208 protein-coding genes, 8 tRNA genes, 2 other RNA genes and 2 pseudogenes (1 of these 220 cut by a window edge) are annotated in these 230686 nt (G+C 40.1%); 129 read left to right on the forward strand and 91 right to left on the reverse strand.

Annotated elements, in window-relative coordinates; all coding sequences use genetic code 11:
* The 5 genes from V6E90_RS16745 to V6E90_RS16765 all read left to right on the forward strand — a co-directional run.
* Positions 1 to 2543: YadA-like family protein (locus V6E90_RS16745; RefSeq protein WP_332605973.1), on the forward strand; the 2543-nt coding region annotated here is incomplete at its 5' end.
* Positions 2544 to 2607: 64 nt separating this feature from the next.
* Positions 2608 to 3399 carry a trimeric autotransporter adhesin/peptidogylcan-associated protein TpgA gene (gene tpgA, locus V6E90_RS16750; RefSeq protein WP_332605975.1) on the forward strand — a complete coding sequence of 264 codons (792 nt, stop codon included), beginning with the start codon at positions 2608 to 2610 and terminating at the stop codon, positions 3397 to 3399.
* Positions 3400 to 3838: 439 nt separating this feature from the next.
* Positions 3839 to 4039, forward strand: a complete 201-nt coding sequence (locus V6E90_RS16755; RefSeq protein ID WP_004652606.1) for a hypothetical protein — start codon at positions 3839 to 3841, stop codon at positions 4037 to 4039.
* Between the two features lie 244 nt (positions 4040 to 4283).
* Positions 4284 to 5522 carry a putative solute-binding protein gene (locus V6E90_RS16760; RefSeq protein ID WP_016540447.1) on the forward strand — a complete coding sequence of 413 codons (1239 nt, stop codon included), beginning with the start codon at positions 4284 to 4286 and terminating at the stop codon, positions 5520 to 5522.
* Between the two features lie 143 nt (positions 5523 to 5665).
* Positions 5666 to 7366: an Hsp70 family protein gene (locus V6E90_RS16765; protein WP_332605979.1), complete on the forward strand. Its 1701-nt coding sequence runs from the start codon at positions 5666 to 5668 to the stop codon at positions 7364 to 7366.
* Between the two features lie 67 nt (positions 7367 to 7433).
* Here V6E90_RS16765 and V6E90_RS16770 read toward each other — a convergent pair whose 3' ends face one another.
* From V6E90_RS16770 to V6E90_RS16790, 5 genes are all read right to left on the reverse strand, one after another.
* The gene (locus V6E90_RS16770; RefSeq protein WP_332605981.1) at positions 7434 to 9365 is read right to left on the reverse strand and encodes a molecular chaperone; all 1932 of its coding nucleotides are present in this window, start codon (positions 9363 to 9365) and stop codon (positions 7434 to 7436) included.
* A gap of 288 nt (positions 9366 to 9653) precedes the next feature.
* Positions 9654 to 9835, reverse strand: a non-coding RNA gene (gene ssrS, locus V6E90_RS16775) — 6S RNA.
* Between the two features lie 134 nt (positions 9836 to 9969).
* A non-coding RNA gene (gene ssrS / locus V6E90_RS16780) (6S RNA) lies at positions 9970 to 10158 on the reverse strand.
* Positions 10159 to 10686: 528 nt separating this feature from the next.
* Positions 10687 to 10971, reverse strand: a complete 285-nt coding sequence (locus V6E90_RS16785) for a cell division protein ZapA (RefSeq protein ID WP_005272490.1) — start codon at positions 10969 to 10971, stop codon at positions 10687 to 10689.
* A gap of 2 nt (positions 10972 to 10973) precedes the next feature.
* Positions 10974 to 11528 (reverse strand): hypothetical protein, encoded by a 555-nt coding sequence (locus V6E90_RS16790; protein ID WP_005272487.1) that lies wholly within the window; start codon positions 11526 to 11528, stop codon positions 10974 to 10976.
* A gap of 66 nt (positions 11529 to 11594) precedes the next feature.
* Between V6E90_RS16790 and V6E90_RS16795 the strand changes: the two genes are divergently transcribed.
* Together V6E90_RS16795 and pepP are read left to right on the forward strand one after the other, a co-directional pair.
* A complete protein-coding gene (locus V6E90_RS16795) occupies positions 11595 to 12230 on the forward strand; it encodes a UPF0149 family protein (protein WP_332605986.1) in 636 nt (211 codons plus the stop codon).
* 69 nt (positions 12231 to 12299) lie between these two features.
* Positions 12300 to 13619, forward strand: coding sequence for a Xaa-Pro aminopeptidase (pepP, locus tag V6E90_RS16800; protein WP_332605988.1), 1320 nt, complete (start codon positions 12300 to 12302; stop codon positions 13617 to 13619).
* A gap of 148 nt (positions 13620 to 13767) precedes the next feature.
* Here the strand turns inward: pepP and V6E90_RS16805 are convergent, their stop codons facing one another.
* The gene (locus V6E90_RS16805; protein ID WP_023270211.1) at positions 13768 to 14304 is read right to left on the reverse strand and encodes a hypothetical protein; all 537 of its coding nucleotides are present in this window, start codon (positions 14302 to 14304) and stop codon (positions 13768 to 13770) included.
* A 539-nt stretch (positions 14305 to 14843) separates the two neighbouring features.
* Here V6E90_RS16805 and ubiH point away from each other — a divergent pair.
* The 3 genes from ubiH to V6E90_RS16820 all read left to right on the forward strand — a co-directional run bounded on the left by ubiH (position 14844) and on the right by V6E90_RS16820 (position 17706).
* Positions 14844 to 16055 (forward strand): 2-octaprenyl-6-methoxyphenyl hydroxylase, encoded by a 1212-nt coding sequence (gene ubiH / locus V6E90_RS16810; protein WP_004652615.1) that lies wholly within the window; start codon positions 14844 to 14846, stop codon positions 16053 to 16055.
* On the forward strand, positions 16052 to 17284 hold the full coding sequence (locus tag V6E90_RS16815; protein ID WP_332605992.1) for an FAD-dependent monooxygenase: 1233 nt from the start codon (positions 16052 to 16054) through the stop codon (positions 17282 to 17284). The genes ubiH and V6E90_RS16815 overlap by 4 nt, the downstream gene beginning before the upstream one ends.
* Positions 17285 to 17457: 173 nt before the next feature.
* Positions 17458 to 17706: a hypothetical protein gene (locus V6E90_RS16820; RefSeq protein ID WP_005202358.1), complete on the forward strand. Its 249-nt coding sequence runs from the start codon at positions 17458 to 17460 to the stop codon at positions 17704 to 17706.
* A gap of 23 nt (positions 17707 to 17729) precedes the next feature.
* Here V6E90_RS16820 and V6E90_RS16825 read toward each other — a convergent pair whose 3' ends face one another.
* Positions 17730 to 18179 carry a MerR family transcriptional regulator gene (locus V6E90_RS16825; protein WP_016540454.1) on the reverse strand — a complete coding sequence of 150 codons (450 nt, stop codon included), beginning with the start codon at positions 18177 to 18179 and terminating at the stop codon, positions 17730 to 17732.
* A gap of 61 nt (positions 18180 to 18240) precedes the next feature.
* On the opposite strand from V6E90_RS16825, the gene V6E90_RS16830 reads away from it, so the two are divergent.
* Positions 18241 to 18882 carry a cation transporter gene (locus V6E90_RS16830; RefSeq protein WP_016540455.1) on the forward strand — a complete coding sequence of 214 codons (642 nt, stop codon included), beginning with the start codon at positions 18241 to 18243 and terminating at the stop codon, positions 18880 to 18882.
* Positions 18883 to 18948: 66 nt separating this feature from the next.
* Here V6E90_RS16830 and rsmI read toward each other — a convergent pair whose 3' ends face one another.
* Complete coding sequence (gene rsmI / locus V6E90_RS16835; protein WP_262756795.1) at positions 18949 to 19791, reverse strand: 16S rRNA (cytidine(1402)-2'-O)-methyltransferase; 843 nt, start codon at positions 19789 to 19791, stop codon at positions 18949 to 18951.
* Positions 19792 to 19807: 16 nt separating this feature from the next.
* Here rsmI and V6E90_RS16840 point away from each other — a divergent pair, with 16 nt between their 5' ends.
* The 4 genes from V6E90_RS16840 to V6E90_RS16855 all read left to right on the forward strand — a co-directional run bounded on the left by V6E90_RS16840 (position 19808) and on the right by V6E90_RS16855 (position 22816).
* Positions 19808 to 20740 carry a penicillin-binding protein activator gene (locus V6E90_RS16840; RefSeq protein ID WP_262756798.1) on the forward strand — a complete coding sequence of 311 codons (933 nt, stop codon included), beginning with the start codon at positions 19808 to 19810 and terminating at the stop codon, positions 20738 to 20740.
* A gap of 13 nt (positions 20741 to 20753) precedes the next feature.
* Positions 20754 to 21158, forward strand: a complete 405-nt coding sequence (locus V6E90_RS16845; protein WP_016540458.1) for a YraN family protein — start codon at positions 20754 to 20756, stop codon at positions 21156 to 21158.
* Positions 21159 to 21229: 71 nt separating this feature from the next.
* On the forward strand, positions 21230 to 21940 hold the full coding sequence (locus V6E90_RS16850; protein ID WP_016540459.1) for a BON domain-containing protein: 711 nt from the start codon (positions 21230 to 21232) through the stop codon (positions 21938 to 21940).
* 3 nt (positions 21941 to 21943) lie between these two features.
* Complete coding sequence (locus tag V6E90_RS16855; protein WP_332605999.1) at positions 21944 to 22816, forward strand: alpha/beta hydrolase; 873 nt, start codon at positions 21944 to 21946, stop codon at positions 22814 to 22816.
* An 18-nt stretch (positions 22817 to 22834) separates the two neighbouring features.
* On the opposite strand, the gene nudC is transcribed toward V6E90_RS16855, so the two are convergent.
* The 3 genes from nudC to dnaQ form a co-directional block, all read right to left on the reverse strand.
* Positions 22835 to 23587 (reverse strand): NAD(+) diphosphatase, encoded by a 753-nt coding sequence (gene nudC / locus V6E90_RS16860; protein ID WP_016540463.1) that lies wholly within the window; start codon positions 23585 to 23587, stop codon positions 22835 to 22837.
* On the reverse strand, positions 23587 to 25233 hold the full coding sequence (locus V6E90_RS16865) for a chemotaxis protein (protein WP_332606000.1): 1647 nt from the start codon (positions 25231 to 25233) through the stop codon (positions 23587 to 23589). The genes nudC and V6E90_RS16865 overlap by 1 nt, the downstream gene beginning before the upstream one ends.
* 127 nt (positions 25234 to 25360) lie before the next feature.
* Positions 25361 to 26722, reverse strand: a complete 1362-nt coding sequence (gene dnaQ / locus V6E90_RS16870; RefSeq protein WP_332606001.1) for a DNA polymerase III subunit epsilon — start codon at positions 26720 to 26722, stop codon at positions 25361 to 25363.
* 508 nt (positions 26723 to 27230) lie between these two features.
* On the opposite strand from dnaQ, the gene V6E90_RS16875 reads away from it, so the two are divergent.
* The 6 genes from V6E90_RS16875 to V6E90_RS16900 all read left to right on the forward strand — a co-directional run bounded on the left by V6E90_RS16875 (position 27231) and on the right by V6E90_RS16900 (position 37367).
* Positions 27231 to 30485: a LysM peptidoglycan-binding domain-containing protein gene (locus tag V6E90_RS16875; RefSeq protein WP_065343044.1), complete on the forward strand. Its 3255-nt coding sequence runs from the start codon at positions 27231 to 27233 to the stop codon at positions 30483 to 30485.
* A 6-nt stretch (positions 30486 to 30491) separates the two neighbouring features.
* On the forward strand, positions 30492 to 32342 hold the full coding sequence (locus V6E90_RS16880) for an extracellular solute-binding protein (RefSeq protein WP_332606002.1): 1851 nt from the start codon (positions 30492 to 30494) through the stop codon (positions 32340 to 32342).
* A 15-nt stretch (positions 32343 to 32357) separates the two neighbouring features.
* Positions 32358 to 33428: a microcin C ABC transporter permease YejB gene (gene yejB, locus V6E90_RS16885; protein ID WP_332606003.1), complete on the forward strand. Its 1071-nt coding sequence runs from the start codon at positions 32358 to 32360 to the stop codon at positions 33426 to 33428.
* Positions 33428 to 34438, forward strand: coding sequence for an ABC transporter permease (locus V6E90_RS16890; RefSeq protein WP_332606004.1), 1011 nt, complete (start codon positions 33428 to 33430; stop codon positions 34436 to 34438). Before yejB ends, V6E90_RS16890 begins: the two co-directional genes overlap by 1 nt.
* Positions 34416 to 36011 (forward strand): ABC transporter ATP-binding protein, encoded by a 1596-nt coding sequence (locus V6E90_RS16895; RefSeq protein WP_332606108.1) that lies wholly within the window; start codon positions 34416 to 34418, stop codon positions 36009 to 36011. The genes V6E90_RS16890 and V6E90_RS16895 overlap by 23 nt, the downstream gene beginning before the upstream one ends.
* Positions 36012 to 36122: 111 nt before the next feature.
* Positions 36123 to 37367 carry an NADH:flavin oxidoreductase/NADH oxidase family protein gene (locus V6E90_RS16900; RefSeq protein ID WP_332606005.1) on the forward strand — a complete coding sequence of 415 codons (1245 nt, stop codon included), beginning with the start codon at positions 36123 to 36125 and terminating at the stop codon, positions 37365 to 37367.
* An 88-nt stretch (positions 37368 to 37455) separates the two neighbouring features.
* Here the strand turns inward: V6E90_RS16900 and V6E90_RS16905 are convergent.
* From V6E90_RS16905 to pyrC, 3 genes are all read right to left on the reverse strand, one after another.
* Positions 37456 to 37531, reverse strand: a tRNA-Glu gene (locus V6E90_RS16905).
* Positions 37532 to 37550: 19 nt separating this feature from the next.
* Complete coding sequence (gene rnt / locus V6E90_RS16910; protein ID WP_016540473.1) at positions 37551 to 38216, reverse strand: ribonuclease T; 666 nt, start codon at positions 38214 to 38216, stop codon at positions 37551 to 37553.
* Entirely contained in the window at positions 38201 to 39235 is a 1035-nt protein-coding gene (gene pyrC / locus V6E90_RS16915; RefSeq protein WP_016660390.1) for a dihydroorotase, read from the reverse strand. Before pyrC ends, rnt begins: the two co-directional genes overlap by 16 nt.
* Before the next feature lie 163 nt (positions 39236 to 39398).
* Here pyrC and V6E90_RS16920 point away from each other — a divergent pair, with 163 nt between their 5' ends.
* Entirely contained in the window at positions 39399 to 40670 is a 1272-nt protein-coding gene (locus V6E90_RS16920) for a diguanylate cyclase (RefSeq protein WP_262756811.1), read from the forward strand.
* Positions 40671 to 40728: 58 nt separating this feature from the next.
* On the opposite strand, the gene V6E90_RS16925 is transcribed toward V6E90_RS16920, so the two are convergent.
* Positions 40729 to 41931 (reverse strand): L,D-transpeptidase family protein, encoded by a 1203-nt coding sequence (locus V6E90_RS16925; protein ID WP_332606006.1) that lies wholly within the window; start codon positions 41929 to 41931, stop codon positions 40729 to 40731.
* A 196-nt stretch (positions 41932 to 42127) separates the two neighbouring features.
* Here V6E90_RS16925 and hemE point away from each other — a divergent pair, with 196 nt between their 5' ends.
* From hemE to V6E90_RS16950, 5 genes are all read left to right on the forward strand, one after another.
* Complete coding sequence (hemE, locus tag V6E90_RS16930; protein WP_016540477.1) at positions 42128 to 43201, forward strand: uroporphyrinogen decarboxylase; 1074 nt, start codon at positions 42128 to 42130, stop codon at positions 43199 to 43201.
* A 43-nt stretch (positions 43202 to 43244) separates the two neighbouring features.
* Entirely contained in the window at positions 43245 to 44039 is a 795-nt protein-coding gene (locus V6E90_RS16935; RefSeq protein ID WP_332606007.1) for a DUF817 family protein, read from the forward strand.
* Positions 44040 to 44222: 183 nt separating this feature from the next.
* A complete protein-coding gene (locus tag V6E90_RS16940; protein WP_016540479.1) occupies positions 44223 to 44693 on the forward strand; it encodes a DUF3015 family protein in 471 nt (156 codons plus the stop codon).
* Between the two features lie 77 nt (positions 44694 to 44770).
* Positions 44771 to 46651, forward strand: coding sequence for an Lnb N-terminal periplasmic domain-containing protein (locus V6E90_RS16945; protein ID WP_332606008.1), 1881 nt, complete (start codon positions 44771 to 44773; stop codon positions 46649 to 46651).
* Positions 46652 to 46653: 2 nt separating this feature from the next.
* Positions 46654 to 47487 carry a DUF1911 domain-containing protein gene (locus tag V6E90_RS16950; protein WP_442881266.1) on the forward strand — a complete coding sequence of 278 codons (834 nt, stop codon included), beginning with the start codon at positions 46654 to 46656 and terminating at the stop codon, positions 47485 to 47487.
* Between the two features lie 10 nt (positions 47488 to 47497).
* Here the strand turns inward: V6E90_RS16950 and V6E90_RS16955 are convergent, their stop codons facing one another.
* The 6 genes from V6E90_RS16955 to trpD form a co-directional block, all read right to left on the reverse strand.
* Positions 47498 to 47857: a cupin domain-containing protein gene (locus tag V6E90_RS16955; RefSeq protein WP_332606009.1), complete on the reverse strand. Its 360-nt coding sequence runs from the start codon at positions 47855 to 47857 to the stop codon at positions 47498 to 47500.
* Between the two features lie 14 nt (positions 47858 to 47871).
* A complete protein-coding gene (folE, locus tag V6E90_RS16960) occupies positions 47872 to 48420 on the reverse strand; it encodes a GTP cyclohydrolase I FolE (protein ID WP_332606010.1) in 549 nt (182 codons plus the stop codon).
* A gap of 91 nt (positions 48421 to 48511) precedes the next feature.
* On the reverse strand, positions 48512 to 49201 hold the full coding sequence (locus V6E90_RS16965) for a Smr/MutS family protein (RefSeq protein WP_016540484.1): 690 nt from the start codon (positions 49199 to 49201) through the stop codon (positions 48512 to 48514).
* A gap of 189 nt (positions 49202 to 49390) precedes the next feature.
* Complete coding sequence (locus V6E90_RS16970; RefSeq protein ID WP_332606011.1) at positions 49391 to 49744, reverse strand: immunity protein Imm33 domain-containing protein; 354 nt, start codon at positions 49742 to 49744, stop codon at positions 49391 to 49393.
* Positions 49745 to 49856: 112 nt separating this feature from the next.
* Positions 49857 to 50663 carry an indole-3-glycerol phosphate synthase TrpC gene (gene trpC, locus V6E90_RS16975; RefSeq protein WP_065343032.1) on the reverse strand — a complete coding sequence of 269 codons (807 nt, stop codon included), beginning with the start codon at positions 50661 to 50663 and terminating at the stop codon, positions 49857 to 49859.
* A 9-nt stretch (positions 50664 to 50672) separates the two neighbouring features.
* Positions 50673 to 51722, reverse strand: a complete 1050-nt coding sequence (trpD, locus tag V6E90_RS16980; protein WP_032865714.1) for an anthranilate phosphoribosyltransferase — start codon at positions 51720 to 51722, stop codon at positions 50673 to 50675.
* Between the two features lie 369 nt (positions 51723 to 52091).
* Here trpD and V6E90_RS16985 point away from each other — a divergent pair, with 369 nt between their 5' ends.
* Both V6E90_RS16985 and V6E90_RS16990 read left to right on the forward strand, forming a co-directional pair.
* Positions 52092 to 54824: a TonB-dependent receptor plug domain-containing protein gene (locus V6E90_RS16985; protein WP_332606012.1), complete on the forward strand. Its 2733-nt coding sequence runs from the start codon at positions 52092 to 52094 to the stop codon at positions 54822 to 54824.
* 7 nt (positions 54825 to 54831) lie between these two features.
* Positions 54832 to 57604, forward strand: a pseudogene (locus tag V6E90_RS16990) (M1 family metallopeptidase).
* A 60-nt stretch (positions 57605 to 57664) separates the two neighbouring features.
* Here V6E90_RS16990 and V6E90_RS16995 read toward each other — a convergent pair.
* Both V6E90_RS16995 and V6E90_RS17000 read right to left on the reverse strand, forming a co-directional pair.
* Positions 57665 to 59029 (reverse strand): L-cystine transporter, encoded by a 1365-nt coding sequence (locus V6E90_RS16995; RefSeq protein ID WP_023270189.1) that lies wholly within the window; start codon positions 59027 to 59029, stop codon positions 57665 to 57667.
* Between the two features lie 357 nt (positions 59030 to 59386).
* The gene (locus V6E90_RS17000; RefSeq protein ID WP_016540490.1) at positions 59387 to 59971 is read right to left on the reverse strand and encodes an anthranilate synthase component II; all 585 of its coding nucleotides are present in this window, start codon (positions 59969 to 59971) and stop codon (positions 59387 to 59389) included.
* Between the two features lie 622 nt (positions 59972 to 60593).
* On the opposite strand from V6E90_RS17000, the gene glnA reads away from it, so the two are divergent.
* The 5 genes from glnA (at position 60594) to V6E90_RS17025 (ending at position 65542) form a co-directional block, all read left to right on the forward strand.
* Entirely contained in the window at positions 60594 to 62009 is a 1416-nt protein-coding gene (gene glnA, locus V6E90_RS17005; protein WP_171057879.1) for a type I glutamate--ammonia ligase, read from the forward strand.
* A 406-nt stretch (positions 62010 to 62415) separates the two neighbouring features.
* Positions 62416 to 62907: a chorismate--pyruvate lyase family protein gene (locus tag V6E90_RS17010; protein WP_016660385.1), complete on the forward strand. Its 492-nt coding sequence runs from the start codon at positions 62416 to 62418 to the stop codon at positions 62905 to 62907.
* 15 nt (positions 62908 to 62922) lie between these two features.
* Positions 62923 to 63804, forward strand: a complete 882-nt coding sequence (ubiA, locus tag V6E90_RS17015) for a 4-hydroxybenzoate octaprenyltransferase (protein ID WP_016540492.1) — start codon at positions 62923 to 62925, stop codon at positions 63802 to 63804.
* A gap of 109 nt (positions 63805 to 63913) precedes the next feature.
* Positions 63914 to 65218, forward strand: a complete 1305-nt coding sequence (locus tag V6E90_RS17020; protein WP_023270188.1) for an alpha/beta hydrolase family protein — start codon at positions 63914 to 63916, stop codon at positions 65216 to 65218.
* Between the two features lie 117 nt (positions 65219 to 65335).
* The gene (locus tag V6E90_RS17025; protein WP_016540494.1) at positions 65336 to 65542 is read left to right on the forward strand and encodes a hypothetical protein; all 207 of its coding nucleotides are present in this window, start codon (positions 65336 to 65338) and stop codon (positions 65540 to 65542) included.
* Between the two features lie 19 nt (positions 65543 to 65561).
* Here the strand turns inward: V6E90_RS17025 and V6E90_RS17030 are convergent, their stop codons facing one another.
* The 4 genes from V6E90_RS17030 to V6E90_RS17045 form a co-directional block, all read right to left on the reverse strand.
* Positions 65562 to 66002 (reverse strand): DUF2726 domain-containing protein, encoded by a 441-nt coding sequence (locus tag V6E90_RS17030; RefSeq protein ID WP_332606013.1) that lies wholly within the window; start codon positions 66000 to 66002, stop codon positions 65562 to 65564.
* Between the two features lie 59 nt (positions 66003 to 66061).
* A tRNA-Asn gene (locus V6E90_RS17035) sits at positions 66062 to 66137 on the reverse strand.
* Between the two features lie 85 nt (positions 66138 to 66222).
* The gene (locus V6E90_RS17040; protein ID WP_278492656.1) at positions 66223 to 66531 is read right to left on the reverse strand and encodes a hypothetical protein; all 309 of its coding nucleotides are present in this window, start codon (positions 66529 to 66531) and stop codon (positions 66223 to 66225) included.
* 179 nt (positions 66532 to 66710) lie between these two features.
* Positions 66711 to 66786, reverse strand: a tRNA-Asn gene (locus tag V6E90_RS17045).
* Between the two features lie 236 nt (positions 66787 to 67022).
* Between V6E90_RS17045 and V6E90_RS17050 the strand changes: the two genes are divergently transcribed.
* The gene (locus V6E90_RS17050) at positions 67023 to 67454 is read left to right on the forward strand and encodes a hypothetical protein (protein WP_065343069.1); all 432 of its coding nucleotides are present in this window, start codon (positions 67023 to 67025) and stop codon (positions 67452 to 67454) included.
* Between the two features lie 37 nt (positions 67455 to 67491).
* Here V6E90_RS17050 and V6E90_RS17055 read toward each other — a convergent pair whose 3' ends face one another.
* Complete coding sequence (locus V6E90_RS17055; RefSeq protein WP_016540498.1) at positions 67492 to 67929, reverse strand: PaaI family thioesterase; 438 nt, start codon at positions 67927 to 67929, stop codon at positions 67492 to 67494.
* A gap of 181 nt (positions 67930 to 68110) precedes the next feature.
* Between V6E90_RS17055 and V6E90_RS17060 the strand changes: the two genes are divergently transcribed.
* A complete protein-coding gene (locus V6E90_RS17060) occupies positions 68111 to 68530 on the forward strand; it encodes a GFA family protein (RefSeq protein ID WP_016540499.1) in 420 nt (139 codons plus the stop codon).
* Between the two features lie 79 nt (positions 68531 to 68609).
* Here the strand turns inward: V6E90_RS17060 and V6E90_RS17065 are convergent, their stop codons facing one another.
* Positions 68610 to 69845 carry a pyridoxal phosphate-dependent aminotransferase gene (locus tag V6E90_RS17065; RefSeq protein WP_004652675.1) on the reverse strand — a complete coding sequence of 412 codons (1236 nt, stop codon included), beginning with the start codon at positions 69843 to 69845 and terminating at the stop codon, positions 68610 to 68612.
* Between the two features lie 214 nt (positions 69846 to 70059).
* On the opposite strand from V6E90_RS17065, the gene V6E90_RS17070 reads away from it, so the two are divergent.
* Positions 70060 to 70239, forward strand: coding sequence for a hypothetical protein (locus V6E90_RS17070; protein WP_016540500.1), 180 nt, complete (start codon positions 70060 to 70062; stop codon positions 70237 to 70239).
* Positions 70240 to 70273: 34 nt separating this feature from the next.
* Here the strand turns inward: V6E90_RS17070 and V6E90_RS17075 are convergent, their stop codons facing one another.
* Entirely contained in the window at positions 70274 to 71071 is a 798-nt protein-coding gene (locus V6E90_RS17075) for an A1S_2505 family phage non-structural protein (RefSeq protein ID WP_065343024.1), read from the reverse strand.
* Positions 71072 to 71224: 153 nt separating this feature from the next.
* Positions 71225 to 72208 (reverse strand): GGDEF domain-containing protein, encoded by a 984-nt coding sequence (locus V6E90_RS17080; RefSeq protein ID WP_332606014.1) that lies wholly within the window; start codon positions 72206 to 72208, stop codon positions 71225 to 71227.
* 413 nt (positions 72209 to 72621) lie between these two features.
* Here V6E90_RS17080 and uvrB point away from each other — a divergent pair, with 413 nt between their 5' ends.
* The 9 genes from uvrB to proB all read left to right on the forward strand — a co-directional run bounded on the left by uvrB (position 72622) and on the right by proB (position 82716).
* Positions 72622 to 74646 (forward strand): excinuclease ABC subunit UvrB, encoded by a 2025-nt coding sequence (gene uvrB / locus V6E90_RS17085; RefSeq protein WP_023270183.1) that lies wholly within the window; start codon positions 72622 to 72624, stop codon positions 74644 to 74646.
* A 120-nt stretch (positions 74647 to 74766) separates the two neighbouring features.
* Positions 74767 to 75351 carry a lipocalin family protein gene (locus V6E90_RS17090; protein ID WP_016540504.1) on the forward strand — a complete coding sequence of 195 codons (585 nt, stop codon included), beginning with the start codon at positions 74767 to 74769 and terminating at the stop codon, positions 75349 to 75351.
* A 103-nt stretch (positions 75352 to 75454) separates the two neighbouring features.
* The gene (gene rarD / locus V6E90_RS17095; protein ID WP_332606015.1) at positions 75455 to 76408 is read left to right on the forward strand and encodes an EamA family transporter RarD; all 954 of its coding nucleotides are present in this window, start codon (positions 75455 to 75457) and stop codon (positions 76406 to 76408) included.
* Between the two features lie 246 nt (positions 76409 to 76654).
* On the forward strand, positions 76655 to 78112 hold the full coding sequence (locus V6E90_RS17100) for a glyceraldehyde-3-phosphate dehydrogenase (RefSeq protein WP_005243229.1): 1458 nt from the start codon (positions 76655 to 76657) through the stop codon (positions 78110 to 78112).
* A gap of 137 nt (positions 78113 to 78249) precedes the next feature.
* Positions 78250 to 78993 (forward strand): hypothetical protein, encoded by a 744-nt coding sequence (locus V6E90_RS17105; protein WP_016660381.1) that lies wholly within the window; start codon positions 78250 to 78252, stop codon positions 78991 to 78993.
* Positions 78993 to 79673 (forward strand): hypothetical protein, encoded by a 681-nt coding sequence (locus V6E90_RS17110; RefSeq protein ID WP_016540508.1) that lies wholly within the window; start codon positions 78993 to 78995, stop codon positions 79671 to 79673. The genes V6E90_RS17105 and V6E90_RS17110 overlap by 1 nt, the downstream gene beginning before the upstream one ends.
* Positions 79674 to 79720: 47 nt before the next feature.
* A complete protein-coding gene (locus V6E90_RS17115; protein ID WP_332606016.1) occupies positions 79721 to 80197 on the forward strand; it encodes a hypothetical protein in 477 nt (158 codons plus the stop codon).
* 152 nt (positions 80198 to 80349) lie between these two features.
* Complete coding sequence (gene cgtA, locus V6E90_RS17120) at positions 80350 to 81567, forward strand: Obg family GTPase CgtA (RefSeq protein ID WP_016540510.1); 1218 nt, start codon at positions 80350 to 80352, stop codon at positions 81565 to 81567.
* Positions 81568 to 81582: 15 nt separating this feature from the next.
* A complete protein-coding gene (gene proB, locus V6E90_RS17125; protein WP_016540511.1) occupies positions 81583 to 82716 on the forward strand; it encodes a glutamate 5-kinase in 1134 nt (377 codons plus the stop codon).
* A gap of 74 nt (positions 82717 to 82790) precedes the next feature.
* Here proB and V6E90_RS17130 read toward each other — a convergent pair whose 3' ends face one another.
* From V6E90_RS17130 to V6E90_RS17150, 5 genes are all read right to left on the reverse strand, one after another.
* Positions 82791 to 84425 carry an ABC transporter permease gene (locus V6E90_RS17130; RefSeq protein ID WP_332606017.1) on the reverse strand — a complete coding sequence of 545 codons (1635 nt, stop codon included), beginning with the start codon at positions 84423 to 84425 and terminating at the stop codon, positions 82791 to 82793.
* A 74-nt stretch (positions 84426 to 84499) separates the two neighbouring features.
* Entirely contained in the window at positions 84500 to 85519 is a 1020-nt protein-coding gene (locus V6E90_RS17135; RefSeq protein WP_332606018.1) for a Fe(3+) ABC transporter substrate-binding protein, read from the reverse strand.
* Positions 85520 to 85585: 66 nt separating this feature from the next.
* Entirely contained in the window at positions 85586 to 86656 is a 1071-nt protein-coding gene (locus V6E90_RS17140) for an ABC transporter ATP-binding protein (protein WP_016540514.1), read from the reverse strand.
* 115 nt (positions 86657 to 86771) lie between these two features.
* Positions 86772 to 87404, reverse strand: coding sequence for an HAD-IB family hydrolase (locus tag V6E90_RS17145; RefSeq protein WP_016540515.1), 633 nt, complete (start codon positions 87402 to 87404; stop codon positions 86772 to 86774).
* A complete protein-coding gene (locus V6E90_RS17150; protein WP_332606019.1) occupies positions 87371 to 88579 on the reverse strand; it encodes a DUF1615 family protein in 1209 nt (402 codons plus the stop codon). The genes V6E90_RS17145 and V6E90_RS17150 overlap by 34 nt, the downstream gene beginning before the upstream one ends.
* Before the next feature lie 82 nt (positions 88580 to 88661).
* On the opposite strand from V6E90_RS17150, the gene dusB reads away from it, so the two are divergent.
* On the forward strand, positions 88662 to 89684 hold the full coding sequence (gene dusB / locus V6E90_RS17155) for a tRNA dihydrouridine synthase DusB (RefSeq protein WP_016540517.1): 1023 nt from the start codon (positions 88662 to 88664) through the stop codon (positions 89682 to 89684).
* A gap of 59 nt (positions 89685 to 89743) precedes the next feature.
* Here dusB and oxyR read toward each other — a convergent pair whose 3' ends face one another.
* From oxyR to rubA, 4 genes are all read right to left on the reverse strand, one after another.
* On the reverse strand, positions 89744 to 90649 hold the full coding sequence (gene oxyR, locus V6E90_RS17160; protein ID WP_004652692.1) for a LysR family transcriptional regulator OxyR: 906 nt from the start codon (positions 90647 to 90649) through the stop codon (positions 89744 to 89746).
* 6 nt (positions 90650 to 90655) lie between these two features.
* Complete coding sequence (gene estB / locus V6E90_RS17165) at positions 90656 to 91600, reverse strand: esterase EstB (protein ID WP_065343019.1); 945 nt, start codon at positions 91598 to 91600, stop codon at positions 90656 to 90658.
* Positions 91601 to 91682: 82 nt separating this feature from the next.
* Positions 91683 to 92864: a rubredoxin reductase RubB gene (gene rubB, locus V6E90_RS17170; protein ID WP_016540519.1), complete on the reverse strand. Its 1182-nt coding sequence runs from the start codon at positions 92862 to 92864 to the stop codon at positions 91683 to 91685.
* 83 nt (positions 92865 to 92947) lie between these two features.
* Complete coding sequence (gene rubA / locus V6E90_RS17175; RefSeq protein ID WP_000760495.1) at positions 92948 to 93112, reverse strand: rubredoxin RubA; 165 nt, start codon at positions 93110 to 93112, stop codon at positions 92948 to 92950.
* A gap of 348 nt (positions 93113 to 93460) precedes the next feature.
* Here rubA and V6E90_RS17180 point away from each other — a divergent pair, with 348 nt between their 5' ends.
* The 6 genes from V6E90_RS17180 (at position 93461) to V6E90_RS17205 (ending at position 100490) form a co-directional block, all read left to right on the forward strand.
* Positions 93461 to 93898, forward strand: a complete 438-nt coding sequence (locus V6E90_RS17180) for an SRPBCC family protein (RefSeq protein ID WP_016540520.1) — start codon at positions 93461 to 93463, stop codon at positions 93896 to 93898.
* Between the two features lie 158 nt (positions 93899 to 94056).
* Positions 94057 to 95583 carry a lysine--tRNA ligase gene (gene lysS / locus V6E90_RS17185; protein ID WP_016540521.1) on the forward strand — a complete coding sequence of 509 codons (1527 nt, stop codon included), beginning with the start codon at positions 94057 to 94059 and terminating at the stop codon, positions 95581 to 95583.
* A 146-nt stretch (positions 95584 to 95729) separates the two neighbouring features.
* Entirely contained in the window at positions 95730 to 97169 is a 1440-nt protein-coding gene (locus V6E90_RS17190; RefSeq protein WP_262756830.1) for a capsule assembly Wzi family protein, read from the forward strand.
* Between the two features lie 325 nt (positions 97170 to 97494).
* Positions 97495 to 98403, forward strand: a complete 909-nt coding sequence (cysD, locus tag V6E90_RS17195; protein WP_005243206.1) for a sulfate adenylyltransferase subunit CysD — start codon at positions 97495 to 97497, stop codon at positions 98401 to 98403.
* Positions 98404 to 98449: 46 nt separating this feature from the next.
* Entirely contained in the window at positions 98450 to 100063 is a 1614-nt protein-coding gene (cysN, locus tag V6E90_RS17200) for a sulfate adenylyltransferase subunit CysN (RefSeq protein ID WP_016540523.1), read from the forward strand.
* A 145-nt stretch (positions 100064 to 100208) separates the two neighbouring features.
* Positions 100209 to 100490 (forward strand): hypothetical protein, encoded by a 282-nt coding sequence (locus tag V6E90_RS17205; RefSeq protein WP_332606020.1) that lies wholly within the window; start codon positions 100209 to 100211, stop codon positions 100488 to 100490.
* A 47-nt stretch (positions 100491 to 100537) separates the two neighbouring features.
* On the opposite strand, the gene V6E90_RS17210 is transcribed toward V6E90_RS17205, so the two are convergent.
* The gene (locus tag V6E90_RS17210; protein ID WP_332606109.1) at positions 100538 to 101095 is read right to left on the reverse strand and encodes a DUF2239 family protein; all 558 of its coding nucleotides are present in this window, start codon (positions 101093 to 101095) and stop codon (positions 100538 to 100540) included.
* A 213-nt stretch (positions 101096 to 101308) separates the two neighbouring features.
* Between V6E90_RS17210 and V6E90_RS17215 the strand changes: the two genes are divergently transcribed.
* Together V6E90_RS17215 and V6E90_RS17220 are read left to right on the forward strand one after the other, a co-directional pair.
* A complete protein-coding gene (locus V6E90_RS17215) occupies positions 101309 to 101824 on the forward strand; it encodes a hypothetical protein (RefSeq protein WP_332606021.1) in 516 nt (171 codons plus the stop codon).
* 63 nt (positions 101825 to 101887) lie between these two features.
* Positions 101888 to 102151 (forward strand): hypothetical protein, encoded by a 264-nt coding sequence (locus V6E90_RS17220; RefSeq protein WP_016540527.1) that lies wholly within the window; start codon positions 101888 to 101890, stop codon positions 102149 to 102151.
* Positions 102152 to 102191: 40 nt separating this feature from the next.
* Here V6E90_RS17220 and V6E90_RS17225 read toward each other — a convergent pair whose 3' ends face one another.
* Together V6E90_RS17225 and V6E90_RS17230 are read right to left on the reverse strand one after the other, a co-directional pair.
* Positions 102192 to 103520, reverse strand: coding sequence for a hemolysin family protein (locus tag V6E90_RS17225; protein WP_262756833.1), 1329 nt, complete (start codon positions 103518 to 103520; stop codon positions 102192 to 102194).
* A 201-nt stretch (positions 103521 to 103721) separates the two neighbouring features.
* Positions 103722 to 104723 carry a LysR family transcriptional regulator gene (locus V6E90_RS17230; protein ID WP_004652708.1) on the reverse strand — a complete coding sequence of 334 codons (1002 nt, stop codon included), beginning with the start codon at positions 104721 to 104723 and terminating at the stop codon, positions 103722 to 103724.
* A 530-nt stretch (positions 104724 to 105253) separates the two neighbouring features.
* Between V6E90_RS17230 and V6E90_RS17235 the strand changes: the two genes are divergently transcribed.
* Positions 105254 to 106858: an isocitrate lyase gene (locus V6E90_RS17235; protein WP_016540529.1), complete on the forward strand. Its 1605-nt coding sequence runs from the start codon at positions 105254 to 105256 to the stop codon at positions 106856 to 106858.
* Between the two features lie 306 nt (positions 106859 to 107164).
* On the opposite strand, the gene V6E90_RS17240 is transcribed toward V6E90_RS17235, so the two are convergent.
* The 3 genes from V6E90_RS17240 to V6E90_RS17250 all read right to left on the reverse strand — a co-directional run bounded on the left by V6E90_RS17240 (position 107165) and on the right by V6E90_RS17250 (position 109747).
* Positions 107165 to 107791 (reverse strand): superoxide dismutase, encoded by a 627-nt coding sequence (locus tag V6E90_RS17240; protein ID WP_004652711.1) that lies wholly within the window; start codon positions 107789 to 107791, stop codon positions 107165 to 107167.
* A 226-nt stretch (positions 107792 to 108017) separates the two neighbouring features.
* The gene (locus tag V6E90_RS17245) at positions 108018 to 108641 is read right to left on the reverse strand and encodes a superoxide dismutase (protein WP_016540530.1); all 624 of its coding nucleotides are present in this window, start codon (positions 108639 to 108641) and stop codon (positions 108018 to 108020) included.
* A 347-nt stretch (positions 108642 to 108988) separates the two neighbouring features.
* Positions 108989 to 109747 carry a Nif3-like dinuclear metal center hexameric protein gene (locus V6E90_RS17250; protein ID WP_065343013.1) on the reverse strand — a complete coding sequence of 253 codons (759 nt, stop codon included), beginning with the start codon at positions 109745 to 109747 and terminating at the stop codon, positions 108989 to 108991.
* A 188-nt stretch (positions 109748 to 109935) separates the two neighbouring features.
* Between V6E90_RS17250 and V6E90_RS17255 the strand changes: the two genes are divergently transcribed.
* Positions 109936 to 111123 carry a trypsin-like peptidase domain-containing protein gene (locus V6E90_RS17255; RefSeq protein WP_016540532.1) on the forward strand — a complete coding sequence of 396 codons (1188 nt, stop codon included), beginning with the start codon at positions 109936 to 109938 and terminating at the stop codon, positions 111121 to 111123.
* Positions 111124 to 111452: 329 nt separating this feature from the next.
* Here V6E90_RS17255 and V6E90_RS17260 read toward each other — a convergent pair whose 3' ends face one another.
* The 5 genes from V6E90_RS17260 to map form a co-directional block, all read right to left on the reverse strand.
* On the reverse strand, positions 111453 to 112658 hold the full coding sequence (locus V6E90_RS17260) for an MFS transporter (protein ID WP_332606022.1): 1206 nt from the start codon (positions 112656 to 112658) through the stop codon (positions 111453 to 111455).
* Positions 112659 to 112807: 149 nt separating this feature from the next.
* The gene (locus V6E90_RS17265) at positions 112808 to 113944 is read right to left on the reverse strand and encodes a porin (RefSeq protein ID WP_332606023.1); all 1137 of its coding nucleotides are present in this window, start codon (positions 113942 to 113944) and stop codon (positions 112808 to 112810) included.
* 83 nt (positions 113945 to 114027) lie between these two features.
* A complete protein-coding gene (locus tag V6E90_RS17270) occupies positions 114028 to 115374 on the reverse strand; it encodes an MFS transporter (RefSeq protein ID WP_023270146.1) in 1347 nt (448 codons plus the stop codon).
* Between the two features lie 382 nt (positions 115375 to 115756).
* Entirely contained in the window at positions 115757 to 116851 is a 1095-nt protein-coding gene (locus V6E90_RS17275; protein WP_065343008.1) for an OmpW/AlkL family protein, read from the reverse strand.
* A gap of 205 nt (positions 116852 to 117056) precedes the next feature.
* The gene (gene map, locus V6E90_RS17280) at positions 117057 to 117881 is read right to left on the reverse strand and encodes a type I methionyl aminopeptidase (protein ID WP_016540537.1); all 825 of its coding nucleotides are present in this window, start codon (positions 117879 to 117881) and stop codon (positions 117057 to 117059) included.
* A gap of 234 nt (positions 117882 to 118115) precedes the next feature.
* On the opposite strand from map, the gene rpsB reads away from it, so the two are divergent.
* Together rpsB and tsf are read left to right on the forward strand one after the other, a co-directional pair.
* Positions 118116 to 118868, forward strand: coding sequence for a 30S ribosomal protein S2 (gene rpsB, locus V6E90_RS17285; protein WP_004652723.1), 753 nt, complete (start codon positions 118116 to 118118; stop codon positions 118866 to 118868).
* Positions 118869 to 119006: 138 nt separating this feature from the next.
* A complete protein-coding gene (gene tsf, locus V6E90_RS17290) occupies positions 119007 to 119882 on the forward strand; it encodes a translation elongation factor Ts (RefSeq protein ID WP_004652724.1) in 876 nt (291 codons plus the stop codon).
* A gap of 98 nt (positions 119883 to 119980) precedes the next feature.
* Here the strand turns inward: tsf and V6E90_RS17295 are convergent, their stop codons facing one another.
* From V6E90_RS17295 to V6E90_RS17305, 3 genes are all read right to left on the reverse strand, one after another.
* Positions 119981 to 120454, reverse strand: coding sequence for a copper resistance protein NlpE (locus tag V6E90_RS17295; protein ID WP_023270144.1), 474 nt, complete (start codon positions 120452 to 120454; stop codon positions 119981 to 119983).
* 108 nt (positions 120455 to 120562) lie between these two features.
* Positions 120563 to 120688, reverse strand: coding sequence for a type B 50S ribosomal protein L36 (ykgO, locus tag V6E90_RS17300; protein ID WP_005183685.1), 126 nt, complete (start codon positions 120686 to 120688; stop codon positions 120563 to 120565).
* A 336-nt stretch (positions 120689 to 121024) separates the two neighbouring features.
* On the reverse strand, positions 121025 to 121939 hold the full coding sequence (locus V6E90_RS17305; protein ID WP_016540544.1) for a LysR family transcriptional regulator: 915 nt from the start codon (positions 121937 to 121939) through the stop codon (positions 121025 to 121027).
* 136 nt (positions 121940 to 122075) lie between these two features.
* Here V6E90_RS17305 and V6E90_RS17310 point away from each other — a divergent pair, with 136 nt between their 5' ends.
* Both V6E90_RS17310 and V6E90_RS17315 read left to right on the forward strand, forming a co-directional pair.
* Positions 122076 to 123260, forward strand: coding sequence for an alpha-hydroxy acid oxidase (locus tag V6E90_RS17310; protein WP_262756842.1), 1185 nt, complete (start codon positions 122076 to 122078; stop codon positions 123258 to 123260).
* A 102-nt stretch (positions 123261 to 123362) separates the two neighbouring features.
* Positions 123363 to 124676 carry an MFS transporter gene (locus tag V6E90_RS17315; protein ID WP_332606024.1) on the forward strand — a complete coding sequence of 438 codons (1314 nt, stop codon included), beginning with the start codon at positions 123363 to 123365 and terminating at the stop codon, positions 124674 to 124676.
* 193 nt (positions 124677 to 124869) lie between these two features.
* Here V6E90_RS17315 and V6E90_RS17320 read toward each other — a convergent pair.
* The 3 genes from V6E90_RS17320 to V6E90_RS17330 form a co-directional block, all read right to left on the reverse strand.
* Positions 124870 to 124945: transfer RNA gene (locus V6E90_RS17320), tRNA-Gly, on the reverse strand.
* A gap of 62 nt (positions 124946 to 125007) precedes the next feature.
* Positions 125008 to 126429: a cysteine--tRNA ligase gene (cysS, locus tag V6E90_RS17325; RefSeq protein WP_332606025.1), complete on the reverse strand. Its 1422-nt coding sequence runs from the start codon at positions 126427 to 126429 to the stop codon at positions 125008 to 125010.
* 103 nt (positions 126430 to 126532) lie between these two features.
* Complete coding sequence (locus tag V6E90_RS17330; RefSeq protein WP_065343005.1) at positions 126533 to 127942, reverse strand: purine-cytosine permease family protein; 1410 nt, start codon at positions 127940 to 127942, stop codon at positions 126533 to 126535.
* Positions 127943 to 128318: 376 nt separating this feature from the next.
* Here V6E90_RS17330 and V6E90_RS17335 point away from each other — a divergent pair, with 376 nt between their 5' ends.
* The 11 genes from V6E90_RS17335 (at position 128319) to V6E90_RS17385 (ending at position 139192) form a co-directional block, all read left to right on the forward strand.
* Complete coding sequence (locus tag V6E90_RS17335) at positions 128319 to 129296, forward strand: KpsF/GutQ family sugar-phosphate isomerase (RefSeq protein WP_065343004.1); 978 nt, start codon at positions 128319 to 128321, stop codon at positions 129294 to 129296.
* Positions 129297 to 129299: 3 nt separating this feature from the next.
* Positions 129300 to 129839, forward strand: coding sequence for a KdsC family phosphatase (locus tag V6E90_RS17340; RefSeq protein WP_016540549.1), 540 nt, complete (start codon positions 129300 to 129302; stop codon positions 129837 to 129839).
* 39 nt (positions 129840 to 129878) lie between these two features.
* Positions 129879 to 130430: an LPS export ABC transporter periplasmic protein LptC gene (lptC, locus tag V6E90_RS17345; protein WP_016540550.1), complete on the forward strand. Its 552-nt coding sequence runs from the start codon at positions 129879 to 129881 to the stop codon at positions 130428 to 130430.
* Positions 130414 to 130962: a lipopolysaccharide transport periplasmic protein LptA gene (gene lptA, locus V6E90_RS17350; RefSeq protein WP_332606026.1), complete on the forward strand. Its 549-nt coding sequence runs from the start codon at positions 130414 to 130416 to the stop codon at positions 130960 to 130962. Before lptC ends, lptA begins: the two co-directional genes overlap by 17 nt.
* Positions 130962 to 131708 (forward strand): LPS export ABC transporter ATP-binding protein, encoded by a 747-nt coding sequence (lptB, locus tag V6E90_RS17355; RefSeq protein ID WP_004652734.1) that lies wholly within the window; start codon positions 130962 to 130964, stop codon positions 131706 to 131708. Before lptA ends, lptB begins: the two co-directional genes overlap by 1 nt.
* 343 nt (positions 131709 to 132051) lie before the next feature.
* Complete coding sequence (locus V6E90_RS17360; protein ID WP_332606027.1) at positions 132052 to 133542, forward strand: TolC family protein; 1491 nt, start codon at positions 132052 to 132054, stop codon at positions 133540 to 133542.
* A complete protein-coding gene (locus V6E90_RS17365) occupies positions 133542 to 135665 on the forward strand; it encodes a type I secretion system permease/ATPase (RefSeq protein ID WP_065343067.1) in 2124 nt (707 codons plus the stop codon). The genes V6E90_RS17360 and V6E90_RS17365 overlap by 1 nt, the downstream gene beginning before the upstream one ends.
* Before the next feature lie 17 nt (positions 135666 to 135682).
* Positions 135683 to 136873, forward strand: a complete 1191-nt coding sequence (locus tag V6E90_RS17370) for an HlyD family type I secretion periplasmic adaptor subunit (protein WP_016540555.1) — start codon at positions 135683 to 135685, stop codon at positions 136871 to 136873.
* Between the two features lie 91 nt (positions 136874 to 136964).
* The gene (locus tag V6E90_RS17375) at positions 136965 to 137552 is read left to right on the forward strand and encodes an IMPACT family protein (RefSeq protein ID WP_065343003.1); all 588 of its coding nucleotides are present in this window, start codon (positions 136965 to 136967) and stop codon (positions 137550 to 137552) included.
* Positions 137553 to 137629: 77 nt separating this feature from the next.
* Entirely contained in the window at positions 137630 to 138244 is a 615-nt protein-coding gene (locus V6E90_RS17380; protein WP_065343002.1) for an acyltransferase, read from the forward strand.
* A 105-nt stretch (positions 138245 to 138349) separates the two neighbouring features.
* Positions 138350 to 139192, forward strand: coding sequence for a universal stress protein (locus V6E90_RS17385; protein ID WP_016540558.1), 843 nt, complete (start codon positions 138350 to 138352; stop codon positions 139190 to 139192).
* Positions 139193 to 139311: 119 nt separating this feature from the next.
* Here the strand turns inward: V6E90_RS17385 and V6E90_RS17390 are convergent, their stop codons facing one another.
* The 5 genes from V6E90_RS17390 to mutS form a co-directional block, all read right to left on the reverse strand.
* A complete protein-coding gene (locus V6E90_RS17390) occupies positions 139312 to 139980 on the reverse strand; it encodes an O-methyltransferase (RefSeq protein WP_016540559.1) in 669 nt (222 codons plus the stop codon).
* A gap of 139 nt (positions 139981 to 140119) precedes the next feature.
* Positions 140120 to 140833, reverse strand: a complete 714-nt coding sequence (locus V6E90_RS17395) for a D-Ala-D-Ala carboxypeptidase family metallohydrolase (protein WP_016540560.1) — start codon at positions 140831 to 140833, stop codon at positions 140120 to 140122.
* A gap of 123 nt (positions 140834 to 140956) precedes the next feature.
* The gene (gene fdxA / locus V6E90_RS17400) at positions 140957 to 141286 is read right to left on the reverse strand and encodes a ferredoxin FdxA (protein WP_004652744.1); all 330 of its coding nucleotides are present in this window, start codon (positions 141284 to 141286) and stop codon (positions 140957 to 140959) included.
* Between the two features lie 303 nt (positions 141287 to 141589).
* The gene (locus V6E90_RS17405) at positions 141590 to 142120 is read right to left on the reverse strand and encodes a GNAT family N-acetyltransferase (RefSeq protein WP_332606110.1); all 531 of its coding nucleotides are present in this window, start codon (positions 142118 to 142120) and stop codon (positions 141590 to 141592) included.
* 118 nt (positions 142121 to 142238) lie between these two features.
* Positions 142239 to 144878 carry a DNA mismatch repair protein MutS gene (gene mutS / locus V6E90_RS17410; protein WP_332606028.1) on the reverse strand — a complete coding sequence of 880 codons (2640 nt, stop codon included), beginning with the start codon at positions 144876 to 144878 and terminating at the stop codon, positions 142239 to 142241.
* A gap of 668 nt (positions 144879 to 145546) precedes the next feature.
* On the opposite strand from mutS, the gene V6E90_RS17415 reads away from it, so the two are divergent.
* The 8 genes and pseudogenes from V6E90_RS17415 to V6E90_RS17450 all read left to right on the forward strand — a co-directional run bounded on the left by V6E90_RS17415 (position 145547) and on the right by V6E90_RS17450 (position 155858).
* Entirely contained in the window at positions 145547 to 147073 is a 1527-nt protein-coding gene (locus V6E90_RS17415; RefSeq protein ID WP_016540563.1) for a TerC family protein, read from the forward strand.
* Positions 147074 to 147343: 270 nt separating this feature from the next.
* On the forward strand, positions 147344 to 148288 hold the full coding sequence (locus V6E90_RS17420) for a DUF4424 family protein (protein WP_332606029.1): 945 nt from the start codon (positions 147344 to 147346) through the stop codon (positions 148286 to 148288).
* A 108-nt stretch (positions 148289 to 148396) separates the two neighbouring features.
* Positions 148397 to 149308: a LysR family transcriptional regulator MumR gene (gene mumR, locus V6E90_RS17425; RefSeq protein WP_016540565.1), complete on the forward strand. Its 912-nt coding sequence runs from the start codon at positions 148397 to 148399 to the stop codon at positions 149306 to 149308.
* A 342-nt stretch (positions 149309 to 149650) separates the two neighbouring features.
* A pseudogene (locus tag V6E90_RS17430) lies at positions 149651 to 150902 on the forward strand (NRAMP family divalent metal transporter).
* A 35-nt stretch (positions 150903 to 150937) separates the two neighbouring features.
* A complete protein-coding gene (locus tag V6E90_RS17435; protein ID WP_332606030.1) occupies positions 150938 to 151702 on the forward strand; it encodes a LamB/YcsF family protein in 765 nt (254 codons plus the stop codon).
* An 11-nt stretch (positions 151703 to 151713) separates the two neighbouring features.
* Positions 151714 to 152520: a putative hydro-lyase gene (locus V6E90_RS17440; RefSeq protein WP_332606031.1), complete on the forward strand. Its 807-nt coding sequence runs from the start codon at positions 151714 to 151716 to the stop codon at positions 152518 to 152520.
* 33 nt (positions 152521 to 152553) lie between these two features.
* A complete protein-coding gene (locus tag V6E90_RS17445) occupies positions 152554 to 154137 on the forward strand; it encodes a 5-oxoprolinase/urea amidolyase family protein (RefSeq protein ID WP_332606032.1) in 1584 nt (527 codons plus the stop codon).
* Positions 154137 to 155858: an acetyl/propionyl/methylcrotonyl-CoA carboxylase subunit alpha gene (locus tag V6E90_RS17450; RefSeq protein WP_332606111.1), complete on the forward strand. Its 1722-nt coding sequence runs from the start codon at positions 154137 to 154139 to the stop codon at positions 155856 to 155858. The genes V6E90_RS17445 and V6E90_RS17450 overlap by 1 nt, the downstream gene beginning before the upstream one ends.
* 85 nt (positions 155859 to 155943) lie before the next feature.
* Here V6E90_RS17450 and pgaD read toward each other — a convergent pair whose 3' ends face one another.
* The 4 genes from pgaD to pgaA are packed head-to-tail and all read right to left on the reverse strand — an operon-like array spanning position 155944 to position 161934.
* A complete protein-coding gene (gene pgaD, locus V6E90_RS17455) occupies positions 155944 to 156417 on the reverse strand; it encodes a poly-beta-1,6-N-acetyl-D-glucosamine biosynthesis protein PgaD (RefSeq protein WP_016540571.1) in 474 nt (157 codons plus the stop codon).
* Positions 156414 to 157658 (reverse strand): poly-beta-1,6-N-acetyl-D-glucosamine synthase, encoded by a 1245-nt coding sequence (gene pgaC, locus V6E90_RS17460; protein WP_065342991.1) that lies wholly within the window; start codon positions 157656 to 157658, stop codon positions 156414 to 156416. The genes pgaD and pgaC overlap by 4 nt, the downstream gene beginning before the upstream one ends.
* Positions 157655 to 159469 carry a poly-beta-1,6-N-acetyl-D-glucosamine N-deacetylase PgaB gene (gene pgaB, locus V6E90_RS17465; RefSeq protein WP_332606033.1) on the reverse strand — a complete coding sequence of 605 codons (1815 nt, stop codon included), beginning with the start codon at positions 159467 to 159469 and terminating at the stop codon, positions 157655 to 157657. The genes pgaC and pgaB overlap by 4 nt, the downstream gene beginning before the upstream one ends.
* Complete coding sequence (pgaA, locus tag V6E90_RS17470) at positions 159469 to 161934, reverse strand: poly-beta-1,6 N-acetyl-D-glucosamine export porin PgaA (RefSeq protein WP_332606034.1); 2466 nt, start codon at positions 161932 to 161934, stop codon at positions 159469 to 159471. Before pgaA ends, pgaB begins: the two co-directional genes overlap by 1 nt.
* A gap of 1555 nt (positions 161935 to 163489) precedes the next feature.
* Here pgaA and V6E90_RS17475 point away from each other — a divergent pair.
* The 3 genes from V6E90_RS17475 (at position 163490) to V6E90_RS17485 (ending at position 167887) form a co-directional block, all read left to right on the forward strand.
* Entirely contained in the window at positions 163490 to 164506 is a 1017-nt protein-coding gene (locus V6E90_RS17475; RefSeq protein ID WP_016540576.1) for an AraC family transcriptional regulator, read from the forward strand.
* 535 nt (positions 164507 to 165041) lie between these two features.
* Entirely contained in the window at positions 165042 to 167387 is a 2346-nt protein-coding gene (locus tag V6E90_RS17480; protein ID WP_332606035.1) for a TonB-dependent hemoglobin/transferrin/lactoferrin family receptor, read from the forward strand.
* A 215-nt stretch (positions 167388 to 167602) separates the two neighbouring features.
* On the forward strand, positions 167603 to 167887 hold the full coding sequence (locus V6E90_RS17485) for a hypothetical protein (RefSeq protein ID WP_016660374.1): 285 nt from the start codon (positions 167603 to 167605) through the stop codon (positions 167885 to 167887).
* A 62-nt stretch (positions 167888 to 167949) separates the two neighbouring features.
* On the opposite strand, the gene V6E90_RS17490 is transcribed toward V6E90_RS17485, so the two are convergent.
* Complete coding sequence (locus V6E90_RS17490; protein ID WP_032860530.1) at positions 167950 to 168876, reverse strand: LysR family transcriptional regulator; 927 nt, start codon at positions 168874 to 168876, stop codon at positions 167950 to 167952.
* A 118-nt stretch (positions 168877 to 168994) separates the two neighbouring features.
* Here V6E90_RS17490 and V6E90_RS17495 point away from each other — a divergent pair, with 118 nt between their 5' ends.
* The 3 genes from V6E90_RS17495 to V6E90_RS17505 all read left to right on the forward strand — a co-directional run bounded on the left by V6E90_RS17495 (position 168995) and on the right by V6E90_RS17505 (position 171497).
* Positions 168995 to 169975 (forward strand): MBL fold metallo-hydrolase, encoded by a 981-nt coding sequence (locus V6E90_RS17495; RefSeq protein ID WP_332606036.1) that lies wholly within the window; start codon positions 168995 to 168997, stop codon positions 169973 to 169975.
* Positions 169976 to 170150: 175 nt separating this feature from the next.
* Positions 170151 to 171044 (forward strand): LysR family transcriptional regulator, encoded by an 894-nt coding sequence (locus tag V6E90_RS17500; protein ID WP_332606037.1) that lies wholly within the window; start codon positions 170151 to 170153, stop codon positions 171042 to 171044.
* A 138-nt stretch (positions 171045 to 171182) separates the two neighbouring features.
* Positions 171183 to 171497, forward strand: coding sequence for a hypothetical protein (locus V6E90_RS17505; RefSeq protein WP_332606038.1), 315 nt, complete (start codon positions 171183 to 171185; stop codon positions 171495 to 171497).
* Between the two features lie 87 nt (positions 171498 to 171584).
* Here the strand turns inward: V6E90_RS17505 and V6E90_RS17510 are convergent, their stop codons facing one another.
* Together V6E90_RS17510 and V6E90_RS17515 are read right to left on the reverse strand one after the other, a co-directional pair.
* Positions 171585 to 172400, reverse strand: coding sequence for a metal-dependent hydrolase (locus V6E90_RS17510; RefSeq protein ID WP_332606039.1), 816 nt, complete (start codon positions 172398 to 172400; stop codon positions 171585 to 171587).
* 21 nt (positions 172401 to 172421) lie between these two features.
* Positions 172422 to 172796, reverse strand: coding sequence for a hypothetical protein (locus tag V6E90_RS17515; protein WP_332606040.1), 375 nt, complete (start codon positions 172794 to 172796; stop codon positions 172422 to 172424).
* Positions 172797 to 172909: 113 nt separating this feature from the next.
* Between V6E90_RS17515 and V6E90_RS17520 the strand changes: the two genes are divergently transcribed.
* The 3 genes from V6E90_RS17520 (at position 172910) to V6E90_RS17530 (ending at position 175639) form a co-directional block, all read left to right on the forward strand.
* Positions 172910 to 173356, forward strand: coding sequence for a MarR family winged helix-turn-helix transcriptional regulator (locus V6E90_RS17520; protein ID WP_332606112.1), 447 nt, complete (start codon positions 172910 to 172912; stop codon positions 173354 to 173356).
* Entirely contained in the window at positions 173353 to 173976 is a 624-nt protein-coding gene (locus tag V6E90_RS17525; RefSeq protein WP_332606041.1) for a methyltransferase domain-containing protein, read from the forward strand. Before V6E90_RS17520 ends, V6E90_RS17525 begins: the two co-directional genes overlap by 4 nt.
* A gap of 403 nt (positions 173977 to 174379) precedes the next feature.
* Positions 174380 to 175639, forward strand: coding sequence for an MFS transporter (locus V6E90_RS17530; RefSeq protein WP_332606042.1), 1260 nt, complete (start codon positions 174380 to 174382; stop codon positions 175637 to 175639).
* Positions 175640 to 175664: 25 nt separating this feature from the next.
* On the opposite strand, the gene V6E90_RS17535 is transcribed toward V6E90_RS17530, so the two are convergent.
* Together V6E90_RS17535 and V6E90_RS17540 are read right to left on the reverse strand one after the other, a co-directional pair.
* Entirely contained in the window at positions 175665 to 176564 is a 900-nt protein-coding gene (locus tag V6E90_RS17535; RefSeq protein WP_332606043.1) for an alpha/beta hydrolase, read from the reverse strand.
* A gap of 19 nt (positions 176565 to 176583) precedes the next feature.
* A complete protein-coding gene (locus V6E90_RS17540; RefSeq protein ID WP_332606044.1) occupies positions 176584 to 177183 on the reverse strand; it encodes a Crp/Fnr family transcriptional regulator in 600 nt (199 codons plus the stop codon).
* A 339-nt stretch (positions 177184 to 177522) separates the two neighbouring features.
* Here V6E90_RS17540 and V6E90_RS17545 point away from each other — a divergent pair, with 339 nt between their 5' ends.
* On the forward strand, positions 177523 to 177750 hold the full coding sequence (locus tag V6E90_RS17545; RefSeq protein WP_332606045.1) for a hypothetical protein: 228 nt from the start codon (positions 177523 to 177525) through the stop codon (positions 177748 to 177750).
* A gap of 188 nt (positions 177751 to 177938) precedes the next feature.
* On the opposite strand, the gene V6E90_RS17550 is transcribed toward V6E90_RS17545, so the two are convergent.
* A complete protein-coding gene (locus V6E90_RS17550; RefSeq protein WP_004652770.1) occupies positions 177939 to 178169 on the reverse strand; it encodes a hypothetical protein in 231 nt (76 codons plus the stop codon).
* A 290-nt stretch (positions 178170 to 178459) separates the two neighbouring features.
* Between V6E90_RS17550 and V6E90_RS17555 the strand changes: the two genes are divergently transcribed.
* Positions 178460 to 179071, forward strand: coding sequence for a LexA family protein (locus V6E90_RS17555; RefSeq protein WP_016540586.1), 612 nt, complete (start codon positions 178460 to 178462; stop codon positions 179069 to 179071).
* A 4-nt stretch (positions 179072 to 179075) separates the two neighbouring features.
* The gene (locus V6E90_RS17560; protein WP_332606046.1) at positions 179076 to 180374 is read left to right on the forward strand and encodes a Y-family DNA polymerase; all 1299 of its coding nucleotides are present in this window, start codon (positions 179076 to 179078) and stop codon (positions 180372 to 180374) included.
* 16 nt (positions 180375 to 180390) lie between these two features.
* Here the strand turns inward: V6E90_RS17560 and V6E90_RS17565 are convergent, their stop codons facing one another.
* Positions 180391 to 181299, reverse strand: a complete 909-nt coding sequence (locus V6E90_RS17565) for a LysR substrate-binding domain-containing protein (protein WP_332606047.1) — start codon at positions 181297 to 181299, stop codon at positions 180391 to 180393.
* A 99-nt stretch (positions 181300 to 181398) separates the two neighbouring features.
* On the opposite strand from V6E90_RS17565, the gene V6E90_RS17570 reads away from it, so the two are divergent.
* Positions 181399 to 181995 (forward strand): NAD(P)H-dependent oxidoreductase, encoded by a 597-nt coding sequence (locus V6E90_RS17570; RefSeq protein WP_016540596.1) that lies wholly within the window; start codon positions 181399 to 181401, stop codon positions 181993 to 181995.
* Positions 181996 to 182155: 160 nt separating this feature from the next.
* Here the strand turns inward: V6E90_RS17570 and V6E90_RS17575 are convergent, their stop codons facing one another.
* The gene (locus tag V6E90_RS17575; protein WP_332606048.1) at positions 182156 to 183256 is read right to left on the reverse strand and encodes an MBL fold metallo-hydrolase; all 1101 of its coding nucleotides are present in this window, start codon (positions 183254 to 183256) and stop codon (positions 182156 to 182158) included.
* 261 nt (positions 183257 to 183517) lie between these two features.
* Here V6E90_RS17575 and V6E90_RS17580 point away from each other — a divergent pair, with 261 nt between their 5' ends.
* From V6E90_RS17580 to V6E90_RS17605, 6 genes are all read left to right on the forward strand, one after another.
* Positions 183518 to 184165 (forward strand): hypothetical protein, encoded by a 648-nt coding sequence (locus V6E90_RS17580; RefSeq protein WP_332606049.1) that lies wholly within the window; start codon positions 183518 to 183520, stop codon positions 184163 to 184165.
* Positions 184166 to 184181: 16 nt separating this feature from the next.
* Positions 184182 to 185147 (forward strand): 2-hydroxyacid dehydrogenase, encoded by a 966-nt coding sequence (locus V6E90_RS17585; RefSeq protein ID WP_332606050.1) that lies wholly within the window; start codon positions 184182 to 184184, stop codon positions 185145 to 185147.
* A 111-nt stretch (positions 185148 to 185258) separates the two neighbouring features.
* Positions 185259 to 185846, forward strand: coding sequence for a 1-acyl-sn-glycerol-3-phosphate acyltransferase (locus V6E90_RS17590; protein WP_332606051.1), 588 nt, complete (start codon positions 185259 to 185261; stop codon positions 185844 to 185846).
* A 170-nt stretch (positions 185847 to 186016) separates the two neighbouring features.
* Positions 186017 to 187414 (forward strand): M48 family metalloprotease, encoded by a 1398-nt coding sequence (locus V6E90_RS17595; RefSeq protein WP_442881269.1) that lies wholly within the window; start codon positions 186017 to 186019, stop codon positions 187412 to 187414.
* 30 nt (positions 187415 to 187444) lie between these two features.
* The gene (locus V6E90_RS17600; protein ID WP_332606053.1) at positions 187445 to 187810 is read left to right on the forward strand and encodes a GFA family protein; all 366 of its coding nucleotides are present in this window, start codon (positions 187445 to 187447) and stop codon (positions 187808 to 187810) included.
* 40 nt (positions 187811 to 187850) lie between these two features.
* Positions 187851 to 188210 (forward strand): hypothetical protein, encoded by a 360-nt coding sequence (locus V6E90_RS17605; protein ID WP_016540604.1) that lies wholly within the window; start codon positions 187851 to 187853, stop codon positions 188208 to 188210.
* A 78-nt stretch (positions 188211 to 188288) separates the two neighbouring features.
* Here the strand turns inward: V6E90_RS17605 and V6E90_RS17610 are convergent, their stop codons facing one another.
* Together V6E90_RS17610 and rpsU are read right to left on the reverse strand one after the other, a co-directional pair.
* The gene (locus V6E90_RS17610) at positions 188289 to 188735 is read right to left on the reverse strand and encodes a GatB/YqeY domain-containing protein (protein ID WP_004808327.1); all 447 of its coding nucleotides are present in this window, start codon (positions 188733 to 188735) and stop codon (positions 188289 to 188291) included.
* Between the two features lie 29 nt (positions 188736 to 188764).
* Entirely contained in the window at positions 188765 to 188980 is a 216-nt protein-coding gene (gene rpsU, locus V6E90_RS17615) for a 30S ribosomal protein S21 (protein WP_004652785.1), read from the reverse strand.
* A 145-nt stretch (positions 188981 to 189125) separates the two neighbouring features.
* Here rpsU and tsaD point away from each other — a divergent pair, with 145 nt between their 5' ends.
* The 3 genes from tsaD to V6E90_RS17630 all read left to right on the forward strand — a co-directional run bounded on the left by tsaD (position 189126) and on the right by V6E90_RS17630 (position 191261).
* The gene (tsaD, locus tag V6E90_RS17620) at positions 189126 to 190133 is read left to right on the forward strand and encodes a tRNA (adenosine(37)-N6)-threonylcarbamoyltransferase complex transferase subunit TsaD (protein WP_004652786.1); all 1008 of its coding nucleotides are present in this window, start codon (positions 189126 to 189128) and stop codon (positions 190131 to 190133) included.
* 182 nt (positions 190134 to 190315) lie between these two features.
* Positions 190316 to 190819, forward strand: coding sequence for a hypothetical protein (locus V6E90_RS17625; protein WP_005243063.1), 504 nt, complete (start codon positions 190316 to 190318; stop codon positions 190817 to 190819).
* 118 nt (positions 190820 to 190937) lie between these two features.
* On the forward strand, positions 190938 to 191261 hold the full coding sequence (locus V6E90_RS17630; protein WP_332606054.1) for a hypothetical protein: 324 nt from the start codon (positions 190938 to 190940) through the stop codon (positions 191259 to 191261).
* A gap of 6 nt (positions 191262 to 191267) precedes the next feature.
* On the opposite strand, the gene V6E90_RS17635 is transcribed toward V6E90_RS17630, so the two are convergent.
* The 3 genes from V6E90_RS17635 to V6E90_RS17645 form a co-directional block, all read right to left on the reverse strand.
* Positions 191268 to 192194, reverse strand: coding sequence for a DMT family transporter (locus tag V6E90_RS17635; RefSeq protein ID WP_332606055.1), 927 nt, complete (start codon positions 192192 to 192194; stop codon positions 191268 to 191270).
* Positions 192191 to 192769: a TetR/AcrR family transcriptional regulator gene (locus tag V6E90_RS17640; protein ID WP_262756904.1), complete on the reverse strand. Its 579-nt coding sequence runs from the start codon at positions 192767 to 192769 to the stop codon at positions 192191 to 192193. Before V6E90_RS17640 ends, V6E90_RS17635 begins: the two co-directional genes overlap by 4 nt.
* Positions 192770 to 192920: 151 nt before the next feature.
* Positions 192921 to 193463, reverse strand: a complete 543-nt coding sequence (locus V6E90_RS17645) for an HPP family protein (RefSeq protein ID WP_065342971.1) — start codon at positions 193461 to 193463, stop codon at positions 192921 to 192923.
* Positions 193464 to 193554: 91 nt separating this feature from the next.
* On the opposite strand from V6E90_RS17645, the gene V6E90_RS17650 reads away from it, so the two are divergent.
* A complete protein-coding gene (locus tag V6E90_RS17650) occupies positions 193555 to 194115 on the forward strand; it encodes a TetR/AcrR family transcriptional regulator (protein ID WP_332606056.1) in 561 nt (186 codons plus the stop codon).
* Between the two features lie 76 nt (positions 194116 to 194191).
* Here V6E90_RS17650 and V6E90_RS17655 read toward each other — a convergent pair whose 3' ends face one another.
* Together V6E90_RS17655 and V6E90_RS17660 are read right to left on the reverse strand one after the other, a co-directional pair.
* Positions 194192 to 195292 carry a DUF6670 family protein gene (locus V6E90_RS17655; RefSeq protein ID WP_332606057.1) on the reverse strand — a complete coding sequence of 367 codons (1101 nt, stop codon included), beginning with the start codon at positions 195290 to 195292 and terminating at the stop codon, positions 194192 to 194194.
* A gap of 101 nt (positions 195293 to 195393) precedes the next feature.
* On the reverse strand, positions 195394 to 196284 hold the full coding sequence (locus tag V6E90_RS17660) for an ATP-binding protein (RefSeq protein WP_332606058.1): 891 nt from the start codon (positions 196282 to 196284) through the stop codon (positions 195394 to 195396).
* A 174-nt stretch (positions 196285 to 196458) separates the two neighbouring features.
* Here V6E90_RS17660 and V6E90_RS17665 point away from each other — a divergent pair, with 174 nt between their 5' ends.
* From V6E90_RS17665 to V6E90_RS17755, 19 genes are all read left to right on the forward strand, one after another.
* Positions 196459 to 197967 carry a DUF3336 domain-containing protein gene (locus tag V6E90_RS17665; RefSeq protein ID WP_016540613.1) on the forward strand — a complete coding sequence of 503 codons (1509 nt, stop codon included), beginning with the start codon at positions 196459 to 196461 and terminating at the stop codon, positions 197965 to 197967.
* Positions 197942 to 198766, forward strand: coding sequence for a protein kinase domain-containing protein (locus tag V6E90_RS17670; protein WP_332606059.1), 825 nt, complete (start codon positions 197942 to 197944; stop codon positions 198764 to 198766). Before V6E90_RS17665 ends, V6E90_RS17670 begins: the two co-directional genes overlap by 26 nt.
* A gap of 106 nt (positions 198767 to 198872) precedes the next feature.
* Positions 198873 to 198957 (forward strand) — tRNA-Leu (locus tag V6E90_RS17675).
* 68 nt (positions 198958 to 199025) lie between these two features.
* A tRNA-Trp gene (locus tag V6E90_RS17680) sits at positions 199026 to 199099 on the forward strand.
* A 152-nt stretch (positions 199100 to 199251) separates the two neighbouring features.
* Positions 199252 to 199336, forward strand: a tRNA-Leu gene (locus V6E90_RS17685).
* Positions 199337 to 199400: 64 nt separating this feature from the next.
* A tRNA-Trp gene (locus V6E90_RS17690) sits at positions 199401 to 199474 on the forward strand.
* A gap of 321 nt (positions 199475 to 199795) precedes the next feature.
* Complete coding sequence (locus tag V6E90_RS17695) at positions 199796 to 200950, forward strand: iron-containing alcohol dehydrogenase (RefSeq protein ID WP_016543114.1); 1155 nt, start codon at positions 199796 to 199798, stop codon at positions 200948 to 200950.
* Between the two features lie 18 nt (positions 200951 to 200968).
* Entirely contained in the window at positions 200969 to 202369 is a 1401-nt protein-coding gene (locus tag V6E90_RS17700) for a sigma-54 interaction domain-containing protein (protein WP_262756920.1), read from the forward strand.
* Between the two features lie 9 nt (positions 202370 to 202378).
* Positions 202379 to 203830: an NAD-dependent succinate-semialdehyde dehydrogenase gene (locus V6E90_RS17705; protein ID WP_332606060.1), complete on the forward strand. Its 1452-nt coding sequence runs from the start codon at positions 202379 to 202381 to the stop codon at positions 203828 to 203830.
* A 61-nt stretch (positions 203831 to 203891) separates the two neighbouring features.
* Entirely contained in the window at positions 203892 to 204698 is an 807-nt protein-coding gene (locus V6E90_RS17710) for an N-acyl homoserine lactonase family protein (protein ID WP_332606061.1), read from the forward strand.
* Positions 204699 to 204833: 135 nt separating this feature from the next.
* Positions 204834 to 205385: a hypothetical protein gene (locus V6E90_RS17715; protein ID WP_262756924.1), complete on the forward strand. Its 552-nt coding sequence runs from the start codon at positions 204834 to 204836 to the stop codon at positions 205383 to 205385.
* Positions 205386 to 205970: 585 nt separating this feature from the next.
* Positions 205971 to 207002: an arginine N-succinyltransferase gene (gene astA, locus V6E90_RS17720; RefSeq protein ID WP_332606062.1), complete on the forward strand. Its 1032-nt coding sequence runs from the start codon at positions 205971 to 205973 to the stop codon at positions 207000 to 207002.
* 455 nt (positions 207003 to 207457) lie between these two features.
* Positions 207458 to 208921 carry an amino acid permease gene (locus V6E90_RS17725; RefSeq protein ID WP_332606063.1) on the forward strand — a complete coding sequence of 488 codons (1464 nt, stop codon included), beginning with the start codon at positions 207458 to 207460 and terminating at the stop codon, positions 208919 to 208921.
* Between the two features lie 226 nt (positions 208922 to 209147).
* Positions 209148 to 209213 carry a hypothetical protein gene (locus V6E90_RS17730; RefSeq protein ID WP_332606113.1) on the forward strand — a complete coding sequence of 22 codons (66 nt, stop codon included), beginning with the start codon at positions 209148 to 209150 and terminating at the stop codon, positions 209211 to 209213.
* A 208-nt stretch (positions 209214 to 209421) separates the two neighbouring features.
* Complete coding sequence (locus V6E90_RS17735) at positions 209422 to 210252, forward strand: DUF7738 domain-containing protein (RefSeq protein WP_332606114.1); 831 nt, start codon at positions 209422 to 209424, stop codon at positions 210250 to 210252.
* A gap of 71 nt (positions 210253 to 210323) precedes the next feature.
* Positions 210324 to 211091, forward strand: coding sequence for a DUF7738 domain-containing protein (locus V6E90_RS17740; protein ID WP_332606064.1), 768 nt, complete (start codon positions 210324 to 210326; stop codon positions 211089 to 211091).
* 11 nt (positions 211092 to 211102) lie between these two features.
* Positions 211103 to 211903 carry a DUF7738 domain-containing protein gene (locus V6E90_RS17745; protein WP_332606065.1) on the forward strand — a complete coding sequence of 267 codons (801 nt, stop codon included), beginning with the start codon at positions 211103 to 211105 and terminating at the stop codon, positions 211901 to 211903.
* A 43-nt stretch (positions 211904 to 211946) separates the two neighbouring features.
* Positions 211947 to 212303 (forward strand): hypothetical protein, encoded by a 357-nt coding sequence (locus tag V6E90_RS17750; RefSeq protein WP_332606066.1) that lies wholly within the window; start codon positions 211947 to 211949, stop codon positions 212301 to 212303.
* A 28-nt stretch (positions 212304 to 212331) separates the two neighbouring features.
* Entirely contained in the window at positions 212332 to 212685 is a 354-nt protein-coding gene (locus V6E90_RS17755; protein ID WP_016660552.1) for a hypothetical protein, read from the forward strand.
* Positions 212686 to 212755: 70 nt separating this feature from the next.
* Here V6E90_RS17755 and purB read toward each other — a convergent pair whose 3' ends face one another.
* The 4 genes from purB to V6E90_RS17775 are packed head-to-tail and all read right to left on the reverse strand — an operon-like array spanning position 212756 to position 216575.
* On the reverse strand, positions 212756 to 214144 hold the full coding sequence (purB, locus tag V6E90_RS17760; protein ID WP_016543126.1) for an adenylosuccinate lyase: 1389 nt from the start codon (positions 214142 to 214144) through the stop codon (positions 212756 to 212758).
* A gap of 54 nt (positions 214145 to 214198) precedes the next feature.
* On the reverse strand, positions 214199 to 214930 hold the full coding sequence (gene hflD, locus V6E90_RS17765; RefSeq protein WP_016543127.1) for a high frequency lysogenization protein HflD: 732 nt from the start codon (positions 214928 to 214930) through the stop codon (positions 214199 to 214201).
* A gap of 18 nt (positions 214931 to 214948) precedes the next feature.
* Positions 214949 to 216082: a tRNA 2-thiouridine(34) synthase MnmA gene (gene mnmA, locus V6E90_RS17770; protein WP_332606067.1), complete on the reverse strand. Its 1134-nt coding sequence runs from the start codon at positions 216080 to 216082 to the stop codon at positions 214949 to 214951.
* Positions 216083 to 216086: 4 nt separating this feature from the next.
* Entirely contained in the window at positions 216087 to 216575 is a 489-nt protein-coding gene (locus V6E90_RS17775) for an NUDIX hydrolase (protein ID WP_043974389.1), read from the reverse strand.
* A gap of 300 nt (positions 216576 to 216875) precedes the next feature.
* Between V6E90_RS17775 and fmdA the strand changes: the two genes are divergently transcribed.
* Entirely contained in the window at positions 216876 to 218051 is a 1176-nt protein-coding gene (fmdA, locus tag V6E90_RS17780; protein ID WP_016543132.1) for a formamidase, read from the forward strand.
* A 35-nt stretch (positions 218052 to 218086) separates the two neighbouring features.
* Complete coding sequence (locus tag V6E90_RS17785; RefSeq protein WP_016543133.1) at positions 218087 to 218383, forward strand: FmdB family zinc ribbon protein; 297 nt, start codon at positions 218087 to 218089, stop codon at positions 218381 to 218383.
* A 90-nt stretch (positions 218384 to 218473) separates the two neighbouring features.
* Here V6E90_RS17785 and V6E90_RS17790 read toward each other — a convergent pair whose 3' ends face one another.
* The 4 genes from V6E90_RS17790 to V6E90_RS17805 all read right to left on the reverse strand — a co-directional run bounded on the left by V6E90_RS17790 (position 218474) and on the right by V6E90_RS17805 (position 221506).
* A complete protein-coding gene (locus V6E90_RS17790; RefSeq protein ID WP_332606068.1) occupies positions 218474 to 219151 on the reverse strand; it encodes a DUF2625 domain-containing protein in 678 nt (225 codons plus the stop codon).
* Between the two features lie 39 nt (positions 219152 to 219190).
* A complete protein-coding gene (locus V6E90_RS17795; protein ID WP_262757052.1) occupies positions 219191 to 219733 on the reverse strand; it encodes a gamma carbonic anhydrase family protein in 543 nt (180 codons plus the stop codon).
* Between the two features lie 92 nt (positions 219734 to 219825).
* Complete coding sequence (gene dacC / locus V6E90_RS17800) at positions 219826 to 220974, reverse strand: D-alanyl-D-alanine carboxypeptidase PBP5/6 (RefSeq protein ID WP_332606069.1); 1149 nt, start codon at positions 220972 to 220974, stop codon at positions 219826 to 219828.
* Positions 220975 to 221101: 127 nt separating this feature from the next.
* Entirely contained in the window at positions 221102 to 221506 is a 405-nt protein-coding gene (locus V6E90_RS17805) for an MCR_0457 family protein (RefSeq protein ID WP_016543136.1), read from the reverse strand.
* 316 nt (positions 221507 to 221822) lie between these two features.
* Between V6E90_RS17805 and V6E90_RS17810 the strand changes: the two genes are divergently transcribed.
* Complete coding sequence (locus tag V6E90_RS17810; protein WP_016543137.1) at positions 221823 to 222185, forward strand: VOC family protein; 363 nt, start codon at positions 221823 to 221825, stop codon at positions 222183 to 222185.
* A gap of 99 nt (positions 222186 to 222284) precedes the next feature.
* Here V6E90_RS17810 and V6E90_RS17815 read toward each other — a convergent pair whose 3' ends face one another.
* Positions 222285 to 222659 (reverse strand): MCR_0457 family protein, encoded by a 375-nt coding sequence (locus tag V6E90_RS17815; protein WP_262757055.1) that lies wholly within the window; start codon positions 222657 to 222659, stop codon positions 222285 to 222287.
* Between the two features lie 339 nt (positions 222660 to 222998).
* On the opposite strand from V6E90_RS17815, the gene surE reads away from it, so the two are divergent.
* The 3 genes from surE (at position 222999) to V6E90_RS17830 (ending at position 225780) form a co-directional block, all read left to right on the forward strand.
* Complete coding sequence (gene surE / locus V6E90_RS17820) at positions 222999 to 223769, forward strand: 5'/3'-nucleotidase SurE (protein WP_016163204.1); 771 nt, start codon at positions 222999 to 223001, stop codon at positions 223767 to 223769.
* 119 nt (positions 223770 to 223888) lie between these two features.
* Positions 223889 to 224713, forward strand: coding sequence for a peptidoglycan DD-metalloendopeptidase family protein (locus V6E90_RS17825; protein ID WP_332606070.1), 825 nt, complete (start codon positions 223889 to 223891; stop codon positions 224711 to 224713).
* 137 nt (positions 224714 to 224850) lie between these two features.
* Complete coding sequence (locus tag V6E90_RS17830) at positions 224851 to 225780, forward strand: LysR family transcriptional regulator (RefSeq protein WP_016543140.1); 930 nt, start codon at positions 224851 to 224853, stop codon at positions 225778 to 225780.
* A 45-nt stretch (positions 225781 to 225825) separates the two neighbouring features.
* On the opposite strand, the gene V6E90_RS17835 is transcribed toward V6E90_RS17830, so the two are convergent.
* Complete coding sequence (locus V6E90_RS17835; protein ID WP_332606071.1) at positions 225826 to 228456, reverse strand: Lon protease family protein; 2631 nt, start codon at positions 228454 to 228456, stop codon at positions 225826 to 225828.
* Positions 228457 to 228640: 184 nt separating this feature from the next.
* Between V6E90_RS17835 and V6E90_RS17840 the strand changes: the two genes are divergently transcribed.
* Positions 228641 to 230686, forward strand: the 5' portion of a protein-coding gene (locus V6E90_RS17840) for an AmpG family muropeptide MFS transporter (RefSeq protein WP_065342951.1). 108 nt of this gene lie beyond the right edge of the window; the window shows 2046 of its 2154 coding nt (coding positions 1-2046); its start codon is at positions 228641 to 228643; its stop codon lies beyond the right edge, outside the window.

Below are 230686 nucleotides of genomic sequence, written 5' to 3' on the forward strand. Positions count from 1 at the left end.
TTGGTGGCAACACGACCATTGATTCGACAACAGGTGCAATCACCACAAGTAACATTGGTGGCACAGGTTCGAACACAATTGATGGCGCGATCACCAGCGTGAAAGATGCAGCAACCAAAGCGAAAACTACGGTTACAGCAGGAGATAATGTTGTAGTTACTCCAACCACCAATGCAGATGGTTCAAGCAACTACCAAGTATCGACAGCGAAAGATGTGAATTTCGACAAGGTAACTGTAGGCAGTGTTGTTGTAGATAAAGCAAGTAATACCATTGAAGGCTTAAGTAATACAGACATCAAAGCAAGTGATTTTGCAACCAAAGGTCGAGCTGCGACTGAAGAGCAATTGAAGAGTGCGATTACGAGCAATATTACTGAAGTTGTAGATGGTAATGGCAATAAGGTGAATATTGTTGATCAGATTGTGAACAAAAATCCTGACAACAAGAACCAAGATTCATTGTTCTTAACCTACGATAAAAAAGGTCAAGAAACTACAGATCGCTTAACCATTGGTCAAACAGTACAGAAGATGAATACCGATGGTATTAAATTCTTCCATACCAATGCTGATACATCTAAAGGTGATTTGGGTACAACCAATGACTCAAGCGCAGGTGGTTTAAACTCGACAGCAGTTGGTGTAAATGCAATTGTTGCAGACGGTGCGGATAGTGCGCTTGCAGTTGGTCATGACAGCAAAGCAACAGGTAAAGAGTCCATTGCAATTGGTAAAGGTGCTGAAGCAACAGGCCTGCAATCAATCAGTATTGGTACAGGCAACAAAGTGAAAGGTGATCATTCTGGTGCGATTGGTGACCCGACCATCGTTGATGGATCGAATAGCTATTCTGTCGGTAACAATAACCAAGTGCTTACAAATGATACTTTCGTACTTGGTAATAATGTGACCAAAACAGTAGCTGGTTCAGTTGTGTTAGGAAACGGTTCAGCGGCGACAACAGGAGCAGGTGTAGCGGGTTATGCATTATCTGCTGCAACAACTGCTGATAAAGCAGCAATCTCGAAAACAACCTCAACTACAGGTGCAGTTGCAGTAGGTGATGAGGCGAGTGGTATTTATCGTCAAATTACTGGTGTTGCAGCGGGTAGTGCCGATGCAGATGCAGTGAACGTTGCTCAGTTGAAAGCTGTGGGTAACCAAGTTGTAACAACCCAAACTGCGCTGGTAAATAGCTTGGGTGGTGGTGCTAAAGTCAATGCTGACGGTACTATTACAGGTCCAACTTATAATGTGGCTCAAGCGAATCAAACCAATGTTGGTGATGCGTTGACTGCACTTGATAAGGCAATTGGTTCTGCTGCAACAACATCGAAAACGACTGTGACCAATGGTCAAAACATTGTTGTGAAAAAGAGCAAAAATGCTGATGGTTCAGATAACTATGAAGTGGAAACTGCAAAAGACTTAGCGGTTGATTCTGTGAAAGCAGGTGATACGGTTCTGAATAATGCAGGAATCACCATTGGTAACAATGCGGTTGTGTTAAACAACACAGGACTTATTATTGCTGGTGGCCCAAGTGTAACCACTCAAGGTGTCAATGCTGGCAATAAGCAGGTGACCAATGTTGCGGCTGGTGTTAATGCGACAGATGCGGTGAACAAAGGTCAATTGGATAGCGCAATTAGCAATGTGAATAACAATGTAAATGAGCTTGCTAACAATGCAGTGAAATACGACGATGCTAAAAAAGACAAGATCACCCTTGGTGGAGCAGATGGAACCACGATTACCAATGTAAAAGATGGTAAGGTTGAGCAAGGTTCTAAAGATGCTGTGAATGGTGGTCAGCTTGCGCAAGTTAAAGATAATTTGCAAGGGCAGATTACCAACAATACCAATGCTATTAATAACATTAAAAATGATATTAATAATGGTACGGTGGGTCTGGTTAAACAAGCGAATAGTACAGCTGACGTTACCGTTGCTAAAGACACTGGAGGCACTAAAGTTAATGTTGCTGGTACCGATGGTAATCGCGTTGTTACGGGTGTCAAAGATGGTGCAATTAATGAAGCATCGAAAGACGCAATCAACGGCTCTCAATTGAATGCAACCAACAAAAAAGTTGTTGAATTCTTAGGTGGCGGAGCTGGCTATAATAACATTACCAATAGTTTCACTAACCCTACTTACACGGTGGGAGGTAAAGACTACAACAATGTTGGTGGTGCAGTGGATGCCTTAAATAAAGCCGATCAAGCTTTGGGCAACCGCATTGATAACCTGGACAACAAACTTGAGCAAGCCTTCTACTCAACTAATCAACGTATTGAGGATGTAGAGAAAAAAGCAAATGCAGGTATTGCCGCAGCAATGGCATTGGAAGCAGCGCCATACATCGCAGGTAAATATACCTATGCAGCAGGTGCTTCTTATCATGGTGGTGAAAATGCAGTCGGCGTAACCTTGCGTAAGACTGCGGATAATGGTCGTTGGTCAATCACAGGCGGTGTCGCTGCAGCATCACAAGGTGATCCAAGTGTACGTATCGGTATCAGTGGTGTAATTGACTAAGGGACTCGTTATGCAGGAGAGCCCTTAGGCTCTCCTCATCTCCAATCGATAAAGAGAGTAAAATATGAAAAACATGATAAAAGCATTGGTTATCGGGATCGCTTCTAGTAGTGCAATGATGGCTATGGCGGCAGATGATGAGGTCGTGGTTCAACAAGAGGAAGTCAAATTTCCAGCTGTTGAAAAAAGCTATTTAAAACAAGTGCAGCGTTATGAATACGACAATGTTGCTCGCCTAGGTACTGGCTTAACCAAAGACCAAATTCGACATATCTTGGGAAATCCTCAATTTAGTGAAGGTTTATTCTTTGTTAAAACTTGGAACTATGTATTAGATGTCCGTCAGCCGAATAGTCAGGATTATTTACGTTGCCAGTTACGCATCGATTTTAATAAGGATACGCTTTCTGAACGTTTATCTTGGAAAGGTGAGGCATGTGAAGGTTTAATGGCTTGGGGGGCAAATAATCAAGTTCCAGCTGATGCCAATCTAAATACGTTGCGATCATCAAGTGTATTTTTTGCATTTGATCGATCGAATGCCAATGCAATTGAACAAGGTTCAAGTTCAGTTGCTGCAATTGCGCAACGGATTAAACAAGCGCCATCGAATAGCCCAGTGATTGTTGCAGGTTTTGCAGATCCTTTAGGTAAGTTTGCATATAACCATCAATTGTCAGCGCAGCGTGCCAATACCGTTGCCAAGTTGTTGGTGAATGAGGGTGTTGATGCAAATCGCATCCAAATTCAGGCCAATAGCCAAACTGATTTATATCAACAATGTGCAGGGCATAAAGCAAACCGCCAGTTAGTTGGTTGTTTAGCCCCAAATAGACGCGTGAATGTCAGTTGGTAATACACAATCTAAAAAATGGCTACTTTAACGTAGCCATTTTTTTTGAATAAAATTTATTATTTTTCAAATAAGTATGATTTATTTTTATGATTGGTCAATATTTCTAATTTAACGCTAGCGAGACAATGAAAATATAAAGCTAGTTAAGTATTTAATATTATTTATTTTTATTTATAGATTTAGCTTTTTAAATCGATCTTGCGGTAAAGAGTTTTTATGAGAACTGTCTGACAAAAAAACAGCATATTGTTTAAAAAATAATCTAATATGCATCTTGTGAGATAACATGCTTAGATGTCAGTTTCATGTATTTAAATAATTAAAGTGAGTATTTTTTTACGTATGAATCGTATGTATTGAGCTGCTATTTAGGATGAGTTGAACTTATCAGCTTGATAGAAATACTCAGTATTTGCAAACCATTTTAGAGGGTAAAATGATGTTGGAATCAAAAAAATTGATTGTACTTGATCAGATGCTAGTCTTAACCAAAGAAGGCAAAAATGATTTGGTTTATCAAAATGACACCTTACTAAAAGTAAAAATGATTTCGAATCAGCATATTGTGGTTGAGGATGATCATCAAACCAGTTTTCTATTAAAGCGACAAGATGAAAACGTGATTTGGTCATTTATTTAAGAGCAGAATAACAAGCATTTAAATGATTAAAGAGTATTAAAAATATAGATTATTCAAATGCTTGTTGAAATATATGTTTGTATCTTATGGGGCTATTCATTTTTATAAAATGAGTAATGGTTCTAACTTTGACCGAATTGACACCATCCAAATAAAATCAGTCAATTCTATTTCTATGCGTTATTCTTACATTGAATAAAGACTATTGGGAAATAGCTCGCTCTCGCTAAGGATGGATCAAACAATGCAAAATAATAAATTCACACAGTTTTTAAAACCTGTACTTTTGTCCTGTGTGCTAGCTTCATCATGGGGTATGGTGAATACAAGCTATGCAGCACCTGAAGGTAAACTGGATTTAAGTCTCTCTCCTCATTCACAAAATAAAGTTAAGCAATTATTGAATGATCCCAAAACGTGGCAACAGATTCCAAAACAGGTCACTCTCTGTGTGTTCTCTCCGAATGGCGAACATAGCGAAGCCTTTGAGCAGGCCACTAGTTATATTACTGAAATTCCAAGTATCGTCCGTGTTGCCAAGCAATTTGGCGTGAATATGAATGTGACACGTCCTTCACATTTGCAATTTAAATTAGATTTTGATTATCCAAAATTGAAAAAACAGGCGTCCACGTTGGTGAATCTGAAAGTGTATACCAATGAAGCTGTGTTGACCGAAGATTTCCGTAGCAAACGTTGTGATGGTGCAGGGATTAGCAATCTGCGCGCAAAACAGTTTAATAAGTTCGTGGGCAGTGTGGATGCAATTGGCGCCTTGCAGACCTATAAACAACTGAGTTCTGTGATTCAAGTTTTGGCCAATCCAAAGTTTGATGAAAAGATGGTAAACAAAGATTATGAGGTGGTTGGGATTGTACCCCTCGGTGCAGCCTATATTATGGTCACGGATCGTAATATAAATACTTTGGCTAAAGCAGCAGGCAAGAAAGTTGCGGTGTTCCAATTTGATGAAACTCAAAAGAAACTGGTACAAAATGTGGGGGCACAACCTGTGTCAGTTGATTTGGTGACAGTGGGTGGTAAATTTAATAATAAAGAAGTGGATATCATGGCAGGTCCAGCCATTTTATTTGAACCGCTAGAATTGCAAAAAGGCATGACTGATAAATCAGGAAAAGCCGTTGGTGGTATTATTAAATTTCCTGTCATTCAAGTGACAGGGACGCTGATTATGCATCGTAATAAATTCCCAGCAGGGATGGGCTCAATCGCACGAGAAGTCATTTCAAAACAGTTAGATCCTGCTTTTGAATTTGTTGACAAGATTGAAGCAAAAATTCCAGACAAATTTTGGTTGAAGTTAAACGAAAGTGATAAGCCTGGTTATGTTCGATTGATGCGCGAAGCACGCATTCAAATGACCAAGGAAGGCTTTTACGATAAAGATATGATGAAGTTGTTGAAACAAGTTCGTTGTTCACAAGACCCAAGCAACTATGAATGTGCTTTGAAAGATGAATAATTTTTAGATAACGTGCTGCTAAAATACGATGATCCTCTAATGTATTAGGGGATTTTTTTCTATTTGTTGTAAAACTCGCTAATTGTTCAGATATGAATTAAAATATTGTCTAAAATTTAATATTTTTAAACTATTGATAAAAAATGACAGAATTTAAACCTTTAATTGCAATAGATCTAGGTACAAGTAATTCACTTGTTGGTATTTTTGAAAATGGTCAATCAAAATTAATCGAAAACCCTTATGGGGTGAAATTGACACCGTCTGCGATTGCAATGGATGAGCAAGGTCGAATATTGATCGGTCAGGCTGCATTAGAACTTAGAGGAAGTGGGCAAGAGGTATTAACCAGTTTTAAGCGCTTAATGGGCACATCTAAACGATTGAAACTAGGTCATCAAAGTTTTAGCGCTGTCGAATTATCTTCTTTAATTCTTAAGTCTTTAAAGCAAGATGCTGAGCAATTATTACAATGTGAAGTAGATGAGGCGGTTATTACAGTTCCTGCTTACTTTAATGATATCCAGCGTCAAGCAACCATCTCGGCAGCTAAACTTGCTGGCTTAAAAGTAAGTCGTTTAATCAATGAACCTACAGCTGCTGCTTTAGCGTATGGTTTGGGGCAAACGGAAGATAGCTGTTTTCTTATTTTTGATTTAGGCGGTGGGACATTTGATGTCTCAATCGTTGAGTTATTTGATGGGATTATTGAGGTTCGCGCAAGTGCTGGAGATAACTATTTAGGGGGAGATGATTTCGTTCAACTCCTAATGAAACAATATTGGAAACAACATGCTTCTGTGTTTGGTTTTACAGAACATACAATTCCACTTGATATTGAAATTGCACTAAGAGCTAAAGCCCAATATTGCTTGCATGTTTTAAGCAAGGAAGCAAAAGCACAGTTTTCTTTCAAATGGAAAGAACAAGAGGCAATACTTGAAATTACCCAAGAAGAATTTGCTCATTGGGCAGAGCCCTTATTACTCCGTTTACGTCGCCCATTAGAACGAGCTTTAAGAGATGCGCGAATTTTACCTCAACAAGTTGACCAAATTATTATGGTTGGAGGGGCTACGCGTATTCCTGTTGTGCGTAAAATGGTGACAAAGCTATTTGGACGTTTTCCTTCAACAAGTATTCAACCAGATGAAGCAATCGTACGTGGTGCCTGTGTTCAAGCAGGTTTAAAAGCGAAGGATTTATCTCTCAAAGAAGTTGTATTGACTGATGTATGTCCGTTTAGCTTAGGGCTAGCTGTAGGAGCCGATGATCAGTTTTCACCAGTTTTAGAACGTAATACAGTAATCCCAGCCAGTAAAGTAAATACGTATACTGCGATGCATAAGGGACAACGAGAAATTGTGGTTCGAATTTATCAGGGTGAGCACAGGCTGTGTAAAGAAAACGTGTTTTTAGGTGAGTTAAAAGTTCCTTTACCACCAAATGATGATCAATTGTCGATAGATGTCCGTTTTTCTTATAATCCCAACGGGATTCTAGATGTCGATGTAGAGGTGCCTGCTACAGGGGAAAAACTTCAAAAAGTAGTGGTTAATCATCAAAGTGTGATGAGTGCCGAGCAGATTGAACAGGCCCGCGTACAGTTACAGGAATTAAAAATTCATCCACGTGATAATCTAATGAATAAGAGTTTGTTATTACGTGCAGAGCGTTTATTTAGTGAATATACTGGGGATATTCGCTTACAGATTGGAGAGCGAACGCAGCAATTTAACCATGTCTTGAATTTGCAAGAGGAAAGGCAGATTCGTGAGGCTCGTCAATATTTTGAAGCTTTCTTAAATGAAGTTGAAGATTTGAGCTTGTTTGAAGAATATTAAAACATTTAGCCCCTTTCGACTCTTGGAAATCAGAAGGGGCATGAAAGATATGTGTTGCTTATCTAAATTAAATTTTAGCTAAAAAATATTTAACTGCATCTAATCCAATAAATAATATAATGATCGTAAAAAATGTGGCTGTGAAAGCTAGATACCGAATCAGTTGTGAGATTTTTTTTGTACTCATCCCAACAAAAAGCAAACTTGTGAGAATAAGACCACTTGCATATATGAAGGGCTGATTATTCTCAGATATTAAGAAATAGCCAATAGCTAATACCCAAGTAAGTCTAAACAAGATAATCATTATACTTTTAAAATAGATTTGATTTTCTGTTAAATTGTCATTCTCTTTATTATAGCCAAAGATCGAAAATAAGGGGCGGAATGAGTCGGGAAGTAATAATAGACTGATAGGAATGAGACTGTAAACCGCTAACCATGAATGATCAGGTTTTGCAAGTGATAGGATTGCAAAGAAAAAGCCGATGCAAATCGCAATTAAGCCAAGATTTATAATCCAATGATCAAATTGAGAATCAGCACTTTGTAACAGGTTATTGTGATGTGGTTCTGCATTTAATTTTAAAGCACCAATTAAGAGGACTGAGAATATAAGCCAAGTATAACTTAAAAGCTGGTGCAGACTTTCTGCAAACCAAGGTGTTGCAATACAAAGAATAAATCCACTTAAAAACCAAATTTTACTTAAACGTATGAGTGTTTCTTCTTGATCGGGACGACCTAGGATTTTGGCATGAAGAATAGGTTGTAAAATACAAATAAATAAGGCAATAGTAACCAAGCTAATACATATAACTATCCCTGCTTTGGGTGTTATTTCAAGTAGTAGCGATGCAAAATAAAATGTGCCAATTGAAAAAATAAGATTAATAAGGTTAAATTTTTTGATTTCACTTAAGCTTTTTAAAAATACAAAATTGGGATTGTTTTGTGCACTTGAAATTTGAAGTTGATTTAAAATTTCAGTTGTTGTGAGGTTGGTATATATCTTGTGGAGATGATTTTGTAGACTAATCATTTTGAAAGGCTGTAGCTTTTGTTCTCCTGTTAATGCTTGAAGTGCGAGATATTGCTCAGGTTTTAATTGTTTCAAGATCGAGTGTTTTGATAAATAATCATTCAACTTTTCTTGCAAAAGAGAGGAGTAATACGATTGATCATATTGATGGATATCGTCTGGATAACTTTCGTGCCAGAGTTCAAGAAAACGAAAATATTCAGGTTGTAAATTATTGCTGTCTATTTCTGCCAAAGGCGCGACTAACTGATCCTTAATTTGAATTTGTTGATGAAGAGGGATATCAAATTGCTGATTCAGTAGATATTTAAATTTTTCGAAAGTTGAATCACTAATATCTTTATTCCAAAGTGAATCTGTTACTTCGTTGAGGGTTATGAAAATTGGTTCGGCTACGATGCTATGATCAGACTCAAGGGGAACTTCTTGAACTGTTTGAGAAGTTATTGTCTCGTCATTATAGAGGTCGAGCGCGATATTAGTTTGAGGCTCATGATCAGAAAAGATATAAAGAAAGTCATCGAGATCATATTGCTTTAATAGATTTTGTACTTTATTGCTATAAGTTATGCTGGTATTCGGGTCTGCAATGTTTTGAATTTGGTGATGAAATTGAAGCAATTCATTCCGGATATCAAAATTTATATCCTGTGTTGAAATATGATGTTCTAGATTTTTTAAAGATTCTTCGAGTTGTAATTCATCCGCATTAGGAGAGACCTCACTATTTTCAGAGGCATATTTCTCTAAATCAGGCTCAATAATATCGTTTACTTCATCATCTTCATAGAATACATATGCTGCTTCAAACTGTGCAGTTTCTAAAGCCTCTCTAAGGCGAATAAATTCTTCAGGTTGAGTATCTTGATCGATTAATTTAAGTTGTTTTGCATAGGCTTTCTTAATTTCTCTCTGATTATCTGTTGGTTCAATACCTAGTCGTTGCCACGCTGTCATTCGTTGTACTCAAAATATGTTTTTAATAAATTACGAAAGATTTTATTCAAAAGAATATATAGGTATAGTCTAGCATATTGCTTTTTGCTCTGACCTTATCGTTTATAGATAAAGCTGAAGTCAATATTCCTAATAGATTAGGAGAATGATGTTTATGTTTGAACAGTAATTTGATTCAATAGCTATAATAAAATTCTTATACGATTTTAAAGAGTTGAGGAATAATTGATGATATAAAACTTATGGGATCTGAATACAACAACTTCTATATTGTTTTTATAGTAAAAAAAGTACTCCAGAGATGCCGCTGCATGGTCGTTACCCTGAACCCGATGAGTTCAAGGTGGAGGTGACGCATACTTACTGGGTTTCCTACTCGAGGTAGGCATACACTCAAAATACACAGAACACATCCATAAATTTAAGTATCGGCAGGGGAATAGACGTACTGGCGAACACCCTAGAGATGTTTTCTATTATAGTTAAATCAACACCGACCACAAGAGGAAAGTATTGAGATTTGTATGTTTTACTAACAATTAGAAAATTAAGTTTAATAGAATTATAAAATCTAAAGCGAGATCAATTATTTGTTGAAATAAAATGGGTCTCCAAAATGCCGCTGCATGTCTTTACCCTTGAACACTAAGGTTCAAGGTGGAAAGCGCTATATATCATCTGGGTTTCCTACTCAGGGTAGGCATACACGCTCAATATTTAAAAACGCTTTCCAATTCGGAAATAATTCACGGCTCAGGGGAGTCAGACCAGCTGGCGTACACCTCAGAGATGATTTAATTATAGTAAAAATGAAGGTCATCTCAAGAGGGAGAAATAGAGAAATTTGTAAGTTTAAGTTTATAGTTGAAACATTCAATTGAAGTAATTGAATTGACAAAAATTTTGAAGAATTCGATCTCCCTTATATAGGCGTAATTTTTAGAAAGGAGCACTGTACGTATTATATTTAGTAGCATTTTAGTAAATCTGATCAAATCATGGTGCTTGATCTAGTGGCGCATTTTCTTATAGGAATTGACACCTCGATGTAATGACTCTACTAAATTTATTTATAAGCTTAAATTAATAATATGCGTGCCTGTTTGAGTGGTGGTTTAGGCAAAAAATGGATGGGTGATTGCTGTTTTTCTGAATGTTAAATAATAAACAAATAGATGAATTGACTTGAGAGCGGGAATTCAATTCAGGCGAATTTGAGTAAATAATAAAAATGACGATGAGATAAAGGCGGAAAAGAAGGCTGGTATATGTACTATGGCGCTAAAAAAAGCCTGAAATTTATATTTCAGGCTTTCCAGAGTTAGATGCTTTGTTCTACATCTTCAAGCATGGTTTCTAAAAGACGTTCACAATGTGCATACTGCTGCAAAGATTTATTTAAGCTAAACACTTCTTGAGCCATTTGTAGTGCGACCATAATCACCAGTTTATTATGTTCAACTCGTGGGGCACTACGACGCATGTCATGAAATTTCTGATTAAGTAGTTCCGCAGCGCGCTCTAATTCCTCACGTTTTTCTTCAGTTGTGTTGAGACGAAAGGTCTGTTCAATTAAGCGAAGCTCAACAACAATAGGTTCACTCATGATCAGGTCTCCTCTTGGGTTTCAGCATTCGGATGTGCGAGTTGCTGAATTTCTTGCGCATGTTGATCTTGTGCAGTACCTAAAATTGAAAGGCGCTGAATAATGGCTTCAACTTTAGATTTAGCCAGTTCATTTTTCTGCAACAGACGATCACGATCTTGCTGTAAATCCTGAATCTCTTGCTGGCTATGACGTTGCTGTGCTTGTAGTTTTTCTTTATTCACACGTAAGTCATTGCGCTCAGCCAAAATTTCTTGGAAGCGGTTTTTCAAATCAGTGGTGCTTTTCTCTAAACGGCTATAACGCTCCGCTAGAGTTGTTGCATCTTGATTCAGTTGTTTAAATTGATCTTGTAACTGAGTCAGTTGTTCAGTTAAGTTATCAACTTCTTCCTGCTTTTGCGTGATGATGCTATTTTTCTGCACAACTTGTGCATGATGGTCAGTTTCAGCTAATTGCTTAGCTTCGGTGAGCGATGAGTTTTCTCGCTCCAAGTGATGTAAGCGTGTTTTTAAAACACCAATATGCGCTTGTAGACGCTGTAATTGTTCTAACATAACGAAGGTCGCACAGAGTTGCAATCAAAGGTAATATATACAGCAGTATAGAGATTGGATAAACGAATGCAAGACGATATTTCAGGTTGGACGGAATGGAATGCCCATTTTGATGGGATTGAAGAAATTTCAAGTCCAAGTGAGTTACACGGTTTACTAACAGGTATCGTTTGTGTGACACAAGCGCCGACCTCAGATGAATGGTCACAAATTTTAAACACCCTTAATGTGCCTGCTTTACAAGCAGAGGCATTGGAAAGTCTGACTGATGAAGCGGAAGATGTTGCTCATGCTTTATCTGATGACGAATTAGATTACTTGCCTATGCTTCCAGATGATAGCCATTTACTGGCAGATCGTGTGCAAGCCTTGGCGGACTGGTGCGCAGGCGTAGTCCTCGGTTTTGGTTTGGCTTCAGGTCATATTCGTGGTGAAGAACAAGAGCTGATTGAACATTTACAAGATGTTGCAGCTGTTGAGTTTGAAGACTCGGATAATGATGAAGAAGGCGAAGAAAGCTATCAGGAACTCTATGAGTTTGTACGCTTGATTCCCGTGAGTTTATCGATTGGCCGCACCAAGATTCCTGTTGCTGAAAGTTCTTTATTGCAAAACTTTCACGCCAAAAGCAGAAATCAAGACAATCAAGCAGCAGATCCGCAAACGGTTGTAGAAATGTTTACCCCACATCGTCCGAGTTAACTCGGGCGGTGCCTTAAGCTCTTATAAATAAAGATACTTACAATCATTCATCTTCATCAGAAGGACAATATGAAATTAAGTCAAGCCGATTTTAAACAACGTCGTGATCTTCTTGCTAAACAAATAGGCAGCAATAGCATTGCAATTATTGCGACTCGAGCAGAAATGTATCGTAACCGCGATGCGGACTATAAATATCGTGCAGACAGTAGTTTTTATTATCTGACTGGATTTGCCGAGCCTGAGGCGGTTGCGATCATTGAAACCTTTGAAGACGTTGAAGCATATAGCTATAGCTTATTCTGCCGCGAACGTAATCGCGAGATGGAAATCTGGAATGGTTATCGTGCTGGAATTGACGGGGCGATTGAAATCTATGATGCAGATGAAGCTTATGCAATTGATCTGCTCGATGAAGAAATTATCGACAAGTTATTAAATAAACAGCGTCTTTACTATCGTATCGGCCAAAATGCTGAATTTGATGCACGTGTTAGTCAATGGATTCAAAAAGCGGATGCGCAACAACGTCGTGGTGGTGCTGCACCAGCAGAAGTGGTCCAGTTAGATCGTCTTGTTGATGAAATGCGTTTGAAAAAATCGGCTCAGGAAATTGAGTTGATGCAGGTCGCAGCCAATATCAGTGCTGAAGCGCATACCCGTGCGATGCAATCGGTCAAACCTGAGATGATGGAATACGCGCTAGAAGCGGAACTCAATTATATCTTTGGTAAAAACGGCTGTGTGCCATCGTATAACAGTATTGTTGGTGGTGGTGAAAATGCCTGTATTTTGCATTATGTTGAAAATAACAAGCCATTAAACGATGGCGATTTAGTTTTAATTGATGCGGCATGTGAATACGAATTTTATGCATCGGATATTACCCGTACGTTCCCTGTAAATGGCAAGTTTAGCCCTGAGCAAAAAGCACTTTATAATGTGGTTTTAGAAGCGCAGCTCGCTGCGATTGATGCAACCCGTATTGGCAATCATTATAAATATCCGCATGAAGTAGCTGTCAAGATTTTAACTCAGGGTCTGGTTTATCTTGGCTTGCTGAGTGGCAATGTAGATGAGCTGGTTGAAAGCGAAGCCTTCCGTCAATTCTTTATGCATGGTACTGGCCATTGGCTCGGTATGGATGTGCATGATGTGGGTGCATATAAAACTGGCGAAGACTGGCGTGCTTATGAAGCGGGTATGGTGGTGACCGTTGAACCAGGTTTATATGTCGCACCGGATGATGAAACAGTAGATGCAAAATGGCGTGGTATCGGCATTCGTATCGAAGATGACATTGTCGTCACTGAAAATGGACCGTTGGTTTTAACCAAGAATGTGGTTAAAACTGTTGAAGAGATTGAAAGTTTGATGGCGAACCGTTAATCAGTGAAATGATTGTTTCTTACTTAGTATTTATTTTTATAATTTGATATTATAGTTGAGCAATAATTTAACAAAAGAACTCATATGGACTTAGCCTTTACTTGATTAAGTCTATATGAGGGAATTATCGTGGAATAATTATTTATTTTTAATGTCTTTGATTTAATTTTTTAATGGTTTCACATGGGCGTACGATAAAATCTGTCATGCCTTTATTTTGTATAATTTCATCTTGTGTAAAGGGGTATGTGTGAACATTAAATTTAATATCCTCAGGGCCCTTACTTATTTTTTCAAGAGGACATAAAATATATATTTTTCCTGCATCTGCTTTAAAAGGTGGAATCGGAGTATAGACATTCCAAGCTTCAAACCCTCTATATGTATCTAAAAAACGACCTACAATTAATGAGTGTACCTTTATATTTAACTCTTCAGGATTCACACTTACTAACTGAGTACTTCCAAATAGAGATTTATTTTCTGACATCTTTTGATCATTAACTTCATATATTATGGAACTACCCGCCTTAAAATACTGACCAGCACCTAACCAATCGATATAAACCATAGCTAATTCACTTTTTGGTTTAACTTCCCCACGATACATTTTTGTAGGTTTTAAATGAGAAGAACTACAACCTACAATTGAAGTTGATATGATTAAAAAAAATAAAAATCGCATGTTATTCCCCTTTGTGAAAGTAAATTATATTCTTTTTTTTGTTTGATTTTTAAAAATCTATCTAGAGTCATTAGAAAAGTGGGAAACACACATAGATTAGCTATAACGATAGTAATAATCGCTAAATGCCTAACATAAGTGGGTATTGAAGGGTTTTTTATTGAAGTGGTTCTATTTTATTAATTTATATAATAAAATTTATTTTGATGTAAAAAAGCAGAAAGTTTTGATTTATGAGAAAAATCGCCCAATGTTATGGGTGGTTGAATATTTTTCCAAGAACTTTTAAAAACATAGACCAAACAAAGTACAAATTCCCTTCCTGATTTGAGTTAGAGTAAGATAGGCTGGGGTTTGTTGATATTTCACCTTACGAGCTAAAACTTCCTTAAACTTTGTTATGAAACTTGACAAGGGGATTGGCAATTGCCTACGTTTCATGCCTTGTTTAAGTTGTTTTAGCCTATAACGCAACCATAGATGAAATATCAATAGCCCCCTTAACATCAAGTCATGAAAAACTGATAAGGAATAATATTATGCAGCAACAAGTCATCATTGTCGGTGGAGGTATGGTTGGACTCAGCCTTGCTTTAATGTTGGCAAAATCTAATATCGCAGTAAAGTTATTAGAAGCTGTGAAATATCCAAATTACGATGACGAAAACGTTGCACCTTATCATTCTAGCTTTGATGCGCGGAATACCGCACTGTCACGCCGTAGTGTACAGATTTACCAAAAATTGGGTCTGTGGGAAGCACTTCAGCAACATGCCACGCCGATCTTACAAGTGCATATTACCGAGCAAGGCAGTTTTGGTAAGGCGCGTTTAGTTGCAGAGCAAGAAAAAGTAGAAAGCTTTGGACAAGTGATTGAGAACGCATGGTTGGGGCGTGTATTACTGACCCAAGTACGTCAGCAGCCATTGATTGAGTTGATTGATGGTGTGCAAGTGACTTCACTGACACAAGATGCAGATCAAGTCCAAATTGAAGCCATGCGTAATGGTGAATATATCCATTCCTTAAAGTCCAAGTTGGTGATTGCGGCTGATGGTCGTGATTCATTCTGCCGCCAAGCGATTGGTGTGGGTGTCGATGAGCATGATTACGACCAAGTCGCGATTGTGACCACCGTACAGACTTCTAAGCCGCATCAGCACGTTGGCTTTGAACGCTTTAGTGCACTGGGGCCATTGGCATTGTTACCATTGCCGGGTGAATACCGCCGTTCAGTGGTGTGGCCTGTGAAAAAAGGCACTGAAGCGGAGTGGTTAGGTGAAGAAAATGATCAACATTTTCTTGATGCCTTACAGGAAACCTATGGTGATCGTGCTGGAAAATTTGAAAAAACAGGCAAGCGTTTTAGCTATCCATTGGCTCAGGTGTTGGCACATAAGCAGGCGGTTGGGCGTGTGGTGCTGATGGGTAATGCCGCACATACCATTCACCCAGTGGCAGGGCAAGGTTTTAACTTGTGTTTGCGTGATGCAGATGTGTTGGTTCGTTTCTTGATGGAACAATTGGCAAAGTCCGATGATATTGGTGCTCCAGAGAATTTATTGGCTTACGAGCAATCCCGTTTAAAAGATCAGCAACGGGTGATTAAGTTCTGTGATTCAGTGGTACGTGGTTTTAGTAATCAAAATCCAATTCTCAAGTTATTACGTAATACGGGACTGATCGCATTTGATGTGATTCCTGGGGTTAAGCCTTTGGTTGCCAACTATGCAATGGGACTAAAAGCATGAGTGAGCTGTTAGATGTTGTGATTGTGGGTGGTGGTTTAGTCGGTGGATTAACCGCTTTATTGTTGGCCCAAGGCGGTGTACAAGCAACGGTATTGGATGCTGCACCTGTGCTAGATCAAGAAAAGACATTGGCTGTAATGAATCCTCGAGTATTGGCACTGAGTCAGGCGACGATTCACCTACTTAAAACAGTCGATGTTTGGGATGATTTAGCGCGTCAAATGCCCTATTCAGGTATGCAAGTCTGGAATAAAAATGGCTATGGCGAAATTAATTTTGGTCATGCATCTGAACAGCAACCTCAATCAGATCAGGCTTTAGGTTCAATGGTTGAGCCGAGTGTTTTGAATTTGGCGATTCAACAAAAAATGTTGCAGCAACTCAACGATTATCGTACTCAAGTGAAGGTGATTCGGATTGAGCAGATTCCACAAGGCTGGTCGATTCAATTGGCGGATGGCACAACACTAAAAACCAAGTTGCTCATTGGTGCAGATGGTGCGAATTCTTTTGTACGTGAGCAAGCCTATATTGATCTAGATGTCTTAGATTATAAGCAAGCCGCGATCAGTTGTGCGATTAAAACCACCCAGCCGAATCACTATGTGGCACGGCAAATTTTCCTACCGACGGGTCCACTGGCTTATTTGCCGATGGCGAGTCTTGATCCACAAGAGAATGGCTATTGGCAGTCGATTGTTTGGACTTTACCTGATGATTATGCTGATGAATATTCGGCATTAAATGATCAAGACTTTATGCGCTTACTGACCCAAGAAAGTCTGCAAATGTTGGGAAAGGTGGTTGAGGTTCGTTCCAGAGCGCAGTTTCCACTGAAAGCACGTGCTGCACAGCGCTATATCAAGTCAGGCTTGGCATTGATTGGTGATGCTGCCCATGTGATTCATCCTTTAGCGGGACAAGGTGTGAATATTGGTTGTCTAGATGCTGCAGTACTTTGCGATGTGCTATTACACGATTTAAACCGTGGGGTATGGGCCAACGAGCAAACCTTATTACGTTATGAACACCTACGTAAAGGCCAGAATGATGCAATGATGCACAGTATGTCTGCAATTGGCTGGTTGGAAAGTTCGGAATTATTTCCCTTTGTTTGGGCCCGAAATTTTGGACTAAAACAGGTTGAACAATTTGAGTGGTTTAAAGATCGCTTTATGCAGCAAGCCAATGGTTTGGGTGCTTTACAGCAGACACGCTATGTTTGCTAAAAAATAGTAGATATTTTTTAAACAATCATTTATAAATCAGAGTGAATTTGGTCATAAAAAGTACGTTTTAATCAATATTGTGCTTTGCTAAATCTGAAGAGCTTGCTAAATTTCACCTAGTTCTGATGGCCAAATAGCGATGATGAGAGTTGAGTCATTGTGGGGAGATGAAGATGACGGAAATGAATGATTACGACGAAAACACAGAAGATTCTGCTGTAGACGACGAAGAGGCGAAAGCGGCAGAAAGTGGTGCAGAGAGTGAAGAATCGAGCGCCAATGACGCTGATCTTGCTGAAGCGGAAACTTTAACCGTAACTGCGAAGCAGAAACAACGCCAAGCTTTAGAAGATGAAGTGGCTGCGTTTCTTGCACGTGGTGGGCGCATTACTGAAGTTCCGCCAGGTGAGCATCAAGATTAAGTCTGAATTGACATAAAAAAGCATCACGGTTGTGGTGCTTTTTTATGTTGGTGTGATTCATGTTCACACTCAAGGGGTTGGTGTAACTCTTTTAAAATACCACACTGTTCAATAGTGCGATGTTGAGAGCATTGCTGTTTTAAATGGCTCAGATCCTGTTTGAGATGTTCTAGATTTTTAATCTTCTGGGAAACTTCAGCAAGATATTGGTCAATCAAATGATCGACTTGCATACAGGTCTGGTTTGGATTGGTTGATAAATCTTTGAGTTTTTGAATATCCTGCAAAGTGATGCCAAGTTCCCGACAATGCTTTAAAAATAGCAATTCTGAAAGCATTTGTTCCGAATAATGACGGTAATTACCCGCTGTTCGTTGAGCTTTTTCTAACAACCCAATTTTTTCGTAATACCGAATCGTATCAATAGACACACCTGATTTTTTTGCCAATTGTCCAATGCTAAAACTGATCATGCTTGACTCTGGAGTTACTCTAGGGTTTTAAATCACTATAAAAGATTCAGTGAGAAAAGTCATGGCAGGATGTGGTTGCAACACAACATGTTCACCAACACAAAAGATTAGTCCAAAGTTTAGAAAGGCGTTGTGGATTGCTTTGATCCTCAACGCAACGATGTTCTTTGTCGAAATTATTGGTGGATCGCATGCACGTTCAGTATCACTCTGGGCAGATGCATTAGACTTTGCAGGTGATGCAGCAAACTATGCCATCTCTTTGGCTGTATTGTCCATGACTCTGTACTGGCGAGCGACCGCAGCCTTAGTCAAAGGAGTCACCATGGCTGCCTTTGGTATTTTTGTGATTATGAAAGTGATTTGGTCATGGTGGCTAGGTGTAACACCTGAGCCAATGCTGATGGGCGCAATTGGTGTATTGGCATTGGCTGTCAATGTCGTCTCGGCATTGATGCTCTATGCATTCCGCGATGGGGATGCCAACATGCGTTCAGTATGGTTATGTAGTCGTAATGATGCGATTGCCAATATCGCGATCATTATCGCAGCGATCGGTGTATTTGGAACAGGTACGATGTTCCCTGATCTGTTTGTGGCCTTCATTATTGCGTATTTAGGCGTTACTTCTGGTTTGAGTGTGATTAAGCAGGCAAGGGCAGAGAGAAAAATGGATCAAGCAAATCTCATGACTAAGGCTTAAAACAGCGTGTTGCGATTTCATATTTAAATGATAAAGGGGAGATTTTTGTAATCTCCCCTTTATGTTTTATTGATCGTGTTGAGTGAGTTCCAAAGCCCGCTGATAAGCGATTTTCTTTTTTATTCCCGTCAAATCAGCAGCCAATTGTGATGCTGCTTTTACCGATAAATCCTGTAATAGGCGTTTTAACAACGTATCCAGTTTATCTTGTTCCATGTCTTTTTCGGCAGAAGCACCGCCGACTACCACCACGATCTCACCTTTTTCTTGGTTGTGATCATTTTCAATCAATGTGACCAATTCTTTTAAGGTCATTTTCTTGATGGTCTCAAAGGTTTTGGTAATTTCACGGGCAAAACCGACAGGACGATCTTCACCAAAAACCTGTGCCATATCTTTGATACAGGCCAGAATACGATGCGGTGCTTCATAAAAAATCAGGGTTTGAGTTTCATCTTTTAGTTTTTCAAGCTGGCTGATACGTTGCGATGCTTTTGAGGGCAAAAAGCCTTCAAAACTAAAACGATCACTTGGTAAGCCAACCGCACTCAAGGCTGCAATTGCAGCACAAGCACCAGGAACTGGAATCACACGAATGCCACGTTCTTGTGCTGCGCGAACCAATTTAAAGCCAGGGTCACTAATCAGCGGCGTACCTGCATCACTAATGAGGGCAATATTCTCACCATTGAGCATTTTTTGCAGAAGTTGATCAATTTTGTTACTTTCGTTGTGATCATGACACGCTGTAAGTGGAGTTGAGATATTATAGTGCTTGAATAATTGAGCAGATTGACGAGTGTCTTCTGCGGCAACCACCGATACGGATTTTAAAATATCAATTGCACGAAAGGTCATGTCATCTAAGTGCCCAATCGGGGTTGCTACAACAAATAATTGAGCACTCATAAAAGGTAACTCCCTAATGTATTACAAAAAATATTGGCTGCTATTATGTTTGGCAGCATGTATGAGCCCAGTTTATGCGGACGTACTGGTGATTCTACCCGAATCAGGTACGATGGCGCGAGCGGGTCAGAGCATCAAACGTGGTTTCTTGAGTGCTTATACAGCATCTGGTAGTAAAGAAAAAATCATTTTTGTAGATTCTGCCAAAAACAATATTGAAACGATTTTCAAAAAAAGGGTCAATAGTAAGACTCGACTGATTGTTGGGCCATTGGCACGACCTGAAATTGAAACCGTGATGAAACTGAACCCAGCAATCCCAGTACTTGCATTGAACGATGTCAATAACCAGACCACCAACATCTGGCAATTCAGTTTGGCAAAACAGCACGATGCGCTCGCACTGAATCAACTACTCAAGAAAGACAAAATTAAAAGCTTATTGGTGTTGCGCCAAGCTGGAACTGAGTCGGCGACAGAATTATTTATGATGGCATTGATGTCTGAGTTCGGCTCAGATATCCATGTGGTCAATGAACGGCCTAAAAAACTGGCACGTAGAGAAGGGTTGTTGCTCTTGGGTGATCAACAGTGGTTAGAACAATTAGGTCCATTGCCTGAAAAAAATATCTACGCCACCGCCTTGAGTATTGAACAAGACAAGAGCATTCCGATGGGGCTGAGTTTTTGTGATACACCTGCCTTATATAATGGACAATGGGCAGATTTAATCAGTGCTTATAAAGAACAACCTGAAAATATGGCGTTTCAACGTTTATTGGCCTTTGGTGGTGATGCGTGGAGTATTAGTCAGCAGTTCTTAAGTAGCCCAGATCGTCATTTTTCTTTTGAAGGTCGCACTGGAGCAATTAATGTCAAAGATGGCAAGGTTTATCGTCAACCTTATTGCTATCAACAGCAGAAAAAAGGGATTCAACTGTTAAAATAAGATTGGGGCAGGTATGTCACAACATCGGCAAGATTTAGGGCAATGGGCTGAGCAGGCAGCACTTGCTCTTTTGCAATCGAAGCAATATGAATGTATCGAACGAAATTATCATTCACGTTATGGTGAAATAGATTTAATCGTAAAGCGCGATAAGCAACTGGTTTTTGTCGAGGTTAAAGCTCGATCAATGGGGAGTTATGCAGAGGCCTGTGAAGTGATTTCGCTTGCCCAGCAGCGTAAAATTATTAAGACAGCACAATGCTTTTTACAGAAATCTCCATATTATGATGAGTTTGATTGTCGTTTTGATGTGATTTGTTTTGATTTTCCACAGAAAATTGCAAAAACAGTACAACCAGATTTTTCAAAATTGCAGTATGATCAGCAATGGATTGAACATGCATTTACTTTAGATTGATTGATCGATCTCATGTAAAGCTAAATATTGAAAATTGAACAAATTTGTTTGTAGATAGGGAGTCTTGCCAAGTGTTAAAACGTTTATCGATTACGTTGCTTTGCGCTGCAAGTTTATCGGGATGTGCAAGTTTTATTTCTGGTGGTACAGGCACTTCACCCGTTGGAACGAATAGTGGTGAACGTAGTTTAGGGCAGATTTTTATTGATTCTTCAATCAAACGCACTGCAAATATTAATTTATATAAATTAGACCATCGTTTCAAACAGTCACGTATCAACATTGAAAGTTTCCATAGCAATGTTTTATTGACAGGACAAGTTCCTGATCCATATTTAAAACAACTAGCTGAAGATAATTTGCGTTCAATGTCGGATGTGAAGGCCGTACATAACTACATTACGGTGGGTGATAAAGTGGGCTATAACACCATCATGCAAGATGCTACCGTTACGGCGAATACCCGTGGTTTGCTGATGAAAGCACCGGTTGTGTCTGATAGTAAAGTGCTTGTACATACGGAAAATGGTGTTTTGTATGTGATGGGGCGTTTAAATACTGCTGAATCAAGAGATTTAGATGACGTCTTACAAAAAGTTGGAAATGTGACTAAAATTGTGACGCTCATTGACAATGTGGATCAACCTTCAGGCACTGTAGCAAGTTCAACCGCGGCAGCGCCGATGGTCGGAACAGCAACAACACAGCCTTTAGTTGAAACACCTGTTGCAATTGATCCAGATCAGGCGGACCCTGCGACTATTACCCCAACTAATCCTTAATTTATGAAGCAACTTATCCAACAAGTACAAGAAAATGTAATCAAGGCGAAAACGCTTTATCAGGAGTTTCGCCTTTATGATTTTGCCAGCTATTCGATTAATTACCTGACCCCCAAAGATACCTTTGAGAAGGAAGAGCATCTTGCTTATGGACTAAAAGCAAGACAGCGTCTGGATCTGTATCGAACCAAAAGCCCGAAGAAGCAAAGACCCCTAATTGTATTTGTGCATGGCGGCTCTTGGCAGCACGGTAATAAAAGAGACTATCTATTTGTTGGAGAAAGTTTTGCACGTGAAGGCTATGATGTTGCGGTCATTAATTATCACCTTGCACCTGAGCATATCTTTCCGACCTTTATTGATGATATCGCACAAGCGATTCACTACCTGAGCCAGAATCAAGGCAAATTGAACATTTCTACGGACAATATCATTTTGATGGGGCACTCTGCCGGTGCTTTTAATGTGATGTCAGTGGTGTACTCAGCCTATTCACAAAATTTTAAGTACAAAGATAAAATTCGTGCGATTGTTGGGATGGCGGGTCCTTATCATTTTGACTACAAAGGTGATCCATTAGCTGAGCATGCCTTTGATCAGAAAGTGTCATATCAGCAAGTGATGCCTTATTACTTTATCGAACCGAATCAGATTAAGCATTATTTATTGATGGCTGAACAAGATCAGTTGGTGGGTAAGGAAAATAGTTTTGATCTAGATAAGGCGTTAAGAGAAAAGGGTAACCATAGTCATATCGCCGTGATTCCAAAGACAGGGCATATTACCATTGTTGCGACACTGGCAAGTTTAATGAGCCATTATTTCAAGACTAAACGTACAATCTTACATTTCTTGGATGAAGCCTTAGACCCTTAATCAATAAAAAAGCATCGTTTAAGATGCTTTTTTATTGTCGATCATTTGCATGATCATGCTATGGGCAATACTGCCTTTAAATGGAATTTCGGGAAGTTGGTCAAACTTAAAGAATTGTGCATCACTAATTTCTTCCAGCTGTAACTGAATATCCCCAGATTCATATTCGGCATGAAAGGCAATCATTAGATTACTTGGAAAGGGCCACGGTTGACTCGACATATAACGAATATTTTTGAGTTTCAGTCCGACTTCTTCAAACGCTTCACGTTGTACAGCTTCTTCTAAAGTTTCACCGACTTCAACAAAACCAGCAATTAACCCGTACATATTACTTTTATTGTGTGCGGATTTAGCCAACAGGACTTCATCCTGACCTTTAGTGATAATGGTAATAATGCATGGCTGTACACGTGGATATTGATGATAAGCACAGGCAGGACACACCATGGCATATTCTTTAGGGTGAATTTCAGTGACATGGCCACAATGGCTGCAAAACTTATGGTTACGACGCCATTCGAGCAACTGCACTGCACGACTGGCCTGTAGGAAGTCACTGCTGGACCAAGATTGAATCAATTCCCGAATAGGAATCAGTTGATAGCCTTCGGGAATAGCTTCATTTTCCAGTAGATCACGTGCAATGACGTGATCATTATGATGGATGGGGAGGTCACTTGCTAATTTCTCAACTTGAGGAAGTTGGAAGTTTTGGTCGACTAACAGTTTTTGGTGTTGAAAAATATATGCAAGTGATCGTTGAGTCATTATGCGGCTATCGTTTGTAATTGTTGACTGTTAGATAATGCCACATCAAACATAGATTGCAACACAGGTTGCTTATTCTTCAAGTTGTCCACCAATAAATCTAAACCAGCCACAACATTTAAGATGCAATTAATTTGTTCGGCATCGAAGGCTTGATTTTGAGCCAAGCGGTACTGAGCAAAATGAACCGCACCCAATAAAGCAGTTTGTTGTGCTGAACTTCCCAAAAATAGAGCTGCGCCAGAGAGTTCTTTGAGATACTCTGGCAGAGCTTCCAAACTATGTGCAGTTGGGTCTTGGATATATAAACTCAAGGTCTGAGTTAAGGTATCAATCAGGGTTTTGGTTTCAGTCAATAATACTTTATGCGCTTCATCTAAGCGATCAAGCGAGATCTGCATATTATTGACACGTAATTGTAAACGGCTTGAGGTGTAATTACGTTCCAGAATACCAATCGAATTCATTGAAGCTAGAATGCTGTTCATCAAATGTTGCACTGAAGTCGCATCGGTTAAGGTATTTGGCTGACTGAGTTTTTCCGCTTGCTGAGTGAGTTCTCTTGCCGCCTCATTTAAATTCAGCACTTTGAATACATTTGAGAGCTGGCTTAACTTTTGTTGCAACTCTTGGGTTTTTTCAGTCGACATATTCTGATGGTTGTACTCAATCTCATTACGGATTTGAGCCATTTCATTGGTCATCAATTGACTGATGGTGTGTACTGTTTCATAGTCAGGGCCGTATAAATGACGGCTTAACACCTGTAGCTGTGTATCACTGAGTAACTCATCGCCAATATTGAGTTGTTCACGAATATGGTGTGACACATCATCTTCTTGGCTAATGCAGATACATAGAATGTCTGCAAGATCAGCAATACTATTTTTAAAGCTTGCAGGTTGCAGCAAAAATTTACCAATATTGGTTTCAATTTGAATCAGCGTGCGAAGACGTGCTTCTGTAATGGAGAGCTCATTGATATGGCTCAGCCCCACATTCACCAGTTGCCAGTATTGCTGACTTGGTTGGCCTGTTGCTAAACCTGCCAAATAAACACCGACCAATTTGATCCCTTGTAGATCAAGCGCAGTCTCTGATTGCTGAATCAGTTTATTTAAACAGAGCTTATACAACTGATGAATATATTGTGATTGTTCCAAACTCGGCGCTTGAGGCAAATTAAAACTTGGTGTAATGAACTCAAGCAAAGGTTGTACAGTTTGACCTTCTTTGGTGAGTGGTTTGCCCAATGCTTTCTCTAAACGATTGAGAGTATCGAGTAAGAATTGTGGAACTTTGACTTCACGTAAGCAAATGAATTCAATATAACGCTTCAGCATGGTGGTGCCTTCACTGAGGGCAATCACATCACTGGTTTGAATCTGCTGGGGTTGTGCCATAATTTTACGCATCAACTCAGCAGAGTATTGGGTAATTTGCGATAAATGTGGCATATCAATTAATGCCAGCACTTGTGTACATTGTTCAAACTGGTTCAATGCATCATCAATTCCGAATGGTAATGCTTGTTCTTCGGCAAGGGTATTGACCGCTGTTTCTACCAATTTAATCGAATTGTCGATTTCATTTTTTATTATTAATAATGCCGTTGGGTCGAAATGAATCGAGGTTTGGTAAGACATATGACCTACACCTTTCCTAAGTTGTTATATCCATGGACCTCCTTTTTTAGGAGGTCTAAATCTTTAAGGCTTAATATAACTTAACTTTAGAGCCTTGAAATACAAAAACTTACACTGAGCAGAAAATTTATTTTGCGAAAAGGCAAGGCTCTCCATGTTTTTGTTCAAATTGTTTGACCCAGGTCTCATGTTCATTTAATTCATGTTCTGATGGCTCGATCACAGGGAGGTCGATTTCTACCCGCTGACGAGTGGTTTTACCTTGGTTTTGCTCTGTTTGTGAAAGGGCATCCATATCAAATGAAACTTGCCCGCCCGTCATGGCAAGATAAACATCAGCCAAAATTTCAGCATCGAGTAACGCACCATGGAAAGTACGGTCTCGCGCTGGAATTTCGTAACGACGGACCAAGGCATCCAAAGAGTTCTTTTGTCCAGGGTGCTTATTTTTGGCCATTGCCAAGGTATCTGTGACTTCACAAACCTCTGAAAGTGGAGGTAATCCAGTGCGTTTGAACTCCATATCTAAGAAGTTCATATCGAAGGTGGCGTTATGCGCGATAATTTCAGCGCCTTTCAGGAAGTCAAACAGAACATCGGAAATTTCGGCATATTTCGGCTTGTCTTTTAAAAAGTCATCGCTGATACCATGGATATTTTCAGAGTCGCCGACCGCTTTTTCAGGATTAATATAGATATGGATCGAGCTACCTGTAAGCTTACGATTAATCATTTCAATCGCACCCACTTCAATAATACGGTCACCGTCTTGATAGTAAAAACCAGTGGTTTCAGTATCGAGAATCAGTTGACGCGGACCCTGCACATCTAGTTTTGCTTTGGTGATCACAATGTGGGGATGCTGATTTTCTGTCGTTGTTAGGGCTAGATTGGTTGTTTCACTGTCGTCAGTGGTATCTTCACTTTCTGCTTCTATTTCAAGGTCTGTATCTTCAATCATCTCATCTGCCTCAGCATCTAAATCTAAACCAAAGGGGTCATTTAAAAGCCAGTCAGCTTCAGGCTTTTTTATATCAGCGTTAGCCTGTGTTGCAGATTTAAGTTGTTGGGCGGTTTGTTCAGCACCTAAGTTGGCCAATTGGTCTGCCATTTCATTACCAGCATGCCCAGCATGACCTTTAATCCAGTTCCATTCAATATTACGGTTGGCACAGACGGCATCAAGTTTTTGCCATAAATCTGGATTTTTAACATCCTTCCAGTTTTTCTTTTTCCAACCGTGAATCCATTCGGTGATGCCTTGTTTGACATAATTGGAATCAGTCCAGATGATTAAATGTGCATCAACAGGGCAGAATGAAACGCCTTCGATTGCGGCTTGAAGCTCCATACGATTGTTGGTTGTCTCGGGTTCACCACCAAACAGTTTATGCTCACCTTGTTCGGTAATGACATAAGCACCCCAACCCCCAAGACCTGGGTTACCTTTGCATGCGCCATCAACGTAAAGTGTGATTGTTTGTGACATATCTGAACCTGAACAATAAGCAGAATAAAAATTTGAGTATGTGCAATCTAAACAAGAAATGCACAAGATTTAAGTCAATCTAGATTGAGCTTCAAAGAATCGAGAATTTTAGCATTTTTGAGCGATGTCTTGTATTGTAAAGCTAAATTCCGATTCTGAACGTTACAAAACTCATCTTTTTTAATTTCTTGTAACATTTCCATGCAAATCACGTTAAATTATTGCCTTGTCTAAGTGACATGCTTTACTACAATGGCTAGGGTCTGTTGGCGTTTCACAGATGACAGAAGAATTTTGCCTTGCGCTGTGATCAAAACGGTGCTTTGCTCTTGCTCAGGTTATGGCTAAAACTTCCCCAAACTTCGTTATGAGAACTGACAAGGGGGCGGCCATTGTCTTTGTCCTATGCTTTGTTTGAGTCGTTTTTAATCGATAACGCAATGCATGCTTGAAACATGAATAGACCCTACTTAAGAAATAAACTAGCGTGAGTTGACTGGAAGTTTTTATGTATAAATCGAGCACATTGGTGTCGCAAACATCTGCAACATCATTATTCAAAATCACTGTACTCACTTCTGCTCTCGTTGCGCTGGGAATCACTACAGGGTGTTCTTCAACCCCTCAATCAACTAAAGCGTCAACGTCTAAGCAGGCGGGTTCAGGTTATCTCGATGCAAGCAGTTTAGATTCGCTTGAAGATTTGTTGTCAGCAACAGATATGCGTGCTGTGGAAGGTGATCGTCTATTGGTTCTGAAACACGGTGATGTGTGGAAGCGAATGACAGTTGGATTCAAGATGGACTTGAACCATTGGGATTCACGAATTGAAGCACAACGTAGTTGGTTTATTTCTCGTCAACCGTATTTAGATCGTTTAAGCGCGCGTGCCAGCCGTTATTTATATCACACAGTAAAAGAAGCTGAACGCCGTGGTATGCCAACAGAACTGGCATTACTGCCAATTATTGAAAGTTCCTATGATCCGGCTGCGACCAGTAGTGCTGCAGCGGCGGGTTTATGGCAGTTTATTCCAAGTACGGGCCGAATTTATGGCTTACAACAAACCAGCCTGTATGATGGCCGTCGTGACGTTGTTGAATCGACACGTGCAGCATATGAATTCTTTGGTAGCTTATATAATCAGTTTGGTTCGTGGGAGCTTGCACTGGCCGCTTATAATGCGGGACCAGGGCGTATTCAACAGGCGATTAACCGCAACCGCGCTGCAGGTTTACCAACCGATTATTGGTCATTGAAACTCCCGCAAGAAACCATGAACTATGTTCCACGGTTCTTGGCTGTGGCACAAATTATTAAGAATCCAAATGCTTATGGTGTCAGCTTGCCACCGATTGCTAACCGTCCTCACTTCCGTGAAGTCAGTTTGGCAGCACCTCTTGAATTGAATCAGATTGCTTCAATCACAGGTTTAAGTCGTGCGGAGCTTTATGCATTGAACCCAGGTTATCGAGGCGAAATGGTTGATCCAATGAGCCCAATGCGGATCTTAATTCCAGCCGATCTCAGTCCTTCGATTGATGCAAAATTACGTTCAGGTAAAACCAGCTCTGGTGGTTTCTGGGCAAGTAATAAAACGCCACCGCCGATGAATACCAATCCGTTGAGTACTTCAACCACGGTTCGTACCACGACAAGTACAGGGCAAAGTAATAGTGCATCGACAGTAACACCGCCGAATTTAACGGCGAGTAATACTTCTCGTCCAACGACATCAATTTCGAATACCAGTAAAGTCAGCACACCGAGAGGCTCGAATGCTCTAGCTTCATTTGCCGCAGCGGCGGATGTGCCGAGTGCACCGCGTATTCCTGTTGCGATTACACCTGCAACCAATGTGAAACCTGTGGTGACTGAACCGCCAATTTCTTTGAAAGAGCGTGAGCAAATTAGTGCTGCAATTAAAGAAGAAGGCAAGAAAGAAACAGTGGCTCAAGTATTAGAGCCACAAGCAACACAAGCTGAACGAGATCAGGTTGTAGCTGAAATCAAAGCGATTGCGCCGAAGGGCACAGAAATTGTCGATCCATTTGACGGCAAGATCAAATTAACGGCGATTCAGACCAGCCAGTCGGTTGCAGATGAGAAAGGTCAAGAAGTCAGTAAGGGTTTTGCGTATCCAAAGAACTTGGTTGAAGACAGTGCAACTGCCAATAGTGAAGATGCCAAACGCAACCAAGGTAAGCCATATATCAAAACCGATACCGATGTGGTCGTGGTTGCACCGAAAGGCAAGCGCAGCACCTATGTGGTACAGCCTGGTGATACTTTAGCGATCATTGCGCAAAAAAATGGTGTGAACTGGCGTGATATTGCACAGTGGAACCAGATTGATCCAAACGGCACCTTATTCGTTGGTGCAAGTTTATATTTATATGATGCCAAACCAGAGGCACCAAAAGCTGCTGAAAAACCAGAGAGTTATGTGGTGCAGTCTGGTGATAGCTTAACTAATTTGGCTTCACGCTTTGATTTAAGCCTGAAACAGTTGGCGGATTATAATAATTTGTCTGTGACTGATGGTTTGTTTGTTGGACAAAAATTAACATTGATTGAACCAAAGAATAATACCCGCACAACTCAGCAGCCAGCGCGTGCGACTGACAGCAAGGCAACAACGACTCAAAAAGTTGCAACCAAATCATATACGGTGAAGCGTGGCGAATATTTAAAACTGATTGCGGATCGTTATGCGTTATCGAATCAGGAACTGGCAGATTTAACCTCAGGTTTAACCGCCAGCAGCAGCTTATTCGTTGGACAAAAAATCAATGTCCCATTGCATGAAGTTTCTTCAACTCAAGATACACCTGAGCCAACGAAGAGTAATGTGAAATACGACAATGTCAGTGCATCGACTAGCTATAAAACTGAAAGTTATACCGTACAGCGTGGCGACACTTTATCGAGTATTGCAACCAAGTCGAAAATTAGCTTGAGCGAGTTGGCTGAGCTGAATAATTTGAAGTCAAATAGCGGTGTGCGTTTGGGGCAAAGCTTAAAGATTCCAGCGGGTTCAACCGTACCTGATCAGTATGTGGTGCAGTCGGGTGATAGCTTGAATGCGATTGCGGCCAAGTATAATCTGCAACTGAGCTATGTTGCCGATCTAAATGGTTTAGAAAGAACCTCGGGTGTACGTGTTGGTCAGCGCTTAAAATTAACCGGTGATGTACCAGCAAAAAATACTGCAAGCAACACAAGCAAATCGAGAGAAGAAACTACACCTGATGTTTATACGGTTAAATCTGGCGATACCTTAGGCAATATTGCCAGCCGTCATAATTTACAGCTGGATTATGTTGCTGGGCTCAATGGTTTAACACGTGGCAGTAATGTTCGTATTGGTCAAAAGCTCAAATTGACTGGCGACCTACCGAAGGCTGAAACAGCAAAAGTGGATGACAGCAAAACAACGACTAAGCCTTCAGCACCAAGTCGTAATACTGAAAGATATGCTGTAAAGGCTGGCGAATCTTTAAATAGTATTGCCAATCGTTTTGGAATGTCGGGACGTGAATTGGCTGACTTAAATAATCTGAAAGCCAATGCTAGTCTGCAACGGGGTCAAAGTATTTCAGTTCCTAAAACAGTGAGTGAATACAAAGTCAAACGTGGTGATACCTTGATTGGCTTAGCAAGCCGTTATGGTTTAGACACTAGTGCATTGGCAGAAATGAATGATTTGACGCCAAGTACCCAATTACGCATCGGTGATGTGATTAAAGTGCCTAACTTGTAATTACAGATGATTCAAACGCTGTTCATAAAAAGGCTTGGTTTCTATATGGGACTAAGCCTTTTTGTTCCTATTTCATTTGCGACGATGCAAACCACGCCATATTTGGCGATGCATGTGCAACCTAAATATGCAAAGCTTAAGGTAATGCCTTATGCCAATGCCCATGCACCTAAAGGCGGTATCCTGAGTCAATCGAGTTTGGGAACATTTGATAATTTAAATAGTATGAATGGCAAGGGCAGTTCGACTGAAGGCGTCAATTATCTGTTTGATAGTTTGATGGATCGTTCGCTGGATGAGCCACGTGTGATGTATCCCTTACTTGCTGAAAAGGTCAGTTATGATCCAGATCATTTGCAATCCGTGATCTTTTACTTGAATCCTCAAGCGCGATTTAATAATGGTCAAGCAGTAACAGCAGAAGATGTGAAATTTACCTTCGATACTTATCAGAGCAAAGCCAATTTAGGCTTTCAAATGTATTTGTCTGATTTGGCCAAAACAGAAGTGTTATCTAAACACCAAGTTAAATTTATTTTTAAGTCTAAAAATAATGTGGAAATGCCCCTGATTGTAGCGAGCCTGCCAATCTATTCAAAATTGGATTGGAGAAATAAGGACTTTAGCCGTGTCACACTTCAACCGATTGTGGGATCAGGGCCTTATATCATCGACAGAATTGATGCAGGACGGAGTATTAGCTATAAGCGCAGTCCTAATTATTGGGGCAAAGATTTACCAGTAAACAAAGGCCGCTACAATTTTGATCGACTCAAATATGTCTATTATCGAAATTTGGATGTAAGTTTTGAAGGATTTAAATCCCGACAATTCAATTTATACGAAGAAAAAAATATTCGGAATTGGGTGACGGCTTATAACTTTCCAGCTGTAAAATCTGGTTGGGTCAAGCAGTATAAGGCACGGCTGGGAACACCGCTCGATATTCAAAGCTTGGTGTTTAATACCCGCCGTGCACCGCTCAATGATATTTATCTACGTCAGGCACTGACCTATGCCTATGATTTTGAATGGCAAAATAAGGCACTTTTCTTTAATCAAAATCGACGCTTACAAAGCTATTTTGACAATACCGATTTAGCTGCTATAGGCCGACCTAGTACCGCTGAATTGAATGTATTAAAGCCCCATTTATCCCAGTTCAATCCTGTGATGCGACAAGGTATTTTGGCTGATTGGCGCTATCCTGTTTCTGATGGCAGTGGATTCAATCGGCAGAATTTATTGACTGCACAACAGATCTTAAAAAATGCGGGCTATCTGATTCGCAAGGGGCAGTTATATGATCGAACAGGTCAGGCCATTCGCATTGAGTTGTTGATGCAACAGGAAAACCCACAGCGTGAATTGATGCCTTTTGTGCGTAATCTGAAGCGTTTAGGGATTCAGGTTCAGCTACGGCAAGTGGATGTGCCGCAATATATGGAGCGGATTCGCCATCAAGATTTTGATATGATGGTATTGAAGTTGCCTCAGACGCTTACTCCGGGTAAAGAACAGGCCCAGTTCTGGGGGAGTGCTGCAGCAGATGAGGCGGGTAATTATAATTATTCAGGGATTAAGCATCCTGCGATTGATCAGATGATCGCGAAAATTGTAGCGGCAAAAACACGCGATGAGGTGGTGTTGTATACGCGTGTGCTTGATCGCTTGTTACGTGCTGGCTATTATCAAATTTTGACTTATGGAAAGCCTGAACGTTGGTTTGCTTATTGGGACATCTATCGGCAACCACAAGTCAAACCTAAGCTTTCAGTCGGTTGGGAATACTGGTGGGTTGATGCTGAGAAAGCCAAAAAACTTGATCAATCTATGCGAAAATCTGAATTAAAATAATTAGGATCTTATTAAATGGTTCACTATATTCTGAAAAGAATGTTATTGATGATCCCGACATTATTTTTCATTTTATTGATTAATTTTTGTATTGTACAAATTGCACCTGGGGGCCCTGTTGAGCAGGCGATTCAGCAAATCCAGAATGCGCAAGGCTTCGGTGTCGGTACGAGTACATCATCCAGTTTGACCACCTTGGCACAATATGAAGGTGCGCGTGGTTTAAGCCCAGAAATGATTGAAACCATCAAAGCACAATATGGCTTTGATCGACCTGCGACTGAACGTTTTTGGTTGATGTTAAAAGGCTATTTAAGCCTAGATTTCGGGACCAGCTTTTTTAAAGATAAACCTGTCACCCAACTGTTATATGAAAAGCTACCTGTCACCCTGTCTTTGGGTCTATGGAGTACCTTCCTGATCTATCTGATCGCAATCCCACTGGGCATTAAAAAGGCTAAAAATAATGGCTTACTGTTTGATCAATCTACGTCCTTATTATTAGCCGTGAGTTATGCCATTCCATCTTTTGTATTTGCCATCGTGTTGATGGTTTTTTTTGCTGGTGGCAGTTATTTACAATGGTTTCCCTTGCAGGGACTGGTTTCAGAGGACTTTGCTCAATTCAGTTTATGGGCAAAAATACAAGATTATTTGTGGCATATGTGTTTGCCGATCCTGAGTATGGTCTTGGGTAGTTTTGCCGCATTGAGCTATTTGACGAAATATTCTTTTGTTGAAGAACTGAAAAAGCCCTATGTGCTGACGGCAAGATCAAAAGGTCTTAATGACAATCAGGTGCTTTATGGACATGTCTTTCGCAATGCGATTTTGGTGGTGGTGGCAGCCTTACCAGAAGCATTAGTAGGTATTTTATTTGTCGGTAATCTATTTATCGAAATCATTTTTAATTTAGATGGGATTGGGTTATTAGGTTTTGAAGCGATTACTCAGCGCGATTATCCTGTTATTTTCGGGACTTTATTCTTATTTACCTTATTTGGGATGCTATTGCGTTTAATCGGTGATGTGCTGTATCACTTGATTGATCCGCGCATTGATTTTGCATCAAGAGGTGGAAAGTGATGTCTCCTTTGATGCGCGCGCGTTTTGAGCGATTTAGGCAAAATAAATTGGGCTTTTGTTGTCTGATTTTGTTTTTATCGATCTTTGTATTGTCCTTATTTGCTGAACTGATTGCCAATGACAAGCCGTTGTTGGTTCGTTACCAGCAGTCGTTTTATTTCCCGATCTTGAAAGATTATCCCGAAACCACCTTTGGTGGCGTCTTTGAAACAACAACCGATTATCAAGATCCTGCGGTAAAACAGCTGATTCAAAAACAGGGCTGGATGATTGCTGCACCGATTCCTTTTGCTTATCAGACACCCAATTTATCTTTGGCAGTGCCTGTTCCCTCAGCGCCAAGCGCCCAAAATTGGCTGGGAACGGATGATCAAGGGCGTGATGTGTTTGCTCGAATCCTTTATGGTCTGCGTGTTTCTCTTTTATTTGGTTTTGCTTTGACGCTGTGTTCTGCCGTGATTGGCGTTATTGTTGGCGCAATACAGGGCTATTATGGTGGCTGGATTGATTTAATCGGGCAACGAATTTTGGAGGTCTGGGGTGGCTTGCCAATGTTGTTCATTGTCATGATCTTGGTGAGTATGTTTAGCCCCAGTATTTATTGGCTATTTTTGATCATGTTGTTATTTGGTTGGACTCAGTTGGTTGGGCTCGTACGTGCAGAGTTCTTGCGGGCGCGCAATTTTGATTATGTCCGTGCAGCGCATGCGTTGGGTGTAACGGATCATAAAATTATCTTTAAGCATATTTTACCGAATGCAATGAGTTCAAGTTTGTCACAGATTCCGTTTATGTTGACTGCCAATATTATTGCCTTAACTGCATTGGATTTCTTAGGTTATGGTCTACCGCCTGATGCTGCATCATTGGGTGAATTATTATTGCAAGGCAAAAATAACTTAGATGCGCCGTGGTTGGTGCTGTCTGGCTTTTTTACATTGGCGATTGTACTGTCTTTATTGATTTTTATTGGGGAGGCTGCACGTGATGCATTTGACCCAAGACGATAAACAGTTTGATCAATCCGCCTTATTAACTGTTCAGCAACTCAATATTTGTAATGAAACAGGGCAGTGCTTGCTTGAGAGTTTGAGTTTTGATTTATATCCAGCGCAAACGATTGCACTGGTTGGAGAAAGTGGTTCAGGTAAAACCATCAGTGTGTTGGCGATTTTGGGTTTATTGCCAGAAAGTTTTATGGTGCAAGGTCAGGTTGAAATTGCAGGGGAAAACTTGCTGGCTTTGAGCCAGAGCCAGTTACAGCAGATTCGTGGTAAACGTATTGGCATGATTTTCCAAGAGCCGATGACGGCTTTAAACCCTTTGCACACAGTAGAAAAAATGTTGGGTGAGAGCCTATTGCAACTTGGTGTTACTCAGGCCGAAATTCGACAGCGTTGCGTGTCGTTGTTGCAGGATGTCGAAATCAACGATGCAATAGATATACTAAAGTGCTATCCACATGAGTTGTCTGGTGGGCAGCGGCAACGGGTCATGTTAGCAATGGCTTTAGCTTTAGAACCAGAAATTCTAATTGCCGATGAGCCAACCACGGCTTTAGATGTGCTGCTGCAAGTACAAATTTTAACGTTATTAAAACGCTTACAGCAGCAACGTAAGATGGCAATTATTTTGATTAGTCATGACCTGAATTTAGTTAAGCATTATGCTGATCATGTGGTGGTGCTTAATCAAGGCCGTGTTGAAGAGCAGGGTACGATTAATGAAATATTTAACTACCCTGAAAAGTCCTATACCCAGAATTTACTCAATCATGATTTTGGACAAGCCTTGGTGATGCAGCCTGCACCTACCTTGCTTGAACTGAACGATGTCACGGTCAAATATCCGATTCGGCAGGGGTTATTCCATCAGGTTAAAGCGTATAAGGTTGCAGCAGCATCTATTCAGTTGAGTCTGTCTCAGGGCGAAGCTTTGGGTATCGTTGGAGAAAGTGGTTCAGGAAAATCGTCATTGGCTTTGGCAATTGCACGGTTGATTCGAAGTGAAGGTCATATTCATTTTCAGGCACATGATTTAAACCAGTTGACCCAGAAACAGTTACGACCGCTTCGACCAGAATTTCAGATCGTGTTTCAGGACCCTTTTAGCAGCCTGAACCCTCGTATGTCGGTCGAGCAGATTATTGTAGAAGGGCTCCATCTTCAATCCATTTCAAAGCAGCAGTGCCAAGCTGAAGTCGATGCTGTTTTGGCAAAAGTTGAATTATCTTTAGCGGATAAACAGAAGTATCCACATCAGCTTTCTGGTGGGCAACGGCAACGTGTCGCACTTGCAAGAGCACTGGTGCTAAAACCAAAATTACTGATTCTAGATGAACCGACCTCCGCCTTGGATCGAAGCACGCAGTTAGCCATCATTCAATTGTTACGTCGTTTACAGCAGCAAGAACACATCAGCTATCTCTTTATTAGTCATGACTTACAAGTCATTAAAGCACTGTGTCAAAAAGTTTTGGTGATGCATCAAGGCAAAGCTTTGGAATATCAAGCCACAGCACTTTTATTTAGCCAGCCTCAGACGGAATATACCCGCCAACTGATTTCTGCGAGTGAATATTAGCATTGTAATTAAATTGACATATGCTATTGTCAGTTCATCGGAAGAATGCTTGACAGTAACAATAATCAGATTAAATTAGAGTAAATACTCTAATTGTAGCAGAGGATGACCATGAGTCAGATTGCAGACAGTATCCAGATTCGCAATACCATATTTAAAAACCGCATTATCAAAGGGGCGATGAGCGAGGCACTTGCCAATGATGCAGGGCAACCCAATGATCTATTGATTGGTCTATACGAAGCATGGGCAAAAGGTGGTTTGGGCTGTGCCATTACTGGAAACGTGATGGTAAATGTGGGCGCCAAGAATGAGCCGGGTGTGGTTGCAATTGAAACCGAACGTGATTTGGAAAAACTCAAGCAATGGGCTGCTGTGGGTAAGAAACATGGCATGGTGCAATTGATTCAATTGTCACATCCTGGTCGTCAATGTCCAAAGGGTTTAAACAAGGAAACGGTCGCACCCTCAGCTGTGCCATTTAGTCCAATGCTTGCGGCAATGTTTGGCACACCACGTGAACTTAAGCACGACGAAATTTTAGATATTATCCAGCGTTTTGCGACAGCAGCTGCAGTCTGTGAAAAAGCGGGTTTTGAAGGTGTGCAATTACATGGTGCACATGGTTATTTGATTAGCCAATTTCTATCACCTTTGACCAATAAACGTACAGATCAATGGGGCGGTTCGATTGAGAATCGTATGCGTTTCTTGATCGATGCTTATCAGGCGATGCGTGATGCAACTTCTGAAAACTTCATTATTTCAGTCAAACTGAACTCGGCAGATTTCCAGCGCGGTGGGATTACAGAAGAAGATGTGATTACCGTGTTTAAAGCCATTGATGCTGCGGGAATTGACATTATTGAAATTTCTGGTGGCACTTACGAAGCTCCAGCCATGGCAGGTGCTAAAGCAGAAAAGCGTAAGGCGAGTACGATCGCGCGTGAAGCTTATTTCTTAGAATTTGCAGAAAAAATTCGTCAACATGTGGCATGTAAATTGATGGTAACGGGTGGCTTCCGTACAGTTGAAGGAATGAATGCTGCATTGCAAAGTGGTGCATGTGATTTTATCGGGATTGCGCGCCCATTGGCGGTTGAAGTTGATTTACCTGAACGTTTAATCGCAGGTCATGATGTTCGTTATGCTGTGAACCAAATCAAAACAGGTATTCCATTTGTCGATAAGATGGCGATTATGGAAATCATCTGGTATGCCGCACAGTTCAAAGCCATTGGACAGGGTAAAAAACCAAATCCGAAATTATCTCCATTGTTGGTATTTTTGAACTATGCCAAAGGGAATATCAAGGCGGTGGTAAAAGGTCGGGTCAATTCGCGGAAGTCTGCATAAGATATATCAGGGCTCTTCGGAGTCCTTTTTATTGTTCTAAGCAAATAAAAAAAGCCACTGTCTTAAGATGCAGTGGCTTTTTCAAATTTGGCGTCCCTACGGGGATTCGAACCCCGGTTACCGCCGTGAAAGGGCGATGTCCTAGGCCTCTAGACGATAGGGACTTCTTGAGGTGGGTGTATATTAGGGTTCTGTCACCAAACTGTCAAGAAGGTGAGGAGACAGTTTGTTCAAAATATAGCAAAACAGTTCAGCCGTCTTCTGCGTATCGTACAACGCAGAATGGGCTTCTTTGCCATCAAACTCAATACCAGCCTGAATACAGGCACGTGCCAATACCGTTTGTCCAAACATGACCGCACTTAAAGTCACGGTATCAAAGACAGAGAAACTGTGAAACGGGTTTTGATTTTTGGTACCCGAACGTGCAATCGCTGCTTGCAGGAAACCTAAGTCAAAGTGCGCGTTATGACCCACTAAGACAGCATGGGTACAATGCTGGGCTTTACGCACTTCATTCAATGATTTGAAAATACGACGCAAAGCGCTGCGCTCATCTTCTGCCATTGCAACACGCATTGGATTGAATGGATCAATACCAATGAAGTCTAATGAGCGGCGGTCAAGATTCGCACCTTCAAAAGGATTGATATGTGCTTGAAAAGATGGGCCTGGGACAAATTGCCCATTTTCATCATAGACAATTGGGATACAGGCGATTTCAAGTAGTGCATCGGTTTGAGAATTAAAGCCTGCTGTTTCCACATCGACAACAACAGGTAAAAATCCACGAAAACGCTGACCAATGACAGGCGCTTTGTTTTCTTCTTGGGTCACACTTTTCTCCATTGCAGGGTTTTACCAGCATGAAGTGGAATAATTTTCTGATCTTCAAGATAATCAAAAGATTCAGCGACGGTAATGTCTTCTTTCACTAAGGTAATGGTTGAGGTATTGCGTGGTAGGCCATAGAAATCAGCACCAAACATACTCGCAAAGCCTTCTAGGCGTTCTAACTTACCAACCTGATCAAAGGCCTGTGCATACAGTTCAATCGCATTTGGTGCGCTGTAGCAACCTGCACAACCACAGGCATTCTCTTTGGCATTTTGTGCATGTGGTGCACTGTCAGTACCCAAGAAAAATTTAGGATTACCACTGGTCGCGACTTCTAATAAAGTCGTTTGATGAGTCTGACGTTTTAAAATCGGTAAGCAATAGAAATGTGGTTTGACACCACCGACTAACATATCATTCCGGTTGAATAATAAATGTTGTGGGGTAATGGTTGCTGCAACATTACGATCTTGTTCCAACACAAAATTCGCCGCATCACTTGTTGTAATGTGTTCTAACACGACTTTTAGTTTTGGGAACTGTTTCAATAACGGCGACAGCACTTCATCTAAGAATTTTTTTTCACGATCAAAAATGTCGACGTGATTATGCGTCACTTCTCCATGTAGTAACAATGGAACCTGATGTTCTTCCAGTTGTTCAATCACGGCATACACTTTGCGAATATCACTAACACCATTGTCTGAGTTAGTGGTCGCACCCGCTGGATAAAGTTTGATGGCATTGACGAATTCAGACTCTTTAATTTTACGAACTTCATCTGGAGACGTATGATCGGTAAAATAAAGCACCATGCGTGGGTCAAAGTTCAAGCCTTCAGGCACATGGGCAAGGATACGCTCGCGATAGGCTAAAGCTTCTTCTACCGTTTTAACAGGTGGAACAAGATTGGGCATACAAATTGCGCGTGCAAATTGCTTGGCTAAATCAGGGACAGTACGTTTTAAAGCTAAACCATCACGCAGGTGTGCGTGCCAATCATCGGGTTGCAAAAGTGTAAGAGTATTCAAGGTCTACTTCAAACTTAAAAATAATACAAATAATAATGCATAAAGTGTGAAAATGGTAACTACAATTACGGATAAGTGGTTAAGCAAAGCACATGACAAAATGAGAAATTATGTTATTTTTTATGCGGCACAATAATAGTGCAGTATAAAAAGAGTAGATGGGATGGACAACAGCTATGATCTTGATCAATTAAGGAGGTCAAAAGAAGACCTAGAGCAGCTTGTTGCCCAACATTCTAAATCTAAAAAGACCCATCAGACTTTACCGCAAAAATTAGAAAATGAATTCTGGAGATTTAATGTTGATCGAACTCGTCTCAATGCGATTCAGTTTTTCGGTCAGGGTGTCATTACCTATACCATATTTGTACTGTTGATCTTGCCCTCTAATTTTCTCGTCATTCGTGGAAGTGCATATTTTGTTCTCGATTTTATCTATAGTATTCTCAGTCTGATTGTTGTTGGTATCGCGCTGTTCTTGTTCTGGGCTTTTTCTCGGTTTAAACAACTCAATACATTGTTTTATCCTGCTGCTTGTCTGATCGTGTTCCTGACCATTGTATTAACCTCAGTCTTGATGATGAGTGTTTCAAATCTGGTACTGCAAAATCAAGCCATGGTGCTCATTGCATTCCTGTATATGTTGGGATTTATTCTCAGTGGTATTCGTCCTGTACATATGTTGTGGATTGGTTCGCTTGCTGCAATCACGATCTTGTTTGTTTCGTATTGGTTGGATAACTCAAGTGATTTTCTCATGGTTGGGCGGACATTGATTGGAAGCTTACTGCTTGGTTTTTCGATCAGTGTTATGCTGACTTCCAAAGAAAGAAAAATATTTATAAAGTCCAAAATTTCAGAAATTGATGAGCAGATTTTACGTATCCAAGCCTCTGAGTTATTGCACTTGAGTCAGCATGATGAACTGACTGATGTGTCAAATCGGCGTACATTTGAAGAGATGTGCACTTATTATTATGAGTTAGCTTGTAAAGATCGGAAATCGCTGTCGGTACTGTTTATCGATATTGATTATTTTAAAAACTACAATGATTTTTATGGGCATCAAATGGGGGATCAAGTGATCTCATCCATTGCAAAAACCATTAAAAGCTCGATTCGGCATATGGATTTTATTGCACGTTATGGTGGGGAGGAGTTTGTGGTGTTATTACCTGAAACCTCTGCACAAGGCGCATATGCAGTCGCAACCAATATTTACCGTGCCATTGATCGTTTAATGATCCCGCATGATAAATCTCTAGTATCTAACCATGTCACCATTAGTTTGGGGATCACAGTCTTTAATGGTAATCCTAAAATTAGCCAAGAGATGTTGATACACACTGCGGATAAGGCGCTATATCGGGCCAAGCAACTTGGACGTAATCAAATTTATTATCAGCCTTTACCCAATATAGAGCAGCATATTTGAAATTAAAAAAACCGAATATCAACATGGATATTCGGTTTTTTTATCGAAAATACTCAGATTATTCCAAGAATTTTACCGTTACACCTGAACGTACTTTAGCACCTAAGTCATTGGCATCCCAGTTGGTTAAACGAATACAACCATGCGATGCAGTCTTAGAAATTAAAGATGGGTTTGGCGTACCATGAATACCAAATGATTTTTTACTTAAACCGATCCAAATATTACCGACGGGTGCATTTGGACCCGGTGGTAAAGAAAGAGGTTTAAGGTTTTTACCTTGGACAAAGTTAGAAGGTGAATAGCTATACCAAGGATTTTTTGCCACACCCACTACTTTATAAGTACCTGTTGGAGAAGGTGTATCAGTACTGCCAATTGTTGCAGGAAATGAGGCAATCATTTGATTACGGCTGTTGAATAAATACAGCTGTCTTGCGCCTTTGTGTGCAACAATCAAATGAATATCTTCAGGTAAGTCATTGCGGACATTGGCCACAATAATTTTTTCACCTGCTTTTTTGAACGTCGCTGTTGGATTTAATTTCTTTAAGAAATTTTCATCCATATGGAATTTTTCACCCAACATTTCAGTTACACGGGTGTAATACAAACCTTTCATTTTGGCTTGTAAAGCATAGTCAGAAGGGATTGAATCCGCATATGGGCCTTTGAGGTCAGCATCAGTAATGGTGTATTCGACATAGGCTGGTTTGGTTTGTTTTGCAACCAAGGCATCCCATGTTTCTTTGCTTAACTGACCTGTAGGTGTTAAACCATTCATTTGCTGGAATGATGCGATCGCTTTTAAAGTGTTTTTGCCGTTTGAGCCATCAATCGCCCCAGGTGACGCATGGGCATTGTTCAACATGACATGCGCACGTGCGTAGGCAGGAAGCTGTCCTTTTGGTAAAGCTTCAGGATATTCAGCATTATTCATGCTATCGAGTGTCCACGAAATTTTAGTCGTTGGAGCAGCTGTCGTCGTTGTGGTATCAGGTGTGCTTTCTAATTTTTGCGATACAACTGATGCAGCACCAGTATTAATTTGTGGCTCAGATGCGGCTGGTGCGGCAACACTTGAAGCTGGATTAGCAACAACACTTGACGCTGTATGTTCAATCGCTAATGGGTCAATAGGATCTTGTACTGAACCCGAAATTTGTTTTGGATTTAATGGTTGCTCAGTTGTTGGAGCAGCAAAAGCAACATTAGCAAGAATACAACTTAAACTCATAGCGAGTAATGAGCGAACAAACATGTAATTCAACCTTAAGAATTATTCATATTGGGATATAAGATGTTGCAAGTATTACAGAAAATAATGTCACTTGCAGTAGCAGTTTTGTGTAAAAGCGAAATTTATTTGAGTGCATAAATTTGAATACGATTGAAATTATAAATTCCAAGCTAACTTTGTTATGATGCGCGCTACATGAAAAATTTAGAGATTGGTAATGACAACGTTGAAAAATGATCGTTTTTTACGAGCTTTATTACGTGAACCTGTAGACACCACACCTGTATGGATGATGCGTCAAGCAGGACGTTATTTACCAGAATATCGTGAAACTCGTGCGCAGGCAGGGGACTTCTTATCTCTATGTAAAAATACTGACTTTGCTTGCGAAGTGACGTTACAGCCATTACGCCGTTATGAGCTCGATGCGGCAATTTTATTTTCAGATATTTTAACGGTTCCTGATGCTCTAGGTTTGGGGCTGTATTTTGAGACAGGTGAAGGGCCAAAGTTTCATAAAACAGTTCGTACTGCACAAGATGTGGCGAATTTACCTAAATTAAATGCCAAGTCTGATCTGGCTTATGTCATGAATGCCGTTTCGACCATTCGTTCTGCTTTGAATGGACAAGTTCCGTTGATTGGTTTCTCTGGAAGTCCGTGGACTTTAGCAACGTATATGGTTGAAGGTGGATCAAGTAAAGAGTTTCGCTTCATTAAAAATATGATGTACGCGCAGCCAGAAGTATTACATGCCTTACTTGATCATTTAGCTGATTCAGTAATTGATTATCTCAATGCGCAAATTGATGCGGGCGCACAAGCGATCCAGATTTTTGATAGCTGGGGGGGGGCGCTTGCGCATAGAGAATATGTTGAATTTTCATTGAACTATATGACCAAGATTATTGCAGGGCTTCAACGTGAAAAAGATGGTCAACGTATTCCGATCATTCTGTTTACCAAAGGTGGCGGGCAATGGTTGGAAACCATGCTAACGACAGGAGCAGATGCATTTGGTCTAGATTGGACTACACCGCTTTATACTGCACGTGATGTGGTTGCAGGACGAGCTGCGTTACAAGGTAATTTAGATCCTGCTGTGCTTTATGGTTCAGCTGCTTCAATTGAAAAATCAGTGAAAGCCATGTTGGATGATGCTTATGCCAGTGGTGAAAAAACAGGCTATATCGCGAATTTAGGTCACGGTATCACGCAATGGGTGGATCCAGCACAACCGAAGATTTTTGTTGATACTGTGCATGAGTACAGTGCTAAGTATTTAGGTTGATATTTTTTAAGTCTTTTAAAATAAACACGCTAGGATTCGTTTTGTGCAGTTGATTGTATTACCGCTCAACTTTATCACTAAGGCAGCTTCGGCTGCCTTATTTGGATTGTTGCTTTTGATTGCATTTGCAGTCACCGCCCCGATGGGGAGTCATGAGTATTATGGTTTCTTTCGTTATGACTATTTATTGTTTTACGCACTGATTATTCAAGTTTGCCTGATCTATTTAAAGCTCGAGTCATGGGCAGAAGCGAAGGTGATTGCCTTATTTCATATTATGGCCATGGGGATGGAGATTTTTCTCACTCATCCTGCCATCGCATCATGGCAATATCCGCAGCCTGCGGTTTTAAAACTGTTCACTGTGCCGTTGTTTGCTGGTTTTATGTATTCAGCCGTAGGCAGTTTTTTTGCTCGTTCTCTGAGGCTTTATCAGGTTTCTTTCGAAAACCTACCCAATTTTGGCAATATGCTGTGCTTGGCGGTGTTGTCTTATCTCAACTTTATGACTAAGTTTTTTATTCCTGATATTCGGATTGCATTATTTATCTGGAGCGCTTTGATTTTCTGGAAAACAAAACTGTATTTTCAATTGCAACAACATCGTTTTAGTGTACCGATGTTACCGATTTTATTATTACTTGCATTTTTGATTTGGATTGCAGAAAACATCAGTACCTTTTATAAAATCTGGCTTTATCCAAGCCAAGTCGATGCTTGGCATATGGTGGGTTGGGGGAAGCTTGGGTCATGGTATCTTTTATTATTACTGAGCTTGGTGTTGGTATTAAAAATCTTGGGAACCAGAGATAAAAATGGGGCGTGGCAGTTAAATTAGATGGCTTAAAGTTCTTTTAACAGACTTTTCTAATTCCCCTTGGTTATGAGTATTTCAGATATATTTCAAAATTTATTTGCTAAAACACGCTAAGCTGGTTATTTTAACTTCTGTGTAAGATTGATTACACACACAATAGTGATAACAAATATTGAAGAATAATTGATACTGGAGTTCGTTCCTATGTTAAAAAAAATTGCATTAGCCGCTCTATTAGCCGCTGGTTCAACTGTTGCAATGGCTGACAATGATGTTGGTTGTGGTGTGGGTACACAAGTATGGGCAGGTAAAAAAGGTGTTGCACCTAAAATTCTTGCTGCAACAACCAATGGTATTTTTACTAACCAATTATTAGGTATTACTTTTGGTACTCTAGGATGCCGTCAAGGTGGTACGGTAACAGCTCAAGTGGTGACCTTCACCAATGAAAATGCTGAATCTTTGGCACGTGATATGGCTGTTGGCCAAGGTGAAAGCTTAAATGTGCTTGCTGAATTAATGCAAATTAAAGCCAATGACAAAGCACGTTTCTTTGCTGTGTCTAAAGCAAATTTTGCTGAAATTTATTCAAGCAAAAATACCAACTCACTTCAAGTTCTCGATGCATTACAAGGCGTAATGGCAAAAGATGCGGTGCTTAAAGCATACGTTTAATTGCTGCATGCAAAAACCCTGTCTTGATGGCAGGGTTTTCTTATACCGATTCCTATTATTTTAAAAATTGCGATTGAATGAAATTAGCTACTTTTGCGCTGGCGTTTTTAACGTGCCACTTTGCACATGCTGCGGTTGAATCAGATATTCAGACTTATTTGGATCTAGCCAACAAGAAAAAATTAGATCAGCACGTCACGTGGCAACGCTTGATGTATGCTGACCATAAACAAAATAGCGAAGTCAGTTATGCGGGTTATTTTTACGCAAAAGATGGTCAAACCAATTTAAATAATGAGCTACAGGCGGATATTAAAGCCTTATTTGTTGAAGCTTCAGATAATCAATCGTTCCGTTGTAAATTTCCTGCACGTAGCCGTTGGCTGATGCAACAGCTCAATATCAGTGATCAACAGCTTCCAAAAGTAACTTGTAATGAGTTTGAGGACTGGATTAATCAAATCAAGCCGTATAAGGCCACCTTGATTTATGCAACCGATTTTATGGGTAATCCAAGTTCAATGTTTGGACATACTTTGCTACGTCTAGACCCTAAAGATCAGAAGCAACTCAATTTAGTGTCCTATGCCGTGAACTATGCCGCAACGGTAAGAGGTGAGGACAATTGGTCTTATGCATGGAAGGGCTTAACAGGGCAGTATCCTGGCGAATATTCTTTAATGCCGTATTATCGTAAAGTCAAAGAATATGGTGATTTTGAAAGTCGTGATTTATGGGAATATGAACTCAATCTCACACTAGAGGAAACCCGATTTCTGGTTGAGCATATTTGGGAAATGCAGCATGTGAGTTTCCCTTATTATTTTGTTAGTGATAATTGTGCTTATCGTTTATTGGGTCTAATTGACTTGGTTCGTCCTAATTTAAACCTAAAACAGCAGTTCAATTATGCCGCCATTCCAATTGAAACCCTGAAGGCGGTCGATCAGCAAGATCTAGTCAAAGAGGTGATTTATCGTCCTGCATTAGAAACGCAGTTACTTGCACAGGCCAAACAACATGGCACTGCATTAGCCAAAGTTGCCCATCAAGTTGCTTTTACTGCAATGGATAAAGCTCAACCCATTTTAAACACCTATCAGCAGCAGGATCAGGCCAAAATTCTAGAAATGGCCTATGATGATTTATATCTGCAATATATTAGCCATAAAGTGGATGCCGATTTTGCCCAACCTCAATTAAGACAATTACTTGCTCAGCGCAGTCAAATTGAAGTTGATAAACAACGGCAAGAGCCTATACGCCCGAAAAAACAGCCTGTAGAAGGACATCATGCACGAAATCTTTCTATGAATATTGGAGAGGTGCAAGGACAAAAGTTTGTTGAACTTGGGCATCGTCAGGCTTATCACGATTTGATTGATCCACAGGGGGGTTATCGTACAGGTACGCAACTCTTATTTTTAGATGGTAGTTTGCAATACCGTGACGACAAGCTTAAGTTAGAACATTTAGATCTACTGTCGGTGAATTCCTACAACCCCATTCAACCATTTAAATCACCACTCAGTTGGGGTTTTAATTTGGGTTGGAAACAGGAGTCTGTCGAGAAAGGGCAGTTTAGTGAAGATCAGCAACATGGTGTGATGAATCTAAATATGCAAGTCGGGTATAGCGTGGCAGATTATGATCGTCGAAATTTGTGTTATGCCCAGTTGCAAAGTCATATTCAAGGTGGCACAAATTTAGATAAAGGCTGGCGTGTTGGAGTAGGGCCAGCGGTAGGTTGTATGAATCTGTGGACAGACAATATTAACAGCGTGGTACAGATTGAGTTACCGTATTGGCAAGATCAGAGTCAGTGGAATTTAAGAGTTGGTACGCAACTTCAATATAGTTTGAACTCAAATCACGCTGTAAGGGTAAACTGGGATTATGAACAGCAGGATCATAAAGACTGGAATAAAATTGGCGTGGGCTATGTACGGTTTTTTTAATAATGAATGATATTGATCAAGCACAAGAATTTGAAAAATTACAACAACGATTGGATGAGGTCCAAGCAAGTATCTCTGACCGAACAAAATGGAGAGTTTCTCAATCAGGATCTTTAGATCATTGGAATGATATCAAAGCGCAAGTCTCGGAGTATAGAGAAAATGAAAGTTTATACTTTGATCCTTATGCAGTTGATGATCTGGATGTCTATCAGTTATTAGAGCAGGAAATATATTTTAAAAATTTCTGTTTGGAGCTGACCTATCTGATTCGTCTTGCTTATGATCTGGGTTTGGCTTCAACACAAATTCGAGAAATTTATTTGTCTGTTTATCAGTTCTGGTTGGCCTATGCTGACCTACTGTCACTCATTCAGTCGCATGGACAACAGCTTGGTGTTGCTGCAATAGAACTTACGACAGATTATAGCCATGCATTGTTATTGCTTTGTTGCGCAATGTGTTATGGCGATGAGGCTGATATTATAAAAACAATCGATGGATTATTGCTTTACCCTTCAGATCGGCTGATTGATTTGATTAGCTATCCCTATCTTGAGGTTGAAACGATTAGTGAAAGCTATGCTGTTGCTTATCCATTTAGACAGTTAGATGGCTTGTTGAATACAACAGTCGATGCGTCTACGATGAGTTTGTATTTACAACAGCTTGAACATGATCAGCAGCAAGGTAAATATTGGGAAAAGAAATTTTTCCACAAAATTGCGTTGTTGGGGAAGTGGCGTTTTGAAGTGTTGATTATCTGTAAATTATATGGAATTGAACTAGATGAAATGAAAAATTTCGAGAGTTTTCCAGATGAGTTTGAAATTTAAAGAGGATTGATCAAACCTCAACAATCACATAGTATTTTTTTACTGCTTCCATCACTTCAAAAGTACCGACAAATGCAGCTGGGATAATGCCTGCATTTCCCGCTGTGACTTCAATAAAAGTATTGGTCTTTGCATCATGAATGCGAACAATACCTTCAATGATTTGAAAGAACTCTTGTTTATTGTCAGCAAATATAATATTCCATGCACCGACTTCACACTGCCAGATGCCACAGTCCATATGTGGATGTTCATATAGGCTATACGTGAGCCGCTCAGGATTACCCTGAACCAGACGATCTGGTCGAGGGTAATCAACGCTGGCTTCATTTTTTAAATGACCGAAACCTGCTAACTGAATGGATGACATATGCAGTACTCGTATTAATAGCTTTCAGGCACAGCACTCAAGAACTCGCGACGCGTATCTTTATCTGTTTTAAAGTCACCGATAAAAGAAACCGTACGAGTGGTTGATTCTTGCTTACCCACACCACGCATCATCATGCACATATGTGCAGAGTCGATCACAACTGCAACACCACGTGCCTGAGTTACCTTTGCAACTGCTTCCGCAATCTGCTGGGTTAAATTTTCCTGAACCTGTAAGCGACGCGCAAACATTTCAGTAATACGAGCAAATTTTGATAGGCCTAGTACCTGACCCTCAGGTAAATAAGCGATATGCACGCGGCCATAAAATGGCAATAAATGGTGTTCGCAAAGCGAATAAAATTCGATGTTTTTAACCAATACCATTTCATGGTTATCGGAAGGGAAGAGTGCGCTATTCGTAACTTCTTCAAGCGTTTTGCTATAACCAGAAGTTAAAAAAGAAAAAGCTTTAGCCGCACGCATTGGCGTATCTTTTAAGCCTGGGCGATTAAGGTCTTCACCAACGGCAGTTAAGATATTTGCGTACGATTGCTGCATAGACATAACAATGTTCACTTAGGTGGGTTGAACAAAAACGGCAATTGTACCAGAAAACGATTAGAAATCTTAGTTTTGATAAAAATGCCGATTACTGTTTGTACTTAGGGTTCTTTTCGGCACGTTTGAGTAAGACTAAAACAGCACCTGTACCGCCTTGATTTTCAGGGGCACTGACGAAAGCAAGTACATCACGATGCTGTCTGAGCCAACCATTGACATAGGTTTTCAAGATTGCTTCAGGGCCTTTGCCATGCACAATTTTAACGACATTTTGATTTTCATCTTTTGCCATTTGAATCACTTGTAAAACAGCAGCCCGTGCTTGTTCAACGGTACAGCCATGTAGATCGACCGCTTCAAACCAGCGAATTTTGCCTGCTTTTAAATCTTCAAATACTTTGTGCTGCAAGGTTGCAATGCGATAGCTTAAAGCCGCTTGGCTGGCAACAGGGTTTAAGATCGCTTGGGTATCTGAAATTTCTGTAAGCTCTTGCTCTGCACCACCTTCTGCTGCAGCACGTTTTGCCAAAGTTTGGGCATCGACTTTTTTGCTACGCGCAACTTTAGTATCGGCAATATTCTGATTGTCGATGGGTTTTACCCCAAGTAGGGCTTTTTTAAAAAGTTCAGTATCTTCCAACTCTTCAGCAGCGGCTGGAGTCTTTTGTGACTCCGCTTGTTTGGCAATCGCACTCGCTTGCGGATTGGAAATTTGCTTTTTAAAGGCTTTCAGTAAGTTAAACTGATCTTTAGAAAGCGATGAATCGTGTTTACTCATAAGTTTAGAAAAATAGGCAGATACCAGAGATGTAAAATTATAGTCCGAAACCGTGATGATTTGAACTGAATTGCATTCAGGCAATGTGTAGATAATCTAAAGTAGTGAGTGGCTGTTCAAAAATGGTCAATTAGTTGTAATTATAAGATTATTCAAAATTAGATTGTTAAGAAAAAAAGCTTTATAAAACTAAATGTCAAGTAATGACTCATCAAACCAAACGTCTTCATAATTATTAGCTATTAAGAATCTCCAACCAGGAGGTAATGCTAGAAACTTTTGTATTTGTGGGCACCATTCAGTGATATGTTCTATATGTATAGAATTAAAAAAATTAGGATCATCAGAAAAATCTTCACCGCCCCAGATATACCATCCATTCGTCTTGTCTTCAGGAGGATGTCTTAAGCCATTAATAGGAGTTATATTTTCTTTGATATTCAGTGTTATTCCTAACTTCGTTCCCTCTAAAGTTGGGCAATAATGAGTATCATATTTTCTACATAAGCTTCTTTGTAATGATTCAATTTCTTTATTCGACATAAATTCAAGCTCTTTATTTTATTGTCAATTCAAATCCATATTTTGGCATGGTATTTTTTTAATAATTATCAAAGCCCAATGATAAAGAATTGGGCTTTCATGTTATTTAAAATTAAACTTGCTCAGGCTGCCCAAATAATGCATTAAATGCTTGATCAGGGCGAGGTTGCTTCATAAAACTTTCACCCACAAGGAAAGTATGAATATCATTGGCTTGCATCATGTCTACATCAGCAGGCGTAGCGATACCACTTTCTGTGACCAAAATACGAGATGCAGGCAATAATTTCTTTAAACGCAATGAGGTATTTAAATCGACATCAAAGGTTTTAAGATTACGATTATTCACCCCTAAAATGCATTGTTCAGAAAGTTTTAAAGCACGTTCTAACTCATATTCATCATGCACTTCAACCAACACATCCAACTGATGTTCAAATGCGGTTTTCGACATTTCTTCGAGTTGTTGGTCAGATAAACAAGCCACGATCAATAAAATACAATCTGCTTGCAGTGCACGTGCTTCAACTACATTGTAAGGATCAATCAAAAAGTCTTTACGCAAAGCTGGTAGGGCACAATGCTGACGTGCAATCGCAATATTTTCGTCTGCTCCTTGGAAGAAATCCACATCGGTTAATACCGATAAGCAAGCAGCACCTGCCTGTTCATATTGTTGGGCAATCTCCGCAGGATTAAAGTCTGCACGGATCACACCTTTAGAAGGTGATGCTTTTTTAATTTCAGCAATTACAGCTGGACGTTTGTGTTGTAAGGCATTGGCAAAACCACGAACAGGGGTGGCTTGTTTTGCCCACTGCTCAACATCATGCAAGCTACGTTGTTTTAAACGTGCTGCAAGTTCCTCATGTTTGCGGTCAACAATTTTACCTAAAATGGTATTTTGAATATCGATCATGAGAAATCCTTAATCTGCCTGATATTGTTTCAATGTCTTGGTAAATTCAGCCAAGATACTCATTTTTTCTAAGGCCTGTCCGCCGTAGAGAATATCTTGAGCCAGCTCAACGGCTTGTTTATAGGTTTTGGTAATGCCAGCGACGTAAATGCCAGCACCTGCATTCAATGCAATCATATTTGCGGCTTTTTCGCCAACGTCTGATTTGTCACGACTTAAAGCATCTTTGATCAGTTTTAAGCTTTCTTCTGAACTATTCACCACTAAACCAGTGAGGGTTTGAGAGGCGATACCAACGTCTTCTGGGTTCAGCGTCCATTCGCTAACTTCGCCATCTTTAAGCTCAGCCACAGCGGTTGGTGCAGCTAGGCTAATTTCATCTAGGCCATCTTTAGAATGTACCACCAGTACATGCACTGCACCGAGCTGTTTTAATACTTCGGCAATGGGACGACACAATTCATCTGAGAATACGCCAATCACAAAACGATTCACGCCAGCAGGGTTGGTGAGTGGGCCAAGTAAGTTAAAAATACTGCGAATGCCCAATTCACGCCGTGGCGCCACGGCATATTTCATAGCTTTATGATGATTTGGCGCAAACAGAAAACCTACGCCCATTTCACGGATACAACGTTCCGTTTGCTGCATGTCTAAATCAAGTTGAATGCCAATCTGTTCAAGCACGTCAGAAGAACCCGATTTGCTTGATACACCGCGGTTACCATGTTTGGCAATCGTTGCTCCCGCAGCAGCGATCACAAAACTTGAAGCGGTTGAAACATTAAATAAGTTTTGACCATCACCACCTGTACCCACGATATCGACCAGATGAGGAATATCACTGACATCAATTTTAATCGCAAACTCACGCATGATACGTGCAGCAGCTGTAATTTCATCAATACTTTCACCCTTCATGCGCAAGCCCATCATCAGCGCACCGATTTGAGCATCAGTGGCTTCACCTTGCATGATACTGCGCATGACATCTTCCATTTGTGGCTGGGTCAGATGGATGTTCTTGGTAATATTATTGAGTGCCTGTTGGATATTCATAGTCATGAGTTACAGCATTTAATGATTAAAAAATTTGGATGAAACTGGTTAGTGGTGAAGGATAGCTCGGCTTTTTGTGGTGTGTGTCCCACTCGCTAAGGGCTTATGTTAGCAGAAAATAACGCAAGATTTAGGTTGTGGCTAGAGAGTTTTTAAAATTTAACCCGTTTAAGTAGGTTGATAAATTTGTGGTTGGGAGTGATTGAATGAAAAAGGTATTATTTTATGAAAGGTTTATCTGAGTTTTTATAATAAATAATCAACCATTTGGTATATCTTAATCCGCCATATCTCTATAAAAAATGTGTATAAATTAACTAAATAAAAGTGGATATATTAGGTCGGTCATAATTTTATTCATTCATAAATATGTACCTAAATTACTTGAAATATCTTGGGGCTGTTAAAAACAAAGGTTGTTTTGTTTTTGTCTTTATTGCATGTCTTCACCCATTAGAAACTCATGCTGAGACAAGTATAGAAAAGCCACAAATCGATGCGACATCGGATAAAGTGGTGCGTGTTGCTGTCACAGGCTCACGTATTTCCAAAGCCCAGAAAGATGGCCCAACCAGTGTAACGGTCATTAGCGCAGCCGATATTGAGAAACATGGTTTTAGTAATGCCTTTGATGCCTTGAATAACCTGACCCAAAACACAGGTTTTGTACAAGGTGCGGATTATGGCAATACCTTTACGCCTGCAGCCAACGCGATTAGTTTACGAGGTTTGGGGCCGAACCATACCTTAACTTTAATCAATGGACATCGGGTTGCAGATTATCCAGTGCCGTATGATGGCGCTGTGAATTTTGTCAATTTAGCCAATATTCCGACTGCGATTATTGACCGCATTGAAATCTTAAACGGGGGAGCTTCCGCGATCTATGGTTCAGATGCGATTGCAGGTGTGGTGAATATCATATTGAAAAAGAAAACCGATGGCACTCAATTCAATATTAAGGCGGGTGGGACCAAAGAAGGTGGCGAAAATTTACGTTTACAACTGAGTGGTAGTAAAACACTGGACAAGCTCAATCTGGTTTATGGCGTTGAACTGAGTGGGCGCGAACCGATTTGGGCAGCGGACCGAGATTTTATGTCGAGCCGAACACGTCGAGGGGAAAAACCAGACACGATCGTTGGGCGTAAAAATGCCAAGACAGGCCAGTATCTTTCAATTAATAGCTGTGATGCATTTGATGATCTATTTAAAGGCTCAGTAACAAATATTGGAAAAGCAGGAGCAGATAACTGTGCCAGTGGTTTGGCCCGACCGACTTATTGGACCGTTCAAACCAAGAATCTCAGCCAAAATGGTTATCTCGGATTAGATTATGAGCTGAATGAGAAAACCCAATTATTCGCGGATGTGTTGATTGGCGCCAATCAAATTGAAAACAATACTCGTGGTCCGACATGGACTTCTTTAGGCGCGAGTAGTGGTTATTTCCTCAATCAAGACACAGGAAATTATGAAATCTGGACACGACGTTTTGCACCAGAAGAACTCGGTGGTGTTGAACAAGCCAATAAAAAATGGAAAGAACTCTCCTCCAATTTGAACTTTGGTATCCGTGGCGATATTGGGGACAGTAGTTGGCGCTATGAAGCCGCCTATAATGGCTCGATTTATACCAGTCAATTACGTAAACAAGGGCTGGTTCGTTCGAATGTTGATGAATATTTCCTAGGTCAGCGACTGGGTGTAGACCAAGATGGTATTCCAATTTATTCCCCGCATTTAGATCGTATCAGTCGGCCACTGACCGCTAGTGAGTTTAGAAGCATTTCAGGCACAACGGAGGAAAATGACAAGTCTTGGGCACAGGGCCTAACTTTAAGTGCCAATGGTGATGTATTTGAATTGCCTGCAGGAACGGCCAAGCTTGCTGCTGTAGCAGAAATTGGACGCCAAGGTTTTAAAATCAAACCCGATAAGGCGGTGGAAAATGGGGACTTCTATAATGCCACTTCCAGTGGCGAATATGGAGGGGCACGTACCCGTCAGGCATTGGGTACGGAATTATTCTTACCTTTAGCCAAGCCACTCAATTTAACCTTATCTGGACGTTATGACCGCTATGCTTTGTCAGATAACAGTATTGATAAATTTACCTTTGGTTCAGGCTTAGAATTTAGGCCACATCCAACCTTATTGGTGCGAGGCAACTACGCCACCAGTTTCCGTGCACCAGATATGAATTATCTGTTTTTAAATAAACAAAGAGGGTATTTCCCAAGTACCACCGATTATTTACGTTGTAGCCAAACGGGACAAGCATTAGATAAATGTAGCTTTAAAGATTATTCGCCTGGCGCGAACTACACCTTAACAGGCAACAAAGATTTAAAACCCGAAGAAGGTAAATCTTATGGTGCAGGCTTTGTGTGGTCTCCGAGTAATAAGTTTGATATCTCCATCGATTACTGGGATATCAAAATTGATAATCTAGTGACCAATCTCAGTCCAGATAAAATTTTACGTCAAGAAGCTGCTTGTCGTTTAGGAGCGCAAGATATCAACTCGGCACAATGTGTTGATGCATTGGCACGTGTAGAGCGTAATCCAGCAAATGCAGTGGTTGATCCAAATGTCATCAACAATATCAATATTGTTCCGATCAATGCAGCTTCAGATCATACTCGCGGGATTGATTTCACCAGCAAATGGCGCTGGAAAACTGAAAATATGGGTAACTTCCTATGGACGATGAATTATAGCCGTGTGTTGGAACGTGAATATCAACAATCAAAAGATGGCGAGAAAGATAACTATTTAAAAGACTTAACCATTCCAGATTGGAGAGACCGCTTGAATACCAGTCTCAGTTGGAGTCTTGGTGATTGGGCATCAACCGTATTAGTCAATCGCTATGGCAAGATTCCAAACGGTAATCAAACGGCTTACTTAAGCCCGACTTATTTGGTCAATTGGAGTGGAACTTATCAAATTTCACCCAAGGCCTCTGCATCCATCATTGTGAATAATCTATTTGACAAAGTGAAACACGATGACACAGGCGGATGGCCATATTATCCAGTAGGATCATATTCACCAATCGGCCGTCAGGGTTGGTTGGAGTTTAATTATAAATTCTAACAATGATGTGTGGATGCAGCGACATGGTACACCATTTGCTGCATCTCTTTATTTTAAAAACTACAGAGGACAGCTCTCCTATGTTGGTCAAACCTTCATTTAAAAAACAATTGCTACTGACAACATTACTTTCATTTTCTGCAACACAGCTTTTTGCATCAAATAGCAATGAACAAATTCCAATCGGCAAATTACCTGAATGGGCCATTCCCGAATCTTATGATTTAGATTTTAAAATTGATCCTGCACAAAAAAGTTATACCGGTAAAACCACAATCCACTTAAAACTGACCCAAGCAACCGATCATGTGTGGATTCATGGTAAATCTTTATCGGTAAAAGACGTCAGCATCCTCTCCGCAACTGGGCAGAAAACCACGGCCAAATATGAGCAAGCTTCAGCAGTCGATGGGGTCAGTCTGATTAAATTTGCTAAGACATTAGCTGCTGGGCAATATCGTTTAGTACTGGATTTCAATGCAGATTATGATCAGCAACTGGATGGTATTTATAAAATTGAGTTTGAAGGTAAACCTTATGTCATGACTCAAATGGAGGCGATCAGCGCACGTCAATCTTTTCCATCATTTGATGAGCCGCGCTTTAAAACGCCATTTAATATTCGCTTAACCATCCCAAGCAAATATTCAGGTTTTGCCAATACCAATCAAGTCGCTGAACAGGCCGAAAAATCGGGCTGGAAAACGTTAAGCTTTGCACCGACCAAACCGCTACCAACTTATCTACTGGCATTGGCGGTTGGCCCTTGGCAAGTACAACAAGGGCCAGATATTGCGGCGACTGAATGGCGTAAGCAGGCGATCAAACTGCGAGGAATCGCACCAGATGCTAAGGCTGAAAAAATGCAGCATGCCTTGTCTGAAACCCCAGCCATTTTAAAAACCCTAGAAGATTATTTTGCTTTTGGTTATCCATTCGACAAGCTGGATTTGCTTGCAGCGCCTGACTTTGCTGCTGGTGCGATGGAAAATCCTGGGCTGATCACATTTAGAGATTACTTGATGTTGCTGGATAAAGACTCTCCCGTATCTTTTGTACAGAGCTCATTTAATGTCAATGCACATGAATTAGCGCATCAATGGTTTGGGGATGTGGTGACGATGCCGTGGTGGGATGACCTGTGGTTGAATGAATCTTTTGCCACGTGGATGCAAAGTAAAATCACCCAACAATTACATCCTGAATTTAACGCTGATCTTGAACGTGTGGTCGATACAGCGGGCGCAATGAAAAGTGACAGCTTGGTCAGTGTACGCCGTATCCGCCAGCCCATTTTAAGCAATGCCGATATTCAAACGGCTTTTGATGGCATTACCTATCAAAAAGGTGCAGCTGTTTTAAATATGTTTGAGAGCTATCTAGGTGAAGAAAAATTCAAACAAGGCGTGCGTAATTACATTAACAAGCATCAATATGGCAGTGCGACCGCTAATGATTTAATTAGCTCTCTCGCAGAACAGTCTGGTCACGCTGAGCGCTTTAGCAAAGCGGTGAAAAGTTTTATTGATCAGCCTGGTGTACCTTTGCTGAATACCTCATTGCAACAACAAGGCAATAAAGTCTTTTTAAATGTAAAACAAACGCGTTATTTACCTGTTGGTTCAAAAGGTGATGCCAACAGTCTTTGGGGGGTACCATTATGTGTACGTTACGAAGTTCCCAATGCTGCAAGCAAAGTTCAGTGTGAGTTGATTGACCAAGCCGAAGCCAAAATTGAACTCAAAGGCGCACGTATTAACAGTTGGTATATTCCAAATGCTGATGCGGCAGGCTATTACCAATTTAGTTTGCCTGAACCAGAACTTGCTCGTCTGACTGCGGCGACGGAGAAACTTTCTAATACTGAACAATTGGCTTATGCCTATGCGGTTTCGGCAGCATTTAATCATGGTGATATTAACCTTTTGGCGGTGGTGGATGTCGCCAAGAAGTTTGCGAACTCGAATAGCCGCCAAATTAGTACGGCATTGTTTCAGCAACTCAGCACAATCCAACGCCATGTGTTGAAGACGGAGGTAGAACGTGAGCATTTTAGAAAAGTGCTTGCGAATTTGTATCTACCTAAATTGAATCAATTGGGTTATGCGAGTAAAGCAGGTGAGTCTGCTGAGGATAGCTTGTGGCGGAGTGAGTTAGCCCAATTTCTTGCATTGGAAATTCAGGTACCAGAAGTTCGCCAAAAACTGTTAAAGCAATCCGATGTTTTATTTGAACGGACGCAACTGAACTTTGCCCAGCTCACCCCAGAATTATTGCCAACGATTCTGGCAGTCCGTGTCCAAGAAAAAGGACAGCCTACATTTGACCGTTTAGTGGGGGAGTTACAACGTATCACGCAGCCGACCCAACGTTTGGCGATTCTCACTGCTTTAGGTTCAGCAAATCAGGTGGAAACACGTCAGCAGGCACGTCAGCTCGTTTTAGACCCACGTGTGAAAGTCGGTGAAGTACGTACCGTGATTAACGCAATCAATAGCTATAGTGGTGAACAAGGTGGACTGTGGTCATGGTTTAAGACCAATCACGATGCTGTGTTTGATCGTTTAGGCAAGTCTTCTGCTGGACGTTTCCCCGCATTGTTTAGTGGCGCAGCCTGTTCACAACAAGAAGCGTCGCAGTTGAATGCTTTCTTTGCACCGAAAACCAAAGAATTGGTTGGCGTTGAGCGAGGTTTAAATCAAACCAAGGAACGGATTCAACTGTGTGAGTCCTTAGTTGCGAAGCAAGATGGTTCGCTTGTGCAACAGTTGAAGTTATAATTTATTCAATCATAAAAAAAGCCAACGATCAGGCGTTGGCTTTTTTTATTTTAATCTAGCTTAAGCATCATTATCGGGTTGTGGATTTCTGACACCGAGTAATTGACTGGTCGCTGTGCCTGCAGTCATCGAACCGTTGACGTTTAAAGCAGTACGACCCATATCAATCAATGGCTCAATTGAAATCAGTAACGCGACTAAAGTAATCGGTAAACCCATAGCTGGGAGGACGATTAAAGCAGCGAAGGTTGCACCGCCACCAACGCCAGCAACACCAATCGAACTGAGGGTTACCACCACAACCAACTGCGCAATCCATAATGGATCAAGCGGATTGATACCGACTGTTGGGGCAACCATCACCGCCAGCATTGCAGGGTATAAACCTGCACAACCATTTTGACCAATGGTTGCACCAAATGAAGCAGAAAAGCTGGCAATCCCTTCAGGCACACCCAATTGTTTGGTCTGTGCTTCGATATTGAGTGGAATACTGGCTGCACTTGAACGACTGGTAAATGCAAAAGTTAAAACAGGAAAAACTTTCTTGAAAAAGTCGATTGGATTGACACGTACAAATAGCAAAATTAGTGCATGTACGAGGAACATAATTGCAAGGCCAAGATAAGAGGCAACTAAGAATTCGCCCAGTTTTACAATGTCAGCAACATTCGCCGTTGCCACCATTTTGGTCATGAGTGCCAATACACCATAAGGCGTAAATTGCATCACCAAACGGACAAGACTAATCACCAATGCTTGCAGTGCTTCAATCCCGTGTCGGATTCTTTCGCCATTGACGGTGTCTTTATCCATCAGTTTAAGTGCAGCCACACCTAAAAATGCAGAGAAAATCACCACACTGATAATTGCCGTTGGACGAACACCGGTTAAATCAGCAAATGGGTTTTGAGGGAATAGTGAAAGCAAGAGCTTTGGAACATCTAAATCTGTCACTTGTCCAATGTATTGGCTTTGAATGGTCGCTAGACGCGCCGCTTCTTTGGTGCCTTGTACTAGTCCTTCAGCGCTTAAGCCAAATAAATTGGTGATACCTGCACCCACCAGTGCAGCAATTGCTGTGGTCGCTAACAAGATACCAATCACGAGTACACTGATTTTTCCAAGAGACGTGGTTTGGTGTAGTTTCACCACCGCACTTAAAATCGAGATGAAAATCAGTGGCATGATCACCATTTGTAATAGTTGTACATAACCATTACCCACAAGGTTGAACCATGCAACCGAGTGTTCAAGCACAGGGTTATCGCCGTAGATCGCTTTAAGGGCTAAACCGAAGAAGATACCAACCACCATACCGATCAGAACTTTTTTGGAGAGACTCCAGTCTTTTCGATAAGTAAAAAACAATCCTGCCATGAGCAGGACAAAAACAATAATATTCAATAAAACCAAGGTATTCACAATAGGTTATCCTGATAGATCATTCAGGGGGAATGCTAAGAACAATGACTTAGATTCTATCATCCAGCCGCCCTGAAACTTAATCATTCCTATGACTATAGTTAATCTAAAAAAGTAAAATGCAATCAGACAAAACAGAAATTGAGGATTGAACTTACTTTTTATAACGTGTGAAAAGTGGATTAATTATTGAAAAAGAATGACTTGTTTTTAAGTGTAAGTTTTCAGATTAAGTTTAATGCTGAAAATTTATACCGTGTGTATGAGTTATATATTGTTTTTATATGTTCAAAATAAAAACAGCCCATTGATTAAAAATGGGCTGTCAGGATATTTGATGTAATCAAATGCTCGTGTTTAAGCGTAAATATCCAAGAAGTTTTTGAAAATTTGATGACCATGTTCGCTCAAAATAGACTCAGGGTGAAATTGCACACCTTCCACAGGCAGAGTTTTATGTTTGACGCCCATAATTTCTTCAATCGTGCCATCTGCTTGATTGGTCCAACAGGTCACTTCTAAGCACTCTGGCAAAGTTTCTTGCTCAATCACCAATGAATGATAACGTGTTGCAGCAAAAGGTGATGGCAAGTTGCTAAAAATCCCTTTGTCACTATGGTGCATATCGGATAGGCGACCATGCATCACGGTTTTGGCGCGAATGATATGACCACCAAAGGCTTGTCCAATGGCTTGATGACCCAAGCAAACACCAAGCAAAGGAATTTTGCCAGCAAAGTGATTGATGGCTGGTATAGAAATGCCTGCTTCACTCGGAGAGCATGGACCAGGGCCAATCACCAGATATTTCGGCTGCCATCGCTCAATATCCTCTAATGTCACTTGATCATTACGAACAACTTTTACTTCTTGATTCAACTCGCCAAAGTATTGAACGATGTTGTAAGTAAATGAGTCATAATTGTCAATCATTAGAAGCATGATTATAACCTTTTGAAAGATATGCACTTAATTGTGCTATTGAATTCGATAAACCGATCAGAGCGCTGTATTTTTTCATCTATCTTGAATAGAGAAAAGATTATTCTAGCGATAACGGGAAATCATCATAACAAAACCGATCATTAATGTGGGAAATTTTGAAAGCACTGAAGGCTGAATGAAAGGCCAATTTTGTTTATTGAAATGAGCAGTTAATTGATCATAAATTTTTGTAATTGAAACACTTGAGAAAAAAAACTGAAAGTGAATCGAAAGTCTGAATGAATTGATTGGAATGATGTTGAAAAGAATGATATAAAAAGCCAATTTACGCGAATAATAAAAGCGTAATTGGCACTACATTGGTTCTTTGTTATATGTATTGCACCATTTTGGTTCATTATGTCTTTTTTAGGGACGAGCTGAAATAGGAATGTTTAAATATGGTGCATTTTAAAATGCAGGCATTAAAGTAAGCATAGGACAGGGAGCTTAAAGCATTTTTTCTGCAAAGAATTTCAATGTTTTAGGTATGCTTTGAAATTGTTGGTATGATAATTGCTAATTATACACCAACAACTAACACGCACTTAACAAGTGCATAAAAACTTCATTGGAGCAAATGAGCATGGCGAACAAGGTCCTTCAACTCATCAAAGAAAGTGGCGCAAAATGGGTCGATTTTCGCTTTACTGATACTAAGGGTAAAGAGCAGCACGTAACTTACCCAGCTGATACCATTGATGAAGATACATTTGAAGACGGTAAAATGTTTGATGGTTCTTCAATTGCTGGTTGGAAAGGCATTGAAGCTTCTGACATGATCTTACGTCCAGATGCTGAAACAGGTTTTCTTGACCCGTTCTTTGCTGAGCCTACAGTTGTTGTAACTTGTGACGTTATCGAGCCTTCAACTGGTCAAGGTTACGAGCGTGACCCACGTTCAATTGCTCGTCGTGCTGAAGAATATTTAAAATCTACAGGTATTGGTGATACAGCATTCTTTGGTCCAGAACCAGAATTCTTTGTTTTTGACGAAGTAAAATGGGACATCGACATGTCTGGCGCGCGCCACACATTGATCGCTGAAGAAGCTGCTTGGTCTACAGGTAAAGACTACGAAGCAGGTAACTCAGGTCACCGTCCACGTGTTAAAGGCGGTTACTTCCCAGTTCCTCCAGTTGACTCTCATCAAGACATGCGTGCTGAAATGTGTGCACGTATCGAAGACATCATGGGCCCTGGTCGTGTAGAAGTACATCACCACGAAGTTGCATCTTGCCAATTAGAAATTGGTGTGAGCTTTAATACTTTAGTTCGTAAAGCGGACGAAGTTCAGCAGTTCAAATATGCAGTTTGGAACGTTGCGCATCAATATGGCAAAACAGCGACATTCATGCCTAAGCCAATGGTTGGTGATAACGGTTCTGGTATGCACGTTCATATGTCAATCTCTAAAGATGGCAAGAACTTGTTTGCTGGTGATGAATATGCTGGTTTATCAGAAATGGCATTGTTCTTCATCGGTGGTGTAATCAAACACGCGCGTGCGTTGAATGCGATTACTAACCCAGGTACAAACTCTTATAAGCGTTTGGTTCCACACTACGAAGCACCAATTATGCTTGCTTACTCAGCACGTAACCGTTCGGCTTCTATCCGTATTCCTTACGTTTCTAGCCCTAAAGGCAAACGTATCGAAGCACGTTTCCCTGATCCATTAATGAACCCGTACTTAGGTTTTGCGGCATTATTGATGGCTGGTCTTGACGGTATTCAAAACAAGATCCACCCAGGTGAAGCTGCTGACAAGAACTTATATGATCTTCCTCCTGAAGAAGAAGCAAAAATCCCAACAGTTGCGCACAACTTGGAAATGGCGATTGCTGCTCTTGAAGCGGATCATGAGTTCCTGTTGAAAGGTGGTGTATTCACTAAAGAAATGCTTGATGCATATATCGAACTTAAAACTGAAGATGTACGCCGTCTTAACACGACGACTCACCCAGTTGAATTTGATATGTACTACAGCCTGTAATACATACAGATTGAAAAAGCTCGCTTCGGCGAGCTTTTTTTATGTTTTTGATTCAATTGAAACTCATGCGCTTTTTCTAAAGAAATTCATGTACACTCATAGGGTCTGCTGGCACTTCACCTTGCGAGCTACAGCTCTCATTGCGACAGAGGACATTTTTTAGATGTTACAAGGCAGGTCGTATGAAATTTAGTGCTTCTAAATGAATACGGGCTAACGTTGTAACATCAAAAAATGACCCTGTCCCGAAGGGTTATGTCTAAAACCTCCCCAAACTTCGTTATGAAACTTGACAAGGGTATCGCCATTGTCTACGTTCCATGCCTTGTTTGTGTGGTTTTAGCCTATAACGCAATGCATGGCTGAAGTATCAGCAGACCCTAATGATGTTTTTAGTGAGCCAAGCATGCGAAATTTACGACCAAACAGAATTAAGGGACGAGAGATCCCAGCTGAATTAAAAAAATGGTTGTATGCATCTGGTTCCCTCACTCAGCAATTGACTGATTTGGGTGGGGGGGAGTTTCATGTTGAACGGACAAAAGAGCATTTTCAACGACTCACTTTCAACGATAGCCAATGGATGCAAATGCCAGCACACCATATTGCCTGGGTACGTGAAACCAATCTTTATGGCAGTGAAACAGAAGCTTGGGTTAAAGCAAAAAGTATCTTTCCAATTTTAAGCTTACATAAGAAAGCACGTTTATTTCGGCATATTCGTAATAAGCCTATTGGTTGGTTTTTATTTCAACGAACCAATCCTGCCTGTGAAAGAAGAGTGATTTATCTTGAAGAAGGGTGGACCAGACAAAGTTGTTATACTTGGCATGGTTGCAAATTTATCGTGCAGGAGACCTTTCTCCCTGCATTTGAACAGTTTATTCGACAGCATTGACTCTAAGGATTCATCATGGAAACAGTGCAACACACAACATGGCGGCAACGTTTAGAAGCCTATTATTATTTATGCCGCTTTGATAAACCGATTGGCACAGAGCTGGTCTTTTGGCCAACCATGTGGGCGCTATGGATTGCTGCTGGTGGTTTACCACCCTTGCAGATTCTCATTGCGATGGTCTTGGGCACTATTTTTATGCGTGCAGCAGGTTGTGCGATTAATGACTTTGCCGATCGCAAAGTCGATGCCCATGTAGAGCGTACCAAGACACGTCCATTGGCGACAGGTGTCATACGCCCACGCGAAGCGGTTTATGTTTTTTTGGGTTTGGTTGCTGCTAGTGCTTGTACCTTATTTTTTCTACCTATTGCGACCTTTTATTGCGCTTTGGCAGGGTTGGTGCTGGCGTTTATTTATCCCTTTATGAAACGCTATACTCACTTACCACAAGTGGTTTTGGGCATGGCATTTTCATGGGGAATTCCAATGTCTTTTACGGCAATGGGGAAACCCTTGGATTTAACCTGCTGGCTTTTATATTTCGGCAATTTGGCATGGACAGTGGCTTATGATACCCAATATGCAATTACTGATCGTGAATATGATTTGAAGATTGGCGTGAAATCGACAGCGATTTTATTTGGTCGTTACGATATCCAAATTATCGGTTTGTTACAGCTTTTAAGCCTGATCTTGATTGGTGGGGCTTTATATCTGGAAAATCTGTTACTCCCATTTGGGTTGGCTGCACTTTTGATTGTTGCAGGAGATTTTATCTATCAAGCGGTTAAAACCAAAGATCGTGACCCACAAATCTGTTTTTGGGCATTCCGTCACAATCGCTGGGTGGGACTGATTATTTTTATTGGAATTTTTTTAGAATTCATATTTTAAATTGACTGAATAGTTGAAAAGTGTCCTATGCAGGGCACTTTTTTTATGCCTTAATAATGTGGCATGTAGTTTCATGCTTAAAATAAAACAAGGACTAAAAGGATATTTTATGAAACGGTCTAAAATTGCATTAGCAATAACATTCTCTATTTCGGCATTATTTTTAACCGCATGTAATGACAATGATGATGATTATACTGGGGTAGATTCGAATAAAACCTATCTGTCTGAAACGACTTATTCTAAGGATAAAGTGGATAATGCCTCATCACTCAAGGTAATGACTTATAACATGGAGAATGTTCAAGGTCGCACTGCCAAAGCAACCGCACTGGTGATGTTCCCTAAAGTCGCTCAGCCTACTGATGGTTATCGAGTTGTGGTGTGGGAGCATGGTACGGTTGGGGTGGGTGATAGTTGTGCACCAAGTAATAATACTGTGAATCCTCGCTTTAAAATCCTCGCTGATACTTTATTGGCGGCGGGTTATGTGGTGATTGCGCCAGATTATGAAGGTTTGGGGACTCCTGGAATTCATCCATATCTAAACTTGAGTAGTGAAGCTAAATCTGCGATTGCAGCGGTAAAAGCAGCAAAAGATCATTATGGGGCGAAACTCAACGGACAATGGATGTCTATTGGTCAGTCTCAAGGTGGTCATGCTTCATTGGGTACTGCTGAATTTGCAAATAATGATGCAAATTATAAAGGTGCGGTTGCGGGCGCGCCTGCGTCTAGTCTTGGCTATATCATCTCTGTTGTTGCACCACAGGCAATTGCGAATATTCTTAAGCAAGAACAGGCTGGTCTTGCACCGGTAGGTACAGCAGTTGAAGTCTATGCAGAGCTGCTTGCTTATGCTGCATATACGACTGTGGGTATTACTGCTTATGATCCTAAATTTAATTATCGAGAAATTTTTCAGGAACGTTCTCGCTCAATTGCTGAATTCGCCGAAGGTACGACAGGTGAAAATGGCGTATGTTTAGATGATTTGCATAATAAGTTTGCAGCAGATATTCGTGACTTTATCAGCAAAGATACCACTAAAACTGTTTTGGACTATCCAGGCTTAGCGGGTAACTTCCAAGAAAATCCAACAGTGAAAAAATTCTTAACAGATAATCAACCTGCGACCAAGAAAATCAATACACCTGTCATGATTATTCAGGGGACATTAGATATGGCCGTGCCTTATCCTGTAACAGACTCCTTGCAAAAAGGATTGATTGCATTGGGTACTAAAGTAACTTTCTTGCCTGTTGTTGGGGCGAGTCATACTCAAGCAATTGTATGTAAGAATGCGGATGCTTATGGCTTTATCCAAGCCAATATGTCAGCAGGTACAGGTATCGTATTGACCGATGCGCAGAAAGATGCGAGTCAAAGCCCGCACTGTACGGGTAAATTCTAAGATTTCTTTGCTTATTTAGAAGAAATTTGCTTTTAAAAAAGAGCCTCTTTATAGAGGCTCTTTTTTGTTATATTGTTACGCATCTTAAAATTGATGCCGTTTGAGTTTGAAGTCGTTATGAGCCAGCAACCTGTTGAAAAAAGATCTGTTCCTTGGTTATTGATGGGGCTTGGATTATTAATTCCAATTTTTATTGTGGGTATGGCTTTTCTTGCGGCAAGAAGTGATGCGCAAACCAAGAAAAAATATGATCAGCAACATGCTGAAATTGCAAAAAAGTTTGAACAACAAAAACAAGCTGAACCAAGCACTCAGGCTGAGTAATTTATCTGAGAGCGATTTATTATCGAATATCCATCTGTAATTGTTTTACAGATGGAATTTGCGTATAGCGCTGTACCAAATAGCCTGCTTCTTGCAGCATCTGATCACGTTTTTTATCTTCTAATTCCTTACCGACATGGCTTGGGTCATCTAACTCAATAATCGCCAGTACATTCATCTCTTGATCTAAAACCACAAAGTCGGTCACTTTGCGATTAAATTTACTGCGGATCTTGTAATGATCACTGGTAATCAACGCACTAAAGGCAACTTGTGCAAGTACATGATGTTGAGGAAAGGCCTGTTGCAATCGTACAAACATTCGTGATTCGAATGAAGTAATGACGGGGCGAGCAAAGAACTTTTGCTTTGGAAAGAAAGGGCGTAGACAGCTAAACAGCAATATCGCTGTACTAACGAAGCCAATCGTTAGAAAAAAGAGGTGGTTCGATTCAAACATGTATTTATCAAAGAGCAAATAAAAAACCCACTCAATTAAGAGTGGGCTTTTTAGAATCTTGGCTCTCCCACCTGGGCTCGAACCAGGGACCTGCGGATTAACAGTCCGTCGCTCTACCGACTGAGCTATGGGAGAATCTGGAGCGAATTTTAGGGCTTAAATGCAAGTACGTCAAGCAAAATGAGTATAAATAATAATCGCTTAACTAAAATATTGAGTATTAGCGTGAAACTTGATTACATTGCGCTAATTCTGCTGAGCGCGCATTCCAAATTTCACCCGCTGAGTTTTTATAATAACTAATCTTGCCGATACGTAATACGAGGCTTTGACAGGAGTCTAAGGAGAGGGAATTGCCCCAAGGGCCAGACATGCTACATACACGACCATTACATTTCCAAACGACATTGGGCCCATTTTCAATGGGCACCGTTACGGTACCTTTATAAGTAGAACCTGCATACCAAGTGGTCTGGGCTGCCATTGCTGGACTGCATAGGAATATTAAACAGAATAGAAGTTTTTTCATTATGTGTTTTCCTTAACATCATCGTTAAGTTTTATCTTATAGTTAAAATAAGAGAGGAGGTTTAAATTTATACGATACTCAACATGAAATGAACAAAATAATCGTAGTGATCGTTTTAATTATATTTTACGCATTTAAAATAAAAAGCCCAGATCAATGATCTGGGCTTTTTAGAATCTTGGCTCTCCCACCTGGGCTCGAACCAGGGACCTGCGGATTAACAGTCCGTCGCTCTACCGACTGAGCTATGGGAGAATCTGAGTGCCATTATAGGCAGCTTTTAAAATTGGTCAAGATAAAAGTGTCATGTTTTCTTCATTTTTGTGTCGTATGCTTTTTATTTGCACAATTGCGAGAAAGTCGCAAAAATTACTTGAACTTTAAGCAGGCTATTGCTAGATTCAAATGAGAAAGAGCGTTTAGATATTGATCTAAACAGTGTGGATTTAACCCTACTTGCCAGCACTAAAATGGCTAAACCGGAGGTCGAAATGACTATTCTCAATATTCAATCTATTTTTTCAAATTTTTCTTTTTATCAAGAGCATTATCTCGAAATTATTCAAGACCCTGCGCAGTATTATGCGCCAGTGGAACACGCATTTATCAATACTTTTCCGTTTAAACAGCAAGCCTTGTATTTGGGTGATTTATTACAATTATGGTTTGGTAATAAATGGAAAATTCAAACGGCTAAAGATCTACTCACACAAAAAAATACATTGACTGTTGGTGAGCATACGCCTCTGTATTTATTCCAACTCGGTGGTGAATTATTTCTAGGTGCGAATACGGCTTTGGCTTGGTCTGTCGCAGAGCAAAAGGTTGTTTCAGTGCAAGTGAAAAGTATTTGGCAATATGCAGTATTTAGCCATTTATGCATTCGTCCAAAAAATTTTCAAAGCAATAAAGCCATCGCATAGGGCTATAAAGAAATAGCCCATGTGTTTTGATTTAGGCTTATGGGCGAATGACCATGCAGGTAGCCGTGGCATGGGCATAGAGTTTGCCATCAGCATCGACAATCTTGCCTTCAGAAATGCCGAGGTTCTTACTCATATTAATGATATTACCAATTGCAATCAGCTTTTGGTTTTTAGGAATAGGGCGGCACATTTTAATATTTAGATCAATGGTGCCATAACCGACACCAGCTTCTAACAATGTATGCACAGCGCAGCCTGTCACTGAGTCCAACACGGTGGCAGCAAAACCACCATGAACGCCGCCTAGCGGGTTAAGATGGCGCTGATCTGCTTGTACTTCAAATTTGATAAAGCCTTCCGCAACTTCAACAGGTTGCATTGGAATTGTTTCACTAATACTGGCTGCTGGAATGTGTCCTTCACACATTGCCGTTAAAAACTCAAGTCCATTCATTTCTTTCGGGTGTTTCATCTTTTTTCCTATATAGTTCTAAAAAGGAACTTGTATATAACGTAGTCTTTCCAATAGAAACTGTCAATACAGTTCATCGCTGAATCCTAAGTTTTACAAATTATTGATTGCAGCATGTTTGCTTTGTTTTATGCTAACCATAATTCATCAATAACAATTTTGAATAAAAGGTAAATTTATAATGAAAGGACAATGTGTTTGTGGTGAAACCACATTTGAAGTTGAATTAAGTAATCATGATGTACATGCCTGTCACTGCTCAATTTGTCGTCGACAGACCAGTGGCGTGATTATGACGATTGATGTGAAACAGGGCAGCTTAAAATTTTTAAAACAAGATCATCTCTCTGTTTATAACTCATCAGCTTGGGGTGAGCGAGGTTTTTGCAATGCTTGTGGTACCAATTTATTTTGGCGAACTAAAGATCAGAATTATTGCAATATCAACGCCTTTGCATTAAATGAATCACCACATGATTTAAACCTTGATTTGGAAATCTATATTGATTGCAAACCTGAGTTTTATGCTTTTCAAAATGTGACCAAGAAAATGACTGAAGCTGAGGTGGTCGCGCTATTTAGCGGAGAATCTTCAGAATAGGGTGAATCATTTTTTAATTTAAAAATAAAGATAAAAAAAGAAGCTTCATAGAGAAGCTTCTTTTTTATTGCGGCAAAAATTATTTTGCAGCTTTTTCTGCTTGGATAGATGCAATTGCGGCATCAACGCCTTCAATTGAATCGGCAGCTTTTTTAATACGCGCTAAAGCATCAACTAAAACTTCGTCAGCAGTTGCATAAGAGATACGCATAAATCCGCCTAAGCCAAACGCATCACCAGGAACAACAGCAACACCAGTTTCTTCCAGTAACCATTCAGAGAATTCTGTGCAAGATTTTAAACCTTTGGCACGAATTAATGGGCGAATGTTTGCATACGCATAGAACGCCCCATCAGCAGGTAAGCAAGAGATACCATTGATATCATTTAAACCATTCACAACTAAATCATGACGGCGTTTGAATGCTTCAATCATTGGCTGTAATACGTCTTGTGGGCCATTCAATGCTGCTTCAGCTGCAACTTGTGAAATCGAAGTTGGGTTCGAAGTCGATTGAGACTGGATTTTTTTCATTGCACCGATGATTTTAGCTGGACCAGCCGCATAACCAATACGCCAGCCTGTCATTGCATAGGCTTTAGAAACACCATTTAACACGATAGTGCGGTCATATAAGTCTGGTGCAACTGTCGCGATGTTGTAGAACTCATCTTCCCAGCGGATTGGCTCATACATATCATCAGAAGCAACGAACACTTGTGGATGACGACGTAACACTTCAGCCAACGCTTCGAGTTCTGCTTTGGTATAGATCATGCCTGTTGGGTTTGATGGGCTGTTCAATACCACTAAACGTGTGTTTGGTGTGATTGCTGCTTCTAATTGTTCAGGTGTAATTTTGAAACGCTGTTCTTCACCACATTTTACGATCACGGGTGTGCCTTCAGCAATGATCACCATATCTGGATAGCTGACCCAGAAAGGCGCAGGGATAATCACTTCATCGCCTTTATTTAACAAAGCAAGTGCCAAGTTAAAGAAGCTTTGTTTACCACCGCAAGACACCAAAATCTGGTTGGCTTGATAATCTAAATTATTATCGCGTTTGAGTTTTGCAATAATTGCTTTTTTTAAGCTTGGAGTGCCGTCTACTGCTGTATATTTGGTAAAGCCTTTATTAATCGCTTCAATTGCAGCATCTTTGATGTGTTGAGGGGTATCAAAGTCTGGTTCGCCTGCACCTAAACCAATCACGTTTTTACCAGCAGCTTTAAGCTCGGCAGCTTTGTTGGTGACTGCTAGTGTAGGGGACGGTTTGATGGCATTGACACGATCAGAGAGACGTACGTCCACGGCATTATTCCTTCTTATGGGATTAAAAAATAAAAAGCAGCTTATCTTAGCTTAAATCGACTTCTTTGTGGCTGAAACTTGCCTGAATCGCATAAAAAGTTACTAAATTTTAAGCATTAGAAGGATTCTGTTTTTTTACATATTTTATTTTTATAAAAATGGCAAAAATCTATTACAATATGCGGCTAGAAATCTAGATTTCGAGAGAATTCCAATGACTACCCAACAACCTAAAGCCAAAAAAGCTTTGGTGAAATTGCCTTTTCCAATGCCGTCTGCTCAGGATGATGCTGAGGATGCAACCCATAATCAGGTTCGTCCAAAACCTGAGCAATATGCCGATCGTACTTGGATGCCTCCACGCGGTACACGTCGTTCGATGGGTAAGCGTTAATAAAAAAGCCAATCTGTTGATTGGCTTTTTTTGATTAATGGCGGCGGTTTAAAGGATGCTGTATTTGTAACTCGCCGCGCCAAAGTTTGAGAAAATCATATTCATCAATATCATACAATTCCATTAATGCAATAATCACACTGACGAAGGTCATGGCACCTTCTGCATTGTTATGGAAATTGAAAATTTTGCCGTTTAATTTGCCTAAAATATCGTTAATCTCATGTTCTCGACCACGACCATAACGGTCACGTGGGTAGAGTTCTTCATTCAAAACAACCAAAGCAATGGCTTTTTCTGCGGGGCTTAAATTGGTTTGATCAAGTGCTTCTTCGAAGGACTCATAGCCATGATCGAAGTAGAAAATCACCTCATCTGAAATAAAGGCATGAACCGCATCAGCAGTTAAGTCTGGAAATTGGGAAACAGCATCTTCTTCAATATAAGGGCGAAATGATTCGGGGAAAATCACATTGGAATGAATCCCTTTGAATAAAGGGGCAATTTCAGACACTTTATAACCTGCAATCCCGCAACCCAAAGCGGTTAAAAAATATTTCATTTTGGGATGGTGCTTTGCATAGACTTTAAAGTCTTCTACATAATGCTCAATTTGAGCCAATGGCATTTGTTGTAGGTGTTCATTCAGTGTCGGGATCGCAAAAGTCTGCCCAGCCCATCCACGCCCAACGCCTTTGACTGCAGCAAAGTGTTGTGCTGCGACACGAGCTGCACCACTGTCATGGATACCTGCTAAATTACTGCCGAAAACAAAGACAGTATCTTCAGGGAGTTCGGTTACTATTGTTTCGTCATGGTATTGGTAAGCCATATTTTTATCATTGCAATAGAGTATAAGTTCATGTTGCAGTTGATTATGCAAAGGGTCAAGCGCTGTTTGTACTTTTCTTTTATATTTTATTTTGAAGCCCTGTTTCGTATCGACTGATTCATTTCAAGGCAGTTAAAATCCTAAAGTGTTTGTTTAGGTCATTAGATCGAACGAAATTTGATTACGTCCATTCTCTTTTGCTTGATAAAGTAAATCATCTGCGCGCTGCAATCCTTGTTCAATTTCATCAAAGCTATGTATTTGCGTGAGGCCATAACTGGCCGTCATTTTAATTTTATGGTTGGTAAATGTACTTTGTTCAAGCCGTATTTTGAGCTGTTTTGTTCGTGACAGTGCCTCAGTCGCATCTTTGGCAGAGATTAAGCAAATAAACTCTTCACCACCAAAACGTGCCATTAGATCATTTGGTTTTTTGTGCTGTAACATGACTCGGCTGACTTTTTGTAAGACCTGATCACCCACATAATGTCCCCATGTATCATTAATTGATTTAAAGTGATCAAGATCTAAGCAAACTAAGAAATAACAGTGATTGCCGAACGCGAGCTTTTCGCTTTTTTCGAAAAAACCTCGCCGATTCAGTAATTGTGTTAATGGGTCTTCTAGGCGCTCATTGTTGAGATGTTGTATGACATCCTTGACCGCGCCGCCACTGATGACGATTGCGAATAGAATATTTAAAATAATATTGACTGACATCCCCAATAACCACCATGTTGAAGAGGTGAGGATGATATGGTCTCGATCAATGCTATCTAAGAAGATAAAATTAATGATGGCACGACAAAAAGAATAGGAAACATTCAGCAGATAAAAAATCAAAATCCAGCGATTAAATGATTTGCTGCTAGGCAGAAATTTTAATACCGCAGGAATGCTAATAAAGCCAATCAATCCTAAGCTGGCGTTCAAAATAATCAACCTTAGCCATATCTGCGGATTCACATAGGAAAAGTAGGCCAGTGTAATAATGGCAAAGGTTGAGAGTGTTAAAGCGATGTAATGATTGAAAGACGTATTTAATTTAATGCTGATGGCATATGCGCCGAGCCAACTACCTAATAAATAAAGAATTGCAGTGAATGGGGCAGCAATCGTCAGTTGCGGGTTGCTCATTAAACATTGTATAAAAAGTGCTATGGAGGGAATCGCGTAAGCCAAACCAATCCATAATAAAAAAATCTCAGCTTTAAAAATTAAGCGACAAAATGTAAATGCTAAACCTATGAAAAATAGGCAGCTGGGAACGATTAATATAAAATATTGTGTATTAACTGAATTCACAAAAAAAAATAAAGTTCTTGATATTTTTGAAGCGCATAGATTAATGTGCTTTTGTATAAAAATTCAATCTTTTTAGTTGGAAATATAAAATTAGCCGTACTTTTTAAGTAAATAAATATGTGAATTTGAAAATAATCATTGAAATTTAAGCGTTACATCTAAAAACGTATTAAAGTCGCTAAAATAGATTGTAAATTCTATCCAATGACGTCATTAATAGCACATATTCAGCAAAGAGAAGTCTCGTGAGCGAAAACCAACCTTTTGAGTTAGTCACCAACTTTCAACCTGCGGGGGATCAACCGCAGGCGATTCAGAAATTGGTCAATGGTATTGATCAAGGTTTTCGTAATCAATTACTGCTTGGTGTAACAGGGTCAGGTAAGACCTATACCATGGCCAATGTGATTGCCCAAACGCAACGGCCAACCATTATTATGGCCCATAACAAGACACTTGCAGCGCAACTCTATGGAGAGTTTAAAGCCTTTTTCCCGAATAATGCGGTGGAGTATTTCGTCAGTTATTACGATTACTATCAGCCTGAGGCATACGTCCCATCTTCAGACACCTTTATTGAAAAAGATTCGGCGATCAACGATCACATTGACCAAATGCGTCTTTCGGCAACACGTGCTTTATTAGAACGTCGTGACGCCATTATTGTCGCTTCGGTTTCTGCAATTTATGGTTTAGGTGATCCAAATGCCTATATGCAAATGCTATTGCATATCGTGCAAGGTGATCGCGTCAGTCGTGATGAGATCATCCGCCGTTTGGTGGAAATGCAATATACCCGTAATGAACTGGAATTTTTACGAGGTACTTATCGCATTCGGGGAGAAATCATTGATATTTTCCCTGCTGAGTCGGATAAAGATGCGATTCGGGTGGAGTTGTTTGATGATGAGGTCGATTCGATTCGCTGGTTTGACCCACTGACAGGAAAGTTGGTGCGTAAAGTTCCTCGCGTGACCATTTATCCAAAAAGTCATTATGTGACCCCGAAAGATCATTTAACACGTGCGATTGATACCATCAAAGATGAGTTGAAAGATCAGCTTAAATTCTTCAAAGAGCATGACAAATTATTAGAGGCTCAGCGGATTGAACAGCGTACACGTTATGATTTAGAGATGATGCAACAGTTGGGTTATACCAATGGGATTGAAAACTACTCGCGCCATCTTTCTGGTCGAGGAGCAGGTGAAGCACCACCCACACTGTTTGATTATATCCCTGAAGATGCGTTGTTGATTATTGATGAGTCACATGTCACTGTTCCACAAATTGGTGCGATGTACAAAGGTGACCGTTCGCGTAAGGAAAACTTGGTCAATTATGGTTTCCGCTTGCCGAGTGCATTGGATAACCGTCCAATGAAATTTGAGGAGTGGGAGCGAATTGTTCCAACGACAGTCTTCGTTAGTGCAACACCTGCACATTATGAATTGGAAAAGTCAGAGCAAATTGTTGAACAGGTGGTTCGTCCAACAGGCTTGATTGATCCTGAAATTGAAGTCCGCCCAGTGCTGACCCAAGTGGATGATGTGCTTTCTGAAATCAATATTCGTAAACAGTTGAATGAACGTGTGCTGGTCACGACTTTAACCAAACGTATGGCTGAGGATTTAACTTCATATTTGAAAGAATATGGCGTTAAAGTCGCTTATCTGCATTCGGATATCGATACCGTTGAGCGTGTGAAAATTATTCACGAATTACGTACTGGTGTGCATGATGTATTGGTCGGGATTAACTTGCTGCGTGAAGGTCTGGATATGCCCGAAGTGTCATTGGTTGCAATCCTAGATGCGGATAAAGAAGGCTTCTTGCGTTCAGAGCGTTCATTGATTCAAACCATTGGTCGTGCGGCGCGTAATGTCAAAGGTAAAGCAATCTTATATGCCGATCGTATGACTGACTCGATGCGTAAAGCAATTGATGAAACAGACCGTCGTCGCAATAAACAAATTGAATTTAATGAATTACATGGGATTACCCCACGTAGTGCGGTACGCCAAGCAATCAAGGAAATCGATACAGGCGAAGTGCTAACTGATGATGAAATTGATGAAAAAGTGCTTGAGCAAGCGCAGGCGATCAGTGCGGATGAGCAACATTTGTTATCAGATCCAAAACTGTTTGCAAAGCATATTGGCAAACTGGAAAAGGAAATGTTAAAAGCCTCGAAAGAGCTCCAGTTTGAGCAGGCGGCAAGATTACGCGATGAGATTGTCCGTCTCAAAGCGCATATGTTGCAATCTTAATCTGGGAGAGAAATCCTCAAGAGGGATACATATCGCAACAGTTTTTGTTCACAAAGTAAGCTATTTTAAATTGCTAACTATATGACTATTGATAACAAATTACTGTTTTGAGGATTTCTCATGCCTTTTATTAAAAATTTCCCGAAAGCGAGTTGGCGCCTTGCAAAGATTGCGATTGGTGGGGCTGTCTTAACAGGATTGGCAGTTGGAACGATTGCTTATGCACAAGCAAAACCGTTGCCAACAGTAGATAAGGTCGAACTCGATAAATATTTGGGTGTATGGTATGAAGTGGCTCGAAAACCGATGTTTTTTGAGCGTAAGTGCGCCTATAACGTGACCGCAACTTATACCTTAAATGAAAATGGCAATATTGTTGTCGATAATAAATGCTATGACAGTGATGGAAATCTTCAGCAAAGTCTAGGTGAGGCATTTGTCGCCAATGCGCCCTTTAACAGTAAATTGCGTGTCAGTTTTTTACCCGAAGTGGTGCGTTGGGTACCTGTAATCCGTGGTGACTACTGGATTTTAAAACTCGATGCTGATTATCAAACTGTACTGGTGGGGGAGCCGCGTCGTAAATATTTATGGGTGCTTTCACGTATTCCAAATCCGAAAAAAGAAGTGATTAATGAATATTTAAATTATGCGAAATCATTAGGTTATGATATTGGTGATGTTATTTATCCTGAACATCATTAAATCAGCTATACTTGTTGAAAAACCATGCATGCATGGTTTTTTTTATTTTCTATAGTGGATAAATCACGTACTTTTTGAAATATTCTTCAAGTAGAGGCTGAAAATGATTAAAGGAATTGCTTATTCAATTTTGGCTTCTGTCACTTTTGGTGTTCTCTATTTTTATAGTCAATTCCTCGGTTCTTTGGATAGTGAGCAGACCTTTGGTTGGCGAATTATTGCTACCATTCCATTTCTGACTCTATTTATGTGGTTGAGTGGTGATTTATCCCTGATCAAAACCGTGTTTAAGCGGATTCTTGCCAATCCCAGCTTATTATTGCTTTTATTGACCACCTCGGTGCTCACTTCTGCTCAGCTCTGGCTATTTCTGTGGGCCCCCATGCATGGCAGAGGGTTGCAAGTTTCCCTGGGTTATTTTCTTTTACCTTTGGTTTTGGTGCTGGCTGGAAGTTTTTTATACGGAGAGAAACTTTCTAAGTTCCAATATGTCGCTGTATTGCTCGCCGTATTTGGGGTTGGGCATGAAATATGGCGTTTAGGCAGTATTGCTTGGGAAACTGCTTTTGTTGCATTGGGTTATGCTGTTTACTTTGTGTTGCGTAAAAAAATTCAAACTGATCACTTGGGTGGTTTTTGGTGGGATCTCATGTTGATTTTACCGATTGCGATTTTCTTTATTCAAACCGGCGAGATGTCATATCTCAAATTCTTGGAGCATCCAAGTCTCATTGTGGTGGTGATTGGTCTAGGGCTATTAAGTGCGATTGGTTTGGGGAGTTATATTCTTGCCAGCCGCTACTTGCCTTTGATTATTTTTGGTTTACTGGGCTATCTAGAGCCTGTTTTATTGGCATTGGTTTCTTTATTGATCGGTGAAAAAATCGGTGCAGATGAATGGCTGACTTATATCCCGATTTGGTTGGCTGTGTTGGTATTGGTGATTGAAGGGGCAGTGCATTTGTACCAACAGAGAAAGCGTAAGCAACATTTAGAATTGAACTTAAAACAGTATTCGCAACGTGTGAATCTAGACGATAAAGAACAAAAAAGCTGATTTGAGCACCAGAATGATCAGTAAAATTGTTATTGCTGTGAGCGAAACCAGCGCTATTATGATGATAGGAAAAGATTTTTACCAAAATTCACAAAAATAATTATAGGTATTTTATGAATTTATAGTCAATTAGGACAAAATCTTAGCCCGTTTAACAGCTTTTGATTCAATCTTGATGATAATTCTATTACAATAATGGCGTTTTAAAAATTCACGCCCAGTATATATAAATTAGAGGACGTAACTGTGAGCAAAGAAACAATCGTTGCCCTACACGCTGAACACCAAGGTCGTTGGAAAAACCGTGAAGAAATCGCGGAACGTATGATTACCTTAATCGGTCAATTATACCGTGAGAAAAATATTGTTGTTTCTGTTTATGGACGCTCTTTAATTAACCGTTCGGTTATTCAAATTCTTAAAACGCATCGTCGCACACGTATGCTTGATGTTGAACTTTCAGTGGTAAATACCTTCCCAATTTTGGAAGCGTTAATGAAAGTTGACAATATCGGTTCGGCTGAAGTTGATATCGGTAAACTTGCTGTTGAATATAAAAATCAAGGTGGTGATGTAGACGCTTTTGTTGCACAAGCGGTTGCTTCAATCAAAGGTAATGCTGCAACTGCTGCACCTAAAGATGTTGTCCTTTACGGTTTTGGTCGTATCGGTCGTATCTTGGCACGTTTAATCATCAGCCAATCAGGTTTAGGCCGTGGTTTAAGCTTAAAAGCAATTGTAGTCCGTAAATCTTCTGACGGTGACTTGGCGAAACGTGCTTCTTTATTACGTCGCGACTCGATTCACGGTACTTTCGACGGTACGATTTCTGTTGATGAAGAAAACGAAGCAATCATTGCAAATGGACAATTCATTAAAGTGATTTATGCATCAAGCCCAAGCGAAGTAGATTACACCGCTTATGGTATTGATAACGCACTTCTGATCGACAATACAGGTAAATGGCGTGATGCTGAAGGCTTAAGCCAACACTTGAAATGTGCTGGTATTGCACGTGTCGTCTTAACTGCACCAAGTAAAGGCGAAATGAAAAACGTTGTATTTGGTGTGAACAACGGTGATATCTTAGATGAAGACAAGATTATCTCTGCTGCAAGCTGTACAACTAACGCAATTACACCTGTGTTAAAAGTTTTAGACGACAAATACAAAGTATTAAATGGTCATGTTGAAACAGTTCACTCGTTCACAAACGACCAAAACTTAATTGATAACTACCATAAAGCAGACCGTCGTGGTCGTGCTGCAACATTGAACATGGTGATTACTGAAACTGGTGCTGCAAAAGCCGTTGCAAAAGCATTGCCAGGTCTTAAAGGCAAGTTAACAGGTAACTCGGTACGTGTACCGACTCCAAACGTTTCACTTGCAATCCTGAACTTGAATTTAGAGAAAGAAATTGATCGTGAAGAAGTGAACGAATACATTCGTCAAATCTCGATCAACTCGAAGTTACAAGGTCAAATCGGCTATACCAACTCCACTGAAGTTGTATCAAGCGACTTTATTGGTTCGCGTACAGCGGGTGTTTTTGATGCGCAAGCAACAATCGCTTCTGGTACACGTTTAACTGCTTATGTTTGGTACGATAACGAAGTGGGTTATAGCTGCCAAGTATTACGTATTGCTGAACAAATGTGTGGCGTGAGCTATGCGAAAGTTCCTGCTGAAACAAATGCATAATTTGTTCGCAAAGCGATAACAAAAAGCCCAGTTTCTAACTGGGCTTTTTTATTGACTGTACAGAATATATGCTGAATTAAACATAAAAATCGATAAGAATAGGGGAAAAGGGAAATAATTAATCGAAGGATAGATCATTGTTGCAGTTCAGACGTTTGTTCGTGGTATTTGCTTTAATTGTGGTTGCCAACTTGTGTGGTGTATACATCGCAATGTGGGTGTTTAAGCATTTTAATATTTATATTCCATTGAAGAATCAAGATGTCGCAATCGACTTGCAAGAACCGTTACAGGTTCGGGTCAAAGTTAAAGATGCGCTCAATGTGGATGTGAATGGACGTGTCGATGCCAAGATCCCAATTAATGAACAACTCAATGTTCCACTGACTCAAACACTGACGCCACGGGTTTATTTCGATAATGTTGTCCCGATCAGTACCACGATTCCTGTGAAAGAAACCATTAAGGTCAATCAAAGCCTACCGATTGATACCAAGGTTCAGGTTAAAATTCTGGGTAAAGATGTGACTTTGCCCTTAAAAGGTTCGATTCCATTGCAACTGGACGTGCCGATTGATATTCAAGTGCCTTTACAGCAAAAAGTCCATTTAAAGTTTGATGCGCCTGTGCGTACTGAACTCAAGGAAAACTTGAATATTCCGTTGAAAGCGCAACTGAATGCCAATATTCCAATTCAAGGCAATTTGAATGTTCCGATTACCTCTGAGCTCAATGCCTCGGTGGATGTTAAAAATACCTTACCTGTTAAAATTGCACAGGGAGAATTAAAAATTCCGCTCTCGACCATGTATTTGGATCGTGTCAAAGCACCACCTGTCGAAGTGCCAGCCGCTCAACATGATTTAAAAGCAGGTGAGTAATGGATATCACCAAATCGCTTAAAAGCTTATTGATCAGTTTTGTGATCGTGACCACTTTGGTGGCGATTTTATTTTGGTTCTATTTGAATATTCAGGCGTCTTTGATTGTTTCCGCCCAGCAAGCGGATATTCGTTTGCCTGAGTCTTTAGGAACTAAGATTCAAGTCGGTGATCATTTAAGAGTGAAATCGGAAGGTCAGCTCAATACGGTTTTGAATATTGATCGAACCTTGCACTTGCCATTAAAAGGGAAGTATTTGGCCGATCTGAGTTTTGAGGTAGAAACACCAATTACCGTGGATATTAACTACGAAACCATGTTGAAAGTTGATGAAGTGGTACCGATTGAAACCAGTACAGATTTGATTTATCAAAATAAATTATTACCTAAGTTTCCTTTGAGCCTGGATATTCCTGTCAAATTGGATATTCCATTTCAATTGAAACGCACCTATACCGTTCCTGTGAAAATTGTGTTTGATGGGCCGGTTTATTTTGCTTTTGATGAGTCAGTTGATTTACCTGTGAAGCATCAATTTAAGCCAAGCTTTTATATGAATGATGCGATTAATATGAGCAATATTTCTTCTTTCGATGCGATCATGTATAACTCGGTACAGCAAACCAAAGCCAATTTGGATATGCAGATGGAATTACCGTTGAAGAATGTCAGGCCATAGACGCTATATTGTTAATCATTTTTTATCATTTAAAAGAGACAAATAAAATGAAAAAATCTTTTGGGGCTTTGTTAATCAGTTTGGTTGTGGTTCCAACTTATGCAAAAGCAGCGGTATATGATTTGAAGCTATTTATGCAGGATCGTTATGAAAAAGATTGTGCTATCCGTGATGATTATGATCTATATGAATTTCCTAGCGTTGCTAAAGTGATAAAGCCTTATGTTATTAAAAATAAATTTGTTGAGGAGCGAGCTTACGTCAGCAATACCTTTTTCTTAAAGAATGTTGAGTATCTTGGTGTTCCAGTGAAGAAAATTGAGTTTTCTTATGGAAATATGGCGAAGCAAATGAATCAAACACTTTACTTTGATTTATCGACGTTTAAAGCGCAAAAGAACTTTGCCAAGCTCAAATTTAATTTTCAGCAAAACAAAGAATATGCTGGACTCGATGTTGAGAAAAAAGGGACTTTAGTCTCAGTGCATTGTTATTGGCCAGACGTTAATTTTGCGATGAATTAAGTTCTCACTGTCTTTTGTAAGTATTAAAAATAGTAAAAATACATATTGAACAAAGAATAAGTTTAAAAAAATCAATTTGCTGATTTTTCTATTCGAGAATTTTCTTAAAATGTGGCAAAATAGTCCGCTTTTAAGAATTTGAGGATTGGCACATGCGCTTTGTTGATGAAGCAGTCATTATCGTAGAGGCTGGCGACGGTGGCAATGGCGTAGCCAGTTTTCGCCGTGAAAAATTTGTCCCTTTTGGTGGTCCAGATGGCGGAGATGGGGGACGTGGCGGAAGTATTTACATCCAAGCAGATGATGATACCAGCACACTTGTAGATTACCGTTATACACGTCGTTATCGTGCAGAACGCGGTAAAAATGGTTCGGGTGCGAATTGTTCTGGCCGTGGCGGTGAAGACGTTATTTTAAAAGTACCTGTTGGTACAACCATTGTTGATACTGAATCTGGCGACATCATTGGTGACTTGATTGCTGATGGTCAGCGTGTAAAAGTTGCCCATGGTGGTGATGGTGGTTTAGGAAATACTCACTTTAAATCATCAACCAACCGTTCGCCACGTAAGTGTACGCATGGGATTAAAGGTGAATACCGCGAAGTTCGTTTAGAGTTGAAAGTATTGGCAGATGTCGGCTTACTGGGTATGCCGAATGCGGGTAAATCAACATTTATTCGTGCAGTCAGCGCGGCAAAACCAAAAGTTGCTGATTATCCGTTTACCACGATGGTTCCAAACCTTGGTGTGGTCGATGCGGATCGTCATCGTTCATTTGTGATGGCAGATATTCCAGGATTGATCGAAGGTGCTGCTGAAGGTGCTGGTCTAGGGATTCGCTTCCTGAAGCATTTGGCGCGTACCCGTATCCTGTTGCATATTGTGGATGTTCAACCAATTGACGGTTCAGATCCTGCACACAATGCACGCGCAATTTTAGGTGAATTAGAGAAGTTCTCTCCAACACTGGCAAAACTTCCAGTGGTATTGGTGTTGAACAAACTTGACCAATTGCCTGAAGAGTCTAAAGAAGAATGGTGTCAGCACATTCTTGATGAATTGCAGTGGAAGGGTCCTGTATTTAAGACATCTGGTTTGATGTCAGAAGGAACCAAAGATGTTGTGTATTACTTAATGGATCAGATCGAGCAGCAACGTGAGCGTGAACTTGAAGATCCTGAATATGCAGCAGAAGTGAAAGCATTCCGTGAGCAGCTTGAAGCTGAAACACGTGAACAAACCATCGCAGCAAAAGAAGCCTATCGTGCCCTGCGTAAAGCTCAGCGTGAAGCAGGCTTGGACGATGATGAGGACTTTGATGATGATGAGGATGAAGGCGATGTAGAAAGTATCTACATTCGTGACTAGTAAACCGAGGGAAAAATGATAGAAGTGGTCGATGGGCAACGTCAGCTCAATGCGTGTAAACGAATCGTTGTTAAAATCGGATCATCTTTACTGACTGCAAATGGGCAAGGTTTAGATTTAAATGCAATTTCGCATTGGGCGAAACAAATTGCAGATCTACACAATGCTGGACATGAGATTATTCTCGTGTCTTCAGGTGCAGTGGCAGAAGGGATGGTACGTATGAAACTTGCGAGTCGACCCACTGATCTACCCAGTTTGCAAGCTTGTGCTGCCATTGGTCAAATGGGCTTGATCCATACTTGGTCTAGCGTATTGGATCAACATGGTATTCAAACGGCACAAGTGTTACTTACACATGATGATCTTGCTGATCGTCGTCGTTATCTCAACTCTTGTGATGCTTTGCAAAACCTGATTGATTGGCATGTCATTCCTGTCATCAATGAAAATGACACCGTATCAACTGATGAAATTCGCTTTGGTGATAATGATACTTTGGCGGCGATGGTTGCAGGACAAGTACAAGCGGAATTATTGATTATTCTGACAGACCAACAAGGCATGTTTGACTCAGATCCACGTAGCAATCCAAATGCTAAATTGTTCTCTGCTGTTCGTGCATTGGATGATAGTCTGTTTGAAATGGCAGGCGGTGGCGGTGTGCTAGGTCGTGGTGGCATGGTCACCAAAGTCCGTGCAGCACGTCTTGCAGCACGATCAGGTTGTCCAACTTTGATTGCCAGTGGTGAAAGCGACAACGTGTTGGCACGCTTAATGGCGGGTGAGATGTTGGGTACCTTATTCACCACTGACAATGACCGTGTGACTGCACATCAGCAATGGCTGGCTGCGCATTTGCAAACTGCGGGTCGTTTGGTGATTGATGATGGTGCGGTTGAAGCGATTAAGCTGAAACATCGTAGTCTGTTACCCGTTGGCGTTAAAGCAATTGAAGGGCATTTTGATCGTGGTGATGTGGTTGAATGCGTCGATAAAAACGGTGGTCGTATTGCCGTGGGGCGTGTGAACTTTAGTTCACGTTCAGCCGAAATGATTAAAGGTTTGTCATCAGAAAAAGTCTATCAGGTACTGGGTGAAGCACGTTCGCTAGAAATGATTCATCGAGATCATATGGCCATTTATTAATATTGCTATAATCTCATGGCATTAAAAAAGACCTCAAATATTTGAGGTCTTTTTTTGTGATGCAACGAAGGATTTTATTTTTGTTGGATGGATTGACCTATACGTGCCAATAAGATGACTGGAATGAGTCCAACCACTACAATCAATAAAGCGGCAATTGCACCATCTTCATAAGTTCCTCTGGATGCTTCTGCATAGAGTTGTGTGGCCAGTGTCTCCAGATTCAGTGGTCGAAGTAAGAGAGTTGCGGGTAACTCCTTCATACAATCGACAAAGATCAGTAATGCAGCAGAAATCATTGCAGGGCGTAATAAAGGTAAATGTACTCGCCATAGTGTTGCGGATCGGTTGTGCCCCAAGTTTTTTGCTGCATCATCAAAAACAGGATGGATACGATTGTATCCGGACTCAATGCCACCAATCGCAATCGCGAGAAAGCGTACACAATAGGCATAAATTAAAGTAAAAGTAGTGCCTAGAAATAATAATCCGGTATGGATACCCAGTTGAAACTCAAGAAAGTCTGCAACAGCATGGTCAATTGCACCCAGAGAAAGCATCAATCCAATGGCTAAGACGGTTCCAGGAATGGCATAACCTAAGCTGGAAATACGGCTGAACCATGTGTTCTGATTAAAACGTGCGGCACTGACAATCAAAAAAGCGATGAGAACTGTAATGAAGGTTGCAATACTTGCCAAGCTTAAAGTGTTGATTGAAGCTTGTAATAATTCAGGAGAAAAGCCTGCATATTGTAGGCGTTTATACGATTCAGCGACTAAATAACTGGTTGGAATGAGAAAACCAATAGCAACGGGAATAAAACCAAGTCCAAACAAAAGCAATGCCTTTATACCAGTGATCGGTTGAGCAGGCATGAGTTTGCTGCGTTGTGCTGAATTCATATAGCGCTGTTTACGGCGCCCAAACCGTTCAATAATCACCAAGAATGTAATAATCATGAGCATAAAAATGGCAATTTGAGCGGCGCTGGCTAAATCGGACTGATTGGTCCATGTGGAATAAATGGATAAGGTCAGCGTTTTTACACCCAAAAACTCAGTTGCACCAATATCATTAATGGTCTCCATTAGCGCTAAACTGGCACCTACCGCAATGGCTGGTCGAGCCAGTGGAATGGCGACGCGAGTGAAAACTTGATTCGGTTTGAGGCCAAGACTACGTGCTACTTCAATCAAACTGGCAGATTGCATGAGAAACATGGCACGGGTACTTAAATAAACGTAGGGATACAGGACAAAGCTTAATAAGAAAATACATCCCCATACGGTACGAATATTGGGAAACCAATCAGGTTGTCTATCCCATCCGAACCAAGTGCCGAGCGTACTTTGTATCGGGCCAATGGGATGTAACAGGTCAATATAGCTATAGGCAATGATATAGGTGGGGACAGCCAATGGTAGTAATAGCGCCCAATTTAAAAAAGCACGTCCTCTAAACTGATAAGCCGTGACCAGCCATGCACTTCCTGTTCCAATCAAGATCGTGAGTAGACCTACCCCCAATAATAATAAAGTGGTATCCAGTAATGTAGGAGGCAGTACATATCGAATCAAATGCTCCCAAATCTCACTATTGCCTTGTAATGCGGACCAAATCAGCGCCAATATAGGTAAGCAGGCAAGTATCGTGAAAAGTCCACTGAGCGAAAATAATGATGGGAATACAGATTTATTACTTATCATCAAGAGTGTCAATTTACAGAATATGAAGCTGAGTGAAGCAAGGTGGCAAGTCAATGCCGCCTTGCTGATGCGATTTAATGATTAAATTGTACTTTATCGACCAAAAGATTAGCTGTTTTACGGTATCGAGCGATATCACTCAAGCGTATTGTATCGACATTCAATTTACCAAAGCTGGCAATTACAGGGTCTATTTTGACTCCAGGTTTAACTGGATATTCGAAGCCACTTTGTGCGTAGATGGCTTGTGCGTGGTCAGAAGCTAAGAACTCAAGTAACTGGATCGCTTGTTGAGCATTCGGTGCATTCTTGGCGACAGCCGCACCAGAGACATTGACATGGGTTCCGCCATTGCTAAAACGAGGGAGAACGACGTTGATGGCATTGCCCCAGCGTTGCTGTTCAACATCATTTCCTGTACGCATACGACCCACATAGTAAGTGTTTGCAACACCAATATCACAGATTTTACCCAAGATATCGCGTGCCACGTCACGATCACCACCACTGGCTGGTCGTGCCAAATTGGCTTTGACCCCACGTAGCCATTGTTCAGTGGCTTTTTCGCCATGATGCGCAATATAAGCCGCAATTAGGCTGGTGTTATAGACATGACTGCCAGAACGAATACAGATTTTACCTTTCCATTTCGGGTTGGCCAGTTCTTCATAATTGATTGCAGTCAATGGAGCGCGTTCTTTTGATGCATAGACCGCACGAGCCCGCATGGATAGGGCATACCAATGTCCATTGGCAGCACGTAAATTACCTGGAATAGCTTGATTTAAAATTTTTGACTGAATGGGTTGGGTCACACCGCCTTCGACTAAATCGACTAGATTACCAAAATCAACGGTGAGTAGAACATCTGCAGGAGAGCGACGGCCTTCGGCTTTTACACGCTCAAGTAAACCATCTTTGATAAAAACCGTATTGACCTTAACACCTGTCTTGCTACTAAATTCTTGTAGCAGAGGTTGAATCAAGGCAGGTTCGCGGGTGGTGTACAGATTGACTTGGGCGGCATGTACCCAACCGCTACCGAGTGCTAGTAGACCTGTTAAAACGAGATGATGCTTAAACCGTAACTTCATTTTGTCTCACTCATATTTAGGATATTGAATAGCAAGCTGCTGATCTAGCAAATTAAGGCTTAAATGCTAAGAGGCATAGTAAAAACATGTATTTAAATCAACAGAAACATAGACATTTTCTTGTTCTGAAAAATGTTGTAGGTGATCAACCTGAGCAATTAAGGTAACTGCTTCAGTATTCAGTTGTAAATGTAATTGCTGCATATGTCCCATAAAGGTAGTTGAAATGACTTTTGCTGCTAAAAAGCCTTCAGATTGCTGATGCTGAATGCGTAGTTGATGCGGTCGAAAATAGCAGTGAATGGACTGCTGAGTTTGGCTTAAGTGCTGCGGGAGTTTGATAGAACCAAATAATGTGCTCAGTTGCTGATTATTTTGCTGAGTGGGTATTTCATTAAGAGTCGAAAAATAACGGGCAGCGAATTGTGTTTCAGGTTGTAAATAAAGTTGTTTTGGGCTGCCAATTTGAATGATTTTGCCTTCATGCATCAAAATAATCTGATCTGCAATTTGCAAGGCTTCTTCTGGATCATGGGTGACAATAACAGTGGTGGTGGCGGTTTTTTTTAACAGGCTGATCGTGTTTTTGCGGATTTGGTCTCGTAGACGATGATCTAGATTTGAAAATGGCTCATCCATTAATAAAACATGCGGTTTAGGTGCGAGCGCACGTGCCAATGCGACACGTTGCTGTTCTCCACCAGACAAGGTGTATGGATAGCTCTGTGCATGATGATGCATCGAGACATGTGTTAAAGCTTGTTCGGCAATCTCTTGTTGTTGCGATTTCGGGAATTTACCTAAGCCAAACATGACATTTTCCAGCACACTCAGATGTGGGAACAGCGCATAGTCCTGAAAGACTAAGCCGATATTTCGCTGTTCAGCTGCAATGTGTTGTTGGCTATCCCAAAGCGTATCTTTTTCAAGCTGAATGGAACCTGAACTCGGTGTTTCTAAGCCAGCAATGAGGCGCAGCATGGTGGTTTTTCCGCAGCCCGAATGCCCAAGTAAGCAAATGATCTGACCGCTTGTGGCAGACCAAGTTGCTTGATCAACTGCAAATCGGTTGCCGAATTTTTTGCTCAGTTGTTGAATGGTTAAAATATTGGCCTGAGGTGCAGCAGAAGCGGTCATGGTCAATTCACAACATTGTTAAAATCGTTAAATATTAATTTAATAATAGCTTAATAAATTTGCTTGTATAGTCTTTTTTCTAGGCGTTACCAAACTATCGATTTTCAACAATCGACTATTGAACAGTAACAGTCGTATCGCGCCCAACCATATAGGGATAGTCTGCCAAAGAAAGCATATCGAGATCTTCTTCACTATTGCCATAGGCATAAATTGCTTGATAATCAGCTAAATTATACTGCTGTAAAATGCGTAATTTCTTTTGTTCGCGACTACAGTCTTCTGAGCGATAACGACCCGTTAAAAGCCCATCTTTAATTTCAGTTTGTGTGCAGATGAGTTCAATATTCAGAAATTCACAAATGGGTGCCAAGTAAATGTCTACTGAAGCAGACACCAGCACGATATGGTCACCGCGTTGTTGGTGCTGTTGAAGTTGTTGTAGTAAATCCTGATCAAGTCGTTTAATCAACTTTAGTGCATATTCTTGGGCGAGCTGCTCAACAACATCTGCAGAAATGTCTTTAAACATGCTCTGAAATAATCGTGGGCGCATAGCATGCGCAGGGTAGAGGCGTAAATAGTAGGCTTGAATCCATGGCAGGATTTTCAAGCCTCTTTTGACAATATGACGTTTTGATAAAGCGAAGAAAATAAACCCTGTGAAACTGTCTCTTGGATAGAGTGTTCCATCAAAATCAAATAAAGCAAGATTTAGAGTTTTATGCGTTTCGCTCTTTGCATGCATGTTTCATATCGTCCATTAACGCGACTGGCGAACCAATTGGTGTTGTAGTCGCGGCTCAGTTTGGGGCCTGAAATAACGACTTCAGGCATCATTGCATAAATCGGTTCTTTATTGGTTTTACTTTGATAAAGTTTTTGAACAGCTAAATAGGTTTGCGTATCTTCAAACTTTTGTTCTTTTTCTTTCTTTAAATCGGCACGAATCTGACGAGGGGTCACCAGAATTTTATTATTGGTAAACGCTGAGATCACTTCTTTTTCAGATTGGCTCAGTGCGGATTGAGGATTGCCATCTTTATTGTAAAGTAACAGGTCGCCATCCAAATCAAGGTCTTTTTCTTGTATAACCTCAAGCATTTTCTGGAAAGCTGCATTGCGGCTAGAATACATACCTGAATTATAATCGGCAAAACGATAGATGGCTTTGTCATAATCAGCAGAGTATTCCATCAAGCGATGGATACCGTAATATAAGCCGCCGTACTGGGTATAGAGATCATTACGAAGTTCAGCAATATTGCCACTTTGCCGTTTATGCTCTTTGGCATAGTTAATATGCACTTGCATTGAACCCAAGGTTGTAATTGGATTCATTTTCTCGCCGATATCTTGTCCAACTAATTTGGCTGCACCCGTCAGTGCACTGACATGGTAATGCTTCGACATATAGTCAAAAATTTCTCGATAGAGTAAATCAAGTTCGCGCTCGGTTCTGACTTTGCGCATTTGGCTCATGTAGTTGTTTTCTGGTGAGGGTTGGTTTTTGAGTACATCCTCAAAATAGCCTGCAACAGTTCCACCAATGGTTTCCCCAAGCTTGGCTTCAAACTTTTCTTTGAGTCGGGTGTTGATTTCTTTGACCGCTTTCTCACCCAATCCAGGCACAGCAGGGTCGGCCACAAAATTTGATTCCTGATCGACAACAGCGACAATGCTGCATACATTTTGCTTGGTCTTAGGAATACTGAGTTGTTGCATGATATCAAAGATATCTTGTGACCATGATTGGCGATCATTGACACGTGGCGGAAGAACGCTGGTAATTTGTTCTGCCTTCATTTCAGGTTCTTTACTATTTGACCACCAAGCATTATCGCCACAAGCCGTTAAGCTTATGCTGATTGCCAAAAGGCTAAATGTTTTGAGTAGAGGACGAGTCGAAAACGATTGGTTCATAATGAAGACAACACCGCACAAAAAGATGAGCCGAACGGGCGAATGAAGTATACTATGTTGATCAGAAATTGTAAGAAAATATATGTATATTGGTTCATATCAACTGTCAAATAATTTGATTGTTGCTCCGATGGCAGGCGTGACGGATAGACCCTTTCGGACGCTATGTAAATACTTTGGTGCAGGACATGCAGTCAGTGAAATGATGACTGCTGACAAGACACTACGTATGAGTAAGAAGAGCTTGTATCGGGCTAATTTTGATGGCGAGCTTGCGCCAATTTCAGCACAAATCGCGGGTTCTGATCCTGAACAACTTGCTGAAGCGGCACGTTACCAAGTTGCGAATGGCGCACAAATTGTGGATATCAATATGGGTTGTCCAGCCAAAAAGGTTTGTAACAAGTTAGCGGGTTCCGCATTGCTACAAGATGAAGATCTCGTCGCACGGATTTTAGATGCTGTGGTTGCGGCCGTGGATGTGCCAGTCACTTTAAAAACTCGATTGGGTTTTTTAAATGGCCATGAAAATATTTTACGTGTGGCAAAGCGTGCCGAAGAGTCTGGAATTGCGGCATTGGCCTTACATGGTCGTACCCGTGAAGATATGTATTTAAATACCGCACGTTATGAACTGATTAAGCAGGTCAAAGCACTAATTGATATCCCATTGATTGCCAATGGTGATATTGATAGCCCAGAAAAAGCCAAATATGTACTGGATTATACGGGGGCAGATGCGATTATGATTGGACGTGCTGCTCAAGGCCGACCTTGGATCTTTAGAGAAATTGCACATTACTTAAAGACTGGTGAGCATCTTGCCGCACCAGATATTGCTGAAGTTAAGACGGTATTACTTGGGCATTTGGCAGAACTGTATCAGTTCTATGGTGAATATTCAGGCTGTCGTATCGCCCGTAAGCATATTGCTTGGTATACCAAAGGTCTACGTTCAAGTAATGAGTTTCGTCAGAATATGTATAAAGTTGAAAATACGGCTGATCAAGCCAAAGTGGTCGAATCGTATTTTGATGAATTACTTGATCAAGGTCTACGTATGAGCGATGTGCAAGTTGAACACGTTAATTTATTAGATATTTAATCATTATTATTTTAAGTCGAAAAAAAGCCTGTAATTTAATTACAGGCTTTTTTGTTTTATTAAGTTAAATGAGCGGTGATTTTCTGCAGAATCTGCAAGATCACATCAAATTCGCTTTGCAATGGCGTACTTTTACGCGTCACTAAAGCGAGCGTGCGGCTTGGTGCGGCTTCAATTGATTTCACTGCAATATCTTCATTGAAATGAATCATACTGTTTTTCAGTGCAATCTCAGGTAACAGGGTAAAACCTAAATCTGAAGAGACCATCTCCACCAAGGTTGGCAATGAACTCGCTTTTAAGCGGTGATCATTTTTACGTTCGCCAACAGGGCAGGCACTGAGTGCGTGATCACGTAGACAATGTCCTTCTTCAAGTAACATCAAACGTGATAAATCCAAATCATCTAAAGAGTTTGCATTGGCTGCATTGGTATCTTGCTTGTTATATACAAGGAACAGGTGTTCTTTGGCAATTTCAGCGACTTTTAAACTACGCGTGTCAAATGGAAGCGCAAGCACGATCATATCTAAATTACCGTGTTCCAGTTTCTCTACAATCTTCTCGCTTTGCGCTTCGTGTAGATGCAGTTGGATTTTGGGTAGTTGTTGATGAACTTCATCGAGCAATTGCGTCAAGATAAACGGTGCAATGGTTGGAATAATACCGAGATGTAAATCACCTGTTAGTGGTTCACTCATTTCTCGACTTAAACGCATCAGGTCTTGAGCATCGGCCAGTAGTACCCGTGCACGAGCCACAACCTGTTCACCTAAGGGGGTTAAACGGACGTTTTGACGATCACGCTCAACTAAGACGCCACCTAATAAACGCTCTAATTCCATGATGCCGCCCGATAACGTTGACTGGGTGACAAAGGAACGACGCGCTGCTTCAGTAAAATGTAAAGTTTCTGACAACGTAACTAAATATGATAGCTGTCTTAATGAGGGTAATGCAGCCATAGTGTCCTAGTGTGATGATCTAAAGTGGTGAGCAAATAAACCACTAAGTTGTGGAATGAAATGTGCAGGAATATCATGCCCCATTCCTTGGATTAATTCAAACTTAGCACCAGAAATTGCTTTTGCAACAGCTTTCCCGTGACTCGGTGGTAATAGGCGATCTTTTGAGCCATGTACAACCAGAGTTGGCTGAGTAATCGTCTTGTTCAATGGTAACAAAGAACCCGTACATAATATTGCTAAAAATTGTTGAAGTACACCCGCTGGATAGAAACTACGTCGATATAATTTACGAATGGTTTGAATTGACTCAACTGGATTGACATAACCAGGCGAACCAATAATACGAAAAACATTCAAACTGTGATTAATAATGGTTTCTTCATCATGCCCTTCAGGCTTTCCTAATAAGCTAAAAAGTTGCTTTGGAAAAGGGGGAGGGAGAAAAGGCTGATTATTACTGGTAAATAATAAACCGATTTTTTCTACTTTTTCTGGATATTTTGCTGCAACAATCTGTGAAATCATCCCGCCCATAGAGGCGCCAATAATATAAGTTTTCTCAATACCTAACTGATCAATCAGCATGGATACATCATCCGCCATATCATACAGCGTATATGGTGCGCCTTCATTGCCAAGGCCAAACATGAAGCGACCCATCAGTTTCATGGTGTTGAGTCGTTTTCCTTTATTACGAATTTTAGAAGATAAACCGATATCACGGTTATCGAAACGGACGACACGGAAACCTTGATCAATTAAGGCCTTACAAAAGAAATCTGGCCAGAACAGCATTTGAGCGCCTAAGCCCATGATCAATAAGATGGTTGGGTGCTCAGGATTCCCCCCCATTTCAACATGCAACTCGATCCCATTGCCCAAAGTGACTTTGGTTTCTTGCATAAATGAAGCATAAGGCGACACATTAAATTGAAGGGCACTGTTCATGGTATTTGTTCCGAGTTGAATTCTTCTTATTGGTTGAGCGTTTGCTGGATGTTTTTTTCCAGCAAACTCCCGTATTTAAACCTTAAACCTGTGCAGGAATCAAGTCTGGAACCAACTTGGTTAAGGTTAAACGCTGTTTCGCTGCGGTTGCACCGAGTAGAACAAATCCTCTCAAAGTGCCTTCGCCGTCGGCCGCTTTTGCCAACATACCATCATCAAACTCTTCAGTTTCCCAGTTCACATCAACATCAAGCGGAGCGGGTAAAACGGTCAATGGGGCAGCAGGTGTTTTTACCGCAACTGGCATAGCAGGGTAGTGTACGGCTGTCGTTTGACCACTCAGTGTTTTTGCCAAAGCCCGTGCTTGTTGCATGATCGGCATGACAAATGGCAACAAGGTACCATTCACTTCAGCACAGTCACCCACAGCATAAACATCAGCCTGATTGGTTTCTAATAAAGTATTGGTAATAATGCCACGACTAGTTTGGATGTCTGCTGCTTTAGCCAAAGCAATGTTTGGCTGTAAACCAATTGCAGAAAGAACAATGTCCGCAACCAAAGTTTGGCCATTGGCTAAGGTGACTGCGTAGTCTTCACCATCGTTGATCTTCGATACTTTTTCAACGGTCGTAGAAAGGGCGAACTTGATACCCGCTTGTTCCAGGTTGGTTTTGAAGGCTTCAGCAACGTGGTTTGGTAATAAACGACCCAAAGGTTGTGCTGCAAGGTCAATCACGGTGACATCATAATTGCTATGCAAAAGATCGTTGGCAAATTCACAACCAATAAGACCCGCACCGAGAATCACCACGCGTTTGTCTTTACGTTTTGCGAGATTTTCACGGAAAGTACGATAGTCGATGAGTGAATTCACCACATGAATATCATCACTGCCATCGCCAGCAATGGCTAAGCGTATTGGGTTTGCACCGACTGCAAGCACCAGTTTTGAATAAGGTTGAGTAACCGTTTCACCATTTTTTTCTAATGTGAGTTCGTGGTTTGCTGCATTGATTTCTTTCACCCAGGTTTCTGCTTCAATGCGCATATTCAGTTGAGTTGCCATTTTGTTGGCATCGCCTAAAGCAATTTGTTCAGGTGCTTTATTGCCTGCGAAGGCATTGGATAATGTTGGTTTTGCATAATTTACCGCATCATCCGCGCAGATCATAACGAGTTCTTGTTCAGGACTCAGTTTACGAAACTCTCGAGCAAGGGTATAACCCGCCATACCTGATCCGATGATAACGATAGGATGCATTCTCTTCTCCAATATTTTCTTATTTAAAAACAAACAATAGCAAAAAAAAGACCATGATCATTGTCACGGCCTTCTCGATCTATTTAGATTTCAATCATTTCAAAATCAGCTTTTGAAACGCCGCAATCTGGGCAAGTCCAATCATCTGGGATATCTTCCCATTTGGTTCCTGCTGCAATGCCGTCTTGTGGCCAACCTTCTGCTTCGTCGTAAATCCAACCACAAACGATACATTGATATTTTTTCATGTGACTCTCCAAACTGATAGGTATGCTCAAATTGCCTTTCAGTAAAACTATTCCATAATGTCGCTACGATCGCTGCAATAGAACTAACTTGTGTTGATCGGGAGTTAGATTTTTACGCAGAACGCCATTTAAGTAAAGTAAATGCAAGAGTTTAATCATTTATTCAAAAAGCGATATGGCAATTTTATCTGAAAGTCTTGTTATTTGAGCAATTACTCTAATTTTTTACAGCAATATAAATGCTTATGTAATTAAAAATGAATAATCGTATGAATATAGTGTGTATAAAAAACAAACATTCAGAATCAAGTTATGATGAATCACAACAATGAAAATGGAGAATAGAGCATGGAAACTCTGTCATATAATATAAAAATTTATGCAACGCCAGAGAAAGTTTGGGAGGTTTTGTGGACACCTGAGAGTTATCAGGCATGGACAAAATTCTTTGCCTGCGATTCAACCATGAAAACCGATTGGAAAGTAGGTGGTAAGACTTTTTTTGGTGATGGTAAAGGCAATGGCATGGTGTCTACCATTGAAAGCATAGAAGAACCTAAAGAGATTGTGTTTAAACATCTTGGAATGATTCAAGATGGCAAGGAAGATCTTGACAGTGAGGAGGTGAAAGCTTGGGCGGGTGCTTTAGAGAAATATATGCTGTTTGATTTTAATGGTGAAACCCAACTGCATGTTGAAGTGGAAATTCAACCTGAACATGCGGAATTTATGAATAAAGGCTTTGATCAAGGGCTTGCCATGGTGAAACATTTGGCTGAAAAATAATACATTCGTAAGCGCTTTCTGACAGTGAATTGCTGCGTTATCTAGATTCAAAAAACGATCAATCTTGATTTTTTTGAATTGTCTGGTTGAAACAATACGAAAATGAGTTGTGATCTGCTATTCTATGTCACTTCATTTTTTACTTAATCGAGGCAGAGATGACGCAACAAAACGCTCAATCGACTTCTGAACAAACACTTTCCGAAAACGATTTAATCGCACAGCGTCATGCCAAATTAAAGCAAATCCAAGAGACTGCAAAACAAACGGGTAAGAGCCCGTGGCCAAACACGTTTAAACGTGAGCACTACACTGCTGATTTGCAAGAACAATTTAAAGACCAAGATAAAGCGCAAATTGAAGGCGCTGAAAAAGTTTATGTAAAAGTTGCGGGCCGTGTCATGCTCAACCGTGGATCATTCATCGTGATCCAAGACATGACAGGTCGTATCCAACTGTATGTTGACCGTAAAGGTTTACCGACAGACATTTTAGAAACCATTAAAAGCTTAGACCTTGGTGATATTATTGCGGCTGAAGGCTATATTGGGCGTTCTGGTAAAGGTGACTTATATGTTCACCTTGAAGGCTTTGAATTACTCACTAAATCACTTCGACCACTTCCAGATAAATTCCATGGTTTAACAGATACTGAAGCGAAATATCGTAAACGTTATTTAGATTTAATCGTAAACGAAGAAACGCGTAAAACCTTTGAAATTCGTGCCAAAGTGGTTGCAGGTATTCGTGCATTTTTGACCAATGAACGTTTCATGGAAGTTGAAACGCCGATGATGCATGTGATTCCTGGTGGCGCATCTGCAAAACCATTCGTAACGCATCATAATGCCTTGGATATGGAGCTTTACCTCCGTATTGCGCCAGAACTGTATTTAAAACGCCTTGTGGTCGGTGGTTTTGAACGTGTTTTTGAAATCAACCGTAACTTCCGTAATGAAGGGGTTTCAACACGTCATAATCCAGAATTTACCATGATTGAGTTCTATCAAGCCTATGCTGACTATAAAGACTTGATGGTACTGACTGAAAACATGCTGGAAAAATTGGCAGTTGATATCTTGGGCTCTACTGATGTGCCATATGGTGAAGAAGTCTATAGCTTCAAAGGTCCATTCAAAAAAATCTCAATGTTTGATGCGATTCTTGAGCATAACCCAACATTTACACCTGAAAATGTCAATGACCGTGAGTTTTTGGCGAAGTTCACTCAAGATGTGTTGAAAGAGAAAGTAAAACCAGGATTCGGTTTAGGTAAGTTGCAAACCATCGTATTTGAAGAAACTGTAGAAACGCAATTACGTCAGCCAACATTCATTACGGAATATCCAGCGGAAACTTCTCCATTGGCACGTCGTAATGATGATAACCCACATATTACAGATCGTTTCGAATTCTTTATTGGTGGTCGTGAGTTGGCAAATGGCTTCTCCGAGTTAAACGATCCGATTGATCAAGCTGAGCGATTCCAAGCACAAGTGGCCGAGAAGGATGCGGGTGATGATGAAGCTATGCATTACGATGCCGACTTTATTGAAGCGTTGGAATATGGTTTACCACCGACAGCTGGTCAGGGCATTGGTATTGACCGTTTGGTGATGTTATTTGCGAATGCACCAAGTATCCGCGATGTCTTGTTATTCCCGCATATGCGCCGTAAAGATTAAGCTTTAGATGTATTTAAAAAAGCCACTTCATTGAAGTGGCTTTTTTTCTTTACCGTTAAAAAATGTAATTGTTTCGTTTGACGATTGAAAAGTATGCATAAACCAACGATCATGTGTGCATAAATATATTTGAGAACAGTTTGGACATGTTTTTAAAAAAATCGCTTTATATGGCGTTATTTGCCTCTCTTTCTTCTCCTGTATTTGCTCAGGGTCTGGTGTTAAATGATCAAAATTTAAGAACGGACCTGAATTGGTTAAACCAACAAGGTGTTATACAAATCAGTACATCGACTTGGCCAATGAGTGGTGACGAAATTCAACGTGCTCTATCTCAAGCTAAGGTGAGCAATACGACTCAACAAAAAGTTATTGATTCAGTCGTGCATGCACTGCAAGCGGATAACGCAACTGTAAAAGCTGGTTTACATGCAGGTACTGATCTTAAAACGATTCCTCAAGCATTTGGTGATAATCAAAAATCACAATATCAAATTGCCGCTGAGTTTAATGCAGGCGGTGAAAACTGGGATGCTAAACTCCGTGTGAATGGTGAGAAAGATCCACTGATCGATAATGGACATGATGCCAATGTTGAAGGCTCATATATCGCAGGTAAGCTTTGGAACCAGTGGGTCATTGCGGGTCAAATTCCAACCTACTGGGGGCCAGGTCATGACGGCAGCTTGATTCGTGGTGATGCGAGTCGTCCAGTGTATGGTGTCACTGTTCAGCGAGCTGTTCAAAATGCCTTTGAGACAAAATGGTTGTCTTGGATTGGGCCTTGGCAATATCAACTATTTGGAGGGCAGCTAGATGATTATAAAGCTGTTCCAGATGCAAAACTGCTAGGTTTACGTGTTACCGCACAGCCTTTTCCTGCTCTTGAGCTTGGTGCTTCTCGTGTCTTACAATGGGGCGGAGAAGGGCGTTCAGAAAGCCTTGACTCACTTTGGAATGCCATTAAAGGGAATGATAATCTTGATTATGATACGGATAAATCGAATCAAATTGCAGGATTTGATTTTCGCTTAAATACACAACAATTATTGCAAGTACCTATCGGTTTGTATGGGCAATATGTGGGTGAGGATGAAGCTGGGTTGTTACCTGCTAAAAAAATGTATTTGGCTGGTATAGATTTCTCATCTGCTTATAAAAATATGCCATATCAACTTTATGCTGAATGGGCAGATACTCGTACAAATGGAAAAGTAGATGCTGTGTCATATAACCACTATGTTTACACAGATGGTTATTACCAACATGGTTTTTCATTAGGCCATGCTATTGGTGGGGATAGTCAGATGTATTCGGTTGGTGGAGATATTCGTTTTGATCTCATGAACCGTTTAAATGGTCGTGTGATTTACGCCAAAGTGAACCAATCTAACTTATCTATTAACGCAGCATTTCCAAAAGAAGATACCGTAAAAGGCCTCGATTTGACTTGGACGCATTATTTAAAACCGACTATTCCTTTAAAAGTGAATGGTTGGGTCAGTGATTCTGATCTAAATGGGCGTGATGGTGGCGTTTCTGTTGGTGTAGAAATTCCATTAGAACGTAAAATGTTTGGTTTTTGATAGAAACTAAATGATTGAAAAAAGAAGCCTTTAGGCTTCTTTTTTTGTTTTTGATTTATGTGAAATTGGTTGTATTGATATTCCAGAATCTTATTTTCATATCATAATTTTGCATATTGATATGAAAAAACAAGCTAAAGAACTCAATCTAAATTATTATAATGAATAACCTTTACTCAGTAGCAAATTCTACTGCAAGTAAGAATATCGATATCATGAAAAATTGGAGTTGTTATGGCACTCGTTCCTCCACACAGTCTTCAAAGTGGTGGTTTAATATCACTTATAGATTTTATGGATAGCATGGATAAGGAGGAAATTGTACATGACTGAAAATAGATTGACTCACCTCAAACAACTTGAGGCAGAAAGTATTCATATTATTCGTGAAGTTGCAGCTGAATTTGAAAACCCTGTGATGCTTTACTCAATTGGTAAAGATTCAGCGGTGATGCTGCACTTGGCATTAAAAGCATTCTATCCAGCAAAACTGCCATTCCCGCTACTGCATGTAGATACCGGTTGGAAGTTTAAAGACATGATTGCGTTCCGTGACAACATGGCGAAAACGCATGGCTTTGATTTGATCGTGCATCAAAATGTAGAAGGTCGTGAGGCTGGGATTAACCCGTTCGATCATGGCAGTTCAAAATATACCGATATCATGAAAACCCAAGGTTTAAAACAAGCCTTGGATAAGTATCAGTTTGATGCTGCTTTTGGTGGTGCACGTCGTGATGAAGAAAAATCTCGTGCCAAAGAACGTGTTTATTCTTTCCGTGATAATAAGCATCGTTGGGATCCTAAAAACCAGCGTCCAGAACTTTGGAATCTTTACAACGGTAAAGTGAACAAAGGCGAAAGTATTCGTGTATTCCCATTGTCGAACTGGACTGAGTTAGACATCTGGCAATATATCTACTTAGAGAATATTCAAATCGTTCCGCTTTATTTCTCTGCCGTTCGTCCTGTGGTAGAACGTAGTGGTACGTTGATCATGGTGGATGATGAACGTATGCGTTTAAAAGAGGGTGAAGTTCCACAAATGAAATCGGTACGTTTCCGTACGCTTGGCTGTTATCCGCTAACGGGTGCAGTTGAGTCTGAAGCAGATACCTTGCCTGAAATTATCCAAGAAATGCTTTTGGCCACGAGCTCAGAGCGTCAAGGTCGTATGATTGACCATGATGAGGCGGGCTCGATGGAAAAGAAAAAGCAAGAAGGTTATTTCTAAGCTGCTTGGCAAATTCGATTTCAAAAATTTTGTGGAGTTTTGAGCAATGTCTCATCAATCAGATCTTATTAGCCAAGACATCTTGGGCTATTTAAAACAACATGAGCAAAAAGATTTATTGCGCTTTTTGACTTGCGGTAACGTCGATGATGGTAAAAGTACCTTAATTGGTCGTTTACTTTATGATTCAAAATTGATTTATGAAGATCAATTGCAAGCGGTGACCCGTGACAGTAAGAAAGTGGGAACCACAGGTGATGCGCCTGACCTTGCCTTACTGGTCGATGGCTTGCAGGCTGAACGTGAGCAGGGCATTACCATTGATGTCGCTTATCGTTATTTCTCTACAGAAAAGCGTAAGTTCATCATTGCAGATACACCAGGACATGAACAATATACGCGTAACATGGCAACCGGTGCATCGACAGCTGATCTTGCGATTATCTTGATTGATGCGCGCTATGGTGTGCAAACACAAACGCGCCGTCACTCATTTATCGCAAGCTTGCTCGGTATTAAAAATATCGTGGTTGCGATTAACAAGATGGACTTGGTGGAATTCTCTGAAGCGCGTTTCAATGAAATCCAAGTTGAATATGATGCTTTCGTCAGCCAACTTGGTGATCGTCGTCCTGAAAATATTGTGTTCGTACCGATCTCGGCACTGAATGGCGATAACGTGGTGAATCCATCAGCAAGTACGCCGTGGTACAAGGGTCAAACCTTGATGAGCATTCTTGAATCAGTGGAAATTAAACGTGAATCAAATAAACATGAATTCCGTTTCCCGGTTCAATATGTGAATCGTCCAAACCTCGATTTCCGCGGTTTCGCGGGGACCATTGCGTTGGGTGAAATCAACGTTGGTGATGAAATTGTTGCTTTGCCATCTGGTAAGAAATCAACGGTGAAAGAAATCGTCACCTTTGATGGCAATCTTGAGCAAGCAGTTGCAGGCCAAGCCGTGACGTTAACTTTAAACGATGAAATTGATATTTCTCGTGGTAACGTTTTGGTTCGTGCAGGCGAACAACCTTTGATTTCACGTAGTGTACGTGCTTCAGTGGTGTGGATGAATGAACATCCGTTGGTGAAAGGTAAGCTGTACAACGTCAAAATTGGCACACAAACTGTTCCAGCGAAAGTCACTGCAATTAACTTCCGTGTCAATGTGAATACGTTGGAACATACGCAAGTTGAAGAACTTGAGTTGAATGCAATTGCGGATGTTGTGGTTGAGTTTGATGCGCCAGTGGTCTTCGATCAATATCAAGATAGCCGTTACACCGGTTCATTTATCTTTATTGACCGCCTCAGCAACGTGACTGTTGGTGCAGGTATGGTTGAAGCTGCAGTTGAATGGACGGCGCATAGCAATCCTGTGACTGCAGAAGATCGTGCGGCACGTTTAGGTCAAAAACCTGCGGTAATTGGTGTGTCTGCATCGTTGATCGAGAAAGCTCAAGCATTAGAAAGCTTATTGATTCAACAAGGTGTAGTTGCCATTGCAAAAGCAAATTTAACGGTTGAGCAGATTGCCTTGTTACGTGAAACGGGCGTTGTTATTATCACAACGACTGTGGATGGTACAGATACAGAGATTGCTGCTGAAACGGTTGAAGAAGCCGCTGAAAAAGTGGTGGAGTTAGTTCGTCTTTAATCGACTGAATTGATTTTGAAAAACCCGCATAAGCGGGTTTTTTTATGCTTACAGGTTTAACTGCATAATAATAAAGCATTTAAAATATGCATGATATTTCACATAAAATATTTCTCTATACAATGCCTTGCTTAGAGAGGTATGTATGAAAAAAATATTATTTTTAATGGGGTTATGTCTTGCTTTTAATGTTGAGGCCAAACAGGTAGGGGGTAGTACAGAGGTAATTAAACGAAAAATTATTCAAGAATCTATTGAAAGTTATCCAGGTAATTGCCCATGTCCCTATAATACTGCACGTAATGGTAGTCGCTGTGGTAAGCGTAGTGCTTATAACCGTGCAGGCGGATACACACCTTATTGCTATCCAGAAGATGTGAGTGATCGAGAGGTAAAAGAGTATAAAGAAAAGAAAAATTTGGCTTGAAAAAAGCCCCTTCAATGGGGGCTTCTCAATAAATCAAAGTTGCCTTTTTAAAATGCATGCATTGATAATTTGCAAATATATTTCTGGGCATCGAAAGGATAATCTTGAATTAATTTTAAGAAAACCTCTTGATCCCCCTGATATAAAGCACGGGTTGCTTCTTCATAATTTGGCATATTGCCTAACATCGCAGACATAAAGCGGTCAGTAGCTTGTTTGGCAAGCATGATATTACTTTCAGAATTAGGATCATTCAGCTCTTTATCAATCAACTTGCGGATCACAGCCGATGCGCTGGCACTTTGTTGATCTAACCAATCCCAATGCTTCTTCTGTAAGGTGATTTCACGAGAAATAACCCCAAGTTTAGGCCTTCCAACTCGTTTAGTTGGCTCAGGTTCGCTATAGCGTTGTAATAACTCTTGTTCAGAACCAGAAAGGTCAAGATCAATTTGTTGACCTGTTTGATCATTAAAAATCAAAATATTTTCATTTGCCTGAGAAAGATGTCTGATCTTGATCGCAAGCTCAGTCGGCTGGCCAGTTGCGACCAGTGTACTGCCATTAAATGCAGTGTAGGTGGTTTGAGTATTCATATTAACAATATATTTTTATCTGGGTAAAATAATATTATCAGGGTAAAATGTATTTGGCAAATAAATAAACAATAATTCAAAAAAGATCTGATTTCATAAACCTGAATTCTAGAGTAAGTGCCACAAATACAGTAAAGACGGCAAACCATTTTAAATTTTTATTCTGCTTTAATATTGCTTTTATGAGACAATACTTTTTTATTTTTGTGTATTAGGACTCCCATGATTGAGCAATCTCCTGAATCTTTAAGCGATATCGAAATTTTAGACATTTTACAGTCTATGAAAAAAGATAAGCTGAATACGGAAGCAAATGAGATGATCCGTAGTGGGGGGAAAGCTGGTCGCCAAGAAGCACATAAACAGGCTTTGGTTGCACTCAGTACAAGCTTTGAAGAAAAATTTGTCGAAGCAGTGACACTGGCATTGGGCTTGAATGCAGGTCAGGCAAAAAAGATCCGTTATAAAAAAGACCGTATTCGTATTCTCAAAGTGCGTGGTATTGATTATTTAGCAATTGATGGTGCTGAAACGGCTCAGGTCTTAGCACAAGTTGCACAAGCCATCGGCCGTGAAGATGCGACAGTTACACACGATTTGCATAATATTTTCCCATTCTGGAAAGAAGGCTGGCCGATGGTTCAGTTTGATAATGCTTATAAAATCTTAGCAGAAGATATTGGTATTCATTATCAAGCCGTACTTGATGAGTTGATTTCATTGTATGGTGGAAATTAAGTGATTCTAAACATCCTGCTCTGATGTGGTTTCCAATAGAAAATAACAAGGATTGTTAATTTTATGACCTTAGCACCGAAGATTCCGCCAGAAGCGCTCAATGTGCTTAGAGCAGGGCAATTGATTGATGCCATTAAGATCACGCGAGAAAAAACAGGTTTAGGTCTCAAGGAATCTAAAGACTTAATTGATCAGTATCTGCAAGATCATCCACAAGAACAGGCACAGATCCAAGAGCAATTGGTACAGCGCAGTCGTGGTGGAATTAAAGTCTTGGTTTTGATCTTCTTGATTTTGGCTGCTCTGATCTGGTTTGCCATGAAATAAAAAAAGCCCATTGTTGGGCTTTTTTTATGAACTGTTCAGCTTAGTCTTCTTGCGTCGCAGATGTGTCATTTTCCAGACTAGGGATAATTTGTGTGACCAGCAATTGGTCAATTTTATAGTGGTCGATATCGACTACTTCAAATTTAAAACCAGCATATTCAACCGCATCTGCAGGGCGTGGGATCTTGCGCAGACGATACATGATAAAGCCAGCAATGGTTTCGTAATTTTCATTTTCTGGGAATTCTTCAATTGCCAGCGCATGTTTTACATCTTCAATTGGAGTACTGCCATCAATCAGCCATGAATGATTATCACGTTTAATGATTTGTTGTTCTTCATCCATCGGGGTCACCCAGTCGCCCATAACCGTGATCATAATATCACTGAGGGTAATCACACCGACTACTAAGGCATATTCATTGATTACCACTGCAAACTTCTCTTTAGTTGAGCGAAAACGGTCAAGAAGTTCTGATAGCGTAAGGCTATCTGGGATAATTAAAACGTTACGGATAATCGATTCATTCAGTTGCGTAAAGGACTGATTATTTAAAATACGGACTAAAATATCTTTGGCATCGACATAGCCAATGACTTGGTCGATATGTTCATTACAAATTAAGAATTTTGAATAAGGATGATCAGCCAGCTTTTGGCGAATACTATGCTCAGCTTCATTCAAAGTGAAATAAACAATGTTTTCTCGTGCTGTCATACTGGATGGCACGGTACGCTCTTCAAGCTCAAATACATTTTCAATGAAATGATGTTCTTGTTTTTGTAAGACACCTGCTTGCGCACCTGCATTTACGATGGCAGAAATATCATCAAAGGTCATGCTGTCGTCGCGCTTGGTATCAATTTTAAAAATTCTAAAAATTGAATTGGCAATGATGTTAATAACCCATGCTAAAGGTCTACAGATTTTAATGAAAATGGTAATGGGATTGATAACTTTAATTGCCAGTTTTTCTGGGAAGATCATTGCCAAGCGTTTTGGCATTAAGTCAGCAAATAAGATAAACAGGGAGGTAACGGTTAAAAAAGATAAACTAAATCCAATCGTGTCTGCCCAAGGTCCTGGATAAAGTTCAGTTGCCAAGTTGTGGAAGTAAGGACGTAATGAGGATTCACCGACAATACCGCCCAAGATCGCAACAGCATTAACACCCACTTGGGTTGATGCAAAAAAGTCTGCTGAGTTTTCTTGTAACTCAATGACTTTATTTGCACGTTCTTCGCCACTTTCGGCAATGAGTTTCAGTTTGAGTTTTCGTGATCCAGCAATCGCGATTTCAGATAAGGATAAAAAGAATGAACATGCGACTAGAATTACTAGAATCATCATGCTTTGGAAAATATCCATACATCACCTTTGTTGGTAGGACACAGCCTATACGTTCGCTTATGCAAATAATTGTCGGTTAGGCATTATTTCACTCGCTTATTCTTTAAGAGAATATAATCTATCAATAAGTAAAAGAAATAAGTTTTTATTGATATTATTATTAAAACAATCAGCCACACCTAAGATATGGCTGAAATTTCATCTAGCTAATCCGCTCAATTAAAAAAAGCTATGCGGTAATTGTGAATTGCCATTATTCAACAAATACTCGCGGTTTTCTTCCTCGATCATTTGACGTGCAACAAAAAGAATTAATTGTCTGAGCCAACGATGCGCAGGATGATGGTGTAATAATGGACACCAAGCCATTTTTAATTCAAATTCTGGAATATAGAACGGTGGATCCTTTATAACCAGTCGTGGATTCTGAGTTTGCAAACGCGCCATACGGGTTGGTAAGGTTGCGATTAAATCTACATTTTGCGCCAGTAGTGCTGGCATTTGATAATGGCGGGTAAAGACCGAAATTTTGCGACGTTGGCCAATACGTTCCAAAGCCTGATCGATCCAGCCTAGACCTGCTTGTTTCTCAGGATTGACACCAAAGCCTACACCCATACCCGTTTTAGACACCCAAATATGTTGTGCATCTAAATAGCTTTTTAAATTAAGGTGAGTTACTGCAGGATGTTTGTCGTTCAGAATACAGCTAAAACTATCGCGCCATACTAAAACTTGATGGAAGCTTTGCGGGATTTCATTGAAGCGGTTAATGGCTAGGTCAACTTTGCCTTGCTCCATATCGCGATAAGACACATCACTAGGCGTCAGAAAGTCTAAAACGACATTCGGTGCTTCTGAGCGTAATGCTTTCACTAAGCGTGGAACAAGTGTGGCTTCAGCATAATCGGATGTCATAATCCGGAACACACGATTACTGGTATAAGGACGGAATTCGGTACGTGGCTCAAGAATCATTGAAAGGTCTGACAATGCATCTCGAATACGCGGTTGTAATTCTAATGCACGTTCAGTTGGCGTCATGCCTTCAGAAGAGCGAATGAGTAGGGGATCATTAAACAAATTACGTAATCGACGTAAAATATTACTCATTGCAGGTTGGGTAACACCCAATTGCTCCGCTGCACGGGTGACATTTTTTTCACGAAGAAGTACATCAAGATAAATTAATAAATTGAGATCGACCCGCTCCAGATTCATAAAAAAAATACCGAAAATAAAATCCTTGAATTGCCTTGAATTATGACATATCCAAAGGGATTTGTGTAACTTAATCCTACATAAAAGCAACAGCGACAATGCTTATGCTGCAACTTGGCACATTCTGTTGATTTATTTAATTTAGCCAGTTTCTTGGAGGGGATCTACTGGGTGTAAATTAGACAAAAGCGCAGAAAAAAATTGGCATTTTTTAGGGTTTGAATCGTCAAAATCTAGGTTTTTATGAACTGATGAGTCTAGAAAATAGGTCTAAAATTTGATGATTAGCTTAAGTTGTGTATTTTGTAAAGTTAATAAAAACAAATATTTATATGGTGTTTTTTGCATTTTTGAAAAATGGTTATGCATATATTTTTTTAGAAAATACTGAAGATTAAGCCAGAATATTGGATAAATCGCTTGCCAAAGACTAAGCTTTGAGACATGTTGATGGGGCGCTTGAAATCTAGACTAACTAAAATCAGGATTTCCTAGCCCTCATTCGATGCCAATCCTCAAAGGAATATATCATGACTACATATCAAACAGCGATTGATGCAATCCGCGAATTAAAAGCAAAATTTGGCAACACTTGGGCAGATATTAGTCCTGAAGATGCTGCTCGTATGCAATTACAAAACCGTTTCAAAACTGGTTTAGACATTGCTAAATATACAGCTGCGATTATGCGTCGTGATATGGCTGCTTATGATGCTGATTCTAGCAAATATACTCAATCATTGGGTTGCTGGCACGGTTTTATCGCGCAACAAAAAATGATCGCGAATAAAAAATACTTTGGTACAACTGAACGTCGTTATATCTACCTTTCTGGTTGGATGGTTGCTGCACTTCGTTCAGAATTTGGTCCACTTCCTGACCAATCTATGCACGAAAAAACATCTGTTCCAGCATTGATCGAAGAAATCTACACATTCTTACGTCAAGCTGATGCGAAAGAATTAAACGATTTATTCCGCGCACTTAAAAAAGCAAACGAAGCGGGTGATACGGCTAAAGCTGCTGAAATCACTGCTCAAATCGACAACTTTGAAACTCACGTTGTGCCAATTATTGCGGACATCGATGCAGGTTTTGGTAACGAAGAAGCAACTTACTTACTTGCTAAGAAAATGATCGAAGCGGGTGCTTGTGCACTTCAAATCGAAAACCAAGTTTCTGATGCGAAACAATGTGGTCACCAAGCTGGTAAAGTAACTGTTCCACACGAAGATTTCATCGCTAAAATCCATGCATTACGTTATGCATTCTTAGAAATGGGTCTTGATGACGGTATCATAGTTGCGCGTACTGACTCTGAAGGCGCTGACTTGACTCAAAAAATCCCAGTGGTTAAAGAGCCAGGCGACATCGCTTCTCAATACATCAGCTACCTAGATACAACTGAAATCGACATCGCTGATGCCCAAGAAGACGAAATCCTAATCAAACGTGATGGTAAATTACATCGTCCTAAGCGTTTAGCTTCTGGCTTGTATCAGTTCCGTGCTGACACTCAAATTGACCGTGTTGTACTTGACTGTGTATCTAGCCTTCAAAATGGTGCTGACCTTCTTTGGATCGAAACTGCGACTCCAAACGTAGAAGAAATTGCTCACATGGTTAACCGTGTACGTGAAACAGTTCCAAATGCGAAGCTTGTTTATAACAACAGCCCATCATTCAACTGGACTTTAAACTTCCGTCAACAAGCTTACGACCGTTGGGTTGCTGAAGGTAAAGACGTTTCTGCTTACGACCGTGCTAAATTAATGAGCGCTGAGTACGATGCGACTGAATTAGCGGCTGATGCTGATGCTAAGATCCGTACTTTCCAAGCTGATGCTGCTCGTGAAGCGGGTGTGTTCCATCACTTGATCACACTTCCGACTTACCACACTGCTGCGCTTTCTACTCATGAACTTGCACAAGGTTACTTCGGTTCTGAGGGTATGTTGGCTTATGTTGCTGGCGTACAACGTAAAGAAATCCGTGGTGGTATCGCTTGTGTTAAACACCAAGCAATGGCGGGTTCTGACATCGGTGATGATCACAAAGAAATCTTCTCTGGTGACAACGCTCTTAAAGCGCACGATGATGCTAAAAACACAATGAACCAATTCGCTGCTCACTAAGCACTGAACTGATTCAAAAGAAAACCCTGCGAAAGCAGGGTTTTTTTATTGCTTAAAAATTTGATGTATTGTGGTGATTTAGAGCTAGTGCTAGGGGTGGCTGAATTTAAGTTTATTATTAGGGCGGGGGCTTTTTCGAGCTGAGATAAGAGGGCGGCTTTTAAAACAATTGAACGGTGTGAGTATCAATTAAACTTAAGTTTTTCATTCTAATTGTAGTCAGGTTGGTTTGCTCTGATGGATGCTAAATCGCATCGCAAAAAAAACTGCTCATCAAGAGCAGTTTTTTATTCAAGAAATAATCAATTATTTCTCAACACCTGCTGGTTGACCTGCAAGTTTTGCATTTGCATAGTCCCAGTTTACTAGGCTTTCTAAGAAAGTAGCGATGTATTTTGGACGTAAGTTACGGAAGTCGATGTAGTAAGCATGTTCCCAAACGTCGATGGTTAATACTGCAACTTGACCATGAGCAAGTGGCGTATCTGCATTGGCAGTTTTAGTAATCGATAATTTACCGTTTACTTCATCAGCAACTAACCAAGCCCAACCTGAACCGAATTGAGTTGTTGCAGCAGCAGTGAATTCTTCTGCAAATTTTTCGTAGCTACCAAAAGCTTCTTCAATTTTCGCTGCAATCGCACCTGTTGGCTTACCACCACCATTTGGTTTCATGCTGTTCCAGTAGAATGTATGGTTCCATACTTGCGCAGCATTGTTAAAGATACCTGCTTTAGATGCATCGCCAGCAGATGCTTTGATGATTTCTTCTAAAGTTTTACCTTCAAGGTCAGTACCTTTGATTAGGTTGTTTAAGTTAACAACATAAGTATTGTGGTGTTTATCGTGATGGTATTCTAAAGTTTCGCGAGTGATGTGTGGCGCTAAATCATCATAGCCATATGGAAGTGCAGGTAAAGTAATGGTTGTCATGTTTCATTCCTTGCAAATTTGCTGGGTTTTACATTAAGTGCCTTTATTGTAAATGATTCTATAGACAATAGGGCAGTCTTTTAATACACAAAATATGCAAAAAATTTCTTTATGAGACATATACCATACAACAATGATTAGAGTTTTTAGCTGAGTTGGTGAACGTTGCAAAAAACTCTAACTTATTTTTATAGAGAAGCTAATTTAACTTGGACTACTATGAAAATTACTGAGTTTTGGCTTGTAATGCATCATGATAACGACGATTGACTTCATCCCAATCAACCACATTATAAAAGGCAGCAATATATTCAGGACGACGGTTTTGATATTTTAAGTAGTAGGCATGTTCCCATACATCTAAACCTAAAATAGGGGTATTACCATGCATCAAGGGCGAGTCTTGATTGCCGCTACTTTCGACCACTAATTTGTGTTCAGGTGTGACACTTAGCCATGCCCAACCACTGCCAAAACGACTAATCGCTGCCTTGGTGAATGCATCTTTAAATGCATCGAAACCACCCAGTTGTTGATCAATTGCTTCAGCAACAGCTCCTGTTGGTTGTCCACCCCCTTGTGGGCTCATGATCGTCCAAAAAAGTGAATGATTGGCGTGTCCGCCACCATTGTTAATCACCATATTTTTAAGACCAGCAGGGACGTCATTCACTTTGGCAACCAATTCTTCTACAGGGAGTTTTTCCCATTCTGTTCCTTCAATTGCACCATTGATATTATTGATGTAGGTCTGATGATGTTTGCTATGGTGAATTTCCATGGTTTTGGTATCAATATTGGGTTCAAGTGCATCGTAAGCATAAGGAAGCGCTGGTAAAGAATAGGCCATGTGTTTGATTCCTTTTAATCAAAATGATTTTATTGGCATAAGTTAAAGCGCCTTCATTATTTATTTAAAAGCAAATGAGAATCAATATCTTTTAATTTGCTTTTATCTATATAAAAAGGGATAAAAAATAAATTTTATTTATCATTGCTTTTATTAGGTCTTGAATTGGCTGAGCAATACGAACAAGTCTTTGATTCTTAGTCTATTAAAAGTAGACAGAGGTATTGCAGTGAGAAATACTTGATTATTTCAATCACTCAAGTTGCACAGGTATTGGTTTAAACATTGAGTTGAAATACAAAGGGAAGGAGTGAAACGAACTTCACTCCATTCAACATTGGATCGGGTTAAATCGGGTTGTTGAGCTCAAAATACTCAGTTTCGATTGAAAATTGTTGGGCAATGGCTTGTGCCAAACGCTGCACGCCATAACGTTCAGTGGCATGGTGACCACAGGCGAAATAATGTACCCCCAGTTCTTTTGCCTCATAGAAGGTACGTTCGCTGACTTCACCAGAAATATAAGCATCACAATCTGCTTGAGCTGCTTTGGCGATAAAGTCTTGCGCACCACCTGTGCAGAAGCCTACTTTTTTGATTAGCGTTTTATCACTCGGCAGATGAATCACATTAAAGTCAAAAATGCTCTGTAACTTCGCTTTAAATTGTTCAGGATTCAGGGAATCGCCTAAATAGGCGATATTACCGATTGGGTGTTTTTCGCTTGGATCTAATGCTTCTAGATCGTGTAGACCAATCAAATCGGCAATAGCGATGTTATTGCCTAAAGTTGGATGTGCATCCAAAGGTAAATGATAGGCAATCAGGGAAATATTATTTTGAATCAGTTTCTTGATACGATTGCCGCGCATTCCTGTAATTGGGTAGGGTTCACCTTTCCAAAAATAGCCATGATGAACCAATAAGGCATCTGCTTGTTGGGCAATTGCAGCATCAATCGCATCTTCAGATGCAGTCACAGCACATACAATTTTATTGACTTCGGGCTTGCCTTCGATTTGTAAGCCGTTTGGTGCATAGTCTTTAAATTCATTGGCTTTTAAAGTCTGGTTACACCATTGCACAAGGTCATGCAAATTTGCCATGTGATTCCTCAATTTTTTTACATCTTTTCTCAGCAACCATAAGAACATATTTTTAAATGTAACTAAAGCTAGACAAAACTTTTTTAACTTTTGCATTGATTTTAAGCAATTTACTTTACAATAGTGGAAACTTCCAGTTCTTCAATAAATTACGTTCATCACATAATTTCGCCTAGAGGATAATAGACGTGCGCCGTGCATTTACATGGTTACCTTGGGTATTACTCATTCTTGTTATTTTTAGTTTTCTGGCTTGGCAGAAATCACATCAACCGAAGCCAACAGTGGCTGCTGACGGGGTGAAAATGCCCGCAGAAAAGGTTGAGCCACTGATTGATACCACGCGTACGGGTGGGGTGGTTTCATATAGTGCTGCGGTGAAAGTGGCAGCGCCTGCTGTGGTCAATATTTTTACCACGCAAAAAGTGAAACAGATGAATCATCCATTGCTGAATGATCCTGTGTTTCGTGAGTTTTTCGGCAATCAAATGCCGCAGCAACCTCAAAATGAAAACAGTTTGGGTTCAGGCGTAATTGTACGTGCGGATGGTTATATTTTAACCAACAATCATGTGATTGCACAGGCTGAACATATTGTTGTGGCTTTACAAGATGGACGCCGTGCTGAAGCGACCGTGATAGGAACTGATCCAGACACCGATTTGGCGGTAATCAAAATTGAATTGGACAAATTACCAGTGTTGCCATTTAAGCTCAGTGGCAATGAAGTGGGTGATGTTGTGCTTGCGATTGGTAACCCATTTGGTGTTGGTCAAACCGTAACGCAGGGGATTATCTCCGCAACTGGACGTTCGGATTTGGGTATTAATACCTATGAAGATTTTATTCAAACGGATGCTGCAATTAACCCAGGTAACTCGGGTGGTGCATTGATTGATGTTGCGGGTAATTTGATAGGGGTCAATACGGCTATCTTCTCGCAATCTGGTGGCTCCCTTGGGATTGGTTTTGCGATACCAGCCAAAGTGTGTCAGCAAGTTCTTAATTCAATCTTGAAAGATGGTCGTGTGGTACGTGGCTGGTTAGGGATTAGCTTAATTCCAAATAACCTTGATGAAGATGTTTTGACCGCTAAACCGATTGGTGTCACTGTTGCCGATGTCTTACGTGGTGGACCATCTGATTCTGCAGGTATTAAGCGTGGCGATAAGATTATTCAAGTGAACAATGAGCAAATTTCATCGGCATCACATTTGATTAATTATGTTGCGTTACAAGCACCAGAAAGTTTAATTGATGTGGTGATTGAGCGTGAAGGCAAGCAACAAACTTTACAGGTTAAAGTTGGAGAGCGTAAAGTGCAGCAGAATGCACAATCGCAATATATTCCATTGCCTAAGCGTCAACAACAGTAATGTCGCTTGGATGATAAATAAAGGCTGCCGATGCGCAGCCTTTATTTATTTGAAGGCATAAAAAAAGCTTGTTGACCAGTTGATCAACAAGCTTTTTGCATTTTATCGAATTTTTTATTTTTTATTAAAGCATCGAAATTTGATGGTTTGATGACAGAGCTTTGATGTTTATATGACAATGATAAAGTACGAGCTGTCTGCTTCAATGCGCACAAAATGCTTGATTGAAGTACTCAAATAAATCAGGGGTTTGAAACCAGATTAAGATCGAAAGACTCATCAAGCACAGAAGCGTGACAAACAATACCCACTTAAAATGACGTTCTATATTAGTCATGAATCACAGCCTCTTCATTCACGAAAAGATGGATAACCACACCAAAAGCACTCAGTACTAAACAGGCAAGCCAGATCATATTGTAGTTGCCTGCAATATCATGATTGACCCCACCGAGCCAGCCGCCAAAGAATGAGCCGATTTGATGGGTAAAGAACACAATACCACTGAGCATGGATAAATATTTGACCCCAAACATATTGGCCACAATCCCATTAGTGAGCGGGACCGTTGACAGCCAGAGTAGTCCCATAATGATCCCAAAACTATAAACGGTCAATGTACTGAGTGGGAGCAAGAGAAAAGCAATAATGGCAATGCCACGTAAACCATAAAGCAGCATCAGCAATCTTGGTTTTGAGTAGCGATCACCTAACCAACCAGCACCATAGGTTCCCACAATATTAAATAGACCGACCAGTGCCAAGAATATCGTACCTGTTGTGGCATCAAAGCCATGATCAATTAAATAACCAGGTAGGTGTACCCCTAAAAATACCACTTGGAAACCACAGACCAGAAAGCCGAGGGATAACCACCAAAACGGTTTGTGTTTTCTTGCGATGTGTAAAACTTGTTTAAAGCTAAGGCTGGGTTGATTCAGCGCTTTCGGTGCTGTGGAAGAAGGGGATTTCAATAACCAAGCCAAGGGAACAATGAATGCAATAGCAAAGGCACTCACCAGTAAAGCAGAAGACCAACCGATGGTTTTAAGGAGTAACAGAGTTGAAGGCAGCATAATAAACTGGCCAAAGGAACCCGCAGCACTGGCAATCCCCATCACCATACTGCGTTTCTCTGGTGGCGCAGCGCGACCAACTGCAGAAAGCAATACTGTAAAAGAGGTCGCAGATAGGGCAAGTCCAATCACGAGCCCTAAGCTGAGGTTAAGTAGTAGCCCCGTAGAGCTAAACGCCATAAGGATTAATCCAATAGCATAGAGTACACCTCCTGCCATCACGACTTTTTTAGTACCGTACTTGTCAGCAATCGCACCAGTAAAGGGTTGTGCAGCCCCCCAGATCAGGTTTTGCATGGCAATCGCAAAACTAAAAATATGATGGCCCCAACCAAAACTATCGCTCATGGGCACCAGATATAAACCAAAGCCATGGCGTACACCCAAGGAAAGTGCAAGAATCAGCGCACTTCCGATCAGCATATAGACCAATTGTTTGGAAAATTGAGCGTTTGACATTGTTGTTGTAATCTTGGAATAAGTGAAAAGTATTCTAAAATACTTCGACCAATATTTCGATTCTAATCAAAAATAATTGTACTTCAATGCTCAACAATATAAGCGGACAATAGAATATTGACCGCTTATATTGAAAATCTAAATTGTGTTTAGAACTTCAATTCCAAACCGAGCCCGACAACGGGTTGCTTGTCTTTTTTATCTGCTTGTTCCAGCGCTAAATAACCTGCATAGCCATAACTTTTCACCTGCTTATTAAAGGCATAGTCAGCCCCAAGCATGATTTGCTTGGCTTTAAAATCAGCTGTGCTATTTTTAAAACGGGTATCATTCTGGCTATATTGTGCTTTCAGCATCCATTTTTTTGCACTTGGAAGAATATATTCGGCACCCAGTAACCAGCCTTGAGCATCATCAATATTATTGGCTTTTGTGGCCCATTTTGTTGCTTCAGCGGGGTCTGCATAGTTGCTTTCTTCAACATCGGAACGTTGATACAAGCTTTTAATTGCCAAGCCTTCTATTGGATTTAAACGTCCGATGGCACGTATGGTATTTGCTGCGGCAAACGTTTGTGTGTCGGTGGTATAAGCCTGTCCTGTGGCAACATTGAGAAAACCACGTCCTGCAAAAGTGCTCGGAATGGCTTTGTCATAGCCAAGTCCTGCGACAAAAAATGGATGTTCATAAACCAGACTGGCAGACCATGCATCGCCTAAGCCACGACCAGCAACTTTTGCACCACCACTCGAACTTTTAATTCCAGAGGATTCTCCACTGGCGAGCAAAGCATTGAGTTTAATCACACCTTTCGAGAGGCGAATGGCTGGCGACTCATAGAGCACAACATTATCAATTCGATTTTCTCCAGTCAGAATACCGCCGATATCTGCTTTATTGGCCACATAATTGTTGAAAATATCAACTGTACTTGAGAGCTGTTTAACTGGGGTATCATGTTTCCCCACTTTGAGCGTACCGAATTGACTATCCTTTAAGCCGACAAAGCGGTTTCGTTGTGTCCAGTCTGTTCCATCACCATCAGCACTCAATCCCCATTCAATTGCATAGACCGCACTTAGGCGCTCAGTCAGTTTCTCATCTCCTTTAAGACCGAGATAGGAACTATTGGAGCTCACTTCCCAGACATCTTTATCCGAACGATGAGCATTTTTTTCTGGTAAATAATCGATACTTGCATCAATTTCCCCATAAAGTGTAGGTGCTGCAAAAGTAGTCGTGGTTAAGCATCCAAGCATGGCAAAGCCAAGAAGATTCAATTTCATATTGAGACCCCTGAAAAATGGTGTTGAAGTATTTAATTTGGAAATTGTGTGGGAGGGTTTATCCCACACAAAATGTGCTGTGATTAAGCGAGAGAATTACGTTCTAATACAGCTTGCTCGAACAATTGTTGTTCTTTGGCTTTATGTTCGACAGAGAAGCGAATAAGGATGACACTGAATGCGGCTACGGTCACCAACGCACCTAAAATCATCAGGCAGGTTTGTACATCCAGTAAACCTTTGAGTAAGAAGCCTGCAGCAACAGCACCGACATTACCGCCTGCACCAATGATACCAGCAACACCACCTAGAGCATTGCGATCAATAAATGGCACAAGCGCGTAAGTTGCACCACAAGACATATGGGTAAACAAGGCAAAAACGGTCATGCTGATAATTGCAAGTGCGACGGTATTCATCTGAGAAAAAAGTATGAGGAATAAGCCTTCACATAGGATCATGATAAACAATACTTTTGTGCGGCCATCTAAACCTTTAGTGATCGCAACTTTATCTGAAAGATAACCTCCGAGCGCACGGGCAAATAGGGCAAGCAGACCGAAAATACCTGCAGTCAAACCTGCTTCTTTAAGCCCCATATTGAAGTGATCGACATAGTACATTGCGGCAATGTTGTGAATAAAAATCTCGATACCAAAGCATGCAGCATAAGAGACAAATAGAATCCAGACACGATAATTACGTGCAGCTTGCATCAGAATCGCAACGCCGCCTTTTTTGCCAGCACCAACTTCGATACCTTGTTCACGAAGCTCTTTAAAGTTTCCTTGAGGGCAATCTTGAGTGAGTTTCCAGTACAGTACGCCAACGATTAGCATCATGATGCCTGGCACAAGTAATGCAATTCTCCAACCCATCGCTTGTTCAACACCAAACATGACAATCGCACCTAAGATAAGCGGCATAATTGCTTGAGTCGCACCACCACCCGCATTGCCCCAACCCGCTGAAGCTGCATTGGCTGTACCCACAACATTGGGTGCAAACATCACACTGGTATGGTATTGGGTAATGACAAAGCTTGCACCAATTGCACCAATCAATAAGCGGAAGAACAGGAAGGATTCATAGGTATTGGCCGCAGCAACACCAAAAACAGGAATACTGCCAAGCAGTAAAAGAGCAGTGTAGGTCTTGCGTGGGCCGTATTTATCACAGAGTGGGCCAACGATGAGGCGAATTAAAATAGTAATCGCAACCGCAGCAATGTTGATATTGGCGATTTGGTCTTTGGTTAAATTGAACTCGCCTTTGATGACTGGCATGAGGGGAGCACAGGCAAACCATGCGAAGAAACAGACAAAGAATGCCAGCCATGTCATATGGAAGGCACGCATGGCAGGCGTAGAAAAGCTAAATAATTTTATTTCTGTGGCTTTTTTTGCATCAATATTCATTGGTGAAGACATAACTTTCTCCTGAACTGCACGTCATTTATTTTGCTTAGGCATTACGCTGATTAAGCAAATCGAACAGAACGGACGTCGTTGGCCGTCATCAAATATGTTTATGAATCGTCGTTGATTCCATGTGTTTGATATATAGCAAGTGCCGTGCCAGAAAAATAAATTAACCAAATGAATAATTTAAAATGTTAATCATCAAGGTGTTTATGCGTAGATTAAGTTAATTAACAACATTGTGATTGATGTACAGGAAGCAAAAGGAGTGTCTATGTCAGACAAATTAATAAAAACTGCTTATTCATAGTGCGTGATTTTTGATCGTAGTGCTTTGAGAGGTTGCATAATAAAAAAAGCAGCGAGTGCTGCTTTTTTTATTAAATAGAGTTTAGAAACGGTAACCGACACCTGCATAACCTAAAATAGGGTTGATCTCGATATCTGTTTTTGCGCGAATGAGCTCTCCATATTTAGAATCATTCACGGTTATTGTTGCTTCTCCTGTAAGGTGTGCATATGAAACTGAACCAACGGCAAACCAACGATCGTTGAAATCATAAGTAAAACCAGCAGTGGCAACAGGTGCAAATGCATCTGAAGCTTCTAATTTAACTTTTGGATCACCAGAGCTAGTCTTTTGATCCAAGGCTGCACCTGCTTTACCATCTTTAATATTGACAATCATATGTCCAGCATTGATTAGATCATTTTCGATTGCGGAATTGATTTTCAGCTCATTAAAATAAGCATACATTAGACCTAATCCAACATAGGGTCTGAATTTATTTACACCTGTTTTACCGAAATGATATTGGAGTTCAAAAGCTGGCGTCCATGCTCTAGCCGTTGCTGCTGTACCATGTGCTTCTAGGTCAGTAATGAAAATTTGTTTTTCTAAATCGATTGAAGGTAAATCTATCCCTCCAATAATAGGAAGTTCTATTGATGGATGTGCTGTAGCTGTTAATGGTGCGTAAATTTGCCCTTTGCCTTGAATGTCGACCTTTGGTGGAATACCTGCTTTAACTTCAAGTGAAACATTATCAGTGAAGAAGTAATTTGTCATGATGCCAAGAGTCATGACATCATCTGCTTCTAATCCTGTACCTGGGTTATTCCATTCGTTTAGACCATAGATTTCGGCATTACCACTTAATGAACCAGGTAAGGTTTCTTGTCCCAACCCATCTAAAAAATTAATGAAAGCTGTTGATAGGTTAGGGTCCATATCTTTAGATATACTGTCTTTAACGGTTTTTATTGAAACATCTCCAACTTTGGATTGTTCTCCGTTTGCAACAGCAGTGTTAACTTTGACGGGTTGTGCTTTACCTGTTGGCTTTACATACAAAGCACCTACGGAAACCGAAAAGCGTTTAAACCCATCTCCATCTTTCAAACTAAAATAAGGTGAGTCTGCGAAAGCAAGTGTCGGTAGGGCACATACGCCTGTAATCAGGCAAGCGAATGATTTCTTCATCATTTTGGGACTCCATGTCCAGAAGTTTGTTAGGATTTTTCTTGCGCCCACCATAACGCTATTTTTACGCAGGCTTTGTTTAGTTAAATTTTATAATTGTTATGCTTATGAATATTTTTGTTTGATTTAAATAAATTGATGAAGAAATTGTGAAGAGATAAAAAAAGCCACCGAAGTGACTTTTTAAAAATAATTCAAAGATTATGAATTACATAAAGCGTGATAGATCTTCTTCAGGGCGAGCGGTAAGTACTTCGATCCCTGTTTGTGTTACCAAAATCGTATGTTCATATTGAGCAGATAACTTGTGATCTTTTGTGACAACCGTCCACTTATCACCTAAAAGTTTAGTCTGCCAAACACCTGCGTTTACCATTGGTTCAATAGTAAAGGTCATGCCAGCCTCTAGACGCATACCTGTACCTTTTTGCCCATAATGTAAAACTTGTGGTTCATCATGGAACACATTGCCAATGCCGTGACCACAATATTCACGCACCACACTAAAGCGTTCAGACTCAACATATTGCTGAATAGCATAACCAACATCGCCAAGGTATGAACCATCTTTTACCGTTGCCATACCACGGTACATGGCTTCTTGTGCGACTGAACATAAACGATTGGCAAGAATCGATGTTTCACCACCAATGACATACATCATATTGGTGTCGCCGTGATAACCATCTTTAATCACAGTTACATCAATATTTAGAATATCACCGTTCTTTAAGATTTTATTTTCAGATGGAATACCATGACAAACCACGTGGTTCACCGAAGTACAAATAGAATGTTGGAACGCAGGGCGCCCTGGGGCAGCACCATAGCCTACGCATGCAGGAATTGCCTGTTGAACATTTTCAATATGATTACGACAGATTGTATCGAGTTCTAGTGTGCTCACACCCGCTTTAATATGCGGTTTAATCATGTCTAGAACTTCAGCCGCCAATTTCCCTGCAACACGCATCTTTTCAATTTCTTCAGGTGTTTTGATTAATCGACGAGGCGCTGTATAAGTTGTATTCATGATCTCTAAAAACTTTTGGTAATTTGCAAGCGTCTATGGTATAAATAGCCGCCTATTTTATCAAATGCTTTTCGTGACTATCTTTTATTATTTATGAAAAGATTTTACGAAGATATCTGATAACAATAGTCGTAAAAAAATCCGCACATATATCGACACATTACTCTGGGTGCCTAGCAATAGGTGGAGAATGCGGATATATGGAGGCCTAACCCAAACTTTAAGGTAAAGAAAATGGCAGATTACAACGTAAGCATGCGCGACCTTCTTCAAGCAGGCGCACACTTTGGTCACCAAACTCGTTTCTGGAACCCAAAAATGCGTCAATACATTTTTGGTGCACGTAACAAAATTCACATCATCAACCTTGAGCACACTGTTCCTGCGTTAAATGATGCTTTGAACTTCGTTAACAACTTGGCGAGCAAAAAGAACAAAGTATTGTTCGTTGGTACAAAACGAGCTGCTTCTAACATCATCCGTGAACAAGCTCAACGCGCTGGTCAACCATATGTAGATCACCGTTGGTTAGGTGGTATGTTGACGAACTGGAAAACACTTCGCCAATCTATCAACCGTTTAAAAGATCTTCAAACTCAATCTCAAGACGGTACTTTTGCTAAGCTTACTAAACGTGAAGCTTTAGAGCGTACTCGTGAGATGGAAAAACTTGAACGTGCTTTAGGCGGCGTTAAGAACATGGGTGGTTTACCTGACGCATTATTTGTAATCGACGTTGATCACGAAGCGATTGCAATCAAAGAAGCGAAAAACTTAGGTATTCCTGTAATCGGTATCGTTGATACAAACTCTAACCCAGACAACGTTGATTACGTTATTCCGGGTAACGACGATGCGATCCGTGCAGTAACTTTATATGCTTCTGCTATGGCTGATGCGATTCTTGCTGGTAAAGAATATGCTCAATCACAAGCAAATGCACAAGCTAAAGGCGACGACGCTGCTAAAGACGCTTCTGAGGCTTAATGCGTTTTGACGCAAGCTTGTCATTTTTGCGACATGTAATGGTGGCAAATTAAAGCGTCGAGATTGCAAACGGCCCAGAGATTCTTTGGGCCGTTTTTGTTGAACAGATTTATTTTCTACCGATTTTAGGAGATCAACATGACTGCAGTTACTGCGAGCATGGTAAAAGAATTACGTGACCGTACTGGTCTTGCAATGATGGAATGCAAAAAAGCATTAACAGAAGCAGGCGGTGACATCGAACTTGCGATTGATAACCTTCGTAAATCAGGTCAAGCAAAAGCTGCTAAAAAAGCAGGTAACATTGCTGCTGATGGCGCGATCACTATTATTCAAAACGGTAACAAAGCAATTCTTGTTGAAGTTAACTGTCAAACTGACTTCGTTGCTAAAGACGAAAACTTCAAAAACTTCTCTGATAAAGTTGCTGCTGCTGCACTTGCTGCAAACGAAACTGATGCTGCGAAAATTGCTGAACTTAAGCTTGAAGACGGCGCAACTGTAGAAGAAGCTCGTGTTGCATTGGTTCAAAAAATCGGTGAAAACATCCAAGTTCGTCGTGCTCAAATCGTTGAAGGCGAAAACTTGGCTGTTTACAAACACGGTTTAAAAATCGGTGTTGTTGTTTCTTACACAGGTGATGCTGACACTGGTAAAGGTATTGCAATGCACGTTGCTGCGTTCAACCCAGTTGCTGTAAATGCTGAAGCTGTTCCAGCTGACTTGATCGCTAAAGAGAAAGAAATTGCTGAAGCGAAAGCATTAGAATCTGGTAAGCCAGCGAACATCGTTGAGAAAATGGTAACGGGTTCAGTTGAAAAATACTTGAACGAAGTTGCTCTTGATCGTCAAATGTATGTTATCGATAATGACAAGAAAGTTGCTGATGTATTGAAAGCAACTGGTACTGTTGTCGCTCAATTCGTTCGTTTCGAAGTGGGTGAAGGTATTGAGAAGAAAGCTGAAATGAGCTTTGCAGAAGAAGTTGCTGCTGCTCAAGCTGCTGCGAAGTAATTCGTATCTTCTAAAAAAACCCAGTCATTCTGACTGGGTTTTTTATTGCCTGTAGAAAAGTCCACTATATTGAGTGGGCTTTTATCGGTAGAAATAACTTATTCAGCTTCTTTCTTGAGTTCGTATTTGTCAGCTAATTCGCCTGTAATCTCTTTGCCTTCTGTGTCGAGGGCTTTTAAGTAGCCTTCAGCAACAAAGTATTTACGGCCATCACCGGCTTTGTCGAGTTCAATAATAGAGGTGTTTTTGCTGTCAAAAGTAAAGCTACCTTTGCTTTCAAATGCTTTACCATCACCTTTGCCAAGATAAGTCTCTTTGAGCTCGTAAGTTTTATCTAGATTAAGTTCAAGTTCGGTTTCAATTCCTTCGCAATCTGCGCAAGGGAGTACACCTTTATATGTGCCATTCCAATCTAATGAGTTTTCTGCTGTATGTGCGCTATCAACAACTTCAGCGCTGTTTTCTGTACTCGTTGCAGCTGGGGTTTGTTCATCAGTTTTTGGTGTTTCTGCTTTATTGCATGCAACTAAAAAAATAGAAGCTAAAGAAATGGCGATAATTGATTTTTTCATCTTAGATATAACCTTGTGAAAACATTAATATCCAAGTTATTAGATTTTAAAAAGAAATGGTAGTAAGGGAATGTAAGGGTTATTTAACCTTTGGTAAAGCAAGGCGAGTTAGCCTTGTCTTGCTTTGAAGCGAGGGTTTGATTTGCAGATGACAAATAACTTGCCGCGACGCTTTACAATCTGGCAATCGGGACTGCGATGTTTTGCGCTTTTAAGGGATGAGCAGACTTTCATTTTGGGTCTTTATAAGTAAATGTAATGTTATAATATTGCATTTAATTTGTGTTGTAAAGCTCGCCACATTGTCGAAAGCCTGAATAAAAAGGTGGGAATTGGAAATAAAAAAGCCCTTATCTTTCGAAAAGGGCTTTTGAATCTGGAAAGGAGATTCGAACTTACGGTCTCAGTCTTGGCAGGGTTTAAGCGCTGTTTAAATTATTAACTCTTTTGTTGAGTTAAACGATTTTTTTTGAGTTAGCAAAACATAAGAAAAAATTTAGATTTATATAGATATATCAACTAATTGTAAGTTTATATTTGTTGTTGGTAACTTAGATTGTATGCAAAACTTCATAAAATATCATTCGGTCTTAGCGAAAAGTTGATATGTTCACGGACTAAGGTTTGCATGGTTGGAATAATATTTCGAATATCCCCGCGTCTCCATTGAAAAGCGTAATGGAGTGGGGCTAATGGTGGATTACTTTCAAGTTGAATCAGTGAGGTACCTACGCCATTTTCCATCCAACCTTTAGGTAAAAAGCCAATACCAACACCTTCTCGAATCATTCCAGCAACAGCACTCCAATGATTACAAGTGATACGCTTAATTTCATGAATATTCTGACCTAATAGCCAGTCATCCAAAATACGGGTTGTTCCCGCTCCTGCAGGTAGGGTAACGAGTGTATGTTGAGTTAATAGGCTTATTAAATCTTGAGCTGAGGTCTGATCGAGTAATGGCTCGGCGATCATCCATACAAAATCAGCTTTCATAATCGACTGGGAGAGAATGCTACTTTTAGACGATCGACCAGCCATAATAGCAAAATCTAGTTCACCAGCCTCTAATTTCCGTTCAAGTACTGCACCAACATCAACATAGGGTTCCAAATGTAAGAGCGGGTGCTCTTTCTGGGCAATGGCAATAAATTTGGGTAGCCATGTTAGTGCTGATAACTCTCCAACACCAAACTTTAACCTACCATTCAAGCCTTTTTGTTTATCCGTAAAGGTTGTTTGTAGTGTTATGACAGCTTCAAGTACTTTGCTTGCCATACTTAATAAGCGTTCTCCATCCTCAGTTAACACAGCTCGATGTCCACTACGATCAAAAAGTTGATGATCCAAAATGCCTTCTAATTCATGAATTCTTTGTGATAACGACGAAACTGATATATGTAGACGTTGTGCTGCGATAGCAAAATTATCACATGTTGCTGCCCAATAAAAAGCTTCCAATTGCTTAATGGTAGGAGATGACATTGTTCGATTTTTCCGAATAACCTTGTTTGAATAATACCGCTTTTATTTATGTTCCTCTATCACTATAAAGTAGATTGTGGAAAATGGATGAGCGACTTTTATGGATGCACATAAGCAAAATATTCAAGGAGGAAAGATGTCTTCTAAGAACATACCTAAAGTGCTGGAAGATATTTTATGCTTACAAGATTTTGAGGAAAAAGCACGTCGAAAACTACCTCGGCCAATCTTTGGTTATATTGCTGGCGCAGCAGAGGAAAATACGAGCCTTCAGGATAATCGTAGCGTATTTAAAAATTATCGTTTTATCACGCAGGTCTTAACAGATGTTTCTAAGCGAGATCAAAAAGTAGAGCTATTTGGAAAAACTTATCATTCACCTTTTGGCATCGCTCCTATGGGCTTAAATGCATTGTCAACCTATCGGGGAGATGTGGTTTTAGCACGTACTGCACAAGCTGCCAATATTGTTTCAATTATGAGTGGTTCATCCTTAATCCCCTTAGAAACGGTGGCAAAAGCCGCGCCAGATACATGGTTTCAAGCCTATCTTCCTGGAGACACACCGCGCATTTTGGCATTGCTGGAGCGGATAAAGAACGCTGGTTTTAAGACACTGGTGATTACGGTCGATATACCCGTTTCTGCAAATCGGGAAAATAATGTGCGTTCAGGCTTTTCGACACCATTACGTCCAAGTTTGCGTTTGGCTTGGGATGGGCTGACTCGACTTTCGTGGTTATTTGGAACCTTCTGTCGGACATTTATGAAGTATGGGATGCCTCATTTTGAAAACTCCTTTGCGACGAGAGGGGCGCCAATCCTATCTGCCAATGTGCTGCGTGATTTTTCTGCCAGAGATCATTTAAATTGGGAACATTTCAAACAAATTCGTGACTATTGGCAAGGACATTTGGTGATTAAAGGGGTGCTCAGTGTTAAAGATGCTCGTCTTGCCAAAGAAATGGGGGCAGATGGCATCATTTTATCTAATCATGGCGGTCGTCAATTGGATGGAGCAACTTCTCCCATGCGAATTTTACCGGATGTCGTTCAGGCATTAGGCTCAGATTATCCTGTCATGATTGATAGTGGTTTTCGACGGGGTTCAGATGTGCTTAAAGCGGTTGCTTTAGGGGCAAAGATGGTCTTTGTTGGACGACCATTTAATTATGCAGCTGCTGTAGCAGGCGATACAGGCGTAGAACATGCGATTAGCCTGCTACGTGATGAAGTCGATCGTAATATGGCAATGTTAGGTGTCAATCGTTGTCATGAGCTGAATCCCAGTATGCTCATCAATTGTCGATCTTCAGATTAGAGTGTCTTTTTACTTTTAATTATCCGCTTAAATTATGACCTGTCTTATAGATGGAAACTATAGGCGATAGGGGTCATGCGCCTTAAATAAAGGATTATTCGTATGCAAAATGTTCATGAAACAGAACAAGAAAAAGCCAAACGTTTAAAGAAAGTTGCAACGGCCACCATTGTGGGTTCAATGTTGGAATGGTACGACTTCTACTTATATGCCACGATGGCATCTATTGTTTTTAGTAAAGTTTTTTTTGATAAATCTGATCCTAGTACAGCAGCGATTGCCGCCTTTGCGACCTTTGCAATTGGATTTATTGCTCGACCATTTGGCGGTATATTTTTTGGTTTTTTTGGTGATCGTTATGGTCGCAAAAAAATGCTTTATATCACCTTTTTGCTGATGGGGCTATGTACTGTATTTATCGGACTCATTCCTAGTTATGACACGATTGGGATTTGGGCTCCCATACTTTTAGTTTTTTTTAGGATTATTCAGGGGCTTGGTGCAGGTGCGGAATTCGCGGGAGCGGCAATTACTTCTTATGAGCACGCATCGGATGAAAAACGTGGTCGTCAAGGGACTTGGCCAGCATTAGGTTTAAACTTGGGCTTATTATTGTCCTCACTGACTATTTTTCTACTCACTTTAAATGGAGATGAATTTTTATTAAATGGCGGTTGGCGTATTCCATTTCTATTAAGCTTTGTATTGGTCCTTGTCGGGGTTTGGGTCAGAAAAAATTTACCTGAAACGCCAGATTTTGAACAAAAAATTAATGACGATTCAAAAGTGAAGATTGAAAATCCTTTTAAAAGTTTACTTAAAGCGAATCTAAAAGGGGTGTTGGTTGTTTTGATTGTGGCAATTGGATATAACGCACTAAGCTACATTTTTAAAACCTTCTCTTTAGCTTATTTAACACAATTTAAAGAGGTGACAGCACATGTTACATCTTTGTCGATTACGATCGCCAGTTTAGTCGCCATCGTAACCGTGCCCTTGTTTGGATGGTTGTGTGATTATTGGAGTAGTAAAAAAGTACTGATCTTAGGTGGGCTTTTATCCTTATTGTTTGCTTATCCCTTTGTGAAATTACTGGAAACAGGTCAGGATATCTTTATCTATATTGCAATTGCGATAGGAACCGGTATTTTGGCACCAATGATGTTTGCTTCACAAAGCTCATTTTTATGCCGACAATTTTCAGTAGAAAATCGTTCTACTGGGGTGAGTTCTAGCCGAGAAATTGGTACGGCAATTGCTGGTGGTCTAGCTCCATTGGGTGCTTTGAGTATGGTTGCAGCCTCACCTACACACTCAACAGCCAGTGTTATCATGATTTTAATCGCCGCAGCAGTTTTTGTTGTGATTGCCGCATTATGTGATCAGGGCTACCGATTCTCTAAATATAAAAATTAATATCAATCACCTAAACTCAATTGATATTAAGATCTGAAGAGTGATGTGGAAAAGTCATATAAGTTGTTCGTTGTGGGTGTGCTCTGCACACTCAAATATGATGAGGTCGAGTCTAATCATACTGAACTAAGCTGATACTATAACGAGGAACAAATAAAAAGCCCTTATCTTTCGATAAGGGCTTTTTTGAATCTGGAGCGGGAAAGGAGACTCGAACTCCCGACCCCAACCTTGGCAAGGTTATGCTCTACCAACTGAGCTATTCCCGCAATAGGACGCATTATAGAGAGTTTCATTCAAGTGTCAACTCTTTATAATGCTGAGTGTTTAATTAATCAGCACGGCGCCAGATTGTACCTTGACGCGTATCTTCCAAAACCACACCTTGATCGAGTAAAGATTGGCGAATGCCATCGGCTTTCGCAAAGTCTTTGGCTTTTTTCGCATCAACACGTTGCTGAATGAAGTTTTCAATTTCAGTATCAGACAGTGTAAGTGCTTCCTGACCAATATCTGACTTAAGGAATTCATCCACATCATGTTGAACTAAACCAAGAATGTTGGTTAAGTGACGTAGGGTAGAGTAAAGCATTGCCGCTTGTTCTGCTTGCTCTTCTTTCACCGCGCGATTCAGTTCTTTGTTGAGCTCAAAAAGTACCGCCATGGCTTCAGCGGTATTAAAGTCATCACACATTGCACTGTTAAAACGTTCAACAAAGTTTTGCTCTAATGTTTCAATCGTTTTTTGACCATATAGCTGTTGATAGGCTTTAAATGAATGATAAAAACGACTCAGAGCAGTTTTTGCTTCTGTTAAGGCAACATCAGAGAAGTTGACCGGGCTACGGTAATGAGAAGACACGATGAAGTAGCGAATTACCTCAGGGTGGAACTTCTCCATCACATCGCGAATGGTAAAGAAATTGCCTAATGACTTAGACATTTTCTCGCCATCAACATTGATGAAACCAACATGCATCCAATAATTGACATATTGTTCACCAGTCGATGCTTCACTTTGTGCGATTTCATTTTCATGGTGCGGGAACATCAGATCTGAACCGCCCCCATGAATATCGAAATGATTGCCTAGGCAGCAGGTCGACATCGCAGAACATTCAATATGCCAACCTGGGCGGCCATTGCCCCAAGGTGAAGCCCATGCAGGTTCATTTGCTTTGGCATGTTTCCAAAGAACAAAGTCAAAGGGATGTTTCTTTTCAACTTCAACATCCACACGCTCAGATGCACCGGCTTGCATATCATCCAATTTACGACCAGATAAACGACCGTATTTATTGAACTTGCTCACCTCAAAATAAACATCGCCATTGGCAGCAGGGTAAGCAGCCCCTTTATCAACCAAGGTACCAATCATATTTTGCATTTGATCAATATATTCAGTTGCTTTGGGCGCTTCATCAGGTTCAGCACACCCTAAGTTAGCCGCATCTTCATTCATTGCTTGAATAAAACGAGCAGTGAGTTGTTGGATGCTTTCGCCATTTTCATTGGCACGTGCAATGATTTTGTCATCAATATCAGTAATGTTGCGAATATAGCGAACTTTCCAACCTTGGCTGCGTAGAAAGCGAATGATGTAGTCAAATGCAACCATAACCCGAGCGTGCCCAATATGACAGTAATCGTAAACCGTCATACCACAGACATACATATCGATTTGACCTTCTTTACGTGGGACAAATTCAACTTTTTTACGTTGCTCAGAGTTATATAGAACAAAAGGTTGCATAAGGGTTTTCAAACACTCTACAAAAATCGTTATTCATCATAACGTATGCACCATATTTCATAAAGTTATCAGTAGAAAAAAGATGGCTTTCATTTGCAATATTTCATGATTCAAAACCAATTTGACTTGTCATTCGAAGTTGAGCTTTTTTTGCGAAATAATAATAAATCACAGCCGTTGCCAGAATGCCGACCAACCAAGAGATATCGATACCCCCTAACATGGTCGCGATGTGACCCGTGTAAACTTTGCTATGAATAAAGGGGAGTTGTAGTAACACGCCCATGATATAACACCCAATGCCGATACTATTCCAGCGACCATATTTTCCATTCGGATCGTATAAGGCAGCGACATCACATTCTTCTTTAGAGATGAAATAGTAGTCTACGAGGTTAATTGCACTCCAAGGAATAAAGAAGGTGAGTAAGAACAAAATAAATGCTTTAAAGGTATTTAAAAAAGTGTGCTCACCCAGAATTGCGATGATTGTAGAAATGGCGACCATCGCAAGGACGATACCTAAACGTGTCATTCTTGAAATTTGATAATGTGGTTTGAAGCTATTCCAGATGGTTGCAATGCACATGAAGCATCCATAGGCATTTAGCGTGGATAGCGTAACTTTACCGAAAGCGATACTGAAATATAAGAACGTAATGATCAGCGCTACAGCGTTCATACCCACCACATATTGCACTTCATTTCCGACAAAGCCGCCTTGTGAAATCTGTGCAATGAATACCCCTAAAGTCATTGAGATTTGTGAGCTGAGCAACGACCCCAAACCGACTGCCAAAAAGACGCGAGTCGAAGAGGTATTTGAAGGGAGGTATCTGGAATAATCAGCCACATAAGGGCCAAATGAAATTTGCCAAGAAGCAGAAAGCGAAATTGCTAATAAGAATGAGGACCAGCTAAACTTTTGAACGGCCATTAATTCAGAAAAATTGGAATGGGTTAAAATTTGAGTCAAAATAATGATAAAGGCAACTATGCCAATAACGCTTGCAACTTTTCCCACCCAGTGGATTAAGCGATAACCAATGGTGGCAAAGATCACAATAAACGCCGCATAGATTAAAATTCCAGTGCTATTGCTGACATTGATGAGTTGTGCGATCGCTTTACCTGCGAGGACTTCGCCTGTGGCAGTAAATCCGATGTACATCAAGCAAACTAAGAAAATCGGAATGCAGGCACCATATACGCCAAATTGAACACGGCTTGAAATCATTTGAGGCAGGCCAAGTTTGGGGCCTTGTGCTGCATGCAAAGCCATGACGATGGCACCGAAGCATTGTCCAATGAATAAACCAATAATCGACCAAAACACATCACCACCTAGTACAACCGCCAAAGCACCTGTAACGATTGCTGTGATTTGTAAATTAGCACCAAACCATAGTGTAAATTGACCGAAAACACTGCCGTGCCTTTCATGTTCTGGAATAAAATCAATACTGCGGTTTTCAATAAATTGATGTTGTTCTTTCTCATCCAGTGAGTTCATCTTTTTACTCCGTATCCTTGAAGCATTTATCGTCTTAAATACCTAATTGGGTGCTTAGGTCTAGTCATGTATGATCTTATTTGTATATGTATATACAACTTGAATTAATAATAAGCAAGTTTTTTCTATCAAGTAAAGAGGGGGCGCATGATGAAAGATGGCTCTACATAGGCTGAACTAAATAGGGATTTAAAATATGGATGTTTAGCCAAATATAATGTGTCTTATTTTTTATACTTCATCTCTTCATTTTTCATGAAAACTTATACATTTAGAAACGTGTAATATTTGCAGATATGCTAGAATCTCCACCATTCTTTTGATTAAAATCGTCTACCGTACAGGTGGATAGAGTATTATTTTGAGTCAAACTCATATGTCACAAACCATAGATTTCCAAAAAAGCGCATTAGAAACGTTGCGTGTCGAACAACAAGCGATTGAGGTTCTTGCTGCCCAGATTAATGAGCGTTTTGACCTTGCATGTGAGATTCTCTTGCAATGTCAAGGACGTGTTGTTGTGACAGGAATGGGTAAATCAGGGCATATTGGTCGTAAAATGGCGGCTACCTTTGCATCGACAGGAACCCCATCCTTTTTTATGCATCCAGGTGAAGCTGGGCATGGTGATTTGGGTATGTTGGTGCGTGGAGATGTACTGATCGCGATTTCAAACTCTGGTAAAAGTGATGAAATCATGATGCTAATGCCATTGATCAAGCATTTAGGTGTGCCTTTAATTACCATTAGTCGTGATGACAAGGGGCCAATGCCGCAAAATGCGGACGTTGCCTTGACCTTGGGACAAGCAGATGAAGCTTGTCCTTTAGGCTTAGCACCAACCTCAAGCACCACCGCGACTTTGGTGTTAGGTGATGCCTTAGCAGTGGCACTATTAGAAGCGCGTGGTTTTACAGCAGATGATTTTGCCCGTTCACACCCCGCAGGCGCTTTAGGTAAACGTTTACTTTTGCATGTCAAACATTTGATGCATATCGGGGCTGAGTTACCCAAAGTTCGACCAGATACGCCGATGAACAAAGTGTTATATGAAATTTCTGACAAGCGTCTGGGTTTAACCACAGTTGTGGATGAAAATGATACCTTATTGGGTATTTTTACAGATGGTGATTTACGTCGTATGATTGACCAGCAACAAGGTTTTGATGTGAATTTACCAGTGTCTGCAGTCATGACTAAAAACCCATTGACGATTTCTCAGGAAGCCCGTGCGGTAAAAGCTTTAGAAAAAATGCATGAGAAAAAAGTTAATCAATTTGTGGTTGTTGATGAAGCCAATAAAGTCATTGGTGTGATTAGTATGCATGACCTCATTCAGGCAGGAGTAAATTAAGCCATGGCATCTTATGCTTTACAAGAACAAGCTCGTCATTTACAAGCCCTTGTGCTTGATGTAGATGGGATCTTAAGCGATGGCTTTGTCACTTTAACCAATTCAGGCGATGAAATTAAATCATTTGATATTCGTGATGGCTTGGGCATGAAATTGGTTCAGCAAGCAGGAATGAAAGTGATTATTATCACTGGGCGGAAAAGTAACATTGTTGAAAAACGAATGTCTGATCTTGGTGTAGATTTGGTGTTCCAAGGACGTGAGGATAAAGGAACTGCATTACGTGAAGCGTGTGCACAATTGAATCTTTTACCTGAAGATTGTATCTATATGGGTGATGACTGGCCTGATTTATCTGCCTTTGCGATTGCAGGTATGAAAGTCACTGTGCCAAATGGCCATGAAGAGGTACGCCGTCGTGCGAATCTAGTGACCCAAGCAATGGGTGGCCGTGGGGCAGTGCGTGAAGTTTGCGATATGTTGTTGATGGCAAAAGGTGTTTACCAAGAACTGCTTGAAAAATATCTTGCTGTACCACATTAATATAGTGTTGATTCGCTCAAAGGTTAGGTAACCCTGTTTATGGATACCAAAGTTTTATATGTTGTTGCTGTTGTGGTCGCTACGGTGAGTGGTGGCTATTACTATTACAGTGGCAAAGCAAAAAAGTTGGATGTTGATTCAGCCAAGAATATGACCTATTCAGCGCAAGGTGTTCATTTAACCCAAACCGATGAACAAGGGAATTTGTATATTCGTGCTCAAGTCAAACAGCTAGAACAGAATATGCAACAAAAAACCTCTCAGTTTGATCAATTGAATGCGGTGATGTACAAACAGGGCAAACCTGATGCAACATTTTATGCCAAGCAAGCACAAGGTTATGATGATAATAGTAAAGTTGTTCTGCTGGGTGATGTTGTTGCAACGAAATTGTCTGATCAGGGTAATAAAATGGAGTTTCATACCGATGAACTCACTGGTTATCCAAAAACAAGAGAGCTTGAAACACAACATGAAGTCACGGTGCAATCACCATCAGCTCAGTTTGTGAGTCAAGGCCTCAAGGCTAATTTAAATAATGGTCAATATGAATTTTATAAAATTCGAGGAAAGTATGCGCCTAGCTCTTAATTCTAAATCTCGTTCTACTTTCCTGAAACAAGCCACTTGTGCTGTTGTGCTTGTGTTATCTTCTGCCGCAAGTTTTGCTTTGCCCTCAGATCGTAATCAACAGCTTTCTTTAGTCGCTGATCGTGCAACCTATAATGATAAAACAGGTGTAACCACCTACACGGGTAATGTGGTGATTGAGCAAGGTACGATGAAGCTGCAAGCAGATTCAATTGTTGCAAATTTAAATAGCAAAAAAGAGATTCAAATCATCACTGCAAAAGGCCAGCTTGCAAAATTTCAGCAGCAAATGGATGCAAATAAGGGCTTAGCTCGTGGTGAAGCACAAACCATCGTCTATAACGCAGATACGGGTATTATTACTTTAACGGGTAAGGCCTATCTGTATCAGGATGGCTCAAGTATTCGGGGTAATAGCCTAAAATATAGTATGAATAAAGGGGATGTAGAAGCACAAGGTTCTTCAACCAATCGCGTGCAAATCATTATTCCACCTTCAAGTTCAAAAAGTTTCCCAGGGGCGCGTGATTAATGGAGCAATCAGTGCAACAACCACAAACGCTTTGTATTAAGCATTTGGCTAAAAACTATAGTAAACGTTGGGTTGTGAAAGATGTTTCTTTTACAATGCAGAGTGGACAGATTGTGGGTCTACTTGGGCCAAATGGTGCAGGTAAAACCACAAGCTTCTATATGGTCGTTGGTCTTGTTCGCATGGACAAAGGTGAGATTCACTTAGACAATCTTGATTTGTCCGATCTGGCAATGCATGAACGTGCGCGTAAAGGCATTGGCTATTTACCGCAAGAAGCTTCAATCTTTAGAAAGCTGACCATTGCCGAAAACATTATGGCAATTTTAGAAACGCGTAAAGATTTAAATAAACAGCAGCGTCAACAACGCCTCAATGAATTATTAAGTGATTTTAAAATTAATCACATTAAGGACTCTTTGGGAATGAGTGTATCGGGTGGTGAGCGTCGCCGTGCTGAAATTGCACGTGCTTTGGCTGCTGATCCGAAGTTTATGTTGCTGGATGAACCTTTTGCGGGCGTGGATCCAATTTCTGTTGGTGACATTAAAGATATTATTCAGACACTCAAAGATCGTGGCATTGGCGTGTTGATTACCGATCATAACGTTCGTGAGACCTTAGCCATTTGTGAGAAAGCTTATATTGTGAGTGAGGGATCTGTGATTGCAGAAGGCACACCGCAAGAAATTCTGGATAATGAACAAGTTCGTAAGGTATACCTCGGCGATGATTTTGTTGTTTAATCTGCAAAATCTGTTTTAAGAAAAGAACCAAGAGGTTCTTTTTTTATGAAGAAAAAAATGATGAGCGGTGAAAGATTAGACAGATAATAAAATGTTTGAGCAGGGCTTTAGTTAATTTATTGATACCTATTTATTTTATTTATTCTATTACCAAGGCATAATCTATTAAAATGTGAACTGTTTTACAAAAATATACACATATCTATGTGGGAATTTATGTGGGGAACATAGTGTTTTTTATAAAAAAATGCTTAAAATGAAAATGCTGAAATGATAACAATACGAAAAAAATATGAACTTGCACAACGATATAAAAGTGAATAATGGAACATGGAAAAAAAGTATGGATTTTAAGTGGTTACTCTATGTAGCAACACTGTCTGTGCCAATGACACATGCAACACCACCGAGTGAACAGTATCACACTTTAAAAAACAATATTTCTAAGCTTTTTGTCCCAAAAAGTAGTGATGAGTTCAAAGTGGCACAAATGCAGAAATTGAGTAATTTTTCTGTAGATACTTCATTGGGACGTGATTTGCCTGTGGTGGGGTCAGGTCGCCCTCAAGTCGATACGATTCCAACTGCTTTTTGGCAAAATCAACGCAAAGTGCTTACGGATGCAGTACAGATTGCAGTACAGCGTAATCCTGAAATTTCTCAAAGTATTGCAGCATTAGCTTCACAAAATGCCAATATTGATGTCGCCAAGTCTGGTTATTATCCACAGATTGGTGGTGGGGTCAGCACAGGTGATTTAGGCAAAAAAAGTACTCGAGGGCAGCAGTTGCTGACGTTAAGTGCAACGCAAATGCTGTATGATTTCGGCAAAGTAAAGTCGGGTGTTGATGTCGAAAAAGCTAAAGTTTTGGTTGGTCAAGCCAATGTTTTGGTCAAGATTGATGATATTTCTTTAGACGCCGCCCAGACGATTATCAATATTCAGCGGTATCAAAAACTGATCCAGATTGCGAATCAGCAAATTGCAGGGATTAAACGTATCCAAGAGATGGCGAATTTGCGTGCCAATGCGGGGATTAGTAGTCAGGCGGATCCGATACAAGCACAGTCTTATTTGCAATCAGCACAATCGGCGATGATCGCGCAACAATCTTTGCTGAGTCAATATCAGCAGCATTTGTATACATTATTGGGCTTTGATACACGAAATGTACAATGGGCCATTTCAGAAGATTATGTAAAACAATCAGATTTATATGCGGCACCACAGTTCAATACCATTCCACAAATGATTGCAGCACAAGCTGGGATTGAAGTTGCACGTAATCAAAAATTACAGACACAGGTGAGTAATTATCCGACACTAGCTGTAAAAGGTGAACTGAGTCAAGCTTTACATGGCAGAAACCCAAGCAATGATAAAGAGGGCGGGTTTGATAGTGCCATCATGTTTGAAGCTAGCAGTCAGTTCTATCAGGGTGGAGCAACCGCCTCAAAAACCCGAGCGGCGAGTTTTGCTGAAGAGGCAGCAAAAGCACAGGTCAATGCCGTGTATTTAAAAGTGTTGGATCAAATTCGAACCAGCCGTGAACAAATTGAAAATAAGCAACGCCAAATGCAGGTTTTGGCAGGGCAACAAGCGACAACAATACGAACTAGAGAACTTTACCAAGAACAATATAAGTTAGGGACCCGAACTTTGGTTGACCTGCTCAATGCAGAACAGGCAATTCATAGTGCGAATTCAGAAGCAGAAACGGCACGTTATGACATTTACAGCAGTATTGCACAATATATTGCTGCGACTGGACGTTCTCGCCAAGCCTATGACCTCAATAATATAAAAATCCAAGGATTTGAGGTACAACCATGATGACTACAAAAATAAATTATCAGCCTTGGTTACAGGCCATACTGACGATTGCAAAACATTATCGCATTGAACCTTCTGAGGAGCGGATTCGTTTACAGCTCGATTGGAACCAAAATCAAAATCTAGATGAAGTATTGGTTTTGATTAGTCGACAGGTTGGTTTAAATGTCAGACGGGTTACTTTTAGTGATGACGTGATTAACCCCTGGCGTTTACCTGTGCTGGTAGAGTTAGCCGACGGGCAAGTTGGTGTTATTGATAAAGCCGACGGTTCAGGCCACGTCAGTGTTCAACTGAGTGGTGATCAAGGTTTATCACAAAAGTTTGCAGTGGGTGCATTGAAGCACATTATTAAAAATGTATATGTGCTTCGTCCAGAACAGTCAGTGCCTGATGCACGTATTGATGAATACATTAAACCGTATGAACCAAGCTGGTTCTGGTCAATTGTCTTACAGGATTGGAAACGTTATATCGATATCATGTTGGCATCGATGATTGCCAATATTTTGGCTTTGGCCACGATTATCTTTTCGATGCAGGTCTACGACCGTGTAGTTCCATCTCAGTCTATTCCAACGCTTTGGGTACTTGCTGGTGGAGTGCTGATTGCAGCTATTTTTGAGTTTGTATTAAGACTATCGCGGGTCTATATCTCCGATATTATAGGTAAACGTGCAGATTTAAGGATCTCTGATCGTGTCTTTGGCCATGCACTAAGAATTAAAAATAGTGAGCGTTCTAAGTCAACGGGAACCTTTATTTCTCAAATCCGAGAGTTGGAAGGTGTTCGTGATCTGGTGACGTCAACCACAATGGGAGCAATTGCTGATCTCCCTTTCTTTTTCTTATTCCTGATTATTTTTGCAATTATTGGCGGCAATCTCTTTTGGGTGATGCTGCTGGTTGTTCCCTTGATGATTTTGCCTGCAATTTTGGCCCAGAATAAATTGGCACAACTTGCACAGGAAGGGATGCGTGAATCTTCAATTCGTAATGCCATTTTGGTAGAAGCAGTACAAGGCATTGAAGATATTAAGTTATTGCGCGCAGAGTCACGTTTCCAGAATCAATGGAATCATATGAATGAAGTGTCTGCCGATATTAGTATGCAGCAGCGCAAGATCGTAGGTGTATTGACTGCGTGGACACAAAAGATTCAGGGCTTAACATATGCCGCGGTGATATTAGTGGGCTGTTTTGCGGTGATGAAAGGTGACATGACCACAGGTGCTCTGGTCGCCTGTTCGATTTTATCTTCACGTATGCTTGCGCCGATTTCACAGATCACCGGGATTTTGGGACGTTTGCAACAGGCAAAAGTCGCGAAGAAAAGCTTAGATGAGTTAATGCAGAAACCTGTAGATCAACCAGATCAAGCACATTTAGTACACAAAGAAGTGTTGCATGGCGATTATGAGTTGAAGAAAGTGGTGTTCCAATACACGGAAGAGGATCCACGCCCAAGTTTGGTGATCCCACAACTTAAGATTCGTGCGGGTGAACGTATTGCAATCTTAGGACGCAATGGTGCGGGTAAATCTACTTTATTACAGATTTTATCTGCAATGCAGTTCCCTAATTCGGGTTCGGTGTATTTGGATGATTTGGATATTAGTCTGATTGACCCTGCCGATGTGCGTCGTGATATGGGCTTACTTAATCAGAATGCTCATTTATTTTATGGCACAATTCGTGAAAATCTGACACTTGGCGCACCTTTAGCGCGTGATGAAGATATTCTTAAAGCTTTAAAAGTAACAGGTGCCTTGAGTTTTGTGCATGAAAAGAAAGAAGGACTCGATCATTTGGTTTTGGAAGGTGGTGTTGGTTTTTCTGGAGGGCAACGACAAGCCTTATTGTTGGCGCGCTTATTGATTCGTCAACCGAATATTCTATTGCTAGATGAGCCTACAGCGGCAATTGATGATGTTGCAGAGAAGCAACTGATTGATCACTTGAAGAGTTGGCTCGGTTATCGAACTTTAGTGGTTGCAACACATCGACGTGCTGTTTTGGAGTTGGTGGACCGAATTATTGTCATGAATGAAGGTAAGATCGTCATGGATGGACCAGTAGATCAAGTTTTACAACAATCATCAATAAAACAAAAAATAGTTTAATACTTCGAGGAAATTTTATGAGTGAACAACAACAGAACAGCAGTCGTCCCATGAACGTAACTTATAATGAACCAAGGTTACCTCGTTCGACGCTTGTTGTTTGGATGATCGGGATTGGTTTACTTTCACTCTTAATCTGGGCATGGTTATTTAATCTGGAAGAAGTTTCAACGGGTACGGGGAAAGTGATTCCCTCTTCAAAAGAGCAAATTATCCAGTCGCTTGAAGGGGGAATTCTCACAAAACTTGATGTCAATGAAGGGGATGTAGTTGAAAAGGGGCAAATCCTTGCTCAACTTGATCCTACACGCTTTGCTTCAAATGTTGGAGAGTCAAAGTCTTTATTGATTTCTGCGCAGGCAACAGCTGCACGTTTACGTGCTGAAGTGACAGGTTCGCCTTTAAGTTTTCCTGAAGACGTGCAAAAGAGTCCTAAATTGGTACAAGAAGAAACGGCATTGTATTTATCACGACGTGCCAATTTAGAACAGTCAATTGAAGGTTATGAACAAGCTGCAAAACTGGTACGACAAGAACTGGCAATGACTGAGCCATTGGTTGCCAAAGGGGCGGCCAGTGAGGTTGAAGTCTTGCGTTTAAAGCGTGAGGCCAATGATTTAAATAATAAAATCAATGACACGCGTAATCAGTATTATGTCAAAGCACGAGAAGAATTGTCTAAGGCCAATACTGATATTCAAACTCAGCAGCAGATTGTGAATGGTCGAAATGACAGTCTGGAACGTGCAGTGTTTAAAGCCCCTGTACGTGGCGTTGTGAAAGAAATTGATGTTACGACTTTAGGTGGTGTGATTCCTCAAAATGGTAAGCTCATGACCATTGTACCTTTAGAGGATAAGTTACTGATCGAAGCGCGTATTTCACCACGTGACATTGCTTTTATTCGTCCTGGCCAGGAGGCCTTGGTTAAAATCACGGCCTATGATTATTCAATCTATGGCGGTTTGGATGGTAAAGTGACGGTGATTTCACCCGATACTATTCGTGATGAGGTTAAGCAAGATCAGTTCTATTATCGTGTTTATATTCGTACGGATTCAGATCGCTTATATAACAAGGCAGGTAAAGCCTTTAGCATCACACCAGGTATGGTGGCAACCGTGGATATTCGTACGGGGCAAAAAACCATTATGGATTACTTATTGAAACCGTTTAATAAAGCCAAAGAAGCATTGCGTGAACGCTAACTTGTGCTGATTGAAAACCTCGCTTGATGCGAGGTTTTTTATTTGGATGCGAAAAAGCTATAATTGCGTTTTAAATTTGTATTTATGCTTTATGCCATTCACCATTGCCAGTCCGGTCACTTTCGAAGAAGAAATCAAAAAAAGTCGTTTCCAAGCGATTGCTGCTGTTGTTGAAAATGAGCAGCAGGTTAAAAATTTTTTAGAAGAACATAAAGATCTGTCGACGACACATCAATGTTGGGCGTGGAAAATTGGACATCAGGTTCGATTTAATGATGATGGTGAACCCTCTGGCACAGCAGGGCGCCCTATACTTGCGACGATTGAAGGCAATGAGTTGACCAATGTCATTGTATTGGTAAATCGTTGGTATGGTGGGATTAAGTTAGGCACAGGTGGATTGGTTCGTGCTTATGGTGGCTGTGCAGGTCAATGTTTGCTCTTGGCTGAAAAAATTGAATTGATTGAAAAGAAGGAAATTCGCTTTGCTTGTTTATTTAATGAATGGGCGATTATTCAATATGAGCTGATGCAACAGCAGATCGAATATCAAGAACAATATACCGAAACAGGGGTGGTCATTGAGGCACGTGTTCAAGTGCATCAAATTGAACCTTTAAGACTTAAACTTCAGGATGTGAGTAGAGGACGTGAGAAATTACATGTATGTGATGATTGAAATGTATCTGTCCTCTCTTGCGAGGCGATGCCTCTCAGGACGTGAGCAAGTGGTGTTGCTCGAGGAACAACAAGACGATGAATGATCCTTTATTGAAATACCGAGAGCAGCATAAACAGCGTCTGAATTATATGCCTTGGCTGTATTGGACACTGAAACCCAAACACCGTGAATGGGCTGAGGCATGGCAGGCAGAGTATCAAGCCTATTTGATGGAGATGGAAACCGTTGAAATTGGTCAGAATTGTTTTATTTCACCATTAGCCCATATTTTTGCTGAACGTGGTCGAAAGATTAGTATTGGCGATAATACTTTTATTGCGGCTGATTGTACTTTGCATGGTCCTTTAGAAATTGGCAATGAAGTGGCCATTAACCACCATTGTATTTTAGATGGTGGTCGTACCGGAATTAAGTTGCATGATCAAGTTCGAATTGCGGCCTATAGTCATCTCTATGCATTTGATCATGGCATGGAAATGGATCGTCCGATCTATCAACAACCCGTGACTTCCAAAGGCATTGAGATTGGTCGAGATGTGTGGCTAGGTGCTCATGTCGGGATCAAGGATGGAATTAAAATTGGCGATCATGCGGTGGTGGGAATGAACAGTATGGTGACTAAAGATATTGAGGATTATGCGGTAGTTGCAGGCAACCCTGCCAAACTTATTCGTTATCGAAGCGAATAAAAAGCGTATGAGATTCGATACATAAATTTAACCCACCATGCTTTTATCTATGTTAAGTTAAAAATAAGTAGAAGACCTAAGGTATATACCTAGAGAGAGGCGAAAATGAACCGTGTAATTGCATGTATTGATTCTTCACCCTGCATTGATGCTGTTGCGGAAGCGGCAGTATGGGTTGCGAAACAAACGCAAAGAGAGTTGGTATTGTTGCAAATCTTGGACTATTACCCAGCTAGCTACCATTTAGGTGAAATCAGTGGCGTGATTGGCTTTGAAAGTAATGCCATGCTACTTAAAGAACTCGCGGAGTTGGAACAAAAGCAAAGCGAGCTAGCACTCGATTATAGTAATAATTTGCTCAATCACATTTCCGAGCTGATCGAAAAGCAATATGGTTTAACCAGTACTAAAATTCAGGAAAAAGGCGATTTTCTTGAACAAAGTTTTAATATCCTCAATGAAAATGATGTCGTGATCATGGGTCGGGTTGGTGAGCGCGCCGCGGAGAAGAATAAAGCCATTGGCAGCAATGTCGAAAACTTTATCCGTGGGGCGAATTGTACCGTCATCACAGTCGGCGAACATTTTCAGCCACCGAAACGTTTCATCTTTGCTTATGAATATTCACCGACTTGCCAGAAGATGCTGCAACGCATTGCGCAAAGTGATCTGTTGAAAAAACTACAATGTCATTTGCTTTATGTGGGTGATCATCCAGAAATGTTGGCGGAACCTGAAAAGTATTTAACGGATGCGGGTTTAGAGGTGGTTTCTGTATATCGTTATGGTGATGTCGCACAAAATATTCTTGAATATCAAAGAGAACATGATATTCAACTAATTGTACTCGGTGCATTCAGCCACAGTAAAATTCATCAATTTTTCTTAGGTAGTATCACAACAACCATTTTTCGTAATGCCAATGTTCCGCTATTAGTTGCTAAGTGATTCATTTTGTTCCATATAGTTATCCGCAATTCCTGTGGATAACTGTATGGAAAAGCATAGCAGATAAATATAATTTATTGATATTACACAACTAAATTAAATAGGTTGTTTTTTGACCTTTATTTTACAATGGCAATGGCAAAACCATCATGGCCTTTTGAGCCGACGGTTTGCAAAGCTGTGCAAGAAAGCAGCTGAGGATGATCTTTCAATGCAGTGAAAGCTTCACGAATTCCTTCAATACTAGGTTTCTTGTTATTCTCGTCTAAAATTGCGCCTGCACGGATCACATTATCCAAAACGATAATGGTGCCTGAATGCGACAGTTTGAGACTGAGTTCAAAATATTCACGGTAACTTTGTTTATCTGCATCAATAAAAATCAGATCAAAGGGTTCACTGCCATCTGCAATGAGCTGGTTCATAATATCTGCACCACGACCTTTTTTGAGCTCAATATGGGTGGGCATATTGGCATAATCAATATTTTCTTGGGCAATGAGCACGTGAGTATCACGTCCTTCAACCGTCAGCAGATAACCATCATCAGGTAGAGCTTTAGCAAGCCAAATAGTACTGTATGCTCCAAACGTACCGAGTTCCAATACACGTTTGCATTGGTTCATTTGAATCAACATTTGCAAAAACATGCCTTGATTAGGCGCAACAGCCAAATGATTAGAAAAACCCTGAGTATCAGTATTGTCTAATGCATGTTGAAGTCTTGGATCTGTGGGAATTAAATGTGAATTGATATAGTCATCAATCTCGGTCCACATCTGTTGCATAATCAAGTTTACCTACCAATTTGTTAGCTCTGCATTTTAAACGTTTATGCTGAGAGTGCAATTTTATTGCTGATTGAATCTATAGGATTAAAGCAAAAAAGAGATCATTTTGATCTCTTGTTAAGAATATGATCTATTTTTAGAAATTACACATTGAGCTGTTGCGGGTAAGATCAGGGCCCCAAGTACGATAGCCTTGGGTATCAATATGAATCTGACCAGAACTATATAAGCCAATTCCCAAGTCTAGGCTTTGGCCATGCTGTGCCCAGAACTGACATAATTTAAACTTGGTTTGCTCAATATAGGCATAATCTTGAGGTTGAGGATATTCAGGCCCAATACGGAAATCGATGGCTGAGTTGAATAAATGTTTGGAAGAACCCGCACCACCCGCACATTGGTTGAGTGGCAAATCACGATAGACAGAAGTCACTTCAAAATCGGTCAGGATTTTGGCTGCGATTAAATACTTAAAGACCCGTAAGGTCGAAAGGGAATTGTTCCATAATTCACGGTTAGGCACCATATATTCGGTACGACCACATTTTTGCCAGTCGCGAGCAGTACGAAGTAACTCAAAGCTTGGAATAATATGCGCCACATTATTACGTGTCAGAAATTGTTCATATTCCCGAACACGGGCATAATTTTCACCTTGATTCAACCATTGGCGATAAGATGCAGGTTCAACTTTGTTTGGGATCGGGCGGGTAATCGTGACTTGTTCTTGGGGAATGTAAATTCTTTTACCTTGCTGCTGATTTACTTTTGTCGTTGAGCTGGTACAGCCCGCCATCATCACAGGGATGATAAATAATGATAATAGACCCTGTAATTTATTTCGCATCATAAAAAGGCAGTTCAAAATCTGTAGGCGTACTATTTTAATGCAAAATAGCGCATGAATAATGACGTAATTGCAAAGAAATGTGTGGTTCAGGTATAAAAAAGACCAGTAAACTGGTCTTTTGAATTATTTTTCTAAATATTGTAGCTTGTCTGGCTTACCATTCCATTCTTCACGGTCTGCTGGTTGTTCACCAATTTGTGTGATGTTATTACCTGCCCATTTTTCTGATAATTCAGCATTGAGTTCGATAAAGACTTCTTGACCTTCTGGTAATTCATCTTCAGAGAAAATTGCATTTGCTGGGCATTCTGGTTCACAAAGTGCACAGTCGATACATTCATCTGGATTGATAACGAGGAAGTTCGGACCTTCGTAGAAACAGTCTACAGGGCAAACTTCAACACAATCTTGATATTTACATTTAATACAATTTTCAGTGACAACAAAGGTCATGGCGACAGCTACCTAAAAATACGGTTTTTTGTTTGGAATGAGGTATTGTAGGCAAAAAAGGGGTAAACAAACAATTGCTTTTATTGATATTGTTTATTTATACATATGAAAAATAGATTAATATATTGATAATAAAGAAAATATTGCAATCATTTTTGGGTTTTTTGATTAAAAATAAAGTCATAGCCTGCTTAATTCGCTCATTCATTGCAACTGAATCTTATTTTTATTCTCAATTAAAACAGCTAATTAACAAGGCTGAATCAGCTTTAGTTTTTTATTTCTACTGAGTTGTGTAAAAAGTTAAAGTGTATAGAGCAAGTGAATGTCTTCTGGTTCTCGTTCCAACAGCTCTTGATCAGGTTGTGCGATCAGTTGAGCACCTTGTTTAAGGTAAAAATCCACTGTGCGCTGACTCGGGGTGGCAGAAATATAGAGTTGTTTGGCATTAAGTTGTCGTGCTGAGTTAAGAGCTGATAACATCAACTGAGTGCCAATCCCTAAACCTTGATGATCAGCATCCACATAAAAATATTGCAGTAACTTGGCATCAGGATAGTCAGCAATATACTGATTGGAAACGACCTGTATCGCAATCAGCTGATTGTCTGAATCAAATCCACCTACGCATAGCGCCCCTTGTTGATGCAATTGTTTGAGCAAAGCTGGGTCATTTTCCAAATGATAGGTATCCCAATTTTGCTCATCATAAAAACAATCAATGAGTTTCAAATCTAAACCCTGTTGGACATACATTTGAGTGATCAGTTCACGCCGACTAATCTGTTGCCAGATTAGATCAATTTCTGAAAATTGTAGGATTTTAAACTGAATATTAATGGTTTTGTCCTTAACTTTTATATTGAATCAGAAGGTGAGTCAACATCATCTCATTGGTAGAGGAATAGATGAAGATGGCTCAAACAGATTTAACTGATTTGAGCCTGCTATCTCATGATTTCAAAGCTGCTTTGAGTGAATAGAGCTGTTCCAATGCCTGACGCGGTGTTAGATCATCGACATCAATCTGCTGTAATAAGGTTAGTGCAGGAGATTGGGATTCAACTTCAATAATTCTCTCGACCACTTGAGTTTCGATCTCATGCTCAACAGCGCTGAATAAGTCATTTTGTACACTACTTTGCAAATGTTGATGCTGTTGTTTTTCCAGAATCTTTAAACGCTTCTGTGCTTCTTTAATGACATTGGCAGGGATCCCCGCCAATTTGGCAACCTGTAGACCATGACTTTGGCTGGCTGGACCATGTTGAACTTTATGCAGCAAAATCAAATTGCCATTTAGTTCTTGTGCGGTAACATGATAGTTATCAATGCCAGCTTCGCCACCCAATTCAGTCAACTCAAAGTAATGTGTTGCGAATAGACAGAGGCATTTCACCCGTTTGGTTAAATCAACCACACAAGCCCAAGCCAATGAAAGACCGTCATAGGTACTGGTACCGCGCCCCACTTCATCCATCAGTACGAGAGACTGACTGGTGGCATGGTGCAAAATCTGAGAGGTTTCGGTCATTTCCACCATGAAGGTAGATTTACCTGTCGATAAATCATCAGCAGAACCAATACGAGTAAAGATACGGTCAATCGAGCCTAATTTTGCAGCTTTGGCTGGTACGAAACTACCGCAATAGGCCAATAGACTGATTAAAGCCGTCTGACGCATAAAGGTCGATTTACCCCCCATGTTTGGGCCAGTAATGATTGCCATACGATGTTGCGAATCTAAAAAGGTATCATTCGGTGTGAAAGGGGCTTTATTTAAGGCTTCAACCACTGGGTGGCGACCAGCCTGAATTTTGATACTGGTTTCAGGTGTGTATTCTGGTCTTGCCCAATTGTTGAGGCGTGCTTGATGGGCAAAATTTGCCAATACATCAATCGATGCAATCGCAGCACTCATCATCTGCAAATGTGCAATGTTCTGACGTAACTCATCCAGTAATGATTCAAACAACAGTTTTTCACGGGCGAGGGCACGAGATTCGCTGGACAGGACTTTATCTTCAAAGCCTTTCAGTTCTGGTGTGATATAGCGCTCGGCATTTTTGAGGGTTTGACGACGAATATAATCGGCAGGTGCTTGTTCTGCTTGGGCACGGGTTAACTCGATATAATAACCACTGACACGGTTATAGCCGATTTTCAGTGTATTAATACCTGTACGTTCACGTTCTTTGATCTCTAAATCAATTAGGAATTGTCCAGCATGATCACGAATTTTACGCAGTTCATCCAACTCATCATCATAACCTTCTGCAATTACATTGCCATCACGAAGTAATACAGGTGGACTTTCAACAATTGCAGCCATCAGATGTTGATGTAGGCTCTTGAAGTCGCCAAGCTCTTCATCTAATTGAGTTAATAACTTAGATTGCTGTGTTTTTAAAACAGGATCTAAGGCATGGCGAAGGAAAGGAATTTGTGCGCAAGCTTGACGCAATTGCACTAAGTCACGCGGACGTGCGCTGCCTAACGCAACTCGACTGAGTACACGTTCAATATCGCCAATTTCTTTTAAAACTAAACGAAGTGGCGACTCATGATAGCCTTTTAACAATTGCTCAGTTGCATCGAGACGCGCATCTAAAATCGCGGTGTCCCGAATTGGCTGCATCAGGGTACGGCTCAGTAAGCGTCCACCCATTGCAGTTTGACAGTCATTAATTAATTGGAATAATGATGTGCCATGATCAAATAGTGGCTCAATAATTTCTAAATTGCGACGAGTAATAGGATCCAGTGCAATAAAGTCAGTGCTTTGCTCAATTTGAATGGAGCGGATATGTGGTAAGGCCGTTTTCTGTGTTTCTTTGGCATAGTGAATCAACGCAGCAGCAGCGGCTTTTGCCAGTGGTAATGGGTCTAAACCAAATCCTGATAAGGTTGAAACACTAAACTGATCGCATAGGGTTTTTTGTGCATTATTTAAATTAAAGTCAACATTGGGACGTTTAGTAATAGGGCAGTCTAGATTTTTCTTAATCTGCTCAATAATATTTTGATCAATAAGATCTTCATCAATCAAAATTTCACTTGGCATTAAGCGAGCCAGCTCGATTGGCAGTTGTTCAGGTTTATAGTCTTGTTGTTGAACTTTAAAAATACCTGCACTTAAGTCGAGTAAGGCAAAACCAATTTGATTTTGTTGGATGCAGAGTGCGACCAAATTTGAGGATTGATAGCTCCCCAGTAAAGCATCATCAGTTAATGTACCAGGGGTTAAGATCCGAACCACTTTACGTTCAACAGGCCCTTTGCCTGTGACTTCTCCGACTTGTTCGCAAATTGCAACTGTGCGACCAGCTTTGACTAAACGAGCAAGATAGCCTTCTGCGGCATGATAAGGCACACCCGCCATAGGAATTGGTTGACCGCTGGCCTTACCACGATGCGTCAGAGTAATACCTAAAAGTTTAGCCGCTAAATGTGCATCTTCGAAGAATAGCTCATAAAAGTCACCCATACGGTAGAACAGCAATGCATGCTGATAGTCCGTTTTGACTTTGAGATATTGCTGCATCATCGGCGTATGAGATGAAAGATCAGCCATGATTTCAGCGCTATTCATGTATGTTAAATCCTTAAATTTAAATAATAAATAAGTTTAATTTAAAAGTTTGGCTGTCTCGCCAATTCTAACAGCCACTGTAAAATTCGACTTAATTGCCAAGCAAAGTATACCTTTCTAAGGACTTCTTTTCTGTCAAAATTGAGTCAACAGTGTATGAGAAATTGAATGACTTCCTCATTGGCTCATCTTAACAAATTGAGAAAGATTCACAAAAAGGAATCCGTGACGTGTGAAGAAATAAACAGCAAAAGAATACGACTCGATCAACTTGAGAAATCGGTCAAGTGTCGCTATAGCATTCAAGTTGCTAAGCAAAAAGAACGAAGATTGTTTGCTCAGGTCTTTTTTTAATCTGAAAAATAATGTCCTTAGTTGTTTGGTTTTCTGGGTTTTATTGTGAATATAATCGCTTAAAATATGTAACAAATTATTGAGAATCCAATTAAATTATAAACTTTAAATATAGATATCATATTGATATTTAATTGATTTATTTGATTTTGTTACGCCTGTATGTGAATCTTAAAAAATTAAACCAAATTTTTTAAAGATTAGGCATAATCGGAGCAACTATTGTAAAAAAGGTCAACATAGATGGATCCCTCGCCGGGTACAAATTTAAACTACAGTTTCATGACTCCTTGTTTTTGTTTAAGGAGTAAATAATGGAATTTTTATTAGATCCAGGGATTTGGGTAGGTTTGCTTACTCTGATCGTTCTAGAGATTGTTTTAGGGATTGATAATCTCGTCTTTATTGCCATTTTGGCAGATAAACTTCCTCCTTCCCAGCGTGATAAAGCCAGAGTCATTGGTTTATCCCTCGCATTGATCATGCGCTTGGGCTTACTGTTCGCCATTTCGTGGTTAGTCACCTTAACTAAACCGCTCATTTTTATTTTCGACTGGTCTTTTTCGGGTCGAGATCTGATTCTTTTATTCGGTGGCCTATTCTTACTTTATAAAGCGGTCAGTGAATTACATGAACGGATGGAAGGCAAAGCGGAAGTCAAAATTACCACCAATGTGGTATATGCAAGCTTTACTGCGGTCGTCGCCCAGATTGTGGTATTGGATGCTGTATTCTCATTAGATTCGGTTATTACCGCCATCGGTATGGTAGACAATATCTACGTCATGATGGTCGCGATGGTTGTCGCCATGCTGGTGATGTTGCTTGCTTCTAAACCATTAACTGAATTCGTTAATCGACACCCAACCGTTATTATTCTCTGTCTCAGCTTCTTACTGTTAATCGGTATTAGTTTAATTGCCGAAGGTTTTGGTTTCCATATTCCGAAAGGTTATATCTATTCGGGTATTGGTGTCGCAATTGTGATCGAGGCATTTAATCAGTTTACCCAACGCAACAGATCTAAGCATGAGTCGAAGATTCCGTTACGTAATCGAACCGCAGATACGATTTTGAAGCTCATGGGTGGCAAGGCAGAAACCACTGCAACAAATCCGCTGCAACATTTGGAAGCACAAGAAACATTTGATGACCAAGAACGTTATATGATCGGGGGCGTATTAACGCTGGCAGAACGATCTGTGGCCTCAATTATGACGCCTCGTAGTCAAATTTCTTGGATTAACATCAACGAAACGCCAGAAAAAATACGTGAACAGATTTTATCTGTGCCGCATAGCTTATTTCCTGTGTGTCGTGGCAGTTTGGATAAAGTATTGAGTGTGGTTCGTGCCAAGGAAATCTTGGATGTATTGGATGACGAAGCACAATTAAAATTGCTAATCAAAGCACAACGCCCGATTTTTATTTTTGAAAAAATGAAAGTGATTGATGTGATTAACACATTGCGTACTTCTAAAGGCTCATTGGTACTCGTTAATGATGAGTTTGGAAATGTGCAAGGATTAATTTCACCTTTAGATGTGTTTGAAGCAATTGCGGGTGAGTTTCCCGATGCCGATGAGCAGCTTGAATTGATCAAAGTCGATGAAAGTACATGGAAAGCCTCAGGCACCTTGGATTTGTATCAACTTGAATTACAGCTCGGTGTTGATCTCGTCGATGAAGAGACTGGTTATATTACGGTGTCAGGACTGATTTTAGATAAGTGCAATGGCATGGTAGATGTTGGTTCAATGCTGGATTATCAAGACCTACAATTTGAAGTGGTGGAGATGGAAAGCAATCGAATTAAAACAGTCATGATTCGGTTGAAATAAACCATCATGTTCAATGTCAGGTTTAGGGTTAGATAAAACTTTGAACTTGCATGTAAAAAATCTAAGACCGAGGAGCAGTTTGTGAGCAACAGGCTGCTCTTTTTTAGATCAATCGACTGCAAGCTTTTCTGGTGATGTCATCTCGTTCAGAACAATGATTGATTCTCAATAGGGTAGAATCAGAAAAAAGTGAATATCTGAGGCTTTAAGCCGCTATGATTGATCACTGACAGGTCCTCATCATTACGGTCTTAAATTGGACACTTAAAAATGAAAAAAATCATCTTGGCATGTTCTATTTTGCTGCAAATACCGACCTATAGCCTCGCCAATGATTCAACGGGCTATGTGGGGACGGGCGGAGTGGCCTATCTTAAAAATGCGCATATTGCGATGCAAAGTGAAGACTTATTTATTAGCAAGAAACTGATTAAAGTGAATTATCTTTATAAAAACTTAAGCAATAAAGATGTGACAGAAACTGTTTTGTTTCCCTTACCGCGTATCGATAACTTCTTTGAAGCGGATTTTGCCCATACCGAAGCATTGCTAAAAAGCTTTAAAATTATTGTTGATGGTCAAAATATTCAGCCAGAAATGCATGTGCGTACTTTTATCCAAAAGGATGAAAAGTCGCCGTTGATTGATGTATCAGATCTATTTAAACAATGTGGTTTTAGCCAAACAGAGATGCTTAATCCTTGGATGCGTAACAATGATGACGATCGCTATTTTGTCGATAAATTAAAGCAATGTAAGCAGCCACACATGCAGAAAATATTAGCGAATTTTAAACAAGATGACGAAATTCCATGGTCATCTCAAGTGATTTATAGCTGGAAGCAAACCTTTAAAGCCAATGCCTTGACCAAAATTCAGCATCAATATCAACCTCTGGTGGGTGGTTCTGTTGCCCTATATCCAGATGAATATAATCAAAACTTTTGTATGGATGCACAATTTAAGCAGGGCTTAAAAAAAGCCAAAGCAGAAAATTCACCGTTTAATGCTTTGAGCTACATTTTGACCACAGGTGCAAATTGGGCTAAACCGATTGAAAATTTTAAATTAACGATTGAGCGTGATAAGAATGAATTGGTTTCATTTTGTTGGAATGGCAAAGTTAAAAAAATCAGCCCAACCCAATTTCAGATGAGCAAGCGCAACTTTGTTCCTAAACAGGATTTGGACATCATCTTTGTAAAGGTGAAATAAACCAATCACAAAACCTGCTTCAAGAAAAATCAATAAACAGCTAGCTTAATCTGGCGGATCACTCTCATACTATACAGCGAGAAAAGGATAGCGAGCTTAGGATTAAACGTGAATTTGAAGAATCTCGAAGCATTCTACTGGGTGGTGACCCTCAATAGTTTTAATAAGGCAGCGACAAAATTACAAACCACCCAGCCTGCGGTATCACAGAAAATCACAGCGATTGAAAATGACCTTGGATTTAAAGTTTTAGATCGAAGTTTTCGCCAGCTTAAACCGACGCATAAGGGCATGACCTTATTTAAATATGCTGAAAAGTTGATGCGTTTAGAAACTGAACTCATTGCAGAATTAACTGAAAATCAGCATTTGACCGGTACAATACGGCTGGGGGTTTCAGAAACCATTGTTTATACATGGTTGGTCGAATATATCGAGAAAGTTCAGCAAGAATTCCCTAAAGTTTCAGTCGAAATTGTGGTCGATCTGACCCCGAATTTACAAGAAGGTGTACGCACAGGTGATCTGGACATGGCCTTTTTACTCGGGCCAACATTGGCTTTTGAGTGTATCGAACAGGCACTTTGTGATTTTGAACTGAGTTTCTTGGCGTCACCGTCATTTAAAGGAGGGGTCGGGCAAATGTCATTTAAAAGCTTAATGTCGCATACGATCTTAACCTATCCCAAAATTACCTACCCCTATAAAGAGCTCAAGGCCAAAATGAAAGAACAGGGGCTTGATGAGCCACTTTCGATTACCAGTTATTCTTTGGCGACTTTGTTACGACTTGCTGAGCAAGGCTTAGGGATCGCTGTGGTGCCGACTTTAACCGCTTTAAAAGAAATTACCGATGGTCGATTAGAAATATTAAACACCCCAATTCAGTTAAAGACCTTTCACTTTACCTCGATTTATATTCAAGGTAATGATGCTGCATTGAAAGAAAAATTAACCGATGTCGCCGTGATGGTCTCTGAAAGTGCGATGCAAAGACTGAATCAACGAATCAAAAAATAGAGGCTTATTCACTTACTTTTCAGTGTATTTCTCGGCTTTAGAATAAGGTCATTTTTTGGATAAGTCATAAAAGCAGCTTATGGAAGGTGATAAGTAAAATTTATATTGAAAACTCTTAATAATAAAAATTTAATAAATTCATATATTTGATTTTATTTTGTGCTGTAGAAAGTCGTATTGTTCAACAGGGTTGCTTATGTTTTTATTTTAAATAGAAGATTTGGTTGCTCAATGCTTGAGTAAGAGAACAAGGAATCTTTGTGATTTAAAAAGGATTAAAGAAGATCGTTTATAAACAATGATGCTCTTAGATCAAGTTAAAAATCGCGTTATTAAGCTCAAATGGACGAGGAACGCATTAATGTCTTTATTGAAGTCTTCTTTTTTGTCGGATCGCCAATGGGCCATCATCGCCTCAATTTTTATGATGGCAACTTCGGCAATGGGGCCTGGATTTTTAACCCAAACCGCTGTGTTTACGGTGAAGTTAGGTGCCGCGTTTGGCTTTGCCATTTTAGTTTCAATTTTGATTGATTATGTGGTGCAGCAAAATATTTGGCGTGTCGTGACTCTTACACAAATGCGTGCATCCGATATTGCCAATAAGGCTTTACCAGGCAGTGGCTATTTACTTGCATTTCTGGTGATTCTAGGCGGTTTCTTCTTTAGTATCGGAAATATTGCAGGTGCTGCATTAGGTCTAAATGCATTATTTGGTTTGGACACCAAATGGGGTGGTATTCTCAGTGGTGCATTGGCGATTTTGATTTTTGCTTCAAGAAAAGCCACGCTTGCGATGGATAAAAGCATGATCGTATTGGGATTGCTGAAAATCATCCTGATCATCATTGTGGCTGTGATTGTAATGCCACCTGTTGGACAAGCGGTACAACAAACCTTTGCACCAGACCAAATTGATTTTGCCATTATTACCACCATTGTCGGTGGCACGGTGGGTGGCTATATTTGCTATGCAGGCGCACACCGTTTACTGGATAAAGGCGCTGTTGGCCCTGAAAATATTGATGAAGTAGCCAAAGCAGCGACCAAGGGCATTGTAGTGGTTGGCATCATGCGCTATGTCTTATTTTTAGCCTTCTTGGGGGTGGTGGTGAGCGGTGCAACGATAGATCTCGCTAGTCATAATGCCAATCCAGCGGCACAAGCATTCCAGTATGCTGCGGGCACATTGGGTTATAAATTATTTGGCCTGATCTTTTGGGCAGCTGGTATTAGTAGCACCATTGGTGCAGCCTATACCTCGGTTTCATTCTTTAGTGCATTTAAAAAGAATTTAACCCCAAAACAAAGCAACTATACCACCATCACTTTTATTGCCTTAGCGTTATTGCTCTATGTGGTATTGGGGGCAACGCCAGCAGGTCTACTCATTTTTGTCGGTGGTTTTAACGGTTTAGTGTTGCCGATTGGACTCACCATTTTTGTCTATGTTGCGGCTTGCCGTAGAGACTTGATGGGCAATTATAACTATCCAAAATGGTTAATTGTTTTAGGTTCGTTAACTTGTGTATTGACGTGGTGGATGGGTTATATGTCATTTACGACCGTATTTAACTATTTGACCAAACTTTAAGCCAGATAATCGTATAGCGAAAAAGGAATACTGCCATGTTTGTAGATTTAAACAGTGATTTGGGTGAAAGTTTTGGCTCATGGAAAATGGGCAATGATGACCAGATTTTACCTGTGGTGACCAGTGCCAATATCGCATGTGGTTTTCATGCTGGCGATCCTTTGGGGATTTTAAAAACAGTGCGCAAAGCCGTTGAATTGGGCGTCACGATTGGGGCACATGTGTCTTACCCAGATTTGGTTGGTTTTGGCCGCCGTAATATGGATGTGTCACGTGATGAACTCATTGCCGATGTGCTGTATCAAATTTCAGCACTGGATGGTTTGGCAAAAGTGGCAGGTTCAAAAGTGCAATATGTCAAACCACATGGCGCACTGTATAACACCATTGCCCATGATCAAGCTCAGGCTGCCGCAGTGATTGATGCGATTAAAATGTATCACCCTGACCTAGTTTTAGTGGCTTTAGCTGGTTCAAACTTGGTCGAGCAGGCACGTGCAGCTGGTTTGACAGTGGTATCTGAAGCATTTGCAGACCGAGCTTATAACAGTGATGGTTCATTGGTGTCTCGTCGTCTAGAAGGTGCGGTTTTACATGACTCTGCCTTTGTTGCGAGCCGTGTGGTGTCTATGCTTAAACAGGGTGGGGTTGAATCAATTGACGGTGTATTTACCCCAATTCAGGCCGATACGATTTGTTTGCATGGTGATACCGACGGTGCGCTAGAAATGTCAACTGCGATTAAAGCCGAACTGCTAAAAAATCAGATTGAAATCCGCCCATTTGTAAATAAAGTATAAGGACGAGCACCATGTATAAGGATATTAAAGTCGACCCAGCTCAGCTTGAAGCCGCTTTAGGTGCACGCTTAAAAATACGTGCTGGCTTTGATCAGCCGACAGCAGGCATGGCTGCGGGCATGACACAGGTGAATATGATTTCTGTGCCTAAAGATTGGGCCTATGACTTTTTACTCTATGCACACCGCAATCCACAAAGTTGTCCTGTACTCGATGTACTTGAAGAAGGCATCTATACAAGCAAACTTGCCGTAGACTCAGACATTCGAACCGATTTCCCGCGTTATCGCATTTGGAAAGAGGGAGAAATGGTAGATGAAGTGACTGATGCCAGCGAGATTTATCATGCGCACCCTGATTTGGTCACATTTTTGATCGGTTGTAGTTTCTCTTTTGAAACAGCTTTGCAAGAAGCGGGGATTGAAGTTCGCCATATTCAGGATAAGACCAATGTGCCAATGTATCTGAGTAATATTCAGTGCCAGCCAGCAGGGCGTATTTCAGGAAACATGGTGGTTTCTATGCGACCTATTCCATCACATCAAATTAGTGAAGCAGTAAAAATTACAGCGCGTATGCCAAGTGTACATGGCGCACCTGTACATATTGGACATCCTGAAAGCTTGGGCATTCGGGATCTAAATCAGCCTGATTTTGGTGAGGCGTCTCGTATCGAAGCAGGTGAAATCCCCGTGTTTTGGGCCTGTGGTGTCACTCCACAAGCGGCGGTCATGAACTCTAAAATTCCTTTTGCAATTAGCCATGCACCTGGCCATATGTTGATTACTGACATTCCTGACCGTGCTTGGATGGGCTAATTGGGCGAAAGAACAATTAAAAAGGATAAGCAAATGCGTTTTTTATCGGTAAACACCGATTGTTTTCTGATTGAGCTTGCGAGTCTCGAAGAAACTTTGGCGTTGTACAATAAATTGCAAAACACGTCATTGAGTGGAATTAAAGACTTAGTCCCCGCTGCAAAAACAATTTTGGTTTTTTTTAACGAGATCGAAACCAACTTTCAAACGCTGGTTGCTTTCATTCAGAGCCTCAAAATTGATTCAGGATTTGAGCGTAACGGCCAAGAAGTGATTGTGCCGATTCGTTACGATGGCGAAGACCTTGCTCAGGTGGCAGAGTTGCAAGGGTTGTCTGTAGCAGAGGTGATTCGAAAACATCACCAAAGCATCTGGAATGTGGCTTTTATTGGTTTTGCGCCAGGCTTTGCTTATATGAGCAGTCCCGACCGACCATTTACTGACATTCCACGTTTAACGGTTCCGCGTAAAAAAATACCTTCAGGCTCGTTGGGATTGGCTGGTAGATACTTTGGTATTTATCCAAAAGACAGTCCCGGTGGCTGGCAATTGATTGGAACTACAGACGAAAAAATGTGGGATTTAGCGCGTAAAAATCCTGCGTTGCTGTTACCTGGTATGACGGTACATTTTGAAGATGTCACACATCATCCGATAACTGTGAGTGTACCTCAACAGATCACGCGTACGGTTGAACTGAAACAATCGGTGCCACTGTTTAGTATTACTGCGCCCAGCCTACAGATGTTGATTCAAGATGAAGGGCGTTTTAACCAGACCAAGATTGGCGTTGGAATGGCGGGTGCAATGGACTTATCGGCGATGCATAGTGCCAACCGTATTGTAGGGAATCCAACTGATACGCCTGTGATTGAGGTTTTAAATGGTGGCTTAAAGGCCAAACTGCAGCATGGTGCTGTAATTGCAGTTACAGGCGCCATCTCAAATATCCGTGTGAAATTTGCAGATGGTCAAAACGCAGAGTTTGCAAGTGATCAGCCGATTGACCTAGATGAAGGCGATGAGTTTCATATTCTGCCGCCTACAAAAGGGTTGAGAAATTATCTTGCTGTTCGAGGTGGCATCAAGGTTAAGCCCGTTTTAAATAGTGCTTCATTTGATAGTTTGGCGGTGTTAGGGCCAGAACCGCTAAAACTTGGAGATACCATTTATCAAGGGCAAGTAAAGGCAGCCAATATTAGTGTCAATGAAGTGGGTAAAAACGATTTGCCCAAAGTTGGCGAATTGGTAGAGCTTGATATTGTGATGGGTCCACGAACCGATTGGTTTGAACAAGACAGTATAAACCTGCTATGTCAGCAGGAATGGTTGGTGACCAATGAAAGTAATCGCGTTGGGCTCAGATTGTCAGGTGAGCAGCCTCTAACTCGCAAAATTACCCATGAGTTGGAAAGTGAAGGCACGTGTATTGGGGCTTTACAGATTCCACCGAGTGGTCAACCCGTTTTGTTTATGAATGATCACCCTTTAACGGGTGGATATCCTGTCATTGCCGCTGTTGCAAAACATCATTGGGATTTGGTGGCACAGATTCCAGCAGGTTGCCGTATCAAATTTAAAAAAATTACCGAATTTACAGATTTTGAGAATAAATGATGAAGACTGAAAAATTATTGATTGCCAATCGTGGTGAAATTGCCGTTCGTATTATTCATGCTTGCCGTGACATGGGCATTGCATCGGTGGCGTTATATGCAGATGATGATATGGGCAGCATGCATGTCGAGCTTGCCGATGAGGCTTGGGGTTTGGCTGGTGCGACTGCCAGTGAGACCTACTTAAACATTGCTGCCATTATCGAGATTGCAAAAAAAGCCCAAGCAACCATGGTGCACCCAGGGTATGGTTTTTTATCTGAACGTGCTGAATTTGCCCAAGCCGTGATTGATGCAGGCTTAAAATGGGTCGGGCCATCTCCAAGTGCGATTGAAAAACTGGGTGATAAAATCGAAGCGCGTAAAATTGCGGCTTCAGTGGGGGCGCCGTTGGTTCAGGGGACGCAAGACCCACTCAATAATGCAGATGAAGCCTTGGATTTCGCTAAACAGTTTGGTTTGCCGATTGCGATTAAAGCGGCATTTGGTGGCGGTGGTCGTGGTTTAAAAGTGGCGTGGACACTTGAAGAAGTCAAAGAGCTGTATGAGTCGGCAGTACGTGAGGCCAAAGCTGCCTTTGGGCGTGGTGAATGTTTTGTTGAACAATATCTAGACCAACCACGCCATGTCGAAGCTCAAGTGATTGCTGACCAACATGGCAATATTGTGGTACTCGGAACGCGTGATTGTTCATTACAACGCCGTAACCAGAAGTTGGTCGAGGAAGCACCTGCACCCTTTATTCGCGATGAGATTTATCAACAGATATTAAGTTCGGCAAAAAATATCTGTCAAGCAGCCCATTATGTTGGTGCAGGAACGGTAGAATATTTATTGAGCCGTGATGGAAAGCTTTCATTTTTAGAAGTAAACACCCGTTTGCAAGTTGAGCATCCCGTGACCGAAGAAACCACAAACGTGGATTTAGTGGTAGAACAAATTCGTGTTGCGCAAGGCCATGAGCTTTCGATTAAAGAGACACCTAAAGTACAGGGTCATGCGATTGAATTTCGTATTAATGCCGAAGATCCAGCGCGTGGTTTTATTCCAGCATTTGGTGTGCTGAACTTATTTGAAGCACCATTTGGTCAAGGGGTTCGCGTCGATACAGGGGTTCGCACTGGCTCATTGGTTTCCAGCCACTTTGACTCACTTATGGCAAAACTGATTGTGACGGGCCCAACCCGTGAAGTTGCAATTGCCCGTGCTAAACGTGCGTTAAAGCAGTTTAAGATCGAAGGGGTGGCGTCGGTTCTAGACTTCCACCGCGCAGTACTCAATGAACCTGATTTTAGCGATGAGTTTAAGGTCCATACCCGTTGGATCGAAAATGACTTCAAGCAACAGTTAAAGCCAAGCAAACGCAGTATTCCTCATCATCAACAACCCATGCTGCTCAGCTATATTGAAATTGATGGCAAATTACATCGTTTAGGTTTACCTGCAGGTATGTTTGCACAAAATTCAGCTAGTGCGGTTCAACAGCAGCAGTCGATTGAACCTGAACTGAGCGCTGAGCATTTATTGGCTCCGATCAATGGTGTGGTTAGTTCATGGAAAGTTACACAGGGGCAGCAGGTGACTGAAGGGCAGATTGTTGCGATTATGGAAGCCATGAAAATGGAAGTCCCCGTGCTTGCACATCGAAGTGGAGTCATTCAAATCGTGGCAGAACAGGGAAAAAGTTATCAGGCTGAGGCCATTATTGGCATAATCGAATGATGCTCGATCTCAATCAATATGTTTGGAATTGAAGCGATGAAAAGAGGCAATTGCTTGCCTCTTTTCATTTTTGGTTTATGAATAGTTATCTCAGTTCATAGTCAGCTAAAATACCTTCCTGGTTATAGTGCAGTACAATGTTTTTTGAGCGTTGAATTTTGGATAGCTCCTCCTTTGGAATCAAAAATCCCTCAGCAAGAATAGAATGGCTCACGTTCACCACAGTCATTTTTTCCGTGTTTCGGTATCGTAACCAGTTATAGCTCGCCCATAACAACAATGAGGCACAACAGATCATCACCATCAAGGCGAGCCAAAAGAAATTGTGGATCTGCACGCTCATCTGTTCTGCAAAAATATAGTTTTTGATGAGCTTACCTTGGTATAGCCATAAAAATATCGCCAATAACGGTAAAAATAGCAGTGTCCAGAGTGCCCAACCGATCCCTTGCAGCAAATAATGTGCACCTTTGTTTTTTACATACTGATGTTGGTCAATATATTCAGGAATATCTAGCTGTGAAATATCCTCAATGATATTCAAATGTTGTTTGTTCATTCTGACTCACCTTTAAAACCACGATCTGGGCTAACCCATCTCGCTCTTTTCTTACGTGTAAATAAAGCTTTTGGTACAGCAACCACAGTTGTTGCTGCACCGAGCATCCAAAAAAACAGGGGATACCAAATCACCCAAAAGTAATTTCTAAAGAAACGGTTTCCGTCATATCGTTTGTCAATGAATAAGCTCACAAAAAATTGAATCAGACAGGTAATGGCTAAAATGACGCCGTACCACTGTGGAAAGAGTGATTTAATCTGCCATTCTGCGGATAGTGGAACGACTAGCCCAACGAAAAACAGGATAATGATCAGGAAAATGACATAGGCCCAAACCATACTGATGATGGCTTCTAGTGCAACAGGCCACATTTTGAGTGCTGAAATCTTAAAGAGTTTGGGAAAATAGGTTTTAATAACTTCAACTCCACCTTGAGCCCAGCGCAATCGTTGTTTCCATAAACCTTTAAAGGTTTCAGGCATATAGATGTAGCACAGCGCATTGGGAACATAGTGAATATCCCATTCAGCCAGTTGAAGTTTCCATGAGATATCAATGTCTTCAGTAATCTTATCTTCTGACCATAAGCCGACTTGCATCAGTGCAGTTTTTCTAAAGCCAGCAATCACACCTGAGACTGTAAAAATACGTCCATAAGTCCGTTGGGCACGTTTAATTAAACCAATGATGGATGAAAACTCACCCACTTGTAGTTTTCCTAAAATACTTGAACGATTTAAAATCCGAGGGTTTCCAGTTACTGCACCAACTTGATTAAATGCTGTAAGTTGATGCATCATCCAAATCGCAGCATGGGGATGCAGCAAGGCATCTCCATCAATACAAATCAGATATTCGTATTGGCTGACCATCATGCCTGAACGTAAGGCAAATGCTTTTCCTTGATTTTCTGCCAGGTGCACAACCCGTAAATCGGGATGTTCAAGCGCCAGTTCATCCAATATTTTTGCGGTATCGTCAGAACTGCCATCATTGACGGCGATGACTTCAAATTTTGGATATTGTGTTTGCAGTGCAAACCGTAGGGTTTCTCGAACTTGAGCTTGTTCATTAAAACAAGGAATGATAATGCTGCACCCTTGTTCTGAAATCTCGGGTAATTGGTTTTGCTTATATTCGCGTTTAAAGTAGAACCATAAACCACCTACCATCCATGTCCATGCCATCAGCAAGGGATATATAAAGGCAAATAGGAAAAGAGTTTCCATTAAGGTCATGGCTGTTCTCCATTTACGTGCTGCTGGAGAAATGGATTGCGATAACTGATTGGACTGTCATTTAAGCTGAGAGGGGTAAATAGTTGTTCATGCACCGCTTTTGCATTATCGAAGCGGTAATTGCTTAAAACCAATTTTTGGATTCCATGTCTTTGTAAATTTAAATAGTGTTGCTGCAAGTGTTGTAGCTGCTTTGGCGAAGACTGGTCGTGGTGAACTAAAGTCACCATTAGTCTGGCTTTTTGTGAGGCAGTTAAATGATCTACCTGTTGTATAAATTTTTGATAGCTATTGAGATTATCTAGACTGTTAATTTCAATATTCAATAATGATACGAAGGGTAGATAGGTATTAACCATTTGCTCTAAGCCCTGATCTGTTAAATCAGAGAGTGAGAGCTGTAATATTAATTGGAAGGGATTACTTTGATTGAGATAAGGCGTGACCGCGGCTTTGACCTGTTGTGTTAACTTTAAAATGTGTGTTTCTTTTTCCAGACACGTTGGGCTCACTACGGTGCTATAACGACAAGCGAGTTGTTGATCTGTTTTTAAAATAATGCCATCCAGATTGGGGTTATTCTGGATCAGGTCTCTGCTTAAATCGATTGCTAAATGAGTTTGCTTCAAGTCAGGAAAAATCGGCATCTGTGCATAGACTCGATGAAAAACCCGTGTTCGCGTCTGCCAGTGGGTGCGACTTAAAATATCTTGGGCCAGTTTTAGACGTGTTGTTGGAAAGTAGCTTTGGGCATAGACAGTATTATTCTGATCAGTTAATGCATTAACGATTAAAGTATTGGTTTTTAAGGCACTTAAATTATTTAATAAACTGCCTAACTGCTGATTAAACTGTGTACTGTCTTGTGAGAATTGGCCTAGATCAACTTGCACGGCCCGAATAGGTTCATACGCTTGTCGTTGACCGTATTCCATAAAGCCTGTGAGTTGTTCACGTAAATTTTCAGCTGTTGGATTATTTGAAACAATACCGCGTTGAAAAGTTGCATCATGGGTGTCATTTAATTTTTCCGTCCCTAAACTAAAAGACAGAGGAAAGCCTGCTTGATTCGCAATTTGAGTGACTTGTGGGTTGACCGCACCATAGGGCCAAATGATTGCAAGCGAATCTATTCCTAGTTTTTGCTGCAAGATTTTTTTGGATTTCACCAAATCATCATAAATCCGCTGGCTATATTCAGACTCAGTTTCATAGCGCTGTTGGGTTATATCGTATTGTCGAGTTAAGGCGGCAGGCTTTTCATTTTTTTGTATGTTGGCCAATATGCCTTTGTGCAAATCATGGCTATGGCTGGCAAATTCAACTAAACCTGATTTTTGAATCTCTTGCAGTTGTTTCCAGCTCATCAAGTTATTTTGACCATAGGCTTCATAAGCAGCTTGTGTATTACCTTCTGTCCAACTGGTCACCAAAGCAAAGACCACAGGAATTTGATATTGCTTTACCAGTGGATAGACATGGCTATAGCTACTTAAGGCACCATCATCAAAACTAATTAAAATTGCATTTTTAGGTAGGGGAACACCATGTTCCCGAGAGGCCATAATTTGTTTTAAGGTAATTGGAGTCCATTCAGAACGTTTCAGCCATTCAAAAAATTGCACTAAATTTTGGGTATTAATGGCATACACATCTCGGTCGCCATTTTTTAAAACATCATCACGCACATCGTGAAAGGTCAAACTAACAAAATGATGGGCATCAAATTTTGCTTCGTCTGCGGCATAACTCTGAACTGGGATAAGAAATGCACATGCAGAGAGTATTCTAAACATATTGAAGAATGTCATTAGAATCGCCCTCCAAAACCTAATAGGGCATAGGTTTGATTCTCATTGATGCCATCATAGGGATGTCGTTTCCAACCAATGCCATAATGCAGTGCCCAGATCCGCGACAATTGCCACTCATGTCGATATTGGGCATCAAAAATCGGCTTGGAGCCGTAATCTTGTTGCTGAAACATACCTGCATTGATCGAAAAATTTTGATTGAAGTGACGTTCGTAATTTCGCCAAGTCAACCAGTCATGGCTCAAGTTGATCGCGAGACTATAACTTTGTTTAGGACTAAAATAGGCCACGTTATCTAAACGATTTTTGCCTAAAAATGCAGAAAAGCCTGCTTGTGTAGTGTGGTGGGCCGTTTGAAAAATACGTTGATTATAGTTTGCAAAAAAATCATGGCGTTTATTTCCATCGCTAATATCAGTGTAGCTATATCCTGCATTGGCTTGTCGGGATTCATTTTGCTGCCATTGAATCGAAGCGCCATAAGCTTTGCCATTTTCACCTTGATTGATGGCTTGTAATGGAATATTGGCTTGGGTATTGAGGGATAAGGCATACTGCCAATTGTCATTGAGTTGATGTGACCAATCTGCTCTTAAGCCTTGACGTTGACCTTCGGTATTTTGAGAGGCAACAAGCGCCAAGTTTTTACCTTTGTCTTGCCATTGCAGACCTAAACCAAAGCGTTGTTCTTGTAAATCGCCGTCGGCATATTTTCCCCAAAGATATTGATGTTCAACCAAGATACGATAATTGTCTGCTAACCACGGTGAATATAGCGTGGTGTTGGATTCACGATCACGTGTCCCTTTGAGTGATTGTAGTAATTGGTTTTGCTCAGAGCGGCTATGTGAAAAGCGACTTTCATGGCTCATGCTGGCGTGATTACGATCATTTAATTCTTTACGACTTTTTATGACACTGCTATCGCTGGGGTAGTCTTCACTCAGTGCTTGAGTTTGCTGCTGCCAAGCTTGGATATCGCCAAGTGCTTGGGTATTTTGCATAGCATTGATGCGTGTATATTTTGAGTGAGGTTCTAAACCATTTAAACGATCAATGGTAAGTTGAGCTTGGCGAGGGTTACCACGCCAACGCTGGATTTTGGCTAAGTCATTTAAATATTGGGCATTATTCGGAGTTTTGCTGACAGTATCATTGAGATATTGTTCAGATAAATCCAAGCGATTCCGATAAGCCATATTTAATGCAACTAACGACAGATACTCATTTCGATCTGGATGTACATTTTTATCGACGCCTTTGGCTTCGCTGTATTCATACGTGGGAATTAGTTCGTCAATGAGGTGAATTAAGGTATTTGCATCTTTATATTTTTCTTGTTCGATTAATGCATAATAAAGTGATGTATATAGGCTGATATCGGGATAGTTTTTCTCAGTAAGCAAGCTGCGATAGATCATCTCAGCTTCGGCTGGTTGTTTATTTGCAAGGTAGGTATCTGCAATCGCATGGCGTGTATAGGCAGGCATTTGTTCAACTGGCGGTAAGGTGACTTGATTTAATAGGCTCAAAAGCTGTTGTGTTTTGCCTCGATAACTTAAGGCGTAGAGATAGTCATAATAGAAGCGATTAAACATGGCTTGATCAGCTGGAATCTGTTGCGCGATTTGTTCTGCCTGCTCTAAGACTTGATCGAGTTGAGCAAAGCTTTTACGGTCACTTTCCGCACGGGAGGATAAATATTTCTGTTGTTTAATCGCCTCATTCACATTCTGTGAAAAGCCTCCGATTTTATTCTGCCAAATAAAGTTCTGGTTTTTATCAGATAGGTGGTGCTTTGCAGAAAAAGCAGCTGCCATGTCATAGCTACCCAGTGCCATCAAAATATTCAAATACTCATGTTGAATGGCTTCATTGTTTGGTTGTTGGGCATAAGCCAACTGAATGGTGTGTAAGGCATAAGTCTGTTGTTCTAATAGTCGATAAACATAAGCCGCTAAAGCCAACTGTTCAACACTCATTTGCGTTGTCTCAAGATTCTTCAAGTGCTTTGCTGCTTCAGTCGGTTGTTTATTTTCAGCAAACAATGCTGCTTTAAGAATTGTGACCTGCACTTGGTTATGCGATTGATAAGGTTCAAATTTATCTAATAGTGCTAATGCTGAAGCAAACTGTTTCTGATCTCGTAAAAGTTTAACTGTTGCGAGTTGAGCATATTCAGGGAAGAGCTTAGGCTGAATTCGTTGGGTTAAATCAGCTAGGGTGGTTTGTGGCAGACCTTGAATGTGTGAGGCTGATAATAAATAGTCAGCTAAGATGTTCTGTTGATCTGGGTACTGCTGTAATAAAGATTCAAGTGCTGTTAATCCTTGAGTTGTTTGCCCATTTTTAATTTGCGCAATTGCTTTTTCTCTTAAGAAATCAGATGGATGTGCATGTGAAAGATTAGACATAAAAAAAAACAACAAGCTGGCTGGAAAGAGTGAGTGAAGATTTTGCATAAAGTGTTTGAAGTGTGTGTTAATTATCTTTTTTATTTTAATATGTGATTTAAATCACATATTGTTTTGCTTGTGTACAGCTATGTTGATTGGTTTTTATTTGGATAAATATATATTAATCAGTATTTTATTTATGCTCTTATTTTTAAATCCAGATTTTCACTGGGTTTTTATGTTTTTTCAGTTCATACCTTTGTGTATTTTATGTTTTGTATTTTGGTTGTGTTAATTGAAGAAGAAATATGAATAACTGAGTGAAAAAACGACTGTAATAATCATATTGAAGAAATATCGTTAAGTTTTGATAAATATATTTTTAAGTAAAATCATGCGATTGTGTGGCTTATTTGGCTTGTACATGTCTGTTTTAGATTAAGCCTTGAGTAGACGAAAACCATAAATATAAATTAATTTTATCTTTGCGCTCTAATTACAAAAAATAAACCTATTCTGTTCTGAATTTAACTTCTTTTAATAGTTTAAATAACTGTATTTTATATTTATTTAAATTTTTTTTATAAATTTTATTTTCAAAAAATTGGCTGATTTGAAGCGTATAGCTAAAGATTTTTTTAATTGTCTTTTGTATAAATATTTGAATTTCTTGCAAATATTATTTTTTTTGGAAAATTGGATAAACAGTGATTTTGAAAAAATGCTAATTTTGGTGTATTAAATGCTAATTATTTAGTACACAAAGCAGTTATTTTATTTTTATATTATATAGCCAAGGTGTAGATGTGGTATATAAAAAAATTACAGTATCCGATTATCGGAAGATAAATAAAGCAAGTGAAATTAAAGTAAATAAAAAACATCTGAATCATAATGTATTTTTTTTACTGATCATGTGCTTGTGGAATTCAAATATTGGTTATATTTTTTTGTTTTTATATTTTTTAAATTATATTTTTGAAAAAATGAGTGATTATTACTTTTTGGTTGGATTTTCTCTACTGTTTAGCTTTGGTTTGATTGTTTCTATCTTTCTCTTAATTTTTGTCGTTGAGCTTTTTTTCCCATCAAAATGATTTTAAATTTATTGTGTAAGAAAATAAATAGAAACTCAATGAATTTAACGATGCTTTAAATTTTTGCACCAAATTGAGGCGGTTTATTGTCATTTTAGTGCTTTAAAAAGTAATTAAAATTTTTTGAAAATAGTCAATATTCATCAATGTGAAATAATGTAGATGATAAAAAGAAAATTTAAAAAATTATAACTTTATATAATTCAGATTGAAAATCTGATTATCGAATAAGCCTTACTTTTAACTCATACTTTCGGGATGATACTTTTGCAATCTTGAAACTTTCCCTGAAATGATAAGTTTTTTTATAGAAATGATAATTTTTTTATTGAATTTTAAAGTAGATTCTGAGCATTATCTGTGACTAATATCACAAAAAAATGGATTTTTTGCCGCATTAGTATGAAAAATGGAAAACTGGATTATCGTTAATTTTTAAGAATGGTTAAATAATATACTTGTGTAACTGGTTTTTTGATTCCTTCTCTGAGGTGGGCTTTTAGATATGATATGAGTGGGTAGCAATGGTTTTGAGTCATCCTAATCAGGTTAAATTAATATCAAGTTCGATGCTTAATTTATTGATTAATTTTTGTGTAAAAAATAATCTTAAAAATGCAAAATATTTGAGTGATTATAAAACAAGTGAACTGATTCCAATCGGGGAATGGATTGAACTATTGGAGGAAATTAGTCAAAAACAGTCTAAGCCAACACTTGGGCTGGAAATATCGAAATATACTCAGCCTAAACATCTCGGTATTTTAGGATATATTGCCTCATCATGTGAAAATATATTAGATGTATTAAATGTATTTATAAAATATCAAAGGCTGTTTTGTGAGGCAAAGCCCGCAAACATGTCTATTTCTGATCAATTTATTGTCATTCGGTGGGGGTTTGATCCTTATCTTAAAAATAATCATTTAGTAGATGAATTATTAATGGGGGTTTTTTATACTCTTTTAGATCAGTTAGTACATCCGCATAGAATAGAGGTAAGAAAAGTAAGTTTTAGTACAGAGAAAACAAAATTTTTTTATAATTACGAAAATTTTTTTGGCTGTCCCGTCGAATTTGAAAGTGAAGATGTTGAAATATATATTTCAATGACCAGTCTTGATTTAGAAGTTCTTAATGCAGATCCTGTGTTAAATGATATTTTAATCAAGCAGGCAAATGTATTGTTGTCAAAACGTCCTAAGCTTGATCTTTTTGATGAGTTAATACAGAAAACAATAATTCAAGCTGTAAGTAAGGGGAATATCAGTGTAGAGGATGTTGCAAATAAGTTGGGCTTGCCAGCTCGGATATTTCAACTGAAATTAAAGCAGCAAGGATATACCTTTAAAGAAAGATTGAATCAAGTCCGTAGAGATTTAGCATTTGATTATCTTGCCGATCTCAATTTGAGCATTCTGGACATTTCAATGTTATTGGCGTACCAAGAACAAACTTCGTTTATCCGAGCATTTAAGTCATGGACTGGGATGAGTCCCTTACAATACAGGAAGAAAAAAATCTTAAATCATCGTTCTTGATTCTGAGGTGTTCCTACTTCAGTATGCGTGTCTGGGTGGTACGATCTTAAGCCGTTTAGCCAATAGTTGTCCCAATACACAGCTTATTGACTATATATCAAGATCATCATAAATGGGGCATGGATCAAATTCTGAGAATATTCAACTTACACTGCAATGATTTAAACAGAAACAATTGCAGTACAATACAAATTCGAGTGTCTTTGGATTTTTTGGATGTCTTAAAAATCTTATCCACCCATTTACATTTGCACAAATGTAAATGATAATCAATATTATTTGTGGTGTTTTACTGAATTGAATGAGATATTTTGCCTCAATCCTCCTTGACAGTAGTTGATTTATTGTCATTAACCATAGACGGTGTCTTGCTACTGTTGAACTCCAGCCAATTAGGTTTGTAGTCACAATGATTTGGCGTATGCTGCAACGCTTTATTGAATCTTGATTTTTATTATTTTTTATACGGTTAAAGCGTCGATTATTTTAGCACCTGATTTAGGTTGCCGATGCTTTTGATCTTCTGGTGAAGTTTATGCCCCAATCTCTCCCTCAAACAAAGGTGATTAAGCCTCTTGTAATGGCTATTGCTTTATCTATGTATACCTTGACTATGCCTGTCTATGCAGATAATACCAAGGTTGTTTTGGCCGATAGCGTCACAAAAGTACCGCTTGTACAAGAAACATTATCTAAGACCAATGCGCAAAATCAAATTTATCAAATGACACCAATTGTGGTGCAGGCGGATAAGGACGATACCATTCAATTTGGTCAGAGTGTCTTAAATCAAAAAGCGATTGATCGTTATCAAGCCAACAATGTAGCACAATTGTTGGACCACATGCCGAGTGTGGGTTCTGCTGGCTCACCTCGGCCAGGTGGACAAACCATTAATATCTTAGGGATGGGAGGTGTTGAGGATGTTCCCATTACCTTAGATGATTCGGTCAAAAGTTTTGATAAATATCGTCAAGGTTCAGTCTTTATTGAACCTGAACTGTTAAAGAAGATTACAGTCGATAAAGGTCCACATAATGTTGAGGTAGGAAATGGTGGCTTTGGAGGAAAGGTCACTTTAGAAACTAAAGATGCGACTGATTTATTGACCAACGATAAAAATATCGGTGCTTTCTTTAAATATTCACGATTTTCCAATAATTCTCAAAATACCTATACCGGTGCTGTGTATGGAAAGAGTGAAAATGGTGTCGTTGATGGGATGTTTTACTATACCAATCGAGATAGTGGCGATGTTCAACGCCCTGACGGCAGCAAGTTTTTGTATTCTGCACAGCAGCAGGATACTTATTTGGCCAAACTCAATTTTCATCCGACAGACAGCCAAAAAATTAGTTTGAATGCAATGCAAAGTGGGCATAAGGGCTGGGAACCTTTTGCGGCAATGCGAGATCAAGATGCAGTTCCAACAGAAGCAGATATTAAAAAATATGGATATGAGGAAGCATGGAAACGGCGTTTGGTCTATCGTGATCAAAACGATAGCAGCTATTCGGTTGGATATGAATTAAACCCTGAATCAAACCCGTATGTAAATTTGAAGGCAACAGTATCTTATTCAAAGACCGATCAGCATGATCAAAGATTACCAAGTGTGACTGGATCGGCGGCAACATTGGGCAATGAAAGTTGGGTGACCTATACCAATACCGCATTTAAACTCAGTAATATTAGTGATATTGCGACTACCTATGGCGCACATAAATTAAAGGTTGGGGCGCAATATCAAAAGATGGAGCAGAACTCACTCATTTACGATAAGAACAACGCTAAAAAACCAGACTATAACTTTGGTTATTATGAACCAAATTATATGCCTTCAGGCAAACAGCAAATGTTGAGTGCATTTGTAGAAGATCAATACCAGATCAATAGTTTCACGATTACACCATCGCTTCGCTATGATCATATTACCAATACTGGCAATCCAAACCGAGCATCACGTTATAATGATCCAAGTGCAGGGCATGATTATTCAAGCAAAACCTACACGGGTTGGTCGCCACGTTTAGCTTTGGCTTGGAAGCAGGCCGATTATCTCACTTGGTTTGCCAATATCAGTAAAACATGGCGTGCCCCCCGTGTTGACGAGCAATATTATGTGCAATCGGCAATAACCTCTGTACCATCAACCAGTCGTTATTTATTGCCTGAAAAAATGTTGGCGATCCGCCTTGGTAATGAAATGAACTTTGATGATGTTTTTGCAGAGCAAGACCACTTACAAGTTCGTTTGACTTATCATCATAATCGGGGGGGGGATGAAATTTTCCGAAACAGATCAACCTTCTGTAAGGCACAAGCGGAAAACAATGCCAATGGCGGAAATGGCAGTATTAATGATTGTAATGGAAACTATAAGCATGGCTTTTATCGTAATGTCACTGACTATACCATCAAAGCCTATGAGGCCGAGATTTTCTACAATCAGCCAACTTGGTTCACAGGTTTAACCTATTCTTATATTCGTGGTCAACGTGACAATTCACCTGTAAATCCCTGGTTTGAACAAAAAACATGGATGACAGATATCCCTCCGAAAAAGGCAACAGCGACCTTAGGTGTGAATGTACCTGAACATCATTTAACCATGGGCTGGCGAGGAATCTTTGTAGCTAAACAGGATCGTAGCTTGTCTGATAACGATAAATCGATTGCAGCATCCTCTTTTTCTTTACCCAAAACCAAGGGGTATTCGCTACATGGTGTTTATGCGGATTGGCAACCTATTGGTGAAAAAGGTCCAACTTTAAATTTTTCAATCGATAATCTATTTAATCGAGACTATAAAATGTATTTAGGTGAATATATGACTGGTACCGGTCGCGATTATAAGCTCAGTATTTCACAGCGATTCTAGTGGTGCTGAAGTGTCGTATTTATAGCTTTTATCCAGAGCAAGTACAGATGTGAGGGGTATCTAAGCATCTGTACTTATACTGAAGAATATAAGCCTGTCCTAATATGAATAAATATTTAAATTTTCACGAAATGATAATTTTTTAATGCTTTGCTGTTAATTTTTTACTGGCTGCTTTTTATACAATAAGGGGAGCTTTTTGCAGAGCATTGATAATGAAAAAGTGGATTTGCTTGACCTGTGGAAAGTACAAAAAGATTGTTCCAGAGCATTTGAAAACAGGGCAAATTGTTTGCTTTTATCAGTTTAAAATTGATGCAGAAGAAATTCAGAAAATAATCAAACATGGTATTATCTTAAAACGGAAAAACAAAATTCTAACCATATTGGATGATGGAGAAATTTTCTATTTACTTGATCGGGATGTATATCCTATCGATGCACCTGTTTACTTTATTTATAATATGTTCGGCAAGTGTCGGTGTCTATATGAACAGTGATAATATTTTGATATTAAAGAAGTTATTTTATTGCTGGATGGTTGTATTTTAAAATTAACCATTTAGTTGCTCAATGCAGGATTTAGTTTATGCCGTAGCCGTGGAATTGAAAAATCTAAAAAGAGCTTGGTTGCTAATAAAATATTTTCCCGTGTTGGAATAAGTGCATTCACTAAAGACGCTTGAGGTGACCATGCAGAATCAGCTTTAAAGACATTTACAAATTGGCCAGACTCTAGTTCATTGGCACATAAATACCAGGGCAGAACCGCAACCCCCATGCCTTGTTGCACAGCCGATTTGAGTACCGACATATTGCCACAACTGATATAAGGCTCGAGTAGTACTGTATTTAAGTCATTATTTTGACTGGTGAATATTTGGGAGATCAGGTTCATTTGCACACTTAAAGCAATGAAATTTAACTGTTTGAGTTGTTCTGGCGACTCAATTTTTTCTTTATCCCTCATATAATTCTGACTAGCAACCAGTACCATCGGTAAATCGCAGACTGGACGAATAATTAAGCTCGAATCATTGAGAAGTTTGGAGGAAATTCGAAAAACTAGATCGACTTGTGCGCTGATTAAATCAATATTGTGATCTGATGTGTTAATGATCAGGCGGATCTTAGGATATTGACGTAAAAACGAATCAAGAATAGGCAGCAATGCTTCTTGAGCAAAAGTAGAAGAGCAACCCACTCTCAATGTCCCTTTAGGATCACCTGCAAGATCGGTTGCAACGGCAAAAGCATTTTGTGCGGCTTGCTTTAATGCTTTTGCATGAATATAGACTTCTTCTCCAGCAGGGGTAAGAACAACATTTCGTGTATTGCGATGTAATAAGCGGACGCCAATTCTATTTTCCAGTTCTGAAATATGTCGACTGAGTTTAGAGCGCTGTAGACCCAAATTACGTGCCGCAGCTGAAAACCCTGCGTGTTCGACTACCTCTGCAAATAATAACAGATCATCAAGTTTTTGCATGGCAGCCCAACCCATTATTGTTGCTAATTTTAGGACAGTATATTGCGGATTTTGTGGGTTTTGTCCGGGGGCTGAACTTGTTAGATTGGTCTCCGTGAAATCTATGCAGGGGTTGTCGATGGGTACGTTTAAAAATCAAAGAATTAGGGCATTTCTGAGCAATAAATTTTTTGTAGCATTATTGCTGTCATTGCCTCTGAGTTCTGCTTTCGCAAAAGATAATGGAATTTCTGTAGATCATTCGCTGTACCAGAACCGTCCTGTGCTAAGTGATTTTACAGCAGCCCCGTGTCCAGATAATCCAAGAAGTTTAGTCCAAGTCAAAGGTAATCTATATCGACATACCACGGGCGCAGGCTTAGCCGTACATAGCGGTTTGGTTTTGATCACTAAAGAAGGTGCTTTGGTCATTGATCCAGCGATGACCTGTACATCAACATGGCTAAAAGATGAAATCAAGAAACGTTTTGATGTGCCTGTAAAATATGTGGTCTATACCCATGCCCATGCAGACCATATTAGTGGTGGGCAAGTCTTTAAAGCAGATGGGGCAACCATTATCGCCAATCAACGTAGTCTTGAACCGATTGTTGGGGAAAAATTAGCCACTGCATTGCCTGATCGAGTGTTTGATCAAGACATGAAGATTAGTCTAGGGGGCGAGGACGTGTTATTACATTACGTTGCACCTAGCCATTCAGACAGTATGGTCATGGTACTTTTTCCTAAATACAAAGCTTTGCAATGTACTGATGTGTGTGAAAGTAAGAGCATGCCATACAATGATTTTTTAGATTTCTATTACACAGGTTGGATTGATACCTTGGATTGGGTAATCAAGCAAGATGTCGATTTTATTGATGTTGGACACTATAGCCCTGCCACACGTGAAGATCAGATCGCATTGCGCCATTACATTGTCGATTTACATCAACAAGTTTTGGACTTGGTTCGCGCAGGACAGTCGTGGGATCAGCTTTATCGTAATGTCAAATTCGGCCCAGATGTTCAGGACTGGATTGGTTTCAGTACGATGAAAATACCGAATATTCAAGGCATGTATCGTTGGGTAACCAATCATCGTCGAGGGAATTGGTAGTCCATATTCTCGGATAAAAAGGAGGGGGAGCTTTCTGCTGAGTTTATATCGAGTCTGATAATTTCGTATGAAACGTAAATGTATACGGAGCATCATAGTGAAATGCAAAGCCAGTGATGAAAGCGTTTCTAAGTGATTTAGAACGGGTCTAATGAATAGGTAGAAGAGTATTACGGTGTTAGAAATTAAAGATTTAGAAACGTTTATATATGCTGTTGAAAACTCTTCTTTAACTGTAACTTCAGAAAAGTTAGGTATTGATCAATCTACTGTAACTAAACGTATTAATAATATTGAGAAAAAACTAAAAGGAAAGCTGTTTAATCGAAAAAGCAGACCTTTACAACTCACGCATTTGGGAGAGCAAGTCTACTTTAAAGGTCGTTATATCCTCGAGCAAATGGAACAATTAGAGTATTTTCATCAGCAAGAGGTCCTTCCAAAACAAGAAAAAATCAATATCGGGGTTCCAATTACCTTGGTGGATGATCTCTCAGAGTATATTTATGAAAAGTATAAGCACGACCATTATTTAACCAGTATTGAAATACAAAGCGGTTGGGGGCGAAGTCTGATTCAGCAAGTTGCGGAGAGTGAGTTGCCGCTTGCAATTGTAATGATTCCTTCCAATCTTAATCTTTCTAGCCATTTATTTTTCTTGAATATTGGGACTTTACCTTTAGTTGTGGTTTCAGTCAGAAGTGGCGTTAAAGAACATACCAGTTTGGAGCGATGCAGTAGGAAAGGTTGGGTGATCCACCCTGAAGGATGCTGCTTTAGAGAGTGCTTAAATAAAGAACTAAAAGAACGAAAGTTGTTCCTATATGCAAATAAAGAAATTTTTGGGATAGAACCGCAGTTACACAGTATTTTAAATGGAGATGGTTTAGGGATTTTTCCAAAGCCTTTTATTGATCAGCACCCTGCATTTAACTCGGATCTCGAAATTGTGGCGGTCGAAGATTTTAATGTCAGTTTAAACGTAGGGATTGTTTATGCTGATCAACGCTATTTAAATGAGGTGAATTATTTTGCACGAATTTTAAGTGAGCGCTATTTTAGTGAATAAAATCGATATCAATTAAATCTGTTATTTCAGGGAGAATAGTGTCAATTTTGCATAGTTCTACGGAAAATTAAAATCTCTAAGTTTATGCTAACGTGCTAATATAATGCATTAAAATTAAAAAATTACTCGGGCATAAGCATGAGAAGAATACTATGTTTGATGTCAATTCTGATGGCATCAACGCTCATTTGGGCCACTGATATGCCCGTAGACGTGAATGGAGAGCAAGGTGCTTCAAAAAATCCCTTGCCAGAAAAAAGTAAGTCTTCACTGATTAAGCAGTCGACTAAAAAAGCAGATATTGATGAGGAGGTTGATACACAAGCCTTAAAACTTGGTGGGATTCATCGTCGAGATGATGCCAGACAATACTTAGAGTTAAAAAATCAAGTTGAACAAACTGATGAACAGTTAGAGGATAAAATGAAATTAAAAAAAGAAAAGATTGAGTGATACAAATAATTAGCAACAAGAGTTTTGTACAAATAAATCAATCCTTAAACTTAAAATAGCAAAAGGATTCATTTTTTAGAATTTGTTTTATAGATGAAGTTTTTCTCTCCACTTTTTTACGAGATTATCAGTATTTCTTTGATTTGGATGAAAGTCTTTGTGATAGAACTCAAGATAGTGTTTTCCAATCTTATTTAAGACACCGCTTTTTTTGCCTAATAACCACTGCCAACCATCATAAACAGAACGCCAATCTGTTTTATCGTTGAGTTGATGTTTCAATTGGAAATAATGAATACTGTAAAATCCGATAAAGGTAAAAGTATTCACGAACATTTCAGACAAGCGAATCCATTCATTATCAACTTGTTCTTTATAAACATCAAAAGCTACTGATTTATGTTCAACTTCTTCCAAGGCATGCCATAACCAGAGTTGTTTAACTTGAGGATGTGCGCCTTTAAGAATCTCAGGATACATAAGAATCATTTCGCCAAACATTGCCGTGAAATGTTCTAGGGCAACAGTTTTCGCAAGTTGCCTTTCAGGAGACATATTTTTAGAGAACCAATCTAAAAAACGTTTTACTAAGTTTTCAATTGCTAAGGTGGGCATTCCTGCCTGTGTCATAAGCGCATTGAAGGCATCATGTTCATATCCATGATGTGCTTCTTGGCCAATAAAACCACGGACATCAGCTTGCAGTTCTGCATCTTTGATCATGGGCTGGAAGTGTCGGAAACTACGAATAAAAAAGCGCTCACCTTCTGGTAATGTCGCAGAAAAGGCAGTCATTAAAATACTTTTAAACTGGTCATCTGAAAACCAGTAACGAGGAATGTTGTCTGCAAATTGAAAGTTCATCCGTCTCGGAATTACCTTACTTGATTTAAGTGCACCCATTTTCATTCTCCACCTATATTTTTATGTTGCAGAGGTAGCCTGAGCTAGAATCTGTTTAATTTTTTGTTGAAGCTGCTCCATTGTTTTGAGTGATTGGAAATCTGAGGCACTAATCACTAGTTCTAAAGATTCATTTGGGGTTTTAAGAAATACAGCAGGTAAATCAGCGTTTAAATTTCCATAGGCTTTAATGAATGTATCTCTATGGAAATATTCAGCTTGGATGTTTAGGTCGTTAATGAAGTTTTTCCAGTCCTTACTTTGACGTGCACCATCATAAACAATTGCACAGAGCTGACATTCATAGGTTTCAGGAGAAATCGTCTTATGCATCAAATGCATAAGGCTGTTAACCAAACCACTATCACCATTATAAACAAAGACTAAAGTTTGCATTTTTGAATCCTCTCATTGAATTAGTACATGATGTGGACTAAAATAGAATTGAAAATAAAATTTGTCAACACCATGTACTAATTTTTAGATTAAGGGAGTTTCTCTTGGATTTAATGAATGACGGTCTACCACCATCAGCAACCTTACTGATGCTTAAAGCAACTTGTGATGTGAAAAGGATCGGGGAAAAGATTTCTTTACAGCGCTGTAAAATAAAATCTCTACCTTTTGCTTTTTTTGCTTCACTCATGTCTGGACCATGTACTTTGACCAAAATTGCAAAGACGTTAGAGTGCTCCAAACAAGAAGCGAGCCGATTGTTGAAAAGAGCAGATGAAAACGGTTGGGTCAATGTTGAGAGTTCGGAAGAAGATCGCAGAGAAAAGCAGGTTTCCCTATCAGAAACAGGGATGTCCTTGCTCGGCATTGGGGTAGAGGTTCATCAAACGATCGAACAAAAATTAGAAGAATGTTTAGGGCAAGAGCAATATGAAATGTTGAACAAGTTATTGGGTCAAGCTGTTGATTGTCTTTCTACAATTGATAAGGATCTAAAATGAGCAATAATTATTGGGAAGATGTTTATCAATCGAAACAGGTTGATCAAGTGAGTTGGTATCAACAACAAGACCAGAAAACATTAGAGCTAATCCAATCTCAGAATCTATCACCTGATGTAAAAATTATTGATGTTGGGAGCGGTGCATCACTGCTCATTGATCAGCTTGTCGAGGCGGGCTATAAAAATCTGCATGTGCTTGATTTATCTGAAACAGCATTGAAGGCAACACGGGAAAGACTGAGTGGAAAAGGCGTAGATATTAGCCAGATTCATTGGCAAGTTGCTGATATTTGTACAGTAGTATTAGAACAGCAATTCTTTGATTTATGGCACGACCGAGCGGTATTTCATTTTATGGTAACGGAAGAGCAACAGGAGCAATATCTACAAAATGTACGTTACGCCTTGAAGCAAGATGGGATTTTGATGATTTCTACCTTTGCTGAAGATGGACCAACACAGTGTAGTGGTTTACCTGTCGAGCGTTATAGTGTTGAAAAGTTAGCACAGAGACTTGGGGAGGGCTTTCAGCTGGTTCATCACGATATCTCAATTCATTTAACACCTTGGGACACTAAGCAAAATTTTATTCATACGATGTGGCTATTTAAAAGATAAATTTTGAGAAGAATATAATTTTAAATTTCATCTTACAAAGATTGTAATAACACATCTTTTTGAAATTTCACCCGTACATGTCACTGGACTAGATTGATATACGTATTTGATCTGGTTTGCTTTTTTATTTACAGAGAACGTTAAAAATAAGTTTTGCTAAAATAATTAGCTTTTTTAAAAAGCTAATTATTTTTTTAATTTAATTGAATAATACAGTTTATAAAGATGATTTTGTTGAAGTGTAATTCAATAACCTTCATTGTATTTTACTTTCTTTAGCGTTAGTTTTACAAACAAACGAATGTGGTTACAACCGCTTTATTTCTTAAATAAGTGCACTAAATCATACTAAAAATGATGTGATTGATAAGCAATGTTTACTAAATAAAACTATGGAAATAATATGAAACATCCAACATATCATTATGGAATTGCTGTAAATAAAGAACAATTTATTCACCAGTTATTTCAGGTTCTTTTGGTTGGTTTGACTATTGGTATGACGCGTACAGTAATACCTGCATTAGCTGAAAGTGAATTTGGTGTAGCAAGAGGTTCATTTTTATTATTGGTGTCTTTTGTCGTAGCTTTTGGGGTTGTCAAAAGTATTTTGAACTTTGTTGCAGGTTGGCTTTCTGAGAAAATTGGACGCCAGAAAGTATTAATCTTGGGGTGGTTGTTTGCATTTCCAATTCCATTTCTTATTGCATTTGCTCCAAACTGGAATTGGATCGTTATTGCCACAATTTGTTTAGGGGTTAATCAAGGTCTTTGTTGGTCTATGACGCAAACTGCGAAATTAGATATTACACAACCGAATGAACGTGGCATGACTTTAGGATTTAATGAGTTTGCTGGTTATGTCGGTTTGGCTATAGCAGGCGTGATAACAGGATATCTGGCAACAGTCTTAGGTGCAAGAATAGGATTGCTTGTATTTGGTCTAGTGGTGATCAGTACTGGTTTTTTATGTTCATTAATTTTTGTCAAAGATACATTAGCTTGGGCTAAAGCCATGACAGTATCTACTCAACCTGTATTTAATCAGCTTCCGTCAACCTGGGAAATATTTAAGCGAGTTTCATTAACAGATAAACGATTAGCTGCTATATCTCAGGCAGGACTAGTTGAGAAATTTGTTGATGCTCTAGTCTGGATTATCTATCCAATCTTTCTGTTTAAAGCGGGGTTAAGTTTGTCTCAGATTGGTTGGGTGATTGGCGTATATGGGGTGGTATGGGGGATATCTCAATTAGGTACAGGGAGGTTATCGGATAAAGTAGGGCGGCATTGGTTGAATATTTCGGGAATGTGGATATGTGGGGCTGGTGTTGCGCTAATGATGCTAGGTAATGGCATAACGTGGTGGGTTTCCTCCGCAGCAGTCTCTGGGTTTGGAATGGCATTATTATATCCTAACTTATCTGCTGCAATTGCTGATTTTACTCCTGCAATTTGGAGAGGCACCGCTATAGGAATATATCGTTTTTGGCGGGATTTGGGCTATGCGATTGGAGCATTGGGGCTAGGACTCGCGGCATATCTCTCTGGTGCATTAAACGCTGCATTTTGGTTTGTAGCGATCGCTATGTTTATCTCTGGTTTTATCCTTTTAATTTTTAGTGAAGAATCTCACCCTTCAAAAATAAAAGATAAGATGTAATCGGGTTACTAACTTTATATCTCGTTTAGTTATGGTCTAACCATTTTCCAGCCTCGATCAATGCATTTCTACTCTCTGGAACAAATGGAATTTGTGGCCATGCATGCCACATTCCGGTCCAAATTGATAAGGTGATTGAAACATTGGCAGCCTTCGCTCTTTTTGCAAATTCACGACTATCATCAAGTAAAACCTCCCGAGAACCGACCTGTACCAGTAGCGGTGGAAGGCCTGTAAAATCAGCATATAACGGTGATAATAATGGATCATTCCGGAGATGGTCTTTGGCATAATGTCTTGCAAAATCCCGTTCCAAAAAATAGGTGCCCAGAAAAGGATCTCGTTTATCTTGTCTAGCATGGCTCAATGAGCTTAAGGTCAGGTCTAACCAAGGCGATTGTAAGTAGATTTTTTTAGGTATGTTGAGCTGTTTATCTCTTAGAATGACACTCAACGCTAAGGCTAAGTTTCCACCTGCAGAGTCTCCTGCAAGTAAAATTTCATGCGCTGGAAATTTGTCGGATAAACTTTGCCATGCCAACAAGACATCTTCTAGTGCTGCTGGGTAGGGATGTTCTGGAGCTAAACGATAATCTGGTAAATAGGCAAATTCTGCTTTGGCAAGTTTGCATAAGGTGCCGACGTAGGCACGATAACTGTGTGGGCTACCGATAACGAAACCACCGCCATGAATATAAAATAAAATACGGCCTTTGACTTTATTCGTTGATTGATTGTGAATGCTAAGGATAGGCAAGTTTTCGATATGACTATGTTCAAAGCTCAACTGACTGGGTATCGGAACAATGCTGGTCCCTTGTTCGAAGATTCTCCGCATCAATTTGGTATTATTGGGATGTAATAATAATAATTTTTTTTGCCAACCAAATAATGTGATCGCGGTATATGCTCTTAAACTCACCATGCTTTAAGCCCTAAATAGATTAGTCCGAAAATTTCTTTTTGATTCGTGATAGTGACTCTGCTTCGATCCCTAAATACGAGGCCAAATGATATTGAGCCACTTGGTCGACAATCCACGGTTCATTCATCAGCACCCAGTGATATCTCTGTTCTGCATTGGCCGTGAGCAGCATGGCTTCCCGTTGTTCATTGCGTATGAATAATTCTTTTGCAACTCGACCAATAAATAGTTCAACTTCTGTTGGATATTTTTCTCTGAGTGACTCAACCAGCTTAATAGGGATTTTAAATAGCCGGACATTACCTAAGGCCTGAATACTAAAAGGAAGCGCCTGAGAGGTTAAGTATGCACTTAATGAACCAATAAGCTGACCTTGGGTAAAGAAGGCTTTATTTCGTTCTTTACCATCCAACATGGTGTAATAGTAGCGGACTCTCCCAGAGCTAATGATGCTGAATCCATCGACATTCTGACCTGCATATGCAATTAGCTCTCCATCATTAAATTCTTGGTATTCAAGATGATGCATGACATGATTCAATAACTCTTGATTGGATATAAGATATTTGAAAATGGTATTACTCACAATTTCAATATCTTGATGTGTTCGTGTCGTCATAATTGATCTGGTATTGGCTACTAAATGCTAAGGTACTTATTTTGATATGAGCATCTTGTAAATAGCTGCAAATTTCATTGATAAATGTTAAGCAGCGTATTCATTTCAGATGTCTGGCAAAGAAACCAGAATGAATTATTTTGATACGTTTTTCAGTGAACTGTAACTGTTCGGTTAAATAAATATTAACGAAATTTATAATTTTAGAGTCAACTTCAACGACTTAGAGTCTAAAAAAATAAAAAGATAATACTTATAACTCTTGTTACAACCATTTAGTCGACAATTTATCGAAAATTTCCCATAGTCCTATGAACTATAGATATTGGGAGAACTGTTATGGATAAGATTACAGTCATCGTCAAGGATCAAGAAGAAAATGAATCGATTGTCGTTGCACAGCTCAATGATTTAGAAAACCAAGATATTCCTTTTTTTAAACGGGTTGAACATATTGAAGTAGAAGGAAATATCATTTTTCCAAATATTGACTTACTTTTTGAAAGCGATACTGATGGAAAAATTTATAAGCTAGTTGCACCTGTAAACGATAAAAGATTTATCTGAATTTAACCCGATGATTCAACCGTATAAAGGCCCACTGATGCGATCAAATAGGTGGGTTTTTTATTTGTGAGCAATACCAGCTATTTGAAAACTGGTTAGATCACAGATAAAAAATAAAGAGCTTGTCTCTTCACAGTCATTGTACAAGCTCTTTTTATAGTAGGGTCATATTGAATCGATATGTTTTATCAATGAATTGGGTTAAGCCCTTTAACAATGTCATTAAACTCTGAACCATTGAGCCAAAAAGATTTCTTTAAAAAAAGTGTGGTCATAATACTTTCTGCGGCTTCACTATTTTGGTTGTCACAAAATAGCCCGTAGCTATCACCTAACACAGTATTGTTCTCGATTAGGCGAATAAAGAAAGCATGTTGTTCGTCAGCATAACCAAGAATAGCATCACGTCGATTGTTCATTTTTCATGTCTCCACATCAAAAATATTTGGATAGAACCTAACTGCTGAGAGATCAAATATATTCATGAGTTAGATCAATAACTTAATCATTTTAAATTTTTTAAAAAATCATAAGTCATTCATTTAAAACATAAATATTGGTTTGCCCTACATCCTTGTCTAAGTGAAACAAGCCAAAATCTGATCTATGGAATTTATTGTTATGCAAAATTAATTGTACGTCAACTTGAATTTGTAACTTTTTCAAGTTAAATTATTTGCAGGTATTTTAAACTTGGGTGGGGGAAGTTATGTCCAAAAAAAATGAATTTGAGCATGGCGGTGCCAGAAGCAATGCAGGGCGCAAAGCACAATTTAGTGAACCAACCAAAGTGATTCGAGTGCCTGAGTCTCAAGTTGATTTCATCAAAAATTGGTTACTGAATAATGTCAAAACCGATGCACGTACAGATTTGACTACTTCGATGAAAATCCAAAATGTGCAAGCCAAGAATGATCGAATTTATCATATTCCATTGGCAACGGAACGAGTTGCTGCCGGTTTTCCGTCGCCTGCCCAAGATCATGTTGAACAAGCGCTCGATTTAAATGAGTTTTTAATTCGTAACGAAAACTCAACTTTTATTGTTAAAGCGAACTCGCTGTCGATGTTGGATGCTGGAATTGATATTGATGATCCTTTAGTGGTGGATCGTAGTCTTCCAGCCAAGTCTGGAGATATTGTGATTGCTTTGGTTGACAATGATTTTACCGTCAAACGCTTGATGGTTGATCATCATTTCAGTCCACCGAAAGTCTGGTTGAAAGCCGAAAATCCAGATTATCAGAATATTTATATTACAGAGGGGCAAGAGCTACTGATCTGGGGTGTTGTGACTTATAACCTGAAGCCAATGAGGTAAGCCAATGAGTCTGCCGCAACGTATTTTTGCTTTGATTGATGTGAATAACTGCTATGTCAGTTGCGAACGTGTGTTTAATCCAAAGTTGGAACAGCGTCCTGTGGTGGTCTTGTCAAATAACGATGGCTGTGTGGTTTCTCGTTCTTATGAGGCAAAAAAGCTCGGTATTCGAATGGCTGTGCCATTCTTCCAAATTGAAGAGATTATTCGACAACATCAGGTACAGGTCTTTTCCAGTAATTATGCCTTGTATGCGGAAATGTCACGCCGTTTTATGAACATTTTAGGGAGTTTTGTTGATCCGTGTGAACAGGAAGTGTATTCGATTGATGAATGTTTTTTAGAGCTGACGGCTTATCAGCACAGTTATGATTTAACTGAATACGCCCATCAAATTTTAGATACCGTTAAAAATTGGTTGGGATTGCCCTGTTGTATCGGGATTGGTTATTCCAAAACACAAGCCAAACTTGCCAATCATTTGGCCAAAACCCATCCCTGTTTTAATAGTGTCTGTAATATCGTGGCTGAAGACCCATGCGTGATTGAAGACTTATTGCTGCGGATACCCGCGGGCGAAGTGTGGGGCGTTGGGCGAAAGATTCGTCAGCGTTTGGAAAAAATGAATATCTGCTCGGTGATGGATTTAGTTCAAGCTGACCCGAAAATGCTAGGCAAGTATTTTTCTGTAGTGATGGAAAATACGGTGAAAGAATTACAGGGCATGGCCTGCTTAGAAATCGAGGATATTGTGACTGAGCGACGACAAGTGTTGAGTAGTCGTTCATTTGGCCAGCCGATTCAAGAGAAAAGTGATTTAAGTGGCGCACTGACTGAATTTAGTTTACGTGCCATAGAGCGCTTACGGCATCAGAAACTATTATGTAAGGCGGTTGGTGTCAGCATTCGAACCAATCGGTTTAACAAAGATCAATATTATCGACCTTATACAGTGGTGTATCTCTCTGACTACAGCGATGACCGTTTAGAGATTATCAAGGCGGTACAGCAGGGACTAGACCGTATTTATCAAGCAGGGCATCGCTATAAAAAAGCAGAAGTGATTTTGTTGGATATTATTCCACAACATAGTCATGCTGTTGATTTATTTCATGATACCGATGAGCTGCTTGCTCGACGAAAGCTTTCTGTGGCGTTTGATGATATTAATGAGAAATTTGGGCGAGATACCATGACATTAGGACGTTTAATCACACCTCATGGGCAGGCATGGCGTATGACTCAAAATCATAAATCACCGAGTTATTTGACTAACTGGGATCAAGTTTTAAAGGTTGGATAATGATTATAGATGGGGGTTAATTCACACTGAGCTGAGATGGGAATACCGCGACCAACAGATCAATCGCCAAACGGGTTTTTAGTGGCATGAAGGGCAGAGTGGGCCAAATGACATGGATTGGAAAGTCAACACTGGAGAAATTTGCCAAAACTTGAATTAAAGTTCCTTGCTGCAGTTCGTGATGAATTAGCCAATCGGGTAACCAGGCAATGCCATGATGTGAGAGGACGGTATTTTTAATCGCCTGCATATCATTCAACATCAATTTTGCTTGTGGTTTGATGATGTAGCTCTGTTTATGTGCATCTTGAAGATGCCATTTGGGTTGTTGTCCTGAATAAGGATAGGCAATCGTTGTATGCTGTTGTAGCTCATCAAGCTGATTTAAGCTACCCGACTTTTTAAGATATTCTGGTGTTGCACAGAGCAGCATGCGGTGATCCCCCAGCTTTCTTGCAACCAAATGATTGCTATCTGGCAGTGCTCCAATCCGAATGGCCAAATCAAAGCCATCTTCAACGAGATCTACGGTGCGATCATTGAAGCAAAGCTCGACCTGCAAGTCTGGATGGCGCTGGGCAAGTTCAACCATCAGTGGTGCGACATAGAGCTGTCCAAATAGAACGGGCGCCGAAATTCTTAATAAGCCTGTCGCATTGATTTTACCTTGATCTAATAAGCTTTCAGCAGTATGGATTTCTTCGAGCGCACGATGGCTATGTTCATAAAATAGCGCACCTTCTGTGGTTAGGCTCAATGTGCGAGTGGTGCGTTTAAATAACGTGACACCTAAGCGCTCTTCTAAGCGAGCGATACTTTTACTGACCGCTGAACGGGTCAGATGGAGTTGTTCAGCTGCATTACTAAAGTTTCCAGCTTCAACCACTGTAACAAAGATTGAGATCGTACTGAGTTCAGTTTGCATTATTGTAGATTTTTAGGAATCAATTTGCCGAAATAGTATCACTACTGGTGATTTAAATCTAATAGTAAGATAGCTTCATCAAAGATATGGAGAACAGACATGGCGAAAGTGTTGGTATTGAAATCAAGCATTATGGGTGATCAATCACAAACCAGTCGTTTAGTCGATGTATTTCTACAAGAGCGTGCTGAAAAAGGCTTGCAGGATGAGGTGATCATTCGTGATTTAGCAGCCCTCAATCTACCTGTACTAGATGCCGAGATTTTCCATGCCTTACGCGGCGCTGAAAATGTTGCTGCTCCAATTCAAAAGATTATCCAGCTATCAGATGAACTCATCGCTGAGCTGAAGGCTACCGATTTATTGCTGATTGGTGCGCCGATGTATAACCTGAATGTTCCGACACAGTTAAAAAACTGGTTCGATTTGGTCGCACGTGCCCGTCACACCTTCCGATATACCGAAACTTACCCGCAAGGTCTGGTTGAAAATGTGAAAGCCATTGTGATGACCAGTCGTGGTGGAATCCATTTGGGACAGGTGACGGATGCGGTAACGCCTTATCTTCAGTCTGTTTTAGGCCTGATGGGTATCCATCATGTGAGTTTTGTCTATGCGGAAGGGCTGGATATTCCTGCATTAAAGGTAGATGCATTAAAAGATGCGCATCTAAAAGCACAGCAGGTTGCTGTTTAAAACAACATCCCCTTACTACCGACTCTTGGTAGGATCGGACAAGCAGGGTGCCTGTTTGTCCGATTTTTTATGTTTAAATGACTACTTCCTATCTCGGGATTGTGTCCAGCCAATTAAAAAGCCTCATTGAAATGAGGCTGATATAAAAATCATGATTAAATTAGCGAATATTCTTCCACCATTGTTTAAACGGTTGCTGTTCATTATCCAACTCAACCAATTCACCAATCATGGGGGTGGCGAGGCGATATTTCCTGCTTTTTGAATATTCAACAATGCGGGTAATCGGTTCATACCAAGCATGCTTGGCTAAACTGAATTTGGAATGATGTACAGGAATCATATTGCGTGCTTTCAGTTCTTCAGTCGCTTGTGCCACTTCATCTGGATGGCAATGCACAGAACGCCATGCGCTGTCGTATTGACCATTTTCCATCAGCGCCCAATCAAAGGGACCGTATTTTTGTCCAATCTCGATAAAGTGTTTGTCATAACCACCATCTCCAGTATAGAAAATCTTTTTATTGGGAGACTGAATCACGAAAGACACCCAAAGATTTTTGCCACCGTCAAAAGCCCGTCGTGAATCATGATGCGTGGTTTCGGTGATAATACTAATGCCATCATCAAACTCGATTCGGTCACCCCAATCTCTTTCGATCAGCTTATCTTTAGGATAACCCCAGTACTCAAAATGTTCACCCACACCTAGACCAGTAATGACATATTTGACTTTGTCCTTGAGTTTGAGCGTCGTTTCATAATCCAGATGGTCATAGTGATCATGTGAAATCAGTAGATAATCAATATTGGGTAAGTCTTCAACTGTATAGATATCAGTCCCTTTATAGGCACGGGTGCCCCAAGGGAACGGAGAGGCTTTACCGCTCATGACTGGATCAATCAAAAAGGTTTTACCATGCAACTGCATAAATACCGATGAGTGCCCAAACCAGATGATGAGATCCTGTTTGGGATCGAGATTGAGTAAATTGGTTTTAATGGAGGGAATCGGATCAATTGGATCGCGATGAGGAATGGTTTTGATAAAGGTTCTGTAGAGTTCTACCGCAATATTTGAACCTTCACTCATGCCTGATTTTTCAATTAAATTTCGAAATTGGCCTTGGCGATAGTTGGGAGAACTTTTAATGACTTGTAGTCGTTCACCAGAAGGGATTTTACCGAATAAGGGTTGTTGGGTATATATGGCACTGCCAGCAATGAGCAGAACAACAGCGATAGCAAAAAGAATAAGCATAGAGAGCGTCAACCTTTTCATTTGAGCATTCGATACAACAGTAATAAAAACTAAAAGCGACAAAATGATGAAATATTGTCTAAAAGTCGATGAATGAGAACTTGCCTATTGTTATTGAATACTTGCCTAAACCAATGAGAATTGAATGTGTATTGATGTGATTGAGCAAAAGGAAGTCATTTAGCCGGACTTGGTTTATGCTAGACTATGCAGGGTTACAGTGTTGTAAATCACTGTGAGTCAAAACAACGAGTAGGTAACATGATCGGGCAGCAAAGAAACATATTGGCAACTTTAGGGATAGATGTTTGGATTCCGAGAGAAGTGGTATGTCAAAAAAATACTGCACCGAGTTTATGGCGAGACCAAATTGTTGAAGAAGCCGCACAGCCGCTGCCACCGATATTAGGTGTCGCACCAACCTCACAACAAATTCAAATTGCACCCGTACAAACATTAGCGATCGCCGAAAAAGAAGCTCCTCAGCCTAAAGACATTATTGCAAAGCCTGCTGTTAAAGAAGTTGTTGCTGAAAAAGAACAAATTGTGATTACAGCACAGATTCAAGCATTTGAACTACAAATGTATGTGCTGGAGAACTGCGCCATTTTATTAGCAAGTAGCCAGCTCAGCGATGCTCAACGCCAACTCTGGCAAAATATTCAAAAGGCAAAACTCGGGCAATATGCTGAATTGAAATGGCCATTTCCATTGGCTGCATTTCAAGAGAGCAGAGGATTGTCGTCTTATATCCAAGGTTTCTTGGATGCGACAGCAAATAACAAAAAAATATTATGCTTAGGTCAACTAGACTTTATTCAGCATTCCAATATATTACATTTAGCGAGTTTAGAAGAAATGCTGGCTCAACCTGTATTGAAAAAACGGTTGTGGCAGCTCATGCAATAAAAATCGGAATTTAATCATGAAGAAAGTCGTTGTATTCAGCCAAATAGATCAGGACGTGATAGCGCAGTTACAGCAAGATTATCAGGTGGTGGTGCTCAATCCAAAGCTTGGTGATATCAATGAGCAGATTCGAACCGAAGTGATGGATGCTGATGCCATGATTGGTGCAGGGCGTTTACTCAATGAGAGTAACTTAGCGCCTGCACAAAAACTTAAAATTATTTCGACCGTATCGGTTGGCTACGATAACTATGATGTCGACTATCTCAATCAAAAGAAAATTTGGCTTGCCAATACTCCACACGTACTGACAGAAACAACTGCTGATCTTGCGTTTACTTTATTGCTCAGTGCCGCACGGCAAATTCCTTACTTAGATGCATGGACCAAACAAGGTCAATGGAAACGAACCGTATCGACTGAACAATTTGGTGTGGATATTTTTGGTAAAACCTTGGGTATTATCGGTCTGGGGAATATTGGTGCTGCCATTGCCCGTCGTGGTTTTTATGGTTTTAATATGAATATTTTGTACCATAACCGCCGCGAAAAAATTGAAGTAGCGCAAGCTTTCAATGCACAATATCGCGACTTAGACCAGTTATTGCAACAATCTGATTTTATTGTGGTTGCAGTCGATTTAAATAGTGAATCAAAAGCACTGATTGGTGCAGAACAGTTTGAGTTGATGCAAAAACATGCGGTCTTCGTCAATATTGCACGAGGGTCTGTGGTCGATGAAAATGCTTTAATCGAAGCCTTACAACAACATAAAATTTTTGCTGCGGGATTGGATGTTTATGCCAAAGAACCGTTGCAAAGCTCTCCCTTATTTGAACTGGCAAATGCAGTCACCGTACCACATTTAGGTTCAGCGACAGCTGAAACACGCCAGAAAATGGTGAAGCTGGCTTATCAGAATTTGATTGATGCCTTAGAGGATCGTACACCTCGCTATTTAGTGAATCCGAAGTTTGAATAATTGCTTACAATGCTGACCATTTGATTGCTGCATTATTGTGCGGCTCCATCTTTTTAAGTTGATTAATATTGGTACACTTGCGCCCTTTGTGACTTCGTCTTGGGGTGTCTGGTGTTCGAGAAATTAGCTGAACAAAGTTTGGGTTTAATGGGCTGGGAAATTGACAATCATTGGGACTTAAATATTGACCAATGTGTGATGATTGCTGCCCCGCACACCAGCAATTGGGATGCGCTCTATGCCCGTTTGGCATTGAAGGCTTTGGGTGTTAATGTTCGTCTCACCATCAAAGACAGTTATATGAAATTGCCATTTGGTCCTTTTGTTCGTGCCATGGGGGGGATCGGCATTGATCGTCGTGCCAAGCATGAAGGTCAAGAACGTCCAAGTATGGTTCAATTGATGAGTGATCTGTTTAAAACTCATCCTAAGTTAGTCATGCTGGTGACCCCAGAAGGGACACGTGCTAAACAAGAACAATGGAAAACTGGTTTTTATCATGTCGCAATAACAGCGGGTGTACCGATTGCGCTCGCGTATATGGACTATGCCAAGAAAAAAACAGGTGTAGGAAAAATTGTTTATCCTACAGGGGATTATGAAAAGGATATGACCGAGATCATGTCTTTTTATGCCACGATCAATGCGAAATTCCCAGAGAAATTTAGTGTAGATCAGCGTTACGTTTCGGCAGAGTAATTCATTCACTTGCAAAAATCATAAAGTCAGGCAGGATTTTCCTGCCTTTTATAACACTTTGTTGCAAATTTCTCCTTTTTTCAATGCTATATTAAATTTCTTTATTAAAATCATAGAGAAACCACTTGAGATCGTTCCTGCTCGCCTGTGGCCTTTTCGCCACCACTCAACTGAGTCACACTGAGGTTTTTTTGCCTGTGCATAGTGCAGGGCAAACAGAAGTGCCTGAAATTGGCAGCGGTATAGGTTTGCTCGATCAACAAAAAGAAAAATTTATCGGTGAAAAGGTTTATCGTGAAGTGCATCGTCAAATGCCAACGGTGCAAGATGCATGGTTGGAAGATCAGTTCTTACAGGTCTTTTCAGGCATTTTAAGCCAGACTCAACTCGGTCAACCAATTGGTTTAGTGATTATCAAAGATCCTCAAATTAATGCTTTTGCTGTGCCTGGTGGTTTATTTGCATTAAATACAGGATTGATTACCTCAGCAAAGAATTTGGATGAGATTGCAGGGGTCATGGCGCATGAGATTGCGCACGTATCACAACGCCACTATAGTCGTTCTCAAGAAGCCTTTAAGGGGCAGGGTTTGCTCGCATTGGCGGGGATTCTTGTTGGTGCAGCGATTGCATCTCAGGCTGATGGTAATGCGGGTGCAGCGGTCATGATGGGGACTCAAGCGGCATTGATGGATAAGCAGTTGAGTTATAGTCGTAATCAGGAGCGTGAAGCGGATCGTATCGGTATGCAGTTTATGTATTCCGCAGGTTATAACCCACAGAGCATGGCAGATTATTTTGAAACCATGCATCGTGCCACCAGCCGTGTTAGCTTCTTACCAGACTTTTGGTTTACCCATCCTTTAACCACCGAGCGTATGAGTGAAGCACGTTTGCGTGCCAATCAATTACCGAAAGTGAAATCAAAAATTTATGATCTCGATTTTGAAATTTTAAAACTCTATACCTTAGTGGTTTCAAATCAGGCCACTGAAATTCAATTACAGTCACTGGCCAATCAGAAAAATACAGCTGCACAATTGGCACTGAGCAAGTTCTATCTTGAACAAGGTGACTATGCGCAAGCACAAGCCAATTTGGACTTAGTGAAGACTAAATTGAAAAATCATGTGCTGATTCCTTTGATTCAAACTGATATTTATTTGGGTCAAAATAAGCTGGATCAGGCATATGCCGGTATCAATTCGATTCAAAAAACCATGCCTGAGAATAGAGCTTTGTCCTATAAACTGGCGGAAGTTCTGATTCGCCAAGGGCAAGTGGCCCAAGCACAGATTTTGGTGCAGCGCTTTATCCATAAAAACCAGCGTGATATTGAAGGTTGGCAATTATTGCAACAGGCAACCAATCTGGATAAGAGTTCACCATTACAGGCAGTCAATGTGTTGGGTTATCGTGCAGAGGCAGAGTATTGGTCGGGTTACGAAGAAAATGCGATTAAGTCGATGTTGCATGCACAAAGACTCGCTAAGGGGAATATCGCGATGTCGGCTAAGATTGACGCACGCTTAAAACAGATGCAAGATGAGCGCCGTATGCGACTCTAATCCCGATTAAAATAATTCAAGGAAAGACACATGATCCAAGGGCAATGTTTGTGTGGTGCTATACAGTATCAATATCATGGCGAAATTGAAAACAGCATTTTATGTTATTGCAGTCATTGCCAACAGGCTCAAGGCTCAATTGCGGGGTGGAACAGTCCGATTGAGCAAAGCAAATTTGAACTGATTTCTGGGCGAGAGCAACTGAAAGAATATTTTCATACACCCAACAAGGCGCGCGTCTTTTGTCAAAACTGTGCCAGTCCAGTTTATTCCTATCGTATAGATTTACCTGATGTCATTCGCTTACGACTCGGTACAGTGACAGCAGGAGAGATACCAGCACCGAAGGAAGAATTTTTTCTTGAGCATAAACCAAAATTTATTGAATTAAGATAAGATGACGAGCGTAAAGAATCGCTGAGAAGTTAGAACATATATGAAGAAAATTTTAGTTTTTATTTTTGCGATCAGCAGTGTGGGGATTAGCTCAGCGGCATCGATTGAGCAGTATGCAAATTCAGTGGATAAAATCCGTAGTGCGTACGCACAGGACATCCGTAGCTTTTTACGGAGTCTGAATCCACAAATCTCACAATTTACCCCAGAGCAACAAGCAAAGTACTGCCAGATTAATCAGCGTTATATTCAGGATATGTCTGATGCGATTGAACAAAATCGTTCATCTTTACCAGCGCAATATGCCAGCATGACCAAGCAGGATTTAATCAAGCAGGTGGTTGAATCAAAAGAAATGCAAATGCTTGCGAAGTATAATGTTCAGTGTGATTTTAAATAAAAGAAAGGCTTTGGGTTCATTATTGCAATGAATCCAATTCTTTAATAAAGCGAAATATAGAAAGGAGAGTTAAGCGGCTTAGCTTAATTTTGCTTTGATTTTAGCAGATACTTGTGCAGGATCGGCACGCCCGGCTATGATCGGACGTAGAGAATTCATCACCTTACCCATATCTTTCATGCTAGTAGCTTCTTGAGCAGCAATCGTTTGCTCAATGATGGAATCAAGTTCTTCCTCAGTCATAGCGGCTGGTAGAAATTGAGAAATAACCTCAACTTCGGCTTGTTCCTTACTAGCTAAATCATCTCGACCAGCGCCAGAAAAGGCCTTGATCGATTCTTTACGTTGTTTAATTTGCTTTTCAATGACCGCAAGAACCTGAGCATCGTCAAGCTCAATGCGCTCATCGACTTCGATTTGCTTAATTGCTGCCTGTACACCACGAATAACCGTTACTGTTGCCATATCTTTGGCACGCATTGAGTTTTTTAACACGTCAGTAATTTGGTTTTTTAAAGTATTCATAGTCTCTTCAGCAGTCAATCACAAATTAATTAGTAAAGGCGAGTAGTACGTACAGATTCGCGAGTCAATTTCTTTTGATAACGCTTAACTGCAGCAGCTTTTTTACGCTTACGTTCTTGAGTTGGTTTCTCATAGAATTCGCGCTTACGAACGTCAGCTAAAACACCCGCTTTTTCGCATGAACGTTTGAAACGACGGATAGCTACGTCTACTGGTTCGCCTTCTTTCAACTTAACTTGTGGCATGTAAAATCCTCTAAGATGATGGATAAGATCTAACGCACGATTGCACTAGATCGCAAGTGAAGGTCAGTATTTTACTCATTTACAACTCAGATCACAAGTCTATAATAGCTTCGATATTATTTTTGATCGTTGTAAAGGCAGTTTAATGATTGTTTTGGGCTTAGAAACTTCGTGTGATGAAACTGGGTTAGCACTCTATGATAGCGAGCTCGGCTTACGTGGACAGGTTCTATATAGCCAGATTAAATTGCATGCGGAATATGGTGGTGTCGTTCCTGAGTTGGCTTCACGTGATCATGTTCGCAAGATGATTCCTTTGATTAATCAATTGCTTGAGCAGAGTGGCGTCAAAAAACAAGAGATAGATGCAGTTGCTTATACTCGTGGTCCAGGATTGATGGGTGCACTGATGACTGGGGCTTTATTTGGCCGCAGTTTAGCCTTTGCATTTAATAAGCCTGCGATCGGTGTGCATCATATGGAAGGTCATATGCTTGCACCATTACTTTCGGAAACTCCACCGGAATTTCCGTTTGTGGCTTTATTGGTTTCAGGTGGGCATACTCAATTAATGGCAGCCTATGGTATCGGTCAATATGAATTGCTCGGTGAGTCAATTGACGATGCAGCGGGTGAAGCCTTTGATAAAGTCGCAAAAATGATGAAACTGCCTTATCCAGGTGGACCGAATATTGCGAAATTGGCGTTACAGGGCGATGCCAAAGCATTTGAATTTCCGAGACCAATCTTGCATCAAGGTTTGGATTTTTCTTTTAGCGGTCTTAAAACTGCAGTTTCAGTACAATTGAAAAAGTTAGGTGAAGAGAATCGTGATGCCGATGTGGCAGCCTCTTTCCAAGAAGCAGTTGTTGATACTCTAGTCAAAAAATCAGTGAAAGCTTTAAAGCAAACGGGTTTAAAACGGTTGGTGATTGCGGGTGGTGTGAGTGCTAATCTGCGTTTGCGTGAACAATTAGAAACTTCTCTGGCAAAGATCAAGGCACATGTTTATTATGCCGAACCCGCATTGTGTACAGACAATGGTGCCATGATTGCTTTTGCTGGATATCAGCGTTTAAAAGCTGGACAACATGATGGTTTGGCGGTGACGACGACACCAAGATGGCCAATGACTGAGTTACAACCGACCTAAAATGGAACGTATTTTTCTAAATTGATCCTTAGATTAAGGGGCAATTTAGACCATTCTTATATTTAAAAATCAAATTCTTGATTTATGTACATGGCAAAGACTTAAAGTCAACGCTATCGTATTAAAGTATTGGATAAATTATTTATTTTTGATGAGCTAAAACTCATTGTGGAGTACAAAAGTTGAAAATTTCTTATATTTTTACATGTGGCCGATTAGAGTCTTTATTTAAGATTCTCTGCCTCACTCAAAAAGGTGAGGAAAAGGTTGCATCAAAAGAAAAAGTGATTGAACAATATCGAAAAGACATTGCTTTGGGGCGCCCATTTGAAGAAACTGAGCTTTATCAATTGATTGAGCAAAGTGAAGAAAAGATTGTCATTAACCGCTTGAGTAATATTTTACGCGAAAAACCTACTCAGCAGAAGGGTAGCTTTGATGCGGATGAATATAAGACTGGTGCATGGTCTGAGTTTAGTGATTATAAGCTAGCAGTTCGATTCTCAAATGCGAAAACCGAGTTAAGTGAAAAGCACTTTGCGAAAACGGGTGAGTATATGACCAGTCGTGGTATCGCAAAATTGACTGGCTTTAATCCAAGCAACATTAAGAATATGTTGCATCATAAAAGAAGTGTGGTGAGAAAAATGCTCACAACTTTAGAGAAATTAGCAAAAGAATATTGATCTTCAAAAAATCTTATTCGCGATGCAGAGATATTTCTGCATCGCGAATCATCAATTGTTATTTATTATAAAACTTAAGTATGTATTTTCAGTAATTACAAAAGAAAAAGGCAAAATAATGTGGTCAGTTAAAGCAGCAATGATAGTTGCATGGTTCAGTATAATTGTTATTGCTGCGGCAGCAGTGTTTTCCATTTATGTTCTCAGTATCCCATGTGTCCCTGATCGGATTTGTGAAATGCCACCTGTCCATCTATTCTTTTTATTGGCATTAATTATCTCGGTGATCTGTAATTTTATCGGTATTATTTTGTCGATTATTGGATTAAAAAAAGAGGAACCCATTAAAAAATTAGCCAAAGAGGCACTACGTTTTAATGGGAAAATTATTATTTTTAGCTTTGCAACCGCAATGTTTCTACTTTTGATATTAATAGCTTAGACGTTTCTATGTCATTGGTTGTGAACGATCTGCTTTAGACAACACGGCCAAACACATAAAAATCAATGCCATACCAACCCAACCAATCGGTGCCAGTTGCTCGCCCACCAATAAGATTGCAAATAATGCGGCAACCAATGGTTCAAACAGGGTCAGTGTGGTGGCAGTACTGGCTGAAATAGTCTTTAAAGCATAGCCAAACAACAGATAGCCAAGGAACATTGGAATCAGCATCATATAGGTGACAACATACAGGTTCACGGGTTCATCAAACAGATTTGAACCCGTAAAAAACAGTGTTGGTAATAGAATTAAAGCACCGAAACCAAAAATTAAGCCCATGGATGCCTTTGAGTCGACACCGCGATCAATCATTTTTTTAGCAGCCCAAGAATATAAAGAATAGGTTAGTGCCGCGATCAGTCCAAGAATAATTCCAAGGGCTTTCTGGTCTGTTGCAATCGTTTGTGTTGATGCTTGGGAATGTGATTCACCTATAGATAACAATAGAACACCAGCCACACCAAAGATAAAGCTAATGAACCACTTTTTAGAGAGAGCTTTTTTATCAAAAAACTTTTCCAGCAATGCGGTAAATAAGGGTGCAGAACCAATTGAGACGACCGTGCCAATGGTAATCCCTGCCATACGCATCGACGAATAGAAGGCTAATGGGTAAATCGCAACGGAGACCATGCCAATTAGCAGTAATGGATAGTAGGCTCGAATTTGTGGTAAATGACTGCGGATGTTTTTATGGGCCAATAAGGCTTGTAATAATCCACCGCCCCCCATGGCAACTGCGCCAATCGCTAAAGGGCTTAAATTGGGTGCATAAGAGGCAGCTGTGCCTGTGGTGCCCCATAAAATTGAGGCAATGAGGACAGCGATAAAGCCAGAATGAGAACTGAGGTTTAAAGAACGGCGACTCACTTTGCAACCTCTTGTTCTAATAGGTTTTGCACCATTTGTTTTGCTGCAAACACTTTGTCACTGGAACTTTCTAAACCAGCACGGGCAATCGAACCTTCCAAGATAAATGAAAGTAGCAGTGCCAGTTCTTTTACTCGCTGTGGGCTGATACTGAGTTGCTGTAAATGCCCCGCTAAAATCGCTTCGATTTCATCTTTATGCTGCTTAACAGCTAAGCGTTCAGGACTATGCGCAGGAAACTCTGCGGCTGCATTGAGTAGGCCACACCCCCGGAAGCCTTTTTCATAGGCAAATTCAGCATGATCCTGATAGGCGTCAAAAATAGCCAAAATGCCATCAATCGGGGTTTGAATCTGAACTTTTCTTTTTTGGTATAAATCTAACCATTCCTGATGACGGGCTTCGATATAACACGTGATTAAGTCTGATTTGGTCGCAAAGTTATTGTACAGCGACATTTTGGCCACATTGGCTTTCTCTGTAATGCTGTTGATGCCTGTGTTACTGATGCCATCGTTATAAAACAGGGTTGCTGCTGCATCCAAGATTTTTTGTTTTGCTGATTTCGAGCTCATAAGAAAATAAATATATGTATACCGACCTACCTAATTTTATGGAAAAGTAAATTATTTGCAAGCAAAAGTTTATGCGTTCTATTTATTTAACTTGGATTGCTAAAAGGAAATCGATTAAAGCGTATGGAGTAGGCCTTAATCGATCCGGATTTTATTGAAGATTCTTTTTGCTGTGGATAAAAGCCAATCCATACACAGGCCATTTTTTCTCGGATTTTAAATTGTTGACCAGCCATGCAACCAGTACCAATGCAATTGAACCGAGTAGCACTGGGAAGAATAAGAAACTCCAATGGTATTGAATGGTATTTGCCGTTAGTAAAATCACTAATGGATTTGCACCCGCAGGCGGATGTACACAGCGTAACAGTTGCATAGCTGCGATGGCACAGCCAACAGACAGGGCAATACTCAGTGTCGAGACACCAAACACTTTAAGAAATAGTAAACCAATAAAAGCCGAGACAAAATGCCCCAAAATCACATTGCGGGGTTGAGCCAAGGGCGATTGAGATACCGCATAGAGAATAACGCAGGTTGCGCCGAATGGTGCCATGATAAATAGATTGTGGGTCAATTTACTGAGCAAAATTAAGATCAAAATACTCAATGTTCCACCGATGAGGCTTCTTATGACGTCAATGGATTGGGGCATGGGGGCGAGATGTTCTCTACCGTTGAATAAAGATAACATGGTGATCTCATGACAAGGTTGCTTTATGCCGATAATAAAACTAAAATCACAAATAGTACAGATCTGTACTATTTTGATTGAGTAAATTTTTATGTCAAAGTCAGCCAATAAAATTTTGCATACTGCAGAAAAATTATTTTATGAAAATAGTTTTGTTGGAGTGGGTGTTGACCTGATTCGAGATGAGTCTGGCTGTTCAAAAACCACCATGTACACCTATTTCAAAAATAAAAATCAATTGGTGAAATCAGTCTTGGAGGCACGGGACGAAAAGTTCAGACAGCGTCTTTTGGATTATGTTGCCGATGCAACAGGGCGAGACGCATTGAATAGGCTGATCGATTGGCATTTATTATGGTTTCAAGAAGATAACTTTAAAGGTTGCTTATTCGTCAGAGCGGTAGCGGAGTCGCATTTGGGTGATCAAGAGATTATCTCTGTGTCAAAAGAACACAAAGTTTGGATTAGAAACTTAATCACAGCATATCTGCACGCTTATCCAAAGGCAGAAATGTTGATTGAGGTGACTTATACGCTGATCGAAGGGCTCATTAGCCGTTTTTTGGTGGAAGGTTATGATGCAAAGGTGGCAGCGGAGATCAAGGATTCAATTAACCAAATGATTGATGCATTTAAGCCAGCAGCACTTTAACGGTTATTGGCAACATCATTTTCATCGCATGTGAGTAGTAAGCCTTTGATGGATCGCAAAGGCTTACTGTTTTTATTTATTGCTTAAATGCGTTTTGGTCTTCTACATCCACATATTCGATATAACCACGACCTTGAACGGGTTTATTTAAATATTCCCCCGAGAAGGTGTAGGCGCTGGCATAACCAATCCCATGGCCATAACGAAATGGACTATCAATTTCCGCAGTGATCTCGAGAACCTTTTGATCAGCATCATCTTTGACTGACCAAGAGAACTGTTGTGGTAAACGCATTTTCTTACCACTCGGAGAAACATAATCATCAACTTGATGGGCAAGTACTTTGAATTCCACATTGGTATAGATCTCTGCTGGTTGATCAGTATGGCGAACATGCAGACTATAGGCGGCAGGCTGACCCAAAATATCGGCTTTGGTGAGCAATAATTGGGTGGTCTCGGTTAAATTAATAATTTGATAAGTGAAAAAGTCTAAAGGTAATTTATACGGTGCTGGTAATAGTTTTTTCACCACACCATGTGCACCTGCTGCACGCGCATATTCATAGGTGCATAAGCCTTCGGCAGGCGTGGTTTTACCTTGATACTCAAGCTGACCTTTAAAGCTCGCCAACAGACTAAAATGATCATAGATCGGCGTTTTAATAAACCATGAAATTTGATCGGAGACATCCAAATCAAAGTCAAAGCTAAGTCCATGATAGCTACCTTTAAGATGAATATTTGGTAATGTACCTTGAATAGAAACTTCTTCACCCAGTTCAATCAATGTGCCATTGTCTTGGATATTGGCTTGTTCTGGAATGAGATAAGCTTTTAATAGGTGTTCATCTACAGCCGCGGTACTGGAAAAGAAGGTTGCTGTTTTTCTAGGGTTGCCCAGCGTAATGTCATCATGGTCAAAAGCCAATGCGCCAGGCGTACCCAATAAAATCATGATATTTAAATAACGATGAGGTTCTGGAAGTAGCGGAAAGAAAATTCCATAATGTGTCCAGGTATAAAACTTTTCTTCTGTACGTGGACGGATAATTTCAGGTTCTGAAAATGGAAGGGTCGAATATTTTACGGCTTTATCGAGCGTACCTTGCGCAAGCAATAAGCTTTTGCCCATAATTTTGCTGGTCAGGGAGGTCGGTGGCAATTGTTTCTTCATCTTGTTTCCTAAACTCAATCCATGCTGTGACAGCTAGAGTATGAGAAACAATTGCCGATGCTAAGCGGAAATAAGGACAAAGCTACAGCTTTTCAGGACATTTATGCGGATGCTTTGTTTGATAGTTTCTCTAGGTTTTGTGAGCCAATCCAGTGTTTTGAGAACTGGTAAGCAGCACGACCAGAGCGTTGCCCACGTGCTTGGCACCATTTCAAACTTTCACCACGAACCAGATCGTTATAGTCCAAATTGGCTTTGACAATATAGTGTTCAACGATTGCTAAGTAGAGTTGTTGGTCCATAGGATAGAATGATAACCACAGACCAAAACGATCAGAAAGCGAAATTTTTTCCTCAATCGCTTCCTGTGGATGCAGTTCTGTATATTGCGGCACATCGACCTTACGCACAGGGGTATTTTCATGCATAAACTCAGGTAGTAAATGACGGCGGTTACTGGTTGCGTAAATAATAAAATTGCTCGAACCCGATTGCAGTGAACCATCCAGCACACTTTTTAAGCTACGGTAGTTCTCGTCTTCAGCATTGAAGGCAAGATCATCACAATAAACAATAAATTTTTCAGGACGATGCTCAATCAGTTTTTGAATCTTAGGTAAATCCGATAAATCATCACGTTCAATCTCAATCAAACGTAAACCTTGAGCGGAATATTCAGTCAATAGGGCACGTACAATCGATGATTTCCCTGTACCGCGAGAACCTGTCAGTAATACATCATTGGCAGGTAAGCCATTCAAAAACTGCAGCGTATTTTGAATGATTTTGTCTTTTTGGCGCTCTATTCCCTTTAAGTCTTCCAGATACATTTTCTTGGGTTGCTGTATGGCGACCAGCTGCTGATTTTCCCAACGGAAGGCGATTGCAGAGAAATCCGTGGGTTGCTTTGGTTCTGGGAGAACTTGCTGCAACTGTGTTAATACACTCGATAAGGATTGAAGGATAGATTCGGGTAAATCAAGGATAGCCATACATATAAACCAAACTCAATGATGAATAGGGATACTATCACTGCTATTACTGAAATAAAGAAAATATCATCAGAAATATCGAAATAAATCGATTTTACCCTTGATTGTTGCGGCAGCATTTTGCATTGTATAGGTGCAAGCATATAAAAAATAAGCTGAAAATCAGGATTGCAAATGTTCAATAGAGTTCAAGAGAAAAAGAATACATATCAGTCACATAGAGTTGATGTATTGCAAGAACGCCTACGACATGCAAGCTCTTATACAGAGTGGAAAGAAATTGCACTAAAACTGGATCAAGAATCTGGTCATGAGGCATGGAAATATGACAATGAGTCGCCATATTTTGATGCGGAAATCCTTTCGAAACGCTATAACCTATTAAAAAAATATCGTATGCAGCATCGCACGCTGGATTTGATCTATGTGTTAAGAGAAGGTCTGTCATATGACTTTGCCAATATTGGGCATCCGATGCTGTTTGCCGAAACTTATTTTGGTACCAAAAAGATCATTGAAAACTATGTTGAAGAAATGAGTGACTGCTTGCGTTACTTAGCTTCGAGTGAGTGTATTACTTTCCAATTGAAAGAGAAAATTCAGTTTTTTGAAGAATGCCAAAAAGCCTATGGTCAACCCGCTTTGATGTTTTCAGGTGGCGCAACTTTGGGTTTATTCCATACTGGCGTTTGTAAGGCGCTCTTGGAGCAGGATTTGATGCCGCAAGTTTTATCAGGTTCAAGTGCTGGGGCAATCATGACAGGCATGTTAGGCGTGTCTACACCTGATAAAGTGCCTGAATTGCTGCAAGGAGAACACTTTTTTAGTGATGCCTTTAAGTTTAGGAAAATCAGTGAATTGATTCGGGGCCGTGGTGGGGTTGCGGATGTGATGTATTTAAAAAAATTCCTGATGCAGAACTTGGGTGATGTTACTTTTGCCGAGGCATATAAGCAGTCCAAACGACATATTAATATTGTGATTGCACCCTATAACACCGCACAAAACCCGCGCATTATGAATGCATTGACTGCACCTAATGTGTTGGTGTGGAGTGCCGTACTGGCCTCTTGTGCTGTGCCTGTGTTATTTCCACCAGTGCATTTGACCAGTAAACGTTATGATGGACAACATACACCGTACCTTGCCAATACCAAATGGGTGGATGGCAGTATGCGCAGTGATTTCCCACAGGAGAAAATGGCTCGGCTGTATAATATTAATTATACCATTGCCAGTCAGGTCAATCCGCATATCGTGCCGTTTATGCAAAGTGACAGCAACCGTTTCCGCCGAGATGTGCTCAGTTGGCCAGAACGAATTATCCGCCATCAAGGCAAAACCATTGCCATGGATGTGATGGATCTAACCCGAAGCTATATGGGGAGTTTTTTCCCGATTCGCCGGATGCTTGATCATGGTTACGGTATTTTAGGGCAGAGGTATTATGGCGATGTGAATATCATTGCCAAATATGGTTTCAGACACTATAGCTATATGCTGCAAAATCCACGTCCGAAACTGTTTAAAGTATTGCAACAAGAGGGCGAACGGGCAACTTGGCCAAAAATCGCCTCAATTGAAATTCATGCGCGGATTGGTAAAACCATTGAGCATTGTTTAACATCATTGCGGAAGCAGGACGAAAAGCAGCAGAATGAGTTTTACTACGTGGATCTCTGATCCAGAAATTCAACTTGAAGATTTAAGGCTAAGGACTAAAGCACAAAGCTATGCCTTTGGGCGACGTGTTTATACCTTTCAAGTGGAGCAACAAGGTTATTGGCTTAAATTCCATCAAGCCGATAGCCATCCTATTTTGGAACAAGCATTTTTACGTGAATTGGATTTTTATCAGAAATTTAAGGGCATCGAGCAAAATTTTTTATTGCCGTATGCAATCATTTCACTGAGTCAAATTAAAAGTGATGTTGCTATCGATCAGGCTAGGCAGGGCTTAGTGAGCATCGATAGCCCCCATTTTTTTATTCCGATTTCGGCATCCGAATCCCTGAACAGAATTAAACAAAAGATTCTAAGCGCGTTCGAGGCTTTAGATAGCTTGCATCAAGCAGGTTGGGTGCATGGTGATCTGAAAACTGAACATTTTCGTTTATACGGTCATTCGTGCAGATTAATCGATTTTGAGCAATGTTTTAGAATTGGGCAGCCCATGCAGAGCTTGGATGCAACACCACATTATATGGCACCCGAGCTTTTTCATGGGGCAGGGAAAAGTATTCAAAGTGATCTCTATGCTTTGGGGGTTATTGTGTATGAATGGTTGACTCAATCTCGCTTAACGGCGAGCACTTATCACGATTGGGCCGTTTTACATTGTCAACAACTACAGATTCAGCTTCCGATTGAATTTGAGGTTTTTCTTCCTCTGCTGAATGGGTTAACCCAAAAGCATGTTAAACAACGCTTTAATTCAGTTTTAGCTGCAAAAAATAGTCTAAACGCCATTGATTTGCCGTAAAAATAAACATCAATGCTAGATTTGAATATTATGTGTTCAGTTGATTGGTTTTTTTAGGTGAAAGACTTGTCATGCTGCATGTTTCTCACTAATATGCATACCCATCGGGGGCGTGGCGAAATTGGTAGACGCACTGGATTTAGGTTCCAGCGCCGCAAGGTGTAAGAGTTCGAGTCTCTTCGCCCCCACCATATTTAAAAAGCAAGTTTAACTTGCTTTTTTTATGGTTAAATCTGAGAGGATTTAATCATGTGGTTATAGAGGATTGGTGTAATGGTAGCATGACGGTCTCCAAAACCGTTCGTCAAGGTTCGAGTCCTTGATCCTCTGCCAAATTTGAAAAGGGCCTTCGAGAGAAGGTCCTTTTTTTATTTGTGTAATTTATTTGATCTGTATATTAAAAAAGCATTAGCTTTCATAAACATAGTTTTTTTATAAAAAGGGCTTGTCAGTCGCAGGGTTTATCTCTAATATACACACCCATCGGGGGCGTGGCGAAATTGGTAGACGCACTGGATTTAGGTTCCAGCGCCGCAAGGTGTAAGAGTTCGAGTCTCTTCGCCCCCACCATATTTAAGAGAGTATTACTACTTTCTTTATGATGAAGTCTGAAGGACTTCCATCATGCTGTTATAGAGGATTGGTGTAATGGTAGCATGACGGTCTCCAAAACCGTTCGTCAAGGTTCGAGTCCTTGATCCTCTGCCAAATTAATAAAAAAGCCCTTGTGAAAACAAGGGCTTTTTTATGGCCTAAATATTTGTGTTTTTAAGAAAGATTGAGTTTTTATTTTTATTGGTCATGAATACCTGTAAAAGCTCATGAGAATATTTTAGCTAAGATCTCTATTCATAATTATTTTCAATCAATCCATATAAAAATAAAATTATGAATTAATGACATGTTATTATGAATATATTCATCAAAGAGAATAATAAGAAAAAATTAAACCTTTGAAAAATAAGGATTAAAAACTTGGCATATTCATTGCAATATTCTGATGGGAATAAGCAATAAGGGATTATGAATATGTCAATTCATCTATTTAAATCGGTCAGTAAACTGGTTACAGGTATTGGGGCTTCTGAGGAACTCATTCATCATATCCATCGGTTGAAAATGTCAAAAATTTTGGTCTTAACTGATAAAGGAGTATTAAATTCTGTAGCAGTAGAAAAAATAAAACAGAATTTAATCAATAATAATATTGAATATACGATTTATTCAGATATTACACCAGAACCTGAAATTGAAGTTGTACTCAAAACAAAACAATTTTTTGAGCGAGATCAATATAATGGAATTGTCGCTATAGGTGGCGGGAGTGTTATCGATACTGCTAAATGCGTTGCAATATATGGAAATAATAATGTGCCTTTGGATAGTTTATTTGGCGAAAATAAGGTTGAGCAGAAAGGATTACCTTTAATTGTACTGCCAACAACGGCAGGAACAGGTTCCGAGGTAACCAATATCGCTATTTTATCTGATACTGTAAATCAGGTAAAAAAAGGAATTGTTAGTGATTATTTACTACCTGATGTCGCCATTATTGCCCCAGAAATGACGGTAAGTTGTCCACCTTCGATTACCGCAGCAAGTGGCGTAGATGCATTGGTCCATGCAATAGAATCGTTTATCTCAGTAAATGCATCTCCATTAACCGATGCCTTCGCAATTCAGGCAATGACTTTGATCATGAAATCACTGCCTGCTGCCTATGCAAATCCAGAAAATATGCTAGCACGGGAAGATTTAGCCAATGCAAGCTTAATGGCTGGTCTTGCATTTGGTAATGCTGGTGTAGGTGCTGTACATGCTTTGGCTTATCCATTGGGAGGCCGGTTCCATATTGCACACGGTGTAAGTAATGCACTGTTGTTACCTTATGTCATGGAATATAACAAGGTCGCATGTTTAGATAAGTTTAGGATCATCGCACAGTGTTTTGATGAACCTATTGTTGGTTGTAATTCGATTCAAATCGCAAACAAAGTAATCGATCGATTATATCTTTTATGTGAGATGGTTAATATTCCAAAGGGATTGAATCATTTCAATATACCTAAAGAGGTTATTCCAGAGTTGTCAGCTGAAGCAATTAAAATTGAAAGATTGCTACGGAATAATCCGAGAAAGCTGAATCTTCAAGAGATTGAAAAAATCTATGAGGCGGCTTACTAAAATCAAAGGAATGAAAAAATGGATTGGGTAGATTTTCTATTAAATCGTGATCTCAATGAAATAGGCATTTCAAAAAAAATGTTTATTTCAATTGTTGATGCTATCGATGATGGTGTTTTCATTACAGATGAAAAGGGAATTATCTTATTTGTGAATAATGGATATTTACAGCTCACAGGTTTGAGTCGTGAAAATCTGTTAAACACCCCAATCCAAAGCTTAGTAAAACAAGGTGTTATTTCTCGATCTGTTTCTCTGGATGTGATTAAAACACATCAAGAGAAAACATTGCTTCAGTCCTTAAAAAATGGGAAAGAATTATTGGTTACTGGGCATCCAGTATTTAATGAGAAAAAGAAGTTAATTGCGGTTATTACCTCTGTAAGAGATATTACGGCATTAACAGAAGCTCAGAATGCACAAAGAGAACTGGAGGATATTAAAAATACACAGAAAAAATATTCAGGTTTAAAATCAACTACAGGTTTTTTAGAGCATTTAAGTGATTCGACCAATCGTACTTATAAAAAAGCCGAAAGAATAGCATCTTCTGATATTAAAATTTTAATACAGGGTAATACTGGGACAGGGAAAACTGTTTTAGCACGTCATATTCATAAATGCAGTGGACGTCGAGATAAACCTTTTTTAGAAATAAACTGTGCCACGATGCCTGAAGGATTGTTGGAATCAGAGCTTTTTGGCTATGTGCCAGGTGCATTTACTGGGGCGCTACAGAAAGGGAAAAAAGGATTGTTTGAAGCGGTGAATGGCGGAACGTTATTCCTAGATGAAATCGGTGATTTACCGCTTGCACTACAAGCAAAAATTTTGAAGGTTTTGGAGGACAATCGTTTTATTCCAGTAGGCGGTTTTGAATATATTTATACAGATGTTCGTATTATTTCCGCGACACACCATGACTTATTGGGCTTGGTTGAAAAAGGATTGTTCAGAAACGATTTGTATTACCGTGTTTGTGTAGCCACTTTGCATCTTGATGATTTAAAAGACCGTCTAAATGAATTGGGTCCATTACTAGAACTTTATTTAGAAATTTTCAATAAAAAATACAGATTGAATAAAAGTTATGCAGAGGAAACGATTGAGTTAATCAAAAGATATGCATGGCCAGGAAATATAAGAGAATTGACCAACTTTGTCGAACAGACAGTCGTCATGAGTGAAATGGATATTATCCAACCGCTGGATATTCCAGCAAATATTCAGCAATCAATTCAAAAAGGACATACGTCTTCTACAGATCAAAGTCTCAAAAGACAGGTCGATGAATTTGAATACAACATAATTTCTCAGGCTTTAGAGCGATATAAAACGACGCAAAAAGCCGCACAAATTTTAGGGATTGATCAATCTACTCTTGTGAAAAAGCGACAACGCTATTTAGAACGTTACTAAGGATTAAATATGGATATTCTTCATTTAGACACATTTAAAAATTTAGCTTATATCAACGGAAATTGGGTTGAGTCCTCCAATCAACAGTCGATTGAAGTCTTTAATCCTGCAAATAATGATCTTATTGCAACCATTCCAGCCTTAGCGGTTGAACAAATTCATGAGGCAATTCAAGCCGCTTCGGATGCCCTGCAGGCTTGGAAAATGAAAAGTGTCAAAGAACGGTCTGATCTTTTGAAAAATTGGGCGAGATTAGTGCTGGATTATAAAGATCAGTTAGCCACCATCATGACCATCGAACAGGGTAAGCCACTGAATGAGGCAAAAGGTGAGATTAGCTATGCAGCCAGTTTTATTGATTGGTTTGCAGAAGAGGGACGTCGCATGTACGGCGATACTATTCCTGCACCGACAAATGATAAACGGTTAAAAACGATTCGTGAGCCAGTTGGGGTTTGTGTCGCGATTACGCCTTGGAATTTCCCAGCAGCGATGATTACACGTAAAGCTGCTCCAGCCTTGGTTGCGGGTTGTACCATGATTTTGAAGCCTTCTGAAGAGACGCCTTTTAGTGCTTTAGCATTGGCCTATTTGGCGGAAAAGGCTGGAATACCAAGCGGGGTTTTGAATGTTGTTACAGGTCACGCACAAGAAATTGCATCCGTTTTAACGGCGAGCAGTATTGTAAAGAAAGTGAGTTTTACTGGCTCCACGCCGATAGGTGCTTTATTAATGCAGCAATCAGCGTCGACGCTAAAAAAAATGTCACTTGAGTTGGGTGGAAATGCCCCTTTGATTGTTTTTGATGATGCTGATTTAGATTTGGCGGTGCAGGGCACGATCGATAGTAAGTTTAGAAATGCAGGGCAAACCTGTGTGTGTAGCAATCGTATTTTTGTTCATGAATCTATTCATGATGCATTCGTTGAAAAATTAAAAATTAAAGTTTCTCAATTAAAACTCGGAAATGGTTTGCAAGAAGGCGTTGATCTTGGCCCTTTAATTAACCAAAAAGCAGTGAACAAAATCGTTTCACATATTGATGACGCAATTGATTTAGGTGCTGAGCTGATTTTGGGAGGTCAAAAGTCAGCAATAGGAACTCACTTTTTTGAACCCACGATTGTCATCAATGCCAATGATCAAATGTTGTGTTTTAAAGAAGAAACCTTTGCTCCGCTCGCACCGATTTTTAAATTTAAGACTGACCAAGAAGTCATTCAGCGTGCAAACAATACCGAGTATGGCTTGGCCTCATACATTTTTACGGAGAGCTTAAAGCGTAGCATCCGAGTCTCCGAAGCTTTGGAATATGGAATGGTGGGAATTAATACAGGTTTAATTTCGACAACGGAGGCGCCATTTGGTGGGATTAAATCCTCAGGATTTGGTCGTGAAGGGTCTAAGTATGGTTTGGATGAATATACGGAGTTGAAATATATCTGCACGGGAGGTTTGTGAATAAAGCAGCCAAAAGGTTGTTTGGTTTTTTGAAAGCGTAACGTTAAAAAGGAACTTTGAAATGGAAGAAGTGAAATTATATGCCATGACATGTGGCTGGATCACAATGCCTTATGGTTTTTTTATGGCTGGAGAAGCTGGGAGTCTGGCGATTCCTGTTCCATGCTATTTGATTGAGCATCCTAAAGGGACGGTCTTATTTGATACTGGATTGGAATTGCCGCTGCAGTCAGAAGATGAATCTGTGGTTAAAAAAGCCTTAGGTGGATTTGCAGACTTAACCACTGTAGATTTTGTTCCAGGTGAGGATGTTGCAAAACGCTTGGAAGCATTTGGTGTCGATCCGTTAAAAATTAATTTCATCATTAATTCTCATCTACATTTTGACCATTGTGGTGGTAATGCCTGCATTCCCAATGCGCGTCTCATTATTCAGAAACGTGAATGGCAGGCTGCTAAAAACGAAGAAAATATTGAAAAAGAAATCTATGTACCGCGTCATTACGATTTAGGACATGATCGACTTGAGGTTGATGGTGAGCATGATTTATTTGGCGATGGTTCCGTGATGTTAATCCCGAGTTTTGGTCACACACCAGGACATCAATCTCTTAAAGTCAAAATAGAAGGCAAAGATGTGGTGATTACCGCAGATGCTTGTTATTTAAAAGCTTCCCTTGAAAAGATGACGCTACCAGATGCCATGGTGGTGAATGATGCTCAGGCAATGCTAAATAATTTTAATTTATTTAAACAGCTACAGTCCAAAGGTGCCTTTGTCTTATATGGACATGATCCAGAACAATCTAAATTGCTGACAGATGGATCGATTCGCAGAATTACTTCAGAGACTTTAGCGAGTCTGTAATCAAATATGTCATTTGTCATAGAGCATTTGATATTGGAAAGGGCTTGAATGCTTCAAGTCTATATAAATAGCAATCTGCTTTTCTCATGATTCAAAACAGATTGTAAAAATGGATTTTATCTCAAGGAATAAATTATGAAATCTTTCGTTAAAGCATCGACGTTATTGGCTGCAGGCATTTTAACTTCACAGCTTTTTACCGTTGCGGCTCAAGCAGCACTACCAGACAGTTGTGCAAAAGATGCAAATGGCCGCTACAGCCCACAATTTGAAGTGCCATGTAAGGCATTAGATGACTTTTTAACTACATTTAACGCTAAAGATGAACTTGCATGGGCAAAAACATTGAACTATCCACATGTTCGTATGTCTGGTAATCAAGTAACTGTTTGGCAAACGCCAGAGGCGTATGCAAAAGATCAGGATTTGCAAAAACTTGCAAAATCGATTGGTTGGGAAAATACCCGTTGGGATTATCGTTACGTTGTGCAATCAGGCAGTGATGGTAAAAATAATCCAAATAAATATCACGTTGCCTTATCTTTTACCCGTTTAGATAAGGCTGGGAAACCGATTCCAGGTCATACCTTTGATTCCTTTTATATTATTACGAATGTAGATGGTAAGTGGGGAACACAATTCCGTTCAAGTATGGCAGGGTCATTACATGGTAAATCAGCATATTAATGTTGATTTAAATTCTCCTAGCTAAGCCTTGGTTCGGTGAAAATAATAAAAAGCAAAGCTGAAGCTTTGCTTTTTATTATTGCACTTTATTTCTTATTCAGTTGTTAACTTAAAATGATTGCTGGGGCATCTCTATTCTTTATAAAACTAAACTAGCCTGGAGAGGTTCGACCGTATTCAAATAGAGAGATGTCTCTATTTTCCTTTTAGATTGATCCTAAAATTTTTCATATTGTCACTGTCAATAAATAAAATGCTAAAAAACAGCTCATTTTTTGCTTAATTTTAAATTTTTTGTGCCAATTAGTTTTTGAATAATAGAGTAATCAGCACCGTTGTTGATCAGTTTAGTGTATTCAAATTTGATTTCAGCTTGATGAAAAGTCACAAAAAAGACTTAGATAAATAAAGCCAGCTTGGTCATCACTGAGCTGAGGCTAGGGAAAAATTTAAGAATTAAGGAATAACAAATGTCAGGATTGTGCATGGTTCAACACAGATCGCATGAATTGAAGGTCTTACTCAAGAGAACAAACAGTGTAGCTTGTGCTGCGTTTGTTTTGACGCAAAATAAGGGTAAATGACATGATGATCATTCGCTATATCCAACAAAAAGACATCCATGATCTTTATCACTTGGCACAAAAAGCAGGTTTTGGCTTAACCTCTTTGCAACCTGATATGGAAATACTGGCTGCACGTATAGACCGAGCGATAAAGACGGTTGAAGGTAAACTAGAAAAGTCGGAGCAGGGCTATTTATTTGCATTAGAAGACACCACACTGCATAAGGTGGTCGGAGTGTGTGGAATAGAAGTTGCCTTGGGCTTAAAAGAGCCTTGGTATAATTTCCATGTGGGTACGCAAGTGCATTCTTCAGAACCACTGAATGTCTATAAAGCATTACCAACTTTGTATTTGAGTAATAACCATACCAACTGTAGTGAACTATGTACTCTATTTTTAGATCCTGACTATCGCTTAAATAAGAATGGCAAGTTTTTGTCTAAAGTTAGGTTTCTGTTCCTTTCTGCTTTTAGACAATATTTTGAAGAAACCATTGTGGCTGAAATGCGTGGCTTTTCAGATGAAAATGGCCGTTCACCGTTTTGGGATGCGGTTGGACATAAATTCTTTGATATGGAATTTACCAAAGCAGATTATCTGAGTGGAACAGGAAAAAAAGCCTTCATTGCAGAACTGATGCCGCGACATCCACTTTATGTCGATATGTTGCCTGATGAGGCCAAAGCTGTGATTGCTGCAGTTCACCCGAATACAGTACCCGCATATAATCTGTTGATTGAAGAAGGTCTACGCTATAAGGGCTATGTTGATATCTTTGATGCGGGTGCGACTTTACAGGCTGATATTGAAAATTTAAGAGCGATTAGAGACAGCCATGTGGTGACGACAAAGGTTGAGTCATCTGATCTGATTGCGCTTGGTGATGAGCCTTATATTGTTGCCAATGACGATTATGAAAATTTCCGCGCCATTCTGACGTATAGCCAGCCAGATTCCAAACAAGTGATATTGAATGAGGAACAAGCGCATCAGTTACATGTTAAAGCGGGTGCATCTGTACGGTTGCTCAATATCAATATTGCAAATTAGAACCTAATGCATTGTATTTGAGTAAATCGCTAATTTAGCGCTTAATTAATGATATTTATGCTGTAATTTTTTAGCCATATTTTTCTGTTTTTCTCGATGATAAATGTTTCTTAATTCCATGAATAAAATAGATGAGCGCAAATTATGATTGACCATATAGTTTATATTTCATGTTAATTGGGTATTAATTAAGCGGACATGAAGAGCATCTTCTTCAACTTATTCATGAATGAGATATGATGCTTGCGGCTAAAATAGTTTTGATTAATAAAAAATAAATTTTAGCGTGTTGAGAAGGGATCTAATACCAACAATTTATAGATGAGGTGAATTATTTAAATTATTAATTTCAAAATAATTTTTAGAAAATGGAACTTTTAAATTAAAGCATTTTAAAAATAATTTATTGATATCAGGCAATGATAACGGCTGTTATACATTGGAGTAAGGATGACATGACTCAGAATAATGAAAAGCAACTTCTGCAAGGAGATCTGCTTGGCAGTCAACATATGACGCAGCAGGATGAAGAAAAGTTACAACGTTCTTTGACCAATCGTCATATCCAGATGATCGCCATTGGTGGTGCAATTGGTACAGGCCTATTTATGGGCTCTGGTAAAACCTTGAGTGTTTCGGGTACTTCAATTGTTTTAACTTATTTAATTATCGGTTTTTTCTTTTTCTTTGTGATGCGGGCAATGGGTGAACTATTGCTGGCAAATACTAATTTTAAGACCTTTGCTGATTTTGCAACAGCGTATATCGGCCCTTGGGCGGGTTTCTTTTTGGGTTGGTCCTATTGGTGTAACTGGATTATTACTGCAATTGCTGATGTGATTGTGATTGGGGGGTATATGCAGTTCTGGTATCCTGACGTTCCTGTTTGGATACCAGCATTTACCTCACTGGCAATTTTAACCATCCTGAACTTTGTCGCCGTTCGTATGTTTGGTGAGTTGGAGTTCTGGTTCTCTTTAATCAAAATCTCCGCCATTATTCTGTTTATTCTTGCAGGGATTTATTTAATCAGCACTGGCTTTACCTCGCCGAGTGGTGTCAAAGCTTCGATGAGCCATGTATTTGAAACTCAATCGATGTTCCCCTATGGGGTTACTGGCTTTTTGGCAGGCTTTCAGATTGCGATTTTTGCCTTTGTCGGTATTGAACTGGTCGGAACCACTGCAGCCGAAACCAAAGATCCATATAAATCATTGCCTAGAGCCATCAATTCGATTCCATTACGTATTTTGTTGTTCTATGTCGGTGCCTTGGTTTGTATTATCGCAGTGACCTCTTGGGCAAAAATCTCACCAGAAAAAAGTCCCTTTGTGGAAATGTTTTCCCTGATTGGATTGCCGATTGCGGCGGGATTAGTCAATTTTGTGGTGGCAACGTCTGCACTTTCTTCGGCAAATAGTGGGATTTTTGCGACCAGCCGTATGCTTTATGGTTTATCTCTAGACAATGATGCGCCGAAAAGTTTTAGTAAATTGTCAAAAAGAAAAGTGCCGATTCGCGGTCTGATCTTTTCCATGACTTGTGTCACGATTGGAACCTCGATTTTATTTATTGTGCCGAATGTCATGACAGCATTTACCATCATTTCAGCATTGACTTCGATTCTATGTATTTTTACCTTTATGCTGATTATTTTGTCTTATATCTGCTATCGGAAAAAATTCCCAGAGTTGCATCAGCAGTCTAAATTTAAAATGCCAGGTGGTTTGATTATGGCATGGTTCACCATGTCATTTTTGGTATTTACCATTGTGATCTTGGCTTTAGATCACGATACGCTGATTGCGCTGGCTTTTTCACCAGTATGGTTCATTGGCTTGCTGATTGCATACCGTCGTAAAAAGAAAAAAATGCTGCAACTCGATCTGTTAAAAACCAGAACGGTGGATTATGTCTAAGTTGGGTTAAATCTATCGCTGTTTATTCATTTATAAGGTGCTAAATTTTTCCAAAAATGTTGCCGAGTATTAAGCATGAATGCGATTGTTTGATCCGAGCCTTTATTCTTGTACAAGAATAAAGGTGATTTAGAGATAAGTTGCTGGAAATAAAATTCTTTTTGACAGTGTGATCAAAAGTAGAGTGAGTTAAAAAAATGATATCTTCAGTTTTGAGCTTGCGCTTATTTTAGGTGGCGCAGCCAAACTGGAGTATATACCTAAGCTGCGCATTATTTCACATTTACAGTGATTGGCTTCTTCGGATATACCAGCAAGGTGTTAAATACTGGTAAGTTTGTTGGTGAGCAAGATTTTAGAAAAGAGGAGGACATCGCTTCTTTTTATAGTATAAAGTGCTTGTATGGAATATTTAAGAACAAAGTGTATGCTGGAAATGATGAAGTATGGCAAGCATAAACAATAGTCAGAAAATAGTTAATATTTTAACCAGTCTCAGCATGAATATTAAAGCCATCAGCTATTCTAAAAAAGTTCTAGTCGGTTTTTTACCCATTATTTTATGTATGAGTTGTAGTAATGGTCAGTCTGCAGCACAGACGAATTCAGATACTGAAGGGTTTCTGAAAAAATTGAATCCACAGCATCAATTTAAGGTGCATGGCTGTGCAATTAATTATAACGGCACAGATCTCTATATGAGTTCTACTGTAGACCCTTGGCTCAAAGCATTGGGAAAAAATTATAGAAAAGTAGACAGTACAGATGGAGCTAATTTAACCAATTTATATATCTATGATGATATAGGCGTTCGCTTGGTTGAGAGAAAAAATGACAAGCAAATTGATAGTTTTCGTTTTCGTTTAGAACGTCCAGCACATGATATTAAAAAAGAAACCAATGCCGAAATAGAAGCAGAATTGAAGAAACCTGATACGGAGCAAGTAAGAAGTATCTTTAAGGATGCGATTGATGTAGAAGGTGTACTTGTCGGTGCATACCCCATGCATGATGAAATTAGAAGTAAATTCCATTCAAAAACGAGGGTTAGCTACAATCTTAAGGCGGATTGTAATGAGAATCAAAAAGGTGACGTATTTGGAATTGAGTTAAGTACCAGTTTTAATGATCCTGAAGTGATTGATCATCTGTATTTTTATAATTTTTTTGATTCGATGAGTGAAGAGCAAAAAAAGGCTCTAGGACGTAGAACTGATGAGAATGGTAGAGAAATTTGTGGTGATTATATGGATGTAAAAACTATGAAAATTGTTCCAAGTTACTGTACGTCAGAGGAGTTGGAGGAGGAAAGGAAAAATGTTCATAAATAGCTCTTTCCCAATAAATTATTTGTGTAAAAGAGGGCGAACAATTTAGTAAACTTATTTGGCTGTAAAAAGTTATGAATTATCCTAAAAAGGTTTTATTAAGTTTTTTACCCATGATTTTATGTATGGGCTGTAGTAATGGTCAGTCAACGGCACAATCAAGTGTGGATACTGAGGGATTTATCAAGAAATTAAACTCACAACATCGGTTTAAGGTCCATGGCTGTGCAATTAATTATAACGGCACAGATCTCTATCTGAATTCTACTGTAGACCCTTGGCTCAAAGCATTGGGAAAAAATTATAGAAAAGTGGACAGTACAGATGGAGCTAATCTAACCAATTTATATATCTATGATGAGATTGGCGTTCGCTTGGTTGAGAGAAAAAATGATAAGCAAATTGATAGTTTTCGTTTCCGTTTAGAAAGACCAGAGCACGATATAAAGAAAGAAACAGATGCAGAAATTGAAGAAGAGCTAAAGAAACCTGATACGGAGCAAGTAAGAAGTATCTTTAAGGATGCGATTGATGTAGATGGCGTACTTGTCGGTGCTTATCCCATGTATGATGAAGTTAGAAATAAATTTCATGCAAAAACACGGGTGAGCTATAACCTCACGATTGGCTGCGAAAATGATCAAAAAGGTGAGCCATTTGGAATTGAGTTAAGTACCAGTTTTAATGATCCAGAAGTGATTGATCATCTGTATTTTTATAATTATTTTGATTCTATCAGTGATGATGAGAAAGCGAGACAGCATAAAGCATTCTGTGAAGGCCCTGATCGCGATCATCCTATTTTAGGCGGCGGTTGTGACGACTATCCTGTGAAAAAATAACTGTATTGAATATGAATAAATTTAATATTTTTGGAATTCTGCTTATCAGCTTTGTATGTATCAGTTGCAGTAATGACCAGTCAGCAGGGCAACCAAGTGCTGATACAGAAGGATTTATCAAGAAATTAAACCAGAAGCATCAATTTAAGGTGCATGGCTGTGCAATTAATTATAACGGCACAGATCTCTATCTGAATTCTACTGTAGACCCTTGGCTCAAAGCATTAGGAAAAAATTATAGAAAAGTGGACAGTACAGATGGAGCTAATTTAACCAATTTATATATCTATGATGAGATTGGCGTTCGCTTGGTTGAGAGAAAAAATGATAAGCAAATTGATAGTTTTCGATTTCGTTTAGAACGTCCAGCACATGATATTAAAAAAGAAACCGATGAAGAAATTGAAGAAGAACTGAAGAAACCAGATACCGAACAAGTGAGAAGCATCTTTAAAGATGCGATTGATGTAGAGGGTGTACTTGTCGGTGCTTATCCCATGCATGATGAAATTAGAAGTAAATTCCATTCCAAAACACGTGTGAGCTACAACCTTACGGCAGATTGTAATGAAAATCAAAAAGGTGAGCCATTTGGAATTGAGTTAAGTACCAGTTTTAATGATCCAGAAGTGATTGATCATCTGTATTTTTATAATTACTTAGATTCGATGAGTGAAGAGCAAAAAAAACAATTATATAGAAGAAAAGATGAAACTGGTAAGGAGGTATGCGACGAATATTTTGATGTAAAAGCTATGAAGGTTGTCCCAAGATACTGCACAGAAAAGGAGTTGGAAGAGGAAAATAAGTAAACTTCTTTTTTCTTAGTAGTCGTAATGTTGAGGATGATTTTTAATGAAATACAAATTGATTTTAATTGTTTTGGTTATTTTTGCGCTGCAAGGCTGTGGCAAGAAATATAAGATTACACCTGAAAATTTAGATGTAGCCCATGTTAATCAATTTTATCATCAGGTCATCAATATTTCTGGTGGAAAAGTTATTGATAAGCATAAGCCATTAAATACAGATATCCCAAAGGATCTAGGAGTCGAGGTTCGACCTGTTGATGATTTAGATGGATATAATAGAATAGAAATTAAGGGAACTCCAAAGTATAAAGGTACCTTTACAGTTCATATCTCAGCTGGGTTTTACGCTGGCGGGGACGCTGAAATAGACAAAAAATACACTTTTATAGTTCAAGAGTAATTGAATAATCGTAGTTTAAGGGTTTGGTATGAATTTCACATTTATCTTTACTCTATGTTTCGCTTTAATGGGATGTAGTCGAAATTATCAAGTACAACCTAGTGAATTACCAATCGCTCATATGAATAAAAATTATAGTCAGGATATTACGATTACAGGTGGAAGAGTTATAGAAAGAAGTTTTGAGATAAAAACAAACTTTCCAAGTGATATGGGGGTTGAAGTAAAGCCGATTAATACAAATGATATAAGTGCGTATAATAAATTAAGGGTAGAAGGAGTACCAAAATATAAAGGAGCCTACGATATCAGTATTTCTGTGGGTTTTTATGGGGCGGGGGATGATGAGTTGAGTAAAACCTACAAATTTGTTGTGAATTAAATGTTTGGACACTAACTTTCTAAATTATAAAAAAGCAGAGCCGAAGCTCTGCGTTTTAAGTCAATCAGTTTTAGATTTTGCTGATCAAGTCATTGATTTGTTTTGCTTGTTCAGCTGCATTACCCGTATAGGTTGCAGGTGTTAACTCAGCTAGGCGAGCACGCTCATCAGCTGGTACTTGTGCAAGTTCATCACCATTGACGAAGTTCACCATCATCTCACGTGTCATTGCTTGACCACGAGTAAGTGCCTTTAATTTTTCGTATGGCTTTTCAACATTGTAGCGACGCATAACAGTTTGGATCGGCTCTGCAAGAACTTCTTGTGCTTGATTTAAATCTTCGTCTAAACGTGCAGCATTCAGTTCAAGTTTACCAACGCCTTTTAAGCAGGCATCAAAAGCAATTAAGCTTTGGGCAAAACCAACACCCATATTTCGTAATACGGTTGAGTCAGTTAAGTCACGTTGCCAGCGCGAAACAGGCAGCTTTTCACCTAAGTGACCTAAAACAGCATTGGCAATACCCAAGTTGCCTTCTGAGTTTTCAAAGTCAATTGGGTTGACTTTGTGTGGCATGGTTGAAGAGCCAACCTCACCATCTTTTAATTTTTGTTTGAAGTAACCGAGCGAGATATAACCCCAAACATCACGGTTAAAGTCGATCAAGATGGTGTTGTAACGGCGTAGAGCATCAAATAACTCAGCCATATAGTCATGTGGCTCGATTTGTGTGGTATACGGGTTGAAGCTTAGGCCTAAAGACTCAACGAATGCTTGTGCATGTGCAGCCCAGTCAATTTCAGGGTAAGCAGAAAGGTGAGCATTATAGTTACCGACAGCACCATTGATCTTGCCGAGTAATTCAACATTTTCAAATTGCTTGATTTGGCGCGCTAAACGATAAGCAACGTTTGCCATCTCTTTACCCAACGTGGTAGGGCTTGCCGTTTGACCATGTGTACGAGACAACATCGGTTGTTCAGCATGCGTTGTTGCCAAAGCAGAAATCGCATTGAGAAGTTGCTTCATACTTGCAACTAAAACTTCACGACCATTTTTCAACATTAGCGCATGAGACAAGTTGTTGATGTCTTCAGAAGTACATGCAAAGTGAATGAATTCGCCTGCATTTTGTAATTCATCAATATTGGCAATTTTTTCTTTAAGGAAATATTCAACCGCTTTTACATCGTGGTTCGTAGTGCGTTCAATTTCTTTAATGCGATTCGCATCTTCTTCTGAGAAGTTTGAAACGATTGCATCTAAAGCTGCATTGGTTTCATTTGAAAACGGCGCAACTTCAATAATTTCTGCACGATTTGCAAGTGCTTGTAACCAACGCACTTCAACCGTGACACGAGCGTGGATTAAACCAAACTCAGACAAAAAAGGGCGTAGGGCATCGCATTTGCTAGCGTAACGTCCATCAAGTGGCGAGAGTGCGGTTAAAGCATTCATACAGATTCCTTAATTTTGGAATAAACATAAAAATAAATTCGTTGTAGCATTGGTCTATACCACCTGATACTGCAAACGAGCGAGAGCTTGAATATCTTGCAATAATTTGCGTTTACTAAAGATCATACTCCATGAGCTGCCACCGAGCTGCTTCCATAAATGTGCAAGTTGTAAGCCTGTAAAGAGGCATGCACGAATACGGTTGGTATGATTGATATCTTTAAATGCTTCCGCATTGCCACGCACTAAAATACGTGGATTGATCTGTCCAGCAGTTTCTACATAGGTCTGTGCGAGATTGGCAATGATGCTTGGGTGCAGATAGTTATTATCGAAAAATGAGAGTTGCTTTAAGATTTTTTGTTGTGCTGTTTCGATGATTTTGACGTATTCGGGATTGCTGTAGACTTTCTTTTCCAGTTGCAATAAAGCCATTGCATAGGACATTGGCAGTTTAGCCGTAGACATTTTTGGAACACGGGATTTGGGCGCGGTATTAAAAGGCTGAGTAATACAGCCTTCTAATGTTTTTAAGCCGAGTGAAATATCAGCAAGTTGATTAAAGAAATCTAGGGTTTGCGTAGCATTGTTGGCAGTCGGTCTAATATTTAGGCTGGCTTTGATCAATAGCTCAAAATAAAAATTACCACTATCACCAATGCTTTGCTGGCCAGCCATTGCAGTCATATGTGTTAACTGAGTTGCCTGAAAGACCGCAGCCAATGCCAGAGCACGGTTCTGTCTAACATTCAACGCTTGAGTGTGCTGAAAGGGTAACTCGACCATGCTTCGCTTCCAATTTCCTTAAATAAAATCTGGTTCAGGTGCATTGGTATGGTGAATCACACCACCGCCTAAGCAAACCTCTCCGGAGTAGAACACCACGCTTTGTCCTGGAGTCACAGCGCGTTGCGGCTCATCAAACTCAACCCGAATGCCATGTTCAGTCTGTTCATCGCGATAAATTGTACACGCTTGATCTGGCTGACGATAACGGGTTTTCGCTGTGCAGCGGAATCCAGACGATGGAATGTCCTGTTCACCTGCAACCCAATCAATCGACTCGCTCCAAAGCTGTGTACTTTGCATCAATGGATGTTCATGTCCTTGACCAATCACTAGTCGGTTATTGGCAATATCTTTATGGAGTACGAACCATGCACCTTCTTGTACACCTTTCATACCACCGATACCGATACCACCGCGCTGACCCAGCGTATAGTACATCAAGCCATGATGTTCACCAACTTCTTTACCTGATTCCAAAACAATTTTTCCAGCTTGTGCAGGTAAGTATTGTTTTAGGAAGTCAGTAAAGCGACGCTCACCAATAAAACAGATACCAGTGGAGTCTTTTTTCTTGGCTGTTGCTAAATCCAGTTGCTCTGCAATGCGACGCACTTCGGGTTTTTCAATTTCACCCACAGGGAACAAGGTCTTGTTAATTTCTCGACCATGAACCGCATGTAAGAAATAGGTTTGATCTTTATTATTATCGACACCACGGAGCAATGGGGCATAGCTTTCGCCACGTGAATTTTGTAGGCTCGCACCACGACGTGCATAGTGACCTGTGGCAATAAAGTCTGCACCCAAGGTCATGGCATGATCGAGGAAAGCTCGGAATTTAATTTCTTTATTACACAGGATATCTGGGTTTGGGGTGCGGCCAGCAGCATATTCAGCCAAGAAGTGTTCAAAAACACGATCCCAGTATTCCATGGCAAAATTGGCGGTGTGCAGCTTGATACCAATCTTATCAGCAACCGCTTGTGCATCTGCTAGGTCTTCTAATGCTGTGCAGTAATCCGTACCATCATCTTCTTCCCAGTTTTTCATGAAAAGACCTTCAACTTGATATCCTTGTTGAAGTAATAATGCGGCAGAAACGGAGGAGTCTACACCACCAGACATACCGACGATGACACGTTGTTGCATCTAATTAAGCGTCCAAATGAGAAGTTAATGAGGGAGAAAAAGGGTGCTCATAAATAAGCGATAAAGGATATTTTTTGCCAGCCAAGGCATCTTTAACAGCTTTTAAAACCAATGGGCTACGCGCTCGTGCGGATTCTTGTAGCTCATCCAAGTTCATCCATACTGCAGCGACAATGCCTGTATCCAGTTGTGCATTTTCTTCAACTGCCGTGACATGGGCCAAGAAGCAAAAACGGTAGTAGGTGCGATCAGGAAACATCGGCGGTGTATAGGTGTAAATCCCAAGCAGATGATCAATTTCGACATGATGACCTGTTTCTTCTAAGGTCTCACGAATGGCTGCTTCGATAATGGTTTCACCACATTCGACATGACCTGCTGGTTGATTAAACACGGTATGTACAAAGCCTTCGCTGTGTTCTTCAACAAACAGAAAACGTCCGTCTTTTTCGACTACAGTGGCGACTGTGACATGAGGTGTCCAAGCGGTCATAGAAAGCACCAAGGTTTTAAAAAACGTATTCTACAAAATTTGACTGTTTTTGGCTACATAGGAAGGTTAATTCGCTAAAGTAGAAGAAAAATATTTGCTGCCATTGGTGAGTATTTGTTGTGTTGAAAATCGAAAAGGAATTGCTTCAAAAAAACAGAATGTGCTAGTGTGTTTTTTGACCGCAAGGTAAAAATAATAATCCCCGCCAAGAAAAGTCATATTTGTGATGGCCTTTCAATGATTTAGAACTAGAACAGATAATTAATTAGATTCATATCCATCACACGGAGTTGAAGTCATATGCAACATATTAAAATTAAACCTGGTGTCGCTTTAGCAGAACAAGCAGAGATTGGCCATAATCGCTGGCATCCAGATATTCCATTTTTAACATCAGTGAAACCAGGCGAAGAAATTCTGATTGAAAGTCTGGATTTTCTAGACGCTCAAATTAAAGATACCGATGATGTTTCTGATGTAAAACATGTTGATCTCACGCGAGCACATCCTTTGACAGGCCCTTTTTATGTCGAGGGTGCTGAGCCAGGGGATTTATTGGTGATCGATCTACTGGATATACAGCCAATCTCTTCGGTTGGTTTTTCTGGGGTCTTTGCCAAAGAAAATGGCGGTGGGTTTTTAGCTGATTATTTTCCTGAAGCAGATAAGGCGATTTGGGATTTAAAAGGATTATTTGCAACCTCGCGTCATATTCCTGGTGTACGTATCGCAGGTTTAAAACATCCCGGATTAATGGGAACGCTTCCTTCACATGAACTGTTAAAAGAATGGAATCGTCGAGAAGCGTTATTGGTACCTAAGGGACAGGCTAATCCACCCGATCCAAGAACTGCAGTATTACGCGGCGTGACGGGGGCTGAGTTTGATCGGATGGCTGCTGAGGCAGCACGTACAGTGCCACCACGTGAGCATGGTGGTAATACCGATATTAAAGATCTTGCTGCGGGCAGTCGTATTTATTTTCCTGTGTATCAGAAAGGTGCTGGCTTTTCGATGGGTGATTTACACTTTTCACAGGGTGATGGTGAAATTGGCTTCTGCGGTGCGATTGAAATGGACGGAGTAACTCGTGTTGGTTTTGATCTGATTAAAGGCGGAATGGAAAAATATAATATTGATTCACCGATCTTTGTTCCAAGTAATGTCAGACCAGCTTACGATCAGTGGTTAACCTTTGAAGGCATCAGTGTTGAAAATGGGGTAAATCATTATCTGGATGCGACGGTTGCCTATCGCCAAGCCTGTTTAAAAGCGATTAAATATCTTGAGAATTTTGGATTTACGGGATCTCAAGCCTATATGTTGCTGACTGCGGCACCTGTTGAAGGGCGTATCGGTGGCATTGTGGATATTCCAAATTGTGCATGCACAATTTCTCTACCAACCTCTATCTTTGAGAAGAATATTTTGCCGCAAGGTGCCTTAAACGAGAATAAGTTTTGGGGACATCGTTAGTAATATTAATACCAGCGTATAAGAAGGATTTTAAGATGCCACTGTATGATTTTAGATGTGAACATTGTGAAGGGATTTTCGAGCAGAATGTCCCGATGGTCAGTATTGCAAGGGATAATACTTCTTGCCCATATTGTCAGCAATCCATGTTATTAAAACCGATGATTACAGGGCATCAAAAGGTCTCAGTCAAAAATAAATGGCGACCTTCATCCAGTGCCGAGCAATTGGCTGGTCCATTGGTTGAAGGGCCTGGAACACATAAAAAAAGTGCTCGGACATCGGTATTGCATAATTGCCGAGGCGTGAATTGTTCTTTATGTGAGCTTTGAGCTTCTACACTTTAAAAGTAGGAGAGATGTGCCATTTTGTAAGAGTAGGGCAATTGTGATCATGCAGCATAAAAATGATATTCCAAATTTTTATAGTTCTTGATTGAGTTGTTTATAAAATGAAATAGTGACCCAATAATTTTCATCAATCGTAATAATCTTTCTATCTACATTCTCAATATCTTTCCCTTCCTTAGTCCACAAAAAAGGGAAAAAAGAAAAACATTGATCACCTTGTAGTTGTTGGAGATCAACAGCCCAAGTTTTCCACCTCAATGAATCATAAAATTGATTAATATCTCCACTGAATCCCCATGCTAAGAAGTGTGAATAATCAACTTCTAAATTTTCCCACTCTAATGTATCTGGAGAAAAATAATAGATATCGCCAATATTTACTCCTAATCCACCATTATTTATCGCAAAAAAACCGCCTATGACATCATCTGCTATAAGGAGATATGATGGTGGTTCATCTAAGTGAAGAATCGTTTTTCCTTGATTCCATTCGATTAGCCCACGATTAAGTTTTTCATTACCAGACCCTAGAATTCGTAACGAACCATGATCAATTAATATGCCACCTGTTTCATAGATAATCGCTCCAATTCTTGAGTGTGTCGTTATTTGTGAGTTAAGTAACTCGTTATTAGCACGGGTTGAATCTTTAGTTAATATTTCATAATGGTTGCTAGCATTTTTTAGCTCTTCTTTTATTCTATTCCAACCTGTTTCTTCTATATCCAATAATTCATTTAGGGTTTTCATTATTATTTATTCCTTAAACAATCTGAGGGAATAACGAAGCTAGGCTTCGCTATTCTTATAATTATCCTTCACTTTCACATAGTGACGTGCTGAGTAAGGTAAAAATTCCATTTCTTTTTCAGTCAATGCACGAACTTGCTGTACTGGACTGCCGACATAGAGATAACCACTTTTTAACACTTTACGTGGTGGCACCAGACTACCAGCACCAATCATCACATCATCTTCAATAATCACGTCATCTAACACCACGGTATTAATTCCGATTAAGACGCGATTACCAATGCTACAGCCATGTAAAGTCACATGATGCCCAACCGTCACATCTTCGCCAATGACCAGTGGCGAACCATTCGGTTTAGATTGATTCTTATGGCTAACATGTAACATACAGTGATCTTGCACATTGCTGTTTTTGCCAATTTGAATTGAGTTTACATCACCACGAATCACGGCAAAAGGCCAGACCGAAACATTCTCTGCGAGCTGGACATCACCAATGACCACTGACATGTCATCAATGTAGCAGCTTGAATCAACCTTAGGTTTTTGGTCTAAATAAGGACGGATGTTCTTTGGCATAAGGGCTTTCGATAGAATAATTTAAAGGAATTATAAAATAAAAAAGCATCCATGCCCAAGGGCATGAATGCTTAATCGTAGTCTTCTAAAACTTAGAATAAGTTGCTGAAGAACATTTTGATATGGTCAATCATACGTGCAAAGAAGCCAGCTTCTTCAACAGGTTTTAACGCCACAAGTGGTTTTTCAGCAATCACTTTGCCATCAAGACTCGCGACTAATTTACCGACCACTTGGCCTTTGGCTAAAGGTGCATTCAGTTTAGGTTGAACCACAAGCTGAGTTTTGATCTTGTCTGCTTGACCCTTAGGCATGGTCACATTGAAGTTTTCAGCTAGGCCAATTTGAACTTCGTCTTGTTTACCAAACCAGACTTTTGCTTTAGCAAGAACTTGGTTGGCTGGTTGAACGTTTGCAGTTTCAAAGTTGGCAAAACCCCAAGCCAATAAGGTACGTGTTTGGCTGGCACGTTCATTCATGCTTGGTGTACCAAAGATCACCGAGATCAAGCGCATTGGACCGCGTTTACTTGATGTGGTTAAGCAGAAACCTGCTTCATTGGTATGACCTGTTTTTAAGCCATCAACACTTGGGTCAGTATAAAGCAGGGCATTACGGTTACCTTGCTTAATCCCGTTGAAAGTAAATTCTTTTTCAGAATAGATTGGGTAGTATTTCGAGCTGTCTTTAATAATATGTTGAGCAAGAATTGCCATATCTTTTGCAGTTGAGTAATGACCATCGGCTGGCATACCTGTTGAGTTGATGAAATGTGTATTCACCATACCCACACGTTTTGCTTCTTGGTTCATCATGTGGGCAAAAGTACCTTCGTTGCCCGCAATGTGTTCAGCCATTGCTTTAGATGCATCATTACCTGATTGGATGATAATACCACGTAACATTTCTAACACAGTTGCCGTGCCATTTAATGGAACGTACATACATGATTCAGAGCTGCTACCACGACACCACGCCGATTCATTCATGCGTACTTGTTCGTTTTCAGTCAATTCACCCTTTAAAAGTTTCTGTTCAATGATGTAGCTTGTCATCATTTTTGTCATTGAAGCAGGTGCAAGTTTTTCATTTTCGTTTTTGGCAGCGAGAATCTGTCCTGTCTCGTAATCTATGAGTACGTAGGATTTATTATTTAATTCTGGTGGGGCAGATAGGACAGTTGCTGCATATGAAAAGCTTGGCAAAAGGAGTAATGCAGCAAGAGCGCTTTTTTGAGTCATTCTAGGTGGTTCCAATATCTTGTATGAAGCAGACGAGCTTAGCATTTTAGGACAAAGCAAAGCCGACTTCTACGGGGGAAGTCGGCTTTTTCATACAGTATTGTAACCTGAAGCTTAATTGGTCGGATTATTTCGAATAATAATTACGAACATCATCGCAAATTTGACGATTGTCATTGTCAGAAGCCGCTTTTGCATCTGCACGTGCTTCTTTTAATGCCTCTTGGAAGTCCTTACCTTTGACTCGTTTATTGAGGGTTTCAACGGCATTACCATCGTTGTTTAAATAAGCTTTGACGAGATTGTCATAGGCTTTATTAAATTTTAAATCTTTGCCGATTAAGCTTGGGCAAATTTCAGAAAGCACATAGATCGCCGCAAGTTCTTGTTTGGTCACGCTATCAGAAGTTGGCGTAACTTCAATTTTTTCTGCTTCAGCGGCTTTTTTATCTGCTGCAAAGGCTGTAGGAGCTAAAGCGCTCGAAGCGATGAGCAATGATAAACCTAGTGTTTTAAAAACATTTTTCTTCATAAGAAATCAAACTCAAAAACAAGACTTAAAGAATTTGAATAACTTATAGCATAAATGCATGTTAAAAAATGTATGTTTGCTGTAGGAAGCGTGGAGAAAATGTGGCGTTAAATTTTCAGAATATTAAGTACCCTCACTATATCGACAACATGAGCTGCAACTAGACATCGCCATTTGTACATTATGTGCTTAAAAATTATACTATTTGAAATGAATGTATCTATTCGGCGATAGGAATGGATGAAGCTGCAACGCCCTCAAGGGAAGTGCGCAAAGTAAATAAAATAATAAATCTGTATAGAACAGGAGCAATAAGATGAAGACAAAATTCACAGGCGGCGTCGATATCGCGCTTAAACTTCCACCACATCAATTTGAAGCCACCGTTGCATTTTATCGTGACGTGATTGGGCTTAAACAAATTACAGAAAAACTGCCTGATATCGGTTTTGAACTTGGACCTGTTAAATTATGGATCGCTGCGGCGCCAGAAATGAGTCAAGCAGAGTTATGGCTTGAATTGTTTACTGATAACTTTCCTGAAGCGGCTGAATATTTGAAAGCCGCAGGCGTGGTTCGTTGCGATGCAATTGAACCCTTAGCAGAGGGATTTCGAGGAGGGTGGATTAGCAGTCCGGCCAACATTATTCATATGGTTCGTGAACCAGATGCATGGTAAGCATGATTCGAGCAACATCAATATTTTTGATGAATGAGATAGAGTGATGTGGTTTTAAATCATTTAATTGTTAAAACCACATCAGATTTTTAAAAGTAATTAACCTTCAAAGTTAAGAACTTCATCACAAACTGATTTTTGTTCAGCTTTATCCACTTCTGATGCTGCTTCACGAGCATCTTTCAGTAAATTTTTAAATTCAGCATCGTTCTGCAAGCTGTCTAAAGATGCGGATTTGTCAGAATAATTGCTGAGATATGAACCCACCATTTTTTTGATGTTCTGGTCAAATTTTGCATTCTTGCCAATCAGGTTTGGACACATTTCAATAAGCACTTGGGCATTGGCAATGTCATCTTTGATTAACGCATCTGCTTCTTTCACTGAAACCGCTTCATCAGCAAAAACGGCAGGTGCTGCTAAAAGTGTGAAACTCACCCCGAAAATTCGAATAAAATTAGATAAATGTCTCATGGCTGTATAAATTTCTAATACTATGAAAACCTAAATATATATAATTCAAGGAATAATTCAATTGAAAAAACTGTCGAGTAAGTTGAACTCAGTTGACTCTACAATGACATTGCTGGCCAAGAATCGTATTGAAACTATGTTCTCAATGATCGCTGAGTATTGAAATCAATTTGCACGATGTTGGTCGTTCGGCAATGTTTAGAATTGGCGCAAATCTTAGCATGAAACTTGACAAAGGCTGTATCATTGCCTAGGTTTCATGCCAGATTTAAATTATGTTGGCCTAAACGCAAGGGATGACTGAAATGTCAGTTGTCCTCAAATAGAGAATAGATTCTAGTGAATATTTTGATCGCAAATGATGATGGTGTATTTGCACCTGGACTACAAGCTTTAGCACAAGCATTAAAACCTTTGGGCCGTGTCGTCGTCGTTGCGCCAGAAAGTGAACGGAGTGGTTATTCCAGTGCTTTGACTTTGGATCGTCCTTTACGACCAATACAAATTTCTGAAGACGTGTGGGCAGTCAATGGAACGCCTGCTGACTGTGTTTATTTATCCATGAATGGGCTATTCGATTTTGAGTTTGACCTGGTGGTGAGCGGGATCAACAGTGGTGCGAATCTGGGTGATGATGTGCTTTATTCAGGCACTGTAGGCGCAGCTTTTGAAGGGCGGTTGATGAAACACCCAGCAATTGCCGTTTCTTTGGCGGGCTCAAATGTACGTTCTTATGAACATCCACAGCACTATGCTGTTGCGGCACAATGGGTACATGATTTTATCGCCAAAGGTCTTCCTGTATTGCCACCACGTCATATCTTTAATATTAACATTCCAGACATTGAACAGATTAAGGGTGCGCAGGTAACCTATCAGGGGCGCCGTGCTCAATCTAAGCCTATTAGTAGTCATGTTGACCCGCGTGGTCGTCAGGTGTACTGGATTGGGTTGGCTGGAGAGGCGATTACTGATCCACAAGCGGTATCAAGTGATATTCAGTCTGATTTCTTTGCGGTTTCGAACGGTTATGTCAGCATTACTCCGATTCAGATGGATGCAACTAACTATGCGGTGCTTGAAAATTTGCATGCTCATGTAAATGGTTAGGCGTATGAATGTTATAACTTTGTGAATATAGAATGTGAGAGCTCGTTTTTTCTCACTTTTTTGATACTCTTAGGCGCAAATGTAATAATGAATTAAGGTTTTTTTCGATGAGGGCGAAGATGCACTTAAACCATGTCTCGGTTTTTCTATCACAGAAGATGATTAAAACAATCGTTTTGTCTATGGCGGTTGCGACAGTGGCAGTTATGACAGGTTGTGCATCTAAACCGCAAGTAAATGGTGGGGCTCGCCATGCGCAAGCACCTAACTATTACACCGTTCGTTCGGGTGATACTTTAAGTGCGATCTCAAACCGTTATGGCTTGAACTATCTAGATGTTGCTGCATTGAATGGTATTGCGCCGCCGTATCGAATTTATGTCAATCAGTCTTTGCGTCTTAAAGGCTCTGTGGCGCAGCGTACAACTTCTACGCAAGCCATGACACAAACGACACCAATTCAGCGTCAAAGTATTAACTTACCGACTCAGCAGCCTGTTGCTCCAAAAACACAGCCTGTCGTGCCGAGACCAATTGCTCCAGTTGTACCGGTGAATCCATCTACGACCTTGGCCTCAAGTTTACGCTGGGTGAAACCATCGAATGGACCAATTATTCAAAGCTATAATATGGCAAGTAATGTAAAAGGAACGCGTTACGGCGGTAATGAGGGCGATCCAATTTTTGCAGCAGCGAATGGTCAAGTGGTCTATGCAGCAGATGGTTTAAAAGAGTACGGCAATCTAGTTTTGGTTAAACATATTGATGGCTATATCACTGCTTATGCACATAACAGCAAAATGCTAGTGAAGAGTGGCGATACGGTAACGGCTGGACAGAAAATTGCAGAGATGGGTTCTTCAGGTGCTTCACGTGTCATGATGGAGTTTCAAGTCCGTTTAGATGGAAAACCTGTGAATCCTGTCACAGTTTTACCAAATTAACCTTAAGATTATTAACAATATTTCAATTATTTATTAATAATCCTCTAGTGCGTAAATAGACTTCCTTGTATACTGAAATGAGATTGCTTTCATTAGAACAATAAGCATATTAATAAATTAAGGTAAGAGGGAAGTCTATGCTAGATCAATTGCGTGCAATGGGGGTTTTCGCCTGTGTTGTGGAAAGAAGCTCGTTTAGCGGTGCTGCTAGAGAGTTAGGAATTACGACCAGTGCAGTCAGTCAACAAATCCGTTCTTTAGAACAAGAAATGGATGTCACCTTACTTCATCGCTCAACCCGAAAACTCAGTCTGACCGAAGCAGGACAAGCATTCTTTTTAAGTTGCCAAGAAATGCTGGCAGCTGCTGAACGTGGCAAGATTCGAATTAATGAGTTAAGGGATGATCTGGTTGGGGATTTGCGTATTGCGACTACACCCGAATTGGGTGCCTTACATGTCATTCCTGCGCTTTCTCATTGGATGTCTGCGCATAAAGGTTTGGCTATCCATTTTGAAGCGGATCACCGTTATATCGACCTCATTGAAGAACGGATTGATATCGCGATTCGTATGAGTCTAAAAGTTGATGATCATCAACTCTCTGCCGTGCCTTTGGCACGTGTTGACCAAGTCTTGGTGGCTTCACCAAGTTATCTCAATCAAGCTCAGCCAATCACGCGTCCAGAAGATTTGCGCCATCATGAATTGCTACCAATCACCTTGATGCAAAACTATCAGCACTTTGCATTCCGTCATGGAACAAGCGGAGAAGTTGTCAATGTGGATATGAAATCACGTTTAGGCACCAATAATGTCTTTGTTGCAAAATCTCTGTGTCAACAAGGTCATGGTGTCGCACGTATTCTCTATATGGATATCCAAAAAGAATTGGTGAATGGTTCTTTGGTTGAAGTACTACCAGATTGGCAATTGCCAGCCTATACCTTGCATGCTTTAACATCTAAGCGTGAACAGTACCCAATGAAAGTACATCGCTGTATTGATGCGCTGAAGCAATACTTTGCTCAGCTACCTGGTGGGCGTTCCTTGCAGGGCGTAGCCTAATAAAAAAAGCCATGCTCCTTTCAGAGCATGGCTTTTTCTTTACATCTATTTTCGTTTCTTTCTGCCGAGGGATGTTAAGCGCTTCGCTTCAACCGTGGTTTCTTCGATAGTTTTCGCTGTAAGCTCATCTTTCTTGGTCTTTTTGCGTTTTTTCTTTTTCTTTGGCTCATCATCTTCAACTGCTTCGCCGTCTTCAATCGCTTGCCAATACTCAAGTTGTTCCATCACTGCTGCATAAATCGAGTTTTTGCTATAGCGACCTTTTTTGTCAAGTGTGCCGACTGGACGAGCCATTAAGATTTCTAAGGCTTGATCAATGGTATCAATCGCATGAACATGGAATTGGCCTGCTTGTACGGCGTCACTCACATCTTGGCGTAACATCAAATGCTGCATGTTTTGACGCGGAATGATGACCCCTTGTTTGCCAGTTAAGCCTTGTAATTTACAAGCATCGTAGAAACCTTCAATTTTGGCATTGACGCCACCAATCGGCTGTACTTGGCCCAATTGGTTCATCGATCCCGTGATTGCCCAAGACTGATCGATCGGGATTTGACAGATCGCAGAGATCAGCGCTGAAAGTTCTGCAACTGTGGCGCTATCTCCATCGACTTGTCCGTAGCTTTGTTCAAAGGCCAATGCGGCAGAGAAATGTAAGATTTGCTCACGACCAAAATGTGCTTTCAAGAAGCTCGACATCAGTAACACGCCTTTGGCATGCAGGGAACCACCAAGCTCAACACTACGTTCGATATCGAGGATATCTCCGCCACCTTGATACACAGATGCGGTCAGACGAGATGGCAGACCAAACTCAACATCAGCATAATGAATGACAGAGAGGGCGTTGATCTGGCCAAGACGATGTCCTGAGGTCTCAATCAACTGTGTGCCACGAGAAAGATCCTGCCAATACAACTCACGTAAATAGCCTAAGCGGTATTGACGATGATGTAGAGCTTGGTTGACATGTTGATCCGTCACAATCTTATCATCAGCTTTAAACGCGTGATGATGTGCTTCGCGAATTAAATCACCTAAGGTAGATGCATGGAGTGACAATGAGCTTTGGTCTTCAGCTTGGCGACTCGAATCGGTCAATAAGGCTGCAAGTGCAGAACGATCAAACGGAAGGAGTTTGTCGGCTTGCACATAATCAGCAATCAGCTGCATATAGGCCTGCTCATTACTGTCATTACGTTGTAATGTATCAGTGAAGTCAGCACGAATTTTAAAGACGCTGCCCAGCTCTGGTTCGACTTCCAAAATTTCATAATAAATTTCAGGTTCTGCCAATAAAACCACTTTAATATCAAGTGGAACAGAAGCAGGTTCAATCGAAATACTGCCTGTTAAGGTCAGCATATGCTCGAGTGATGAAAGCTTGAGTTGCCCAGATTTTAAGGCACGCTTTAGGCCTTGCCATGCATAAGGTTGTTCAAGTAATTGCTCCGCTTCAAGCATGAGAAAACCGCCATTGGCTTGATGTAAAGAACCTGGGCGAATCAAAGTGAAATCGGTGGTAATGGTGCCATTATGTGTAAGTTGTTCAACATGACCCAATAGGTTGTAGTGCGTTGGGAAGTCTTCAAAAATAACTGGCGCACCACTATTGGGTTTATTGGAAACGATTACGTTGGCTTGATAGCGTGAAGGAACTCGATTGAATAGAGCAGGAGTAAAGTCATCTTCTTCTTGCTCTAAAATCAGCTCAACATTATCAATAATATCTTCAGCATAATGTTTTAAATATAAGTCGAGTCCTTTCACCTCTTTGTTTTTGTTTAAGAGTGACTCAACACGTGGCATGACTACTTGGGTCGCGATATCGCGATTCAAACTTGATACTTGGTCGCGGGCGTCATCTTCTAAATCGCCTAGATGTAGACCCAAGCGCTCAAGCTTTTTCTCCATATAACGCATATTGGTGTTAATTTCAGCACGCTCTTTGCTACTTAGGGCATTCAGATCATTTTGGCTTAACTCGTGATATTCATCGTCGCGTAATTGCATTGGAATAAACACATGCTTGTCATTGCGAGAAACCAATTTTAGATCAAGTCCTTCACCTTCTTTGGTGAGCTCAACTAAAGCTTGTTGTTGCACATCGCCAGTATCCTGACGAATACGTTCAATACGGTTGTGGTAACTTTCTGCGCTAAAGCGGCGCTCGAGTTGTTTTAAAATAATTTGCCACGCTTGTTGTAAGGCATTTTGAAATTTACTGCCTTGTCCCGCAGGGAAGCGTAGTGCAATCGGTTGTCTTGGATTTTTGAAGTTGTTGACGTAGACCCAATCGTTTGGCGTCGGCATAGTTTTAGCGTGCTGCTGGAGTAAACGTTTGATCATGGTACGTTTACCAAGACCTGCTGTGCCGACAGCAAAAATGTTATAGCCTGAGTAAGGGAGTGAAATACCTGCTTCAACAGAAGCGCGCGCTCGGTCTTGCCCCAAAAAATTATTGAGCGGTTTAATTCGTTTAGTTGAACTCGGAATTTCTGCGAGATCTGGAATATGCGTCAGTTGATCGGCACGTAAAGCGGTTTTAATCAGTGTTGCTTGTATTTCCGTCTGCTCAAAGGCACTAGGTAAAGAGTTTATATTTGCGGTGATAGTGTTTGTTGGTGTTAAAGATAAAGTTGTTGCAGTCATCTGATCGAGTTTTTGGGTCACTGTTGCTATCCAACAAATAAACTAAAGTTGAGTAATTAAAGGTATACAGTTTTAGCCCCAAAGATCAAGCGAACTTGTGTTTTTTATCGACAAAACAAAAGAATGATTGCATAAAGCAACTTGCAAGCAAGGGCAAGAAACGATTGAATAAGCACATTCATAGATTATTGGAAAATAACAACGAATGAGTGTTGAATCGAAAGGGTGGAAAAGCTCCTTTATGGCTTTTCTAGATCGCCGTGCAATTATAATGTTGTTTTTAGGCTTCTCATCGGGAATCCCAATTTTTTTGATTTTTTCAACCTTATCTTTTTGGTTGACTGAAGCTGGAATTAACCGAAGTACGATTACAATGTTTTCTTGGGCAGCGTTGGCTTATTCATTTAAGTTCATATGGGCTCCTTTAATAGACAAACTACCGCTTCCATATCTAACAAAAAAAATGGGACTAAGACGTAGTTGGCTGTTGGTGTCGCAGCTTTTGGTTATTTGTGCCATTTGTATGATGGCTATGACCAACCCATTGCCGAATACATCTGACTTTGGGTCATTTTCGAATCTAACGATTATGGCTGGTGCTGCTATTTTCCTTGGTTTTTCTTCTGCAACACAAGATATTATTGTAGATGCTTATCGTATTGAGTTAACAGAAGATCCTAATATACAGACTGTTTTGGCTTCAACATATAATGCAGGTTATCGCACAGCCACAATTATTACCCAGTTGGGGGCATTATTATTTGCGGCCTCGTTAGGTACAGCAGTTGGTAATTATATTTATGAAGCATGGCGAACGACCTACCTTTTGATGGCGGGTTTAATGGTCATTGGTATTATCACAACGCTATTGATTCATGAGCCTCAAGTTAAGCGTATTCAACACCATTATCACGCGAAAGATTACGCCCAGTTATTTTCAGTTTTTATTGTTTCAACGATCGTCTTTGCAACTAGTTTTTATCACATTGGGTTGATTTTTGACTCGTTTTCTATTCAAGATGCTTTCTTGAGCTTTATTCTTCTAGTAATTAAATTTTTAATTAGTATTTCAATTGCTGTTGTTGCAATTTTAGGGCTAATTAAGTTTGGCCTAATTAATAAGACGATTGTAGTTGAAACATGGTTAGCACCATTATTAGACTTTTTTAAACGATATGGAATAAAAGTTGCCTTAGCTATTTTACTCTTGATCGGCTTCTATCGTATTTCTGATGTCGTTGCTGGGGTCATGGCGAACTTGTTCTATCTAGACTTAAATTTTGATAAAGAAGAAATTGCTTGGTTCAATAAATTTTTTGCAATCTTCTTTGTTATTTTAGGGGGCTTTTTAGGTGGGATGTTAGCCCAGCGTTATAACATTATGAAAATGATGTTGTTAGGTGCAATTCTTGCCAGTACGACCAATTTGATTTTTGTTGGCTTAGTGAAGTCTGGTGCAACTATGCAGGATGTTCAGGTCAATGTTGGTGGGCAAGTCTACACTGCAACGCCTGATGAGGTTGGGAATTGGTCACTAAAATTTCCTGGCAATACTGTAACAGGCCAAAATGAGATCTCTATTGTTTCACAACCGAAAGGGTATGATAAACCTTTACAAATCTCTCTCCCATTAAAAGTCTTTAAATCAGGAGACCGACCAGATCTTTATACTCAAGCAATTGGTGGGGATAATCTTCTATATAAAGATGAGTTGTTGAAAGACGTCATTATTCATGGTGCTTTATTAAACTTGCCTGAAAATGGGCAACTAAAATCCGTCAGTATTTTATTGAACCCACAAAATCGAGTGGAAGCTAAAATAAAAAATACAGATTGGAGTGTTGTTGTTCCTGGAAGTGAACTGGCTAAGCTAAATGAAATACAGGTTGAGGCGAGCTTTGAGGCTAACCAGCATGTACAGACTTTAACCCAGACCCATCGTTATCAAAAACAGCTCTCAGAAAGTCAACCACGTTATCGCATGAACTTATCTGATATTCCCGCAATTCCTGTTGATAAAAATTCGGATATCGAATTAAAAGGAAAAGTAGTCGTACCTTATAGTAAAGCTTGGCTAGTGATGGGGATCATTTTTGATAACTTGGCCTCAGGTTTGGCTGGGGCGGTTTTTATTGCATTTCTTTCTAGTTTGACCAGCGTTTCTTTTACAGCTATGCAATATGCTATTTTTAGTTCATTAATGCTGCTTTTGCCTAAAACGATTGGTGGGTACTCAGGTACAATAGTGAAT

Origin of the sequence: Acinetobacter sp. ESBL14, assembly GCF_036668815.1 — a bacterium.
In the GTDB taxonomy this organism is placed as follows: Bacteria; Pseudomonadota; Gammaproteobacteria; order Pseudomonadales; family Moraxellaceae; genus Acinetobacter; species Acinetobacter gyllenbergii.

Excerpts from the sequence above, each read along its gene's own strand:
- V6E90_RS17365 (WP_065343067.1), top strand. The coding sequence starts at position 133,542 with ATGACTACAAAAATAAATTATCAGCCTTGGTTACAGGCCATACTGACG.
- V6E90_RS17450 (WP_332606111.1), top strand. The coding sequence starts at position 154,137 with ATGAAGACTGAAAAATTATTGATTGCCAATCGTGGTGAAATTGCCGTT.
- V6E90_RS17585 (WP_332606050.1), top strand. The coding sequence starts at position 184,182 with ATGAAGAAAGTCGTTGTATTCAGCCAAATAGATCAGGACGTGATAGCG.
- pgaB (WP_332606033.1), bottom strand. The coding sequence starts at position 159,469 with ATGACATTCTTCAATATGTTTAGAATACTCTCTGCATGTGCATTTCTT.
- V6E90_RS17225 (WP_262756833.1), bottom strand. The coding sequence starts at position 103,520 with ATGGATATTTTCCAAAGCATGATGATTCTAGTAATTCTAGTCGCATGT.
- folE (WP_332606010.1), bottom strand. The coding sequence starts at position 48,420 with ATGCAGCAATCGTACGCAAATATCTTAACTGCCGTTGGTGAAGACCTT.
- V6E90_RS17315 (WP_332606024.1), top strand. The coding sequence starts at position 123,363 with ATGCAAAATGTTCATGAAACAGAACAAGAAAAAGCCAAACGTTTAAAG.
- hflD (WP_016543127.1), bottom strand. The coding sequence starts at position 214,930 with ATGGTCGAGTTACCCTTTCAGCACACTCAAGCGTTGAATGTTAGACAG.
- V6E90_RS16805 (WP_023270211.1), bottom strand. The coding sequence starts at position 14,304 with ATGCGATTTTTATTTTTTTTAATCATATCAACTTCAATTGTAGGTTGT.
- V6E90_RS17180 (WP_016540520.1), top strand. The coding sequence starts at position 93,461 with ATGGAAACTCTGTCATATAATATAAAAATTTATGCAACGCCAGAGAAA.
- proB (WP_016540511.1), top strand. The coding sequence starts at position 81,583 with ATGATAGAAGTGGTCGATGGGCAACGTCAGCTCAATGCGTGTAAACGA.
- V6E90_RS17240 (WP_004652711.1), bottom strand. The coding sequence starts at position 107,791 with ATGACAACCATTACTTTACCTGCACTTCCATATGGCTATGATGATTTA.
- V6E90_RS17670 (WP_332606059.1), top strand. The coding sequence starts at position 197,942 with ATGAGTTTTACTACGTGGATCTCTGATCCAGAAATTCAACTTGAAGAT.
- lptA (WP_332606026.1), top strand. The coding sequence starts at position 130,414 with ATGCGCCTAGCTCTTAATTCTAAATCTCGTTCTACTTTCCTGAAACAA.
- V6E90_RS17385 (WP_016540558.1), top strand. The coding sequence starts at position 138,350 with ATGAACCGTGTAATTGCATGTATTGATTCTTCACCCTGCATTGATGCT.
- V6E90_RS17725 (WP_332606063.1), top strand. The coding sequence starts at position 207,458 with ATGACTCAGAATAATGAAAAGCAACTTCTGCAAGGAGATCTGCTTGGC.
- rnt (WP_016540473.1), bottom strand. The coding sequence starts at position 38,216 with ATGGAGAAAAGTGTGACCCAAGAAGAAAACAAAGCGCCTGTCATTGGT.
- V6E90_RS16840 (WP_262756798.1), top strand. The coding sequence starts at position 19,808 with ATGTATTACAAAAAATATTGGCTGCTATTATGTTTGGCAGCATGTATG.
- V6E90_RS16770 (WP_332605981.1), bottom strand. The coding sequence starts at position 9,365 with ATGACAGCGTGGCAACGACTAGGTATTGAACCAACAGATAATCAGAGA.
- V6E90_RS17050 (WP_065343069.1), top strand. The coding sequence starts at position 67,023 with ATGACTATTCTCAATATTCAATCTATTTTTTCAAATTTTTCTTTTTAT.
- V6E90_RS16830 (WP_016540455.1), top strand. The coding sequence starts at position 18,241 with ATGGCAGGATGTGGTTGCAACACAACATGTTCACCAACACAAAAGATT.
- V6E90_RS17245 (WP_016540530.1), bottom strand. The coding sequence starts at position 108,641 with ATGGCCTATTCTTTACCAGCGCTTCCTTATGCTTACGATGCACTTGAA.
- nudC (WP_016540463.1), bottom strand. The coding sequence starts at position 23,587 with ATGACTCAACGATCACTTGCATATATTTTTCAACACCAAAAACTGTTA.
- V6E90_RS17810 (WP_016543137.1), top strand. The coding sequence starts at position 221,823 with ATGAAGACAAAATTCACAGGCGGCGTCGATATCGCGCTTAAACTTCCA.
- V6E90_RS17040 (WP_278492656.1), bottom strand. The coding sequence starts at position 66,531 with ATGAAAAAACTTCTATTCTGTTTAATATTCCTATGCAGTCCAGCAATG.
- V6E90_RS17115 (WP_332606016.1), top strand. The coding sequence starts at position 79,721 with ATGAAAAAATCTTTTGGGGCTTTGTTAATCAGTTTGGTTGTGGTTCCA.
- V6E90_RS17745 (WP_332606065.1), top strand. The coding sequence starts at position 211,103 with ATGAATAAATTTAATATTTTTGGAATTCTGCTTATCAGCTTTGTATGT.
- V6E90_RS17785 (WP_016543133.1), top strand. The coding sequence starts at position 218,087 with ATGCCACTGTATGATTTTAGATGTGAACATTGTGAAGGGATTTTCGAG.
- V6E90_RS17380 (WP_065343002.1), top strand. The coding sequence starts at position 137,630 with ATGAATGATCCTTTATTGAAATACCGAGAGCAGCATAAACAGCGTCTG.
- pgaC (WP_065342991.1), bottom strand. The coding sequence starts at position 157,658 with ATGACCTTAATGGAAACTCTTTTCCTATTTGCCTTTATATATCCCTTG.
- trpD (WP_032865714.1), bottom strand. The coding sequence starts at position 51,722 with ATGAATATCCAACAGGCACTCAATAATATTACCAAGAACATCCATCTG.
- V6E90_RS17710 (WP_332606061.1), top strand. The coding sequence starts at position 203,892 with ATGGAAGAAGTGAAATTATATGCCATGACATGTGGCTGGATCACAATG.
- V6E90_RS17090 (WP_016540504.1), top strand. The coding sequence starts at position 74,767 with ATGCCTTTTATTAAAAATTTCCCGAAAGCGAGTTGGCGCCTTGCAAAG.
- V6E90_RS17560 (WP_332606046.1), top strand. The coding sequence starts at position 179,076 with ATGAGTCTGCCGCAACGTATTTTTGCTTTGATTGATGTGAATAACTGC.
- V6E90_RS17515 (WP_332606040.1), bottom strand. The coding sequence starts at position 172,796 with ATGCAAACTTTAGTCTTTGTTTATAATGGTGATAGTGGTTTGGTTAAC.
- V6E90_RS17205 (WP_332606020.1), top strand. The coding sequence starts at position 100,209 with ATGAAAAAAATATTATTTTTAATGGGGTTATGTCTTGCTTTTAATGTT.
- V6E90_RS17480 (WP_332606035.1), top strand. The coding sequence starts at position 165,042 with ATGCCCCAATCTCTCCCTCAAACAAAGGTGATTAAGCCTCTTGTAATG.
- V6E90_RS17550 (WP_004652770.1), bottom strand. The coding sequence starts at position 178,169 with ATGAACAATCGACGTGATGCTATTCTTGGTTATGCTGACGAACAACAT.
- cysN (WP_016540523.1), top strand. The coding sequence starts at position 98,450 with ATGTCTCATCAATCAGATCTTATTAGCCAAGACATCTTGGGCTATTTA.
- V6E90_RS17230 (WP_004652708.1), bottom strand. The coding sequence starts at position 104,723 with ATGAATCTGGAGCGGGTCGATCTCAATTTATTAATTTATCTTGATGTA.
- V6E90_RS17415 (WP_016540563.1), top strand. The coding sequence starts at position 145,547 with ATGGAATTTTTATTAGATCCAGGGATTTGGGTAGGTTTGCTTACTCTG.
- V6E90_RS17605 (WP_016540604.1), top strand. The coding sequence starts at position 187,851 with ATGAAGAAAATTTTAGTTTTTATTTTTGCGATCAGCAGTGTGGGGATT.
- cgtA (WP_016540510.1), top strand. The coding sequence starts at position 80,350 with ATGCGCTTTGTTGATGAAGCAGTCATTATCGTAGAGGCTGGCGACGGT.
- V6E90_RS17775 (WP_043974389.1), bottom strand. The coding sequence starts at position 216,575 with ATGACCGCTTGGACACCTCATGTCACAGTCGCCACTGTAGTCGAAAAA.
- V6E90_RS17440 (WP_332606031.1), top strand. The coding sequence starts at position 151,714 with ATGTATAAGGATATTAAAGTCGACCCAGCTCAGCTTGAAGCCGCTTTA.
- V6E90_RS17000 (WP_016540490.1), bottom strand. The coding sequence starts at position 59,971 with ATGCTTCTAATGATTGACAATTATGACTCATTTACTTACAACATCGTT.
- rpsU (WP_004652785.1), bottom strand. The coding sequence starts at position 188,980 with ATGCCACAAGTTAAGTTGAAAGAAGGCGAACCAGTAGACGTAGCTATC.
- V6E90_RS16965 (WP_016540484.1), bottom strand. The coding sequence starts at position 49,201 with ATGAGTAAACACGATTCATCGCTTTCTAAAGATCAGTTTAACTTACTG.
- rarD (WP_332606015.1), top strand. The coding sequence starts at position 75,455 with ATGATTAAAGGAATTGCTTATTCAATTTTGGCTTCTGTCACTTTTGGT.
- V6E90_RS17215 (WP_332606021.1), top strand. The coding sequence starts at position 101,309 with ATGATTGAGCAATCTCCTGAATCTTTAAGCGATATCGAAATTTTAGAC.
- V6E90_RS16900 (WP_332606005.1), top strand. The coding sequence starts at position 36,123 with ATGAGTCAGATTGCAGACAGTATCCAGATTCGCAATACCATATTTAAA.
- V6E90_RS17360 (WP_332606027.1), top strand. The coding sequence starts at position 132,052 with ATGGATTTTAAGTGGTTACTCTATGTAGCAACACTGTCTGTGCCAATG.
- V6E90_RS17795 (WP_262757052.1), bottom strand. The coding sequence starts at position 219,733 with ATGCCAAAGAACATCCGTCCTTATTTAGACCAAAAACCTAAGGTTGAT.
- V6E90_RS17020 (WP_023270188.1), top strand. The coding sequence starts at position 63,914 with ATGAAACGGTCTAAAATTGCATTAGCAATAACATTCTCTATTTCGGCA.
- V6E90_RS16815 (WP_332605992.1), top strand. The coding sequence starts at position 16,052 with ATGAGTGAGCTGTTAGATGTTGTGATTGTGGGTGGTGGTTTAGTCGGT.
- tsf (WP_004652724.1), top strand. The coding sequence starts at position 119,007 with ATGACTGCAGTTACTGCGAGCATGGTAAAAGAATTACGTGACCGTACT.
- cysD (WP_005243206.1), top strand. The coding sequence starts at position 97,495 with ATGACTGAAAATAGATTGACTCACCTCAAACAACTTGAGGCAGAAAGT.
- map (WP_016540537.1), bottom strand. The coding sequence starts at position 117,881 with ATGAATACAACTTATACAGCGCCTCGTCGATTAATCAAAACACCTGAA.
- V6E90_RS17295 (WP_023270144.1), bottom strand. The coding sequence starts at position 120,454 with ATGAAAAAATCAATTATCGCCATTTCTTTAGCTTCTATTTTTTTAGTT.
- V6E90_RS17610 (WP_004808327.1), bottom strand. The coding sequence starts at position 188,735 with ATGAATACTTTAAAAAACCAAATTACTGACGTGTTAAAAAACTCAATG.
- V6E90_RS16845 (WP_016540458.1), top strand. The coding sequence starts at position 20,754 with ATGTCACAACATCGGCAAGATTTAGGGCAATGGGCTGAGCAGGCAGCA.
- V6E90_RS16895 (WP_332606108.1), top strand. The coding sequence starts at position 34,416 with ATGCATTTGACCCAAGACGATAAACAGTTTGATCAATCCGCCTTATTA.
- V6E90_RS17655 (WP_332606057.1), bottom strand. The coding sequence starts at position 195,292 with ATGAAGAAACAATTGCCACCGACCTCCCTGACCAGCAAAATTATGGGC.
- V6E90_RS17340 (WP_016540549.1), top strand. The coding sequence starts at position 129,300 with ATGGCATCTTATGCTTTACAAGAACAAGCTCGTCATTTACAAGCCCTT.
- V6E90_RS17640 (WP_262756904.1), bottom strand. The coding sequence starts at position 192,769 with ATGAGCTCGAAATCAGCAAAACAAAAAATCTTGGATGCAGCAGCAACC.
- lptB (WP_004652734.1), top strand. The coding sequence starts at position 130,962 with ATGGAGCAATCAGTGCAACAACCACAAACGCTTTGTATTAAGCATTTG.
- V6E90_RS16760 (WP_016540447.1), top strand. The coding sequence starts at position 4,284 with ATGCAAAATAATAAATTCACACAGTTTTTAAAACCTGTACTTTTGTCC.
- V6E90_RS17630 (WP_332606054.1), top strand. The coding sequence starts at position 190,938 with ATGTGGTCAGTTAAAGCAGCAATGATAGTTGCATGGTTCAGTATAATT.
- V6E90_RS17130 (WP_332606017.1), bottom strand. The coding sequence starts at position 84,425 with ATGATAAGTAATAAATCTGTATTCCCATCATTATTTTCGCTCAGTGGA.
- V6E90_RS17080 (WP_332606014.1), bottom strand. The coding sequence starts at position 72,208 with ATGAGCAACCCGCAACTGACGATTGCTGCCCCATTCACTGCAATTCTT.
- V6E90_RS17010 (WP_016660385.1), top strand. The coding sequence starts at position 62,416 with ATGCGAAATTTACGACCAAACAGAATTAAGGGACGAGAGATCCCAGCT.
- V6E90_RS17390 (WP_016540559.1), bottom strand. The coding sequence starts at position 139,980 with ATGCAACAGATGTGGACCGAGATTGATGACTATATCAATTCACATTTA.
- V6E90_RS16880 (WP_332606002.1), top strand. The coding sequence starts at position 30,492 with ATGATTCAAACGCTGTTCATAAAAAGGCTTGGTTTCTATATGGGACTA.
- tpgA (WP_332605975.1), top strand. The coding sequence starts at position 2,608 with ATGAAAAACATGATAAAAGCATTGGTTATCGGGATCGCTTCTAGTAGT.
- V6E90_RS16875 (WP_065343044.1), top strand. The coding sequence starts at position 27,231 with ATGTATAAATCGAGCACATTGGTGTCGCAAACATCTGCAACATCATTA.
- purB (WP_016543126.1), bottom strand. The coding sequence starts at position 214,144 with ATGAATGCTTTAACCGCACTCTCGCCACTTGATGGACGTTACGCTAGC.
- lysS (WP_016540521.1), top strand. The coding sequence starts at position 94,057 with ATGACGCAACAAAACGCTCAATCGACTTCTGAACAAACACTTTCCGAA.
- yejB (WP_332606003.1), top strand. The coding sequence starts at position 32,358 with ATGGTTCACTATATTCTGAAAAGAATGTTATTGATGATCCCGACATTA.
- dnaQ (WP_332606001.1), bottom strand. The coding sequence starts at position 26,722 with ATGTCACAAACAATCACACTTTACGTTGATGGCGCATGCAAAGGTAAC.
- V6E90_RS17695 (WP_016543114.1), top strand. The coding sequence starts at position 199,796 with ATGTCAATTCATCTATTTAAATCGGTCAGTAAACTGGTTACAGGTATT.
- V6E90_RS17075 (WP_065343024.1), bottom strand. The coding sequence starts at position 71,071 with ATGGCTTACCAATACCATGACGAAACAATAGTAACCGAACTCCCTGAA.
- V6E90_RS16985 (WP_332606012.1), top strand. The coding sequence starts at position 52,092 with ATGTACCTAAATTACTTGAAATATCTTGGGGCTGTTAAAAACAAAGGT.
- V6E90_RS17070 (WP_016540500.1), top strand. The coding sequence starts at position 70,060 with ATGACTACCCAACAACCTAAAGCCAAAAAAGCTTTGGTGAAATTGCCT.
- V6E90_RS17055 (WP_016540498.1), bottom strand. The coding sequence starts at position 67,929 with ATGAAACACCCGAAAGAAATGAATGGACTTGAGTTTTTAACGGCAATG.
- V6E90_RS17705 (WP_332606060.1), top strand. The coding sequence starts at position 202,379 with ATGGATATTCTTCATTTAGACACATTTAAAAATTTAGCTTATATCAAC.
- V6E90_RS17220 (WP_016540527.1), top strand. The coding sequence starts at position 101,888 with ATGACCTTAGCACCGAAGATTCCGCCAGAAGCGCTCAATGTGCTTAGA.
- V6E90_RS17555 (WP_016540586.1), top strand. The coding sequence starts at position 178,460 with ATGTCCAAAAAAAATGAATTTGAGCATGGCGGTGCCAGAAGCAATGCA.
- fmdA (WP_016543132.1), top strand. The coding sequence starts at position 216,876 with ATGCAACATATTAAAATTAAACCTGGTGTCGCTTTAGCAGAACAAGCA.
- V6E90_RS16825 (WP_016540454.1), bottom strand. The coding sequence starts at position 18,179 with ATGATCAGTTTTAGCATTGGACAATTGGCAAAAAAATCAGGTGTGTCT.
- V6E90_RS17545 (WP_332606045.1), top strand. The coding sequence starts at position 177,523 with ATGGATAAGATTACAGTCATCGTCAAGGATCAAGAAGAAAATGAATCG.
- V6E90_RS17805 (WP_016543136.1), bottom strand. The coding sequence starts at position 221,506 with ATGAAGAAAAATGTTTTTAAAACACTAGGTTTATCATTGCTCATCGCT.
- V6E90_RS16920 (WP_262756811.1), top strand. The coding sequence starts at position 39,399 with ATGGACAACAGCTATGATCTTGATCAATTAAGGAGGTCAAAAGAAGAC.
- V6E90_RS17475 (WP_016540576.1), top strand. The coding sequence starts at position 163,490 with ATGGTTTTGAGTCATCCTAATCAGGTTAAATTAATATCAAGTTCGATG.
- V6E90_RS16950 (WP_442881266.1), top strand. The coding sequence starts at position 46,654 with ATGAATGATATTGATCAAGCACAAGAATTTGAAAAATTACAACAACGA.
- V6E90_RS17650 (WP_332606056.1), top strand. The coding sequence starts at position 193,555 with ATGTCAAAGTCAGCCAATAAAATTTTGCATACTGCAGAAAAATTATTT.
- pepP (WP_332605988.1), top strand. The coding sequence starts at position 12,300 with ATGAAATTAAGTCAAGCCGATTTTAAACAACGTCGTGATCTTCTTGCT.
- V6E90_RS16755 (WP_004652606.1), top strand. The coding sequence starts at position 3,839 with ATGTTGGAATCAAAAAAATTGATTGTACTTGATCAGATGCTAGTCTTA.
- V6E90_RS17830 (WP_016543140.1), top strand. The coding sequence starts at position 224,851 with ATGCTAGATCAATTGCGTGCAATGGGGGTTTTCGCCTGTGTTGTGGAA.
- hemE (WP_016540477.1), top strand. The coding sequence starts at position 42,128 with ATGACAACGTTGAAAAATGATCGTTTTTTACGAGCTTTATTACGTGAA.
- V6E90_RS17375 (WP_065343003.1), top strand. The coding sequence starts at position 136,965 with ATGCCATTCACCATTGCCAGTCCGGTCACTTTCGAAGAAGAAATCAAA.
- V6E90_RS17525 (WP_332606041.1), top strand. The coding sequence starts at position 173,353 with ATGAGCAATAATTATTGGGAAGATGTTTATCAATCGAAACAGGTTGAT.
- V6E90_RS17825 (WP_332606070.1), top strand. The coding sequence starts at position 223,889 with ATGCACTTAAACCATGTCTCGGTTTTTCTATCACAGAAGATGATTAAA.
- V6E90_RS17495 (WP_332606036.1), top strand. The coding sequence starts at position 168,995 with ATGGGTACGTTTAAAAATCAAAGAATTAGGGCATTTCTGAGCAATAAA.
- V6E90_RS16945 (WP_332606008.1), top strand. The coding sequence starts at position 44,771 with ATGAAATTAGCTACTTTTGCGCTGGCGTTTTTAACGTGCCACTTTGCA.
- V6E90_RS16955 (WP_332606009.1), bottom strand. The coding sequence starts at position 47,857 with ATGTCATCCATTCAGTTAGCAGGTTTCGGTCATTTAAAAAATGAAGCC.
- V6E90_RS17370 (WP_016540555.1), top strand. The coding sequence starts at position 135,683 with ATGAGTGAACAACAACAGAACAGCAGTCGTCCCATGAACGTAACTTAT.
- V6E90_RS17485 (WP_016660374.1), top strand. The coding sequence starts at position 167,603 with ATGAAAAAGTGGATTTGCTTGACCTGTGGAAAGTACAAAAAGATTGTT.
- V6E90_RS17645 (WP_065342971.1), bottom strand. The coding sequence starts at position 193,463 with ATGTTATCTTTATTCAACGGTAGAGAACATCTCGCCCCCATGCCCCAA.
- V6E90_RS17265 (WP_332606023.1), bottom strand. The coding sequence starts at position 113,944 with ATGAAATTGAATCTTCTTGGCTTTGCCATGCTTGGATGCTTAACCACG.
- V6E90_RS17435 (WP_332606030.1), top strand. The coding sequence starts at position 150,938 with ATGTTTGTAGATTTAAACAGTGATTTGGGTGAAAGTTTTGGCTCATGG.
- lptC (WP_016540550.1), top strand. The coding sequence starts at position 129,879 with ATGGATACCAAAGTTTTATATGTTGTTGCTGTTGTGGTCGCTACGGTG.
- astA (WP_332606062.1), top strand. The coding sequence starts at position 205,971 with ATGATGATCATTCGCTATATCCAACAAAAAGACATCCATGATCTTTAT.
- V6E90_RS17110 (WP_016540508.1), top strand. The coding sequence starts at position 78,993 with ATGGATATCACCAAATCGCTTAAAAGCTTATTGATCAGTTTTGTGATC.
- V6E90_RS17270 (WP_023270146.1), bottom strand. The coding sequence starts at position 115,374 with ATGTCTTCACCAATGAATATTGATGCAAAAAAAGCCACAGAAATAAAA.
- V6E90_RS16855 (WP_332605999.1), top strand. The coding sequence starts at position 21,944 with ATGAAGCAACTTATCCAACAAGTACAAGAAAATGTAATCAAGGCGAAA.
- V6E90_RS17660 (WP_332606058.1), bottom strand. The coding sequence starts at position 196,284 with ATGGCTATCCTTGATTTACCCGAATCTATCCTTCAATCCTTATCGAGT.
- glnA (WP_171057879.1), top strand. The coding sequence starts at position 60,594 with ATGAGCATGGCGAACAAGGTCCTTCAACTCATCAAAGAAAGTGGCGCA.
- rsmI (WP_262756795.1), bottom strand. The coding sequence starts at position 19,791 with ATGAGTGCTCAATTATTTGTTGTAGCAACCCCGATTGGGCACTTAGAT.
- V6E90_RS17445 (WP_332606032.1), top strand. The coding sequence starts at position 152,554 with ATGCGTTTTTTATCGGTAAACACCGATTGTTTTCTGATTGAGCTTGCG.
- V6E90_RS16865 (WP_332606000.1), bottom strand. The coding sequence starts at position 25,233 with ATGTCTTACCAAACCTCGATTCATTTCGACCCAACGGCATTATTAATA.
- V6E90_RS17250 (WP_065343013.1), bottom strand. The coding sequence starts at position 109,747 with ATGGCAAATTTGCATGACCTTGTGCAATGGTGTAACCAGACTTTAAAA.
- fdxA (WP_004652744.1), bottom strand. The coding sequence starts at position 141,286 with ATGACCTTTGTTGTCACTGAAAATTGTATTAAATGTAAATATCAAGAT.
- V6E90_RS17665 (WP_016540613.1), top strand. The coding sequence starts at position 196,459 with ATGTTCAATAGAGTTCAAGAGAAAAAGAATACATATCAGTCACATAGA.
- ubiA (WP_016540492.1), top strand. The coding sequence starts at position 62,923 with ATGGAAACAGTGCAACACACAACATGGCGGCAACGTTTAGAAGCCTAT.
- V6E90_RS16795 (WP_332605986.1), top strand. The coding sequence starts at position 11,595 with ATGCAAGACGATATTTCAGGTTGGACGGAATGGAATGCCCATTTTGAT.
- rpsB (WP_004652723.1), top strand. The coding sequence starts at position 118,116 with ATGGCAGATTACAACGTAAGCATGCGCGACCTTCTTCAAGCAGGCGCA.
- ykgO (WP_005183685.1), bottom strand. The coding sequence starts at position 120,688 with ATGAAAGTCTGCTCATCCCTTAAAAGCGCAAAACATCGCAGTCCCGAT.
- cysS (WP_332606025.1), bottom strand. The coding sequence starts at position 126,429 with ATGCAACCTTTTGTTCTATATAACTCTGAGCAACGTAAAAAAGTTGAA.
- V6E90_RS17395 (WP_016540560.1), bottom strand. The coding sequence starts at position 140,833 with ATGATGCGAAATAAATTACAGGGTCTATTATCATTATTTATCATCCCT.
- V6E90_RS17815 (WP_262757055.1), bottom strand. The coding sequence starts at position 222,659 with ATGAGACATTTATCTAATTTTATTCGAATTTTCGGGGTGAGTTTCACA.
- V6E90_RS17735 (WP_332606114.1), top strand. The coding sequence starts at position 209,422 with ATGAATATTAAAGCCATCAGCTATTCTAAAAAAGTTCTAGTCGGTTTT.
- V6E90_RS17520 (WP_332606112.1), top strand. The coding sequence starts at position 172,910 with ATGAATGACGGTCTACCACCATCAGCAACCTTACTGATGCTTAAAGCA.
- V6E90_RS17575 (WP_332606048.1), bottom strand. The coding sequence starts at position 183,256 with ATGCTTATTCTTTTTGCTATCGCTGTTGTTCTGCTCATTGCTGGCAGT.
- V6E90_RS17420 (WP_332606029.1), top strand. The coding sequence starts at position 147,344 with ATGAAAAAAATCATCTTGGCATGTTCTATTTTGCTGCAAATACCGACC.
- V6E90_RS17140 (WP_016540514.1), bottom strand. The coding sequence starts at position 86,656 with ATGACCGCTTCTGCTGCACCTCAGGCCAATATTTTAACCATTCAACAA.
- V6E90_RS17145 (WP_016540515.1), bottom strand. The coding sequence starts at position 87,404 with ATGCATGCAAAGAGCGAAACGCATAAAACTCTAAATCTTGCTTTATTT.
- V6E90_RS16790 (WP_005272487.1), bottom strand. The coding sequence starts at position 11,528 with ATGTTAGAACAATTACAGCGTCTACAAGCGCATATTGGTGTTTTAAAA.
- mutS (WP_332606028.1), bottom strand. The coding sequence starts at position 144,878 with ATGAATAGCGCTGAAATCATGGCTGATCTTTCATCTCATACGCCGATG.
- V6E90_RS16785 (WP_005272490.1), bottom strand. The coding sequence starts at position 10,971 with ATGAGTGAACCTATTGTTGTTGAGCTTCGCTTAATTGAACAGACCTTT.
- V6E90_RS17565 (WP_332606047.1), bottom strand. The coding sequence starts at position 181,299 with ATGCAAACTGAACTCAGTACGATCTCAATCTTTGTTACAGTGGTTGAA.
- V6E90_RS17190 (WP_262756830.1), top strand. The coding sequence starts at position 95,730 with ATGTTTTTAAAAAAATCGCTTTATATGGCGTTATTTGCCTCTCTTTCT.
- V6E90_RS17060 (WP_016540499.1), top strand. The coding sequence starts at position 68,111 with ATGAAAGGACAATGTGTTTGTGGTGAAACCACATTTGAAGTTGAATTA.
- V6E90_RS17030 (WP_332606013.1), bottom strand. The coding sequence starts at position 66,002 with ATGTTTGAATCGAACCACCTCTTTTTTCTAACGATTGGCTTCGTTAGT.
- trpC (WP_065343032.1), bottom strand. The coding sequence starts at position 50,663 with ATGATCGATATTCAAAATACCATTTTAGGTAAAATTGTTGACCGCAAA.
- V6E90_RS17715 (WP_262756924.1), top strand. The coding sequence starts at position 204,834 with ATGAAATCTTTCGTTAAAGCATCGACGTTATTGGCTGCAGGCATTTTA.
- V6E90_RS17310 (WP_262756842.1), top strand. The coding sequence starts at position 122,076 with ATGTCTTCTAAGAACATACCTAAAGTGCTGGAAGATATTTTATGCTTA.
- V6E90_RS17580 (WP_332606049.1), top strand. The coding sequence starts at position 183,518 with ATGATCGGGCAGCAAAGAAACATATTGGCAACTTTAGGGATAGATGTT.
- V6E90_RS17750 (WP_332606066.1), top strand. The coding sequence starts at position 211,947 with ATGAAATACAAATTGATTTTAATTGTTTTGGTTATTTTTGCGCTGCAA.
- rubB (WP_016540519.1), bottom strand. The coding sequence starts at position 92,864 with ATGCATCCTATCGTTATCATCGGATCAGGTATGGCGGGTTATACCCTT.
- V6E90_RS17530 (WP_332606042.1), top strand. The coding sequence starts at position 174,380 with ATGAAACATCCAACATATCATTATGGAATTGCTGTAAATAAAGAACAA.
- tsaD (WP_004652786.1), top strand. The coding sequence starts at position 189,126 with ATGATTGTTTTGGGCTTAGAAACTTCGTGTGATGAAACTGGGTTAGCA.
- V6E90_RS17260 (WP_332606022.1), bottom strand. The coding sequence starts at position 112,658 with ATGTCAAACGCTCAATTTTCCAAACAATTGGTCTATATGCTGATCGGA.
- pgaA (WP_332606034.1), bottom strand. The coding sequence starts at position 161,934 with ATGCAAAATCTTCACTCACTCTTTCCAGCCAGCTTGTTGTTTTTTTTT.
- pgaD (WP_016540571.1), bottom strand. The coding sequence starts at position 156,417 with ATGAACAAACAACATTTGAATATCATTGAGGATATTTCACAGCTAGAT.
- V6E90_RS17135 (WP_332606018.1), bottom strand. The coding sequence starts at position 85,519 with ATGAAGTTACGGTTTAAGCATCATCTCGTTTTAACAGGTCTACTAGCA.
- V6E90_RS17755 (WP_016660552.1), top strand. The coding sequence starts at position 212,332 with ATGAATTTCACATTTATCTTTACTCTATGTTTCGCTTTAATGGGATGT.
- V6E90_RS17535 (WP_332606043.1), bottom strand. The coding sequence starts at position 176,564 with ATGGTGAGTTTAAGAGCATATACCGCGATCACATTATTTGGTTGGCAA.
- V6E90_RS17490 (WP_032860530.1), bottom strand. The coding sequence starts at position 168,876 with ATGCAAAAACTTGATGATCTGTTATTATTTGCAGAGGTAGTCGAACAC.
- V6E90_RS16820 (WP_005202358.1), top strand. The coding sequence starts at position 17,458 with ATGACGGAAATGAATGATTACGACGAAAACACAGAAGATTCTGCTGTA.
- dusB (WP_016540517.1), top strand. The coding sequence starts at position 88,662 with ATGTATATTGGTTCATATCAACTGTCAAATAATTTGATTGTTGCTCCG.
- V6E90_RS17275 (WP_065343008.1), bottom strand. The coding sequence starts at position 116,851 with ATGATGAAGAAATCATTCGCTTGCCTGATTACAGGCGTATGTGCCCTA.
- V6E90_RS17335 (WP_065343004.1), top strand. The coding sequence starts at position 128,319 with ATGTCACAAACCATAGATTTCCAAAAAAGCGCATTAGAAACGTTGCGT.
- V6E90_RS17740 (WP_332606064.1), top strand. The coding sequence starts at position 210,324 with ATGAATTATCCTAAAAAGGTTTTATTAAGTTTTTTACCCATGATTTTA.
- oxyR (WP_004652692.1), bottom strand. The coding sequence starts at position 90,649 with ATGGCTGCATTACCCTCATTAAGACAGCTATCATATTTAGTTACGTTG.
- V6E90_RS17790 (WP_332606068.1), bottom strand. The coding sequence starts at position 219,151 with ATGAAAACCCTAAATGAATTATTGGATATAGAAGAAACAGGTTGGAAT.
- ubiH (WP_004652615.1), top strand. The coding sequence starts at position 14,844 with ATGCAGCAACAAGTCATCATTGTCGGTGGAGGTATGGTTGGACTCAGC.
- V6E90_RS17510 (WP_332606039.1), bottom strand. The coding sequence starts at position 172,400 with ATGGGTGCACTTAAATCAAGTAAGGTAATTCCGAGACGGATGAACTTT.
- V6E90_RS17025 (WP_016540494.1), top strand. The coding sequence starts at position 65,336 with ATGAGCCAGCAACCTGTTGAAAAAAGATCTGTTCCTTGGTTATTGATG.
- estB (WP_065343019.1), bottom strand. The coding sequence starts at position 91,600 with ATGAACAGTGCCCTTCAATTTAATGTGTCGCCTTATGCTTCATTTATG.
- V6E90_RS17305 (WP_016540544.1), bottom strand. The coding sequence starts at position 121,939 with ATGTCATCTCCTACCATTAAGCAATTGGAAGCTTTTTATTGGGCAGCA.
- mnmA (WP_332606067.1), bottom strand. The coding sequence starts at position 216,082 with ATGCAACAACGTGTCATCGTCGGTATGTCTGGTGGTGTAGACTCCTCC.
- V6E90_RS17330 (WP_065343005.1), bottom strand. The coding sequence starts at position 127,942 with ATGAACTCACTGGATGAGAAAGAACAACATCAATTTATTGAAAACCGC.
- V6E90_RS17540 (WP_332606044.1), bottom strand. The coding sequence starts at position 177,183 with ATGACGACACGAACACATCAAGATATTGAAATTGTGAGTAATACCATT.
- dacC (WP_332606069.1), bottom strand. The coding sequence starts at position 220,974 with ATGACTCAAAAAAGCGCTCTTGCTGCATTACTCCTTTTGCCAAGCTTT.
- V6E90_RS17700 (WP_262756920.1), top strand. The coding sequence starts at position 200,969 with ATGGATTGGGTAGATTTTCTATTAAATCGTGATCTCAATGAAATAGGC.
- V6E90_RS16925 (WP_332606006.1), bottom strand. The coding sequence starts at position 41,931 with ATGTTTGTTCGCTCATTACTCGCTATGAGTTTAAGTTGTATTCTTGCT.
- V6E90_RS17600 (WP_332606053.1), top strand. The coding sequence starts at position 187,445 with ATGATCCAAGGGCAATGTTTGTGTGGTGCTATACAGTATCAATATCAT.
- V6E90_RS17150 (WP_332606019.1), bottom strand. The coding sequence starts at position 88,579 with ATGAACCAATCGTTTTCGACTCGTCCTCTACTCAAAACATTTAGCCTT.
- V6E90_RS17505 (WP_332606038.1), top strand. The coding sequence starts at position 171,183 with ATGAGAAGAATACTATGTTTGATGTCAATTCTGATGGCATCAACGCTC.
- V6E90_RS16940 (WP_016540479.1), top strand. The coding sequence starts at position 44,223 with ATGTTAAAAAAAATTGCATTAGCCGCTCTATTAGCCGCTGGTTCAACT.
- V6E90_RS16765 (WP_332605979.1), top strand. The coding sequence starts at position 5,666 with ATGACAGAATTTAAACCTTTAATTGCAATAGATCTAGGTACAAGTAAT.
- V6E90_RS17570 (WP_016540596.1), top strand. The coding sequence starts at position 181,399 with ATGGCGAAAGTGTTGGTATTGAAATCAAGCATTATGGGTGATCAATCA.
- rubA (WP_000760495.1), bottom strand. The coding sequence starts at position 93,112 with ATGAAAAAATATCAATGTATCGTTTGTGGTTGGATTTACGACGAAGCA.
- V6E90_RS16890 (WP_332606004.1), top strand. The coding sequence starts at position 33,428 with ATGTCTCCTTTGATGCGCGCGCGTTTTGAGCGATTTAGGCAAAATAAA.
- V6E90_RS16970 (WP_332606011.1), bottom strand. The coding sequence starts at position 49,744 with ATGTCGAATAAAGAAATTGAATCATTACAAAGAAGCTTATGTAGAAAA.
- V6E90_RS17235 (WP_016540529.1), top strand. The coding sequence starts at position 105,254 with ATGACTACATATCAAACAGCGATTGATGCAATCCGCGAATTAAAAGCA.